The 230,686-nt window shown below is 30.6% G+C and carries 178 protein-coding genes, 1 tRNA gene and 1 pseudogene (1 of these 180 cut by a window edge); 119 read left to right on the top strand and 61 right to left on the bottom strand.

Annotated elements, in window-relative coordinates; translation table 11 throughout:
• On the bottom strand, window positions 1-717 hold the 5' portion of the coding sequence (locus tag IEW75_RS08350; protein WP_188704003.1) for a serine hydrolase domain-containing protein. It extends 477 nt beyond the left edge of the window; the window shows 717 of its 1,194 coding nt (coding positions 1-717); the start codon lies at window positions 715-717; the stop codon falls past the left edge of the window.
• Window positions 718-974: 257 nt separating this feature from the next.
• On the bottom strand, window positions 975-2,291 hold the full coding sequence (gene ahcY, locus IEW75_RS08345; RefSeq protein ID WP_134248565.1) for an adenosylhomocysteinase: 1,317 nt from the start codon (window positions 2,289-2,291) through the stop codon (window positions 975-977).
• 85 nt (window positions 2,292-2,376) lie between these two features.
• Here ahcY and IEW75_RS08340 point away from each other — a divergent pair, with 85 nt between their 5' ends.
• From IEW75_RS08340 to IEW75_RS08315, 6 genes are all read left to right on the top strand, one after another.
• On the top strand, window positions 2,377-3,015 hold the full coding sequence (locus tag IEW75_RS08340; RefSeq protein WP_134248566.1) for a 4'-phosphopantetheinyl transferase family protein: 639 nt from the start codon (window positions 2,377-2,379) through the stop codon (window positions 3,013-3,015).
• The gene (locus tag IEW75_RS08335; protein ID WP_134248567.1) at window positions 3,008-3,724 is read left to right on the top strand and encodes a phosphoglycerol geranylgeranyltransferase; all 717 of its coding nucleotides are present in this window, start codon (window positions 3,008-3,010) and stop codon (window positions 3,722-3,724) included. The genes IEW75_RS08340 and IEW75_RS08335 overlap by 8 nt, the downstream gene beginning before the upstream one ends.
• A gap of 4 nt (window positions 3,725-3,728) precedes the next feature.
• Entirely contained in the window at window positions 3,729-4,358 is a 630-nt protein-coding gene (gene pnuC, locus IEW75_RS08330; RefSeq protein ID WP_134248568.1) for a nicotinamide riboside transporter PnuC, read from the top strand.
• Window positions 4,322-4,897, top strand: a complete 576-nt coding sequence (locus IEW75_RS08325) for an AAA family ATPase (RefSeq protein WP_134248569.1) — start codon at window positions 4,322-4,324, stop codon at window positions 4,895-4,897. The genes pnuC and IEW75_RS08325 overlap by 37 nt, the downstream gene beginning before the upstream one ends.
• Before the next feature lie 15 nt (window positions 4,898-4,912).
• Complete coding sequence (gene arfB, locus IEW75_RS08320) at window positions 4,913-5,314, top strand: alternative ribosome rescue aminoacyl-tRNA hydrolase ArfB (protein ID WP_134248570.1); 402 nt, start codon at window positions 4,913-4,915, stop codon at window positions 5,312-5,314.
• Window positions 5,315-5,564: 250 nt separating this feature from the next.
• Window positions 5,565-8,027: a TonB-dependent receptor gene (locus tag IEW75_RS08315; RefSeq protein WP_229714415.1), complete on the top strand. Its 2,463-nt coding sequence runs from the start codon at window positions 5,565-5,567 to the stop codon at window positions 8,025-8,027.
• Between the two features lie 172 nt (window positions 8,028-8,199).
• Here the strand turns inward: IEW75_RS08315 and IEW75_RS08310 are convergent, their stop codons facing one another.
• Window positions 8,200-11,307 carry a WD40/YVTN/BNR-like repeat-containing protein gene (locus IEW75_RS08310; protein ID WP_134248571.1) on the bottom strand — a complete coding sequence of 1,036 codons (3,108 nt, stop codon included), beginning with the start codon at window positions 11,305-11,307 and terminating at the stop codon, window positions 8,200-8,202.
• A gap of 81 nt (window positions 11,308-11,388) precedes the next feature.
• On the opposite strand from IEW75_RS08310, the gene IEW75_RS08305 reads away from it, so the two are divergent.
• The 3 genes from IEW75_RS08305 to rlmN all read left to right on the top strand — a co-directional run bounded on the left by IEW75_RS08305 (window position 11,389) and on the right by rlmN (window position 15,056).
• A complete protein-coding gene (locus tag IEW75_RS08305; RefSeq protein WP_134248572.1) occupies window positions 11,389-12,609 on the top strand; it encodes a 3-phosphoshikimate 1-carboxyvinyltransferase in 1,221 nt (406 codons plus the stop codon).
• 236 nt (window positions 12,610-12,845) lie between these two features.
• Window positions 12,846-13,895 carry a tRNA preQ1(34) S-adenosylmethionine ribosyltransferase-isomerase QueA gene (gene queA, locus IEW75_RS08300; RefSeq protein ID WP_134248573.1) on the top strand — a complete coding sequence of 350 codons (1,050 nt, stop codon included), beginning with the start codon at window positions 12,846-12,848 and terminating at the stop codon, window positions 13,893-13,895.
• Window positions 13,896-14,015: 120 nt separating this feature from the next.
• On the top strand, window positions 14,016-15,056 hold the full coding sequence (gene rlmN, locus IEW75_RS08295) for a dual-specificity RNA methyltransferase RlmN (RefSeq protein WP_134248574.1): 1,041 nt from the start codon (window positions 14,016-14,018) through the stop codon (window positions 15,054-15,056).
• 102 nt (window positions 15,057-15,158) lie between these two features.
• Here rlmN and infB read toward each other — a convergent pair whose 3' ends face one another.
• Genes infB through rimP form a run of 3 tightly spaced genes read right to left on the bottom strand, consistent with a single transcriptional unit; the run spans window position 15,159 to window position 19,840 of the window.
• A complete protein-coding gene (infB, locus tag IEW75_RS08290; protein ID WP_134248575.1) occupies window positions 15,159-18,062 on the bottom strand; it encodes a translation initiation factor IF-2 in 2,904 nt (967 codons plus the stop codon).
• Between the two features lie 41 nt (window positions 18,063-18,103).
• Window positions 18,104-19,363, bottom strand: a complete 1,260-nt coding sequence (gene nusA, locus IEW75_RS08285; protein WP_134248576.1) for a transcription termination factor NusA — start codon at window positions 19,361-19,363, stop codon at window positions 18,104-18,106.
• Between the two features lie 12 nt (window positions 19,364-19,375).
• Entirely contained in the window at window positions 19,376-19,840 is a 465-nt protein-coding gene (gene rimP / locus IEW75_RS08280) for a ribosome assembly cofactor RimP (RefSeq protein ID WP_134248577.1), read from the bottom strand.
• A 162-nt stretch (window positions 19,841-20,002) separates the two neighbouring features.
• On the opposite strand from rimP, the gene IEW75_RS08275 reads away from it, so the two are divergent.
• On the top strand, window positions 20,003-20,833 hold the full coding sequence (locus IEW75_RS08275; protein ID WP_134248578.1) for a universal stress protein: 831 nt from the start codon (window positions 20,003-20,005) through the stop codon (window positions 20,831-20,833).
• 12 nt (window positions 20,834-20,845) lie between these two features.
• Here the strand turns inward: IEW75_RS08275 and nadE are convergent, their stop codons facing one another.
• A complete protein-coding gene (gene nadE, locus IEW75_RS08270) occupies window positions 20,846-21,634 on the bottom strand; it encodes an NAD(+) synthase (RefSeq protein ID WP_134248579.1) in 789 nt (262 codons plus the stop codon).
• A gap of 60 nt (window positions 21,635-21,694) precedes the next feature.
• Between nadE and gldB the strand changes: the two genes are divergently transcribed.
• Window positions 21,695-22,654, top strand: coding sequence for a gliding motility lipoprotein GldB (gene gldB, locus IEW75_RS08265; RefSeq protein WP_134248580.1), 960 nt, complete (start codon window positions 21,695-21,697; stop codon window positions 22,652-22,654).
• Window positions 22,654-22,989 (top strand): gliding motility protein GldC, encoded by a 336-nt coding sequence (gene gldC, locus IEW75_RS08260; protein WP_134248581.1) that lies wholly within the window; start codon window positions 22,654-22,656, stop codon window positions 22,987-22,989. Before gldB ends, gldC begins: the two co-directional genes overlap by 1 nt.
• Window positions 22,990-23,065: 76 nt before the next feature.
• Here the strand turns inward: gldC and folK are convergent, their stop codons facing one another.
• Window positions 23,066-24,193, bottom strand: a complete 1,128-nt coding sequence (gene folK, locus IEW75_RS08255; RefSeq protein ID WP_134248582.1) for a 2-amino-4-hydroxy-6-hydroxymethyldihydropteridine diphosphokinase — start codon at window positions 24,191-24,193, stop codon at window positions 23,066-23,068.
• A 98-nt stretch (window positions 24,194-24,291) separates the two neighbouring features.
• On the opposite strand from folK, the gene sppA reads away from it, so the two are divergent.
• Entirely contained in the window at window positions 24,292-26,046 is a 1,755-nt protein-coding gene (gene sppA / locus IEW75_RS08250; RefSeq protein ID WP_134248584.1) for a signal peptide peptidase SppA, read from the top strand.
• Between the two features lie 112 nt (window positions 26,047-26,158).
• Here sppA and IEW75_RS08245 read toward each other — a convergent pair whose 3' ends face one another.
• Window positions 26,159-27,037, bottom strand: coding sequence for an AraC family transcriptional regulator (locus IEW75_RS08245; protein ID WP_134248585.1), 879 nt, complete (start codon window positions 27,035-27,037; stop codon window positions 26,159-26,161).
• A gap of 200 nt (window positions 27,038-27,237) precedes the next feature.
• Between IEW75_RS08245 and IEW75_RS08240 the strand changes: the two genes are divergently transcribed.
• Window positions 27,238-27,834 (top strand): T9SS type A sorting domain-containing protein, encoded by a 597-nt coding sequence (locus tag IEW75_RS08240; RefSeq protein ID WP_134248586.1) that lies wholly within the window; start codon window positions 27,238-27,240, stop codon window positions 27,832-27,834.
• A gap of 60 nt (window positions 27,835-27,894) precedes the next feature.
• Here the strand turns inward: IEW75_RS08240 and IEW75_RS08235 are convergent, their stop codons facing one another.
• From IEW75_RS08235 to IEW75_RS08200, 8 genes are all read right to left on the bottom strand, one after another.
• Window positions 27,895-28,377: a dihydrofolate reductase gene (locus tag IEW75_RS08235; protein WP_134248587.1), complete on the bottom strand. Its 483-nt coding sequence runs from the start codon at window positions 28,375-28,377 to the stop codon at window positions 27,895-27,897.
• On the bottom strand, window positions 28,374-28,778 hold the full coding sequence (locus IEW75_RS08230) for a 2TM domain-containing protein (RefSeq protein ID WP_134248588.1): 405 nt from the start codon (window positions 28,776-28,778) through the stop codon (window positions 28,374-28,376). The genes IEW75_RS08235 and IEW75_RS08230 overlap by 4 nt, the downstream gene beginning before the upstream one ends.
• 10 nt (window positions 28,779-28,788) lie before the next feature.
• Complete coding sequence (locus IEW75_RS08225) at window positions 28,789-28,995, bottom strand: hypothetical protein (RefSeq protein ID WP_134248589.1); 207 nt, start codon at window positions 28,993-28,995, stop codon at window positions 28,789-28,791.
• A 38-nt stretch (window positions 28,996-29,033) separates the two neighbouring features.
• Complete coding sequence (locus IEW75_RS08220) at window positions 29,034-29,858, bottom strand: thymidylate synthase (protein WP_134248590.1); 825 nt, start codon at window positions 29,856-29,858, stop codon at window positions 29,034-29,036.
• A 50-nt stretch (window positions 29,859-29,908) separates the two neighbouring features.
• Window positions 29,909-31,303, bottom strand: a complete 1,395-nt coding sequence (locus tag IEW75_RS08215) for a NupC/NupG family nucleoside CNT transporter (protein ID WP_134248591.1) — start codon at window positions 31,301-31,303, stop codon at window positions 29,909-29,911.
• A gap of 12 nt (window positions 31,304-31,315) precedes the next feature.
• Window positions 31,316-31,927: a bifunctional nuclease family protein gene (locus IEW75_RS08210; RefSeq protein ID WP_134248592.1), complete on the bottom strand. Its 612-nt coding sequence runs from the start codon at window positions 31,925-31,927 to the stop codon at window positions 31,316-31,318.
• 89 nt (window positions 31,928-32,016) lie between these two features.
• A complete protein-coding gene (locus tag IEW75_RS08205) occupies window positions 32,017-32,979 on the bottom strand; it encodes an electron transfer flavoprotein subunit alpha/FixB family protein (protein WP_134248593.1) in 963 nt (320 codons plus the stop codon).
• An 88-nt stretch (window positions 32,980-33,067) separates the two neighbouring features.
• Window positions 33,068-33,814, bottom strand: a complete 747-nt coding sequence (locus IEW75_RS08200) for an electron transfer flavoprotein subunit beta/FixA family protein (RefSeq protein ID WP_134248594.1) — start codon at window positions 33,812-33,814, stop codon at window positions 33,068-33,070.
• 176 nt (window positions 33,815-33,990) lie between these two features.
• Between IEW75_RS08200 and IEW75_RS08195 the strand changes: the two genes are divergently transcribed.
• The 6 genes from IEW75_RS08195 (at window position 33,991) to nhaA (ending at window position 45,022) form a co-directional block, all read left to right on the top strand.
• The gene (locus IEW75_RS08195; protein WP_134248595.1) at window positions 33,991-34,971 is read left to right on the top strand and encodes a pyruvate dehydrogenase complex E1 component subunit beta; all 981 of its coding nucleotides are present in this window, start codon (window positions 33,991-33,993) and stop codon (window positions 34,969-34,971) included.
• A gap of 178 nt (window positions 34,972-35,149) precedes the next feature.
• Window positions 35,150-37,594, top strand: coding sequence for a DUF5686 family protein (locus IEW75_RS08190; RefSeq protein ID WP_373286319.1), 2,445 nt, complete (start codon window positions 35,150-35,152; stop codon window positions 37,592-37,594).
• A 66-nt stretch (window positions 37,595-37,660) separates the two neighbouring features.
• Window positions 37,661-38,194, top strand: coding sequence for an inorganic diphosphatase (locus IEW75_RS08185; RefSeq protein ID WP_134248597.1), 534 nt, complete (start codon window positions 37,661-37,663; stop codon window positions 38,192-38,194).
• A 125-nt stretch (window positions 38,195-38,319) separates the two neighbouring features.
• Window positions 38,320-40,737 carry a sodium-translocating pyrophosphatase gene (locus IEW75_RS08180; protein WP_134248598.1) on the top strand — a complete coding sequence of 806 codons (2,418 nt, stop codon included), beginning with the start codon at window positions 38,320-38,322 and terminating at the stop codon, window positions 40,735-40,737.
• Between the two features lie 286 nt (window positions 40,738-41,023).
• Window positions 41,024-43,465, top strand: coding sequence for a sodium-translocating pyrophosphatase (locus IEW75_RS08175; protein ID WP_134248599.1), 2,442 nt, complete (start codon window positions 41,024-41,026; stop codon window positions 43,463-43,465).
• Between the two features lie 249 nt (window positions 43,466-43,714).
• Window positions 43,715-45,022, top strand: a complete 1,308-nt coding sequence (nhaA, locus tag IEW75_RS08170) for a Na+/H+ antiporter NhaA (RefSeq protein ID WP_134248600.1) — start codon at window positions 43,715-43,717, stop codon at window positions 45,020-45,022.
• Here the strand turns inward: nhaA and IEW75_RS08165 are convergent.
• The 4 genes from IEW75_RS08165 to corA form a co-directional block, all read right to left on the bottom strand.
• Window positions 45,019-45,420: a DUF6146 family protein gene (locus tag IEW75_RS08165; protein ID WP_134248601.1), complete on the bottom strand. Its 402-nt coding sequence runs from the start codon at window positions 45,418-45,420 to the stop codon at window positions 45,019-45,021. The two genes, nhaA and IEW75_RS08165, sit on opposite strands and share 4 nt — an antisense overlap.
• Before the next feature lie 59 nt (window positions 45,421-45,479).
• The gene (locus IEW75_RS08160; protein WP_134248602.1) at window positions 45,480-46,403 is read right to left on the bottom strand and encodes a mechanosensitive ion channel domain-containing protein; all 924 of its coding nucleotides are present in this window, start codon (window positions 46,401-46,403) and stop codon (window positions 45,480-45,482) included.
• A gap of 54 nt (window positions 46,404-46,457) precedes the next feature.
• Window positions 46,458-47,978, bottom strand: coding sequence for a carbon-nitrogen hydrolase family protein (locus tag IEW75_RS08155; RefSeq protein WP_134248603.1), 1,521 nt, complete (start codon window positions 47,976-47,978; stop codon window positions 46,458-46,460).
• Between the two features lie 145 nt (window positions 47,979-48,123).
• Window positions 48,124-49,179, bottom strand: a complete 1,056-nt coding sequence (gene corA, locus IEW75_RS08150; protein WP_134248604.1) for a magnesium/cobalt transporter CorA — start codon at window positions 49,177-49,179, stop codon at window positions 48,124-48,126.
• Window positions 49,180-49,398: 219 nt separating this feature from the next.
• Here corA and rsgA point away from each other — a divergent pair, with 219 nt between their 5' ends.
• From rsgA to IEW75_RS08130, 4 genes are all read left to right on the top strand, one after another.
• On the top strand, window positions 49,399-50,337 hold the full coding sequence (rsgA, locus tag IEW75_RS08145; protein ID WP_134248605.1) for a ribosome small subunit-dependent GTPase A: 939 nt from the start codon (window positions 49,399-49,401) through the stop codon (window positions 50,335-50,337).
• 81 nt (window positions 50,338-50,418) lie between these two features.
• A complete protein-coding gene (gene dtd / locus IEW75_RS08140) occupies window positions 50,419-50,871 on the top strand; it encodes a D-aminoacyl-tRNA deacylase (RefSeq protein ID WP_134248606.1) in 453 nt (150 codons plus the stop codon).
• Between the two features lie 94 nt (window positions 50,872-50,965).
• Window positions 50,966-51,598, top strand: a complete 633-nt coding sequence (locus IEW75_RS08135) for a YceI family protein (RefSeq protein ID WP_134248607.1) — start codon at window positions 50,966-50,968, stop codon at window positions 51,596-51,598.
• A 95-nt stretch (window positions 51,599-51,693) separates the two neighbouring features.
• Entirely contained in the window at window positions 51,694-52,266 is a 573-nt protein-coding gene (locus IEW75_RS08130) for a YceI family protein (RefSeq protein WP_134248608.1), read from the top strand.
• A 47-nt stretch (window positions 52,267-52,313) separates the two neighbouring features.
• On the opposite strand, the gene IEW75_RS08125 is transcribed toward IEW75_RS08130, so the two are convergent.
• On the bottom strand, window positions 52,314-52,778 hold the full coding sequence (locus tag IEW75_RS08125; protein WP_204744216.1) for an Lrp/AsnC family transcriptional regulator: 465 nt from the start codon (window positions 52,776-52,778) through the stop codon (window positions 52,314-52,316).
• A gap of 178 nt (window positions 52,779-52,956) precedes the next feature.
• Between IEW75_RS08125 and IEW75_RS08120 the strand changes: the two genes are divergently transcribed.
• On the top strand, window positions 52,957-54,156 hold the full coding sequence (locus tag IEW75_RS08120) for an aminotransferase class I/II-fold pyridoxal phosphate-dependent enzyme (protein WP_134248609.1): 1,200 nt from the start codon (window positions 52,957-52,959) through the stop codon (window positions 54,154-54,156).
• A gap of 107 nt (window positions 54,157-54,263) precedes the next feature.
• The gene (gene nhaC, locus IEW75_RS08115; protein ID WP_134248610.1) at window positions 54,264-55,727 is read left to right on the top strand and encodes a Na+/H+ antiporter NhaC; all 1,464 of its coding nucleotides are present in this window, start codon (window positions 54,264-54,266) and stop codon (window positions 55,725-55,727) included.
• 47 nt (window positions 55,728-55,774) lie between these two features.
• On the opposite strand, the gene IEW75_RS08110 is transcribed toward nhaC, so the two are convergent.
• A complete protein-coding gene (locus IEW75_RS08110) occupies window positions 55,775-58,135 on the bottom strand; it encodes a putative porin (protein ID WP_134248611.1) in 2,361 nt (786 codons plus the stop codon).
• 98 nt (window positions 58,136-58,233) lie between these two features.
• On the opposite strand from IEW75_RS08110, the gene rnhB reads away from it, so the two are divergent.
• Window positions 58,234-58,836, top strand: coding sequence for a ribonuclease HII (gene rnhB / locus IEW75_RS08105; protein WP_134248612.1), 603 nt, complete (start codon window positions 58,234-58,236; stop codon window positions 58,834-58,836).
• 53 nt (window positions 58,837-58,889) lie between these two features.
• On the top strand, window positions 58,890-59,942 hold the full coding sequence (locus tag IEW75_RS08100) for a nucleoid-associated protein (RefSeq protein WP_134248613.1): 1,053 nt from the start codon (window positions 58,890-58,892) through the stop codon (window positions 59,940-59,942).
• Window positions 59,943-60,020: 78 nt separating this feature from the next.
• Here the strand turns inward: IEW75_RS08100 and lipB are convergent, their stop codons facing one another.
• Complete coding sequence (gene lipB, locus IEW75_RS08095) at window positions 60,021-60,710, bottom strand: lipoyl(octanoyl) transferase LipB (protein ID WP_134248614.1); 690 nt, start codon at window positions 60,708-60,710, stop codon at window positions 60,021-60,023.
• Window positions 60,710-60,868, bottom strand: a complete 159-nt coding sequence (locus tag IEW75_RS08090; RefSeq protein ID WP_134248858.1) for a YqaE/Pmp3 family membrane protein — start codon at window positions 60,866-60,868, stop codon at window positions 60,710-60,712. Before IEW75_RS08090 ends, lipB begins: the two co-directional genes overlap by 1 nt.
• Before the next feature lie 89 nt (window positions 60,869-60,957).
• Between IEW75_RS08090 and gldA the strand changes: the two genes are divergently transcribed.
• Complete coding sequence (gene gldA, locus IEW75_RS08085) at window positions 60,958-61,854, top strand: gliding motility-associated ABC transporter ATP-binding subunit GldA (RefSeq protein ID WP_134248615.1); 897 nt, start codon at window positions 60,958-60,960, stop codon at window positions 61,852-61,854.
• Between the two features lie 170 nt (window positions 61,855-62,024).
• On the opposite strand, the gene IEW75_RS08080 is transcribed toward gldA, so the two are convergent.
• The 4 genes from IEW75_RS08080 to dnaE are packed head-to-tail and all read right to left on the bottom strand — an operon-like array spanning window position 62,025 to window position 69,367.
• Window positions 62,025-62,768 carry a head GIN domain-containing protein gene (locus IEW75_RS08080; RefSeq protein ID WP_134248616.1) on the bottom strand — a complete coding sequence of 248 codons (744 nt, stop codon included), beginning with the start codon at window positions 62,766-62,768 and terminating at the stop codon, window positions 62,025-62,027.
• An 11-nt stretch (window positions 62,769-62,779) separates the two neighbouring features.
• The gene (locus IEW75_RS08075) at window positions 62,780-63,880 is read right to left on the bottom strand and encodes an acyloxyacyl hydrolase (protein WP_134248617.1); all 1,101 of its coding nucleotides are present in this window, start codon (window positions 63,878-63,880) and stop codon (window positions 62,780-62,782) included.
• Window positions 63,881-63,889: 9 nt separating this feature from the next.
• Window positions 63,890-64,987 carry an acyloxyacyl hydrolase gene (locus IEW75_RS08070; protein ID WP_134248618.1) on the bottom strand — a complete coding sequence of 366 codons (1,098 nt, stop codon included), beginning with the start codon at window positions 64,985-64,987 and terminating at the stop codon, window positions 63,890-63,892.
• Window positions 64,988-64,990: 3 nt separating this feature from the next.
• Entirely contained in the window at window positions 64,991-69,367 is a 4,377-nt protein-coding gene (gene dnaE, locus IEW75_RS08065; RefSeq protein WP_134248619.1) for a DNA polymerase III subunit alpha, read from the bottom strand.
• A gap of 228 nt (window positions 69,368-69,595) precedes the next feature.
• Here dnaE and IEW75_RS08060 point away from each other — a divergent pair, with 228 nt between their 5' ends.
• The 25 genes and pseudogenes from IEW75_RS08060 to IEW75_RS16005 form a co-directional block, all read left to right on the top strand.
• Window positions 69,596-70,060, top strand: a complete 465-nt coding sequence (locus IEW75_RS08060; protein WP_134248620.1) for a SoxR reducing system RseC family protein — start codon at window positions 69,596-69,598, stop codon at window positions 70,058-70,060.
• A 1-nt stretch (window position 70,061) separates the two neighbouring features.
• The gene (locus tag IEW75_RS08055; RefSeq protein ID WP_134248621.1) at window positions 70,062-71,033 is read left to right on the top strand and encodes a Fe-S cluster domain-containing protein; all 972 of its coding nucleotides are present in this window, start codon (window positions 70,062-70,064) and stop codon (window positions 71,031-71,033) included.
• Complete coding sequence (rsxC, locus tag IEW75_RS08050; RefSeq protein WP_134248622.1) at window positions 71,026-72,354, top strand: electron transport complex subunit RsxC; 1,329 nt, start codon at window positions 71,026-71,028, stop codon at window positions 72,352-72,354. The genes IEW75_RS08055 and rsxC overlap by 8 nt, the downstream gene beginning before the upstream one ends.
• Window position 72,355: 1 nt before the next feature.
• Window positions 72,356-73,363: an RnfABCDGE type electron transport complex subunit D gene (locus IEW75_RS08045; RefSeq protein WP_134248623.1), complete on the top strand. Its 1,008-nt coding sequence runs from the start codon at window positions 72,356-72,358 to the stop codon at window positions 73,361-73,363.
• 2 nt (window positions 73,364-73,365) lie between these two features.
• Window positions 73,366-73,962 (top strand): RnfABCDGE type electron transport complex subunit G, encoded by a 597-nt coding sequence (locus tag IEW75_RS08040; RefSeq protein ID WP_134248624.1) that lies wholly within the window; start codon window positions 73,366-73,368, stop codon window positions 73,960-73,962.
• 5 nt (window positions 73,963-73,967) lie between these two features.
• Window positions 73,968-74,573, top strand: coding sequence for an RnfABCDGE type electron transport complex subunit E (locus IEW75_RS08035; RefSeq protein ID WP_134248625.1), 606 nt, complete (start codon window positions 73,968-73,970; stop codon window positions 74,571-74,573).
• Window positions 74,574-74,575: 2 nt separating this feature from the next.
• Window positions 74,576-75,151 (top strand): electron transport complex protein RnfA, encoded by a 576-nt coding sequence (locus IEW75_RS08030; RefSeq protein ID WP_134248626.1) that lies wholly within the window; start codon window positions 74,576-74,578, stop codon window positions 75,149-75,151.
• Window positions 75,152-75,537: 386 nt separating this feature from the next.
• Window positions 75,538-76,116 (top strand): 30S ribosomal protein S16, encoded by a 579-nt coding sequence (locus tag IEW75_RS08025; RefSeq protein ID WP_134248627.1) that lies wholly within the window; start codon window positions 75,538-75,540, stop codon window positions 76,114-76,116.
• Between the two features lie 12 nt (window positions 76,117-76,128).
• Complete coding sequence (gene rimM, locus IEW75_RS08020) at window positions 76,129-76,659, top strand: ribosome maturation factor RimM (protein WP_134248628.1); 531 nt, start codon at window positions 76,129-76,131, stop codon at window positions 76,657-76,659.
• Between the two features lie 8 nt (window positions 76,660-76,667).
• A tRNA-Ser gene (locus IEW75_RS08015) sits at window positions 76,668-76,752 on the top strand.
• A gap of 239 nt (window positions 76,753-76,991) precedes the next feature.
• Window positions 76,992-78,254: a site-specific integrase gene (locus IEW75_RS08010; protein WP_134248629.1), complete on the top strand. Its 1,263-nt coding sequence runs from the start codon at window positions 76,992-76,994 to the stop codon at window positions 78,252-78,254.
• Between the two features lie 116 nt (window positions 78,255-78,370).
• Window positions 78,371-79,204 carry an RteC domain-containing protein gene (locus IEW75_RS08005; RefSeq protein WP_158283799.1) on the top strand — a complete coding sequence of 278 codons (834 nt, stop codon included), beginning with the start codon at window positions 78,371-78,373 and terminating at the stop codon, window positions 79,202-79,204.
• 230 nt (window positions 79,205-79,434) lie between these two features.
• Window positions 79,435-79,713 (top strand): helix-turn-helix domain-containing protein, encoded by a 279-nt coding sequence (locus IEW75_RS08000; protein WP_090224152.1) that lies wholly within the window; start codon window positions 79,435-79,437, stop codon window positions 79,711-79,713.
• A 127-nt stretch (window positions 79,714-79,840) separates the two neighbouring features.
• The gene (locus IEW75_RS07995; protein ID WP_134248631.1) at window positions 79,841-80,509 is read left to right on the top strand and encodes a hypothetical protein; all 669 of its coding nucleotides are present in this window, start codon (window positions 79,841-79,843) and stop codon (window positions 80,507-80,509) included.
• Between the two features lie 237 nt (window positions 80,510-80,746).
• Window positions 80,747-81,439 carry an ATP-binding cassette domain-containing protein gene (locus tag IEW75_RS07990; RefSeq protein WP_134248632.1) on the top strand — a complete coding sequence of 231 codons (693 nt, stop codon included), beginning with the start codon at window positions 80,747-80,749 and terminating at the stop codon, window positions 81,437-81,439.
• A 194-nt stretch (window positions 81,440-81,633) separates the two neighbouring features.
• Window positions 81,634-81,780 carry a hypothetical protein gene (locus IEW75_RS07985; protein WP_373286318.1) on the top strand — a complete coding sequence of 49 codons (147 nt, stop codon included), beginning with the start codon at window positions 81,634-81,636 and terminating at the stop codon, window positions 81,778-81,780.
• A gap of 41 nt (window positions 81,781-81,821) precedes the next feature.
• On the top strand, window positions 81,822-82,121 hold the full coding sequence (locus tag IEW75_RS07980) for a helix-turn-helix domain-containing protein (protein ID WP_134248633.1): 300 nt from the start codon (window positions 81,822-81,824) through the stop codon (window positions 82,119-82,121).
• A 512-nt stretch (window positions 82,122-82,633) separates the two neighbouring features.
• Window positions 82,634-84,205, top strand: coding sequence for a type I restriction-modification system subunit M (locus tag IEW75_RS07975; protein ID WP_134248634.1), 1,572 nt, complete (start codon window positions 82,634-82,636; stop codon window positions 84,203-84,205).
• Window positions 84,195-85,310: a restriction endonuclease subunit S gene (locus tag IEW75_RS07970; protein WP_134248635.1), complete on the top strand. Its 1,116-nt coding sequence runs from the start codon at window positions 84,195-84,197 to the stop codon at window positions 85,308-85,310. The genes IEW75_RS07975 and IEW75_RS07970 overlap by 11 nt, the downstream gene beginning before the upstream one ends.
• 20 nt (window positions 85,311-85,330) lie before the next feature.
• Window positions 85,331-87,121, top strand: coding sequence for an ATP-dependent nuclease (locus tag IEW75_RS07965; protein WP_134248636.1), 1,791 nt, complete (start codon window positions 85,331-85,333; stop codon window positions 87,119-87,121).
• A 31-nt stretch (window positions 87,122-87,152) separates the two neighbouring features.
• The gene (dinD, locus tag IEW75_RS07960) at window positions 87,153-87,986 is read left to right on the top strand and encodes a DNA damage-inducible protein D (RefSeq protein ID WP_134248637.1); all 834 of its coding nucleotides are present in this window, start codon (window positions 87,153-87,155) and stop codon (window positions 87,984-87,986) included.
• A gap of 38 nt (window positions 87,987-88,024) precedes the next feature.
• On the top strand, window positions 88,025-89,386 hold the full coding sequence (locus tag IEW75_RS07955; RefSeq protein ID WP_134248638.1) for an RNA-binding domain-containing protein: 1,362 nt from the start codon (window positions 88,025-88,027) through the stop codon (window positions 89,384-89,386).
• 15 nt (window positions 89,387-89,401) lie between these two features.
• Window positions 89,402-92,542 (top strand): type I restriction endonuclease subunit R, encoded by a 3,141-nt coding sequence (locus IEW75_RS07950; RefSeq protein WP_134248639.1) that lies wholly within the window; start codon window positions 89,402-89,404, stop codon window positions 92,540-92,542.
• A 45-nt stretch (window positions 92,543-92,587) separates the two neighbouring features.
• On the top strand, window positions 92,588-93,973 hold the full coding sequence (locus tag IEW75_RS07945; protein WP_134248640.1) for a hypothetical protein: 1,386 nt from the start codon (window positions 92,588-92,590) through the stop codon (window positions 93,971-93,973).
• A 10-nt stretch (window positions 93,974-93,983) separates the two neighbouring features.
• A pseudogene (locus IEW75_RS16005) lies at window positions 93,984-94,097 on the top strand (T9SS type A sorting domain-containing protein); the annotation flags it as partial.
• A gap of 197 nt (window positions 94,098-94,294) precedes the next feature.
• On the opposite strand, the gene IEW75_RS07935 reads toward IEW75_RS16005, so the two are convergent.
• On the bottom strand, window positions 94,295-94,471 hold the full coding sequence (locus IEW75_RS07935) for a hypothetical protein (RefSeq protein WP_158283800.1): 177 nt from the start codon (window positions 94,469-94,471) through the stop codon (window positions 94,295-94,297).
• A gap of 204 nt (window positions 94,472-94,675) precedes the next feature.
• Window positions 94,676-94,978 carry a hypothetical protein gene (locus IEW75_RS07930; RefSeq protein WP_134248641.1) on the bottom strand — a complete coding sequence of 101 codons (303 nt, stop codon included), beginning with the start codon at window positions 94,976-94,978 and terminating at the stop codon, window positions 94,676-94,678.
• Between the two features lie 519 nt (window positions 94,979-95,497).
• Here IEW75_RS07930 and IEW75_RS07925 point away from each other — a divergent pair.
• The 13 genes from IEW75_RS07925 to IEW75_RS07865 all read left to right on the top strand — a co-directional run bounded on the left by IEW75_RS07925 (window position 95,498) and on the right by IEW75_RS07865 (window position 110,783).
• Complete coding sequence (locus IEW75_RS07925; RefSeq protein ID WP_134248642.1) at window positions 95,498-95,809, top strand: DUF6660 family protein; 312 nt, start codon at window positions 95,498-95,500, stop codon at window positions 95,807-95,809.
• Window positions 95,810-95,885: 76 nt separating this feature from the next.
• Complete coding sequence (locus IEW75_RS07920) at window positions 95,886-100,268, top strand: CusA/CzcA family heavy metal efflux RND transporter (protein ID WP_134248643.1); 4,383 nt, start codon at window positions 95,886-95,888, stop codon at window positions 100,266-100,268.
• Between the two features lies 1 nt (window position 100,269).
• The gene (locus IEW75_RS07915) at window positions 100,270-101,481 is read left to right on the top strand and encodes an efflux RND transporter periplasmic adaptor subunit (RefSeq protein ID WP_134248644.1); all 1,212 of its coding nucleotides are present in this window, start codon (window positions 100,270-100,272) and stop codon (window positions 101,479-101,481) included.
• 11 nt (window positions 101,482-101,492) lie between these two features.
• Window positions 101,493-101,831 carry a P-II family nitrogen regulator gene (locus IEW75_RS07910; protein WP_134248645.1) on the top strand — a complete coding sequence of 113 codons (339 nt, stop codon included), beginning with the start codon at window positions 101,493-101,495 and terminating at the stop codon, window positions 101,829-101,831.
• Window position 101,832: 1 nt separating this feature from the next.
• Window positions 101,833-102,252 carry a Fur family transcriptional regulator gene (locus tag IEW75_RS07905; RefSeq protein WP_134248646.1) on the top strand — a complete coding sequence of 140 codons (420 nt, stop codon included), beginning with the start codon at window positions 101,833-101,835 and terminating at the stop codon, window positions 102,250-102,252.
• A gap of 41 nt (window positions 102,253-102,293) precedes the next feature.
• Window positions 102,294-103,148: a cation diffusion facilitator family transporter gene (locus tag IEW75_RS07900; RefSeq protein WP_229714414.1), complete on the top strand. Its 855-nt coding sequence runs from the start codon at window positions 102,294-102,296 to the stop codon at window positions 103,146-103,148.
• Window positions 103,149-103,203: 55 nt separating this feature from the next.
• The gene (locus IEW75_RS07895) at window positions 103,204-105,150 is read left to right on the top strand and encodes a heavy metal translocating P-type ATPase (protein WP_134248648.1); all 1,947 of its coding nucleotides are present in this window, start codon (window positions 103,204-103,206) and stop codon (window positions 105,148-105,150) included.
• Window positions 105,151-105,214: 64 nt separating this feature from the next.
• The gene (locus tag IEW75_RS07890; RefSeq protein WP_134248649.1) at window positions 105,215-105,799 is read left to right on the top strand and encodes a methyltransferase family protein; all 585 of its coding nucleotides are present in this window, start codon (window positions 105,215-105,217) and stop codon (window positions 105,797-105,799) included.
• Window positions 105,800-107,253: 1,454 nt separating this feature from the next.
• Window positions 107,254-107,658: a DUF6943 family protein gene (locus IEW75_RS07885; RefSeq protein ID WP_134248650.1), complete on the top strand. Its 405-nt coding sequence runs from the start codon at window positions 107,254-107,256 to the stop codon at window positions 107,656-107,658.
• 128 nt (window positions 107,659-107,786) lie between these two features.
• Complete coding sequence (locus IEW75_RS07880; RefSeq protein WP_134248651.1) at window positions 107,787-108,155, top strand: DUF2493 domain-containing protein; 369 nt, start codon at window positions 107,787-107,789, stop codon at window positions 108,153-108,155.
• Between the two features lie 255 nt (window positions 108,156-108,410).
• Window positions 108,411-109,238 (top strand): FRG domain-containing protein, encoded by an 828-nt coding sequence (locus IEW75_RS07875; RefSeq protein ID WP_134248652.1) that lies wholly within the window; start codon window positions 108,411-108,413, stop codon window positions 109,236-109,238.
• A gap of 173 nt (window positions 109,239-109,411) precedes the next feature.
• Window positions 109,412-109,918, top strand: coding sequence for a hypothetical protein (locus tag IEW75_RS07870; RefSeq protein WP_134248653.1), 507 nt, complete (start codon window positions 109,412-109,414; stop codon window positions 109,916-109,918).
• A 268-nt stretch (window positions 109,919-110,186) separates the two neighbouring features.
• Window positions 110,187-110,783: an outer membrane beta-barrel protein gene (locus tag IEW75_RS07865; protein WP_134248654.1), complete on the top strand. Its 597-nt coding sequence runs from the start codon at window positions 110,187-110,189 to the stop codon at window positions 110,781-110,783.
• 1,281 nt (window positions 110,784-112,064) lie between these two features.
• Here the strand turns inward: IEW75_RS07865 and IEW75_RS07860 are convergent.
• From IEW75_RS07860 to IEW75_RS07845, 4 genes are read right to left on the bottom strand one after another with little or no spacing between them, the layout of a single operon-like run.
• Window positions 112,065-112,238, bottom strand: a complete 174-nt coding sequence (locus tag IEW75_RS07860) for a hypothetical protein (RefSeq protein ID WP_188703998.1) — start codon at window positions 112,236-112,238, stop codon at window positions 112,065-112,067.
• Window positions 112,239-112,243: 5 nt separating this feature from the next.
• Window positions 112,244-112,501, bottom strand: coding sequence for a hypothetical protein (locus IEW75_RS07855; RefSeq protein ID WP_134248655.1), 258 nt, complete (start codon window positions 112,499-112,501; stop codon window positions 112,244-112,246).
• Between the two features lie 3 nt (window positions 112,502-112,504).
• Window positions 112,505-112,900 carry a DUF5675 family protein gene (locus IEW75_RS07850; RefSeq protein ID WP_134248656.1) on the bottom strand — a complete coding sequence of 132 codons (396 nt, stop codon included), beginning with the start codon at window positions 112,898-112,900 and terminating at the stop codon, window positions 112,505-112,507.
• Window positions 112,900-113,655: a hypothetical protein gene (locus IEW75_RS07845; protein WP_134248657.1), complete on the bottom strand. Its 756-nt coding sequence runs from the start codon at window positions 113,653-113,655 to the stop codon at window positions 112,900-112,902. Before IEW75_RS07845 ends, IEW75_RS07850 begins: the two co-directional genes overlap by 1 nt.
• 157 nt (window positions 113,656-113,812) lie before the next feature.
• Between IEW75_RS07845 and IEW75_RS07840 the strand changes: the two genes are divergently transcribed.
• The 6 genes from IEW75_RS07840 to IEW75_RS07815 all read left to right on the top strand — a co-directional run bounded on the left by IEW75_RS07840 (window position 113,813) and on the right by IEW75_RS07815 (window position 122,168).
• Window positions 113,813-114,016, top strand: a complete 204-nt coding sequence (locus IEW75_RS07840) for a hypothetical protein (protein WP_134248658.1) — start codon at window positions 113,813-113,815, stop codon at window positions 114,014-114,016.
• A 113-nt stretch (window positions 114,017-114,129) separates the two neighbouring features.
• Window positions 114,130-115,668, top strand: a complete 1,539-nt coding sequence (locus tag IEW75_RS07835; protein ID WP_134248659.1) for a Fic family protein — start codon at window positions 114,130-114,132, stop codon at window positions 115,666-115,668.
• A 640-nt stretch (window positions 115,669-116,308) separates the two neighbouring features.
• Window positions 116,309-117,343, top strand: a complete 1,035-nt coding sequence (locus IEW75_RS07830; protein WP_134248660.1) for a S1C family serine protease — start codon at window positions 116,309-116,311, stop codon at window positions 117,341-117,343.
• 47 nt (window positions 117,344-117,390) lie between these two features.
• Complete coding sequence (locus IEW75_RS07825) at window positions 117,391-118,476, top strand: AI-2E family transporter (RefSeq protein WP_134248661.1); 1,086 nt, start codon at window positions 117,391-117,393, stop codon at window positions 118,474-118,476.
• A 378-nt stretch (window positions 118,477-118,854) separates the two neighbouring features.
• A complete protein-coding gene (locus tag IEW75_RS07820) occupies window positions 118,855-119,895 on the top strand; it encodes a glycoside hydrolase family 130 protein (RefSeq protein WP_134248662.1) in 1,041 nt (346 codons plus the stop codon).
• Window positions 119,895-122,168 (top strand): glycosyltransferase, encoded by a 2,274-nt coding sequence (locus tag IEW75_RS07815; protein ID WP_134248663.1) that lies wholly within the window; start codon window positions 119,895-119,897, stop codon window positions 122,166-122,168. The genes IEW75_RS07820 and IEW75_RS07815 overlap by 1 nt, the downstream gene beginning before the upstream one ends.
• Before the next feature lie 19 nt (window positions 122,169-122,187).
• On the opposite strand, the gene IEW75_RS07810 is transcribed toward IEW75_RS07815, so the two are convergent.
• Complete coding sequence (locus IEW75_RS07810; RefSeq protein ID WP_229714413.1) at window positions 122,188-124,854, bottom strand: cation-translocating P-type ATPase; 2,667 nt, start codon at window positions 124,852-124,854, stop codon at window positions 122,188-122,190.
• Window positions 124,855-125,174: 320 nt separating this feature from the next.
• On the opposite strand from IEW75_RS07810, the gene IEW75_RS07805 reads away from it, so the two are divergent.
• Entirely contained in the window at window positions 125,175-125,828 is a 654-nt protein-coding gene (locus IEW75_RS07805) for a BON domain-containing protein (RefSeq protein ID WP_134248664.1), read from the top strand.
• 106 nt (window positions 125,829-125,934) lie between these two features.
• Window positions 125,935-126,702 (top strand): exodeoxyribonuclease III, encoded by a 768-nt coding sequence (locus IEW75_RS07800; protein WP_134248665.1) that lies wholly within the window; start codon window positions 125,935-125,937, stop codon window positions 126,700-126,702.
• Between the two features lie 81 nt (window positions 126,703-126,783).
• On the opposite strand, the gene IEW75_RS07795 is transcribed toward IEW75_RS07800, so the two are convergent.
• From IEW75_RS07795 to IEW75_RS07775, 5 genes are all read right to left on the bottom strand, one after another.
• Window positions 126,784-127,224, bottom strand: coding sequence for an Hsp20/alpha crystallin family protein (locus IEW75_RS07795; RefSeq protein WP_134248666.1), 441 nt, complete (start codon window positions 127,222-127,224; stop codon window positions 126,784-126,786).
• Window positions 127,225-128,067: 843 nt separating this feature from the next.
• On the bottom strand, window positions 128,068-129,540 hold the full coding sequence (locus IEW75_RS07790) for a glycoside hydrolase family 130 protein (RefSeq protein ID WP_134248667.1): 1,473 nt from the start codon (window positions 129,538-129,540) through the stop codon (window positions 128,068-128,070).
• Between the two features lie 163 nt (window positions 129,541-129,703).
• Window positions 129,704-130,873, bottom strand: coding sequence for a baeRF7 domain-containing protein (locus IEW75_RS07785; RefSeq protein ID WP_134248668.1), 1,170 nt, complete (start codon window positions 130,871-130,873; stop codon window positions 129,704-129,706).
• A 62-nt stretch (window positions 130,874-130,935) separates the two neighbouring features.
• Window positions 130,936-133,323, bottom strand: a complete 2,388-nt coding sequence (gene ppsA, locus IEW75_RS07780; RefSeq protein ID WP_134248669.1) for a phosphoenolpyruvate synthase — start codon at window positions 133,321-133,323, stop codon at window positions 130,936-130,938.
• Between the two features lie 108 nt (window positions 133,324-133,431).
• Window positions 133,432-133,875: a DUF2267 domain-containing protein gene (locus IEW75_RS07775; protein ID WP_134248670.1), complete on the bottom strand. Its 444-nt coding sequence runs from the start codon at window positions 133,873-133,875 to the stop codon at window positions 133,432-133,434.
• Window positions 133,876-134,081: 206 nt separating this feature from the next.
• Here IEW75_RS07775 and IEW75_RS07770 point away from each other — a divergent pair, with 206 nt between their 5' ends.
• Entirely contained in the window at window positions 134,082-134,492 is a 411-nt protein-coding gene (locus IEW75_RS07770; protein ID WP_134248671.1) for a hypothetical protein, read from the top strand.
• A 190-nt stretch (window positions 134,493-134,682) separates the two neighbouring features.
• Here IEW75_RS07770 and IEW75_RS07765 read toward each other — a convergent pair whose 3' ends face one another.
• The 3 genes from IEW75_RS07765 to kduI all read right to left on the bottom strand — a co-directional run bounded on the left by IEW75_RS07765 (window position 134,683) and on the right by kduI (window position 137,715).
• Complete coding sequence (locus IEW75_RS07765; protein WP_134248672.1) at window positions 134,683-135,867, bottom strand: BT3233 family polysaccharide utilization protein; 1,185 nt, start codon at window positions 135,865-135,867, stop codon at window positions 134,683-134,685.
• 196 nt (window positions 135,868-136,063) lie between these two features.
• Complete coding sequence (locus tag IEW75_RS07760) at window positions 136,064-136,852, bottom strand: gluconate 5-dehydrogenase (protein WP_134248673.1); 789 nt, start codon at window positions 136,850-136,852, stop codon at window positions 136,064-136,066.
• Between the two features lie 23 nt (window positions 136,853-136,875).
• Window positions 136,876-137,715 (bottom strand): 5-dehydro-4-deoxy-D-glucuronate isomerase, encoded by an 840-nt coding sequence (kduI, locus tag IEW75_RS07755; protein ID WP_134248674.1) that lies wholly within the window; start codon window positions 137,713-137,715, stop codon window positions 136,876-136,878.
• Between the two features lie 148 nt (window positions 137,716-137,863).
• Between kduI and IEW75_RS07750 the strand changes: the two genes are divergently transcribed.
• The 17 genes from IEW75_RS07750 (at window position 137,864) to IEW75_RS07670 (ending at window position 169,633) form a co-directional block, all read left to right on the top strand.
• Window positions 137,864-138,889 carry a LacI family DNA-binding transcriptional regulator gene (locus IEW75_RS07750; protein WP_134248675.1) on the top strand — a complete coding sequence of 342 codons (1,026 nt, stop codon included), beginning with the start codon at window positions 137,864-137,866 and terminating at the stop codon, window positions 138,887-138,889.
• A gap of 10 nt (window positions 138,890-138,899) precedes the next feature.
• Window positions 138,900-143,000, top strand: coding sequence for a hybrid sensor histidine kinase/response regulator transcription factor (locus IEW75_RS07745; RefSeq protein WP_134248676.1), 4,101 nt, complete (start codon window positions 138,900-138,902; stop codon window positions 142,998-143,000).
• Between the two features lie 202 nt (window positions 143,001-143,202).
• Window positions 143,203-146,373 carry a SusC/RagA family TonB-linked outer membrane protein gene (locus IEW75_RS07740; protein WP_134248677.1) on the top strand — a complete coding sequence of 1,057 codons (3,171 nt, stop codon included), beginning with the start codon at window positions 143,203-143,205 and terminating at the stop codon, window positions 146,371-146,373.
• A gap of 12 nt (window positions 146,374-146,385) precedes the next feature.
• On the top strand, window positions 146,386-148,020 hold the full coding sequence (locus tag IEW75_RS07735; RefSeq protein WP_134248678.1) for a RagB/SusD family nutrient uptake outer membrane protein: 1,635 nt from the start codon (window positions 146,386-146,388) through the stop codon (window positions 148,018-148,020).
• 34 nt (window positions 148,021-148,054) lie between these two features.
• Complete coding sequence (locus IEW75_RS07730; RefSeq protein ID WP_134248679.1) at window positions 148,055-149,005, top strand: DUF5017 domain-containing protein; 951 nt, start codon at window positions 148,055-148,057, stop codon at window positions 149,003-149,005.
• A gap of 323 nt (window positions 149,006-149,328) precedes the next feature.
• Complete coding sequence (locus IEW75_RS07725; protein ID WP_134248680.1) at window positions 149,329-151,953, top strand: alkaline phosphatase D family protein; 2,625 nt, start codon at window positions 149,329-149,331, stop codon at window positions 151,951-151,953.
• Window positions 151,954-151,957: 4 nt separating this feature from the next.
• Complete coding sequence (locus tag IEW75_RS07720; RefSeq protein WP_134248681.1) at window positions 151,958-155,032, top strand: chondroitinase family polysaccharide lyase; 3,075 nt, start codon at window positions 151,958-151,960, stop codon at window positions 155,030-155,032.
• 7 nt (window positions 155,033-155,039) lie between these two features.
• The gene (locus IEW75_RS07715) at window positions 155,040-156,467 is read left to right on the top strand and encodes a sulfatase family protein (protein ID WP_134248682.1); all 1,428 of its coding nucleotides are present in this window, start codon (window positions 155,040-155,042) and stop codon (window positions 156,465-156,467) included.
• Window position 156,468: 1 nt separating this feature from the next.
• A complete protein-coding gene (locus IEW75_RS07710; RefSeq protein WP_134248683.1) occupies window positions 156,469-157,149 on the top strand; it encodes a DUF6250 domain-containing protein in 681 nt (226 codons plus the stop codon).
• A gap of 307 nt (window positions 157,150-157,456) precedes the next feature.
• Window positions 157,457-158,659, top strand: a complete 1,203-nt coding sequence (locus IEW75_RS07705; protein ID WP_134248684.1) for a glycoside hydrolase family 88 protein — start codon at window positions 157,457-157,459, stop codon at window positions 158,657-158,659.
• A 6-nt stretch (window positions 158,660-158,665) separates the two neighbouring features.
• Complete coding sequence (locus IEW75_RS07700) at window positions 158,666-160,225, top strand: DUF4955 domain-containing protein (RefSeq protein ID WP_134248685.1); 1,560 nt, start codon at window positions 158,666-158,668, stop codon at window positions 160,223-160,225.
• Window positions 160,226-160,257: 32 nt separating this feature from the next.
• Complete coding sequence (locus IEW75_RS07695; RefSeq protein WP_134248686.1) at window positions 160,258-161,850, top strand: sulfatase family protein; 1,593 nt, start codon at window positions 160,258-160,260, stop codon at window positions 161,848-161,850.
• Window positions 161,851-161,886: 36 nt separating this feature from the next.
• Window positions 161,887-162,249, top strand: coding sequence for a hypothetical protein (locus tag IEW75_RS07690; RefSeq protein ID WP_134248687.1), 363 nt, complete (start codon window positions 161,887-161,889; stop codon window positions 162,247-162,249).
• Window positions 162,246-165,860 carry a chondroitinase family polysaccharide lyase gene (locus IEW75_RS07685; protein WP_134248688.1) on the top strand — a complete coding sequence of 1,205 codons (3,615 nt, stop codon included), beginning with the start codon at window positions 162,246-162,248 and terminating at the stop codon, window positions 165,858-165,860. The genes IEW75_RS07690 and IEW75_RS07685 overlap by 4 nt, the downstream gene beginning before the upstream one ends.
• A 140-nt stretch (window positions 165,861-166,000) precedes the next feature.
• Window positions 166,001-168,148, top strand: coding sequence for an alginate lyase family protein (locus IEW75_RS07680; protein ID WP_262890335.1), 2,148 nt, complete (start codon window positions 166,001-166,003; stop codon window positions 168,146-168,148).
• A 40-nt stretch (window positions 168,149-168,188) separates the two neighbouring features.
• Window positions 168,189-168,998 carry an alpha/beta hydrolase gene (locus IEW75_RS07675; RefSeq protein ID WP_229714412.1) on the top strand — a complete coding sequence of 270 codons (810 nt, stop codon included), beginning with the start codon at window positions 168,189-168,191 and terminating at the stop codon, window positions 168,996-168,998.
• Window positions 168,995-169,633 carry a sugar-binding protein gene (locus IEW75_RS07670; protein ID WP_134248690.1) on the top strand — a complete coding sequence of 213 codons (639 nt, stop codon included), beginning with the start codon at window positions 168,995-168,997 and terminating at the stop codon, window positions 169,631-169,633. Before IEW75_RS07675 ends, IEW75_RS07670 begins: the two co-directional genes overlap by 4 nt.
• 34 nt (window positions 169,634-169,667) lie before the next feature.
• Here the strand turns inward: IEW75_RS07670 and IEW75_RS07665 are convergent, their stop codons facing one another.
• Window positions 169,668-173,774 (bottom strand): two-component regulator propeller domain-containing protein, encoded by a 4,107-nt coding sequence (locus tag IEW75_RS07665; RefSeq protein WP_134248691.1) that lies wholly within the window; start codon window positions 173,772-173,774, stop codon window positions 169,668-169,670.
• 355 nt (window positions 173,775-174,129) lie between these two features.
• Between IEW75_RS07665 and IEW75_RS07660 the strand changes: the two genes are divergently transcribed.
• The 11 genes from IEW75_RS07660 to IEW75_RS07610 all read left to right on the top strand — a co-directional run bounded on the left by IEW75_RS07660 (window position 174,130) and on the right by IEW75_RS07610 (window position 196,079).
• Window positions 174,130-175,494 carry a Gfo/Idh/MocA family protein gene (locus IEW75_RS07660; RefSeq protein WP_134248692.1) on the top strand — a complete coding sequence of 455 codons (1,365 nt, stop codon included), beginning with the start codon at window positions 174,130-174,132 and terminating at the stop codon, window positions 175,492-175,494.
• Between the two features lie 60 nt (window positions 175,495-175,554).
• Window positions 175,555-178,656: a SusC/RagA family TonB-linked outer membrane protein gene (locus IEW75_RS07655; protein WP_134248693.1), complete on the top strand. Its 3,102-nt coding sequence runs from the start codon at window positions 175,555-175,557 to the stop codon at window positions 178,654-178,656.
• Window positions 178,657-178,667: 11 nt separating this feature from the next.
• Window positions 178,668-180,557 (top strand): RagB/SusD family nutrient uptake outer membrane protein, encoded by a 1,890-nt coding sequence (locus tag IEW75_RS07650; protein WP_134248694.1) that lies wholly within the window; start codon window positions 178,668-178,670, stop codon window positions 180,555-180,557.
• A 26-nt stretch (window positions 180,558-180,583) separates the two neighbouring features.
• The gene (locus IEW75_RS07645) at window positions 180,584-181,780 is read left to right on the top strand and encodes a DUF5000 domain-containing lipoprotein (RefSeq protein WP_158283801.1); all 1,197 of its coding nucleotides are present in this window, start codon (window positions 180,584-180,586) and stop codon (window positions 181,778-181,780) included.
• Between the two features lie 21 nt (window positions 181,781-181,801).
• On the top strand, window positions 181,802-183,655 hold the full coding sequence (locus tag IEW75_RS07640; RefSeq protein ID WP_134248696.1) for a DUF4998 domain-containing protein: 1,854 nt from the start codon (window positions 181,802-181,804) through the stop codon (window positions 183,653-183,655).
• Between the two features lie 105 nt (window positions 183,656-183,760).
• Window positions 183,761-187,792 carry a discoidin domain-containing protein gene (locus tag IEW75_RS07635; protein ID WP_134248697.1) on the top strand — a complete coding sequence of 1,344 codons (4,032 nt, stop codon included), beginning with the start codon at window positions 183,761-183,763 and terminating at the stop codon, window positions 187,790-187,792.
• The gene (locus IEW75_RS07630) at window positions 187,792-190,353 is read left to right on the top strand and encodes a beta-N-acetylhexosaminidase (protein ID WP_134248698.1); all 2,562 of its coding nucleotides are present in this window, start codon (window positions 187,792-187,794) and stop codon (window positions 190,351-190,353) included. Before IEW75_RS07635 ends, IEW75_RS07630 begins: the two co-directional genes overlap by 1 nt.
• Before the next feature lie 29 nt (window positions 190,354-190,382).
• Complete coding sequence (locus tag IEW75_RS07625; RefSeq protein ID WP_134248699.1) at window positions 190,383-190,808, top strand: DUF4488 domain-containing protein; 426 nt, start codon at window positions 190,383-190,385, stop codon at window positions 190,806-190,808.
• 75 nt (window positions 190,809-190,883) lie between these two features.
• Entirely contained in the window at window positions 190,884-193,286 is a 2,403-nt protein-coding gene (locus IEW75_RS07620) for a hypothetical protein (protein WP_134248700.1), read from the top strand.
• Between the two features lie 22 nt (window positions 193,287-193,308).
• The gene (locus IEW75_RS07615) at window positions 193,309-194,637 is read left to right on the top strand and encodes a hypothetical protein (RefSeq protein WP_134248701.1); all 1,329 of its coding nucleotides are present in this window, start codon (window positions 193,309-193,311) and stop codon (window positions 194,635-194,637) included.
• Between the two features lie 83 nt (window positions 194,638-194,720).
• The gene (locus IEW75_RS07610; protein WP_158283802.1) at window positions 194,721-196,079 is read left to right on the top strand and encodes a DUF3472 domain-containing protein; all 1,359 of its coding nucleotides are present in this window, start codon (window positions 194,721-194,723) and stop codon (window positions 196,077-196,079) included.
• 214 nt (window positions 196,080-196,293) lie between these two features.
• Here IEW75_RS07610 and IEW75_RS07605 read toward each other — a convergent pair whose 3' ends face one another.
• The gene (locus IEW75_RS07605) at window positions 196,294-197,337 is read right to left on the bottom strand and encodes a substrate-binding domain-containing protein (protein ID WP_134248703.1); all 1,044 of its coding nucleotides are present in this window, start codon (window positions 197,335-197,337) and stop codon (window positions 196,294-196,296) included.
• A gap of 179 nt (window positions 197,338-197,516) precedes the next feature.
• Between IEW75_RS07605 and IEW75_RS07600 the strand changes: the two genes are divergently transcribed.
• The 6 genes from IEW75_RS07600 (at window position 197,517) to IEW75_RS07575 (ending at window position 204,814) form a co-directional block, all read left to right on the top strand.
• Window positions 197,517-198,431, top strand: a complete 915-nt coding sequence (locus IEW75_RS07600) for a sugar phosphate nucleotidyltransferase (protein ID WP_204744220.1) — start codon at window positions 197,517-197,519, stop codon at window positions 198,429-198,431.
• 1 nt (window position 198,432) lies between these two features.
• A complete protein-coding gene (locus tag IEW75_RS07595; RefSeq protein ID WP_134248704.1) occupies window positions 198,433-199,500 on the top strand; it encodes a phosphotransferase enzyme family protein in 1,068 nt (355 codons plus the stop codon).
• Between the two features lie 31 nt (window positions 199,501-199,531).
• Window positions 199,532-200,854, top strand: coding sequence for a sugar MFS transporter (locus IEW75_RS07590; RefSeq protein WP_134248705.1), 1,323 nt, complete (start codon window positions 199,532-199,534; stop codon window positions 200,852-200,854).
• Between the two features lie 7 nt (window positions 200,855-200,861).
• Window positions 200,862-202,790, top strand: coding sequence for a glucosamine-6-phosphate deaminase (gene nagB / locus IEW75_RS07585; RefSeq protein ID WP_134248706.1), 1,929 nt, complete (start codon window positions 200,862-200,864; stop codon window positions 202,788-202,790).
• A gap of 17 nt (window positions 202,791-202,807) precedes the next feature.
• Window positions 202,808-204,190 carry a phosphoglucosamine mutase gene (glmM, locus tag IEW75_RS07580; protein WP_134248707.1) on the top strand — a complete coding sequence of 461 codons (1,383 nt, stop codon included), beginning with the start codon at window positions 202,808-202,810 and terminating at the stop codon, window positions 204,188-204,190.
• 135 nt (window positions 204,191-204,325) lie between these two features.
• Window positions 204,326-204,814, top strand: coding sequence for a YdcF family protein (locus IEW75_RS07575; protein WP_134248708.1), 489 nt, complete (start codon window positions 204,326-204,328; stop codon window positions 204,812-204,814).
• Window positions 204,815-204,823: 9 nt separating this feature from the next.
• On the opposite strand, the gene hutI is transcribed toward IEW75_RS07575, so the two are convergent.
• From hutI to hutH, 3 genes are read right to left on the bottom strand one after another with little or no spacing between them, the layout of a single operon-like run.
• Complete coding sequence (gene hutI / locus IEW75_RS07570; protein WP_134248709.1) at window positions 204,824-206,065, bottom strand: imidazolonepropionase; 1,242 nt, start codon at window positions 206,063-206,065, stop codon at window positions 204,824-204,826.
• Window positions 206,065-208,080 carry a urocanate hydratase gene (hutU, locus tag IEW75_RS07565; RefSeq protein ID WP_134248710.1) on the bottom strand — a complete coding sequence of 672 codons (2,016 nt, stop codon included), beginning with the start codon at window positions 208,078-208,080 and terminating at the stop codon, window positions 206,065-206,067. Before hutU ends, hutI begins: the two co-directional genes overlap by 1 nt.
• Before the next feature lie 9 nt (window positions 208,081-208,089).
• Window positions 208,090-209,637: a histidine ammonia-lyase gene (gene hutH / locus IEW75_RS07560; RefSeq protein ID WP_134248711.1), complete on the bottom strand. Its 1,548-nt coding sequence runs from the start codon at window positions 209,635-209,637 to the stop codon at window positions 208,090-208,092.
• Between the two features lie 68 nt (window positions 209,638-209,705).
• Here hutH and IEW75_RS07555 point away from each other — a divergent pair, with 68 nt between their 5' ends.
• From IEW75_RS07555 to IEW75_RS07540, 4 genes are all read left to right on the top strand, one after another.
• Window positions 209,706-210,617: a LysR family transcriptional regulator gene (locus tag IEW75_RS07555; protein WP_134248712.1), complete on the top strand. Its 912-nt coding sequence runs from the start codon at window positions 209,706-209,708 to the stop codon at window positions 210,615-210,617.
• 102 nt (window positions 210,618-210,719) lie between these two features.
• Window positions 210,720-211,007 (top strand): hypothetical protein, encoded by a 288-nt coding sequence (locus tag IEW75_RS07550; protein WP_134248713.1) that lies wholly within the window; start codon window positions 210,720-210,722, stop codon window positions 211,005-211,007.
• A gap of 113 nt (window positions 211,008-211,120) precedes the next feature.
• Window positions 211,121-212,626 (top strand): glutamine synthetase family protein, encoded by a 1,506-nt coding sequence (locus IEW75_RS07545; RefSeq protein ID WP_134248714.1) that lies wholly within the window; start codon window positions 211,121-211,123, stop codon window positions 212,624-212,626.
• Between the two features lie 67 nt (window positions 212,627-212,693).
• Complete coding sequence (locus tag IEW75_RS07540; RefSeq protein WP_134248715.1) at window positions 212,694-213,410, top strand: tRNA1(Val) (adenine(37)-N6)-methyltransferase; 717 nt, start codon at window positions 212,694-212,696, stop codon at window positions 213,408-213,410.
• A 59-nt stretch (window positions 213,411-213,469) separates the two neighbouring features.
• Here the strand turns inward: IEW75_RS07540 and IEW75_RS07535 are convergent, their stop codons facing one another.
• Together IEW75_RS07535 and IEW75_RS07530 are read right to left on the bottom strand one after the other, a co-directional pair.
• Entirely contained in the window at window positions 213,470-214,840 is a 1,371-nt protein-coding gene (locus IEW75_RS07535; protein WP_134248716.1) for a saccharopine dehydrogenase family protein, read from the bottom strand.
• Between the two features lie 117 nt (window positions 214,841-214,957).
• Complete coding sequence (locus IEW75_RS07530; protein ID WP_134248717.1) at window positions 214,958-215,191, bottom strand: putative signal transducing protein; 234 nt, start codon at window positions 215,189-215,191, stop codon at window positions 214,958-214,960.
• Between the two features lie 113 nt (window positions 215,192-215,304).
• On the opposite strand from IEW75_RS07530, the gene IEW75_RS07525 reads away from it, so the two are divergent.
• Window positions 215,305-215,673, top strand: coding sequence for a DUF423 domain-containing protein (locus IEW75_RS07525; protein WP_134248718.1), 369 nt, complete (start codon window positions 215,305-215,307; stop codon window positions 215,671-215,673).
• A gap of 289 nt (window positions 215,674-215,962) precedes the next feature.
• Complete coding sequence (gene pckA / locus IEW75_RS07520; RefSeq protein WP_134248719.1) at window positions 215,963-217,582, top strand: phosphoenolpyruvate carboxykinase (ATP); 1,620 nt, start codon at window positions 215,963-215,965, stop codon at window positions 217,580-217,582.
• A 71-nt stretch (window positions 217,583-217,653) separates the two neighbouring features.
• On the opposite strand, the gene IEW75_RS07515 is transcribed toward pckA, so the two are convergent.
• The 3 genes from IEW75_RS07515 to IEW75_RS07505 form a co-directional block, all read right to left on the bottom strand.
• Complete coding sequence (locus tag IEW75_RS07515; RefSeq protein WP_134248720.1) at window positions 217,654-218,268, bottom strand: deoxynucleoside kinase; 615 nt, start codon at window positions 218,266-218,268, stop codon at window positions 217,654-217,656.
• A 166-nt stretch (window positions 218,269-218,434) separates the two neighbouring features.
• A complete protein-coding gene (locus tag IEW75_RS07510; RefSeq protein WP_134248721.1) occupies window positions 218,435-219,115 on the bottom strand; it encodes a response regulator transcription factor in 681 nt (226 codons plus the stop codon).
• The gene (locus IEW75_RS07505) at window positions 219,108-220,580 is read right to left on the bottom strand and encodes a sensor histidine kinase (protein ID WP_134248722.1); all 1,473 of its coding nucleotides are present in this window, start codon (window positions 220,578-220,580) and stop codon (window positions 219,108-219,110) included. The genes IEW75_RS07510 and IEW75_RS07505 overlap by 8 nt, the downstream gene beginning before the upstream one ends.
• Window positions 220,581-220,708: 128 nt before the next feature.
• On the opposite strand from IEW75_RS07505, the gene IEW75_RS07500 reads away from it, so the two are divergent.
• The 3 genes from IEW75_RS07500 (at window position 220,709) to IEW75_RS07490 (ending at window position 224,943) form a co-directional block, all read left to right on the top strand.
• A complete protein-coding gene (locus IEW75_RS07500; protein WP_134248723.1) occupies window positions 220,709-221,584 on the top strand; it encodes a GLPGLI family protein in 876 nt (291 codons plus the stop codon).
• 152 nt (window positions 221,585-221,736) lie between these two features.
• Complete coding sequence (locus IEW75_RS07495) at window positions 221,737-224,415, top strand: TonB-dependent receptor (RefSeq protein ID WP_134248724.1); 2,679 nt, start codon at window positions 221,737-221,739, stop codon at window positions 224,413-224,415.
• A 75-nt stretch (window positions 224,416-224,490) separates the two neighbouring features.
• Window positions 224,491-224,943, top strand: coding sequence for a hemerythrin domain-containing protein (locus IEW75_RS07490; RefSeq protein ID WP_134248725.1), 453 nt, complete (start codon window positions 224,491-224,493; stop codon window positions 224,941-224,943).
• A 25-nt stretch (window positions 224,944-224,968) separates the two neighbouring features.
• Here the strand turns inward: IEW75_RS07490 and IEW75_RS07485 are convergent, their stop codons facing one another.
• From IEW75_RS07485 to IEW75_RS07455, 7 genes are all read right to left on the bottom strand, one after another.
• A complete protein-coding gene (locus tag IEW75_RS07485; RefSeq protein ID WP_134248726.1) occupies window positions 224,969-225,544 on the bottom strand; it encodes an adenine phosphoribosyltransferase in 576 nt (191 codons plus the stop codon).
• A 137-nt stretch (window positions 225,545-225,681) separates the two neighbouring features.
• The gene (gene groL, locus IEW75_RS07480) at window positions 225,682-227,319 is read right to left on the bottom strand and encodes a chaperonin GroEL (protein WP_134248727.1); all 1,638 of its coding nucleotides are present in this window, start codon (window positions 227,317-227,319) and stop codon (window positions 225,682-225,684) included.
• Between the two features lie 94 nt (window positions 227,320-227,413).
• A complete protein-coding gene (locus IEW75_RS07475) occupies window positions 227,414-227,692 on the bottom strand; it encodes a co-chaperone GroES (protein ID WP_134248728.1) in 279 nt (92 codons plus the stop codon).
• A gap of 160 nt (window positions 227,693-227,852) precedes the next feature.
• Window positions 227,853-228,200, bottom strand: coding sequence for a preprotein translocase subunit SecG (secG, locus tag IEW75_RS07470; protein ID WP_134248729.1), 348 nt, complete (start codon window positions 228,198-228,200; stop codon window positions 227,853-227,855).
• Window positions 228,197-229,012, bottom strand: coding sequence for a DUF8458 domain-containing protein (locus IEW75_RS07465; RefSeq protein WP_134248730.1), 816 nt, complete (start codon window positions 229,010-229,012; stop codon window positions 228,197-228,199). The genes secG and IEW75_RS07465 overlap by 4 nt, the downstream gene beginning before the upstream one ends.
• A 4-nt stretch (window positions 229,013-229,016) precedes the next feature.
• Entirely contained in the window at window positions 229,017-229,520 is a 504-nt protein-coding gene (locus IEW75_RS07460; protein ID WP_134248731.1) for an LptE family protein, read from the bottom strand.
• A gap of 52 nt (window positions 229,521-229,572) precedes the next feature.
• Window positions 229,573-230,686, bottom strand: a 1,114-nt coding sequence (locus IEW75_RS07455) for a sigma 54-interacting transcriptional regulator (protein ID WP_188703996.1), incomplete at its 5' end; no start/stop codon positions are given.

Genomic DNA, 230,686 nt, shown 5'->3' with positions numbered 1-230,686 from the left:
AAAAATATTTTTTTCCAAGAAAGCACTAAAACTTACCCCAGCAACTTTTTCAACAATAGAAGCCAATACTAAATATCCAGTATTTGAATAATCAAAGTTACGCCCTGGCTTAAAGAATCTTTGCACATTGCTTGATGCAAATAAACGCATCATTTCGCTGTTAGTTGGTGCTTTTTCTTTTTTCCATTTATGCTCTGCAACCCAAAAATATTTTGGTAAACCTGCTGTATGGTTTAGTAGGTTTTTAATAGTTACACCTTCATAAGGAAAATCTGGAAAATAACTATTAACAGTATCTGTGAGTTTAATTTGATTTCTTTCATACAGCATCATAATAGCCGCAGCCGTAAATTGTTTACTTACTGAAGCTAATTGAAATAAAGATGTTTTATTAAGTGGTTCTTTCTTTCTGAAATCGGCAAAACCAATGTGATTATTATAAACTATTTTTCCGTTTTTTGCAACCAATACAGAACCATGAAAATCGTGTCTTTTATTAATACGTTGCAATAATGAATCTAATTTGTTACTTACCTTTTGTGTTATCTCAATAGGATATTTTTTTTCCAAGATAGGTTCCGTTGCTTCAATCGAAGCAGTATCAGAAACAGTATGAAATAATTTAACTGTTTTAGAACCTTCATTTTTAGTGCTGAATGCTAAAACAATAAGAGTAATTATTATGGGTAGGACGGAGTATCTAAAATATTTTTTCAAATGGACTAGGGTTAAAGGTTTGCAAAGTAACAACCTATTTCGTAATTAACAAATCGAACGTGTTTTTTAACATTCTTTTAGAATAAAAAGGAAACACAAAAATGTTTTGGCAAACTTTTATGAAGTATTTTAATTGTAAAATTCACAGAATAATGTAGGAATTAAATTCTTTTAACTACAAATTCTGGAATATTTTCTAAATAAAAAAAGCTTCATTATTTATAAATAACGAAGCTTTTTTAACTATTTTTTTGATATTAGTATCTATAGTATTCTGGTTTAAACGGTCCTTCAACTTTAACACCAATATAATCTGCTTGGTCTTTTCTTAATGTTTCTAACTCAACACCAATTTTAGCTAAATGTAAACGAGCTACTTTTTCGTCTAAATGTTTTGGCAACATATATACTTCATTTTTATAAGCACCTCTATTGTTCCACAACTCTAATTGTGCCAATGTTTGATTTGTAAATGAGTTACTCATTACAAAACTTGGGTGCCCAGTTGCACAACCAAGGTTTACTAAACGACCTTCAGCCAATACAATTACTTCATTTTCTCCAATAGTATATTTATCAACTTGAGGTTTAATTTCAACTTTAGATGAACCATATTTTCCATTTAACCAAGCCATATCAATTTCATTGTCAAAATGACCAATATTACAAACAATGGTTTTGTCTTTCATAGCTTCAAAATGATGCCCTTGCACAATATCTTTATTTCCTGTAGTTGTAATTACAATATCTGCATTTCCAATAACTGTTTCTAAACGTTTCACTTCAAAACCATCCATTGCAGCTTGCAACGCACAAATTGGATCAATTTCAGTAACTGTAACAATTGAACCTGCACCTTTAAATGAAGCAGCCGTTCCTTTACCAACATCGCCATAACCACAAACCACAACACGTTTTCCAGCTAACATAATATCTGTTGCTCTTCTAATAGCATCTACAGCACTTTCTCTACATCCATATTTATTATCGAATTTAGATTTTGTAACCGAATCGTTTACATTAATTGCAGGCATAGGCAATGTTCCAGCCTTCATCCTATCATATAAACGGTGCACTCCAGTAGTAGTTTCTTCAGATAACCCATTAATTCCAGCAGCTAATTCAGGATATTTGTCTAATACCATATTGGTTAAATCTCCACCATCATCTAAAATTAAGTTTAATGGTTTTTTATCTTCTCCAAAGAACAATGTTTGCTCTATACACCAGTCAAATTCTTCTTCAGATAAACCTTTCCAAGCATATACCGAAACTCCTGCAGCAGCAATTGCAGCAGCAGCTTGATCTTGTGTAGAGAAAATATTACATGAACTCCAAGTTACTTCAGCACCTAAATCAACCAATGTTTCAATCAAAACAGCAGTTTGAATGGTCATATGTAAACAACCAGCAATTCTTGCCCCAGCTAAAGGTTTTTGCCCTTTATATTCTTCTCTTAAACTCATTAATCCTGGCATTTCTGCTTCAGCTAATTGAATTTCTTTACGTCCCCAGTCAGCAAGATTAATGTCTTTTACTTTATATTTTACGTAAGTTGATGTTTCTGTACTCATATTTATTAAATTTGTTATTTATTTAAAACAATTATTTTTTTGTTTTAAAGTTTTGCAAAAGTACAAAATACATTTGAGAATATAAATGCCTTTATTTAAAACCATTAAACCAAATAAGTACACAACCGTTTATGTGTGGAAAATTGAAGAGTCTTTTAAAGACCTATCAAAAAATATGTTATTAACTGAAAGAAGCGAAAGTAGATTACTTTCAATGAAATCTGAAATACATCGCCGTGGTTTTTTAAGTGTACGACATTTATTAAAAGAAGCTGGTTATACAGACCTTGATTTATTTTACAATGGTAACGGAAAACCACATTTAACAAATGGTAAACACATTTCTATAACACATTCATTTATCTTTTCTGCTATTATTATTAGTGATGTTGAAGTTGGAATAGACATTGAAAAAAACAGGGAAAAAATAAAAATAATTCAAGATAAGTTTGTCAATTTTGAACGAGGGTTTATACATAAAGATGATGATTATATTCAGCAATTAACTGTAATTTGGGGTGCTAAAGAAAGTTTGTATAAAATTTATCCGCACGGGGGTTTAACTTTTAAAAACGATATTGATATTAATTCTTTTCAAATTGCTGACAAAAAAACTTCTGGATATATTAAGGTTGAAGGTTGGGATAAGAATTATAGAATTGAATTTCATCAAATAGATGGTTTTACATTGGTTTATGCTTTAGATATAGCTAATAATGACTGATTGTATTTTAGAACATATTCAAAAATCGTCGAAAAAAGGCAAAAAATTATTAGCCATCTTATTAGATCCAGATAAAACAAAACTCCAAGAAATTTCAATTGTTTCAAAAAGAATAGAAAATCTAAAAGCAAATTTTATATTTGTTGGTGGTAGTTTTGTTGAAAAAGGAATCACCGATGTTTTCGTCCAAAAATTAAAGGAGTTTACCAATATTCCAATTATACTTTTTCCTGGAGATTATTCGCAAGTAACAAATAAAGCCGACGGGTTATTATTTTTATCGTTAATCTCTGGTAGAAATCCTGAATATTTAATTGAACAGCAAATAAAAGCTGTTCCATTTTTAAAAAATTCAAACTTAGAAATTATTCCAACGGGGTATATTCTAATTGATGGCGGCATAAATTCATCCGTTTTAAAAATAAGTAAAACTACTGCTATTTCACAAAATAATATAGAATTAACTGTTGAAACAGCTATAGCAGGAATGTACAAGGGCAAGCAATTAATTTATTTAGAAGCAGGTAGCGGTGCAAAATTTCCAGTAAACTCAAAATTAATTACAGAAGTAAAAAAAAATATTAATATTCCATTAATAGTTGGAGGAGGCATTAGAACTAAAGAACAATTAAAGAACGCTTATAAAAACGGTGCAGATGTAGTTGTTATTGGAACTGCTTTTGAAAACAACATAAATTTATCTATTTAATATTATGAATGAAATTTTCAATTTCTTATTTGGACAATACAATGAATACGAAAATTTAGATATTGTATTAGAAATAATAGCAGTTATTTTTGGGTTTTTATCTGTTTGGTATTCCAAACAAAATAAAATTTGGGTATTTCCTACTGGAATGATTAGCACTTCCATTTTTGTGTATTTATTATTGAAATGGGGATTGCTTGGCGATATGATGATCAATGGCTACTACTTTATTATGAGTATTTATGGTTGGTACATTTGGACTAGAAAAGTAGATGAAGCACATGTTACTCCTATTTCTAGAACCACTTCAAAAGAACACTTGCAAAGCGTTGTAATATTTATAGCAACCATTATTTTTGTGTATATAATTTACAAAATATTTGACAAATGGACGAGTTGGGTTGCATATGTAGATACGATTACTACAGCAATTTTCTTCGTAGGGATGTGGTTGATGGCAAAAAGAAAAGTTGAAAATTGGATTTATTGGATTGTTGGAGATATTATATCGGTACCTTTGTATTTTTATAAAGGATTTACATTTACAAGTCTTCAATATTTAGGATTTACATTTATAGCAATATTTGGATATTTAGCGTGGAAAAAACACTTAAACAGCAACCTAACAACTTAATTAAAGTTGTATTATTTGGACCCGAAAGTACGGGTAAAACAACCATTTCTAGAATGTTAGCCCGACATTATAACACAGTTTGGGTGCAAGAATATGCACGCGAGTATTTACAAGATAAATGGAACAACAAACGTGAATTATGTAATGGAAGTGACCAACTCCCTATAGCATATGGACAAATGAAGCTAGAAAATAAGTTAGCTCAAAAAGCAGATAAACTTCAAATTTGTGATACAGATTTATTAGAAACTGTAGTCTATTTTGAAAATTATTATGATAAAATAATTGATAAAGATTTAAAAAAGGCTGCTTTAGAAAACAATTACGATTTATATTTACTTACATACATAGATACACCTTGGGAAGCTGATGATATTCGTGAAAACCCTCACCAACGAGAGGAAATGTTTAAGACTTTTGAAGCTGCATTAATAAAATATAACAAACCTTACATATTATTAAAAGGTAGTTTAGAAACACGTATAAAAATTGCCACAAAAGAGATTGACAAATTACTAAATCCTAGATTAACCTTATAAAAGTTATTAAAAATATTGAATTCAGATAACATCATACAAGAACTTAAATTTAAAGCTGTTAGAAGTAGTGGTGCTGGAGGGCAACATGTGAATAAGGTATCTTCTAAAGTAGAATTGCTATTTGATTTACAAAATTCACTTTGTTTGTCTGATGATGAAAAAGAATTACTAATTCAAAAGTTAAAAAGTAAATTCACAAAAGAAAATGTGCTACTTCTTTCTTGTGATGAAAGCCGAAGTCAACATAAAAATAAAGAAATTGTAACAAAACGTTTTTTAGAACTTATTAAAAAAGGTTTAAAAGTTCCAAAAAAGCGCAAAGCTACAAAGCCTAGCAAAAGTAGTATTCAAAAAAGATTGGATAAAAAGAAAAAGCATGCTTATAAAAAGGCTTTCAGAAGAAAGCCTAAATTATAATATTAAATTCCATTTTTTACTGATTTTTAAATTTCTTATTTGTAAGTTTGCACCATCTCAAAAGGGGTGCCTAAAACGGCTGAGATCAAACCCATTGAACCTGAACAGGTAATGCTGTTAAGGGACGTTCATACAGATAAAATCTGTTAGGGCAATAGTAATTTTATCAAAACATCGATTAATTACCTCTTTTTAAATCGTTTTATTTTATACTTAAATGAAACAATTTTTAAAAAAAACATTTAAAAAAGTGAAGAACTTAGTAGCTTTTTTAATCATCGTATTCTCAATGAATGCAAATGCACAAGAACTATTTAAACTTTCAGGAAAAGTTACAGATGGTACCAATCCACTACCTGGAGTAAGTATTGTAATTAAAGGAACTTCAAAAGGAGTAAGTACAAATTTTGATGGTGAATTTTCAATCCAACTTAAAAAAGGAACTTACATTTTAGTTGTGAGCGCAATCAGTCAACCAAAGGAGGTAAAAGTTAACCTTGTAAAAGACACTTTTCTCTCCATAGATATGGCCGATAGCTTTGTTAATTTAGAAGAAGTTTTAGTTTCTGCAACAAGAGCAAACGAAAAAACACCAGTTGCATTTACAAACATTACCAAAAAAGAAATTGAATCTAAAAATCTTGGTCAAGATTTACCAATTTTATTGGATCAATTACCATCGGTAGTTACAACATCCGATTCTGGGGCTGGAGTTGGATATACAGGTATTCGGGTAAGAGGTAGTGATGCTTCACGAGTAAATGTTACTATTAATGGAATACCTTATAATGATAGTGAAAGCCACGGAACCTATTGGGTAAATATGCCTGATTTTTCTTCTTCTGTTGAAGATATTCAATTACAACGTGGTGTAGGAACCTCAACAAATGGTTCTGGGGCATTTGGAGCTAGTTTAAATATTAAAACACAATCTGCATCTCAAGAAGCTTACGCGGTTACTAGTAACGCTATAGGATCTTACGGAACTAGAAAGCATAACTTAAGCTTAGGTACTGGTTTAAGAAATAATTTTTATGCAGCTGCAAGATTATCAAGTATTTCAAGTGATGGTTATATTGATAGATCTGCATCTGATTTAACTTCTTATTACACCGAATTAGGATATATTTCTGAAAAAACTACTTTAAAAGGAATTGTTTTTGGAGGACAAGAAATTACGCAACAAGCTTGGTACGGAACTCCAAAAGCTGTTGTTGAAAAAGATGCAGAGGGAATTCAAACTTTTATAGATCACGAAGGGTATTCTTTTACCGAAGATCAACTCGAAAATTTACTAAGTAATCCAGGTAGAACTTATAACCATTACACTTACAAAAATGAAGTAGATAATTATAAACAAACGCATTATCAACTCCATTTAGAGCATTCTTTAAATAATTATTTATTTGTAAATATCTCTGGAAATTATACTTCAGGAAAAGGATATTTTGAACAATTTAAACCTTTTGAAGAAGTAGGAGATTATTTTCCAAATAATGTAAATGCAGATGAAGAAGGTGAGGTAATTAGAAGAAGGTGGTTAGACAACGATTTTTATGCTTTTGTTTATAGTTTAAATTATAAGAAAGATAAATTAAATGTTATTCTGGGTGGTGGATACAACAAGTATGATGGAGATCACTTTGGCGAATTAATTTGGGATTCATTTCCTATAGCAATTCCTTCAGAAGAGCAATACTATTTTAGTAATGGAGAAAAAACAGAGTTTAATACTTATTTAAAGACAGAATATGAATTAAATTCTAAAACACTAGCTTTTATAGATTTACAATATAGAAGTATCAGCTATAAATCTGATGGATTAACTTCAGATTTGTTGCCAATTGATGTGAATAAAGAATATAATTTTTTCAATCCAAAATTTGGTTTAACCTATACTTTCAATAATCTAAATTCTATTTATGGGTCTTTTTCAATTGCAAATAGAGAACCTAATAGAGATGATTTAACTAAAAATCTAATTAGTCCAAAATCGGAACAATTACAAGATTTTGAATTAGGTTATAAATTTAAAACATCAAATACCTATGTTACTGCTAATTTGTATTATATGAATTATAAAGATCAATTGGTTTTAACTGGAGAAATAGATGATGTTGGTGATCCTATACGCCAAAATGTAGCTAAAAGTTACAGGGCTGGTATTGAATTACAAGCAGGGTATAAATTTTCTCAAAAATTAAGAATTGATGCGAATGTAACATTAAGTGAAAATAAAATTAAAGAATTTGATTATATTGTTTATGACAGTCAATACGATCCTGTTACATGGGAAGATACAGCCTACAATCAAGTTTCTACAACATTTAAAGATACTGATATTTCTTTTTCCCCAGCACTTATTGCGGGAGGAACAATTACTTATTTACCAAGTAAAAACGTTTCATTAGGCTTTATTTCAAAATATGTGGGTAAACAATATTTAGATAATACTTCTAGTAATTTAAAAAGTATGGCTGCCTATTTTGTAAACAACTTTAATGCTTCTTTAAAATTAAATCCAACTTGGGTAAAAGAGGTTTCTATAAACTTACTTGTGAATAATATTTTTAATAAAAGATATGTTTCTAATGGATATACCTACAGTTATTATTATCGACCAACAGGATCAACTGACCCTGCAATAACGGAAATTTTCTATTATCCACAAGCTACTAGAAACTTTTTAATTGGAACTACTTTTAAGTTTTAAAGTAGAGTCTTTATGAACAAAAAAAGCCTGAATGTTAAGATTCAGGCTTTTTTATTTTTAGACTTCTATACCTTTCATCATTTTATTCCAATATAAGTAAGTCTATATTTTTTCAGCATCCATAAACTTCAATATTCTTTAGAACTGTTAGCAATCATTAATGGAAACTGTTTTAATCTAAATTAATTAGCTCAATATCACTTTCTTTAACTTTTTTATTAAGCTGTTTTATATCTTTGTTAAAAATAGCATAGACTTTAACTAGCTCATCATCAATTAGCTTTGTAATTTCATTTTTAAATTCAACCGACTGGTCAGTTGGTTTAAAATCTCCGATAGAACTTAACGAATTTAAATGTGCCAATTTGTTATTTAATTTAATTGGAAAATTTAATGGGTCTTGATTACTTTTACTTTTTGTTTGGTATAATTCGTTTTCATGTTTGGTTAAACCTTTAACAATTTTATCTGCCAATTCAATAATTTCTTTATTTTTTTTCTTGTCAGAAATTGAACTTTTTAATTGATTTATTTGAGTCTTAATCTTGGTTATATTTTTTAATGTTTTATGAATTTCAGTTAATTTTTCTTGAATTTCAATGATAAAATTAAATTGTGCTACTAAATCTTCTTTGGTCGCAGTACTTCTTGGATCTATTAATAAATTAAAGCTTTGTTCAGAAACTTGCTTTCCATTCAAATCCATTTTAACTATATATTCACCAGGTAAGGCTTTTGGACCTTTTAAAGATGCCCACCATAAAATCATCCCTTTTACCTTTTCGGCATTAGGATATTGCATATTCCAATTAAAACTATTTGCACCTTTTACGGCCTTAAATTTTTCTTCATCCTGACTCTCATCTGGTTTTGTTGAAAAGGTTTTTATATGCTTTCCATCTTTTTCAAAAAAGGACAAACTTAAAGTATCTTCTTTTTGAAGGTTTTTAACAAAATAATTTACAATTACACCTCCGGGATGATTTTGTCCAGCAGTTTTAGATTTTTTGTTACTTCCTCCCATTCTGTAACTATCCATTGGTTTAAATAAAAAAGCTTCTTTTGAAATTAGCGTTTCGTTTAACTGGTGAAGTGGTGTTAAATCATCAATAATCCAAAAGCTTCTTCCTTGGGTTGCTACTATTAGATTGTTGTTTTTTATAGTTAAAGCTGTAATAGGAACAATTGGTAAATTTAACTGAAAAGGTGACCAGTTAGCGCCATCATCAAAACTAATGTACATGCCATTTTCAGTTCCAGCATATAACAAACCTTTTTTATTAGGATCACTTCGTAAAACTCTAGTAAAATGTTCTGAAGCAATACCGGTTGTAATTAATTTCCATGTTTTACCATAATCTTCTGTTTTATAAATATAAGGTGTGTAATCTCCTAATTTGTATTTAGTTCCTACAATATAAGCACCACCAGCCGTAAATGGGTCAACTTCAATACAGTTAATCATTGTCCATTCAGGCATTTTTTTAGGAGTTACATTAGTCCAGTTTTTACCACCATCTTTTGCAATATAAACCAGCCCATCATCTGAACCCGTCCAAATTAAATCCTTTTCAAAAGGAGATTCTACTGCGGCAAAAATAGTTCCGTAATATTCAACGCCAGTATTGTCTTTTGTAATTGGTCCACCGGAAGGTCCTAATGTTTTTGGATCGTTTCTGGTTAAATCTGGGCTGATTATTTCAAAAGATTGGCCTTCATTATAAGTTACATGAACAAAATTAGAAGTAGTATACATCTTTTTTGCATTGTGTGGAGAAAAGAAAATAGGATAATTCCATTGAAAACGATATTTCATATCTTCAGCACCATGACCCATTGGATCATCAGGCCAAACATTAATTACTCTTCTTTCTGCAGTTTTATGATTTACTCGGGTAAGCAATCCACCATAACTTCCACCATAAACAATATCATTATTTAAAGGATCTACGGCAATATGAGCACTTTCGCCACCTGCAGTACTTTCCCAATCACTTTCTTCAATTGTTCCCCCATTAGTTCTGTGTGAAATTCTAACTGTTGAATTGTCTTGCTGCGCTCCATAAATTCTATAAGGAAAATGATTATCGGTAACAACTCTATAAAATTGAGAAGTTGGCTGATTGTAATAGGTACTCCAATTTTCACCAGCATCAAAACTTACTTGGGCGCCTCCATCATCAGCAATAATCATACGTTGGTTATCTTCTGGTGCAATCCATAAATCGTGATGGTCTCCGTGTGGAGCATTAAATGTTTTAAATGTTTTGCCACCGTCTTTAGATTGATGGTATTGCACATTCATTACATACACAGTATTTTCATCTTGTGTATCGGCATAAATACGTGTATAATACCATGCACGTTGACGTAACTTACGTTCGGGATTAATTAATTTCCAGGTTTTACCAGCATCTAAAGATTTGTATATTCCACCATTCTTATTTTCTATTAACGCCCAAACAATGTCCGAATTAACTGGAGAAACTGCAATGCCGCTAATTCCCCAAATACCTTCTGGCAATCCTTCATTTGTTGAAATGTTTGTCCAAGTTTCACCTTCATCAGTACTTTTCCAAAGTGCTGAACCTTCGCCACCACTTGATAAACTATAAGGAGTTCTTCTTACATTCCAAGTTGAAGCATATAAAATACGTGGATTTGTTGGGTCAAAAATCAAATCAACTGCACCAGCATTTTCATTAGAAAACAGTACTTTTTTCCAATTTTTTCCTCCATTAATAGATTTGTAAACACCTCTTTCTTGTGTTGGTTTGTACAAATCGCCCAAAACTGCTGTAAAAACAATATCTGAATTTTTAGGGTGGATTCTAACTCTTGGAATATGTCTTGAATTTTTTAAGCCAATTTGTTCCCAAGTTTTTCCTGCATTTACAGATTTCCACATTCCATCACCAGAAGAAACATTTCCCCGCACAGTTACTTCACCATTACCAACATAAATCACATTGGTATCAGATTCACTTACCGCAACTGCACCAACCGATCCGCCAAAAAAACCATCTGAAATATTACTCCAAGTATTACCAGCATCAGTTGTTTTCCAAACACCACCACCAGTTGCACCAAAATAATACAAATTTGCTTTGTTTGGTACACCAGTAACTGCGGCACTTCTACCACCTCTAAATGGTCCAATATTACGATACTCAATAGATTTGTAATATTCTTTACTAAATTTGGATACTATTTTTTGAGCATTAACTTTGTGGGCTGAAATAAAAATAAAACAGCTTAGTAGTAAAAAGTATTTTTTCATGATGTTTGGTTAGATTGTTTGAAATTAAATGATTAGTAAAGCTAAAAAATATATTTTATAATTAAGTATAAATTATCACTTATGGAATTGTTGAAAATTGATAAAATAAAAAATTCAGTAAACGGAACTATTCAAATTACTGGTTCAAAAAGTGAGACGAACAGATTACTGATTTTACAGCAGTTTTATTCAAATTTAAAGATTGAGAATATCTCAAATTCTGATGATTCCAAACTAATGGAAAAAGCGTTGGCAAGTACTTCATATGAAATTAATATTGGACATGCAGGTACGGCAATGCGATTTTTAACATCTTATTTTTCGGTAAAAGAAAATTCTGAAATAGTGTTAACCGGTTCACATAGAATGAAAAACAGACCTATTAAAATTCTTGTAGATGCTTTAAGAGATTTAGGTGCTGATATTGAATATATAGAAAAGGAAGGATTTCCTCCTTTAAAAATTTTAGGAAAAAAACTAATAAAAGATAGTGTTGAAATTGAAGGAAATGTAAGTAGCCAGTACATTTCTTCATTATTATTAATTGCACCAACATTAAAAAACGGTTTGCAGTTAAAGTTTAAAGGCGAAGTTACTTCTGTGCCATATATTAAAATGACTTTGCAATTGTTAGGGGAATTAGGTATTGATTATTCTTGGAGAAAAAATATTATTTCAATTCATCCAAAACCAACAATTGAAGAAAAAACAATAGTTGTAGAATCTGATTGGAGCTCAGCATCCTATTATTATAGCTTGTGTGCGTTGAGTCCGAATTCTGAAATAACATTGTCGTCTTACAAAAAGACAAGTTTACAAGGCGATTCTGTGTTGTCTGAAATTTATAAGAATTTAGGAGTTGAAACCACTTTTGAAAAGAACACTATAACGTTGAAAAATACTGGAAAATTAAATCCTTCAGAATTAATAGATTTAAATTTAATTGGAGCTCCAGATATTGCGCAAACCATTGCAGTAACGTGTTTTGGCTTAGGATTGGAGTGTTTTTTAACGGGACTTCATACATTAAAAATAAAAGAAACCGATAGGTTAGTGGCTTTAAAAACAGAAATTGAAAAACTAGGAGGGAAGGTTGAAATAACCAATGAAACTCTGCAATTAAAAGTTTCAACCAAAATAAATGAAAATATTGCTATCGCAACTTACGATGATCATAGAATGGCGATGGCTTTTGCACCTTTGGCTTTAAAAGTTCCTTTACAAATTGAAGATCCAAATGTAGTTTCAAAATCGTACCCAACTTTTTGGAAAGACTTTAAACAGTTGACAATTAATAATTAACAAATGCTAATTTATTTTGCTTGAATTAGTTAATTATAGGGACTAAACAGTTAAATTTTTAGCTTTTAAAACTTTCGATACTTAAAATTTATTGCAAATCACTTGACAACGCCTATGCCGATGTTGTATATTTGCGCTCACTTAATTAAAAACGAACAAAATAGCTTACTTAAATTTTCTGATTTTAAGAACTATTTTTAACTTTTTGTAATATTAAAAAATACTAAAAATCACATATGAAATTATCACATTTTAAATTTGAATTACCAGAAGATTTATTAGCTGAATATCCTGCAGAGCACAGAGATGAATCACGTTTAATGGTGTTGAATAGAAAAGAAAAAACAATTGAGCATAAACAATTTAAAGATTTAATCAATTATTTTGATGAAGGAGATTTAATGGTTTTAAATAACACAAAGGTTTTTCCTGCCCGTATGTATGGTGAAAAAGAAAAAACTGGTGCTAGAATAGAAGTATTTTTACTAAGAGAATTAAATGCAGAAAGTAGGTTATGGGATGTATTGGTAGATCCAGCTAGAAAAATAAGAATTGGTAACAAATTATTTTTCGGTGATGACGAAAGTTTAGTTGCAGAAGTTATTGATAATACAACTTCAAGAGGTAGAACTTTACGTTTTTTATATGATGGTTCTTACGAAGAATTTAGAAAGAAATTGGAAGAATTAGGAGAAACTCCACTTCCAAAATATATTAAAAGAGAAGTTAATGAAGATGATGAGGAACGTTACCAAACAATTTATGCGAAGCACGAAGGTGCCGTTGCTGCTCCAACTGCAGGTTTACACTTTTCTAAACACTTAATGAAACGTTTAGAAATTAAAGGTGTAGATTTTGCAGAAGTTACATTGCATGTTGGTTTAGGTACTTTTAGTGCTGTTGAAGTTGAAGATTTATCAAAGCATAAAATGGATTCTGAACAAGCTATTATTCCTGATGAAACGGTTGAAATTGTAAATAATGCAATAGATACTAAAAGAAGAGTTTGCGCAGTTGGAACAACAGTTATGAGAGCAATGGAAAGTTCTGTATCTTCAAATAATCATTTAAATTCTTTTAATGGTTGGACTAATAAATTTATCTTTCCTCCTTATGATTTTAGTATAGCAAATTGTATGATTACAAATTTTCATACTCCAAAATCTACTTTAATGATGATGGCTGCTGCTTTTGCTGGATATGATTTTTTAATGGAAGCTTATGAAGAAGCTGTAAAAGAAGGTTATAAATTTTACTCGTATGGAGATGCGATGTTAATTATATAAAAAATATTATTTTTTTAAAGTTATAAGTGTCTAAAAAGTGTGTGTTCGTCTGCCTGAAACTAGTTCAGAATGTTAATATTTATACTTTTTAGACAATTTTTTTCTAAACCTAAACTATAAATGAGTATAAAAAAGGACATACGAGCATTAACTAAAACCGAATTACGAGATTTTTTTGTTGCAAATGGAGATAAGGCGTTTAGAGGAAATCAAGTGTATGAATGGTTATGGAGTAAAAGTGCGCATTCTTTTGATGATATGACAAATATTTCAAAAGAGACACGTCAAATGCTTGAAACTCATTTTGTAATTAACCATATTCAGGTTGATGATATGCAACGTAGTTCGGATGGAACTGTAAAAAATGCTGTGCGTTTACATGATGGTTTGGTTGTGGAATCTGTTTTAATTCCAACAGGAAGTAGAACAACTGCCTGTGTATCTAGTCAGGTTGGTTGTAGTTTAGATTGTAGTTTTTGTGCAACTGCACGTTTAAAGAAAATGCGTAATTTAAATCCCGATGAAATTTTTGATCAAGTTGCAGCAATAAATCAAGAAAGTTTATTGTATTACAATCATAAGTTATCAAACATTGTTTTTATGGGAATGGGAGAACCATTGATGAACTACAACAATGTACTTAAGTCTATAGAAAAAATAACTTCGGAAGAAGGTTTAGGAATGTCTCCAAAACGTATTACGGTTTCTACTTCAGGAGTTCCAAAAATGATTAAAAAATTAGCAGATGATGATGTTAAATTTAATTTAGCAGTCTCGTTACACTCTGCAATTGATGAGGTTAGATCAGAAATAATGCCTTTTAGTAAAGCATTTCCTTTAATAGATTTAAAAGAGTCTTTAGAATATTGGTATGCAAAAACAAATAGTAGAGTTACTTATGAGTATGTTGTTTGGGAAGGAATAAACGATTCAAAAGAAGCCATACAAGCATTGGTTAAGTTTTGTAAATATGTGCCTTGTAAAGTGAATTTAATTGAATATAATCCAATTGATGATGGAGACTTTCAACAGGCAAAACCTCAAACCATAGACGATTATATTAGCATTTTAGAAATGAATGATATTATTGTAAATGTACGTAGAAGTAGAGGTAAGGATATTGATGCTGCTTGTGGACAATTGGCAAATAAGAAAAGTTAAATTAAAAACAATATCAATTTATATTATTGATATTTTGATATAAAACAAAAAAATCGAGGTTTATAGCCTCGATTTTTTTGTTTTATAAAGTTAGAAATTATATTAATTTTTCTTTAATTTCTTTTTAACTTCAACTTCTTGGTAGGCTTCAATCACATCACCAACTTCAATATTGTTGAAGTTCTTTATTTGAATACCACAATCATATCCCTTGGCAACTTCTTTCGCATCATCTTTAAATCGTTTTAAAGAAGTTAATTCACCTGAATGAATAACTACACTATCTCTAATAATTCTAATTTTAGAATTTCTATAGATTTTTCCGCTGGTTACCATACAACCAGCAATGTTACCCACTTTAGAAATTTTATAAACTTCTCTAATTTCAACATTACCTGTAACTTCTTCTTTAATCTCAGCAGACAACATACCTTCCATTGCATCACGAAGATCGTTAATTGCATCATAAATAATTGAATATGTTCTTACATCAATTTCTTCATTATCAGCTAACATTCTTGCATTACCAGATGGTCTAACGTTAAATCCAACAATTATGGCATCAGATGCAGAAGCTAATAATACATCAGATTCTGTAATGGCACCAACACCTTTATGAATAATATTTACTTGAATTTCATCTGTAGATAATTTCTGGAATGAATCAGTTAAGGCTTCTACAGAACCATCAACATCACCTTTTAATATAATGTTCAATTCTTTAAAGTCTCCTAATGCAATTCTTCGTCCAATTTCATCTAAAGTAATATGACGTTGGGTTCTAACAGATTGTTCACGTTGTAATTGAGAACGTTTTGTAGCAAGTTGTTTTGCTTCTTTTTCGTCTTCAAAAACGTGAAATCTATCACCAGCTTGTGGAGCTCCATCTAAACCTAATATTGATACTGGTGTAGAAGGACCTGCATTTTGCATATTGTTTCCGCGCTCATCAAACATAGCTTTTATTTTTCCACTATGTTTACCAGCTAGCATATAATCTCCAATTTTTAAAGTACCTTCTTGTACTAAAATAGTTGAAACATATCCACGACCTTTATCCAATAAAGCTTCAACTACAGTTCCAACAGCATTTTTATTTGGATTTGCTTTTAAATCTAACATTTCAGCTTCTAAAATTACTTTTTCAAGTAAATCATCTACTCCTAAACCAGTTTTAGCAGAAATATCATGTGATTGTATTTTACCACCCCAATCTTCAACTAACAAATTCATTTGTGAAAGTTGTTCTTTAATTTTTTCTGGATTTGAAGTAGGTTTGTCAATCTTATTTATTGCAAATATAATTGGTACACCTGCAGCTTGTGCGTGGCTGATTGCTTCTTTTGTTTGTGGCATAACATCATCATCAGCTGCAACAACTATAATTACAATATCTGCAACTTGTCCACCACGTGCACGCATTGCCGTAAAGGCTTCGTGACCAGGAGTATCTAAAAACGCGATTTTGTGTCCGCTTTTTAGTTGTACACCATAAGCGCCAATGTGTTGGGTAATTCCACCAGATTCTCCAGCAATTACGTTTTCTTCACGAATATAATCTAATAAAGATGTTTTACCGTGATCTACGTGTCCCATTACTGTAATAACAGGTGCTCTATTTTCTAATTCCTCTTCAGTATCTTGATGTTCTTCAATAGATTCTTCAACTTCTGCACCAATAAAATCAACTGTATAGTCAAATTCTTCAGCAACAATTGTTAATGTTTCTGCGTCTAAACGTTGGTTCATAGTTACCATCATTCCTAGAGACATACAAGTAGAAATAATGTTTGTAACAGGTATACTCATCATTGTTGCAATTTCACTAACTGTAACAAATTCAGTAACCTTAAGTACTTTACTTTCTGCTGCTTGTAATTCTTGATCTATCTCCGTTTGTTGACGATGTTGATCTCTTTTATCACGTCTGTATTTTGCTCCTTTTCCTTTTTTGGATTTACCTTGAAGTTTTTCTAGAGTTTCTCTTACTTGTTTTTGAACTTCAGCTTCAGATGGTTCTTCTTTTACTATAGGTTTTCTAGGACCACCTCTTAATGGACCTCTTTGGTTTCCACCTCTACTTTGTGGCGCACCTCCAGGTCTTCTAGCTCCTCCTTGAGTAGGTGCTTTTTTAACAATTCTACGGCGTTTCTTTTTATTTGCATCAGCAGTTTTTTCTTTTTTCGCTGCTGGTTCAGGTTTCTTCTTTTTAGGTTTTTCAAATTGTTTTAAATCAATTGTTTTACCTGTTATTTTTGGCCCTGATAATTTTTTATATTGAGTTTCAATTGTTTGAGGTGTTGCAGGTTCTGAAGATTCTACAGTTTCAGAAGGTTTTTTATCTTCTTTTACAGGTTTTTCCTCTTTTTTTACAACTGGCTCAACAATTTTTGGTTTTGTAATTTTAGGAACTTCTTTTTTAACCGTAGTCTCTTTTGAAACTTTAGGGGAAGCTTCTTTTTCAACTTTTTTAGGGGCGTCTTTCGGCGCTTCCTTTTTAGGAGTTTCTTGTTTTGCTTCAACAACTTTTGGAGTTTCAGCAATAACCTTTTTAACTTCTTCAGACTTTTTAGGAGCTTCTTCTTTAACCTCTTCTTCAACAACTGGTTTAGAAGCTTCAACCTCAGGAGTACTTGGTTCTTCCTTTTTAGGTTCAATATCTATTTTCCCAACGGTTTTTAACTCTAATTTTTCTGCTTTGGCTTTTACAACAACTTTTTTAGCTTCTTCTTCAAGACGTTGTTTTTCCATCTTTTCTTCAAGAGCAATTCTTAGGGCTTCCTTTTCTTTTCTCTTTTCTTCACTGACTTCTTTTGAAGCTGCCTTTTTATTCCTATCAGTCTGAAAACCATCTAGTAATACATTGTACTCTTTATTAGATATTTTTGTAGTCGGTCGCGCCTCAATTTCAAATCCATGATTTGTTAAGTGCTCAACGGCTCTATCTAACGAAATGTTTAATTCGCGTAATACTTTGTTTAATCTCAATGTTTTGTTGTCAGCCATATAATTTATTTTTAGCCTATTTGTTGTTGAAAATTTAAAGATTAATCTTCAAATTCTTCTTTTAATATTTTTTGAACCTCTAAAATAGTCTCCTCTTCTAAATCAGTTCTTTTTAAAAGTTCAGCTACATCTTTTTCAAGTACACTACGTGCAGTATCTAAACCTATTTTTTTGAATTCTTGAATTACCCAAGCTTCTATCTCATCTGAGAATTCTGTTAACTCTACATCATCTTCAGCTTCAACACCTTCACGTTGAACATCTAATTCGTACCCTGTTAGTTGCGATGCTAAACGGATGTTTACTCCGTTTTTACCAATTGCTTTTGAAACTTCTTCTGGCAATAAATATACATCAACCCTTCCTTTTTTACCATCTTCTCTGCCTTCCTCGTCATGAATTTTCATAGAAACAACTTTGGCAGGACTTAAAGCTCTAGAAATAAATAATTGTGTATTTTTTGTGAAGTTAATTACATCTATGTTTTCATTTCCTAATTCACGTACAATTCCGTGAATACGAGAACCTTTCATACCTACACAGGCTCCAACTGGGTCAATTCTATCATCGTAAGAATCTACAGCAACTTTTGCTTTTTCACCTGGTATTCTGGCAACACCTTCTATGGTAATTAAACCATCAAATACTTCAGGAATTTCTTGTTCAAATAATTTTTCTAAGAATTGAGGTGATGTTCTTGATAAAATAATAACTGGTTTGTTACCGCGTAATTCTACAGTTTTTATAATTCCACGAACCGATTCTCCTTTTCTAAAATAATCTGAACGAATTTGTTCACTTTTTGGTAAAACAATTTCATTTCCATCATCATCTAATAATATAATTGCGTTGTGTCGAATGTGATGCACTTCAGCACTATAAATATCTCCTTCTAATTCTTTAAAGTGTTTAAAGGTGTTCGTACTATCGTGCTCATGAATTTTTGAAATAAGATTTTGACGCAATGCTAAAATTGCTCTTCTACCTAAGTCAATTAGTTTCACTTCTTCAGAAACATCTTCACCAATTTCAAAATCTGGTTCAATCTTTCTTGCCTCTGAAAGTTCAATTTCTTCATTATCATCTTCAGACATTCCGTCTGCTACAACTACTCTGTTTCTCCAAATTTCTAAATCACCTTTATCTGGATTTATAATAATATCAAAGTTATCATCAGACCCGAATTTTCTTTTTAAAGCTGCTCTAAATACTTCTTCAAGTATTGACATTAGGGTAACTCTATCAATATTTTTATCTCCTTTAAACTCTGAAAATGACTCAATTAATGCTATATTTTCCATGCATTCATTTAATTAAAATATTACTTTCACTTTTGCTTCTAAAATATCCACAAATGGTATTATTGCTTTTTTTACAACTGTAATTTTACCTTTACCTATTGGTTTTGGTTCCCGTACTTTCCATTCTAACTCTATATCTTCTTCATTTACGTTTATAAGTTTTCCTTCAACGTTTGAATTGTTAATTAACTTAACTTGCAGAATACGATTAATATTTTTTAAATATTGTCGTTTTACTTTTAGAGGGTTTGCTATATCAGGCGATGTTACTTCTAAAGAAAAATCTTCTTCCTCTCTATCTAAATTATGCTCAACGGCTCTGCTAATTCTAATGCATTCAGTTAAAGCAATACCGTTATCTCCATCTACCTCAACGTAAATTTTATTGTCAGGTAAAAATTTTAGATCAATTAAAAATAACGCAGAGTTTTCTTTTAGTGCTTGATCTACTAAATCTATAATTTTAGTTTTATCCATTATTTTATAAAAAGAGGGGACTTTACGTCCCCTCCAATCCTCTATTCTGTAATAATTCGGTGCAAATATACTAACAATTTTTTAATTATAAAAAATCATTCTTTTTTTAATTTAAAATTCTTAACTTTACCTTAAAGCAGAACATTAAGAACAAAATTTTTTATGAAAAGTATATTAGTACCAGTTGATTTTTCAAAACAAGCTGAATATGCAGCGAAAGTTGCAGCATCAATAGCTAAACAAACCAATTCGAAAATATTTTTATTGCATATGCTTGAGTTACCTTCCGGAGTTATTGATCCTTCAAGTTTTGGGACTTCAAATAATGCACCAACAACATTGTTATTTTTAAAAAGAGCACACGAGAAATTCGAAGAATTTAAAAAACTGCCGTTTTTAGAAGGTATTGAAGTGGAAGATTCTGTGAATTTTCATAAGGCTTATGATGGTATTTTAGACGAAAGTAAAAAACATGAAGTTGATTTAATTGTAATGGGCTCTCAAGGAGCATCTGGTCTTGAAGAAATTTTAGTTGGAAGCAATACTGAAAAAGTTGTTAGAAATTCTGAAATTCCTGTATTGGTTATAAAAAGAGATATAGACAATTTTAATATTAAAAATATTGTTTTTGCGTCTAATTTTAAGATTGATAATAGGTCTGCTTTTCAAAAAATATTAAATTTTACACTCTTGTTTGATGCAAAATTGCATTTACTTAAAATTAATACAATTCACAATTTTGAGACTACAAAAGAATCTAGTGATGCAATTAGAAGTTTTATAGACGGGTTTGATTTAGGCGATTTTACCCTAAATATTTATAATGATATTTCTGTAGAGTCTGGCGTACTTAATTTCTCTAAATTGATTGATGCAGATGTTATAGTGCTTAATACACATGGTCGTAGAGGATTAGCGCATTTGTTTAATGGAAGTATTGGGGAAGATTTAGCAAACCATGCTAAATTACCGGTAGTTACTTTTAAACTTTAAAACGAATATTTTTTATTTTAAATCTTTTGGGATTTCACAAACAGGAATGGCAACCATTTTATGTTTATTAGCCCTGTTTCTTTTTGAAAAAATGGTAAAGACTTCTTTTTCTCTACCAGAAAAGTCGTTACCGGTTTTTCCAATTTCAGCTTGTTTCATTGCCCATTCAAGTTCGTTATAGCTTGCTCCAATTTGATCTTCATCGGTTCTGCTATCTCCAAATAAACCATCGGTTGGTGCTGCTTTTTGAATACTTTTAGGGATTTCTAAGAATTCTGCAATTTCATAAACTTCAGACTTCATTAAATCTGCAATAGGACTTAAATCTACACCTCCATCGCCATATTTTGTAAAAAAGCCTATCCCAAAATCTTCAACTTTATTTCCAGTTCCAGCAACTAAATAACCGTGAAGACCTGCAAAATAATACAAAGTTGTCATACGCAATCTGGCACGGGTATTTGCTAAAGACATATTTACTGTAACTTTATTTTCAATGGTTGGAACTACCAATTTAAATTTTTCAAAGGTGTCTGTTAAATTAACTTCGGTTGAACTTACATTTTTAAACTGATTTTTTAAATTTAAAATATGTTCTTTTCCTCTTGAAACTTGGTTTTCTCCTTGGTGAATTGGCATTTCAACACATAAAACAGGAAAGCCTGTTTTTGCACAAAGCATTGAGGTAATTGCAGAATCTATTCCTCCAGAAATTCCAATTACAAATCCATTTACCTTTGCATTAGTTGCATATTCTTTTAACCAGTTAACAATATGTTCAACAACTTTTTCTGTATTCATAATTAAACTTTTTTAGTAATTTTAGCGTTTTAAAAGAAAGAGGCGTAAATATAGAAATTAATGAACAAAATTTTAATACTGTTAGTAGTTTTATTAGTAAGTTTTTCTTGCAAAAAAGAAATTAAAAGGAATATTGATGTTTCAAATATTGAAATTAATGTAGAAGTTGATCGATTTGAACAAAATTTTTTTAATACAACAGTTAAAACGTTACCAGAGTTAAAAAAACAATATCCTTATTTATTTCCTAAGCATAATTCAGATAGTATTTGGTTACAAAAAATTAACGATATTGATGAAATTGAACTTTTTAAAACATCTCAAGAAGTTTTTGGAGATTTTTCAGAGCAAACATCTGAAATTGAAGATTTATTTAAACATATAAAATATTATCATAAAAACTTTAAGGAACCTAAAATAATAACCTTAATTACAAATTTGGATTATGAAAGTAAGATAATATATGCAGATAGTTTATTGTTTGTTTCATTAGATATGTATTTAGGTAAGGATCAAGCTATTTATTTAGATTTTCCAGCATACCTTTCTCAAAATTTTGATAAAAAGCAATTGGTAGTAGATATTGCAAATGAGATTAGTAAAAAATATTTTAGTTTTAGTAGAAAAAGACAATTTTTAGATATTATGATTGACCAAGGAAAAAGAATGTTTTTAATTGAAAGTTATTTGCCAGAATATTCAAAAGCTAGTTTAATTGGTTATACCTCCGAAGAGTTTGATTGGGCAGCAGCTAACGAATCTGAAATTTGGAAGTTTTTTATAGAACATGAATTGCTTTATAGTTTAGACCCAAATTTGCGAACACGTTTTATTGATAAAGCACCTTTTTCAAAATTTTTTATTGATATTGATAAAGAATCACCAGGAAGTATTGGTGTGTGGTTGGGTTGGCAGATTGTTACATCTTATATGAAAAATAATAATGTAACTTTGCAGCAACTTTTGCAATTAAATGCAGATGAAATATTTAAAAACTCTAAATATAAACCAAAGAAATAATGGCGGTAGCACATACATCAAAAATTGAATTTACAGTTGGATTAGATGAAAATAAAGTTCCAGAAAAATTACATTGGAGTGCCGAAGAGGGAGGAATTTCTAATGAAGAAGCAAAAGCTTTAATGATATCTGTTTGGGATTCAAAAACAAAGGATACTTTAAGAATGGATTTATGGACAAAAGATATGCCAATAGATGAAATGAAACAATTTTTTCATCAAACATTAGTTTCTATGGCTGGTACTTTTGAACGCGCAACTAATGATGAAAAAATGACAGCAACTATGCGCGATTTTTGCGATTATTTTGCTGAAAAATTAGAGTTGAAAAAGTAGTTTAAATTCTATAGAGAGCAGTTACAGGTACAAGTGAGAAAGCAGAATTCTAGAATATAAAAATTGTTAACAATTTTTAGCTACAACTTTTTATAGTATTTAAAATGGCATAATAATCGTCTGAATTATTTAGGAAATCTTTGTTTGAAACATCTATAATTAAGGTGTTTAATTTTTCTTCTGTTTTAATAAAAGTGTTGTATCCTTTATGTATTTTATCTAAGTACTCTGGAGCAATATTTTGCTCATAATCTCTACCACGGTTTTTAATGTTTTCCAATAAGCGTGGTGTATTTTGATATAAATAAATGTACAAATCTGGTTTGGTAATTTCTTTGTACATAATATCAAACATTTTTCTATATAAAAAATACTCCTCCTTTTGTAAAGTTACTTGTGCAAAAATCAAGGATTTAAAAATATAATAATCAGAAACTATAAAGTTTTTAAATAAATCAAATTGCGCTAAATCATCGGTAAGTTGTGAATATCTATCCGCCAAGAAGCTCATTTCCAGAGGGAAAGCATAGCGTTCGTTATCTTGGTAAAACTTTGGTAAAAATGGATTGTCTGCAAAGCGTTCTAATACTTTTTTTGCATTAAAATCTTCAGCAATCATATTTGTTAGTGTTGTTTTACCAGCACCAATATTCCCTTCAATAGCTATGTAATTATATTTTTCTGAAATACAAATCGGACGTACGAGGTTTAGATTCGTTTTTTCTATTTCGTTGTTGTCTGTGCAATTTTCAACAAGAACGCACATGCGTTGTTTTACAATAGGGTGTATTAAATTTGGTGCAATTTCTGCCAAAGGAATTAATACAAAGTTTCTATGCAACATTTCCTTATGAGGAACATTTAATTCTTTTGAAAAAATTATTTCAGCATCAAATAATAAAATGTCAATATCAATGGTTCTAGCTTTATATTCAGTATTAATATTTGGTTTTCTTCCTAAAAAAACTTCAATTTTATGAATAGCTTTTAATAAATCTTCTGGATTTAAATTTGTAGAAAGTTCAACACATATATTATAAAAATCATCACTTTTAAAACCCCAAGATGCGGTTTTATAAACAGATGAAATTTTAGAGACAGTACCAATTTTTTCAGCAATTAGATTAATTGCTTTTTGTAAATTTTTAAGTTTAGCACCTTGATTGCTTCCTAAAGAAAGATATGTGGTTCTTAATATTTTCATAAACTGAGTACAAAGAAAAGAAAAGTATTATTTAAAAATATATCTTTGTGGCTCAACTTATAAACATTTAAGTTATTTTAATATAATAAAGTGCACTCATGAAATTTTTAAGAAATTTAGTAGCTTCCATTTTTGGAACATTTATAGCTTTAGGCGTCATTTTTATGCTATTTATTTTAATAGCTTCATTAGCTTCTGAAAGTGAAAAAATAGAGATAAAAAACAATTCTGTCTTAGAATTAAGATTAAAGGGGGTAATTAAAGATTATGCTCCAAAAAGTGAAAACCCTTTTGATGAAATATTTGGGTTTAATGATGGTAAAATGGGTTTAAATGAAATACTAAATGCCATTCATAATGCCGCTTCCGATACCAATATTAAAGGTATTAGTATTCGAGTTTCTGGTATTAATGGCGGAATTGCTCAAACCCAAGCAATACGAAATGCTCTTTCAGAATTTAAAGAATCGGGTAAGTTTATAAATGCTTATGCCGATTTATACGATCAGAAGAGTTATTATTTAAGCTCCGTTGCTGATTCTGTTTTTATAAATCCTTATGGCGCTATAGATTTTAAAGGACTTTCTACAGAAGTTTTATACTTTAAAGATGTACAATATAAAACTGGAGTTAAATTGGAGGTAATTCGCCATGGAAAATACAAAAGTGCTGTTGAACCTTTTTTATATAACAAAATGAGCGAGAATAACAGAAGTCAAATTACATCTTTTTTAACTTCTATTTGGAACGAAATGTTACAAGATATTTCTAAAAGTAGAAATAAATCTGTTGAGGAATTAAATTATATTGCAGACGATTTATTGGCAAGAAATGCTGTTTTAGCGCTTGAAAATAGTATGGTAGATGGAGGAGTTTATGTTGATGAATATACCGATAAATTAAAAATTGCAACTGGTACTTCTTCAAATGATGATTTAAACCGAATTACATTAAAAGATTATATTTCTATTGGAAAAGGACGTAAACGTTCTTCAGCAACTAATAAAATTGCTGTAATTTATGCACAAGGTGAAATAATATATGGTAAAGGAGATGAAAATACTATTGGCCCAGAATTAATTATTAATGCACTAAGAAAAGCAACGGATGATAAAAATGTTAAAGCCATTGTTTTAAGGGTAAATTCTCCAGGAGGAAGCGCATTGTCTAGTGAGTTGATTTGGAGAGGATTAGAGTTGGCTAGTGCAAAGTTACCAATTGTTGTTTCTATGGGTAATTTAGCTGCATCTGGGGGATATTATATTGCATGTAATGCAGATGTCATTTTTGCGGAACCTACTACAATTACAGGTTCTATTGGTGTTTTTGGAGTGTTGCCAAACATTAGTCAATTAGCCGATAATATTGGTGTTAATGCGGAGCAAGTAAGTACTAATAAGGGTGCTAGTTATAGTGTTTTTGAACCAATGACAGATGCTTTTAGAACAGTTACACAAGAAGGAGTTGAACAAGTATATACTACTTTTTTAGAAAGAGTTGCAAAAGGAAGAGGCATGTTAGTAGCTGAAGTTGATAGTGTTGCTCAAGGTAGAGTTTGGTCTGGAGTTGAAGCTATTGAAAAAGGCTTGGTAGATAAATTAGGTAATTTAGATGATGCCATTTTACATGCTGCAGAATTGGCTGAAGTAACAGATTATAGAGTTAGAAATTACCCTAGTTATAAAATAGATTTTGAAGATCGAATTAATAGTTTTCCTTTTATGAAATCTAAAGAAAAATTATTTTTGGAAGAGTTAGGGGAGGAGCATTATAAAATATATAAAAGTATAAAACAACTTTCAACGTTAAAAGGAATACAGGCTAGGGCTCCTTTTATGTTAGATATTAATTAGTTTATGATTCTTGGTTAGTCCAACCGATATGTTTTAAGCTATTATTGCTGTGAATGCAAGAATTTATGAAAATAAATTTCTGAATGTGAAAATTAACAGATTATAAATAAATTTACTTTTGAACCAATAATTTTTTCATCTCATTACGGTATTTAAGAGGGCTACTTCCTGTAAATTTTTTAAATAATTTATTAAAGTGAGAGAAGTTATTAAATCCACTTTCAAAACAAATTTCTGTAATACTCGAATGATTTTCTGCAAGTAATTTTGTAGCGTGTACAATTCTAAATTCATTTACAAATTGGGTAAATGTTTTGTTAGTAGACTTTTTAAAATACCTACAAAATGCGGGTACTGTCATGTTTACTTTTTCGGCAATTTCATCTAAAGGAATAGGTCTTTTAAAGTTGGTATTTACAAAACCAAAAATAACGTCTATTTTGTTATTATCTTGAGGCTCAACTTCAAAAGCAAAACCATCAACATTTAATAATGTATAATTCTTTGTTTGCGCTAAATCTTTTAAAATTTCTAAAAAATGGATAATTCGATCCATTCCTTCAAAATTAACTAAATTCTCTATTTTTGGACCAACTAATGTTTTTACTTCAATATTAAATAGAATACCCTTCTTGGCTTTAAGAAACAATGATCTTACTAGTTGCATTTCTGGTAAATTAACAAAATTTTCTCCTAAAAAGTCCTCTTTAAATTGAATAACCGTTTCCTTACCATTTGAAGTAAATCTATCTGTAAAACCACTATGTGGCAAATTAGCCCCAATAAGAATTAATTGACTATTACTAAAATAAGATAAATGGCTGCCAATATGTCTTTTACCTTTTGCTTTGTTAACATAGATCAACTCTAATTCTGGATGAAAATGCCACGAGGGTAAACCATCAACAACATTTTTACTATGTTGTTTTATTCGAATTGAGCTTCCGAATTCAGGATTTAGTTTTTTAAATGTTGGTTTTGTATTTTTCATATTCTCTATAAGTACAAAAGTAAATATAAATAAAACAATGATTCTATTTAGATTTGATGTTTTTATGTTCTAAATTAACCTATCGAATTATTAACAATTAATTAATAGTTAAAATAGAACACAAATATGAAAAATTGGAGGTTTTTTAGATTGAGATTCCGCCATACATTTGTCCCATACTAATTAATAAATTATTGAATATGAAAAATTTAATTAAAATGAAATTACTTATTGTGGCTTTATTAACTACTATAGTAATTAACGCAACAAACATTAATAACAAGGTTAAAGTAGAGGTAATTAGCTCAAAGTTAATTGATTTAAAACTAGAAAATTCAGATGGCGATTTAACAATAAGAGTAAAAGATGTTTTTGGAGAGGTTCTATATACTGAAAAGTTTGAAGGAAATTATATTTCAAAAAAATATGATTTAAATACATTGCCAGAGGGTAATTATTACTTTGAGATTGAAGGTAGAACAAAAATTAATTTAATGCCTTTTAAAATATCTTCTAAAGGATGTGAATTTAAAAGCGACATTGAAAGTACGTATTACAAGCCTATTGTTAGGCAAGAGGGAGATTTAGTTTTTATTTCTAAAATAGAATTTAAAAAGGAAGATTTTGAGATTTATTTATATGATAATCAATTAAACAGCTTATATCAAGAGAAGTTAAATGGTGGTATAAACTTAGGTAAAACATTAAATATAAAAAATCTTAAATCTGGAAATTATAGCATTGTAATGAAAAGTGCTGGTAGAGTATTTGAACAAAAAATTTATAAAAAGAAATAGTAATTCACTTATTATTAAGTTTGGTTTAATTAAAAGGGGTCTTCTATTGAAGGCTCTTTTTTATTTTTTACTATATGACACAAAACTATAGTCATATTTATTTTTTTCATCAGCTTTAAAATGTTGTCTAGAAGTTTCTTTCCATATTGAAGTGTCAATCTTAGGGAAAAATGCATCAGCATTAAAAGTATTATGTATAAAAGTTAGGTCTAGTTTATCTGCAATTTCAATAGCTTGTTTGTAAATTTCTGCCCCGCCTAAAATGTATGGATTATCATCTGTAGCTGCTGCTTCAAGAGCTTCGTCTAAAGTATGTACAACAATACAACCTTCAGCATTAAAATTTTTATTTCTAGTAATTATAATAGAAGTTCTGTTTGGAAGTGGCTTTCCAAGAGATTCAAACGTTTTTCTACCCATAATAATATGGTGATTTAATGTAACTTGTTTAAATCTTTTTAAATCTGCTGGTAAATGCCAAATAAGTTGATTGTCTTTTCCTAAAGCATTATTTTCTGCTATTGCAGCTATAATTGTAATCATTCGTTTTTTGTCTTTTTTGGCAGTTCTTCCTTATTTTTTACTTCTGAGGCATATTGCTCACTTTCAGCTTTGAGTTTTATTTCTTGGGCTATTTCTTTTTCAAGTTTAGCAATTTTTAGTTCTTGTTTTAGTACTAATTTTTCTGTTTGTTTGCGCTCCCATTCTTTATTCATAAACTTATTGGTAACATAAACATTAATTACATGTAATATAAAAAAGAATAACCAAATTAAAATTGCCCAAACAAACCAATCGAACTGTTCCCAAATATTTAAAAATTTATTAAGTATAATTAAAAATACAGAACCCACTAAAAAAACTATAAAATGTAAATATAATCGTTTCTTTTGTTTGATTCGATGTCGAGCATTTTCATACAATTCGTGCTGTTCTTTCATCATATAATTAGTTTTACATGCTTTTAACCCATTCTTTTATATAATCTGTAAAGTCTTCTTTTTCATCAGCTTGAGATAATTTTTCATTTGCAAAAGCTAAAAACTTTGAAATATTTTTATCTGAAGTATTAAAAAGAATGTCAATTGATTTTAACAATTTAACGTCTTCAATTTCAATAATTCTTTGAATAATTTTATTTTTTAATTGTAAAGAGTCCATACTGTTTTTTTATGCTTAACGTTTTCTTTTCTATAATATTATACAGAAACTACACCTTTAATATGCGGGTGTGGATTGTAATTTTCTAAGGTAAAATCTTCAAAATTAAAATCAAAGATATTTTTAATTTTTGGATTTATTTTCATTAAAGGCAATGTTTTTGGCTCTCTAGATAATTGCAAAGCAATTTGTTCGTTGTGGTTGCTATAAATATGTGCATCACCAAATGTGTGAATAAAATCTCCATAGCCTAAACCACAAACTTGAGCCATCATCATTGTTAATAGCGCATAGGAAGCAATATTAAACGGAACTCCTAAAAAAATATCTGCACTACGTTGGTATAATTGACACGATAATTTACCGTCTGTTACATAAAATTGGAAAAAAGCGTGACAAGGGGGTAAAGCAGCTTTTCCGTTAGCAACATTTTCAGAAAATGAAATTGATGTGTCGGGTAATACACTTGGATTCCAAGCGGTTACTAGCATTCTTCTACTGTCTGGGTTTGTTTTTATAGTATTAATTACTTCAGTTATTTGGTCGATACCTTCACTATTCCAATTACGCCATTGATGTCCATAAACAGGTCCTAGATCTCCGTGCTCGTTTGCCCAAGCATCCCATATTTTAACATTATTTTCTTTTAAGTATTCAATATTTGTATCGCCTTTTAAAAACCAAAGCAATTCATAAATAATAGATTTTAAATGAAGTTTTTTTGTAGTTACCATTGGAAACCCTTCATTTAAATCAAAACGCATTTGATAACCAAAAACACTTTTTGTTCCAGTTCCAGTTCTATCTTCTTTTAAAATTCCGTTTTTGTTAACGTGCTTTATTAAGTCTAAATATTGTTTCATTATTGCTATTTAAGTGTTTAGGTGTTTATTTTTAAACAAATAAACAAAAATTATCCGATAATCATTCCTGCAATTGTTGCAGAAAGTAATGAAGCTAAAGAACCTCCAATTAATGCTTTTATACCAAACTCAGATAGTGTTTTACGTTGCCCAGGAGCTAAGGATCCAATACCTCCAATTTGAATTCCAATAGATGCAAAATTTGCAAATCCACAAAGCATGTAAGTTGCCATAATTACAGACTTATTATAAGTAAAATGAGTGACATTTGCAACATTTTTAAGTTCGGCTAATTGAATATATCCTACAAATTCACTAGCAGCTAATTTTACGCCTAATAATTGTCCCATAAGCATAACATCTTCTTTGGCTACACCAATAAGCCACATTAGAGGTGCAAAAATTGTTCCTAAAATGGCTTCTAAAGTAAATTTAGGATATGGTGTGTTTGCTGCCATCCAATCATTTAAATTGGTAACATCTCCAACCCAACCTAACATACCATTTAGCATTGCAATAATAGCTACAAAAACCAATAACATTGCTGCAACATTAGCAGCTAACTTTAAACCTTCTGTTGTTCCATTTGCAATGGCATCTAATATATTAGATCCAATTTTTTCTTGCGAAACGTGAACATCGGTGTTTATGGTTTCAGTTTGAGGATATAACATTTTAGAAATTACAATTGCTCCAGGAGCGGCCATAACGGATGCTGCTAGCAAGTGTTTAGCAAAATGTAAGCGTAGTTCGGGATCGTTGCCTCCTAAAAAACCAATATATGCAGCTAGAACACCACCTGCTACAGTTGCCATTCCACCAATCATAACTAATAATATTTCAGAACGATTCATACGCTCTAAATATGCTTTTATCATTAAAGGGGCTTCTGTTTGTCCTAAAAATATATTTCCAGCAACAGATAAACTTTCAGCACCAGAAATATGTAATAATTTTGTAAGTAACCAAGCCAATCCTTTTACTATAATTTGTATAATTCCTAAATAGAATAATAAGGAAGTCAATGCCGAAAAGAAAATAATTGTAGGGAGTATTTGAAATACAAATATAAATCCATACGATTCGCTATTCATTAAACCTCCAAATAAAAATTCACTACCTGCTGCTGTATAATCTAAAATATTTGTAAAAATACTTCCAACAAATTCAAAAATGGCCTGTACAAAAGGAATTTTTAAAACACCGATTGCTATTAAAAGTTGGGCTGTTAACCCAGCTCCAACAGTTTTCCAATTTATTGCTTTTCTGTTACTACTAAACAAGTAAGCGACAACTAATAATGAAAACATTCCTAAAACACCTCTCCATAAAGATGTAATTGAAAATCCTTGATTGTCTATTATTAAATTAGATGTAACTTCTTGCGAATTTGCAGATGCAATACTAAAAAATAGTAGTGCAGCTAAGCCAATTTTTTTTGTCATTTTAAAGTTTGGTTATTGGGTACGTTTATTTATTTCATCACGAATTTTTGCAGCTAATTCGTAGTCTTCATCTTGAACAGCTTTTTCTAATTTTTCATTTAACTGTTTCAAGCTGACTTTTGAAAAGGTTGATTTTTTAACAGGTTCAGTTTCTTCAATTAATTTTTCTAATCCTATATCATCTTCTTTTCCTGGGCTTAATTCATCCTTCATTTTTAAGTAAATACCAGCCTTGTCTAGAATGTTTTCATATGTATAAATGGGTGCACTAAAACGAGTTGCTAAAGCAATGGCGTCTGACGTTCTAGTGTCAATAATTTCTTCTATATTGTCGCGTTCACAAATTAAACTAGAGTAAAAAACACCATCAACTAATTTATGTATAATTACTTGTTTAATTTTTATTTGAAACCTATCAGCAAATGTTTTAAATAAATCATGGGTTAAAGGTCTTGGCGGTTTAATCTCTTTTTCCAATGCAATAGCTATAGATTGCGCTTCAAAAGCACCAATTACAATAGGTAATGTTCTGTTTCCTTCTTCTTCGCTCAAGACCAATGCATAAGCACCACTTTGTGTTTGGCTGTAGGATATTCCTTTTATATTTAGACGAACTAAACTCATACGTTAAAATTAACAAAAAAGGCTGTCTAATCAAAGGACTTTTGGTCCAAAAATTAGACAGCCTTGTTAAGAGGCACAATTTAATAAAATTATGCGTTAATTGCTTTAAATTCTTTTAACTTTTCTATTAATGTTGGAATGACTTCAAAAGCATCACCAACAATACCATAATCAGCAGCTTTAAAAAATGGAGCTTCTGCATCGGTGTTAATTACAACTTTTACTTTAGATGAATTAATTCCTGCCAAATGTTGAATTGCTCCAGAAATACCAATGGCAATATATAAATTAGCCGCAACAGGTTTACCAGTTTGACCAACGTGTTCGCTATGCGGTCTCCATCCTAAATCTGAAACTGGTTTAGAACAGGCAGTTGCAGCACCTAAAATAGCTGCTAATTCTTCAACCATTCCCCAGTTTTCAGGTCCTTTTAATCCTCTACCACCTGAAACCACAATATCTGCATCTGCAATAGTTACAGTACCCGTAGTTTGCTCAATAGATTCTGAAGTTAAATTACTACTCGCTATTTCTGGCGAAAAACTTTCAGTGGTACCTGAAACTTCATTTTCAAAAACTCCGTAAGAATTTTTAGCTAGTGCAATTACTTTTACTTCAGTAGAAATTTCACAATTATTAAATGCCTTGCTAGAAAATGCTTTCCGTTTTACTACAAACGGAGAGGTTGAACTAGGTAAAGATATAACATTACTTGCAAAACCAGCATTTAAATTAACCGCAACTAGTGGTGCTAAATACAAACCATTTGCATTTGAATCTATAATAACAACTGTTGATTTTTCTTTTTCTGCAGCTTGTTTAACAATGTTTGCAACTGTTTTTGCATTAAAAGTAGCCAACGCTTCATCTGAAACATTTAACACTTTTTCTGCACCATATTTATAAAGTGTTTCGTTTTCAGTTGCATTTATTGCAAGAACTACGAGATTTGTATCTAATTGTTCAGCAACTTTTTTTCCATAGGATGTAACTTCAAACGTTGATTTTTTAAATTTTCCTTCCGATGTTTCGGCTAAAACTAAAACTGACATATTTTTTTATTTTGTTTAATAGTTGATACGTTTAAGGGTTGAACGGTTCTTACACTTTTCAACTTTTCAATTTTTCAACAGTGTTTTACTATATTACTTTTGCTTCGTTGTGTAATAAGTTTATTAACTCATCTACATTGTCAGCATCTATTAGTTTACAAGCAGATTTGGCAGCTGGTTTTTCAAAAGATGTTGATTTAGTAGCAGTATCACTTGCTGTTGGTTCAACAATAGTTAAAGGTTTTTTACGCGCCATCATTATACCTCTCATATTTGGTATGCGTAGGTCTTTCTCTTCAACAAGTCCTTTTTGGCCTGCAATAATTAAAGGTAAATTACAAGATAATACTTCTTTTCCACCATCTATTTCTCTTGAAACAGTGGCTTCTTCACCTTCAATTTCAAGTCCAATACAAGCGTTAACAAAGTTGTAATCTAGCAATCCAGCTAACATTCCAGGAACCATTCCGCCATTATAATCAATAGATTCTTTTCCAGCTAATATTAAATCATATGTATCATTTTTAACTACTGCAGCCAATTCTTTTGCAACTGCAAAACCATCTGTTGCTGTAGCATTAACTCTAATAGCATTATCAGCTCCAATAGCTAAAGCTTTTCTTAATGTTGGTTCTGTTGTGGCGTCGCCTACAGTTATAACAGTTATGCTTGCAGCCTGTTTTTCTTTAAACCACATAGCACGCGTTAATGCAAACTCATCATACGGATTTATTACAAATTGCACGCCGTTACTATCAAATTTTGTATCGTTTTCAGTAAAATTTATTTTTGAAGTAGTATCTGGAACGTGACTTATACAAACTAATATTTTCATTTTATTATTTATTTGAATATTTATTTATAAAAATAACGACTTTATTATTATTTTTTTACGAATGTACCACTTTTTTTTAAAAATACTATGCGTGCATAGTAAAATTTTATTAAGTATTATTTTTTTGATAGTAAATTTAGAATTGCTTACTTTTGCAATTCGTTAAAAAATATACAATGAAGACAATACAGTTTAGAGAAGCTATTTGCGAGGCAATGAGTGAAGAAATGCGAAGAGATGAATCTATATTTTTATTAGGTGAAGAAGTTGCTGAATATAATGGAGCATACAAAGCGTCTAAAGGAATGTTAGACGAGTTTGGAGCAAAGCGAGTTATTGATACACCAATTGCTGAATTAGGTTTTACGGGTATTGCTGTTGGTTCAGCAATGAATGGAAATAGACCAATTGTTGAGTTTATGACCTTTAATTTTGCTTTAGTTGGAATTGATCAAATTATTAATAATGCTGCTAAAATTAGACAGATGTCTGGAGGTCAGTTAAATTGCCCAATTGTTTTTAGAGGGCCAACTGGTTCTGCAGGACAATTAGGTGCAACGCATTCTCAAGCTTTTGAAAACTGGTTTGCAAATACACCAGGTTTAAAGGTTGTTGTTCCTTCAAATCCATATGATGCAAAAGGCTTGTTAAAAGCGGCAATTAGAGATGATGATCCAGTTATTTTTATGGAATCTGAACAAATGTATGGTGATAAAATGGAAGTACCTGAGGGTGAGTATATTATTCCATTAGGTGTTGCAGATATTAAAAGAGAAGGTACAGATGTAACAATTGTTTCATTTGGTAAAATTATTAAAGAAGCATACAAAGCAGCCGATGTTCTTGAGAAAGAAGGCGTTTCTTGTGAAATTTTAGATATGCGTACAGTTAGACCAATGGATTTTGAAGCTATTTTTACTTCAGTTAAAAAAACAAATAGATTGGTTATTTTAGAAGAAGCTTGGCCTTTTGCAAGTGTTTCTTCTGAGATTACATTTCAAGTACAAGAAAATGTATTCGATTATTTAGATGCTCCAATACGAAGAATTACAACAGCAGATGCACCTGCACCATATTCTCCAGTTTTGTTAGAAGAATGGTTACCTAACTTTAACGATGTTGTTAAAGCGGTGAAAGATGTTATGTATATAAAATAAAGGCATACTATTTGCGTTATTAAATCCTTTCAAGTACTACTTGAAAGGATTTTTTATTTAAAACGTCTATTCTAACTTTAGATTTAGAATAACAAATCTGACCCTTAAAATACAATAAGTATTAAATATGAAAATAATTTTTAAAGTTATATACTTCCTTTTTTTGTTCATTTTTTCAATGAGTTTTGCACAGGTTAAAATTAGCGGTGTAGTAGTAGATGAACAAAATCAGTCAATTCCATTTGCAAACATAGTTTTTGTAGATTCCAATACAGGAACAGTTTCAGATGAGAATGGTAAGTTTTATCTAGAATCAAATAAGACTTATACTAAAATTGAAGTATCATTTATAGGTTATGAAACAAAAATAGTACCCATAAAAAGTAGAGATTTTAATTTAACAATAATTTTAAATGAGGCAGCTTCTCAATTAGATGAAGTATTTATTTATAGCGGTAAGGTTAAGAAAAAGGGAAACCCTGCAATTGCTATCTTGAAGAAGATATGGGCAAAAGAACGTGAAAATGGTATTTATTTATTCGATCAATATCAATACGAAAAGTACGAAAAACTAGAGTTTGATATGAATAATGTTGACAGTGCTTTTATGAAAAAGAAACTGTTTAAAGGAATGGAATTTGTTTTTAAAAATATAGATACTTCAAACATCACAGGGAAAGCTTTTTTACCGATTTTTATTAACGAATCTGTGTACAATTCTTATGGTAAAAATAAAGACGGTAAAAAATTACGAGAAGATTTAGTTGCAAATAAAAATTCTGGATTTAATTCCAATCAAAATGTAATTGCTTTTATAAAAGATTTATATGTAGACTATAATATTTATGATAGTTATATTAAAATTTTCGATAAAAGTTTTGTGAGTCCTATTTCAAAAGCGTCAGGAATTTCAACCTATAATTATGTGTTAACCGATAGTGCTTTTGTGGATAATAAATGGTGTTATAATATTTTATATTATCCTCGAAGAAAAAGTGAATTAACTTTTAAAGGCGATTTTTGGGTAAACGATACTACGTTTGCAGTTAAAGAAATTAATATGCAAGCAACACGAAGTGCAAACATTAATTGGGTTAAAGATATATATATAGAACAAGAATTTAATGTACTAAATGATTCGGTATTTTTATTGAAAAGAGATTATATGTTATCGGATTTTAGTTTAAATAAGAAAGATAAATCCAAAGGAGTTTATGGTAGAAGAACTACCATGTATAAAGATTATATATTTGATGAAATAAAGGATCCTAGTTTCTATTCAAAAGAAATTAATGTTTATGATGAAAAAATTTACAACAAAAACGATGCGTTTTGGAGTGGTAATAGGCAAGAAAAATTAAACGATAACGAACTCGGAATCTATAAAATGTTAGATACCCTAACTACAGTTCCAAAGTTTAAAAAAATGTACAATGCTATTTCAATTTTAGGCTCTGGATATATAGAGTTTAATAAATTCGATTTTGGATCTATTTATTCAACTTTTGGAAAAAATGATGTTGAAGGATTGCGATTGCGTGTTGGAGGAAGAACCTATTTAGGCGGCAACGAACCTTGGCGTTTGCAAGGTTATACAGCCTATGGTTTTGATGATGATAAATTTAAATATGGAGTGTCAGGTAAATGGATGTTAAATCCCAAAAGTAGGTTTATAATTGGAGCAGGGAACAGGCGAGATGTGGAGCAAATAGGAGTGAGTTTAACAACTACAAATGATATTTTAGGAAGAAGTTTTGCATCTTCTTCATTTTTTGCAAGCGGAGATAATAGTAAGTTAACATCTATAAATTTGTCTAACTTTTATATGTCTATCGAACCAAAACATAACCTACAATTTAAAATTGGAGCCTCTTATAGAACATTGGAATCTGCATCTCCAGAAACATTTAATTTAGATTATTGGGTTGATAAACAAAATGATATTAGAAAATCCAATATCATTCAATCTGAAATAGATTTCTCTATAAAATATACTCCAGACAGAAAAACAATTGGTTACGGTGTAGAAAGAAACGAAGTAACAGATACGTACTCAACTTGGTTTTTAAATTATTCACAAGGAATAAAAGGTGTTTTTGATAGTGATTTCGACTATCAGAAATTGCAGTTTTATTACCGTCAACCAATATTAATTGGTGGCTTTGGTAGAATGTTTACCACTTTTGAAGTTGGAAAAACTTTTGGTGAAGTACCTTTAGGATTACTAAATGTTGTACCTGGAAATCAATCTTATTTTACTATTGAAAATACCTATGCCTTATTAGATTATTACGAATTTGTAACGGATACGTATGCTTCACTTCATATTGAACATAATTTTAACGGACGTTTTTTATCTAGAGTACCTCTATTGAGAAAATTAAATTTAAGAGAAATTGTTGGCGTTAAAGGTGTTTGGGGAGAAATCTCAGAAAAAAATTTAGCTTTAAATGCTTCAAATATAAATTATGTTGCACCTACAAAAGGCTATTATGAATATAGTGTTGGAATTGGAAATATTTTTAAAGTATTTAGAATTGATTTTAGTTGGAGAGGTAATTATCTAGATATGCCAACTGCCAATAAGTTCGCTATAAAGGGAGCTTTTGGTTTCCATTTTTAAAATCATATTAAAAAGTGCATAGACAAACCTATGAATTTTGTACTTTTGCAAAAATTAAAATAAAAAATGACTGCTAAATCTAAAAAAGTATTAACATTCGACGTGTTAATTGAAATACCAAAAGGAAGTAGAAACAAATATGAATATGATTTTGCCTTGCATAAAATTAGATTCGATAGAATGTTGTTTTCATCTATGATGTATCCAGGTGATTATGGATTTATTCCAGAATCATTAGCTTTAGATCAAGATCCTTTAGATGTGTTAGTGTTAGGTTCTGAACCAACATTTCCTATGGTTGTTATGGAAGTAAGACCAATTGGAGTTTTTCACATGACAGACGAGAAAGGGCCAGATGAAAAAATAATTTGTGTGCCAGTTTCAGATCCAATCTGGAATAATAGAAAAGATATACATGATTTAAATCCACATAGATTGAAAGAAATTGAACATTTTTTTCAAGTTTATAAAGATTTAGAAAAGAAAAAAGTAGATGTTGGTGGATGGGGAAATGCAGCGGAAGCGGAAAAAATTTACCACGAATGTATTGCTAGGTACGAGAATAGCGAACATAAGAAAAAAAGAACTTTTACAATATAATACATAATCAATCAACGATTTATGCAAACCATCTTTAAAAATTAAAGGTGGTTTTTTTTATAGTTTATATTTTACTATTTTAGCGATATTAGAAAAATTAATTAACTTAACTTATTAACTAAAGAATGGAATTTATTGTAAAATTTTTGCCTCTATTTGGGGTTTTAGCGCTTGGATTTGTTGTATTTAAAAATGCCTGGGTGTCTAAACAAGATGGAGGAAATGAAAAAATGACAAGGATTGCAAAGCACATTGCAGATGGTGCAATGTCTTTTTTAAAAGCTGAATACAAAATATTATTAATATTTGTATTAGGGGTTGCAATTCTATTATACTTTAAAGGAACCTATGATGTTGGTTCTCACGGAATGGTAGCAGTATCATTTATTGTAGGTGCAATTTGCTCTGCTTTAGCTGGATTTATTGGAATGAAAGCAGCTACTAAGGCAAATGTTAGAACTACCCAAGCAGCAAGAACTTCTATTGGAAAAGCATTAGAAGTAGCTTTTGCAGGTGGATCTGTAATGGGATTAGGAGTTGTAGGTCTTGGAGTACTAGGGTTAAGTTCACTCTTTATGTTATACCAATGGATGTGGCCGGGCACTGAAAATATACCAATGGTATTAAATGTACTTTCTGGTTTTTCATTAGGAGCGTCTTCCATTGCACTTTTTGCACGTGTAGGTGGTGGAATTTACACCAAAGCAGCTGATGTTGGTGCAGATTTAGTTGGTAAAGTTGAGGCCGGTATCCCTGAAGACCATCCATTAAACCCAGCAACAATTGCAGATAATGTAGGTGATAATGTAGGTGATGTAGCAGGTATGGGGGCCGATTTATTTGAATCATATGTTGGTTCTATTATTGGTACAATGGTTTTAGGAGCACTAATTATAACTCCAGATTATGGAGGCTTAGGAGCGGTTTATTTACCGTTGGTTTTAGCAGCTGTTGGTATTGTATTATCAATCGTAGGTACATTTTTTGTGAGAGTTAAAGAAGGTGGTAGTCCACATAAAGCGTTGAATTTTGGTGAATTCGGATCAGGATTTTTAATGATTATTGCTTCATTTTTCATCATTGTAAAATCTGGTTTATTGCCAGCTGAATGGACAACAGATGGAATACAATATAATGCGATGGGTGTTTTTTATGCTACATTGGCAGGTTTAATTGCTGGTTTTGCTGTTGGTAAAGTAACAGAATTTTATACCGGTACTGGAACTATCCCAGTAAATTCTATTGTAAAGCAATCAGAAACTGGTGCTGCAACTAATATTATTGCAGGTTTAGGCGTGGGAATGATGTCTACAATGTTTCCAATATTATTTATTGCTGGGGCAATAATGTTCTCTCACTATTTTGCAGGGTTATACGGTATTGCAATAGCAGCTGTAGGGATGTTAGCAAATACAGGAATTCAATTAGCAGTGGATGCTTATGGACCAATTTCTGACAATGCTGGAGGAATTGCTGAAATGGCTGAACTACCAAAAGAAGTACGTCAGCGTACAGATGAGTTAGATGCTGTTGGAAATACAACTGCTGCAATTGGAAAAGGATTTGCAATTGCTTCTGCTGCATTAACGGCACTGGCGCTATTTGCAGCCTTTATGAAAACAGCGAATATAACATCAATTGATGTATCCAAGCCGGAAATTATGGCTGGTCTATTAGTAGGAGGAATGTTACCATTTGTATTTTCTGCTTTAGCTATGAAAGCGGTAGGACGTGCTGCAATGACTATGATTGAAGAAGTGCGTCGTCAATTTAAGGAAATACCACAATTACACGCTGCTTTAGAGGTAATGAGAAAGCATGACTCGAAGAAAGAGAATTTTTCAAAAGAAGAACTCGCTATTTTTGATGAAGCTGATGGATATGTTGAATATGAAAAATGTGTTGAAATTTCTACAGAGGCTTCTATTAGAGAAATGGTATTACCTGGTTTATTGGCTTTAATAGTTCCAGTACTTATCGGGTTTATTGGCGGTGCACAGATGCTAGGAGGTTTACTGGCAGGTGTTACAACTTGCGGTGTATTAATGGCAATTTTTCAATCAAATGCAGGTGGAGCTTGGGATAATGCTAAAAAAACAATTGAAGAGCACGGGAGAAAAGGGTCTGAAGCACATAAAGCTTCAGTAGTTGGTGACACTGTTGGAGATCCTTTTAAAGATACTTCAGGGCCTTCTTTAAATATTTTATTAAAATTAATGTCGGTAGTTGCTTTAGTTATTGCACCAAGTATTGCCTTAGATGCTGTTGATGTGGCAAAATATACTGAAGATAAAGCTCAAACTGAAGTCTTAGTTAAAGTAATTAAGAAAGAGGTATTGGTGACTATGGAAAATAATGATGACGGAACTGTAAAAGCTACGGTTACTACAACTACTATAGAAAACGAAGAAGAAGTTGTTGTAGAAATAGTTTTTGAAGGTACTGAAGAAGAGGTGAAATCAAAAATAGATGCTTTAGAAGATGCAGATGTTAAGGTGAAGAAAGTTGAAAAAATAATTAAAGAAGTAGAAAAGAAAAACTAAATCATTCTTTTTATAATAGCAAAAGCTCACCAATTTAATTGGTGAGCTTTTTGTTTTTGGTTAAGTCTTAAAAGTTAGAATCATTATAAATAAATGCCTGAGTCATATTTTTATATATAAATTATTTACCTTTATAAAGTATTTAAGACTAAATGGTACGATTTAATTTGGAATATCCCCTAAATATAAATCAATTTCAAGAAAACCTCTTTTCTTGCGTTATCATTTTGATGTTTTTTTACCTTTTGTACTTTAACTTAATCACTAATCTTTATCTTTCTAACCAATGAAAAAAATTATCGCAATTTTAATTGTATTAATGCTGCCTGCACAAATGTTTGCAAGTGAAGCGGATTTAATAATTCCAGATGCTATTAAGGATCAATATATTTTATATTGGGGTTTTATCATTACGATGTTAGGACTGTTTTTTGGGTTTTATCAGTTTATTCAAATTAAAAAAATTCATGCACACAAATCTATGTTAGAGGTGGCTCAAGTTATTTTTGAAACATCAAAAACCTATTTAATTCAACAAGGAAAATTTATTTTTATTTTATTTTTATTTATTGGAACTGCTGTAGCTTTTTATTTTGGTTTTTTATCTAAAGATCCGGAAACAGGAGAAAATTTATTTGGTATTGTTGGAGTGTTAATGATTTTAGGATGGACAATTCTGGGAATTTTAGGTTCTTATGCTGTTGCTTGGTTTGGAATTAGAATGAATACTTTGGCGAATTCACGTATGGCATTTGCTTCATTAGAGAGAAAACCTATCAAGTTATTAAACATCCCTTTAAATGCAGGAATGAGTATAGGTGTGGTTTTAATTTCTTTGGAATTAACTATGATGCTAATAATTTTACTGTTTGTGCCTGGAGAATATGCGGGTGCCAGTTTTATTGGTTTTGCAATTGGTGAATCCTTAGGTGCTTCAGCTCTTAGAATTGCAGGTGGTATTTTTACTAAAATTGCAGATATTGGCTCAGATTTAATGAAAGTAATCTTTAAAATAGGAGAGGATGACCCAAGAAATCCAGGAACAATAGCCGATTGTGTTGGGGATAATGCAGGTGATTCTGTTGGACCCACAGCAGATGGATTTGAAACTTACGGAGTAACGGGTGTTGCATTAATTTCGTTTATTTTATTGGCAATTATAGATACGTCTTTACAAACACAATTGTTAGTTTGGATTTTTGTAATGCGAATTTTAATGGTGATTACATCTATAGTTTCGTATTGGATTAATGGCGCAATAACAAAAGCAAAATGTAGTAATGTTGACGAACTTGATTTTGAAAAGCCACTAACTTCATTGGTTTGGATTACATCGTTATTGTCAATTGTAGTTACATTTATTGCAAGCTATTATTTAATAGGTGATCTTGACAATAACTTATGGATAACGCTTTCAATAATTATTAGTGCTGGTACTTTAGGTGCTGCATTAATACCTGAATTTACCAAATTATTTACAAGCCCAAAATCAATTCACGTGAAGGAAGTTGTAGAAGCTTCTAAAGAAGGAGGAGCTTCACTGAATATACTTTCTGGGTTGGTAGCAGGTAATTTTAGTGCCTTTTGGCAAGGAATGGTTTTCTTTTTCTTAATGTTTATTGCCTATTATGCATCAACTTATGGTTTAGGAAATATTATGATATATCCTTCTATTTTCGCCTTTGGTTTGGTAGCATTTGGTATGCTAGGTATGGGGCCTGTTACAATTGCTGTTGATAGTTACGGACCAGTTACTGATAATGCACAATCTATTTATGAATTGTCTTTGATTGAAGATAATATTGAAGAAATAACTGTCGAAATAGAAAAAGATTTTGGATTTACTCCAGACTTTGAAAAATCGAAATATTATTTAGAAGCAAATGATGGTGCAGGGAACACATTTAAAGCAACTGCAAAACCAGTACTTATTGGAACAGCAGTTGTAGGTGCAACAACTATGATTTTCGCATTAATTTTGGTAATTGAACATTCTTTAGGTATTAAGCCTGAAGCAATTCTAAACCTATTAAATCCATATACTATTTTCGGATTTTTACTTGGTGGTGCTGTTATTTATTGGTTTTCTGGAGCAAGTATACAGGCAGTTACCACTGGAGCAAGTAGAGCAGTTGCCTTTATAAAAGATAATATTAACTTAGATCCAAATGCGCCTAAAAAAGCAGATCTTGAGAAATCGAGAGAGGTAGTGAAAATATGTACGCAATATGCACAAAAAGGAATGTTGAATATTTTTATAGCGATTTTCTCTTTTGCACTTGCATTTGCATTTTTATCTGCACCTATTGATTTTTCTGAAAGTATGAGTGATGCAGATAAATTAATTGCAGCAGCACCAGTTTCATTATTTATTAGTTATCTTATTTCTATCGCTTTCTTTGGATTGTACCAAGCAATATTTATGGCAAATGCTGGAGGAGCCTGGGATAATGCAAAAAAGATTGTGGAAGTTGATATGAAAGAAAAAGGAACTGCGTTGCACGATGCATCTGTAGTAGGAGATACTGTTGGTGATCCATTTAAAGATACATCTTCGGTAGCTTTAAATCCAATTATTAAGTTTACAACCCTATTTGGTTTATTGGCAATGGAAATTGCAATCTCACCTTCATTTAGAGGTTTAGCTCCTTACTTTGGAATTGCATTCTTATTAGTTGCATTGTATTTTGTATATAGATCGTTCTATAAAATGAGAATAAGTAAATAAAAGAGGTTTTTAAAGATACTTAAAATATTCATTCTGAGCCTGTCTGAATAACCTGCAGGTTCAGATTAGTAATTTTCCCATCTTTTAGTGCATTTTATTGTTTAATATTTAGAGTATGAGTAAAATTCAAATTATTTCAATTATAATTGATTTTTGAACTTTTTAAAAAGAATTTTTTAAATACTACACTAAAAATTAAGATAGTATTTTTTAAAAAAATTGTATATTTCCAAAAAATAAAATAGTTAGATGAAATTTATAAGTGATCCATTAAAGAGTTTTATTAAATTAGAAACAGCCTCAAGTATTATACTTTTTTTAGTTTCAATTTTTGCCATAATTTGGGCAAACTCATCTTATGGATATTTATATGAAGAGATTTGGTATAAAAAATTTACAATTGGATTTATAAATACAGACTTTCATTTATCCAAGTCTTTAATTTTGTGGATAAATGATGGTTTAATGGCAATCTTCTTTTTTGTAATAGGCTTAGAAGTAAAGCGCGAAATTTTAGCTGGAGAACTAACAACTTTAAGAAAAGCATCTCTTCCAATATTTGCGGCAATTGGAGGAATGGCATTTCCTATATTAATTTTCTTTTTTTTAAATAAGGGTAAAGTTGGTATGGAAGGTTGGGGAGTGCCAATGGCAACAGATATTGCTTTTACTTTAGGAATATTAAAATTATTAGGAAAACGTGTGCCTTTAGGAGTGAAAATATTTTTAACGGCATTCGCAATTGTAGATGATATTGGAGCTGTTTTAGTTATTGCTATTTTTTATAGTGCAAATATTCAATGGGATTTAATAGGTTATGCAATGATTCTGTTTGCTGGGGTTTCTTTTTTAAGCTACAAAAAGGTGTATTCTCAATACTTGTTTTTTATAATAGGTTTTATAGTATGGTTGTTATTTTTAAAATCTGGAGTACATCCTACTATTGCTGGAATTTTAATGGCGTTTTCAATCCCAATTCATAGGAAAGTAAATGTTTCAGAATATTTAAGTACTGTAAAAAAACAATTGTCAATTTTTAGAGAAAATGAAGCCACTTCTAGTCAATTATTATCCAACGATCAGATACACGCTATTGATGTAATTGAAAGTTGTTCAGAAAAAGTACATTCTCCACTTCAAAATTTAGAACATACATTACACGGCTGGGTTTCTTATTTAATTATGCCCATTTTTGCTTTGGCAAATGCTGGTGTTATTATTAGCTTTAAAGGTTTAGAGGGTGCAACTCATTTAGTTTTTAATATTGCTGCAGCCTTAGTGTTAGGTAATACTATTGGTATCTTTTTAATGAGTTATATTGCTGTAAAGTTAAAATTTGCAGATTTACCAGAGAGCGTTAATTTTAAGCAATTACTTGGGGCAGGAATGTTAGGAGGACTTGGTTTTACGATGTCCTTATTTATTGCAAACTTAGCCTATGAAGAAGAAAGTTTAGTTAAAGCAGCCAAAATGGGTATTATTATTGGATCCCTAATTGCTGGTTTATTAGGATATTTAGTTTTACGATCTACATTAAAAGAACCTAAATTAACTTAAAATCTTTGTTTGTATTTAGATTCAACAAATTTAAAATAGTTGTATAACTTATAATTTACATCTAAACCATAATCTATGTTGAAATCGTAATCAATTACATTTTCGTAAATGTTTGGGTTATAGCCTAGAGGATTTCTGGCTCTGTTATTCCATTCAGTTACATAAAATTTATTTTTCGTTTCATAATAAGATTGCGAATAAAAATTTGCAGGTTTTGCTATGGTTAATAAGTAGGTTTCAAAACCAGGGTCTATAATAATAATTTCATACTCCAATTCGTCATTTGCTATTCTAATAGCACCTTCTGGCAGTTGTGTGTCCGTTTTTGTAGTTTTTGTTGTTGAACTGCATCCAACAATAAAAAGAACAGTTACTAAATAATAGATTATTTTTTTCATAATTTGTTGCTTTAAGTATTTTAATCGCTCAAAAATTATTCCAATTTAACCCTTTTAAATTATTGTTTATTAGTAAGGTCAATATTTAATTTAGGAATACCTACCACTTCAAAAGTTGCTGAGGCTAGTTCAACTTTTCCATTTGTTTTTGTAATTTCATCTAAAATATCTGCAAAAACTGCGTTTTTTATAAGCCTTCTTTTTTTATAATCTACTACATATCTAAGATTAAATTCAATCCAATTATCAGTTAATTTTAGCGATAAGGTTGATGCAACAATGGCATCTTCTATTAAATATTTTTTAACCATTAATTTCCAATCTTCTTTAGCAAAATTAGCATATTTTGAAAGTTGAGTATCCGCTGTTTTTTGTATAATTTTATTGGCAAGCCCAATATCTGAGCCATATTTAATAGGAAGGTTGATTTCATCCCAAACAAAAGGAAAGTCTGTTGAATAATTATGAACCGCACCTTTAAAAACAAAAGAATTGCTAATTTTAACAATCCTCCCATTATAATTATCACTAGAAACCCAATCTCCAATTTCCATTAAAGTAGTTTTTGTAATTCCAATATCAATCACATCACCTTTAATATTATTTATTTTAATGCGATCTCCTGGTTTGTATATATTTGAACTAAATATGGAAAACCAACCCGCAATACTTAAAACTACTTCTTGTAAAGCAAAAGCTATTGCAGCACTAATTAAACCTATAGAAACTGTAAGATATTGGAAGCTTCCGGTAAATGTTATAAGTATTAAAAAAATAATTAAAATATAACTACCAATTCGAACCAATTTTTTAATGCGATAGCGATTTGAGTTATCAGAAATTTTTTTATTAATGCTATTTCTTATGGTCCAAGAAATTAATAGTATAATTATGAGCCAAAAGATGAATTGAGAAAATTTTATAATTAAATCACTAGATTCCCAACTTTTAAAATCTCGAATTATGTTGTTTAACTCATCCATAATTTATGTTTTATCAATTAATTTCTGATGGACTTTACATAAGAGAACTATTTGTTATAACTTTTTTAATTCGTATAAATCTTTACGTCTATCTTTTAAATTTCTAACACTACCAAATTGATGCAATTGTCTTAGTAAATCTATATCTACATCAGCAATTAAAATCATTTCAGAATTTGGAGTTGCTTCTGCTTTTATACCATTTGCTGGAAAAGCAAAATCACAAGGTGTAAACACCATAGATTGTGCATATTGAATGTCCATATTTTGAACCTTTGGTAAATTCCCTACACTACCTGCTATTGCAACATAACATTCATTCTCTATAGCTCTGGCTTGCGAACAATTTCTTACTCTTGAATAGCCATTTTGTGTGTCCGTTAAAAATGGTACAAATAAAATATCCATTCCTTCATCTGCCAAAATTCTACTTAATTCAGGAAATTCTGAATCGTAACAAATTAAGATTCCAATTTTTCCACAATCCGTATCAAAACTTTTTAATTCATGTCCTTTTTGAAGTCCCCAAACTCGAACTTCATCTGGTGTTACATGTAATTTTTCATATCTTTCAACCGTACCATCTCTTCTGCATAAATAACCTACATTGTATAATTTGCCATTTTGCATTTCGGGCATACTTCCTGAAATTATATTTATATTGTATGAAATAGATAATTGAGAAAATTGTTTTACTATTTCCTCTGTATGTTTTGCGAGCTCTCTAATAGCCTCAGCTTCTGTTAAATGGTTGTTTTGAGCCATTAATGGCGCATTAAAAAATTCTGGGAATAGTGCAAAGTCTGATCTATAACCTGAAACTGCATCTACAAAGAATTCTACTTGCGTCATAAGTTCTTCTAAATCTTTATAAGGTCGCATTTGCCATTGAATTAACCCTAAACGAATTACTTTTTTTATAACCGATGCTTTCTTAGATTTCTTTTCATAATAAATATTGTCCCACTCTAAGAGTACAGCATAATCATTTGAGGCGTCATCACCTTCTAAATAATTCTTCAACACTTTTGTTGGGTGAAAATCATTAGAAACTTGAAAATTTAATACTGGATCGTGAATTTCTTTTCTTCTAACTTTTGCAATATATTCTTTAGGTGATAATTTATCTGAATATTTATGATAATTTGGAATTCTTCCACCAAAAGCAACTCCTCTTAAATTTAAACGCTCACACAATTCTTTTCTATAATCGTACAATCTTCGTCCAAGACGTAATCCTCTATATTCTGGTTTTATAAAAACATCAATTCCGTAAAGCACATCTCCATCTGATGTATGTGTGCTAAATGTATAATTTCCTGTAATTTCTTGATAGGAGTGATGGTCGTCAAAACTATTATAATCTACCATAATAGACAACGCACAACCAGCAATTTGATCGTTAATTTTTATGACAACCTGCCCTTCTGGAAAACATTCAATTAGAGATGCTATTTGGTGTTCTTTCCAAAAAGAATTTGGCATAGTTGTATAAGAATCTATCATGGCAGCCTTTAGTTCTTGATAGTCATTTAAAGTTAAATAAGTTAATTCAATATTTTCTATATCTTTCATTTTTTTAGTTGTAAATTGTTTTAAATAAGCAAAATACAGGAAACATGTTCATATTCTTTTTACTGTATTTATAAAGTAAAATTATATAATATTTTTGATTTAATAGTTATTTTTATTAAATAATAATAGGTTAAAAAGTAGTGATTTAAAACCACTTTTTTCTTCTAAAATAAAACAACATTAATATAAAAATAACTAATATAATTAACCAGAAACCAAAATATCCCCATTTCCAAGATAGTTCTGGAATGTTAGTGAAATTCATACCATAAATTCCCGCTAAAAAAGTCAGTGGAATAAAAATTGTAGAAACTACAGTTAAAGTTTTCATAACTTGGTTCATTCTGTGCCCTTGTATTGAAAAAAATAAATTAATGTTACTCTCTAATCTTGCTTCTATTTTATCGCAATTATCTAAAAGTGTAAGACAGATATCTTTAATTTCAAAAAAATATTTAATGTGTTTCTGTTGAATAAGTTTATGCTGTTCTCGTTCAATTTTTGTTGCAAAATCGCGTATTGGGATAATTGTTTTTTTAATAAAATGCAATTGTCTCTTGTAAACTTCAATGGTATTTAGTAATTCGGGAGAAGGGTCTTCATTTATATCAATCAGGGCAAAACTTTCAACTTTATCCTCTATACTATCAATAGTTTTAAAATAATTATCTAAAATAGATTCCAATAGAAGAAAAAGTAAATAGTCTGTAGTTCTTTCTCTCAAAATTCCAATATTTTCTCTTAATCTGTGTCTAACATGTTCAAAATGATCTGCTTTTCTTTCTTGAAAGGATATTAAAAAGTTTTTACCTAAAATAAAACTTAATTGTTCTGCTTCAATTTCAATAGTTTCTGTAGGTAATAAAGATTTTATGGAGAAAAAGATGTAATCTTCATACTGTTGAAATTTAGGTCTTTGATTTACATCTAGAATATCTTGAATTACTAAATCGTGAACTCCAGTTTTCTTGCAAATACTATAAATTTGGGCTACATCGTGTATGGCGTGCGTATTAAGCCAATATTGTTTGCTGTCATCTTTAAAGCCATTATAGTCTTTTTCGTAAAAATTATTGTTTTCATTTAATTCACTTTGGGTGTAACTAAAAAGTTGCATCTTAAAGTCATCGGTATATTTAATACCAGTAAAAATGGGATTTTGAGGATTTAATTTTTTTCTATTCAGTTTTTTTTTGCCCATTATAAATTCTTTTTTATAAGATTTCTTTTTATTAGAAGTAATTTAAATGTATAAAATAAATTTCACTTTTTTAGTAAATTTTAATAGCAATTAAATTTAAACCGTTATTTCGTAGATTACTTTTAAACTATATTATATTTGTAATTATTAAATGTCCATTTTAAATTTATAATAAATTTGATGTTCCATAAGATCTTAAGAAACAATAAGTAGAAACAGATGAAAGGAGTTGTAACAAAATCGACAGGAAGTTGGTATACAGTATTTGATGAAAATGGTGATACTATTGATTGCAGGTTAAAAGGAAAATTTAGAATAAAAGGTATAAAAAGTACCAATCCGGTTGCGGTTGGCGATTACGTTATATTTGAATTTGAAGAAGGAAAAGAAACTGGAGTTATAAATAATATTCTTGAAAGAAAGAATTATATTATTCGTAAATCTGTTAACTTATCTAAGCAAACCCATATAATTGCAGCAAATATTGATGTTGCTTTTTTATTGGTTACTATAGACAATCCTCCAACATTTACAGGTTTTATAGATCGGTTTTTAGCAACTGCAGAAGCTTATAATATTACAACAGTATTATTGTTTAATAAATTGGATATTTATAACGATGAAGAGCTAGAAAAACTTGCAATGCTTGATGCTATCTATACAGATATTGGTTATAAATGTATTGCCATTTCTGCAACAAAAAATATTGGGATTGATGAGGTAAAAACATTAATGAAGGATAAAACCACTATGTTTTCTGGACATTCTGGTGTTGGGAAATCTACCTTAATTAACGCTATTGAACCAACTCTTAATTTAAAAACAAAAGAAGTTTCTAAACAACATAAACAAGGAATGCATACCACCACATTTGCTGAAATGTTTCATTTAAGTTTTGGTGGTTTTATTATTGATACACCTGGAATAAAAGGCTTTGGAGTGGTAGATTTTGATCCGCACCAAATAACAGATTATTTTCCTGAGTTTTTTAAATTAAAATCTGAATGTAAATTCAATAATTGTTTGCATATTAACGAACCTAAATGTGCCATAAAAGAAGCTATTGAAAATGGTGAAATTGCCTACTCAAGGTATAATAGTTACCTACAAATGGTTGAAGGAGACGAGGAGCATTACAGAACGGATATTTATGGGTAGAGAAGATGAAAGTTTGAAAGTGAAAAGTGAAAAAGATGAAATGTTGTTAAAACTAAAAACTAACAACCAAAAACCAACAGAATGAAAGCAGTTATTCAAAGAGTATTGGAAGCTTCTGTTACCATTGAAGGTAAAGTTGTAAGTGAAATTAAAAACGGATTGCTTATTTTAGTTGGAATCGTTGCAGAAGATACAAAAGAAGATATTAATTGGTTGTCAAAAAAAATTGTAAATCTTAGGATTTTTAATGATGAAAATTACGTTATGAATAATTCGTTAATAGATGTTGATGGAGATGCCATAATTGTAAGCCAGTTTACATTACAAGCTAGTACAAAAAAGGGAAACAGACCCTCTTATATTAAGGCAGCAAAACCAGAAATTGCAATTCCACTTTATAAACAATTTGTAATTCAATTTGAAACCGAACTCAATAAAAAAGTTGGTACTGGAGAATTTGGCGCAGATATGAAAGTATCGTTAACAAATGATGGACCAGTTACCATACTTATTGATTCAAAAAATAAAGTTTAACTATACTTTAATAAATTAAAACAATATCTATATCAGGTCTAATTATAGCAGTAATGCTATTTTTACTCTACAGAATTATTTAAAACTAAAAAAAATGAAAAAACAAATCTTATCATTAGTAGTTATATCACTACTATTTATTTCTTGTAAAGAAAAAGTAAAAAAAGAAAATAATACAACAGAAGCCAAAACTGAAATTCAGGGAATAGCGGATGCTAATTATACAGCAAATACAGAAACTTCTGTTTTAAATTGGAAAGGATTTAAGCCAACTGGAACGCACAATGGAACTGTTGCAATTAAAAATGGAACTTTAGAAGTGAAAGAAGGAAAATTAGTTGGTGGAAATTTTGTGTTTGACTTGAACGCAATTACCGTTTTAGATATTCCAGCAGATGATGAAAACAACGCAAAACTAAAAGGGCATTTAGAAAGTGGAGACTTTTTTGATGTTGCAAATAATCCGACAGCAACATTTAAGATTACAAGTGTTAACGGTAGCTTAGTTAAAGGGGATTTAACTATTAAAGGAATCTCAAAAAGTATTCAGTTCCCGGCAACGTTATCAACTTCTGCTGATGGAATTCAACTTTCTGGAGCTCCTTTTGAAATTGACAGAACTGAATTTGACATTCAATACAAATCTCAAAAATTCTTCGATAATTTAAAAGATAAATTTATTAATGATGAATTTGAAATTTCTTTTGAAGTGAATGCATCAAAATAAATGTAAAGTGTAATCATCTTGATGAAATGCTATTTTTAAAGTGGTAAACTTTAAATTAATACATTTACAATGTTATTAACTAAAATAGAAAAAGAATGAAAAAAATTGGAATACTGGTATTATTTGTAGTGCTATCGTTTTCAGAAGTTACTGCACAAGAAAAGTATGAAGTTGATTTTGCAAAATCAACAATTACATGGAAAGGATACAAACCAACGGGTTCACATAATGGAACGATTGAGGTGCAATCTGGGTCAATTTTAATGCAAGATGAATATATTGCGGGAGGATTATTTTCTGTAGCTATGGCTACAATAAAAGACGCTGATGGAAGTGCTAGATTAGAAGGACATTTAAAATCTAAAGACTTTTTTGAAGTTGAAACTTTTCCAACTTCAAAATTTGCAATTACTCAAGTTGAAATGAGTGAAAATGGAGAAGCAACAATTAAAGGAAATATTACTATTAAAGGGATTACAAAGGAAATTTCTTTATTAGGGAATGTTAGAAAAACTGATAATTCAGTTACTTTAAAAACAGATGTTTTTCAAATTAATAGAGCAGATTTTAATGTAAAGTATAAATCCAAATCGTTTTTTAACGACTTAAAAGAAAAGTTTATAAATGATGAATTTGATTTACAAGTTACAATTGTTGCAAATAAATGAAAGAATAAATAAACTTTTAAAAAGCCTGAATTTTAATTCAGGCTTTTTTAAGCTAATTTATAAATGGTATTTTCTTTAACCATACTCATAACAAAATTGCTTTGCACATTAGAAACTGACTCTAAAACAGAAAGTTTATTCTTTAAAAAAAATTGATAAGATTTAATATTTGGAGTTACAACTTTTAATAAATAATCAAAGTTTCCTGCAATATGAAAGCACCCAACAATTTCAGGCATTATTTCAATAGCGTTTTCAAATTGAGTAATTAATTTTTTTGAATGTACCTGGAGCGTTACCTGACAAAAAACCACCAAATTTAAACCCACTTTTTCTCTATTTATTTCGGCTTTATAATGGGTAATAGTTCCAGATTTTTCTAAACGTTTAATTCTGTCGTAAGTAGGTGTAGTTGTTAAGCCAATTTTTAGTGCAATTTCTTTTATATTCATTTTAGAATTTTGTTGCAAGAGCATTAAAATTTGATTATCAATTGTATCAATTTTATTCATTGGGAGTAATTTTTTCTAAAATTAATAAAAATATTTATATAAAAAGAAAATGATTCTTTAAAAAGAGTGATTAATAGTATAAGATAGTGTTATTGATTAAATAATCAGAATATATAATTAATATATCTTAATTTTATACGAGTAACTTTAACTATGTATAATAAAAAAACAGTTAGTCATGAGCCATAAACCAGCAAATAATATTCAAGATTTACAATATTTCGGAGAGTTTGGAGGAGTAAATCCTTCAATATCAGATTCAGCAACCTATACTTTTTTACATGCAAAAACAATGTTAGACACATTTGAAGGTCATGCAGAAGGTTGTTATCTATATTCACGTCATACCAGTCCAAGTAATTTATATTTAAGTGAAGCCTTGGCGGCAATGGAATTTACTGAAACTGCAAATGTTGCTGCTTCTGGAATGGGAGCAATTACCTCTGTGTTTATGCAAGTTTGTGGAGCAGGAGATCATATTGTTTCTAGTAGAACTATTTACGGTGGGAGCTATGCATTTCTTAAAAACTTTGCTCCAAAATTTAATATTTCAACATCTTTTGTGGATATTACCTCGTTAGAAGCAGTAGAAAATGCAATTACTTCAGAAACAAAAATGATTTATTGTGAGGCAATTAGTAACCCATTATTAGAAATTGCTAACATTGCTGAATTATCTAAAATCGCTAAAAAACACAATGTATTATTAGTGGTAGACAATACATTTTCTCCTTTAATAATTTCACCACAAAAATTAGGTGCAGATGTTACAATTCATAGTTTGACAAAATTTATAAACGGTACAAATGATACGGTTGGAGGTGTAGTCTGTGCAAGCCAAGAATTTATTGATAGCTTAAGAAATGTAAATGATGGAGCCGCTATGTTGTTGGGGCCTGTTATGGATAGTTTTCGAGCTGCAAGTATCTTAAAAAATCTAAGAACGCTCCATATTAGAATGAAAAAGCACAGTGAGAACGCACTGTTTTTAGCTGAAAATTTTGAAGCAGATGGATTAAAGATTGTATATCCTGGTCTTAAAAGTCATCCTGGAAATGAGTTGTTTAAAACTATGTACAACAAAGAATATGGTTTTGGTGGAATTTTAACATTAGATGTTGGTAATTTAGATAAAGCCAATGAATTAATGGAACTAATGCAACATGAAAATTTAGGATATTTAGCTGTGAGTTTAGGTTTTTATAAAACGTTATTTAGTGCGCCTGGAACAAGTACTTCTTCTGAAATTCCAGAAGATGAGCAACTTAAGATGGGACTTTCCGATGGGATCATTCGTTTTTCTATTGGATTAGATAACGATATTGAACGCACTTACAGAGCCATGAGAATGTGTATGAAAAAAGTTGGCGTTTTATAAATTTAGATTCTTTTTATTTTTTTAAGCCTCATTCCTTAATTAGAATGGGGCTTTTAACTTGTGTAAACTTTCAATTTTATGTATTATTACATTTCTAAAAATAATACATGCAAGAAAATAAGAACACTCCTAATAATGAAGATCGTGATATTATAAACAATATTGAGCTCAATTTTTTTGAAGCACTTATTCCCGTAGTAGCTTTAATGATTATGTTGGCATATAATATTTTTTATGCTGATGGAGTTTTATTGGGAGATTATTCCAATCAGTTTATTTTATTATTAGGTGGTTTGGTTGCTGCAATAGTTGGTTTTTTTAATAAAGTGAATTTTAAAGCTATGGTTGTTGAAATTATAGACAACCTAAAGAGTGTTTTAATTCCTATTTTAATATTGTTTTTGGTGGGAGCTCTAGCTGGAACTTGGTTGGTAAGCGGTATTATACCTGCAATGGTTTATTATGGACTTCAAGTGTTAAATCCAACAATTTTTTTACCGGCTTCGGTAATTATCGCCGCATTAATTTCTATTGCAACAGGAAGTTCTTGGACGACTTCTGCAACTGTTGGTATTGCTTTGGTAGGTATTGGAAGCGCATTGGGTATTCCAACAGGTATGATTGCAGGAGCAGTAATTTCAGGCGCCTATTTTGGAGATAAAATGTCGCCTTTAAGTGATACTACAAATCTAGCGCCAGCAATGGCGGGAACAGATCTATTTACGCATATACGTTATATGACACTAACCACAGTACCAACAATTATAATTACGCTAATTGTGTTTAGTATTCTAAGCTTTAATATTGATACTTCTGGAAATGCAGATGTTAGCGGTTTATTAAATACTATTAATAGTACGTTCAATATTTCACCATACCTATTTATTGTACCTGTAGCTGTAATTGTGTTAATTGTAACCAAAACAAAACCATTAATTGCGCTTGGAATTGGTGTTTTACTAGCAGCTGTTTTTGCATTTATTTTTCAATCGGAGATATTAAGTGGGCTGTCTAATTCAAACTTTATATCAATTATAAACGCAATTTTTATAGATACTGAAATTACCACCGCTAACGAAAAATTAAACGAACTTTTTAGTGCAGGTGGAATGCAAGGAATGCTTTGGACTATATATTTGATTATTTGTGCTATGGTTTTTGGTGGAATTATGGATGCCATTGGAGCTTTAACAAGAATTACCGATGCTTTATTAAAAGTTGCATCATCGGTGTTTGGCTTATTTGCTAGTACTGTTATAAGTTGTTTAGGTTTAAATGCCATTGCTTCAGATCAATATTTGGCGATTGTAATTCCAGGTAAAATGTTTAAACAAGCATACGAAGATAAGGGTTTGGCTCCTGAAAATTTAAGTAGAAGTTTAGAGGATTCTGGTACTGTAACTTCAGTTTTAATTCCTTGGAATACTTGTGGAGCCTATCAATCTACAGTTTTAGGAGTTAATGTTGCAGATTATTTTGTGTACGCAATATTTAATTGGCTAAGTCCATTTATGACCTTATTCTTTGCTGCATTAAATATAAAAATTAGGCAATTAGTTAAAAATAATTGAATTATTTTTTAAAAGTCCTAGTTCATGGGTAAGGATTTTAGAAAAGGTTAAATAAAGAAATTCCAAACCAAACCAAATCGAACTGTTAAATCTCTGTACGGATAATTTGGAGCGCTATAGTAATTTCTGCCAGTAAAACCAGCTCCAAAGTTCTCAACTTTTAAAAAGAGACGTGTTCTTCGCACTTGCATATTAAAAAAGAAATCTAAAATAGGGTAATTACCTATTTCAGTTTCATTTTGCAGTACAAACTCACTTAAAAGCGGATTGTAAGCATTCGCTTTAAATGCAGTAAAGTATTTAAAAGTTATTCCAGTTTGTAAATAAAGCGGTTTTCCTTTAAATACATAATTTGCGTAATACAAAGTGTTTTGAGTAACTATTTGTGGCACATGAAAAAACGATTCACCTTCTAAAACATTTTGATACATTACAGTATTGTCTAAGGTAAAGTTTCTAAATGTAAAATACTGGTTGGCTTTTACTTTTATATAATTTAAAGTTTCTTTAGCCTGAGTTGGACGAGAAATTGTATCAAAATAGGTGTAATTATCAATTAAATTATAGGAAGTATTTATACTTCCCCATTTATTTAATTTAAATTCAATACCGACATTCTTTAGTTCTTCGTTTTTAAAATTGTTTTTCCAGTTGTAATCTTTAAAAGCACTTTGATACAAGATTTTATTTAAACTAGGTGATTTTGAAGTAACTTCAGCATATCCTTTGATACTATAAATACTATCTTTTTTATAGTTTATGGAAGCTTTTATAGAATTCCCAGTTAAGTCTCCAGAAATAATTGAAGTAGCATCAGCATTTACGCTTAAGTTACCAATGGTTGCTTTCCAATCTGCTCCTGCAGCAAGTACATCTCCTTTTAATCTATCAGAAATTGTAATGGTATCTAAATACAAGATACTATTGTAATGGTAATTATATTTGTAATAATTTGCTTTTGCTCTTAAAGTTCCAGTATATGGTGTGTATAGCTCAAAATAGAGCTGGTTTTCCATGTTTTGATAAGACGTATGATCTTTAATAGAAGTTTCATAAGATTCTCCAAAGAAAGTTTGAGGATCACCTTTTTTAAACCTGTAATGTTTGGTTTCATACATAAATGTATGTCCTAACTTTAAAACTAAATTATCTTTAATATTTTTAATGGAATCCAATTTAGAAATTTTATCTTGTACAGAATCTTTAGATTTTTTATTGGGGTTTTGCTTATTGGTTTTAGTTAACGCGAGTTGTTTTTTACTTTTTAATTTTGAAACTGTATCATTCTTTTTTATTGAATCAGTTAACGAATCTTTAGCTTCTAAATTAGCTTCTACTAATTTTTCTTTAGGTGAAATATTAATGGAATCTTGCAGCTTTATTGCTGCTGTTAGTATACCTTCATCGCTAGAAATATTTGTGGAATCTTTAGGTTTTATATTACTAACTTCCAGATCCTTTTTAGCTAAAATGCTTATCGAATCTATCCGCATTGAATCCGCTGCTTTTAGAGCTAGTAAATTATTTAAAGAATCTGTCTTTTTTTGTTCAATTAGTAATACACTTTTTATATGTTTTTTGGTAAGTTGGTTCTTTTTTGAAAAAAGTGTGATACTTTGGTTAACAAAATACCGTTTTCCTTCATACATGTTTTCAGCATCTGTAAAATTAACTTCTAAACGCCCGCGATCCGTATAATTTGGATCATTAATTTCAAAATAATTTATAGACTCTTCTGTTAAACCACCATTTTCTTCATTAAGAAAATCAAAAGAATAAAAATGACCTTTTAAATAGTAGTTTTTGTTTTTAGAATTGTAATTAAAAGTTGTTCTAAAATTACCATGACTGGCTAAAGATTGTCTATATTTTCCTAAAGAACGTAAACCTTTATAAGCTAAAGAAAAATTAAATTGAGGAGAAGTATTCATTGTTAAGAAAGCATCTAGAACCTGCCCTTGTTCTAAACCAGTTCTATACATAAACTCTGAAGTTGGTGTTGGAACTTTATAATATTTTATATCTTCTACACTGTAATAATTAAATTGTTTAGCATTCATTCCCATAGCTGGAAAAACTGAATTTCCTTCAAAGTTAAAACCTAATTTATTAAAAGTTTGCCCCTGATTATGAAAAGGTAATAATTCAAAATTATCTTTTCTAGTATAATTAAATTTAAAATTTTTTTGTAAAGTTAATGTGGTATCAATAACTGTGGTATCATTATGCACAGAAAACATTCTATAATCTGTGTACTTAGTTTTTCCACTAAGTTTAATATTAACCGCATCTTTAAATGAAGTGCTATCAGTTTGAAATAAACCATTGTCACGGTCTGGCATAATTACTTGTGCCGAAATACTTATAAAATAAAACCCTAAAAATAATGTTACTAATACTTTTTTCATAAATTATATAAAGTAGCAAAGGTAAATTATTTGAACGAAAATAATAATAGTAAATTGCAATGATAACTTTTTTAATTTTGTAATCTTATTTTTAAAATATGGGACTTCAAAAATATTTTTTAAAAAATGTGTTGGAAGCTGGTACAGATGAAGCTGGTAGAGGCTGTTTATCGGGTCCAGTTGTGGCTGCAGCAGTAATTTTGCCTGAAGATTTTGAGCATCCTTTATTAAACGATTCTAAACAATTAACAGAAAAACAACGCGAATTATTGCGCCCTTTTATAGAAAAAAACGCTTTAGCTTTCGGAGTTTCATATATAAATGAGCTTAAAATAGATGAAATAAACATTTTACAAGCATCTATTTTAGCAATGCATACAGCTATAGAAAAGTTATCTGTAGCCCCAGAACATATAATTGTAGACGGAAATAAATTCAATTCGTTTAAAAATATTCCGTATAAAACAATTATAAAAGGAGATGCGAAATTTATGAGTATTGCGGCAGCTTCTGTATTGGCAAAAACCTACAGAGACGAGTTTATGCATAAAATAGATTTAGAATTTCCAGAGTATTATTGGAAAAAAAATAAAGGGTACCCAACAAAACAACATAGGGAAGCAATTAGAGAATTTGGAATTACGCCATACCATAGAAAAACGTTTCGCTTAGTTCCCGAACAATTAAAATTAGAGTTGTAATTTCTAAAAATGTATTTTTAAAATTTTACATTTGCGTTTTTAAAATGTAAAAAATGATAAAACGTACTAGAGCTTCAATAACAAAATTTATAATTCATAAAGTTGGAAACAAATTTAACAGTGCAACCAATATTTTTTCTGAGGATGTAATTACTTTCGATGAAGAAAGTTACGAGTTAATGAAGCCTTTTTTATTGAAACCCTTTGCCAACGTTGCAGAAAGTTTTCGTTTTAATCATCATGCAAATATAGAGTTGAACGAAATAAATAATTATTCAACAGAAATTTTTAAAGACGAAACAACTTTTGTTGATGTTTCTAAACACATTGTAAATCATTTATTCGAACAATCAAATTCAGCACAAATTAAAGTTGGAGATGTTATTATTGCACTTATTGAAGATATTGAATACAATGAAGTTGTTACAAATGCGATAGGGATTTTTAAAATTGAAAATAAAATAAATTTCTTTCAAACTTTTATGGAAAAAGACAGTTTAGATGTTTTTGTTCAGAAAGGAATAAGTACTAAAAAATTAGATAAAGGTTGTTTAATTATTAACTCTTCCGATGCCGAAGGAAGAGTAGTTCTAAGTGTTGACACCAATAATTATGATGCGCAATATTGGATTAAAAACTTTTTAAATGTAAAATACGCAGATGATAGTAATCAGCATACTCAAAATTACATTGAAATGTGTAAAGATTTTTCTGAAGAAGTTATAAAAGAAGATTATGGAGTACAGGAAAAATCAAAGTTTTTAGCAAAAACAGTCGATTTTTTTAAAGAAAATGAAGACGTAAATATTCACGATTTTAAAGATGAGGTTTTTGAAGAGAATGAAGATTTTAAACCTCTGTTTGATAATTATAAAAAGCAATTTGAAGAAATAAATGATGTATTGGTTAGAAATCAGTTTGCCATTTCAGACATTGTGCTGAAAAAACAAAAACAAAAAATTAAAACTGAAATTAAACTAGATACCAATATTCAAATTAAATTAGATATAGATGCGCCAGATGCCTCTAGCGAATATTTAGAAAAAGGCTACGACGAGGAGAAAAAAATGAAATTTTATAAAGTGTATTACAACGAAGAAGATTAGGTTTTGTAAAAAAATTAAAAGTTAAAAGGTTTGTTTCGTTATGCTAAACTTTATTGAGTGCCTCACGTTGTTTTAATTTTATAACTCAACGTCAAACAGCTCCGAAAAATGCTTTAGAATCTTCGTTTTTACCTCATCTAAGTCAACTTTTTTGCCTAATTCAGCTTCCATAGAAGTTACTGCTTTTCCTTTAATTCCGCAGGGAATAATATTATCAAAATAACCTAAATTAGTGTTTGCATTTAATGCAAAACCGTGCATTGTAACCCATCTACTTGTTCTAACTCCCATAGCGCAAATTTTACGGGCGAAAGGTGTTCCTACATCTAGCCAAACTCCTGTTTCACCTTCACTGCGTGCTGCAGTAATTCCGTATTCAGCCAATGTTTTAATGATTACTTCTTCTAAAAAACGTAAATATTTATGAATATCAGTAAAAAAATTATCTAAATCTAAAATTGGGTAGCCAACAATTTGTCCTGGACCATGATACGTAATATCACCACCTCTATTTATTTTATAAAACGTAGCTCCTTTTTGTTCAAGTTGCACTTCATTTAATAATAAATTGCTTAAATCTCCACTTTTACCTAAAGTATAAACATGTGGATGCTCAACAAAAACAAAATAATTTGGAGTAACGTTTTCACTATTATTTTTTCTATTATCAATTTTTATGTCGATAATACCTTGAAATAATTTTTCTTGATAATCCCAAGTTTCTTTATAATCTTTTAAACCTAAATCTTGTAATATAACTTTTTGCATTAATTATTCGGATTATTGTTAATTATTAAAGCTGCAATTACACCAGGTATCCAGCCTAAACAAGTTAAAATAAATACAATAATTATAGACCCACAACCTTTATCAACAACTGCTAATGGTGGAAAAATGATGCAAAGTAGTACTCTTAAACAACCCATAATTATTTTTTTCAAAGTTCTTAAAATTATATGACGCATACAACGTTAATTTGTAACAACTAATTGTAATTAAAATGTATTTTTGTTAAATGTCTATTGAAGTTAAAAATATTACCAAGTTTTATAAAGATCAAAAAGCATTAGATAATGTTAGTTTTTCTATTAAAAAAGGAGAAATAGTTGGTTTTTTAGGCCCAAATGGAGCAGGGAAATCTACTATGATGAAAATTATAACAGGATTTATTACTAGTTCTAAGGGGGAAGTTTTGGTTTGTGATTTTAATATTAAAACCAAAAAAATAAATGCTCAAAGGCAAATTGGATACCTACCTGAACACAATCCGCATTATTTAGAAATGTATGTTAAGGAGTATTTATTGTTTAATGCTTCAATCTATAAAATTGCTAAAATTGAAGTTGATGAAATTATAACTAAAGTAGGTTTAACTCCCGAATCTCATAAAAAAATTAAACAACTTTCTAAAGGATATCGTCAGCGAGTTGGATTGGCAGCAGCGTTATTACACAATCCAGATGTATTAATTTTAGATGAACCTACAACAGGTTTAGATCCAAATCAGTTGATTGAAATTAGAAGTTTAATTAAAGAAATCGGTAAAAATAAAACAGTGCTTTTTTCAACACATATTATGCAAGAGGTAGATGCTATTTGCGATCGTGTAATTTTAATAAATAAAGGACAAATTATTGCAGATGAAAATTTAATTGAACTCAAAAAAAATCAGGAGCAGGTAATTGAAGTTGAATTTGATTATAAAATTGAAAAACAATTTGTAGAAACGATTCCGAATTTAAAATCTGCTGAGAACATATACGATACGAGTTGGTTATTAGTTTTTAATACAACAAAAGATATGCGACCAGCTGTATTTGATTTTGCACACGATCAAGGTTTAAAAACGCTCAAGTTAAATACAAAAAATAAAAATTTAGAAAGTTTGTTTAGGGAATTGATACCGAATTAGATCAGGACAGGTTTTAAGTTTCTAGTTTTATGATTCGTTTTATTAATTGTTAATTTGTTTAAATTAAATGTCATTCCTGTGTAAACAGGAATCCATACTTTATGAAAATATATACTTGCCTATATAGCTATGAAAAGTTTATAGAAGCTAAAGAACCTAAATTGATTTTCTTACTTAAAAATTAATTTACCTTTACTTAGCACATCCACTTCAACAATTGGAGGTTTGTTAAAAGAAATAATATTTCCAACTGAATGTATGGATCCTTTTAAACTTTTTGTTGGATGAATTAAAATATCATTGGAGCTTACTTGTAAGATCGTTACATCTTCTGATATAAGGTTTTTGCCTTCTAAACGTGTGTCTCCACTTGCGAAATAAATTGTTAGTTCTTTTGTTTTTCCAGATAAATAAAAATTTGATATACCATTACTTAAAACAGTAACTTTAGAATTTTCAACAATTAAATTAAAATCCCCAACTGCTAAATATGTATTTCCAATTCCTGCTGATTCTAAAAATAGATTAGGAAACCTTAGTAAACCCTCTGAAGTAACATTTAACTCAGAAGCATTCCTAATTTCACTAATGTTTGGTGATGTAATATAAACTTTGGTAATGCCATAATCTCTAAAGAAATTGCACGTATTATGATTTGTTAAAATTATCTGGTTATCTAATACTTGTACTTCAATATCAGGCATTAAATTTTCGCCAGTTTCTATGATTACTTTTTGAGTTGGTCCTTGACTAATTACTAATGCCACTTTTTTATTTACTAGAATCTTATTAAAAGGGGGTACATCAATTTCTTGCTGTATTATAGTTCCGGCTGTTTGTAAACAATCTCCTGCATCTTCACTATTACAACTGAAAATTGTAATTAAACAACATATATAAATTATTTTCTTCATTTAACTATTTTTTAAAATTTATAGCCTAAACCAATTTCTAATGCTTCAGCTCTAAATAAATTTATTTTCATTGTAACTTCAGAAAACAAATGCTTTCCTAATTTATATTTTAATCCAAAACGCTCGTAAACTCTGCTAACATAAGGAAAAGGATAATAAACTGTATATCCAATTTGAGAAATAAAAGAAAAATTGTTTTGAATTAATTCGTGACCAACAAATATTCCAACTCTAGCATAATCATTTTCATTATAAGATTTTCCTTCTTCTAAATTTTTATTTTTAATATGATTTTTTAAAAATTCTGACTTAAAATAATCTGCTCCAAAAGTAATATCAGAGAATTTATTTATGGTTTTACTTGCGTAGAAGGTAACGGTATAGAATGGAAATACGCCACTATGTATTTCTAAAGATTCGTTATAACCACCACGTAAAATTAAATTAAAATGTACTTTTTTATCTAATTCATTAATAGTAGTTTCTTCTTGTAAAGGTTCAAATTTTATAGGTTCTAACAAGTAGTTAAAACCTATGTTTAAGTTTACAGTGTTAATTCCTAAATTCGGATTTTTAAATGCAATATTCGAAAAATGAATTAAACTAATACCCGTATTTACACTTAATCTTTCTTTTTTTAACAATTGAAAAAACTGCAATTTTAGATATGCTGAAGCTAATAATTTAGAGCCAATAGCATGGTTTTTTGGATTTGAAATTGCATCGTAAGACTTTGTAGCATAACCAAATCCAAATCCACTAATAAGTTTTAAACTTGAATTTGAAGTATGTTTTAAATTATAATTGTAATGTCTGTATCCGCCTAAAACCTCTCCTAAAACATCTGAATTAAAGTTCTGATATAAAAAGGAAAAACCTCTTTTTGGATAGTTATAAAGTTTGTTAAAAATTGTGTTTTTTGTATTTATTTTATTAAAACTTAATAATATTCCATAAGAATTACCATCTATAGCATTTTTTAGTTTTTTATCGTGTTCAATTGGTATTCCAAAAAAGAATTCTGTTTGAATGTTGTTGTACTTTATGGCGTCAGTTTGTGCACTAACCAAAACAGTAAATAAAAGGAAAAACGTTAAAATTAGATTCTTCATAAATAGCTGTTAAAGTCTTATTCCTACTCCAAATTCTACAGTTTCTGCATCAGCAGCGTGTGCTTTTAATCTTATTGAAGCAAACCATTTTTCATTTATATATCTTTTTAGCCCTAAAGTTTCATACAACCTTCCGTGGTATTCAAAAGGGTATTTTACGTAATATCCAACTTGGGTTTCAATAGATATTTTATTGATAAATAATTCGTGTCCCATAAAAATTCCAATTCTCGAAAAATCTGAAGTCTCTTTTAAGTTTGTATGCGGTATGGTTAAATTTAACTCGTAATAATCTTTTAGAATAGGGGAAATATATAAATCAGCTCCAAATTGAATTGCAGATTTTCTGTTTAAACGTTTGTCGGCATACGCCGAAACCACAAAAAATGGTTTTATACCACTACCAATTATTTCTGACTCGTTAATACCACCTCTTACTGCAAAATTATACTTTATAGGTTGTTTAAAATACTTACTTTCAGAAGAAGGAGTGTAATTAACAGCTTGTGCCAGAGATAAATTATAATTAACACCTAAGGTTGCAGCCCAAACATTCATACCTGAATTTGGTGATTTTATATTAGAATTGGAAGCATGTATAAATGTTAAACCGGCGTTTAAACCCAAATTGTTAATTATATTTTCTCGTTGAAAATACAATTTAAAATAAGTGCTCGAATTTAAATGAGTTCCAAAGGCGGTATTCTTATTATTGGTTTCTTTATTATAAGGATTAGTATTGTAGGCCAAACCAATTCCTGCTCTTAAAATTAGCTGACTTGGTGATGTTCTATTTGTAAAGTAAAAATTATAATGCCCGTAAACCGAATATAACTTACCTAATATTTCTGATTTATAATCTTGATATCCAATTGAATATCCAAAATCCGGATAATTGTAATGTTCTTGCCAATTTTCTTCTCCAGACGTTCTTTTATTATAACTTATAAAAATTCCAGTTGGATGTCCTTGTAATAAAACAGATGCATCTGGATTTTGACGTAATATATTTCCGTAAAAATAATCTGCTTGAAAATAGGAAGAATTTGTTTGACTAAAACTTACTATAAAACTGAAAACAAAAAAGATAAAAAAGATTTTTTTCATGTATTAATTCAATTTAAATCTTAATTTTTCATCTTTTAAGATTTTTAAAAATTCGTTTGTAACGTTTACTTTTACAGATCTGCTATGTAAATTTAGCTTTATTTTATCTTTTAGGTCAAATACAGTAAAGTCCACAGGAATAGAACCCTCATTTTGCTTTAATATTTTAGAAATCTCAGAAATTTTTGTTTCGTTAACTTGGTTAATGTCTAATTGTAAGGTTATTTTTTTAGACTGTTTTTCTAAAACATCTTGCAGAATTTGAATTCCTGTAAAATTAATTCTAGGTTCACCTATTTTTCCATCTTTGTTTCTCCAACCTGGAGCAATATTTACCTTAATTTGTCTAAAAGCATTTTCATATAAATAAGGCTTAAAATTTAAATAGGCATCTTTAAAAATTCGAAACTCGTGGCTGTCTCCAAAATCTTGGACAACAAATGAGGCCCATTCATTACCATTTTGTGAAACTCTATGTTGTACGTCGGTTAAAATTCCTGCAAAAGCAAAATTTGAACCTACGTATTTATTTAAGTCTTCTTTAAAAATTGAAACGGGAGTGCTACAAAAATATTTAATTTCATTTTTAAAATCGTCTAAAGGATGTCCAGAAATATAAATGCCCACCAATTCTTTTTCTTTTGATAAAGCTTCCATCATTCCCCATTTTTCAGCATATGGGATTTCTGGTTCTGGAAATTGAACTTCAGATGCTTCACCAAATAGCGATACTTGAGCAGAATTTTTATTTTCTTGATATTTATTACCGTATCTAATTGCTCTTTCAATAAAAGTAACACCTTTTTCATCTAATTGATAATATTGAGCACGATGCACATTTTTAAAGGAATCTAACCCACCAGCCATTGCCAAACCATCAAATGCTTTTTTATTACATGCTCGTAAATCTACCCGTTTTGTAATATCAAAAATAGAAGTATATGGTCCGTTATTTTTACGTTCTTCAACTATAGCGTCAACAGCTGCAGCTCCAACACCTTTTATGGCGCCCATTCCAAATCGAATGGCACCCTCTTTATTTACGGCAAATTTGTAATAAGATTCGTTAACATCTGGTCCTAAAACTGGAATTCCGGCACGTTTACATTCTTCCATAAAAAATGTAATTTGCTTAATGTCATTCATATTATTAGACAAGACGGAAGCCATATATTCAGCAGGGTAATGTGCTTTTAAATAAGCTGTTTGGTAAGCAATATATGCGTAACAGGTAGAATGCGATTTGTTAAATGCATAGGCAGCAAATGCTTCCCAATCTTTCCAAACTTTTTCTAATTTTTCTTCAGGATGGTTATTTTTTTTACCTCCTTCAATAAATTTTGGTTTTAATTCTTCAAGCAACGAAAAAATCTTTTTACCCATTGCTTTTCGCAGCATATCTGCATCACCTTTACTAAAACCAGCTAACTTTTGAGAAAGTAGCATTACTTGCTCTTGATAAACAGTTACACCATAGGTTTCTTGTAAATGCTCTTCCATTTCAGGTAAATCGTACTCAATTTCTTCCTCTCCATGTTTACGCATAATAAACAACGGAATGTATTCCATAGGACCTGGACGATACAAAGCATTCATTGCAATTAAATCGGCAAACTCTGTAGGTTTTAACGATTTCATATGCTTTTGCATCCCAGGAGATTCATATTGAAAAACCCCAATAGTTTCACCTTTTTGAAAGAGTTCGTATGTTTTCTGATCGTCTAAAGGAAAATCATCTGGAACCAAATCTATGTTATGAATTGCCTTTATTATTTTAACGGTATCTTTAATTAATGTTAAGGTTTTTAATCCTAAAAAATCCATTTTTAATAACCCAGCACTTTCAACTACATTATTATCAAATTGAGTAACATACATGTCACTGTCTTTGGCAGTGGAAACTGGAATTAAATTGGTGATTTTTTCAGGTGTAATAATAACGCCACAAGCGTGTGTTCCAGTATTTCTAACAGATCCTTCTAAAGCACGTGCCTGATTTATAGTTTTTGCTTCTAAATTAGAACCTTCAGAAAGTCTTCTAAGTTCTTCTACTTTTTCAAGTTCTTCGGCTCTTAACCCTTTAACTTTTGCAATACTTTTAGGATCTTCTCCAAAAATATTTTGCAATTTTAACCCGGGAATTAGTTTTGCAATCCTATCGGCTTCGTGTAAAGGTAAATCTAAAGCTCTGGCAGTATCTCTTATAGAAGATTTGGCAGCCATTGTTCCGTAGGTAATAATCTGAGCAACTTGGCTTGCACCATATTTATCAATTACAAAATCAATTACTTTTTGCCTTCCTTCATCATCAAAATCTATATCAATATCGGGTAATGAAACACGATCAGGATTTAAGAAACGCTCAAAAAGTAAATCGTATTTAATAGGATCAATATTTGTAATCCATAAACAGTAAGCTACCGCTGATCCTGCAGCAGATCCACGTCCTGGACCAACAGAAACATCCATTTTACGAGCCTCTAGAATAAAATCCCATACAATTAAAAAGTACCCAGGATAGCCAGTTTTTTTGATAATTGAAAGTTCAAAATCTAATCGTTCTTTAGTACTTTCATCCAATTCATCACCATATCTTATTTTTGCACCTTCAAAAGTTAAGTGTTTTAAATAGGCGTTTTCTCCACGAACTCCTCCATCTCTGGCATCTTCGGGATCTACAAATTCTTGTGGAATATCAAACTTTGGTAGCAGTACATCTCTTTTTAATGTATAAACTTCAATTTGATCTACAATTTCTTGAATATTGGTAATGGCTTCAGGTAAATCTTTAAATAAAGATTTCATTTCATCCTGAGATTTAAAATAATATTGGTTATTTGGTAAACCATATCTAAAACCCCTTCCTCTACCTTTTGGAGTTGCCATTTTTTCTCCATCTTTAACACACAATAAAACATCGTGTGCTTCTGCTTCATCTTCTCGTGTATAAAAAGTATTGTTTGTAGCTATAAGTTTTATGTCGTGTTTTTTGGAAAATTCAATCAAAACTTTATTAACATGATTTTCATTTTCTTGGTTGTGACGCATTACTTCCAAATAAAAATCATTTTCAAATTGCTCTTTCCACCAAATAAGAGACTCTTCTGCTTGATTCTCTCCAACATTTAAAATTTTACTGGGTATTTCACCATATAAATTTCCAGAGAGTACAATTAAATCTTCTTTATATTCTGAAATAATTTTTTTATCAATTCTGGGTACATAATAGAATCCATCCGTATGAGAAATGGAAGACATTTTTGCTAAATTATGATAACCATTTTTGTTTTTTGCTAAAATAACTATTTGGTAGCCATTGTCTTTGTGGGATTTGTCTAGATGATTTTCACAAACATTAAATTCGCATCCTAAAATTGGTTTAATAGGGAGTTTAGGAGTCTCACCTTCTTTTAAATTCTTATTAAATTTTTCTACTTTGGTGTTGTGTGCAATTGCCTCACTCACAAAGTAATATGCTCCCATCATATTGCCAGTGTCGGTAATTGCAACGGCTGGCATGTTGAATTTTATAGCTGAATTTATGAGATTACTTACACTAGATGTAGACTGTAATATTGAAAACTGAGAATGACAATGTAAATGCGCAAAATCGGTATTTTCAAGGTCTTTTATAGTTGCTGTTGAGGGGGTAGCAATGTTAGTTTTCTCAACATGTTGCTTTTTTAGTCGTTTACTTTCCTTTTTTAAGTTTGCATGCGTCAATCCTATAACATCAATTGTGTTAGGGTTTTTAGCATCAAAATTAAGAAAATAGTCTGCGGGAACATCTAACTCTTCCTTTGTATAAACACGCCTTCTAATTAATTCTAAAAAACAGCGAGTAGTGGCTTCAACATCGGCAGTTGCATTATGTGCCTCTGCAAAAGGTGTTTTAAATAAATACTGGTGTAACTCTGTTAATGTTGGTAGTTTAAATTTACCGCCTCTTCCTCCAGGAATTTGACACAAAGTAGCAGTTGTTTCTGTGCAGGTATCTAAAACAGGAAGCTTATCTAATGTTGTAGCTACTTCTTTTCGGAAATATTCACAACCCATAATATTAAGGTCGAACTTTACATTTTGACCAACTACAAATTTAGATTTCGATAAGACCTCATTAAATAGGTATAAAACTTTTTCTAAATCTTCTCCCTTTTCTTTGGCCAATTGTGTAGAAATTCCGTGGATTTGCTCCGCATCATAAGGAATATTGTAACCTTCTGGTTTAATTAAATAATCTTGTTGATCAATGAGTTCACCATATTCATTATGTAATTGCCAAGCTATTTGAACACATCTTGGCCAATTATCTGTGTCGGTTATTGGCGCATTCCATTTTTTTGGTAACCCTGTGGTTTCTGTGTCAAATATTAAAAACATGAATTTTTTCTGTAAATAATGAGTTTTTAAAAGTAATAATTTTGAACTTTCTAACTTTTAAAAACGTTCTTTTTTATTAACAATTATATTCGATTTTTATTAAAAGTGAGTGAGCTAAGTAAAAAATGATGCTTTAAAATGACTCTTTACAATCTATTTTGCTTAAAAACCCTAACATTCGTCATTTTTTTTCAAGTTTTTAAGACTTAGTTTTACCGTTCCTAATAAATGAGGATGAAGATTATGGAGCAATTAGATTTAGAATCTTATAAAACGGGCGATATAAAACAGATAAAACATCAAGGAGTTATCTCAAAAATATCCCCAAGTAAAATTACCGTAGCACTTAAAGGCAATGTAAATTGTGAAGGTTGTAAAGCCCAATCGGCTTGTGGTGTTTCAGATTCTAATGATAAAGAAATAGAGGTTGTTAATATATCCCAATCATTTCAATTAAACGAAACTGTTGATGTTTTGTTAAAAAGAGAGCTTGGTTTAAAAGCGGTGTTTTGGGCATATGTTTTTCCTTTTATTTTAATGTTTGTAGTGTTAATAGCTACTTCATTTTTCTTTAAAGAGTGGATTGCAGGCTTGTTGTCGCTTATCATTCTAATTCCTTATTATTTTATGCTTTTTGTATTGAAAAGTAAATTTCAAAAAGCATTTCAAGTATCAATATTAAAATTTAATTAGAATGACAGATTCAGTTTTATATAGTGTTTTGTTATTAGCTTCTTTGGGAATTATTGCAGCAGTTGTGTTGTATGTAGTTTCTAAAAAGTTTTATGTTTATGAAAATCCTTTAATTGCCGATGTAGATGAAATTTTGCCTGGTGCAAATTGTGCTGGTTGTGGTTCTCCGGGATGTAAATCGTTTGCTGAAAGATTAGTAGGCTCAGAAGATATTTCAGATTTGTTTTGTCCGGTAGGAGGGAATGATGTTATGAAAGAAGTTGCCGCTATTTTGGGTAAAGAAGTTGTAGAAAGAGATCCAACAGTGGCTGTTTTACGTTGCCAAGGAGGTTGCGATGTACGTCCAAAAACAACCGAATACCAAGGGCCAAGAACCTGTGCTATTTCTGCAATGATTTATAGCGGTGAGACAGATTGTCAATATGGGTGTTTGGGTGATGGAGATTGTGTAAAGGTATGTCAGTTTGATGCTATGTATATGGACGAGGCTACAGGTTTACCAGTAATTATTACCGATAAATGTACTTCTTGCGGTGCTTGTGTTGAAGAATGTCCAAGAGATATTATTGAAATGCGCCCAAAAAACAAACGGGATTTAAAAATATTTGTTGGTTGTTTAAATGAAGATAAAGGTGGAATAGCGAAAAAAGCCTGTGATGTTGCTTGTATTGGTTGTTCGAAATGTGAAGATATTTGCCCGAAAGATGCCATAACAATGGAAAATCAATTGGCATACATTGATGCCGGTCTTTGTACACTTTGTAGAAAATGTGTTGAAGTTTGTCCTACACATTCTATTATTGAAACAAATTTCCCACCAAAAAAACCTAAAAAAGTTGTTGAGAAAAAAACTGTTGTAAAAAAGGTAGTTAAAAAGGTCGAAGTTGAAAAGGTTGAAGCCGAAAAAGTTGCGGTTGTAAAAAAAGAAGCAGTTGTTAAAGTTGAACTAGAAAAGTCTAAAAAGGATGCTTAAAACATTCCCAAAAGGAGGAATTCACCCTCCAGAAAATAAAATTACTTCTTCTAAAGGAATTAAAAGAATGACAGTACCAAAAATGGTAACTGTACCGATTGCACAGCATATTGGAATTCCTGCAGAAATAGTAGTTGATAAAAAAGATAAAGTTGAAATAGGTCAGGTAATTGCAAAATCTGGTGGATTTGTATCTTCAAATATACATTCTCCAGTTGCTGGTACAGTAACAAAAATTGATCAAATAATTGATTTAAGTGGTTATAAAAAACAGTGTATTGTTATAAGAACCGACGCTAAAAATGAAGCTAATTTTGAAGAGAAAGAATATTCGCTAATAACTGAAATTCAACTTGATCCGAAAGAGATTGTACAACGTATTTCCGATTATGGTGTGGTCGGGCTAGGTGGAGCAACATTTCCTTCACACGTTAAATTGAATGTAAAAGAAGGTGTTAAGTTAGATTATCTAATTATTAATGGTGTAGAGTGTGAGCCTTATTTAACTGCCGATCATAGATTAATGCTTGAAAAGACAGCTGAAATTATTGTTGGTATTAAAATTTTAATGAAGGCGCTACACATTGAAAAAGCTGTAATTGGTATTGAGAACAATAAAAAGGATGCTATAAAACAATTTAAAGAATTAACCAAAAATGAATCTGGAATTCAAGTAGCAGCGTTACAAGTAAAATACCCTCAAGGTGGTGAAAAGCAATTGGTAAGAGCAATCTTAGGAAGAGAAGTTCCTAAAAACGGATTACCTTTAGATGTGGGCGTTATTGTAAATAATGTGGGAACTATTTTTGCAGTTTACGAAGCTGTTCAACATAATAAACCTTTAATGGAACGCGTAGTTACTGTTACAGGTAAAAAAATGGAAAATCCATCTAATTTTTGGGTAAAAATTGGAACTCCAATCAAAGATTTAATTGCTGAAGTTGGAGGCTTGCCAGATGGAACTCGAAAATTAGTGAACGGAGGTCCAATGATGGGGAAAGCCATAAAAAACACCGATGTGCCGGTAACTAAAGGAACTTCTGGAATTTTGGTTATTTCAGAAGAAGAAGCCAGTAGAGGTAAAGCAGAAAATTGTATTCGTTGTGGCGAATGTGTTACTGTATGCCCTATGGGACTGGAACCACACTTGTTAATGAATTTATCAGAAAAAGGAATGTATGAAAAAGCCTCTTCTGAAGATATTATGACATGCATAGAATGTGGCTCTTGTAGTTATGTTTGCCCTTCACACAGACCTTTGTTAGATTATATTAGATACGGAAAAAATATTGTTAAAAAATTAGAAACTTCTAAAAATTAAAATGAGTCAACCTATTATAATATCGGCCTCACCGCATGTACATTCAGCGAAAACATCAAAAAAAGTGATGTATGATGTGGTTATCGCTTTAATTCCTGCATTTTTAGTTTCACTATATGTATTTGGAATAAGCGCATTAATTTTAACAGCAGTTGCAGTGGCATCTTGTTTGTTGTTTGAATATTTGATTCAAAAATATTTATTAAAATCTGAAATAACCATTGGTGATGGTTCCGCATTAATTACAGGAATTTTACTAGCATTTAACTTACCTGCAGGTTTACCAATTTGGATGATTTTAGTTGGTAGTTTAGTTGCCATTGGAATTGGAAAAATGTCTTTTGGTGGTTTAGGGTTCAATATATTTAATCCAGCTTTAGTTGGGCGTGTATTTTTATTGGTTTCATTTCCAGTACAGATGACCATGTGGCCAACAGCTGTTGAAAATAATACTTCAATTGCAGATGCAGTTACAGGAGCAACTCCTTTAGGGTTGATAAAAGAAGGTTTAATGTTTGGTGATACTATGACAAATATTAGCGCAAATCTTCCTTCAACTATGGAAATGTTTTTGGGGATATCTGGCGGTTCCATTGGTGAAATGTCTGCATTGGCATTACTATTAGGTGGAATTTATTTACTGGCTAGAAAAGTAATTACGTGGCATATTCCAGTAACAATTATAGTAACAATGGCGGTGATGACTGGTATTTTTTGGGTAATTGACCCTGAAAGTTACGCAAGTCCGTTAATCCATATTTTATCTGGAGGTGCAATTTTAGGAGCGTTTTATATGGCTACTGATATGGTTACCAGTCCAATGACTAGAAAAGGAATGCTCATTTTTGCTGTTGGTATTGCTGTAATTACTGTAGTAATTAGATTATTTGGAGCGTATCCAGAAGGAGTTTCATTCGCAATTTTAATTATAAATGCTTTTGTACCGCTAATTAACACGTATTTTAAACCAAGACGATTTGGTTCAAAAATCAAATCTAAAATTGTTTAATTATGAAGAAGAAGAAAGATACATTTATAAATATGGTAGTGTCATTATTCGCCATTACCATAATAGCAGGTTTTTCGTTGGGATTTGTGAATGAACTTACTGTTGGTCCAATTGAAAAAGGTAAAATAGAACGAAAAGTGAATGCTTTAAAACAAGTGTTGCCAGAATTCGATAACAATCCTGTTGATGAAATCCAGTTAGTAAAATCTGAGTTTGCTAAAGATTCAGTAGAGGTTTATCCTGCATTTAAAAATAATGAATTTGTTGGTGCAGCGATAATTGGTTCAACCGAAAAAGGGTTTAGCGGACTGATTAAAATTATGGTTGGTTTTACTCCAGATGGCAATATAAAAAATATTGCTGTTTTAGAGCAAAAAGAAACTCCTGGTTTAGGAACTAAAATGAAAGATGAAAAATACTTGGCGCAGTATAGAGAGAAAAATCCTTCAACATTTAATTTAAAAGTAACAAAAGACGGCGGAGAAGTTGATGCTTTAACGGGCGCAACAATTACATCACGTGCTTTTGGTGAAGCTGTTCAAATGGCTTATGACGAGTTTATAAAAAATAATGATGCACTTAAAGAACTTAAAAATTAAGAATTATGGCTGAAAAAGTAAATCAAACCCAAAATTTCTTAAAAGGTATTGTAAAAGACAATCCTGTATTTGTAATGTTGTTGGGAATGTGTCCAACATTGGGTGTAACATCATCGGCATTTAATGGTTTGGGAATGGGAGTTGCCACGTTATTTGTATTATTAATGAGTAATATTGTAGTTTCATTGGTAAAAACTCAAATTCCGAGTAAAGTTCGTATTCCGGCATTTATAATTGTGATTGCATCCTTTGTTACTATTGTAGAAATGGTACTAGAAGCATTTATTCCATTTTTATATGAACAATTAGGAATTTTTATTCCTTTAATTGTGGTAAACTGTCTAATATTAGGAAGAGCCGAAGCTTTTGCTTCAAAAAACAATATACTTTCTTCTATCGTAGATGCTTTAGGAATGGGGTTAGGCTTTGTAATTGCTTTAACAGCCTTAGGTGCAGTTAGAGAAATATTAGGTAGTGGTAGTATTTTCGAATTTAAATTTGTAGCGGAAGATGCTAATACGTTTATCTTATTTATTTTACCTCCAGGCGCATTTATAGCCTTGGCATATTTATCTGTTTTGTTCAACAAAATTTCAATTAAAACAACTTAAAAATGGATTATATAATTATACTTATAGCAGCGGTTTTTGTTAATAACATTGTGCTTGCACAATTTTTAGGAATTTGTCCGTTTTTAGGAGTTTCCAGTAAAGTTTCAACTTCTGTTGGTATGTCTGGAGCGGTTTTATTTGTAATGACATTGGCAACAATGGTAACCTATTTATTACACGAATTTATATTAGTTCCTGCTGGATTAGATTATTTACGAACCATAACATTTATTTTAGTAATTGCGGCTTTAGTGCAAATGGTAGAGATTATTTTGAAAAAAGTGAGTCCGCCGTTATACCAAGCGTTAGGGGTGTTTTTACCTTTAATTACGACAAATTGTGCTGTTTTAGGTGTTGCAATTTTAGCTTTAGGATTAGACGGTGGAAGCTTATTGAAAGCAGTATTTTTTGCAGTTTCTAACTCAATAGGATTTGCGTTGGCATTGATTGTTTTTGCAAGTATTAGAGAGCATTTAGAATTGGCAAATATTCCAAAAGGAATGAAAGGAGTCCCAATTAACTTATTAGTAGCTGGATTGTTATCATTAGCTTTTTTAGGATTCACAGGATTGGTATAAAAGTGGCAACGTCAAAAGTCAAAAAGTGAGAAGTGAAAAATAATCCGAAAGTTCTGATGAAAAAACGTCTTTGCGAGGAGTTTTTTTAAACGACGCGGCAATCTCATTTTATGAAGTTGAAAAGGTTTAAGAGACGGCTGAGCGGAGTCGAAGCCTGTTTCTTCTGAGAAAAGTTTTAGTATTTATCACTATTGAGTTGTGTTGAAGTTGTCATTTTTAAAAAGTGGCAATCTAACTGTTTTAATAATAATTATTTAGAATTTTACTCTTAAAACTTATGAGGTTCAAACTTTTATACTTTTAACTCTATAATTTGAAAATAACTAAGTATATTTGCAAACTTAAAATTTATAACCAAGGTCGAGAACCTTAAAAATTAAAACAAAATGCCAGTAAAAATTAGATTACAAAGACACGGTAAAAAAGGAAAACCATTTTATTGGATTGTTGCAGCTGATGCAAGATCAAAAAGAGATGGTAAATACTTAGACAAAATTGGGACTTATAACCCTAATACAAATCCTGCAACTATCGATTTAGATGTTGATGGAGCCGTAAAATGGTTGCAAAATGGAGCACAACCAACTGATACGGCAAAAGCTATCTTATCTTATAAAGGAGCAATGCTAAAAAATCATTTAGTAGGTGGTGTTAGAAAAGGTGCTTTAACAGAAGAGCAAGCTGAAGAGAAATTCCAAGCTTGGGTAGCTGAAAAAGAAGCTAAAATTAATGCGAAAGTAGAAGGCTTATCTAAGGAAGAAGCCGACGCTAAAGCAAAAGCTTTTGAAGCTGAAGTAAAAGTAAACGAAGAACGTGCTGCTGCTGCTAAAGAAGTAGAAGAAGCTACAATTAAAGCTGCTGCTGATGCTAAAGCTGCGGAAGCTGCTGCAAATGCAGAACCAGTTGAAGAGAAAGGGGCTGAGTCTATTGATGATGCTCAAAACGCTGCAAGCGAAGAAGCTTAATTTTTTTCGATAATGCGTAAAGAAGATTGTTTTTATTTAGGCAAAATCGTTAGAAAACACAGCTTTAAAGGTCAAGTTGTAGCCAAATTGGATACAGACGAACCTGAACTTTATAAAAATTTGGAATCAGTATTTGTTGCTTTAAGCAATGATCTGGTTCCATTTTTTTTTGAAGAAAGTTTACTTCAAAAAGGAAATCAGCTAAGAATACAATTTGAAGATGTTGAAAGCGAAGAGGATGCTGATGCCATATTGGGGGCTGAGTTGTATTTACCGTTAGAATTTCTTCCAAAATTAAAAGGAAATAAATTTTATTTTCACGAAATAATAGGTTTCGATATTGAAGATGTTAATTACGGCTATGTAGGTGTTATTACAGGAGTTAACGACTCTTCAGCACAACCATTATTTGAAATTGATTCTAATGGGGTGGCAGTTTTTATTCCTATGATTGATGATTTCATTAAAAAAGTAGATAGAGATAATAACAAAATTATTGTTGAATCTCCAGCAGGATTAATTGATTTATATTTAAATCAATAAAACAAATTAGAGAGGTGGCCGAGTGGTCGAAGGCGCACGCCTGGAAAGTGTGTATACGGCAACGTATCGAGGGTTCGAATCCCTTCCTCTCTGCGAGAAATCAATCAAAAAGTGACAAAACCCCATAAACTCTATGTTTATGGGGTTTTTATTTTGTCTAAAATTCATTTAAAACCAATTTAAAGCAAATAAAAAGGGGCAAATTCGGTGTCAGTAAAATTAATTATACAACTGACACCGAATAACGCTGTAGCCATTGAAAAAACAGGTGGTTCAAAATATTTTTTGATTTATTTTTTGTATATTTATACTGTAAAAAATGAAAAAAAGCTATGAAAAGTTCATTCACACACCTATTTTACATCAAAAAGAGCAAAGCAGATGTAAATCAAAAAGCAAATATTTATCTTAGAATTACTGTTAATGGTAAACGTTCAGAATTAAGTATCGATAGAAAAGTTCCTATTGACAAATGGAATCAAGACGCAAATAGAGTTCGTGGTTTTTCTAAAGAAGCCCAAGAGATTAATCAATATATAGATTTAATTATAAATAAAATCAATAAGATTCATCAACGGTTTGTTGAAAGTGAAAAGCGATTCACTTCAATTCAAATACGTGATGCTTTTTTAGGGAAAAATAAGAATGAGAAAATGCTTTTGACAATATTCCAGGATCATAATAATCAAGTTGAAAAATTAGTAGGGAAGGAGTTTGCTGAAGGAACTGCATTAAGATATAGAACGGCTAAAAGCCATATAGAAGAATTTATCAAATTTGAATACAAGGTAAATGATATTGCGGTTACAGAAGTGGACCATAAATTTATTACAGGTTTTGAATATTATTTAAAGACAGAAAGAAATTGTGCACATAATACAGCTATAAAATACATCACTAATTTTAAAAAAGTTATAAGAATTGCCTATGCTAATGGTTGGATAACAAAGGATCCATTTTTCAATTGGAAAGCACGTTTAAAAACAGTTGACAGACAGTTTTTATCAGAGTTGGAAATTGAAGACTTGATAAATAAGCAATTTGATATTCCTAGATTAGAACAAGTGCGCGATTTATTTATATTTAGTTGTTTTACTGGATTAGCTTATGCTGATGTTCAGAAATTGAAAAAGGAAAATATTGTAATTGGTATTGATGGCAATAAATGGATTAATACAAAAAGGAAAAAAACAGATACCATAAGTAATATACCATTGCTACCTACATCATTAACCATTATTGAGAAATATCAAACTCATAAAAATATAGTTAATAGTGATAAACTTCTTCCGGTATTAAGCAATCAAAAAATGAATGCTTACCTAAAAGAAATTGCAGATTTATGTGGAATCACAAAAAACTTAACCTTCCATTTAGCGCGTCATACGTTTGCGACTACAATTACTTTAACAAATGGTGTGCCTATTGAATCTGTTAGTAAAATGTTAGGGCATAAATCCTTAAAAACAACGCAGCATTACGCTAAAATAATTGACAGAAAAGTAAGTGATGATATGAATGTTTTAAAAGAAAAACTCAATATTGGTAAAAAGAACAAATTAGATTCTTCAGAAAAAAGAAAAAAATCAATTTAATTAACAAAAAGAGTGGTTAAAACAATATAATTTGGTTGAATAATTAAGTTTTTAGTTAACTTTAAGGCTTTTTATTAAAAAAAAGGATTTTAAAAACTTAATTAATTGCAATAATTGTGAAGAAAAAATATGCTATTGTTATAGCTACTTTAGAAAAAGATTTAAAAAATATTCAATCCAAAAACTATGAAATTGTTACTACATCAGAAGAATGCGTTCATTTAATTCGTAATAGTTTAAGCGAATTTAGAAACCTTATTATTTCAAATGGATTCAATTCGGAGGAAGATGAAATTGATTTTTTTAAAAACATCAAACCAAAAGTAGTTTCAAAATTAATTTACTACGGTAAACTATTTCAAATTGAAAGTAAGCGTCCAAAGGGAAGTGCAAAAACACAAAAGAAATATTTTGAAAATCAAATTTCAAAATGCCAAGAATACTTTAATGAGAATCATTTGTTCTATTTATACTTTAAAGGAGGAGAAACCTACTCTGATGAACAGTATTTTTTAAGAAATAATAAAAATATTCGGACTCAATTCGACTGCTCAGGTTCTTTTATCGATGAATTTTTTTCAACAAGTCTAGATTCTACCTATTCAAAATTTATAGCTTATGAAATGTTAATTCAATATTTCCATTTTGAAATTGATAAACTTTCATCAAATAATGGGATTTCATTAAGCTTAAATTCAGGTTTATCCTGGACAGGGCGAAAAATTAGCTTGATAGAATTAACGTATGCGCTTGATGGTTTAGGGGTAATTAATAATGGAAATGTAGATATTAAAGAAATTGCCAAAGGTATGGAGCTACTTTTTAATATTGATCTGGGCGATTATTACAGAGCATTTTTGGAAATTAAAGCAAGAAAATTAAACAATACTAAGTTTATCGATACCCTAAAAAGTAACTTATTGCATCGCATAGAAAAATCTGACAAATAAACACCCAAGTTGGGTAAAAAAAGTTAAAAAAAATATTATTTGATATTATTTGTTGTTTAATTAAATGTAATTTTTTAACACATTTATTAAACTATAATAAATTGTAGTATCTAAAATGTTTAAAAAATCAATAACAACTTGTGATTTTTAATGAATTATACTTTTCATATTTGCCTAACAAAAAAAAGTAAAAACCTACTTTTTTAAGTATAATTTAAAAATTTTAAAAAATGGCATCGAAAATTATTACACCAGAAGACTTAAATGAATTTAAAGTCGATTTGTTAAGTGACATTAAAGAATTGATTTGTAAAAAATCAAAAGCTCCTGAAAAAAAATGGTTAAAATCACCTGAAGTAAAAAAGCTTTTAGGGCTTTCTTCTGGAACCTTGCAAAACCTTAGAATAAACGGAACGCTACCTTACACAAAAATTGGTGGTGTAATTTATTACGACTATGAACAAATAATGAAAGTGTTAGAAGAAAATATGGTGAATACTTCAAATTAATTTATTCCTACATCCCTTGCTTTAATTCTAATTCAAGGGATTTCAATTAAATATAACGTAAGTATACTATTGATTTTGATTAATAATCAAAACTCAATCAGAATACTACAACCATTAATTAAGCACTATGAACTACATCAAACACCTCAACGGAGTCTATATTCAATTTTCCAAAGACAATCGCTTAAATCCAACGCATATCAGTTTGTACATAGCTTTATTTCAATTATGGAATTACAATCGATTTCCTGCAGAATTTCATATAAGCAGAGAGGAAATTATGAAACTTTCAAAAATTGGATCTACAGCAACGTATCACAAGTGTATTAAAGAGCTAAATCACTGGAAATACATCATTTACAAACCATCTCACAACCCATTCAAAGGCAGTAAAGTAAAGCTGTTCAATTTTGAATCAAGTTATAACGAAGATATAAACTTAAACAATTCATTAAATGAACAAGCACTGATATCTAATATAAACATTAATAAACATAATATAAACATTAATAAACCTATCTATAAAAAGGAAATTTTAAATTTTTTCAAAAAAAAGAATTGGCCTAAATCTGAAGCAGAAAAATTCTTTAATCATTACGAATCCGTTGGTTGGAAAAAAAGCAATCATCAAATTGAAAATTGGCAAGCAGCTGCAGAAAGTTGGATGCTCAAACTTGAAGAATTTAAAGTGAAATCAAGAAAAAAATCAAAAACAAATGAAAACGATTTACCACTTGACCATTTTCAAGACAACCTCCACACCAACCAAAACAAAAATTACGATGAACCATTGTAAAATTAGTTGCCATAGGATTTGGAAGACGAGTGTCAAATGTTTGAAGAATCCGAAAAAAGAAATGCTGTTTGAGCGCAGCGAGTTCATTTCTTTTAGGATTCAAAAACTTATTTGACCGGCGAAAATCCAAGGCTTGACTTTTTTGTTTCGTTTTTGTGTCAAGACAAAAATGAAAAGAACACCAAAGAAATCTAAAAATAAACTCTTATTCGCAAAAGAACATCAAAAAAAACCACTATGAAACCAACACCTCACATCAAAACCGAAGGAACCTCAAAATTCCAAATAGGAGAAATCAGAGATAATGTAATTCACTACGATTTCGAAAAAATAAAAACCTACCTCAACATCAAAGGGCATTTGCTATTTGGCAAAAACTTTAAAATTTACAAAGAAGACGAACCGCTAATTTTTAAATTATGTTGCTATTACATTCAAGACCATTACAGCTGCGCTCAAATGGGAATCGATACCAACAAAGGAATATTATTGACAGGTCCGGTAGGTTGTGGAAAAACATCATTGATGAAGTTATTATTACATCTTGCACCACATAAAACAAGCTATGAAATTATTCCAACCAGGAATATTGTATTCAGCTTCAACGCCTCCGGTTTTGAAACCCTGGAGCAATACAACCAATCAAAAAATTACTGTTTTGATGATTTAGGAGTAGAACCAACAGGAAGCCATTACGGAAAAGACCTCAACGTATTAGGAGAAATTTTACTATCGCGCTATGACCTTTTTACACGTCATCCTGAACTTGTTTCAGGATCTCATCAAACCAAGTTCAGAGCAAAAACCCACATCACAACAAACCTAAACGCACAAGAAATTGAAAAAAGATATGGTAATAGAGTAAGAAGCAGATTAAGAGCAATGTTTAACCTCGTCAGTTTCGATAAAAACTCTAAGGATAAAAGATAATAGATTTTAAGCCGGCCTACCGAACATAGCTCGTAAAATTTGAAAAGAGGATTCGTGAAATTTTAGGTTGTTTGAGCTAAACGTAATTTTAGTCAATTTGTCAATCATTCTTAGCGAGTTCCTAAAATTTAGAATTCGATTGAAAAATTTAGAGATAGGTTCGTAAGCCTAGATTTTTTGTTTCTTTTTCAGCGATGGAAAAAGAAAAGAAAACCCACATCACAACAAACCTAAACGCAAAAGAAATTGAAAAACGTTACGGTAATAGGGTTAGAAGCAGATTAAGAGCAATGTTTAATTTAATAAGCTTCAATCAAAATTCTATTGATAAAAGAACTTAAAAAATATTTCATAATTTTAATAGGTTTAAAATGAATAAATTATGGAATCAAAATCAACTATTTTACTACACAACATCACGCCTGATGAATTTAAAGAAGCATTAATCTTAAGTTTAAAAGAAGTTATTCTGGAATTACTTCTTGAAACAAAAAAAGAAAAACCACTAGAATATCTAACCCGGAAGCAAGTAGCTGAAATTTTTAAAATTTCTATGGTAACTATATCCGATTGGAATAAGAAAGGAATTCTAAAACCTTACCGTATTGGAAATTTAATCAGATATAAAAGCAATGAAATAGAAGAAGCCCTTACCGAAATTCCATTTCGTCGTTACAATTAATGGAAATTTCATAAAACATAAATTAAAAAGCTCCTAAAAAGGAGCTTTTTAAAAAAAAATTGCTATGAAATAAGCTTGTACAAATTATGCTATGAAATATAATTTTTAAAAGCTTATTCAAGCTGTACCATAAAAAAAATAAAATGACAACAGCTTAAAAAGATTTAGGTCTATGAAAACCTAACTATTCAAATATAGCTATTTTTAAAGTTAAAAAACAAATAGCTTTCTTATTTTTTTTAATGAAATATTAATAAAAATCAATTTCCAACAAAAACCTATATTTCCTATTTTTTACCAAATTTATTTTAGTTACTTTTAACCTTATTTGTTAAATGTGCTTTGCTCCTTTTCAAATAAAACAAATGTTATGAAGATATTTACCATCATTCTCCAGGCTAACAGTCAATTGCTGTTAGTATGTCAATGTATTTTTAATGGTTTTTATTCTAAATAACAAATGACAAGCATTAACAAATACTCATAAAAATTAGCAGAATTTAAAAACTATAATGGCAAAACAAAATACTCCAAATCCAAAATCAAAAAATATAGAAGAAACACTTTGGCAATCTTGCGACAAATTAAGAGGTTCAGTAGAGCCTTCAGAATACAAGCACGTTGTTTTAGGATTGATATTCCTAAAATTTGCAAGCGATAAATTTGAAGAACGCAAAGCTGAATTAATTGCTGAAGGGAAAGTGAAATATGTAGAAATGAAAGAATTCTACAATATGAAAAACGTGTTCTTTTTAGAAGAAATTTCAAGATGGAGTTTTATAAGTAAAAATGCAAAGCAAAATGACATTGCATTAAAAATTGACACAGCCTTACATACCATAGAAAAAGACAACCCAGCTTTAAAAGGAGCATTACCAGACAATTATTTTTCTCGTTTAGGTTTAGATAGAACAAAACTAGCTTCATTAATTGACAAAGTAAATGAGATAAATACCCTGGAAGATGAAGAACAAGATATTGTAGGTCGTGTTTATGAATATTTCTTAAGAAAATTTGCCATTAAAGAAGGAAAAGGAAAAGGGGAATTCTACACCCCAAAAACCATTGTTAACCTAATAGCTGAATTAATTGAGCCTTATAAAGGTATAATTTACGATCCAGCTTGTGGTTCTGGAGGAATGTTTGTGCAATCTATAAAGTTTATAGAGAACCATCAAGGGAACAAACAAGAAGTTTCTATTTACGGTCAGGAATACACAAAAACTACTTATAAACTGGCGAAAATGAACTTGGCAATTCGCGGGATTTCAGCCAATTTAGGAGAAAAAGATGCAGATACTTTTGCAAACGACCAACATAAAGACTTAAAAGCCGACTTTATTATGGCAAATCCTCCCTTTAACCAAAAAGACTGGAGAGCTGAAAACGAATTATTAGACGACCCACGTTGGAGAGGCTATGATGTACCTCCAAAAAGCAATGCTAATTATGGTTGGATTTTGAATATGGTTTCTAAACTATCCGAAAATGGTGTTGCAGGTTTTATATTGGCTAACGGAGCCTTATCTGGTGGTGGTGAAGAATATAAAATTAGAAGAAAATTAATAGAGAATAACCTAGTAGAAGCAATCATTATTATTCCAAGAAATACGTTTTATACTACTGATATTAGCGTTACGCTGTGGATTCTCAATAAAAATAAAAAAGAAAGAACGACCGAAATTAACGGTAAACAAAAAAGCTACCGAAATCGTGAAAAAGAAATCTTATTTATGGATTTAAGACGTTGGGGTAGCGAATACGAAAAGAAATTTGTGGAATTAACAACTGATGATATTGAAAAAGTAGCTGAAAATTATCACAATTGGCAACAAACAGATTATAAAACTACGTACAAAGATATTCCTGAATTTTGTAAATCTGCGAGTTTTAAGGATATGGAAGACAATGATTTTTCTTTAGTACCAAGTAAATACATAGAGTTTGTAGATGGTGACAGTGGTATTGACTTTGATACCGAAATGAAACGCATACAAAAAGAGTTTAAAGTATTAATTAAAGAAGAAAAACAAAGCCAGGAACAAATAGTAAACGCTTTTAAAACACTAGGTTATGAGTTATAAACCTATTGGTAAATACATACAATTGGTAGATAATCGCAATAAAGATTTAGAGGTTACTAATTTGTTGGGAATAAATATTACCAAAAATTTTATGCCTTCAGTTGCCAATGTTTCTGGAACTGATTTATCAAAGTATAAAATCATTCAGAAAGGGCAGTTTGCTTATTCTGCAATGCAAGTTGGTAGAGATGAAACTATTCGTTTAGCTCTTTATACTGAAAATGAACCTGCAATTATTTCTCCGGCTTATTTAGTTATTGAATCAAAAGATGAAAACAAGTTGTTATCAGAATATATGATGATGTGGTTTCAACGACCAGAATCTGATAGATATGGTTGGTTTATTAGTGATAGTAGTGTGCGTGCTAGTTTAGATTATGATAGACTTTGCGAAATTGAAATTCCAATCCCAAATATTGATGAACAACGTAAATATGTTGCCCTATACAATGGTTTGCTAACCAACCAAAAAACCTATGAAAACAGCTTGGAAGATTTGCAGCTCATTTGTGATACTTATATAGAAGATTTAATAAAAAAAGAAGAACCAAAATTACTTGGAGAATATATTCAACAATCTGATGAAAGAAATTCAGATTTGAAGGTTTCGTTTTTGCAAGGTGTATCAACCTCTAAAGTTTTAATAGAATCAAAAGCAAACATCTCAGGTGTTAGTTTTCATAACTATAAAATTGTCCGTAATGGTCAATTTGTTTATGTTGCCGATACTTCAAGAAGAGGTGATAAAATAGCCTTAGCAATGAATAGTTCTGAAGATTGTATTGTTTCCGCAATTTATACAGTTTTTGAAGTTAAAAATACTAAAGATTTACTACCCGAATATTTATATTTATTTTTCCAACGTACCGAGTTCGACCGCTATGCACGTTTTAACTCTTGGGGAAGCGCTAGAGAAACTTTTGATTGGGTAGATATGTGTAATGTGAAATTGCCCATTCCAAGTATTAAAATACAAGAAGCCATTGTTACCATTTATCATACCTTAGAAACACGCAAACGTATCAATGAGCAGTTAAAAAACACCATAAAACCATTGTGCCCTGTATTAATGCGTGGGGTTGTGGAGAGTATGGAGAATAATTGAAAAAGAAAAAAAATTATGTTATGAAAATAAAATCCATTAAAATTGAAAATTATAGAGGAATTAGAACAGCTCAAAATATTCAATTATCAAATTTCACTTCAATTGTAGGTAGAAATGATTCGGGGAAATCAATAATTCTGAATGCTGTTGCTACTTTTTTAAATATTAAGGATTACCCAGTTACATTTCACGATTTTAATGATTTTGGTAATCCAATTATCATTGAATGTAGCTTTGGAAAGGAAAATATTTTAGAAATATTAGAAGCAAAAATTAAAACTAAAATCAAAAAAGAAAATGGTCTTGATGAATTTTTAATTGATATTTTGCCTAATAATCTTTTAACAATTAGAAAAACAATTAATGCACCAAAAAAAGCATTCGACACTGAACAAATTTTGATAAGCGATTATGATTCTCCCGATTTCTATTTTTTATACGGTAAATCTGACGACGAATTAAATCAAATACTTGAAAAATATGAAATTGAAATACCTGTTGAAGGTAAGGGAAGAAATTCTAAAATTGAAAAAATAAAGTATATAAAAGAGTATTGTCAGGGTAATGAAATTCCTACAATTAATAGATTCATAGATGACGAATATAAGGTTACTTCATTGTTGCCTGATGTTGAATTGTTTGTTTCTGATTACGGGTTAGAAGCTGACACTAAGTTTAAATCTAATTCAGTTTCTGAAATTCAATTGTATTTGGATGAAGAATCAAAAGAAGAAAAGAAACTTGATTTAGTAAAAAAAGAAATTGAATCCGAAATGCAAAAAGAAGCATCTTCGGTAAAATCATATATGAAAACTTACGTTTCTAGTCTTAAAAGTGTAGAAATTAAACCAACAATCAGTTGGAAAGATGCTATTAAAAGTGTAGACGTTTCATTTCAATTTGATGGAGATGATAAATTAATACCGATGAGCCATAAAGGTACAGGATATAGACGATTGTTTATGGTGGCTCGTTTTAGATATCTTGCTGAAAAGAAAAAAGGCTCTAATATTATTTATTTAATTGAAGAACCTGAAACTTTTCTACACCCATCTGCTCAGGAAGATTTAATAAATGCATTTAGAGACCTATCAGAAGAAAATCAAATAATTATCTCTACTCATTCACCTATATTTGTTGGTGCAACAGATATTAATTCTGTTGTATTATGCAAAAAAGAAGAACAATCGACTTATGTAACAACCACAGAAGAAAATAAGATTGATTTCATAAATGAAATAATTAAAGAATTAGGTGTTAAACCTTCCTTTAATCTTCGTGATGATTTTGAGAAAATTCTTTTTGTTGAGGGTAAGGATGATTTGGAGTTTTATAAAAAAGTTACTTCTGAATTATTAGAAAAGAATTTAGAAGAAAAAGCACTTATTCTACCAGTTGGTGGAAGTAGTGTTGATAGTTTTGTCAATATCTCATATTTCAAAAACAATGGAAGGGATTTGTTCTTAATACTTGATAGTGACAGAGGGTTGTCTGTTAAGGACCCTAAAAAACCATTAATTCAAATTAAATCCGCAGAGAACTTTAATGACCATTTCGGTAAATCTTACTTATTAAAAAAATCAAATATCGAAAGTTATTTTCATCCAAGAGCACTTGAAAGAAACTATAGGCATATAGCGAATGGTTCAATGCATTTTTTTGAAGATGATGAATATCTTAACGATTTTTTTAGGGACAATGGAATAAATAAAAAACATAACACTGCTATTTTTAATGAAATGTCTAAGGAAGAGTGGAGTGAAGTAATTGAGGATGATTTAATTGACTTTTTAAATGGAATAATTAATTAAATTTATAGAAGCAAAAAAGAAATCAAATACTATGAAAAACAACCATATACAAGCACTTACAAATAACTTTGAAGCACACGCAAATAAAACACCCGATGGAGTTGAATTTTGGTTAGCTCGTGATTTACAACACTTATTAGACTATACAAAATGGGATAATTTTCAAAGTGTTATTTCAAAAGCAAAAACCGCTTGTGAAATGTCAGGAGAGGAAATATTTAATCATTTTGCCGACGTCGGCAAAACGATACAAATGCCTAAAGGTGCTGAAAAAGAAATTCCAGATTTAATGCTTACGAGATATGCTTGTTATTTAGTTGCTCAAAATGGTGACCCAAGAAAAGAAAAAATAGCGTTTGCACAACGGTATTTCGCAACTCAAACAAGAAGAGCTGAGCTAATAGAACAACAAATGTTGGAATTTGAAAGGGTTCAAGCGCGAAATAAATTAAAAGCAACCGAAAAAGAATTGTCCCAAGTTATTTTTGAACAAACTGGAAGCAATCAAAATTTTGCAGTAATTCGTAGTAAAGGTGATACAGCGCTATTTGGTAAAACAACGCAACAAATGAAAAATAAATGGGGTGTAATAAATAAACCTTTAGCCGATTTTATGCCTACAATTTTGTTGAAAGCGAAAGATTTTGCAACGGAAATAACCATTTTCAATGCCAAGGAAAATAAAATGAAAACAGAATCTCAAATTTCTAAAGAACATATTACCAACAATCAAACGGTTCGTAAAACATTGTTATCAAGAGGTATTGTGCCTGAAAATTTGAAGCCTGAAGAAGACATTAGTAAAATTGAAAGAAAGTTAATAAGCGAGGATAAAAAGAGTTTAAAAAATCCTGATAAATTATAAAAATCAAGGCTGTTAATTAAAAACAGCAATCAAACTTTATGGAAACCAACCGTATAGAATACAAACAAATACTAACCGATGCATTAGAAAAAGAAGTAATAGCTTTTTTAAATTATAAAGAAGGTGGTATTATTTATATTGGTATTGATAAAAACGGAAATGTTACAGGTGTTGCAGATACTGATGGCGATATGTTAAAAATAAAGGACCGCCTTAAAACCAATATTTCACCTTCCTGCATTGGCTTGTTTGATATTGTTAGTGAACAAAGAAATGGCTTAGATATAATTAAAGTTATTGTAGCCAGTGGACCAGAGAAACCTTATTTTTTAAGAAAATACGGAATGTCTGAAAAAGGTTGTTTCCTAAGAATAGGAACAGCTGCAGAGCCTATGCCTCAAAAAAATATAGACCAATTATATGCTAAAAGAACACGTAATTCAATAAGTAAAATTAAATCCAACCAACAAAATTTAACTTTTGAGCAATTGCATATTTATTACCTAGCTACAGGTGTTAAATTAAATGGAAAATTTTCTACGAATTTAGAATTGCTTACAGATGAAGGCGCTTTTAACTATGTTGCTTACTTGTTATCAGATAAAAATGCAGTTTCAATAAAACTAGCAAAATACAAAGGGCTTAACCGTGTTAATTTAATTGAAAATAATGAGTATGGTTACGAATCATTAATAAAAGCAACCAAGCAAGTTTTAGATAAAATTGAACTAGAAAATAAAACGAGTGCAGAGATAACTTCAAAAGAACGTAAAGAAAATCGTTTATGGAATCCAATTGCGCTTAGAGAAGCAATTATCAATGCTTTTGTTCATAATGATTATGCAACTGAGGTACCTCCAAAATTTGAGATTTTTGATGACAGATTAGAAATCACTTCTTCGGGTGGTTTGCCCGAAGGTTTAAGTCAGGAGGAATTTTTTGAGGGTTTTTCGGTACCTCGAAATAAAGAAATTATGAGGATTTTCAGAGATCTAGATTTAGTAGAGCAACTGGGTTCTGGTATTCCTCGTATTTTAGAAACCTACCCTAAAAGTTGTTTCAAATTCTCAGATAATTTTTTAAGAATGTCTTTTCCTATCAATAAAGTTATACAAACTCAAGATTATAAAGATGGTCCAATAGGTGGTCCAATAGGTGGTCCAATAGGTAGTCCAATAGGTAGTCCAATAGGTGGTCCAATAAAAAATTTAACTGATAGGCAAAAAGAAGTTTTAGAACTTTTTCGTGAAGATCCTAAATTATCAAGAAGAAAACTAGCTGAAATACTTAAAATTAATGTGTCAGCCGCACAAGGTCATATTGATGCATTAAAAGATAAAGCTGTAATTGAAAGAGTTGGAGGAACTAGAGGTAAATGGATTATTAAAGAAGGATATTAAAAATAATTGCAAAAAATGAAATTCACAGAAGCCAAATTAGAAGCAGCATTTATAGAACTCTTAGAAAATGAAAGTTTTCCGCACGTTGTTGGAAGTTCAATTACTAGAGCTGAAGATGAGGTTTTAATTGAAGAAGATGTACGTAATTTTTTATTAAATCAATATAAAAAGGAAGGTTTAACCCTATTGGAAGTTGATACAATATTATTGCAGTTAAAAACACTCTCTAACACCGATTTGTACGAGAGTAATAAAACAATAATGCAATGGTTATCCGATGGATTTATTTTTAAAAGAGAAAATCGAAATCAAAAAGATATTTGGATATATTTAATTGACTATTCTAAACAAAATAAGAACACCTACAAATTTGTAAATCAGTTAGAAATTGTAGGTACTGAAAGAAGAATTCCTGATGGAATTTTATATATAAATGGATTACCTATTGTAGTATTCGAGTTCAAAACTGCAATTCAAGAAAATTGTACCATTCACAATGCGTATGTACAATTAACTACACGTTACAAAAGAGACATTCCAGAACTCTTTAAATACAATGCTTTTTGTATAATTAGCGATGGTGTAAACAACAAAGCGGGTTCATTTTTTGCACCGTATGAATTTTATTATGCCTGGAGAAGAGTTGCTGGATTAGCAAAAGATGTTGATGGTATTGATAGTATGTTTACCTTAGTTCAAGGGATGTTACAGCAAAATAGGTTGCGTGATATTATTCAAAATTTCATTTACATTCCCGATAGTTCTAAAAAAGATGAAAAAATAGTTTGTCGTTATCCACAATACTATGCTGCACGTGCACTATATGATAACATCAAAATCGCACAAAAACCAAAAGGAGATGGAAAAGGTGGTACCTATTTTGGTGCTACAGGATGCGGAAAAAGTTTTACAATGCTATTTTTAACGCGATTATTAATGAAAAGCGAGCATTTCGAAAATCCAACTATTGTCCTTATTACAGATAGAACAGATTTAGACGACCAACTTTCAGGTCAATTCACAAATGCTAAAAATTATATAGGAGACAATACAATTATAAGTGTTGAAAGCAGAGCTGAATTACGAGAATTAGTTCAGGGTAGACAAAGCGGAGGTGTATTTTTAACAACCATCCATAAGTTTACAGAAGATACAGAACTTTTAACCTATAGAACAAATGTTATTTGCATTTCTGATGAAGCCCATAGAAGTCAAACAAACCTCGATCAAAAAATTCAAGTAACAGAAAACGGAGTAAAAAAATCATTTGGTTTTGCTAAATACCTCCACGATTCCTTGCCAAATGCTACCTATGTCGGTTTTACAGGAACACCAATTGATGCTACATTAGATGTTTTTGGAAAAGTAGTTGATGCCTATACAATGACCGAATCTGTAAAAGATGAAATTACAGTAAGAATTGTATATGAAGGTCGTGCAGCAAAAATTGCACTTCAAAATAGCGAATTAGAAAAAATTGAAGAATACTACATAGCTGCAGAAGAAGATGGTGCCAACGAATACCAAATAGAAGAAAGCAAAAAGCAATCAGCCAATATGAATGCCATTTTGGGAGATCCTGATAGGTTACAAGCTTTAGCTGAAGATTTTGTAAAGCATTATGAAAACAGAATAAATGAAGGAGCCACTGTAAAAGGAAAAGCAATGTTTGTTTGCAGTAGCAGAGAAATTGGATTCCAATTTTATAAAAATGTAATTGCTTTACGTCCAAATTGGGCAGAAGTTAAAACTGCTGAAGAAGGAGCAGTTTTAACGGATAAGGACAAACGAGAAATCAAACCGATGGAACGTCTTAAAATGATTATGACCAGAGGAAAGGATGATCCAAAGGAAATGTATGATTTGTTAGGTACTAAAGAATATAGAAAAGAATTAGACAGACAATTTAAAAATGAAAAATCCAATTTTAAAATTGCAATAGTAGTAGATATGTGGCTTACAGGTTTTGATGTCCCATTTCTAGATAGTATGTATATCGATAAACCAATCCAACAACACAATTTAATTCAAACAATTTCTAGAGTAAATAGAAAATTTAAAGACAAAAATAAAGGCTTGGTTGTTGATTACATAGGTATTAAAAAACAAATGAACCTCGCCTTAGCGAAGTATAATAAAGGAGAAGAAGAGAATTTTGAAGATATCCAACAATCATTGGTAGTAGTGAGGGATCATTTAGATTTATTAGCTAAAATATTTCACAAGTTTAATAGTACTAAATATTTCAATGGTTCACCATTGGAACAATTGAACACCTTAAATATGGCTTCCGAATATGTGCAACAAACAAAAGAAGTTGAAACACGTTTTATGGGCTTGGTTAAAAGACTAAAAGCAGCGTATGATATTTGTGCAGGTAGCGAACAACTCACTCAAACCGAAAGAGATAATACACATTTTTATTTAGCAATAAGGTCAATCGTATTCAAATTAACCAAAGGAAATGCTCCAGATACAGCACAAATGAATGCAAAGGTTAGAGAAATGATTAAAGATGCGCTTCAAAGTGATGGAGTACAGGAGATATTTAAATTAGGAGAAGATAATGAAAAGGAACAAGATATTTTTGATGAAGATTATTTAGCTAAAATTGATAAAATTAAATTACCAAACACCAAAATTAAATTATTACAACAATTGCTAGCCAAAGTAATTGGTGAAATGAAAAAAGTGAATAAAATTAAAGGAATTGATTTCACTAAAAAAATGGAAGTATTGGTACAACGATACAATGAAAGAAAAGAAGATGATGTATTAAGAAGTGAGGTATATGAAGAAATGGCAGAAAAGCTCACCAACCTCATTTGGGAAGTACACAAAGAATTTTCAGCAGGTGATGAATTAGGAATTGACTTTGAAGAAAAAGCATTTTATGATATTTTAAAGGAACTTTGTGTTAAATACGATTTTAGATACCCTGATGATAAATTAATAGAATTAGCTAAAGCTGTTAAGGAATTAGTTGATGCCCAAGCCAAATTTCCTGATTGGAGTAAAAGAGATGATATAAAAGCAGCCTTAAAAGTTGGTTTGATTTTATTATTAGATGAATTCGGTTACCCACCAGTTGAACGCGACGAAGTATATCACGATATTTTTGAACAAGCAGAGAATTTTAAAAAGAATAGAAGATAATCGAATAATTGTGATATAAATAAGATATTAAAAAATTGCTACGCTATGGCATATGAAGAAAAAAATTGTAAAATTTTAAAAATAAAAGAGAATAAATTCTATTATACTCAAGCAGATTTTATTCATATTTCCGATACTAATTTTCCTCCAGCTTATTTTGGATTTAGTAGTGGAAGGCCCAGATATTGGAAAATAAATGTGTTAAAATTTAATCAAGAAAATTTAATAATTGAGGCTGAAATATTAGATTACAATTATGAAAAAGTAGAAGATTTTAATTTACAAAAAAGGAAATCTGATGTAGGTGGCTTTAAATTTGTAAAAATAATTTGGTCTAGTTTAAAACCTTGTTTGACTCATTTTTCTGAGTATTCATACAAACAAATTCCAGATGCGTTTATTGATTATTCTTATAGTGTGAAAGAAATTCATAGTGAGAAAGAAATTGAAATCAATTCAAAAAGATATCACTGGAATAATCCAGCTCTTGAACGACCAAATTTAATTGATAACCATCAGAAATTAGAGCGTATAGAAAATAATAGTAATTTGTTTAAGGAAATAGCAACCACTCCTATAAAACAAGAAATCTCAATAAATTTTTCAGAATACTACAAAAATGCATCATTTAAAGAGGGGTATGTAGAAGTGAGGACATATGTTAAAGAATTTTCTTCACAATTAGATGTGAAAATAGAAAATGACCAAATTATTGCAAATTATGATTTCATTAAATATTATTTTTCAAAAGTAAGTGGAAGTAAAAAATTTAATATTTCGGCAACCCTTACTTTTTTAGATGGAATATTGGAAAATACCAATGCTACTTCAGATGAAATCGCAGCTATCAATGAATTTACAATTGAACAAGTAAAAGACGCAATTTCTTTAGATATAATTAATATAAAAAGCACTGGTGATGAAGATTCTAGTATTTATACTGCAGATGAAATCTTATCTAAATCAAATGAATGTCAAAATGTTTTTAATCAAACCGAAAATGAAATAATTGATCGAATAACAAAAATTAAATCCGTAAGAAACAAAAAACAACTCTTATTCCTTTCAGGAAAACAATTAAAAGAGGCTAAAATTAGATTTACACTTGATAAAAATTTTGGATATTTATTTTTAATGAAAAATGGCTGTAGTAAAATTGTAAGTTGGGAGTTATTACACTCGAATGCAACTTATATTTGGTTATTTGATGAAAATAAATCTAATGATGAAATATTTGATAGAATGCAAATAATCATCAAAACTATTGAAGTTAATGGTAGAAAAAAATACAGAGCAGCTGTTAAAAGAAAAGAAATTGATAGTGATTTAAATTTTAAATTAATTAATCATACTGGTGCTAATAATATAGGTAAAGATGGTTTTATGCTATGGAAAAAAAAGTTGGAAGAATATTTATCGAATGTAAAATAATAACACATCTAATATTTATATATACAGTATCTACAATACAATAGGTCAAGAATTAAAACACTTCACAATAACCAATAATATAGATGCTACAGGATTAAGTAAAGGAATGTATATCCTGAAATAAAATCAGACAACAAATAACATACAACGAGGTAACATCCTGTCAAGTGTGTAAATAGAAAAGTTATTCTGAAATATTTTGAACAAACCATAAAGACCCCATCTCCAGCAGTATTCCATTCCGTTATCACTTCATTCTATACAGCTTCCAATTCCGCACAGTAAGAACTTGCTGAAAAAAGCAAGTACTTACTTTTGCCTTTACCCTTTTGATACGTCATCCTGAACTTGTTTCAGGATCTCATCATAATCCGAATAACTAACAATACCGTTTCCATAAGTAACAGTAGTACAAACTACAAACATTCTTGCAGCCAATAAAGAAATAGGTCTAATTACGAAATTAGGATTGCGCCAAAATAGCATCAATTGCACCATAATTGGTGTTTTTAACAAATAATAGTAAATAATTAGGCTCCTTTGTAATGTTTAGTACCGTTCAAAAATTTAGCACGTTCATTGTCACTGAACTCTCTAAAAAAATGAACGAACAAATTTAAATCCAACTGCTGCATATTTTACAACAATTCAACTAAAGAGAAATACCCGTTTATTCAAAAATTAATTTAATAACCTATCCTACTAATTGGAAAGAATGAACACCATTCCAAAAACACCAAAACTATGAATGTCAGTCTTTAATCTATTTGAATAATAACCTACTGAATAAAACCAATAATTTTCATACTCAATTTCAAGTCTGATAAAACTGTCAAACATCATTTCATTCATCATTATTTTTATTGGATCATCATTTAAATTTATAAAAGGGCTGTCAACCAATTCAGTTATTTTTTGAACGTGCATTTCTTTAGAAGGATTAAGCAACACTGCAAAAAGAAATATTGATATTATAATAATTCCGAATATAATTTTAGTTTTCATAATTTTAATTAGATTGATATTTCAAAGTTCAGACAAGTTTTTAAATAATGATTACGGTTTAACCGTAATTCAAAAGCCCCATCTACAGCAGTATTCCATTTCGTTGCACTTCATTGCATACAGCTTCCAATTCCGCACAGTAAGAACTTGCTGAAAAAAAGCCTGTCCTGAGCGTAGTCGAAGGGCAAGTACTTACTCTTTGCCTTTGCGCTTTTGATACGTCATCCTGAACTTGTTTCAGGATCTCATCATAATTCGAACAACTAACAATTCCGTTTCCATAAGTAACAGTAGTAAAAACCAGAAACATTCGTGCAGGTAATAAGGTGTTCGTCAATTGCTCCATTTAGTTCCATAAAATACAATTACAAGGGCATCCTATAAAAATCATGATTACGACTGCAGGGAAGCAATCTGTTCCTTATTTAACTAAAAATTTAACCCCTTACCAAAACCTTAGGCTCTAAGTTTTTTTTGCAACACCATTGCACATATAATTTTACTATATTTGCATTCATAATGAAATTTTTAGCAACCATACTAGCATTATTTATACTCTCATTGTCTGCATTACCTTGCGATGATGTTAGCTATAATAACCAACAATCTGAAACAATTTCTGAAATTGTCAATATAGACAATCACTCTCATTCAGATATGTGCTCACCTTTTTGTATGTGTAATTGTTGTTCTGTAAGTGTTACCGAACCCTTAAAACATATTGATTATGTGGTGTATGCTGAAAAGCCTTCAAAAGAAGTAACTGTTTATTACACTGCCACATTTGCCAATAACTATTACTCCAAAATTTATCTCCCTCCTCAAGTTTAAGTTATCAATACAATTTAATCTACTTTCATTTTTGAAGGTTTATTTTAAATATTAACAACTTAATCTTAAAAAAACAATGATCGATAAAATCATTCGCTTTTCAATTAATAATAAATTAATTGTAGGCCTATTTATTTTAGTTCTTATAGGAGCTGGAATATATTCAATGTTAACTATAAAACTGGGTTCAGTACCCGATATTACCAATAATCAAGTTCAAATTATTACAGTAGCTCCCAATTTGGGAACGGAAGATATTGAACAATTTGTAACCTATCCTGTTGAATTGGCAGTAGCCAATTTACCCAGCGTAATCGAATTACGCTCCGTTTCTCGTTTTGGACTTTCAGTAGTAACTATTGTCTTTTCTGATGATATGGGCACTTACCTACCGCGTCAATTGGTTCAAGAAAAATTAACTGCTATTCAAGAAAGTATCCCTGCCGGTTTTGGAAAACCCTTTATGGCGCCAATAGCCACTGGTTTAGGCGAAATCTACCAATATTCCATTGTTCCAAAAAAAGGGTACGAAACTAAATACTCCCCATCTGATTTAAGAACCATTCAAGATTGGATTATCAAACGTCAAATGGCATTAGTACCTGGTGTAGTAGAAATAAACTCTTTTGGAGGGAATGTAAAACAATACGAAATTGCTTTAAACCCAAACAAATTAAATAGTATGGGTATTAGCATCAATGAGGTTTTTGAAGCCCTAGAAACCAATAATTCCAATACAGGTGGCGCATATATTGAAAAAAATCACCAAGCATCTTTTATTCGTGGCGAAGGTCTTGCAAGAAGTTTAACCGACATTGAAAATATTGTTGTAAAAAACGTTGAAAACACCCCCATTTTAATAAAAGATGTGGCTGATGAAGTGCGTTTTGGAGCAGCGGTACGTTATGGTGCTTTTACAGAAGATGGTCAAGAATCTGTGGGTGGACAAGTGTTAATGTTAAAAGGCGAAAACCCAAATGAGGTTATAAAAAATGTTCAGAAAAGAATTGCGAATATCCAAAAATCACTTCCTGAAGGTTTAGAAATAAAACCATTTTTAGACCGAAGCGATTTAATTGCACGTACTACAAGTACCGTTTCTAAAAACTTAATTGAAGGTGCCTTAATTGTAATTTTTGTACTCGTACTTTTATTAGGAAGTTTAAGAGGTGGATTATTAACGGCTTCAATTATTCCACTTTCTTTACTGTTTGCCTTTATTTTAATGAAAGCAACAGGCGTTTGGGCAAATTTAATGTCCTTAGGCGCTATTGATTTCGGAATTATAGTTGACGGCGCGGTAATTATTGTGGAAGGAACTGTACATCATATTGAGCAACGCCTCAAGAAAAACAAAAACAACATCACTACTGCTGAAATGGATGAGTTAACCTATAAATCGAGTAGTATGATGATGAATGCTGCTTTTTTCGGACAACTTATCATTCTAATTGTATTTACCCCAATTTTATTTTTAACAGGTGTTGAAGGTAAAATGTTTACTCCAATGGCATATACCTTTGGATTTGCAGTGTTGGGTGCTTTATTATTGTGTTTAACCTATGTGCCTGTAATGGTTTCTTTATTTATGAAACCAACACCGCAAGACAAAAACAATATTTTTACACGTTCTGAAACTTGGCTAAACAACATAAGTAATAAAGTAATGGCTGCTATTTTTAAAGTGTATAAACCTTTAATACAAGGAGCTTTAAAATTTAAAAAAACTACCATTGCAGTTGCAGGTGGTCTATTTATAATCGCTGCGTTTATCTTTTCAAATATGGGAGGAGAATTTATTCCAAAATTAGATGAAGGAGACATTGCAATGCAAATTATTATGAAACCTGGTAGTTCACTTTCAGAATCAATAAAAGTATCTGAAGAGGTAGAAAATATTATCAAAAATAATTTTCCTGAAGTGATAACTGTTGTGGGTCGAATTGGTGTTGCTGAAATCCCTACCGATCCAATGCCTATGGATATTGCCGATTGTTTTATCATATTAGAAAAAGATGTAAATAAATGGACATCCGCAGATAATAAAGCAGAACTAATTGAACTAATGCAAGAAAAATTAAAAACAATTGTTGGGGCTAATTTTTTATTTAGCCAACCTGTTGAATTGCGTTTTAATGAATTACTCACAGGTGTTCGTGAAGATGTTGCAATTAAACTCTATGGAAATGATTTAGATATTTTAGCGGTAAAAGCTGAAGAAATGGCTAAAATTATTCAAACTGTTGAAGGTGCTGCCGATGTAAGAGCCGAGGCAACTGAAGGGTTGCCACAAATCACCGTAATTTATCAACGTGAAAAATTAGCCAAATACGGGTTAAACATTGATAAATTAAATAAATATGTAAGTGCTGCTTTTGCCGGAGCAAATGCAGGAATTATTTTTGAAGGAGAAAAACGTTTCGATTTAGTAGTGCGTTTCGCTGCTAATAACAGGGAAAGTATTGAAGATTTAAAAAACCTTTTTGTAGATCTTCCAAATACAAATACGCAAATACCTTTAAAAGAATTAGCCGATATTAGTTACAAACCGGGTCCTATGCAAATTTCTCGTGACAATACATACAGGAGAGTTTCTGTAGGTGTAAATGTGAGAGGAAGAGATGTAGCATCTATGGTAGGAGATATTCAACTAAAACTTGATAAAGAATTAAAATTACCCGAAGGTTATTTTATTGAATATGGCGGGTCTTTTGAAAATTTGGTTAGAGCCAAAGAACGTCTTTCTATTGTGGTTCCTATTGCACTATTTTTAATATTTATACTATTATACTTTGCTTTAAATTCCATAAAACAAGCCGCTATGATTTATATGGCTGTGCCATTAGCTGCCATTGGTGGTATTTTAAGTTTATCCTTACGAGGTATGCCTTTTAGTATTTCTGCAGGTGTAGGTTTTGTAGTATTGTTTGGTGTTGCAGTTTTAAATGGACTAGTTTTAGTAAGCAGATTTAACAGTTTAAAACTAGAAGGAATGACCGACTTAAAACTCCGTATCCTTACAGCTACTGAAGAAAGATTAAGACCTATTTTACTTACGGCAATAGCTGCTATTATGGGATTTTTACCAATGGCAATTTCAGCATCTGCTGGCGCTGAAGTGCAACGCCCTTTAGCAACAGTTGTTATCGGTGGTTTAATTTCCTCAACGCTTTTAACTCTTTTAGTAGTACCAATTCTATATTATTTTGTTGAAAATGGTACTTCTTTAAAATCGAAACTTAAAATGAAAAATGCGAAAACAACACTTTTAATTGTTGGTATGGTGTTAAGTATGGCGCTAAATAAAACCTATGCTCAAACTGCTCCTATAACTATTTCTATTGATGATGCTGTTAAAATAGCAATGGAAAACAATCCTGTAATAAAAGGTGCTCAATTAGAAATTGAAAAACAACAAAGCTTAAAAAAATCAGCTTTTGATTTAGATAAAACGGCAATTTCCTATACAAAAGGACAATTAAACGGTCTTCAACAAGATTATAATGTAAGTATTTCACAAGATTTTAAATTTCCAACACTATATGGAACGCAAGCTAAATTACAAGCTGATAAAATTAAACTAAGTGAAACCAATTTAAATGTTGAAAAAAATAAGTTAGAAAGTGCTGTAAGGGCAGCTTATTTAGAGTTGTGGTTTGTGAAAAACAAGGCTAATTTAATTGCTAATCTGGAAAAAGAGTATGAAAATTTCGCCTTAATTGCTGAAAAAAAATACGCACTTGGAGAAACAAATTTAATAGAGAAAATTGCTGCAGAAGGTAAAAAAGAAGGAGTTAGATTGTTAAAATCTAATGTAGAGTTAGACATTAAAAGTGTAACCAAGCAATTGCAATCATTAATGAATAGCGATGCTTCCTTTGAAATTTCAAATAAAAATTTAGAAAAAATCCCTTTTGAAGTTACTATCGAAGAAAATTCAGATAATCCAATGCTTTTATCGCTTCAAAATGAAATAGCAGTGAAAGTAAGAGAACATAAATTAGAGAATGCAAAATTGCTGCCAGATTTGTCCGCAGGTTATTTCAATCAGCAAATTGAGGGTGTTAAAAATTTCTCTGGCTTTGAAGTTGGTATTAAAATTCCTTTGTTTTTTAGAGCACAACAAGGTAAATCTCAGGCAGCCAAAAAAGATGCTGAAATAGCTAAATTAAACTATCAACAATCTAAATTAGATTTAAATGCGCTCCTGAAAACAAAACTCAATGAATATGATAAGCAAAAAGCTGCTTTAGCCTATTATAATTCAACAGGTATTTTATTAGCCGATAAGCTATTTTCATCTGCTATTAAAGCATACAAAGAAGGAGAAATTGGCTATGTAGAATATATGGCTCTTTTAGAACAATCGATGGAAATAAGAAGCAATTATTTAAACGCTCTTAATCTTTACAATCAAACAGTTAACGAAATTAATTACCTAACAGGAAAATACAATTAAGATGAAAAATATTTTAAAAATTAGCACGTTATTGATACTTATTTTAACCATTATAAGTTGTGGAAATAACGAGTCAAAACATACAGAAGGAGACGACCATAAAAATGAACAGACCGAAGAGGAAGGTCATAATGAAGGAGAAGAAACCCCTAATAAAGTAGCCTTAAAATTAAACCAGTTAGAAATAATGGGCATAGAGTTAGGCAATCTTAGTCAATTAAATTTAGGTGCTTCATTAAAGGTAAATGGTCAATTAGAATTACCTCCTCAAAATATGGCAAGTGTTAGTGCTATTATAGGCGGTCGCGTACAAAGTGTTGCTGTAGTTGAAGGAGATTTTGTGAAAGAAGGGCAAGTAATTGCAACATTAAACAATCCCGAAATTATTTCAATGCAACGTGCCTATCTTGCTGCTAAAAGTAATTTAACCTATTTAGAAAAAGATTATGGAAGAAAAAAAGAATTAGAAAAAGATGGAATTACTTCTGCACGCGCATTTCAAGAAGCTGAGGCTGCGTATTTGAACGCCAAAGCCGATTTAAACGCAACTAAAGCTACGCTAAATCTTATGGGTATAAACGTTGCTACTATTGAAAAAGGAGTCATTGTTGCATCAATTCCTGTAATCGCACCAATACAAGGTTATATTCAAAAAATTGAAATTAATATTGGAAAATCTGTTGCGCCTGAACAAGAAATGTTTGAAATTGTAGATAATAATTTCTTACACTTAGGTTTAAATGTTTTTGAAAAAGACATTGAAAAATTAAGCATCGGTCAAAAAATTGCTTTTACACTTTCAACCAGACCTAATAAAATGTATGAAGCTGAAATTTTTGCTTTAGGAAAAGCTTTTGATTTAGATACCAGATCTGTTAAAGTACACGCTAAAATTATTGGTACACACGAAGGCTTGCTAACAGGTATGTTTGTAGAAGCCAGAATTGCAACTGATAGCAAATCAGTTAATGCTTTACCCGATGAAGCATTTGTAAATGAAAAGGGATTGGATTATATTTTTGTTCAAATAGAAAAGGATAAAGATGATCTTGTACTTGAAAAAATTCAAGTTATTAAGGGCGTTTCTGATTTAGGATTTTCAGAAGTACAGTTTTCCAATCCTTTGGAGAAAAACATCTTAATAGTTACAAAAGGTGCATATTATGTAAATTCAGAGCTTAACAAAGGTGAATTTGAGGGACACGACCATTAAAAAATTTTAAAATGAAAGAAATTAAAGCATTTATAAAACCTACAAAATTAGAAAATGTTGTAGAAGCTCTTAAAGAAAATGGATTTGAAAGTGTTACATTATCTGAATGTGAAGGAACAGGCGCTTATAAAAGAGAAGATTCAGTACCTTCGTTAAAATTTCATTTTGCAGACAGCAAGGTTATTAAATTAGAATTGATTTGTCAAAATGAAGAAGTTAAAAAAGCAGTTAAAATAATTTGTGAAAACGCAAAAACCCCTTATCCAGCCGATGGTATTATTTATGTCTCTGATGTGAATGATGCTTATAAGATAAAAACAGGGAAGTCAATAAAAAAAATTGATTTTTAATATGATTGAATTAGAACAAATATTAAAGAAAAATAACGTAAAACCAACAGCAATGCGACTGTTGGTTTTACAATTTCTTTTAAATAAAAAATCCGCTATTAGCCTTACCGATGTTGAAGAGTATTTTGTTAAATCAGACAGAACAACATTGTATCGCACCTTAAAAACATTTGTTGAAAGTGAATTAGCTCATAAAATTGATGATGGTACAGGAATTACTAAATACGCTTTATGCGAAGAAAATTGCCATTGTGATATTGACACCGATTTGCACCTGCACTTTCATTGCAAATTATGTAATGAAACCGTTTGTTTAACAGACCACAAAATACCAAACATTAACTTACCAAAAGATTTTATTGCTGAAGATGTAAATCTTGTTGTAAAAGGCATTTGCGATAAATGCAGTGGCAATAATTGAATAATATGAAAAGAAATCCAAATTCTATATCAAAAAAAGGATTGAAAACCACACTAATTGGCATTATAGTTAGTGCCTTTTTGGCTATTATAAAAGGGTTGGGTGGCATCTTCGGTCATTCCTATGCCCTGATTGCCGACGCAATAGAATCTGCCTCTGATGTTGTTACCTCTGGAATGCTTTGGGCAGGTTTAAAATGGTCGTCTAAACCACCTGATGAAAACCACCCCTATGGTCACGGAAAGATAGAGGCTCTCGTAGCAATAGGTATTGCAATTGCTTTGATCATCGCGGGAGGTATTATAGTTAGAGATAGTATAATTCACATTCTTGAACCGCATAAAAGTCCCGAACCATATACGTTGTTAATTTTGGTTTTGGTTGTTGCCACTAAAGAATTTTTATATAGATATGTCCTTAAAATGGGAGCCGCAATCAATAGTTCAGCAGTAAAGGCAGATGCCTTTCACCACCGTAGCGATGCCATTACCTCCGTAGCTGCATTTATTGGAATTTCCATTGCGCTTATTGGAGGCAAAGGTTTTGAGATTGCCGATGATTTTGCAGCGGTTATTGCTGCTGTATTTATTTTTTACAATGCCTATAAAATTGGCAGGTCTTCAATTGGCGAGTTATTGGATGAAGCTATTGAGCCTGAGCTTTGCGAAAACATTATAACAATTGCAATGCAATACCAATATGTTATTAAAGTAGAACGATGTCATTCTAGAAAAATGGGAACGGCGTTCCATATAGATATGCATATTTGGATTGATGGTAACAAAACCGTTACAGAAGGTCATAGTATCGCGCACGAGGTAAAAAATTTGCTTTTCAAAAATTTCCCTCAATTAATAGATGTTCATATTCATATAGAGCCTGCTGAAAATCAATAAATGCACTTCCGTTGCACACACTATTTACTTAATTTTGACTTAAATAGTTCAAATTATGAGTAAAGACAACGAATGCCAAGATGGTGCCTGTGCAATAGATTATACAAAAGATACCACTGTATCTAAAAACACTTTAGCCATAAACAAAGCGTATATAATTCCAATAATAAGTTTGCTTTTTCTAGTGTTGGGTATTGGACTTGATTTTTTTGAAGTTCCTTTTTTCAAAGCTCCTTTTCCCTTAATATGGTTTGGTGTAATTTATATGCTTATTGGTGGTCCTGTTCTTTTAAAAGCTGTAAAATTAATCGTTAAAGGAGCAATATACAATGAGTTTGTTCTAATGTCGGTTGCAACCTTAGGTGCATTTTTAATTGGCTCCTATGAAGAAGGTGTTGCTGTTATGCTGTTTTATGTAGTAGGAGAACTATTTCAAGAAAGTGCAGTCAACAAAGCCAAACGATCTATTGAAGCCTTGTTAAAAGTTCAGGTTGAAGAAGTAACAATTATTGAGAATGAATTAACCTTCGTAAAACATCCCAAAGATGTTAAAATTGGTCAAATAATAAGGGTTAAAGCAGGCGAAAAAATAGCTTTAGATGGCGAATTAATTTCAAATGATGCCATTTTAAATACAGCTGCATTAACAGGAGAATCCGTTCCTAAAAACAGTAAGAAAGGAGAGCAAGTGCTAGCAGGAATGGTAAATCTTACCAAAGTCATAGAAATAAAAGTTACCAGTAAATTTGAAGACACCAAACTCTCTAAAATTCTTAAATTGGTGCAAGAGGCAGTTGGTAAAAAAGCAAAGACCCAACTTTTAATTAGTCGTTTAGCTAAAATTTATACCCCAATTGTTTTTTGGTTGGCAATTGCATTAGTTATAGTACCCTACTTTTTTCTTGGGGATAATTATATATTTCAAGTTTGGTTACAACGTGCCTTAATATTCCTAGTAATATCGTGTCCTTGTGCCTTGGTAATTTCTATACCACTTGGATATTTTGGTGGAATAGGTGCAGCATCACAAAATGGTATTTTATTTAAAGGTTCTAATTATTTGGATTTAATAACCAAAGTAGATACTGTGGTTATGGATAAAACAGGCACTTTAACAAAAGGTGTTTTTGAAGTTCAGGAAATTGTAACCTCAAACATTGATAAGAATTTACTTTTAGAATTAGTAGCTGTCTTAGAATCCAATTCTACACATCCCATTGCACAAGCAATTGTCAATTATGTAAAAATTGATAACTCAAAATTGAAAGCAACGGCTATTGAAGAAATTTCAGGGTATGGAATGAAAGGGCAAATTGGGGAGTATGAAGTTTTGGCTGGTAATTCTAAATTGTTACAAAAATTCAAGATTCCTTTTGATGAAACTATAAATTCAAATGACAAAACAATTGTTGTTGTTGCCATAAACCAGCAATATGCAGGATATATTACTATTTCCGACACCTTAAAAGAGGATGCACAAAAGGCAATTACCAATTTACATAAAATCCCAAAAATAATTGAAGTAGTAATGCTTTCGGGCGATAAACAAGCAGTTGTTGACACCATTGCAAATAAATTAGGGATTGATAAGGCAATAGGGGATTTACTTCCTGAAGATAAAATTTCAGAAGTAGAAAAATTGAAAGCAATGGGAAGAACAATTGCTTTTATAGGCGATGGAATTAATGATGCTCCTGTAATTACAATAGCTGATGTAGGTATGGCAATGGGTGGTTTAGGAAGTGATGCAGCCATTGAAACTGCCGACGTTGTAATACAAACCGATCAACCTTCAAAAATTGTAACTGCTATTCAAATCGGAAATGCAACCAACAAAATTATATGGCAAAACATCTGGTTGGCGTTGAGTGTAAAAATACTTGTTTTAATTCTTGGTGCTTGGGGAATGGCAACAATGTGGGAAGCTGTTATTGCCGATGTAGGAGTTGCATTATTGGCCATTTTAAATGCGGTTCGTATTCAAAAAATGAAGTGGAATTAAATAAATCAATTAACTTTTAGAGAATAAATATCTCTGCAAATTATAAAGGAAAACGATATAAAAAATGATAGAAAAAATATATTTAGGGCTCATACTTGTGTTTTTTATTCTGGCTTTTTCTATTAGAAATATAAAGACATATTTAGCTACAAAGCAATCCATAAGAGGTAAATCTATAAAATTATCAATGTCGATTTTTATTTCGACAATGATGTATGTAATCATAATGCTCCGTTTAACATTACTTAAACCAAAATGGTTTATTGAAATTGATTTATCACAATACGTTTGGTTTAAAATATTAGGGATTGGACTTGTTTTTATTGGTTTTATGATAGGTGTTTTTGCACTAATTGAAATGAAAAATTCTTGGAGAGTAGGTATAAAATATGATCAAAAAACCAAATTAATTACAACAGGAATTTATAGCATTAGTCGAAACCCTTATTTTTTATCTTATAACATTCTTTTTTTAGGATACATTCTAATTTTTCCATCAATTATCTTAATCGTTTTATATGTGCTACTCGTAGCCATTTTTCATAAAATGATTTTGGAGGAAGAGGGATATTTACAGTCTGTGCATAAAATAAATTATATAGAATACAAAAGAAAAGTCAACCGATATTTAACAATAAACTTAAAATAATTTAAGATCCATTTTTTCATTTTAGTTGCCATTGTGTTATAAATAATGGCTCCATCTCCAGCAGTATTCCGTTTCATTACATTTCACTACATACAGCTTTCAATTCACACGCATAAGAACTTCCTTTCAGTCAGTACTTATCTCTGCCTTTGCGCTCTCTGAAATTCGTTTCCATTAGGATATACAGTACAAATCACAAACATCCGTGCAGGTAATAAGGTGTTCGTCAATTGCTCCGTTTTGTTTCATAAAATACAATTAAAAACACTCCTTTGTCGTATTTGTACTTGCCGTTCGTTGCACTACAATTTGTGCTCCAGTGGGTGCTCATTGCAGCGCACTCACTTATTTTATTTCACACACTACACGCATTCCTCACCCACAGCTATTTTTTGCACCCAAACCCTCTAATGTTTTGCTACGCAAGACATTTTATTGGGTACAACCGCTGTTTCATAATTTTGGCTCGCCTGCTGCTCACTCCGGGCTAATCGGGTTGTCACAGTTTTTGCAGTACTTACTTCAGAAATAGAAAAATCCATTTTGCATATAATTTAACCCTTGTCCTCGCGAAAGCGGGGAACGGTTTATCGCGTATCAAATCATCTTTGATATATGGTAATACAACTTCTTAGGGCTTAAACCATATTGCAAACACACACAAGAGCAAGATATTTCGTTCATCATTTCTCGTTTTGGCACTTCGCTAATCCAACAGCATTAATAATTAGCATCCAATCTAACCAACAATTTAAAACAAGTAGATACTAACCAAAAGCGAAGTGCACAGCACGCTGCATTCTTCACTCAATAGCTTGCACTTGCCTTTTCCACCTCATACATTTGATTACAAAAAAAAGTAAGCAAAAACAGCGCCAACCCTGCGTGTACCACGTAGTTGTTGCACGCACTTATGCTGAAAAAGCAACGTGCTTTTGCCCCAACACCCTTCGTTCAACTCGCCTGGCGGCTCGCCTAAATGCTATCGCATTTGTCGTGCGATTACCTGCGAAACAAACTTTTTTCTTATTTTAGTAACGTTATTTCAGCATTGGATTAATAATCCCTTGTGATGGGTAACATTAACCAAAGTGTAGTTCCTGTTGGACTGTATCCTTCAAGGCAATGGCTTTGGTTTTTTACTTTTCGTACAATATTATAATCCTACTTCAAAAAAAATAAAAAAAGACAGCAAAATTAGAATGCTCCCTTTATCAATTGCTTAAAGTCTATAAAGTTCAAGCCCTCTGGGTTTTGAAAAAAATCTCCACCTCACAATTGTTCGTCTCCGATTTTTTATAAAAACTCAGGTTGTATTTTTCTCAAAAAACTTGACAGCCTTTGCCTCGCATCAAAACCTGCTGCTTTCTTTTTTTATCTTTTTTCTTTTCAACTTTTTGTTTTCAAAATTTAATATGCGGAACGCAGTGAAGCATAACTTTAATTGCGTACCTATGTCAACTTATGAAATCAAAACCCACCAACCAGGAAGAACCTACAACACACCGCACTTTTTTATCTTATCGAAAGGCCTAAACAGCGGCAGACCGATGAACCAGCCTTGTCCAAACTGTTTTGTGATTACAACAGCTGCAGAACCTACCCGGGAATCCTTGTATTACTTGTGCTTATCACTTAAAACAGGTCAATACTTCAGCTATTATCTAAAAGGAAGTGTTATCCCATTTATATGTATTTCAGATGCTAAAAAAGTAATCAATGAAGCACTCCAAAACAACCAGGAGCAACAATGGCAAATGAAAGTTGAAAAGCTAAAAAAAATCAATGTTTTTGAAGAAAACCTAAAACAACAACTATCAGCAATCAAGCAATTAAAAATTACCTTGTTGAGGTCCTAAAAAAATAACAAGCAAAATGCCTGGCCGTCACACTGAGCGCAGTCGAAGTGAGCTAGGCATTTAATAAGAGCCAAACAGTCATCCTGAACTTGATTCAGGATCTCACTATCATTAAACGAAAACACCGTATGAAAATTATTATTGCCGGAAGCCGAACCTTCACCGACTACAAAAAACTACATGAAATTTGCGACAACATTCTCCAGGATCAAACAGATGTTGAAATTGTAACTGGAGCTTACTACAAAGGAGCCGACTTACTTGGTGAACAATACGCAACTGAAAAAGGATTTCGATTAACAAAATTCCCTGCAGATTGGAAAAGCTTTGGAAGAGCTGCAGGACCAAAACGCAACGAACAAATGGCAAATTATGCTGACGCATTAATTGCCTTTTGGGATGGGAAAAGTAAAGGAACTAAACATATGATTGAGGTATCCAAAAAAGAAAATTTAATAGTTAAGATTATAAATTTTTTAACGTCATCCTCAGCTTGACTGGGGATCTCAATCCTAGTTTATAAAATGGCAATAATACCAAAATAACACATACTGTATTTAATATTATTTTAAATTAACAACAACCATATTTTTTAATCACTTTTTTATTAAATTAGTGCTTTTAAAAAAATTGCAATTTCAACAAATAATAAAATAATCTAAATCTACTTTTAAACTCTATTTATTAAGGGGTAAAAGAGAAAAAACAATGTATATAACAAGTTAGCTGCCATTAAGATTGATAAGTAAACTATGAAATTATTTAAAGAAATAGAATTTAACAGCTGGAATAAACTAAAAAGTTTCTTATGTGAATTAAATACAGATTGGTGCTTTAGAGGTCAATCAGATTACAAAATGGACCTAGTGACTACTATGGACAGAATAGAAATTAAAAATAATAATTCAGAATACAAAAGAGATTATGAAAGTTATATGATTAGAGAGTTTAAGCGTCATACAGAATGGCATTATAATAAGCCACACTTGATAAGTTCGAATTTTCAAATAGTATCTCTTATGCAACATCACGGAGCACCAACTAGATTGTTGGATTTTACGACATCACCGTATGTAGCATCTTTTTTCGCAATTGATTCTTCAAAAGATTTTTGCTCAATATATGCTATAAATTATATGGATTTACAAAGATCATCTCATTCACTTTTCGTTTCGAAATGGGATGATGATAGCGATCAAGTGAATGAATATAAGTATTCTGATGGCCTAATCACAGATAATGTTTTTGATAAATTAATTTTAGGAGAAAGACAATTTCCATTTGTGGAACTGGTACTACCTTTTTCTTTTTTTGAGAGATTGATAAGACAACAAGGAGTATTTTTATGCCAAGGTGATATAAACTCTAATTTTGAAACAAACTTACTTTCTAATTTTTCCATTACAAAAAAAACAGATTATTCTCCAATGTATAAAATCAAGATTCCTATAAAGTGGAAAATGGAAATTCTTAAAGATTTAAATAGAATGAATATAAATCACTCAACATTATTTCCAGATTTAGATGGTTTTTTCAAATCTCTTAAAAACACATTTGATGTATATTCAACAAAAGAATAAAATCTAAAATACCTGTTTAAAAACGGCAGCTAACACCTCATATAATTTATGCTTGCATTTGAACTAACACAAACGACAAACATTCAACTAACGATTTGCTACGGCAGAAAAATCTCCGATTTTCCAGTCGCACAAATCATATAAAATCACGTAAAACATTTAAGACAAACTTTATGAATAAGAAAATTTGGATATTAATTCTAATTATTAACTCAACTTTTGGGTTTTCTCAAACTGAAAACAAAAATTTAAATTCTCAACTTGGAGAAATGAAAAAATTCTTTCTTGCTGAAGATTATGAGAACTTTGCCGATTTCACCTACCCAAAAATTATCGAAATGATGGGTGGAAAATCTAATATGGTGAAAGCTACCAAACAAGGAATGAATAAAATGAAAAGTGATGGTTTCTCTTTCACTGATTTAAATTTCAAAAACCCTTCTGAATTCTTAAAAAAAGAAAATGAATTACAATGCGCTTTGACTCAGGTAATTGTTATGAAAACACCTCGTGGAAAAATAGAATCTGAATACACCTTAATTGGAATATCGAATGACGATGGACAAAATTGGACTTTTATTGATACTTCTGGAAAAGATAAAGAAACAATGCTTAAGTATTTTCCAAACTTACATAATGAAATTACAATTAAACCGAAAAAGCAAAAACTAATTGAATAAAAAACGCTTTACAACAATGGCTATAAGTAATTGCTTGTTCTCGCCTACTTCTGAAAATCCTCGCGGATTTTCAGTTTGGTTTGTACTTGTAAAATTAAGTGCTAACCCGCGCAACTACTCATAGCCTAAACAGCTATGCACAAGTTGCCTTGAAACCAAACTAACTTAATCATTCTAAATAAAAAAGTAGAATCCAGAAACTACTATAAAAAACGGGGAGAAATCCGAAAATCCAAAGAGTAGGAAATTTTAAACACAATAAATTATTATGAAAAAAGTATTTTTTTTAGCAATTACATTAGCTTTTACGAATGTTATTTTTGCACAAACCGAACAAGGTAAATTTGTATTATCAGGGGCAACAGGGTTACAATTCATCAGTAGTAATATTGATTATGAATATGACGGACAATCATTAGGTGATGTTACTCAAAGTTCATTTTCTATTATGCCTTCTATAGGTTATTTTGTAATGGACAATTTGGCTGTTGGATTATCTGCTAATTTTTCTTCTACCACTCAAAAAGATTATGGAGATAAATATACAGTTACTTCTACAATGTTATTACCAACAGCATTGTATTATTTTCCTGTAGAGGGTCAATTCAAACCTTTATTACAAGTAGGAGCTGGCCTAATGTCTGCAAAAGAAAAATATAGTTATGATGGAGGTAGTGATGAAGATAAAATGAGTGGGCTTGCTTTAAATTTTGGAGGAGGAGCTGCTTATTTTATAAATGATTATGTTTCTTTGAATTTCGGACTATCATATACTATGGCTAATCTAAAGAATAGTGATGATTCTGATTTTGTACAAAAACAAGGAAATTTCGCAGCTAATATTGGGTTTTCAGTATTTTTATAATTAATTAAATAATTTTCACAAAAAGTTTAATTATAACTATAGAAATAAAAACCAATGCATAACCCTATATAAAATTAAATGCTTAATAAAAGCCTGGCTAAAAATAGCTAGGCTTTATTTTTTTGAAAACAACCTCCGTAACAAACAAGAAACAAAAAAATGGAGGTTAATAATCAATCAACAAAATTTCCTACAGATTAGAAATCATACTAAAAAGCTGTAGATCCAAAACGCAACGAACAAATGGCAAAATATGCCGATGCCTTAATTGCCTTTTGGGATGGAAAAAGTAAAGGAACAAACATATGATTGAGGTATCCAAAAAAGAAAATTTAATAGTCAAGATTATAAATTTTGAAACGTCATCCTCAGCTTGACTGGGGATCTCATTCCTAGTTTATAAAATGGCAATAATACCAAAATAACACATACTATATTTAATATTATTTTAAATTATCAACAACTATATTTTTTAAACTCTTTTTTGTTAAATTAGTACATTGAAAAAATTGCAATTTCAACAAATGATAATATAATCTAAAATTACTTTTAACCTTTATTTATTAAGGAATAAAAGAGAAAAAATAATGTATATAACAAGTTGCAAAATATTACCGAAATTACGTTTTGCACGATAAAAGTTCTTTAAAAGTAAAATTTTTGTTGCTCGACAAACTTCAGTTTGACTTCTACTCTATCGGATTGAAAATTGAATCGGTTAGATTTTAGCACAATTGCGGATTTGAGCATTGAAATCGGAAATAGTTTTTAAGATAAATTAAACTAAACCGACAAATTCCAGATTTTAATAATTGAATCGGAATTGAGCAATGAAATTGGAAAAACTTATTAAAACGCACGATTTAAGAATTGAAACGGAAAAAGTTTTTAAGACAAAATAAAACTAAATTGACAAATCTCAGATTTTAATAATTGAATCGGGATTGAGCAATGAAATTGGAAAAAATCATTAAAACGTACGATTTGAGAATTGAACCGGGAAAGTTTTTTAGACAAATTAATACTAAAATGACAAATTCCAGATTTTATCAAAATTACAAAGATTTAAAAGTTCAAACAGTACAATTTAAGAAAATAGATTAACACGATTAAAAAATAACATTTTGCAACACCTCATATAATTTATGCTTAAATTTGAACTAGTACAAACGACAAACATTCAACAAACGATTTGCTACGGCAGAAAAATCTCCGATTTTCCAGTCGCACAAATCATATAAAAACTCGTTAAAAAAAAGCCTGGCTAAAAATAGCTAGGCTTTATTTTTTTGAAAACAACCTCCGCAACAAACAAGAAACAGCAAAACTTACAACCGCCCCAATAACAGCCATAATTATTGTAAAAACAATATCATTAAAAGTGATATTTAAAATAGTGGAGAGAAAAGTGCCTCCAACAATTCCAGAGCGTAGTTGTAAATCATTTTGTTGCATAAATCTTAGTCTTGGTCTTGGTCAAAGTCAGAAGCTTGCACTGAGCTTGTCGAAGTGTCATTATCAGAAACCACCGCCTGACTTACGGCAGTCGCCACAGTTCCGGCAACAGTTAAATAAGTTGCAATAGTTACAATGGTTGCAGGCAATGCAATAGGAACTGCAATAATTGCACCACCAGTTGCGGCCAATGCAATTCCAATATTTCTCAATTTTCTAAAAAAGGTAGGAGTTGGTTTTTTATATCGTTCAGTAATTTTCATAAATTAGTTTTTAATAGTTAAGGTTACTTTTTCTTTTCGGTCAAATGCCTGATAACAACTAGAAAGTATTTTCTGAAATACAATGCGAGATTGCAATCCTTTAGCAATCCCTATAAGTGAACTTACTGGCGCAATACAGCCTTGTAATTCTTTGTTGGCATCATTGGCTGGGTGAATCAAAATCAAACTTCTTTTAGGTACATTCTGCAACACTAAATGATGTTTAAACTTGTCAGAATAACGAGGCTTCAATTCATACACACCTTCAGGAATACACGACACCCTTTTCAAATTTTCTTTCCAGGGCAATTCAATGGTAAAACCTAAAAATTGTTGATTGATAAAAAGGGCACCGTTGGTACCCTCTTTAAAATACGTTCTATGTAAAACAAGTTCCACTATACCGTATCAACTTTTACAATTGATAGTGCATTGTAGGATCCATTTTTCAACGGATACATAGCACCATTTACCTCTTGATAAAATTCAATTCCTAAAATCTGAATAACAGGAAGGACAGAATTTGCAGTAATAGTTGCACTCAAATCAATAGCAGCCGTAGTTGCACTATCATACGGTAAAATGGAAGTTTCATCGTTTTCAAAAGTGGAGGTTTCTGCATCAAAATCTAATTCAGCAACACCAGTAACCACTTTAAAATGCGTTGTGCCATTAGGAGCAGCAATTCTAACTGTTGGTACAAATGCAGCAATACTTACCGTTGCTTCACCAGAAACACGGTCAAAAGCATTTAATGATGGAGTAAACAAGGTAGAACCTAATTTACCATTAGTGTTAAATTCAAACCCCTGAATTAAACTCATATTCCCATCTTGAATAGTTCTTGAACCACGATCATTTACACTGTCTGTTTTTACCACCTTTAAAAGGTCGGTTGTCAATCTGCTGACTACTCTTTTATCTTTTGCATTTTGCAAAAGAATACGAATAGCATTTCGCACAATCTTTCCACCTTTCCCTGCAGCTCCAAATTCAGAACCATTTTCACGTGTTCTTTGAAACGCAGGATCGTTTGCAATTCTGGAAGCATCTACACCGCCTTTTTCACGCGCAAGATCTCCATCAGAAGTTTTATAAAAGGTAATACCTCCGATAGTACCTTTTAGTTTAATAATACCATTTTGTCTAGCCATAATTATTTAAAATTTTTAATTCTCAACAAATGAAAGTATCTTTAAATAAAATTTAAAAAATCAACATCCATCCATTCCGAAACAAACTTTTTGTTCCGAATTAAACACATAGATAAAGTATAGATACTGGTAGGATAAAGTATGGATAGTGTATGAAATGAAAATAATTAGAGCTTGCATATACCCAAAAGACATTCAGTGTATCACTGGTAGAAGTGAACGCTATGGAAGAAAACTACTCAATGAAATAAAAGTGCATTTTGGGAAAGAATCACATCAGTTTGTTACTTCAGAAGAATTTGCAGAATACAGCGGAATCAACATTGAAATTGTAACTGAATATTTACAAAAAGTATCATAGTATTAGGATCTATTAAAAGTATTTTTCACAATTAGTATGTTATTATAAGTGTTTTTCATTGTTTGTAATTGTTTTTCACGTACATTTGATTTAAGTATTTTTCACAAAAACAAATGGAAAAAAAGTGTTATTCACAAGATATAATCGTTTTTCACGGTAGAACAGCTCCTGAAAAAGGTTTGTTGGTAGGTTATGGAGCATTAATTGAAGTGTTTGCATTAGAAATGCCACTACCATTTAAATTGGCCTTGATAAGCACCAAAAACCGTCAGTATAAAACATCTGAATGGCAAGTGTTTACTTCGCGTCATCAACCTGCTGAATCACTATACAAACAACTGATATTTGCTTTGCGATATGAAGGCATAAATTTATTGTTTTTTAAAAAGCTTTTCGAAAAATTATCAATAAATGAGATTGAAGAATTGGTGCAATTTGAACCATTAGGGCAATACAGTCGTAAAATCTGGTTTTTATATGAATGGTTATTTAAAAAACAACTAAACATTCAAGATTTAAAATCGGGGAATTTTGTAGCTTTAATTGATGATAAATTACAATACAGTATTGAGGGATCAAATGTTGCACGTCAACGTATTGTAAATAATTTACCTGGAACAGCTGATTTTTGTCCACTTATTTACAAAACAGAAAAATTAGAGCATTATATTAAATCAAATATTTCTACAAAAAAGAATGATTTTTTAAAAGATATTAGAAAAGACGTGTTACAACGTGCTTCAGCGTTTTTATTATTAAAAGATTCTAAAGCCTCTTTTACAATAGAAGGTGAAAATCCCTCGAATAAGAGAGCTCAACTTTGGGGAAAAGCGATAGGGCAGGCAGGAGCCAAAAATTTAAACAAAGAAGAGTTATTGCGCTTACAACAAATGGTTATTGAAAATACCAGATTTGTTAAAATGGGTTATAGAAAAGAAGGTGGTTTTGTTGGGGAACACGATAGAATAACTGGAGACCCAATACCAGAACATATTTCGGCTAAGTGGCAAGATGTAGAGGAATTAATTGAGGGACTTCTGCAAAGTTTCCAAAGAATGGAAATGTCAAGTTTTGATGCCGTTTTAGTGGCGGCAAAAGTCGCTTTTGGTTTTGTATTTATTCATCCTTTTGTAGATGGTAACGGAAGAATACACCGTTATTTAATACACCACATTTTAGCTAAAATGAATTTCGCACAGCAGGGTGTAATTTTTCCAGTTTCAGCTTCTATTTTAAATCATATTAATGATTATAGAGTAGTGTTAGAATCATATTCACATCCTTTATTAGATTTTATCAACTGGGAAAAAACCAAGAATAATAATGTGGAGGTTTTAAATAATACAATTGATTTTTATAAGTATTTTGACGCTACACCACAGGCTGAGTTTCTATATGATTGCGTTAATGACACCATTAAAAATATAATACCCGAAGAGGTTAATTATCTGCACAAATTTGATGAAATGAAACATTTTTTAGAGAACACTTTTGAAATGCCAGATAATACAGTGGCATTACTGATTCGTTTTTTAGAACAAAATCAGGGGTTACTATCGAAAAGAGCTCAAAAAAATGAATTTTCTGAATTAACAGCGAATGAAATTTTAAATATTGAAAAACGATATAAAGAAATATTTATGAAAGATTAGAATAGAAAATAGAACGAAATCCTCATCAGTTGAAATTCTTTAATTTGTAATGATATCATAAATGAATACATTTCGAATTAAATAAAAAGGGGCAAATTCGGTGTCAGTTAAATTTAATTACTCCGTTAGCCCTTTATTTTTAAGGGTTTTCAGAATAGGTTTTAGTTCCTTCCTCTCTGCGAAAATGAATTTGAAAATGCCTTTTTAGGCGGTTTTAAAATATTATTCAAAAATGAGCAGTAAGAAATACTTACTAGCTCTTTTTTTTTGGAATATTTAGGTTTCCGTTTTTCATTGGAGCTTGTGATTCGTATGCTTGCCCAAGCTAATATTACTGTGCTCAACGCAGTTAACCATCTTTATCTCTACGAAAAATTGGTTCAATCTTTAAAAAAGTTTGGAAAACTATTCGATTATATGACTTTTTTTGTACTGTACTCTTAAAATATATGGTTTTATTAAATCTATAGTTAACTTATTCTGATAACGGATCTGTAATGAATTTCACACTTGTTTTAGAATAGATGTTCAAATGATAAATGTCATACATTCTAATGTTGTTCTTTGATAATGGTCATTTGAATTTTTACAAAAAAATATTCACTTTGCATATAAGAGATTTTTCTTTAAAAACTTTACAATGAAAAATACTTTTTTAATAGTGAGTTTGTTTTTATGCTTAACTGGGTATGGTCAAAATATTGGTGAGCTTTACGAAAAATCAAAAGAAGCTGTGGTGCTTATTAAAACATCTGAATCTGAGGTTGTTGGTCAAGGCTATCAAAAATTAATGTTGAATGTAAAAGGGTTAGGATCAGGTTTTGTAGTTTCAAAAGAAGGCGAAATAATGACAGCTTCTCATGTGGTTCAAACCGCTCAAAATATTATTGTAAAATTTTCAGATGGCGAAGAGGTTTTTGCTGAAGTAGTGAGTTCTTATCCACCAGCCGATGTTGCATTAATTAAATTAATATCAGTAAAAAAGACGCCTTTAAAAGTAGTTAAATTAAGCAATTCGGATAATGTAAAAGTGGGGGATCAAATTTTTGTAATTGGAGCACCTTTTGGTTTGGGAAATTCTTTATCGGTTGGTTATGTTGGTGGGAAATATTCAAATGAAATAAAAGGAGGCTTTGTTACTTCAGAAGTTATTCAAACTGATGCGGCTATAAATGAAGGAAGTTCAGGAGCTCCTATGTTTAATTTAAAGGGAGAAGTAGTTGGGATTTCTAGTTTTATATTAAGCAATTCAAAAGGGTTTCAGGGATTAGGTTTTGCTACAACATCAAATGTGGCAAAGAAAATATTATTAGATGAGCAATCAGTTTGGACAGGAATTGAAGCGCATTTAATTACCGGAACATTGGCTAGAATTTTAAATATTCCCCAAGAAGGTGGTGTTTTAGTGCAAAAGGTAGCTAATTTTTCCTTGGGTGATTTTATGGGGTTAAAAGGGGGATTTTCTAGAATTTATTTTGAAGGTGTGGAGCTTATGGTAGGAGGAGATATTATACTTTCTGTTGAAAATATTAGATTAACAAATCAAGAAAATTTGCATAAAGCGTGGCAGCTTATTCAAAATTTAAAGTCAGGAGATATTTTACAATATACAATTTTAAGAAACGGTTCTATTATAGAAATTGCTAAAGCAATTCCTAAATCAACTTTAAAATAATGAGTAGCTTAAACATTATGCAACATCATTGAAAATTCAAGTGTTCCATGGTACAAATTATAAAAAAACTAACACCTAACCTTCCGAACAGGAAATTTTCTATTCTTGAAATTTTGCTATATACAGTGCTAATTTCAATAGTGCTCTACTTTGGACAAACACTATTTATTCCGCTGAGTTTTTCAATGCTCATTAGCTTTGTTCTTTATCCGATTTGTAAATGGATGGAAAAAAAAGGAATTCATAAAACCGTGAGCATCTTCTTGTCCGTTTCTATTTTATTTATACTATTTATGGGCATCACCTATTTATTATTTTCACAGATTGTTGGATTTTTAAAAGAGTGGGAAGCATTTAAGAATAAATTTCTAGAACTCTTGATACAATTAAATGGTTTTCTAGAAGAGCAATATAATGTTAACGCAAATTTCTTGTCTGAATTACCAAAAAAATTGATGAATAACTCTGGAGTACAAGTATTTTATTCTCTAATAAATACTGCTTATTCAATTTCTATGACGTTCTTTTTTCTGATTATAATCCCAGTTTTTTCGATCTTTATACTTTATTATCGGCAGATGTTAACAAATGTATTATACAATTTCTTCCCTTCAAATAAAAAAAATGATATTCGAGAAGTCCTTACTGAAACAATTAATACCTATTATAATTTTGTGAAAGGTATGTTGTTGGTATATTTAATTGTGGGTGTTTTAAATAGCATAGGCTTAGCTATTCTTGGTATTCCAAACCCAATTGCCTATGGGTTTATTGCTTCAATTCTTACATTTGTTCCTTACATTGGAATTATTATTTCTTCACTTTTGCCAATTGCAATTTCTTGGATAACATTTGATTCTATGTGGTATCCATTGGGTATAATTTTTGTTTTTACAATTGTTCAAATACTGGAAGCAAACATTATATTTCCATTAGTTGTAGGAAACCGTTTAAAATTAAATCCGCTTGTTATTATTATTGCAATTATTTTAGGTGGAATTATTTGGGGAACTGCAGGTTTAATTTTATTTATTCCGTTTATAAGCATTATAAAATTAATTGCCGATCGTACAGAAAGTTTAAAAACCTTGTCCTTATTATTAGGCGTTAACACGCAGCCTAAAAAAATATGATTGATGTTTTTTTTAATTGAATAACTTAAAAACATTATATAAAATCAATAACTATCATATAATAAATTGAAAGGCAGCTTATTTTAGAATTTAAATGCTTTTAGATATTTTTGAAGGCTATAGTAGCCGTCAAAATCTATAATAATTCGGTTTTGATTGAATCCCTAAAAATGATATAAATCAATTTATTTACTTCATAAAGAGTTAAAGTATGATATCTATTATTTACTTTTTTATCTATTGTCAATAGCTTTACACAAGTATTCAATTTCTTTTTAAGAAAAGTATGAGTTTTAGAAATTGCGAGAACAATTCCTAAATCATCTTTAAAATAATTTAAAAGTCTAAAATAGAAGGTAATATTCAAATAGTTTTAAAATGATTAAAGTTAAAAAACATGGAGTTATTTTAGAAAAAACAGCCACTAGTTTTGAAAATGAAAGTGTTTTTAATCCTGCAGTTTATCAAGAGAAGAATACCGTTCATTTATTTTATCGTGCGGTGAGAAAGGGAAATTTTTCATGCATAGGCTATTGTAAATTAGACGGACCGCTAAAAGTAATTGAAAGGTTAAAAGAGCCTTTGCTTGTTCCTGAAACTAGTGAGGAGTTTAAAGGTATTGAAGATCCAAGAATTACAAAAATTGAGGACACCTATTATTTAACGTATTCGGCATATGATGGTATTAATGTTTTTGGTGCGTTTGCAACGTCAAAAGATTTGAAAAATTTTGAAAAAAAGGGCATCATCACTCCAAAATTAACTTTTGAAGAATATGCTGAATTAATAACAAAAAATTACGATCAAATTAGAAAATCACATTATTTGTTTTACGAGCTTTTTTCTAGATATAAAATTTCCGAATTAATGAAAGGTAAAATTTATGTATGGGATAAGAATTTGGCTTTTTTTTCAAAGAAAATTAAAGGAAAACTAGCTGTTTTACATAGGTTGCACCCGTCTATTCAATTACTTTGTTTTACGGATCCAAAAGAACTAACACGCAGTTTTTGGGAAGACTATATTTCTAGTCTAGGAAAACATATTGTATTGCTGCCAAAATTGAAACATGAAAGTAGCCATATTGGAGCTGGTTGTCCACCTATTGAAACTGAAAAAGGATGGTTAATTATCTACCATTCAGCTCAAGCAACAACTAGTGGGTTAATTTACCACGCTTGTGTAGCTTTATTAGATTTAAACAATCCTTTAAAAGTAATTGGAAGATTAAAACAACCACTATTTTCTCCTACTGAAGATTATGAACTAAAAGGAATTGTAAATAATGTTGTTTTTCCAACAGGAACAGCACTTTTTAATGATGAACTTTATATTTATTATGGAGCAGCAGATAGTTGTGTAGCAGTGGCTTCAGTAAATTTAACCAACCTATTAAATAAACTTTTAAAACAAGACTAATGAAACAAGTATCACATAAAACAAAAATTGCTTTTGTTACTACATTTCCACCAACCCAATGTGGTATTGCTACATTTACAAAGGATCTTATTTCGGCCATAAATAATTCATTTAACAAAACATTAAACTGTGTTATTTGTAAAATTAGTACAAAGACTGAAAAATCAGATGTAGTGGAATTTACATTAAATCCAAACATTAAAGAAGAGTACAAATTAGTTGCTGAAGAAATTAATAACAATAGTGCTATTAAGATTGTGCATATTCAACATGAATTTGGGCTGTTTGGGGGGGCATACGGAAATTATTTGATCACATTTTTAGAAGCTTTAAACAAACCAGTCACTTTTACATTTCATAGCGTAATACCTAAGCCCAATAACGAATTAAAATTGTTGGTAAATACGCTAATATCCAAATCGAATTTGGTATTTGTAATGACCAAACAATCTCAAAAAATATTAATGGAAGATTATGGTATTCCAAAGGATTTAATAATATATATTCCCCACGGCACTCATATTGTAGACTACCAAAATACCATTGAAATTAAAGAACAATTTAATTTAGAAAACCGTACCATACTTTCAACTTTTGGACTTTTAAGTCATGGTAAAAGTATTGAGACGGCTTTGAAAGCACTACCTAATATTGTTGCACATACACCCAATGTTTTGTATTTAATACTTGGTAAAACACACCCAAATTCTATTAAAAATAATACCGATACATATCGCAATTATTTAGAAGAATTGGTTGAAGAGTTGCACCTTAAAAACCATGTGCTTTTTATTGATAAATATTTAGAAATTAATGAGTTATTAGCTTATTTAAAAGCAACAGACATCTACTTATTTACATCAAAAGATCCAAACCAAGCTGTTAGCGGAACGTTTTCCTACGCAATGAGTTGTGCCTGTCCAATTGTTGCTACAGCAATACCACATACTAAAGAAGTGCTTACAGAAGATGCAGGTTTATTGGTAGCTATTGAAAATCATGAGCAATTAGCCGAAGCTACTAAAAAGATACTTTCTAATGAAGATTTAAGGCAATCTATGGCAATCTCAGCATTTCAAAAAACAAGAGAATCTTCTTGGGAGAATGTTGCAATAAAGCATGTAAATGCCTACAATAAACTACTTGATAAAAAAGAATCAATAAAATACAATTACCCTCCAATAAAATTGAATCATCTTAAAAAAATGACGACAGAGCTGGGAGTTATTCAATTTTGTAAAATTTCTCAACCTGATAGCTCCTCAGGCTATACGTTAGATGATAACGCTCGTGCTTTAATAGCAATGAGTTTGCATTATAAATTATTTCATAAAAAGGAAGATTTACAGCTTATAAATACGTATTTAAATTTTATAGTACGTTGTCAAAAACCATCGGGTACGTTTGTAAATTATATTGATGAAAACAATTTTGAACATATTAAAAATAGTTATATAAATTTAGAAGATTCTAACGCAAGAGCTGTTTGGGCACTTGGAATGGTAATTTCATTAAAAGACTATTTACCTGTATACATAATAGATAAAGCGATTATTTGCTTTATAAACAGCTTGCCTTGGGTGAAAAATATTTTATCTCCTAGAGCCATTGGTTTTGCAATTAAAGGATTGTATTTGTACTATTCAGTTACTAAACAGCCAGAAATTATATATGTTATAGAAAAATTAGCAAATAATTTAATCTCAAATTACGATTTAACTGAAACCAAGAATTGGAAATGGTTTGAAAATTATTTAACCTATGCCAATAGCGTTTTGCCAGAAGCTATGTTGTGTGCCTATTTAGTTACGGGAAAATCAAACTATAAAAGTGTAGCCATAGATTCTTTTAATTTTTTATTATCTAAGCTATTTGTTAAGAATCAGTTTAAAGTTATTTCAAATAATGGATGGTTTCATAAAGGAATAGCATCTAATATGTATGGTGAACAACCTATTGATGTTTCTTACACCATACAAACATTAGAGTTGTTTTATAAAACAACCAAAGATGTTAAATATAAAAATTTTCAAAAGAAAGCTTTTAATTGGTTTTTAGGGAAGAACCATTTAAATCAAACCATGTACAATCCAATAACTGGAGGATGTTATGACGGATTGGAGAAAACGCATGTAAATTTAAATCAAGGTGCAGAATCAACTATTTGCTATCTTATTGCTAGGCTTATTATGGAAAAAGAAGCTGTTTTACCTCCAAAATATATTAGAAAGAGAAGGTTCAGAAAAAATTTTAAAATTGAAAATATGACTTAAAAGCAGCTAGCGTTGAAAATTAAATCGTCCAACCAATACGTTTTATAAACTGTGCCAATAGTAAAGAACCAAATCCAAATAAGATAATGGTTATTAATTTACTGATAGTTAATGGCGAAATTGAAAGTGCAATTGCAACTAGTGGTGTAAAGTAAGCTATGGAGGTTATTACTATGCATATTACAATTGCAATCCAAATCCATTTATTTGAAGTTACTTCATTATTAAAAAATGATTCTTGACGTTTAGGTAAATTAAAAACATTTAATAATTGGGCAAAAATTAAGGTGAAAAAAGCCATATTATTAATTTCATTGGAAGGTAATTTCAACATATAGTTTGAATATAGTGTTATGCCTAAAACACTTACAGTAATGCACAATCCATAAATAATGGTGGCATTCCACAATTTAGCCGTCATAATAGGTTCGTTAGGCAATCTTGGTGGTTTTTTCATAAGATCTTTTTCGCCTTTTCCAAGTCCTAAAGCTAACGAAGGAAATATATCGGTAACAAGGTTTAAAAATAATATTTGTAAAGGCAATAGAGGTGAAGGCAAATTCAACAATGCGGCAATACCTACTGAAATAATTTCGGCTAAATTACTCGATAATAAATACACCACAAACTGACGAATATTTTCAAAAATAGCCCTTCCTTGGTGTATTGAGAGTTCTATAGACGTAAATTTATCATCCTTTAAGATAACATCAGCTGTTGCTCTTGCAGCTTCCGTCCCTCTTATGCCCATCGCGATTCCTATATCTGCTTTTTTTAAAGCAGGAACATCGTTTACGCCATCTCCAATCATTCCAACAATGGCATTATTTTGTTGAAAAAGTGATATGATGTCCAATTTTTGTTTAGGGGTTACTCTGGCAAAAATTATAGTATTTAAAAGTGTTGCCTTTTTTTCTTCAGAAAGTATTTCAAAAGCTGTTAAATCTTTTCCCAACACTACCATTTCTTTAGCAATATGTTGTGGTAATAAACCTATTTCCTGTGCAACTTTTTTTGCTGTTCCTGGATGGTCACCGGTCATCATAATTACACGAATCCCTGCATTTTTGTAGGTAGTAATGGTTGCTTTAACATCTTCTCTTGGCGGGTCAATAAATCCAATAATGCCAATAAAAGTGAGCTGATGCAAAAAGTTTTCACATGCTGGTATTTTCTCAACATCTTTAAAGGCAAATGCAAGTACTCTTAACCCTTGAGAAGCTAAATTATCTACCTTTTTAATCCATTCTTCTTTATTATTAAAAGGAATTATTTCACCCTTGCTAAGTATCGTATCGCAGCATTCAGCAATGCTTTCAAAGGCACCTTTGGCATATATTTTAAATGTGGAATTGAATTGGTTTACAGTGGCCATCATTTTTCGTTCTGTATCAAAAGCAATTTCCATTTTCTCGGGATATTTTTTTTGAATGAGATGTGGATTGAAGCCTACAAATTCGGCAAAATCATTTAAAGCTAAATCTATGGCATCTCCATGTTTATGATGGTTAGAAAGGAGCGCGTCATTGCACAAAATACTTGTGAGCACCATTTCTTCAAACTCCTTTAATTTTTTTGTTTCAATGCTAAAATGCGCTTTTTTATGGTAAACATTTTCAAAAGAATTAGTTTCAAAAGCAAGTGTATGTACCTTCATTTTATCCTCGGTAAGCGTTCCTGTTTTGTCTGTACAAATAATTGTAGTAGCTCCTAATGTTTGCACAGCTTCTAGTTTTTTAATAATCACTTGTTTTTTGGATAATCGAAGCATACCCTGTGCCAGTGCAATTGTTGCTACAATAGGCAAACCTTCAGGAATGGAGGCAACAGCCAATGCAATTCCGGTTTGTAATATTAACATAAAATCATTCCCTCTATAATATCCGGTAATTATGATAAGAATGGTTAAAAATAGGGTTAACAAAATAAGATGTTTACTTAAATTAGTTAGCTTTTTTTCTAAGGGTGTTTGTGTTTTTTTTGAAGTAATTCCTAATTGTTGAATTTTACCAAGTTCGGTGTGCTTTCCTGTTGCTATTACAATGGCTTTAGCCATTCCTTTAGTTACCAAAGTACCTCTAAAAACCATATTGTTTAATTCAGAAATAGATGTGTTGATTGGTAATACCGCTATTTCTTTTTCAATAGGAAAACTTTCACCAGTTAAAACAGCTTCTTTTACGGTTAAGTTTTCTGAATAGATTAAACGCGCATCAGCAGTAACCATATCTCCAGCTTCTAAAATAACAAGATCTCCGGGAACTAATAATGAAGACTTTAAATGAAGTAAGATACCGCCTCGTAAAACTTTTGTGATTGATTGTCCCATTTTTTGAAGCGCTTCTAAAGACCGTAAGGCCTGTAGTTCCATAAAAAAACCAATGGCAACAGTAATTATTATCACAATAAGTATGGCAATTCCTTCAAGCCAATCTCTAAAAATCAAAGCTAAGAATACAGCGATAAGTAATATGTAAATAATTGGGTTTAAAAGTTGTTCAAAAAGGATGGTAAGCATATTTTTTGACTTTTCTTCGGGTAATTTGTTCTTGCCAAAAATTTCAATTCGAACCTTCGCTTGCTTGGTAGTTAACCCTAAAGTTGAATCACTATCTAATTGTTTAACAACTTCTGCAGGTGTTAAAGTATGTGGTTTTTGAATTATTTTTTGCGAAGAAAAAGTCATTTAAGTATCATTAAATAATGTCAGTTTAGATGATTAAGGTATCGTTAATAGACGGTTTAATAAATGATAGTCATCAGTTCAACGTGTTTAATATTTATTTTTTTAGATATATTTAATTTATAAAAAATAACAACATTAAGGTTAAAAAAGCACGTATTTTAAAGGCATTATGCTTGAGCAAGTATCATTAAAAATTAATTTTTTAATGAATGTTTTTGAACAAAGAAGTGAGACTTGATACGCATCATTTTTTCTTCTTTTTATAGTAATTAATTTTACATCGATTAGAAGTTATAATGTTTAACTTAAATTTTTTTATTATGAAAAGTGATAGTGCAATTAAGGAAGATGTTCTTGATGAATTAATGTGGCAACCAGATATTGATGAGACTCAAATTGGTGTTATTGTTGAAAACGGGGTAGTAACATTAACAGGAATTGTTGATAGTTACTCTAAAAAATTAGCAGCTGAGAAAGGGGTTAAAAATGTAAAAGGTGTTAAAGCTGTAGCTGATGATATTGAGGTTAAATATGGTGCAGCATACAAAAAAACAGATAAGGAAATAGCGAAAGCAGCAGTAAATGCTTTAAAATGGAACTCATCTGTACCTGAAGATAAGGTTACTATTGAAGTGCGTGATGGTTGGGTTTATTTGTCTGGAGAACTCAATTGGTTTTACCAAAAGGAAGCAGCATTAAAATCAGTTGAAACTTTGTTGGGAGTGAAAAAAGTAGTAAACAATATTACTTTAAAACAAGCTATAAAACCTACGGAAATTAAAGCTAAAATTACCAAAGCATTTGAACGTTTGGCCGATATAGATGCTAAGAATATTAAAGTTGATGTTGATGGTCATACGGTGAAATTAAAGGGAAAGGTACACTCATATGTTGAAAAAAATGAGGCTAAAAAAACAGCCTATGCGGCACCGGGTGTTTATAAAGTTGAAAACGAGATTGAAGTAGTTCTATAACTTCACTGTTAATTGAAAAAGCGAGACTGTTTAATTTATGTATTGTTCAGTCTCGTTTTTTTTGGAAAGTGAATATAAATCGTTTTTAACGTTTAAAAATAACATTATGAATATTATTTCTTGGAATATCAATGGAGTTAGAGCAATTATTAAAAATAACTTTTACGAATGGGTGTTAAAACAAAACCCAGATATTTTATGCTTACAAGAAATAAAAGCAACTAATGAGCAAACAACTCAATTATTGCAAGCTTTTAAAAATTTTAATATTTTTTCTAATTCAGCTGATAAAAAAGGGTATTCTGGCACTGCTTTATTAAGTAGAATAAAACCAATATTAGTTACAAGGTCTTATGAGTTTATGAAAATTGACAAAGAAGGAAGGGTCATTTGTGCTGAGTTTTCAAACTTTTTTTTAATAAATGTATATGTACCAAATTCGGGACTAAAATTGAAAAGACTTGATTATAGAAAAAAGTGGGATTCAGTTTTTTTAAACTATATAACTCGCTTAAGAAGGAAAAAACCAGTACTTATTTGTGGCGATTTAAATGTGGCCCATCGGGCAATAGATTTAAAGAATGATAAAGCAAACTTCAATAAAATTGCAGGATATACACAAGTTGAAATTGACGGGATGAACAATATTTTAAATAATGGTTTTGTTGATTCTTTCCGGCATTTATATCCTGATAAAATTGCATATACCTATTGGAGTTATCGGTTTAATGCAAGAGCTAAAAATAGTGGTTGGCGTATAGATTATATTTTAGTTGATGTTGTTTTAAAGAAAAGCATAAAAGAAGCTAGTATATTTTCTGATGTTTTTGGATCAGACCATTGTCCAATTGGAGTTCAACTAGATTTAATGTAAACACGATAAAAAAATATCGAGGTTTTTAGCCTCGACATTTTATTTCATTTTCATATTACAATAGATTCCCTTTTAAAGAAATTACGAAATTTCAATTACTTTTGGTTTTTGTTTTTTTGCTTCTTCTTTTTTAGCTAAACTAAATTTTAATATTCCATTGTCGTATTTCGCTTTTATTTTTTCATCAGCAATACTATCAGGTAATTGTAAAGATCTTTCAAAAGAAGCATAACTAAATTCTTTACGAGTGTAATTTTCATCTTTTTCTTCTTTAGTTTCTTCTTTCTTTGCAGAAATATTTAAGCAACCATCATCAATGGTAACTTCAAAATCTTTTTTGTTGTAACCAGGAGCGGCCAATTCAATTTCGAACTCATCTTTAGTTTCTTTGATATTCAAAGCTGGTTCATTCATTTTTTTTAACCATAATCTATCATTTAACAGATTATCTACGTTAAAATCTAAAAAATCTGGTGCGAGCAAATTTTCTAATGGACTTTTTCTAAATCTTACTAGTGACATAATTGTATATTTTTAAATTAAACTTATTAATTACTCAAATTTATTTCTAATATCAATTTCAAGAAATGATTTTCCTCAATTTCAAGTAATTAATAAATGATTTTTTTCATTAAATTTAAATACAATGTGAAGTTTATCTTGGTGTTTTTTTGTAATTGGCACAAAAAAACAGGAAGTCGAAACTTCCTGTTTCCGGAAGGGTTTAATATGTTAATAATAACTACATAATTTCTTATGTTATTCCTATACTTAATAAAACTGAAATTAGTTTTTTGTTACTATTAAATACCTTAACCCTTCTTTTCAATCCTCATAATTTTTCAAAAAAGAAGATCTATTTTTTTAGAAACAGGAAGCCTAAACTTCCTGTTTCCTGAAGCATTTATAGCTTTTTAATACTTTCAAACAATTTCAACATCAAGTTATTTTTAAAATAATATTAAAACCATTTTGCCATACCAAACGCTTTTAAATCCTCCATTTCAATCTCCATCGTTTTTCAAGAATGAAGATCTATTTTTTTAGAAACAGGAAGCCTAAACTTCCTGTTTCCTCCTGAAAAGACTTTGGAAACTTAGTGATATTGAAATAATCTTTCAAAAAATTTTTACTTCTAAAAATTAGAATCATAACTACAACTTCCATCAAAAAGTAGCTAAACCTCCTCAGTATAATTTACAGATTGTTTAAAAACAATGTAAATCTGTGTTTTTTCAAAGAACTTTTAATTTATACAACAAATTTAAGAGCTAAATAGCTATTATTTTATGATGAGCATCATTTTAGCATATGATTGTTATCAGAATTAAAGATTTTTTTATGAATTATTATTGATATGAATCTTTAGTTATTGTTGCCTTTTAATTCAGTGAGTAGTTCTTCTAAATTTACAGTTGCAAACGAAGAAGCATAGTCAGACATTGCATACGGAATACAAAGTTTACCGTTATGAACTATTGAGCCACAAGAATAAATAACATTTGGTACATAACCTTCTCTTTCCATTTCATTTGGAATCATTAATGGCATTTTCAATCGCCCAATTTCTTTCTCAGGATGTTCTAAATCATATAATGAGGCACCCATTACATATTCTCTCATTTGACCTACCGCATGGGTAATTACCAGCCATCCATCTTTTGTTTCAATGGGAGAACCGCAGTTTCCAACCTGAACAAATTCCCAGGGATATTTTGGTTTTTGTAATAACTTGGTCTCATTCCATCTATTTAAATCGTTAGAAAAAGAGATATAGTTATTTATCCCATCAATTCTACAGAGCATTGCATACTTACCATTTATTTTTCTTGGAAATAATGCCATTCCTTTATTTCTACCAACTTTACCATTTATTGGTGTAATTTTAAAATGGTAAAAGTTTTTAGTCATCATTAATTTAGGTAAAATTGTTATTCCATCATAAGCAGTATAGGTAGCATAGTAGGTTATTTCGCCATTATCATCAGTAAATTTTACAAACCGAGCATCTTCAATTCCATTTTTTTCATTATCAGAAATAGGAAAAATAACTCTCTCGGAAATATCAGTATCTAATGAAAATATAATTTCATAATGAGAAGATGCTAACCACATTATTTCATCACAAAGTATCTTACCCGATAAACACAAATTAAGTTCTTTTTTTACTTTTTTTACAGCTCGCTCCAATTCTCCATATGAAAAATTATCGGGAAGATTAGAAAAGAGTTTGGAAGAAATATCTTTATCATCTTTATGCAATTCAGAGAGTGCTAAGAGGAAATCTTTTTTACTATATGCATGTCTTTTTATAATTTTTGCCTCATTAATCATTTTACCTGGTTCTTCAAGGTGTAAATTACAATCTTCGTCAAGTGTCCCTCCTCTAAATACAATGGAAGAAATATGTCCTTCTCCAGTAGCTCTAAAGCTTATAATGACTCTTTTTTCTCCCTTTTGAACCACGCTTTGATCTGGATCTTCAACCATAGATGGGTTAAAAAATGCAGCCGATTCAATGGAGTATTCTTTTGTAAAATAGGAGCCAATGAGTGTTTTCATCACATTGCTGATATTATTTGTATTGAGATCTAGTTCCTTTAAAATATGGGATAACTTATTGAAATTATGTTCAAATGTTGCTGAAATATTTCTATGACGCTTAGAATAGCCTCTAAGAATTTTTACTAATTCTTCTTTTGCTTGCTCTTCTGATAGTTCAAGAATTTTTAGAATAATTCCTTTACTTTTTTCATCACCAGAATAATTAAAGCGAGCAATTATTCGACTAGAATTTGGACTGAAAACGATGTTCTTTCTATTAACTTTTAGTTGCATTAGACGTAGTGTTTTTAGATTCTAAAGAATGAATAATCATACCTAATTTCGTAAAATAATAATCAGATACTATCAAGTTAGGAGTGATTTCTGGGTTGTTAAATGGTTTCGATCAATTTCAATATTTTTTAATATTACACTTGCGTTTTATTATTGTTCAATTTCAATATCTAAAAATGGCGTTTAATGGTCTGCCTTTTACAGGCATTTCTTGAGCGTCTAAGACATAAACATTTCCTTTGTTTAAAAATGTTTGCACGGCAGCTAAGTTGGTAAGTGAACTATTTTGAATTTCTTTTTTAGTATCAAGTATTAGCTTTCCGTTTTCTATATTGTACAGTCCAAATTCATCTGTGTTCTTTTCAACAAATAAAGTATCTATTTTTCCTGAAATAGCAGCTGGAATAATTTCATTTAATTGGTATGAAACTTTTGGTGTATGGTATAGTTCCTGATATTGAGTTAATTGCTGTTTTTTAATTTCTTCGAAATATGGTTTTATTAATTTTAAAGAGGCTTCATGTAATTTCGTTTTGTTTTTAAATTCGGGATCACCTTTACAATTTTTAGTAAAAAGGTTTGGATAGGTATTTATTTTCTTATAGCTGTTAAACACGTTATTTGTACTGGCAATAACTAAAGGTGCCTTGTTGTTTTTAATGGCTTTGTTTACTGCCTTGTCAATTATCCTTAAAAAATTAGAGATTTCTTTTTTATCATCATCTTTACCTTCACCGTGTCCGTGAAAGGTTCCAGAACTAAATGCATCCTGACCACTTCTAAATTGCAACATTTTTTGTTTGAAATCAAATCCAACAGCTTTTTCCAACGTATCAGGCGCTAAACTTTTAATGTGAAGATTGGTTAAACCATAGGTAGAAGCTTCATATAGTTTTACATAATCCTGACTTAATTCAAGTAAATAATACATTTCTTCATCTTGATATAAGTGGAGAAGCGGCGTTAAATAAAAGGAACTTGCTACTTGTGTTTTGGTTATAAAAGGAATAGGAAGTGTATAATAATTCAATCGTTTTTTGTCTAAAAAGATTGCCAAACCTTCAGAAGGATTTCTCCATAATTCAACCTCAGAAATAAGGTCTTCTATTGGTTTTAAATAAGTAGTTATTTCGGTAGTACTTAGTTGATATTCTTTTAGGGTTTTATGCACATTTTTAATACATGCTTTTAATGTTTCTTGTGCTAAACGTTCATTTTGTTCTTTCCCTTTTTTATTCATTGGAAGATATATAGAAACACAATGCAGTGCATGATTTGCAGCTAAAGTCTTAAAAGTTTTTATAGGTAGCGGATGAAATTTAGAAGTTTTCATAAGTTGTTTTTTAAAGTTATTGGCAATACATAAGTTTTACTTTTCATAAATAATGAATTGAATTAATGCGTAAGATTGGCCGTTTTTTGTTCAGCTTTGTTGGTGTTTTCAATACCTTTTAACAAAGCATCAGGATTAAATGAAATACTATCAATACCTTTGTCTACTAAGAATTTAGCAAAATCTGGAAAATCACTTGGTGCTTGTCCACAAAAACCTATTTTCGTATTTGTTTTATGAGCTTTTTCAATGGCCATTTCAATCATAGTTTTAGCTGCTTTGTCATGTTCATCAAACAATTCGTTCATAAATTCGGAATCTCTATCTACTCCTAATGTAAGTTGTGTTAAATCATTTGAACCAATAGAAAATCCATCAAATATTGTTGCAAAATCTTCCGCTAAAATTACATTACTAGGTATTTCGACCATAGTATAAACTTCCAAACCATTTTTACCTTGTTCCAATTCAAAATCAGTCATAATTTTAATTACTTTTTTCCCTTCTTCAACAGTTCTACAAAAAGGAATCATTACTTTAAGGTTGCTTAAACCCATATGTTCTCGAACTTTTTTTATGGCTTTACATTCCAATCCAAAACCATCTTTATATAAGTCATGATAGTACCTTGAGGCTCCTCTAAAACCTAACATAGGATTCTGTTCTTTAGGTTCAAATTGTTTTCCTCCAATTAAATTTGCGTACTCATTGGTTTTAAAATCACTCATTCTAACAATCACTTCTTTCGGATAAAAAGCAGCCGCAATTGTAGCAATTCCCTCTGCTAACTTATCAATAAAATAGGCTTCTTTATTGGTGTAATTCTCGGTTAGTTTTTCAATTTTTTCTTTGGCACTTGCATCTTTAAGTTCATTAAATTTTATCAAAGCCATAGGATGAATTTTTACGCTGTGGGTTATAATAAATTCCATGCGTAATAGACCAACCCCGTTATTTGGATAAGCAGCCAATTGAAATGCTTTTTCAGGATCTGCCAAAATTAATTTCATTTCAGTTTTCGGCATTTTAATAGCTGAAAAATCAAGTGCTGTTTTTTCAAAAGGGAGGTTACCTTTGTAAATGTATCCTGTTTTTCCTTCTGCACAGGAAATAGTAATTACATGACCATCTGAAATAGTTTCAGTAGCATCGCCGCAGCCAACAACCGCTGGCACACCTAATTCCCTTGCAACAATTGAAGCGTGACTTGTGCGTCCTCCTTTATTTGTAATAATTCCACCCGATTTTTTTAGTATTGGATCCCAATCAGGCGTAATCGTATTTGTAACAATAATTTCTCCTTCTTGCAATTTAAACGCATCTTTAGGAGAACTTAGAATCCTGGCTGTACCCACAATTATTTTAGATCCAACAGCATTTCCTGTACTAAGAATTTCGCTCTTTTTCAACAATTTATATTCAAAAAACACTTTTTTATTTTTTGTTTGATGCACCGTTTCAGGACGTGCTTGTATGATAAAAAGTTGATTGTTAACACCGTCTTTAGCCCATTCAATATCCATTGCTTTTTTATAGTGCTCTTCAATTATTAAGGACCATTTAGCAAGTTGCTGTATTTCATCATCATTTAAAACAAATTGTTTTTGTTTGTTTAAAGGTGTTTCAAGATTTAGCAAAGAAGAATGACTGTTAGATTCGGCATAAATCATTGTTTTTTCTTTGGAACCCATTTTTTTTTGAATGATCCCGTTTTTACCAAGCTTAAGAGTTGGTTTAAATACATAAAACTCATCAGGTGTAACAGTTCCTTGAACAATATTTTCACCCAAACCCCAAACTCCTGAGAGTAGAATTATGTTTTCAAAACCAGATTCTGGTTCTATGGTAAATCCAACACCAGAGCAGCCAATATCTGAGCGCACCATTTTTTGAACACCTACAGAAATAGCAATATCACTATGAATAAATCCTTTGTCTTCTCGATATTTAATGGCCCGGTTGGTGTACAAAGAGGCGAAACAATTTTTAACAGCAGTTAGTAATTTTTTTTCACCTAAAATATTTAGGAAAGATTCGTGTTGCCCTGCAAAACTAGCCTCAGGAAGATCTTCGGCGGTTGCACTACTTCTAACGGCAACTTCAAAATAGGTGCCTTCGCATAAAACTTTATAAGCATCGATAATGGCTTTTGAAAATTCACCTGAAAAAGAAGCTTTTAAAATTAATTCTCTAGCTTGCTTACCAATATCATTTAAATTGGAATAATTATGTCTGTTTAATTTGCTTAAAAGATTGTTAAGTGGAATCTGTAAATTATTTTCCTCTAAAAATAAATTAAAGGCAAATGATGTTGTGGCAAATCCATTGGGAACCGAAATATTTTCGTGAACCAATTCATTATACATTTCACCTAATGAGGCATTTTTACCACCAACAAGTGTCACATCATGTATTCCTATTTCGCTAAATTTTTTTATTAATGATTTCATATTTAATTATTTCTTACTCTCAATCTTAAATTTCCTTTTAAAATAATAGCACCAAATTTTATTTCAATTTATTTGGAAGCTTTTTAGTGGACTCTCATAATTAGGTGTTTAAAATAGAAATTCTTCAAAAATTAAAGATTTTAATTCTTTAGGTAGCTCCGTTCTAATATCTTCCAACTCGCCATGTGAAACGTATTTTCTCAAAACTAAAAATGTTGTTTTTATGTATTTTATAGTTTTCTCATCAGATTGAAAATCATTAACAGCGGTAACACCATCAAATCTATTTATAAGGTCTATAAATTCAATCATGCTTTTAACCCGTTGTTTTTTATGACTAGACCATCCGTTTACATATACAGCTTTTAAAAACATAGGTAATTGAGCGATGAATTGTAATGATTCTTCCGTTGAAATAACTTCTCTTAAACCGTGTAATATTGCAGATAAAATGCGACCAGCTTTGTCTTTATCTTTAATATTTAATTTTTCAGCATACTCTTTCATAAAAGAATTTGCATCGGCGGCGTATTGATTAAAATTTAGTGACATGGTTTTATTTTTTAAGTTGAATTTTTTATTGATATAATTTGTTTAATGTATTAAAGCTATTAATACTATAAATTTTATAAAATGATATTGCTCAATTTTATAAAATAAACTTACTATTTATAAATGATGCCTTGTGAAATTGAGCAATATCATTTTTCATTGTTTATAATTTGACGTAATTACATTTGAATTAAAAAAACAACATTATGGATCCAATAGTTTCTTACAAGGCTTTTGAAATTAACAAGAGTTATAATGATGTTATTTATGATTCTTCAATCTGGATTTCAGATTTGAAATTCATGAATAAGGAACTACTTTTTTTTAAAACATTACTAAATTCGAACTTGTTTAAATCAACTATTCCTAATTTATTTGAAAGGCATCAAGTATTCCTTGAAGATATCGACAGATTGCATGAGAATAGTAATACTATTAAAGAAAAAATTGAAAGGTATAAGTGTAAAGTAACTGAAATTTTAAATAGCGATGTTTTTAGTTTTAGTGAAGGATATTTTGAGGCTTATGAATGTTTAGTAAAAGAAATTTTTGAGTTCAATCAAAAATATAAAAGTTTCAGAACTCAACTTTATGAATATTTAATCGAAATTATGTAGTTAAAATACTTGAGAAGTACTGTAAGCCATTCTCATATTGGTCAATAAATAGGAAGTAAAAAAAAATATTAGATTGCGGAATTTCTTATGAATATAAGGAAATCATCAAGGGTTAGAACTCCTTCTTTTCTGTAAAAAAAAGCCTTTGAAATTATATAAATTCAAAGGCCTTTTTAATTGATTTTTAATTTCAATTCAGAACTTCAACTGAAATAGGATTGTTAATTTTTAAGGAAATCTTATTTAAATGTTGTTCCCAGAGTTCTTTTGTAGGAAATTGTTTGCTTTCACTCCAAGCAAAACCAGCATAGTACACAACTTTACCTTCAATTACATTTAAATGTGCATACGCGTTGCTTAAATCTTTCTCGTCGGTATCGTATTTTTCAAAATCTACAAAATACTTTTTAGGAGCAATTATTGCCGTTCCAATTTCAGAATTTGGATGTGGTTGCCAGTAGCTAACCCAACCATTTTTAGCATTTCCAGAAACCTCACCATCTTTTTCGTGCAATGTTAATCCTGCTGAAATTTTGGCTTTGCCATTAATAGAAGTTTCAAATTTAGAAAAGTTACTTCCTAAATCTAAACTAATAATTTTAGACTCTTGAATGGTATTTCCGTTTGCATCCCAATCTTCATAATTTAAATAAAAACTAGTTCTAATTGGTCCTGTTGTAATGGTGCGCCATTCGATATAATTTTTAGAAAAGTAATAGTTGTTTCTACTTTTTACTGCAATCCCACCAACACCTCTACTAACACCTACATGAAAATTATCTAAACCTTCACCTGTATCTTCGTGGTAGCTTCCTGTTTTATCAACCAAGGTTTCTTTGTACCATTTGTTAATAATTGGATATTCTACTTTTTTTAACCACGCATCTACACCGCTAGAAAGTGTTCCTCCAGGAATACTATCTTCTATCATTTTTTGAGCTGTTGGGCCATAAACTCTAAAAGCAACTTTGTTGTTTTCCCAAGTATAATCGTCGGTACGTTCAGGTACAAAACGCGAGTAACATAAGTCTTTGGCAGTTGGTTTTTCTAAATGGGTTTTAGAAAGATTAATTATTTCGAATTTTTTTTCTGAATTAGCTTCTAATACAGGTTGAAATAATAATTTATCCATAACTCCATCACCGTCAAAATCTACTAATTGTGTTACTTCTAATTTGTTAGAAATAATATCTTTAATTCCTAAGTTGCTTAAATCTGTAACTTTTAAAAAGTCTTTTGTTAATTCTATAGTCTCAAAAGAACGCTCTAAATGAAGTGAATTTTTTAAGGTAATAATTGTAGCTTTTTTCTCTTGATTACAAGAAAAGAATGCTGTTGCAACTAGTAAAAGGGAAATTTTTTTAAGAGTATTCATTTTATATTGATTTAAAATAAAAAGTTTCTCGATACAAATTTTTTTGTTTCTCAAAATTCACTCGAAGTGACGTTAAATATTTATTAACTCATACACTGTCAAATCGAGTGATTTCAATTTTCCTACAAGATTGTATAGAGATTATTTTTAGGAATATGTTTTTTTAAAACTGCTAATTTAAAACTGTAACTAATTTTTACTCATTAGAAGGTTTTCCAATAGTGGCTAATATTCCACCATCAACATAAACAATATGTCCGTTCACAAAATCACTGGCTTTTGAGCTTAAAAATATAGCAGCACCTTGCAAATCTTCTGGAGCTCCCCAACGTGCAGCAGGAGTTCTTTTAATAATAAATTCGTTAAAAGGATGTCCATCTACTCTAATTGGAGCAGTTTGGCTCGTTGCAAAATATCCAGGGCCAATTCCATTTGTTTGAATATTAAATTTAGCCCATTCTGTAGCCATACTTTTGGTTAGCATTTTTAAACCGCCTTTTGCAGCTGCATAAGCACTAACTGTGTCTCTACCTAATTCACTCATCATAGAGCAGATGTTTATAATTTTTCCACCACCTCTATTAATCATTCCTTTTGCAACATTTTTAGAGACAATAAATGGTCCCACTAAATCAACATCAATTACAGTTTTAAAATCTTCAACTTCCATATCTACAATAGGAGTTCTTTTAATAATACCTGCATTGTTTACTAAAATATCTATAGGTCCAACTTCCTTTTCTATTTTTTCAATTGCTGTTATAACTGCTTTTTCATCGGTTACATCAAACACGTAGCCATATGCGTTTAAACCACAAGCTTTGTATTCTGCGACTGCTTCATCTAAAGCATCTTTTGAATAATTGTTTACAACAATTGTTGCGCCTGCATTACCTAAACCTTTAGCCATTGCCATTCCTAAACCGTGAACCGCACCAGTAACCAAAGCTACTTTTCCTGTTAAATCAAATAAATTTATTGACATAATTTTATGTTATTTTAATTAGTTTATCTTAAATCGGTTATTTTGCAAACATCCATATCTGCATAATCTAGGTTTTCACCTGCCATACCCCAAATAAAGGTATAATTGCTTGTTCCTGAACCTGAATGAATTGACCAAGGTGGAGAAATTACCGCTTGGTGATTGTCCATCCAAATATGACGTGTTTCTTGTGGTTCTCCCATAAAATGGCAAACTGCTTGATTTTCTGGGATGTCTAAATAAAAATACACTTCCATTCTTCTATCGTGCACGTGAGCAGGCATTGTGTTCCAAACACTTCCTGTTTTAAGTTCAGTCATTCCCATTTGTAATTGGCACGTAGTAACAATTCCTCCAATAATCATTTGATTTACAGTACGATGATTTGCTGTTTCTAAAGAACCTAATTCTAACTTATTTGCCTCAGCTTTACTAACTTGTTTTGTAGGATAACTAGTATGTGCAGGTGCAGAGTTTATGTAATATTTTGCTGGGTTTGTAGCATCGTCACTTTTAAAAACAACTTCTTTAGTACCACTTCCAATATACAAGGCGTCTTTAAAACCTAATTTATATACTTTACCATCAGCTTCAACGGTACCACGTCCTCCAACATTTATAATTCCTAATTCTCTTCTTTCTAAAAAGTATTTAGCTTTTAATGGATCAATAGTATTAAGAGTTAATGGATTTACAGGAACTGCAGACCCAGCAATATACCTGTCGTAATGCGTATAGGTTAAATTAATTTTACCTACTTCCATTAAGTTATTTATTAAAAACTCTTCTCTTAATTGTTGCGTGTCATATTGTTTAACCACTTTTGGACTTGAGGCGTACCTAACATCATAATTTGTGCTCATAATAATTCATATTTTTTGTAAAAGTAGTCATTTTATTTTAAAATACAATCGATTGTATTTTAAAATTTATTAGCTATATTTGTTCAGATTAAACAACAACATTACATTTACAATATTCAAAAAGAACTGAAATTATTTAATTTTTAGAATGAAAAAAGGAAAAATAACAATACACGACATTTCTAAAGAATTAGGAATAAACAGTTCTACAGTTTCAAGAGCTTTAAATAATAGTTCTAGGGTAACACAAAAAACAAAAGATAAAATTCTAAAAAAAGCGACTGAATTAGGATATCAAAGAAATAGTTTGGCATCTAAGTTAAGAACTAATAAAACAAATACAATTGGAGTAATTGTGCCTAGAATTTCAAGACAATTTTTTTCTTCAGTAATTTCAGGAATTGAGGAAACAGCTTACGATGCTGGATATGAAGTTATAATTTGTCAATCTCTTGATAATTTGGAGCGAGAACAAAAACTAATTGAAACCCTACTGTCTAATAGAGTTGATGGTATTTTAATTTCAGTTTCAACGCAAACTTTAGGCAAAGACGATTTTAATAATTGTAAGCAAAATGAGACTCCTATTATATTCTTTGACAGACCTTACAATATTGAAGAAAATACAAATGTTATTATAGATGATTTTAAAGCTGGTTTTGAAGCTACAGAACACCTAATTTTAAATGGGTGTAAAAATATTGTTCATTTTTCTGGCCCACAGCATTCTGAATTATATAAAAGAAGGAAAAATGGTTATTTAGCAGCTTTAAAAAAATATAATTTGACAATTGATTTTAATTATATTATAGCATCTAATTTAATGAAAAGTGATGGTATTGAAAATGCTAAAAAAATACTAGATTTGTCAAAAGTAGATGCTGTGTTTTCTGCAAATGATGTAGCGGCAATTAGCGCTATGATATATCTAAAAGATAAAGGTGTTAAGATACCGGACGAAATTGCATTTGTTGGCTTTAGTAATGAACAAATTTCAGCGGTAATAGAGCCATCTTTATCAACTATTAGTCAAAGTGATTTTAAAATGGGAACGGTAGCAGCTACCTTATTATTTAAGCAAATTGAGCAGAAAACTACTATTAAAGAAGGATATACTAAAATTTTGGAACCAAAGTTAATTATAAGAAATTCATCACAAAAGATTATTTTATAAAGTTTTTATAATGAGCAAGCTAGAGAATTTTATTTTTTTATTACTTCTTTTTATAATACAGCCATTTACTTTAATAAATGGACAAGAAATTGAAGGTGTACCTAATAATTTAAAATTCAAGCATTTTTCATCAAAAGAAGGTCTGTCTCAGAGTTCTGTTGTTACAATTTTACAAGATAAAAAAGGTTATTTATGGTTTGGTACCAGAGATGGTTTAAATAAGTATGATGGCACTAAATTTGTAACCTATAGGCACAATTCTGCAGACAGTACAAGTTTATCTCATAGTTGGATAACTGCAATTTTTGAAGATACTTACGGAAATTTATGGATTGGTACTAAGGACGGATTAAATAAATACAACGCTAAGAACAATAATTTTAAGCAGTTTAAACATTCTAAATCAGAAGAAAGTATTTCGGACAATGAAATTTGGGATTTAACTCAACTAGAAGATGCATCATTATGGATTGCTACAAATAATGGTCTAGATAAATTAAATATAACTACAAATAGTTTTACACATTTTAAAAACTCTAAAAATAATGTTAATTCAATAAGTGATAACAGAGTTAGGGGTCTTTTAAAAATAAGTGATAAAAAACTAATTGTTATAACTATGGAGTCCATAGATGTTTTAGATCTAGAAACATTTAATATTAAACACCTGTTGTACCCTAAAAATGTAACTAAAGAATCACATTTAAATAATGCACCAACTTTGTTTACAGATAGTAAGGGTGAAATTTGGTTGGGTTATAGTAATGGTTTGGCTATTTATAGTAATAAAAATAATCAATTTACAGATTATAAAATAAAAGATAAGAATGTAATAACTAGTGCTGTTCGAACTATATGTGAAGGTTTTGATGGTGAATTATGGATTGGTACTTATACTGGTTTGTATATATTGAATACTAAAAATAATAAACTAAGACATTTTCAGCATAATGATAACGATCCAAAAAGTTTAAGTCAAAACTCAATTTATAAAATAGTAAAAGATTCTAGAGGTGATATTTGGATAGGAACTTGGGCTGGAGGTATTAATTTTTACGATAAAAGTTACGATAATTTCAAGCTACTGTCCGCCGGAGTCAACAACCGTATGTTAAATTATAAAGTAATTAGTTCTATTGTTGATTATGGAGATAATGAATTGTGGATTGGAACTGAAGGAGGTGGCCTTAATGTTTATAATAAAAAAACAGGAAAGTTTAAATACTATAAACACAATCCAAATAATATAAAAAGTATAAGTTCAAATAATATCAAATCTATAATAAAAGATCACAATAATAATTTTTGGATAGGAACTCACGATGGGGGGCTAAATTTTTTAGAAACTTCTACAAAGCCTTTTAAATTTAAACATTCATTAAATAATAAAACTTTTGAAGAAGTTAAAGATTATAGAATTATAGCTCTGTTTGAAGATGATAATAACAATATTTGGTTAGGAACTTCAACAAAAGGTTTAATTAAATACAATACCTCAACTAAAGTTTTTACAAAACTTGATTCAGATTTAAAATCTGTTTCAACTATTATAAAATCAAAAACACCAAACAAAATTTTAGTAGGTGGTTCAACTGGACTCGAAAAAATTGATGTGAATACCTATAAAAAAACGGCAATCAACTACAACCCTTCCGTAAATAAAAATAATATAGATAGAGCTGTAAATTGTGTATTGGAAATAGATTCAAATTATTGGATTGGAACAGAAGGACAAGGACTTTATTTTTACGATACTGAAACTAATAAAACAACAAAATATGGAATTGCTGAAGGGTTGCCTAATGAAGTGATTTATGGAATTTTACCAGACGAAAACAATAATATTTGGATTAGCACAAATTATGGCATTAGCAGATTTGATTTACACTTAAAAACCTTTAAAAATTTCGATGAATCTGATGGTTTACAAGGTAATGAATTTAATTATGGATCTTTTTTAAAAACCAAAAACGGTATATTAATGTTTGGTGGTGCTAACGGACTTAATTTCTTTAATCCGAATACTATTATAGAAAATAATTTTATTCCTTCAGTAGATATTTATGCAATAAACGTAAGTAATAAACCTTTTTTAAATATTACAGATTCTATTAATAAAATTGAATTAAAATACAATCAAAACGATTTTAGTCTAAATTTTACAGCACTAAGCTTCTCACAACCAAATAAAAATAATTATGCTTATAAATTAATAGGTTTTGATACTGAATGGAATTATATAGGCAATAATAAGTCTGCAACCTATACAAATTTAGACAAAGGCGACTATACGTTTCAAGTAAAAGCTTCTAACAATAATGGATTATGGAATGAAAAAGGAGATTCAATCAATATTTCAATATTACCCGCACCTTGGAGAACTTGGTGGGCTTATTTAATTTATTTATTTATTTTTAGCATAATGTTTTATTATGCTAGAAAATTTGCAATTACTAGAATTAATGAAAAGAATGAGCTAAAAAGAGAAAAACTAGATAAAGAAAGATTAGCAGCAGTAAATAAATTAAAGTTGCAGCTCTTTACAAATATTTCACATGATTTTAGAACACCATTAACTCTAATAATTGGACCTGTAGAACAATTATTAAAACAAAAAGGCAGCAATACTTTTGTTAAAAGAAATTTAGAAACAATTCAAAGAAATACCAATATCTTACTGCAATTAATAAATGAATTATTGGATTTTAGAAAAAGTGACGATGGTAAGTTAAAACTATATGCTTCAGAAAGTAATATTATTCCTTTTATTGAAAATATAAAATTATCTTTTGAAGAATTGGCAATTCAAAAAAATATAAACTATAAACTAACGGTCTCAAATCCGGTAATAGAAGTTTGGTTTGATAAAATAAAAATAAAAAAAGTACTTTTAAACCTACTTTCAAATGCGTTTAAATTTACCGATGCAAATAACAATTTGTTTATTAATGTTTTAAAAGAAACCTTTGAGAATAAGGAATTTTTAAAAATTGAAATTATAAATTTTGGGCAAATAATTTCAGACGAGCATATCGATTTTATATTTGATCGTTTTTATCAACTCAATCAAAAAGGGGTGCAAACAGGAACCGGAATCGGTTTGTCCTTGGCAAAAAGTTTAGTTGAACTTCATAAAGGAAAAATAGAAGTTACAAGTTCGATAGAAAACGGTACTTGTTTTTCAGTGTTTATTCCTTTGGGTAAAAATCATTTAAATTCAGAACAATGTGTTAATGAGGTAGAAGAAGATACTACAAATGAGGTATTTGATAAACCTATTTTTGTTCAAAAAGAATTAGCAAAAGCAAAAGAGATAGAGCATAAAACAACCAAATTAAATGAAAACGCATCTACTTTATTAATAGTTGAAGATAATCAAGAGGTTAGAGATTTTATTATCAATATTTTTAACTCTAAATATAATGTTAAAGATGCTTCAAATGGTGAAGAAGGTGTTTTAATTGCCAAGAAAAACCCTGTAGATTTAATTATTAGCGATGTAATGATGCCAGTAATGGATGGTTTTCAGTTATGTAAAACTATTAAAACAGATATACTTACCAGTCATATCCCAATAATTTTACTAACGGCAAAAACATCACCAATTCATAGAAAAGAAGGTTATAAATACGGCGCAGACGCCTATATTACAAAACCTTTTGACGCAACTATTTTAGAGGTTAGAGTTGATAATCTATTAAATTCAAGAAAAAATTTGATTAGCAAGTTTAAAAAAGACATTATTTTAAAACCTAAAGAACTTACAATTACATCTGCAGATGAATTATTTCTTAAAAAAGCCATTGAAATTGTTGAAAACAACGTGTCGGATATTGATTTTAATGTAAATGTTTTTACCGAACAAATGAATATGAGCAGGTCTGTTTTATACAGAAAGTTTAAGGCAATTACAGATCAATCTATTTCAGAATTTGTAAGAACTATAAAATTAAAACGAGCTGGACAATTACTTTCACAAACAGATTTGAACGTATCTGAGATTGCTTACGAAGTTGGTTTTAATGATCTGAAATACTTTAGAAAAGTGTTTAAAAAACAATTTGATGAATTGCCTTCTAATTATAGAAAGAATTATTCTAAAAAAGGTTAATAACAATTAAATCTTAAATATTTAGTTCGAATCTCTTAGTTTTATTAGGGGTTGTTATTCAGTAATTTAAAGGGTTTGAGTCTCTGTAAAAATAAAAAATGAACAATAAACACCTGTTTATTGAACCTTAAATCCCCTGTGATTTGAGGTAATTAAATGTAGTTTTGGGTATCATAAATTAATGAAACTATAAACATTACAAATGAAAACTAAATTTAACTTAACAAAACAAACACTACGCAAATTAATTTTTGCAATGCTGTTTTTTACAGGTTTGTGTAATACGGCAATTTATGCACAAGCAACAACAATAAAAGGTGTTATTACAGATGAGATAGGTGCCCCACTTCCTGGAGCAAGCGTTTTAGAAACTGGAACACAAAACGGAGTAACTTCAGATTTTGATGGAAATTACGTGCTACAAGTTAAAACGGGTGGAGCATTAACCTTTAGTTACCTTGGTTACAAAACGGTAACTATTGAAATAAAAGGGCAAACAATTATTAATGTGCAATTATCACCAGATGTTAATCAACTGGAAGAAACGGTTATTATTGGGTATGGTTCTGTACAAAGAAAAGATGTAACTGGATCTGTTGCTACTGTTAAAATGGAGCAACTAAAAGCTGCTCCTGTTGCTAATTTCGATCAAGCTATGGCAGGTAGAGTTGCAGGTGTTCAGGTAAGTGCGGGTGATGGGCAACCTGGTTCAGGTCTTAACATTGTTATTAGAGGTGGAAACACAGTAAATGGAGACAACTCTCCTTTATATGTGGTAGATGGTTTTATTATGGAAAACTTTAATCCTGGTCTAATTGACCCATCAGATATAGAATCTATAAGTGTTTTAAAAGATGCTTCTGCAACAGCAATTTATGGTGTTCGCGGAGCCAATGGTGTAATTATTATTACAGGAAAGAAAGCAAAATTAGGGAAAACTAAAATTTCTTACGAAACAAGATTAGATGTTAAAGACGTTTCTAAAAAATTAGATGTTTTAGATGCTTATGAATATATAAAACTTGGTTTAGAAATAAATGAAAGTAGTACAGAAAGTAGATTTTTCACTCTTTTTAATGAAGAAACACAACAAAATGAGATTGTAGGTGGGCTTGAAGATTATAAAAATGTACAAGGAAATAACTGGCAAGATGAAGGTTTTAGAACTGCATATTCAAAAAGTCATAAGCTTAAAATATCTAGTGGAGGTGACAAAACAAGATTTAATGCTTCTTTAAACGCTATCGAAGATCAAGGTTCATTATTAAAATCTGAATATAATAGAATAAATGGGAGAGTGACTCTAAACCATAAAGTAAATGAAAAATTAGATGTTTCTACAGATGTAATTTACACTAATTATATTCAAGATGGTTTAAATACTAAAGGAACATCGTCATATTCATTTATGAGAAACCTAGTTTCTTACGCACCAGTTTTAAATAAATTTAGAGATTATGGAGACTTTGATCAATTAAACGATGTTAATGATGATTATGATTTAGTTAATATTGTAAGTTGGCACCCAATTGTTTCATTAAAAAATGAGTATAGAAGAAGCGAAACAGATCAATTTATTGCAAACCTAGGTTTAAAATATAAAGTTACTTCAAATTTAATTCTTGAAACTAAAGGAAGTTTTAGTTCACAGTTTAGAAATGTTGGAACATTTAACAATAGTAAAACTGTTTATGGTAGACTAGTAAATAAAATAGACGGTATTAATGGATCTATTTCTAATCGACGTTGGAAAAATTTCTCTAATGTAAATACACTAACTTATAAAAGGAAATTTAACGATCACTCTATAAATGCGCTTGCGGGTATCACTTTAAATGTTAGAAAGTATACAAGTACTTTTGTTAGATCAATAGATATTCCTCAATATTTAGAAGGATTAGGAATAAATTCGATCGACGGTGGAACTTTAGATGATGGAGATGATAACCACGGTGATAGTGAGTCAAGAATTTTTTCTGTATTAGGAAGACTAAATTATTCTTATAAAGACAGGTACTTATTTACAGCATCTATTAGACGAGATGGGTCGTCTAATTTTCCAGAACAAAATAGAATTGGATATTTCCCATCAACAGCAGTTTCTTGGAAAGCTGATGAAGAAAGTTTTATTAAAGATTTAAACATTTTTTCTCAATTAAAATTTAAAGCAGGATACGGTAAAACAGGAAACGATAGAATTCCAGGTTCTGCACGTTTTGAGTTTTTAACGGATTCAAACTCTTCTTATTTCTTTGATGGAGAAACTATCCAAGGACAGAGGCCAACAAGTTTTGGTGCAAATCCAAACCTTTTCTGGGAAACTACAGAACAATTTAATGTAGGTATAGATGTTGGATTTTTAGATAACAGAATTTCATTAGCTGTTGAAGCATACCAAAAAGATACTAAAGATTTGTTAATCAATGCCGATGCAGCATTATCTCAAGGGTTTTCTTCAATTTGGACTAACTCAGGCCAAGTTAGAAATAAAGGTTTAGAGTTTGCTTTAAATACAGTAAATGTTTCAACTAAAGATTTTAAATGGACAAGTGATTTTAACATTTCATTCAACCAAAATACTATAGTTTCGCTACCAGAGGGTAAACCAATTTTTGGAAAACCAAATTATTACTGGAGATATAGTTCTAACCAATTTATTGTTGAAGAAGGAAAACCTTTAGGAAATATATATGGTTATATTTCGGATGGTGTTTATCAACCAAATGATTTTGAAAATTACGACCCTACAGCGGCTACACATACATTGGCAAGTGGTCAACCATATTATAAAGCACACCAGCCAGGAGATGAAAAATATAAAGATTTAAATGGAGATGGTCAAATTAATGGAGCTGATAAAACAATAATAGGTAATGCTTTACCCAAACATTTTGGTGGTTTTGGAAATACATTTACTTACAAAAACTTTGAATTAAGTGCGTTTTTACAATGGTCTTATGGTAACGATATTTTAAATGCAAATAGATTGGTATTTGAAGGAATGACAGTTGCTGGGCAAAATCAATTAGCATCTGTATTGGATAGATGGACTCCTGAAAATATGGACACAGATATGCACAGAGCAGGAGGACAAGGTTTTGAAGATATTTCTTCTAGGATTGTTGAAGATGGTTCTTATATAAGATTAAAAACAGTAAATGCAACTTATAGATTTCCGAAAACAGCATTAGATAAAATTAAATTAAGCAGTTTAGAGTTATTTGTATCCGCTCAAAATCTAATTACTTGGACAGACTATAGTGGTTTCGATCCAGATGTTTCAGTTAGTAATTCACTACTTACACCAGGAATTGACTACTCAGCTTATCCAAAGCATAGAACAATAAGTTTAGGACTACAAGTATCATTTTAAAAAAATACAATCATGAAAATTAAATTTATAATTTTAGTAATCTTTACAGCCTTATTTTTGCAGGGCTGTGATGATCAATTAGAAATACCTCAGAGTGATAATATTTCTTCTGATAACTTATATAATACAGAGTCAGGAGCTTTAGCTGGTTTAGCGGGGGCATACAGCCGTATTGTTGCAGTTTATAGACAAGCAGAAATAAATGCACAGTATCCAACAAATTTTACCGATGAAGGACATTATAACAGAAAAGGAACTAAAGGTTTTCTTAAAAATAACTTTACTGCATCGGATCCAAGTTTAAATAGAACCTGGGGAGGATATTATGAAGCAATTAGTGCAACAAACACCTACTTAGCAAATCTTGCAGAATCTAAGTTAGATGAAAATGTTAAACAAGTGTTTTTAGCAGACGGGCGTTTTTTAAGAGCGTTTGTTTATTTTGACTTACAAAAGGCTTTTGGAGGTATTGAAGGTGTTCCAATGCCTTTAGAGGAAACATCAAAACAATTATTACCAAGAACTTCAGGTTTAGATGTGTACAAGCAAATAATTTCAGATTTAGAATATGCAGAACAACATTTACCAACTGATGCAGAAGCAACTCCGGGCAGACCAGGTAAAGGTGCTGCAAGAGGTTTATTAGCCAGAGCATATTTATACATTGCAGGTGAACCGTTTAATGAAGTAGGTGCTTATGAAAAATCTAAAGAATGGAGTAAAAAAATTGTAGATGATCCTTTTTATTCTTTAAATCCTAGCTACCAAGATGTATTCGATCAGCTAGCAATGGAGCAATACGACAAAAATGAAACTATTTTTCAAATTGGTTTTTCATTTGCAAATTTAGATAATAATCAATCATCAAAATTAGGTTCAGCATTTGGATTTTTAGTAGAAGATGAAGGTTGTGGAAAAGGATATTCAATAACTTATGCAACTATCTCTTTAATATTAAAATACAGATCAGATCCTTCAGATGAAAGAGGTATGTGGAATACTTCTCCATATTATGTGCCACGTGGAAACAATTGTAATTTTAAAACTATCAACACACAGTTTAGATATCCAGCTTCTAAATACCGTAGATTTTTAGAAAGTAATAATTCCAACACAAGTTATGGACCACACCATTGGCCAATTTTAAGATTTTCTGATGTATTGTTAATGTATGCCGAAGCGGAAAATAAAATAAATCCAGGTTCAACAGTTGCATTAGATGCTGTTAATAAAGTAAGAAATAGAGCAAAAGCAACTCCATTAATGGAGATTTCTGATGAATTAATTCAAGAAGAGCGTTTGTTAGAATTATGTTTTGAAGGACATAGAAAATATGACCTTGTAAGATGGGGTAAGTTAGCTGAAAAAGTTTCAGGAACTAGAATAATGATGCAAAGTTTGAGCACAGATGCTAATTTTGTAAATGAAGATTGGTCTATTTATGGAGAGCCAAATTTAGGACCTGATGGAATTCCATTAAGTGGTGATGAACCAGCAAATCTAGATATTAGAAAGAATACATTACATGCTTCTTTTAGTTATTTTGATGGTTATAATGATTTTGATCCTTCAAAACATTACATATTACCAATACCTGAACAAGAACTTGGAATTAATACTAATTTAAAGCAAACAACAGGTTGGTAAACTAACTAAATTACTAATTTTAAAATATTTCAAAATGAAAAAAGTATTATATATATATATGAGCATATTGCTTTTAGTAATCACATTTCAAAGTTGTGATGATCAAGAAGAGGTTGATGCACCAGACTTTAAAGTTCAACTTACATCTAAAACTGTAAAAGTGGGCGAAGAAGTTGAGTTTGAAGTTGAAAACGCTCCTAATTTCTTGTATTTTTATGCAGGAGATTTTGGACACAAGTATAAGTTTAAAGACAGAACAAATGCAGAAGGTAATGTAACAATGTCTTTCTTAAATTCTCAAAAATGGGGGCTTGGAGCAAATAGTAAAGGAACATTAACCGTTTGGTACTCTAAAGATTATGATGGGTCTGGAGCCATTGAAAGTGTAAATGCTGCAAACTGGACAGAAATTTCAGATAGATTTAATATTTCAACACTCTATGATTTTAATTTGCAAGAATCTGGTAATGTAGATATTACAGATTTAGCTGATGGAAATAACATTTATTTTGCATTTAAGTATTTCTGTGATAATACAGGAGAAAGACCTGCAGAATGGTATTTAGACGATTTAAATATTAAAATGGAAGTAGAAGATGCTCCTGCTCCACTTTTGGTTGCAAACGAGAGTAGTCCAGGATTTAAACCGGTTGATATTCAAGGGGTTGTAAGTGGTTGGAATGCAAATAAATGGTATTGGAGTGGTGATAAAGGTGACAACGGATTATGGAGAATGAGAGGCCAAGTTAAAGAAGGTGGACAATGGATAGTGAATGAAGATTGGTTAATTACAAATGCAATTAACTTAACTAAAGTTGCACCAGATAAAGGAACTCCTTTAAAAACATATTCAGACCAATTAGAATCATTTACATATACGTATTCAAGCCCTGGAACGTACACAGTTACACTTGTAGGTAATAATACTACAATATATGGAAGTCAAGAAAAAATTACAGAGCTTACTATTGAAGTAACCGAGTAGTTTTTGTAAAATTAGACTGTCTTGAAAATAAAAACAACATTGTTTTAAAGCAAGTTTTCCCATTCGGAAATTGGTTTAAAATTACGAATTTCAAGATAGTCTTTTTTAATAACCTTGCATATAATTAAAATTAAATAATATTTCCGTTTGCGTAAATCCATAAAAAGCTGTTTAAGAAATCCAAACCTTTAGGAATCTATAATTTTAATATATTGTTGCCTTCTTGAAGGCAGGAATTTAAAGGAGGGAATTGCAGAACGCAGTAATTTTTGTTGTAACTACTATATTTAAAGTTGTTTATTTGCCTAAATCAATCTAACATAATGAAAAATTATTTCAGAAAACCCAATTTTAAACTAAGCATATTATTTGTATTTCTTTTTTTTAGTCTTATTTCCTGTACCACAAAAAAAGAATCAGAAGTATTTAAAAGTAATTTTGAAGGAATAACTCAAAGAACTTGGATTGGACCAGAATATTGGGCAAATCCAATGCAAGATTGGCAAGTAGATTCAAATAGAATTGAATGTTTAGTAAGTAATTCTAATAGAAACATTCATCATTTAACAAGACAATTAGGCGCTCATGAAGGTACTTTAGAGATGCAAGTAACTTTAGGTCTACTAAATACCCAAGAAACTTTAAATTCAAATAATTGGGTTGGATTTAGTATTGGTTCACAAGGAGAATTTAACGATTATAGAAATCATGCAGTTTTTGGAAAAGGACTTAATATTGGTATTGGTACAAACGGTGCTTTATTCATTGGGGAAACCAATAAAAACAATAAGAACGAAGCTATTATTGCTGCCCTTGAAGGAGGTGTAGATTTAAATATTAAAGTTACACCGCTTAATAACACATACAAATTAGATGTTTCTTTATTTCACACAGGAACAAAAAATATATTAGCAAATATCTCTAAAAATAATGTAGCTACAGAAAATTTAGTAGGTGATCTAGTATTGGTAAGTAATTTTGAAACAGAAAATAAAAATCAAAGAAATTATACTAAATCTGTATGGTTTAAAGATTGGATTCTTAAAGGAACAAAAATTGTAACTAAAGATGAACAAAGTTTTGGTCCAATCCTTTTCTCTCAATACACGCTTAGTAAAAAAATATTGAAACTTACAGCGCAATTGGCACCCGTAGACCACCCAACAAAAAAAGTGAAATTACAAATTTCAACAAATAATAAGTGGGAAACTATTTTAGAGGAAGATATTGATAAATCGGCACGAACTGCTGCTTTTAGAATTGAAAATTGGGACGATACTAAAGATTATAATTATAGATTGGTTTATAATTTAGAAGTTGCAAATAAAAAAAGTAAAGAGTATTATTGGGAAGGTACTGTAAGAAAAAATCCAATAGATCAAGACGAAATTAAGGTTGCAGGTTTTACTGGAAATAACGATTTAGGATTTCCTAATAACGATATTTTTGAAGAGGTGAAACTTCACAATCCAGATATTCTATTTTTTTCTGGAGATCAAATTTATGAAGAGGTTGGAGGTTATTATATTCAATTAGAACCTTTAGAAGCTTCAAAACTAGATTACTTAAGAAAATGGTATATGTTTGGTTGGGCATACCGCGATATTTTAAAAAATAGACCTACAATTTGTATAACCGATGATCACGATGTGTATCACGGTAATATTTGGGGTGAATCTGGAAGGCCTACACCAATAAGTTCTGGACATAGAAAAGATATTCAAGATAGTGGAGGTTATAGAATGGCTCCAGAATGGGTAAACATGGTAGAGCGCACACAAACAAGTCATTTGCCAGACCCTTACGATCCAACTCCTGTAAAACAAGGCATTGGTGTATATTATACTTCAATGAATTATGGTGAAATTAGTTTTGCAATTTTAGAAGATAGAAAGTTTAAATCTGCTCCAAAAGAAAATCTTCCAGATGCCAAAGTGGATAATGGTTGGCCTCAGAATAGAGATTTTAATATGGTAACGGATGCAGATGTAGCTGGTCTAAAATTATTAGGCGATAGGCAATTATTGTTTTTAGATAATTGGGCATCCGATTGGAGTCACGGTGCACAAATGAAAACTTTATTATCTCAAACCATTTTTGCAAATGTAGCTACCTTACCAAAAGAAGCACTGTCTGATGTTGTTGTACCAACTTTAAGAATTATGAGAGCAGGCGATTATCCGCCAGATGATCAGCCAGTGGCAGATATGGATTCTAATGGTTGGCCGCAAACTGGTAGAAATAATGCTATTAAAATTATACGTAAAGCATTTACATTTCATTTAGCTGGAGATCAGCATTTAGGAAGTACTATTAAATACGGAGTAGATAATTGGCAAGATGGTGGTTATGCTTTTTGTGTGCCTTCAATTTCTAATTATTGGCCAAGAAGATGGTACCCGCAAGATGCTGGTACTAATAGAGTAGTAGGAGAGCCCAAATACACAGGCGATTTTAAAGATGGTTTTGGTAATAAATTTACGGTAAAAGCAATTTCAAACCCATTATACACAGGTAAGAAACCAGAAAAATTATATGATAGAGCTGCAGGTTATGGAATCGTAAAACTGTATAAAGAAAGTAGAGATATTACCATAGAATGTTGGCCAAGAGGAAGTAAACAAGCATTAGGGGTGAGCGAACAGTACCCAGGTTGGCCTATTACAATTAACCAATTAGATAATTTTGCTACCAATTATAAAAATGCATTACCAACTATAAAAGTAAACGGACTTAAAAATGCGGTTGTACAAGTTGTGAATGAAAAAACTAAAGAAATTGAGTTTACAATTAGAATTAATGGCAACGTTTTTGAGCCTAAAACTTTAAAAGAAGGATTATACACTATAAATGTTGGAGATCCAGATTTAAATATGCTTCAAACAAAAAAAGGGGTAAGTTCTAAATTGAACAATACAACAACACTAAATTTTCAATTTAATAAATAATACAATGTTTTTATCACTTCATAATATCAAAAAAATTGGTGTAGTATTTGTTATACTAATTAGCACACAAGTATTTTCACAGAACAACACAAAAGCAGTTGTAAAAGAATCTTTTGAATCTGAAAAGTCATTGGTAAAATTTACTACCAATCCAGAAAGTAGCTTGTCAATTAGTACAAAACATAAGTACTTTGGAGATGCTTCACTTCAATGGGAATGGTCTGGAAAAAGTTATTTTAAAACATCAAATTTTAAAAATTTAAGCGAAGCGGATAGTCCATTAAGGTATGGAACACATTTTCCAAACAGTCCAATTTTAATAATGTCTTTATACAATGAAAGTTCACAAGAAGAGGTTATTAAAATTTCTTATGAAAAAGAAGGTGTTGAGCAAGTTTGGTTCAATATTTATTTAAATTTTACAGGATGGCGTACCATCTGGGTACCGTTTTATGAAATGAATGGAAATCCACCAAAAAAGAATCAACCTGTTGATTATGACGCCTTTAAAGTAAGTAGTGATTCAGAAAATAGCAAAGGAAAATTATTTATTGATGATATTGTTTTTTCTCAATTTCAAGACGATAGACATTCATATCCAGATATGTTAGTGCCTTTTATTAAAAGAGATTTGGTAATTGGTGCAGACCATTGGATGCCTTTAATTAGAGACTTAAAGCGCGTACAACAAATTGAAGCAAAACCAGTTTCAGATGTAGAGATAAACGATTTAAAAATTATCGAAAATAGAATAAACACCCAATTTATTAAAAGTAATAAGGTAAAAGATAATTTAGCAAAAGCAAAAATTGAATTTGCTAAATTAAAATTAGAGGAACAAGAAACAGTTTTAGGACCTCCATTAGTTTTTAAAATTGAACAAGTTTATTTTGATGAAAAAGATAAAAATAAAAATAACTTTATAGAAATTCAAAATTTTGGAAAAGTATTAAAAAAACTTGCAGGCTATTATCTTGAAAGTAACAAAGTCCATAAAACTGAAATTGCAACTATGTTTGTAAAGGCTTCAAAATATTTTTTAGATCAAGGTTGGCAAGCTGGGGCTTCTGGTGGTACAAGACATCATATTGGTTATAATGTTAGAGAACTTACCGATGCTTTTTATATAATGAAAGAACCATTACAAAGAGCAGGGATTTTAAATGAAGTAGGAAATAGTTTAAAATGGATCTTCAACTTAGGAAAAGTTTTAGGTAACGAAGAGGAGTTTCATGCAAATATAGATTATTTTAATACGCAATCTTTCTATCATTTAATGCTCATTTTTATGAGTGATAATGATGAAAATAAAGCAGCTTTATTAGCCGCATATTCAAAATATATTTCAATAACCTTGGCGCAAGATAATGGAATTGGTGTTTTTAAAGTTGATGGAACATCGTGGCATCACGGTGGACATTATCCAGCGTATGGTATGGGTGCATTTCAAAATATTCCATCAGTTATTTATACCTTATCTGGAACACAATTTAGAATTCAGGCAGCAGGACATGAAAATTTCAAAAAAGCATTTTTAACTACACGTTTATATAGTCAATTAATAGATTATGGATTTGGAAATGCAGGAAGACATCCCTTAGAAAATAACTCTATAAAATCTTTAAAAAGTCAATTTCTAGACATGGCCAATGCAGGAAATCCAGAAAATACTTCAGCAATAGATACCGAAGTTGCTGCAGCATATTTAAGAATCTGGGGAGCTAAAGACAAGTTAAACACTGCTTTGTTTAAAGGAATGCATGGTATTACTAAAGAAACTTTACCTGGTTATCATGTATTGCCGTATGCTGCAACTTCAATTAATAGAAGGGATAATTGGGCAGCCTTAATTAAAGGATATAGTAAATATGTATGGGCTTCAGAAATATATGTAGCTTCTAACCGGTATGGAAGATATCCAGCAAACGGTACGGTACAATTATTAAATAAGAAAGGAGAAAAAGCAAGTGGATTTAGACAAGATGGTTGGGATTGGAATCGCTATCCTGGAGCAACAATTATATACTTACCATTAAAAGAATTAGAACCAGACACACCATTAATTATGTTTAGGTCTAGTGAAACTTTTGCAGGTGCAGTACAATTAGGTGAAAATGGTGTTTTTGGAATGAAATTAAACGAAGGTAAAGGTTCCAACGCTGAAGGAAATATTCAAAATAATGGATTTCCAGGGAAGCTGAAAGCTAAAAAATCTGTTTTTTCATTTGGCGAAAAATTAATTTGTATTGGAACTGGTATTTCAAGTATTGATACTATAAATCCAGTAGAAACTAATTTATTTCAAAATTATTTAGAAGATAAGTCAATGCCTGTTTTTTCATCAGTTTCTAAAAAAGGTGCCAAATTTCCTTTTGAAGCAAGTATTCCAACAACCGATGTTTCAAAAAAATGGGTAATAGATGCACTTCAAAACGGATATCATATTTTATCGCCAACTACTGTTGAAATTAGAAAAAAAGTCCAAGAATCTTATCACAATAAGTATTCGATAAATACTGGAAAAATGAACCCAAAAGGTAAAGGAGTAACGGTAACAGAGGGCAATTATGCAGCTTCTTGGCTGTCACACGGTATTGCTCCAAAAAATGCTTCTTACCAATATGTTATTTATCCATTTTTAGATAAAGTAGGTGTAAAATCATTTAATAAAACTATTAAAAAAGATACTTCTTATAAAATTCTAAGAGCCGATACAACTGCTCATATTGTAAAAGATATTAAAACCAATACAACGGGCTATGTAATTTTTGAAACTGATAGTGAATTAAATTCAGGTGTATTAAAAGCTGTTTCACAACCTTCTCTTTTAATGATAAAAGAATCTGAAACAGGAATTACTTTAAGTGCGGTACAACCAGATTTGAACTTCAAAGAAGATGAAGATAAAACAAAAAGAGGTTATAGCTATCCAGTTGATTTGACTGTTTTATTAGAGGGAAAATGGATCTTAGCGGCAAATTCATCTATAAAATCTGTTCGCTATTTTGAAGGAAATACAGTATTAACTTTAGAATGTAGACACGGTTTTTCTAATGAAATTAAATTGACTAAAAATTAAATTACACATGAAAATACAATATTATTTTGTTCTATTTTTAGTGTCAGGGCTCTTTTTAGGTAATACGTTTATTGCATATTCTCAAGAAAACAGACCTAATATAGTGTTGATAATGACCGACCAGCATCAAGCTGAGGCATTGAGTATTTTGGGTAATAAAGATGTAAGTACACCACATTTAGATAAGTTAGCTAAAGGCGGTATGCTTTTTCAAAATACGTATGTAACATTTCCGTTATGTACACCATCACGATCTAGCATGTTTACTGGTAAGATGCCTCATAATTTAGGTATAAAATCTAATGAAAAAGGTGAAAACGTATTACAACAAGAAGATAAAAATAATCTTTTAGGTACTGTTTTAAGACAAGCAGGTTACGATACCGCTTACGGCGGAAAATGGCATGCGCACCAAGCTAGTATGGTGGCAGGCAATGGTTTTGAAATGATTGCACCAATGGGAGATGTTGGTTTGGCAGAAAAGAGCATTGCTTATTTAAAATCTAAACAGCATTCAGAAAAACCATTTTTTTTAACGGTTTCATTCGATAACCCGCATAATATATGTGAATGGGCAAGAGATGAACCTTTACCTTACGGCAATATTCCTAAAGTAAGCTTAGATAAAACACCACAACTTCCAAAAAACTTTAAACAGTCACACGATTTTCCCGAAGTATTGAAAATTGAACAAAAAGCAAGCAAAAAAACATACCCAACAGAAAATTATACTGAAGAAGATTGGAGACATTATAGATATGCTTATTATCAATTAGTTGAAAAGGTAGATGCGGAAATTGGCAAAATATTAAATGCAATAGACGCTTTAAATCTTAGAAAAAATACAGTTATTATTTTTACCAGTGATCACGGTGATGGAAACGCCTCTCATCAATGGAATCAAAAAACAGCTTTAATTCAAGAGTCTATAAAAGTGCCATTTATTGTTAGTTATAAAGGCAATATTAAGAAAAATTCATATTCAAAAGTACCTATTTCTAATGGTTTAGACTTATATCCAACAATTTGTGAATATGCAAATGTTGCGTATTCAAAAGAGCTTTTAGGAAAAAATTTAAAACCTTTGTTTGAAGGAGAAACTGAAAATTTAAATAGAGATTACGTAGTTGTAGAAACCAAATTCGATGGAAAATATGCTTTTGGAACTATGGGAAGAGCTGTAATTGGAAATCGTTATAAATACATATTGTATAATTGGGGTAAAAACAGAGAACAATTATTCGATTTAAAAAATGATCCTTTTGAATTAGTGAATTTAGCAACATCAAAAAAACATATAAAAACACTAGATAAGTTTAGAGAATATTTGTACCAATGGTGCAAATCGACAGACGACATTATTTTTTTAAGAAAATTAATTTTGCCAAGCATGAGTAATATAACTTCCACAGAATTATTTGATAAACCGTATTAATATGAAGTTTAAAAATACAGGTTTTATAGTTTTAGTAATTTTAAGTTTACTTTCTTGTAATACTTCAAAAGTAATTTACAATAGTTCAATGCTTGTTCAAGAGCATTGGGAGGTAGAACAACAGCCTGGTGGCAAGGTCGATTTTAGTTCTAACACCATGGAGATTACTGATGCAAAAGGTTGTACGGTTTGGTTTAAACATAACTTAAAGGGACCAATAAAAATTGAATACGATGTACGTGTAATAGATGAAGGTGGCCCATACGATAGAGTTTCTGATTTAAACTGCTTTTGGATGGCTTCCGATCCAAATCATCCAAAAGATTTCTTTAAAAACTCAAAGCAACGAGGAGGTAATTTTAAAAATTACCATACTTTACATCAATATTATGTTGGTTACGGCGGACATAATAATATAAAAACTCGTTTTAGACGCTACAACGGCAATATAAATCGTCCTCTTTTACCAGAACACGATTTAAGTGCTAAAGAGTATATGATAGTTCCAAATAAAACAATTCATATTACATTAATTGCAAACAATTCTGAAATAAAATATTTGCGTAATAATAAAGTAGTTTTTTATTTTCAGGATAGTAATCCTTATGTAAATGGGTACTTTGGAATAAGAACAGTTAATAATCATTTAAAAATTTTCAATTTAAAGATCACGCAGTTGTAAGTCTATATTTTAATCTAAATTAAGTTATAAGAGATTGTCTAGAAAGAGAAACTTTTATTAACCTTTAAATAGATTTTGGTTTCAATAAAAATTGATTTTAAATGTAATAAAATTAAGAATTGAGTTCAGAATGACTAGTTTAAGAAATTTTATAAGATATTAAATATGTAATTTGAACCCTATGTCCCCTTTTTAAGAACTAAAATACACCTGTGTGTATTAAAATGTTTTTGGAAATTGCATTCAAATATAATAGAAGAATTTAGAAAAAAATAAAACCTTTTAGGTAATAAATTAATTATTAAAGATGAGATTATTAAAAACTACCATTGTCCTGTTTACAGTTATGTTACTTAGTTTAAGTTGTACTACAACACCAAAAACAGAAATCAAATTTCCAGAGCCGGAATTAGAATTCGCAGAAAAGCAACTTTCATTACTTCTTGAAACCGCAAATGAAGCAAATAGAATTCCACGAACTGTAACTAAAGAAAATGAGATGCATTGGACAAGAGAAGGTTTTGACTGGACCGAAGGATTTTTTCCAGGTACTTGTTGGTACTTATACGAAACTACAAAGGATGAAAAATGGAAAGTTGCCGCAGAAAAATTTCAAGCAAAATTTGAAAGTCATAAAAATTATACATCATACCACGATTTAGGATTTGTTTTTAATTGTTCTTATGGTAATGGTTATAGAATTACTAAGAATAACGATTTTAAAGAAGTATTAATAACCGCCGCAGATTCGTTACTTTCAAGATTTAACCCTACTGTTGGAAGCATTATTAGTTGGGATGTAGATAAAGGGTGGCAATCTAAAAGAGGTTGGAAGTTTCCAGTAATTATTGATAATATGTTAAACTTAGAACTGCTTTTTGAAGCTTCAATAATAACGGGTAACCCAAAATATAAAGATGCAGCAATTGCACATGCAGAAACTACAATGAAAAATCATTTTAGAGCAGACAATAGTTCTTTTCACGTAGTAGATTACGATCCAGAAACAGGGGAAGTTAGAAGCAAGCAAACGGCGCAAGGTTATGCGCATGAAAGTTCTTGGGCAAGAGGTCAAGCTTGGGGAATTTACGGATACACACTTTGTTACCGTTATACAAAAAATGAAGAATTTTTAGCACAAGCTCAAAAAATTGCAGATTTTATTATCAATTATGAAGGAACTCCAGAAGACGGAATTCCATATTGGGATTACAATGCTCCAAATATTCCAAATGAGCCTCGAGATGCTTCTGCAGCAGCAGTTACGGTTTCAGCCTTAATTGAGCTGAATGGTTATACAAATGGAAAATATGAAGCTGCAACCGATAAAATATTAAAGTCGTTAGCTTCTCCAGCATATATGGCAAATTTAGGTGAAAATCATAATTTTATTCTAAAACATAGCGTTGGTAGTATTCCTCATAATAATGAAATTGATGTGCCATTAAATTACGCAGATTATTATTATGTAGAAGCGTTACTAAGATACCAAGATTATAACAAAAAATAGTACTTTATGAAGTTCCCTAATTTTATTTTTACGGTAATTGTATTTTCATTTTTAAATTGTAACGCACAACAAAGTGCCGTTTGGAAAAATTTTAAAGAAGCAAAAAAAAATGGGACAGAAGCAATATTGCCTGATTTTTCTTACGCAGGTTATAAATACAGTGAAGTTGAAATTCCAACTGTAAATTATAAAATATTTGATGTTACTAATTTTGGAGCACAGCCTAATGATACAATTTCAGACAAAGAGGCTCTAATAAATGCTATTGCTGCTGCTAATAAAAATGGAGAAGGAATTATTTACTTTCCAAGAGGAAAGTATTATTTTTTTACTGGAAATGACCCATTAACGCCGATTCAAATAAAAGGTTCTAATATTGTTTTTAGAGGTGAAGGAGTAGGAGAAAATGGAACAATCTTATTTTTTGATAAAGATTTACCTGCAAAAGATCCTACTAAATTATGGACAGTACCATTTATGCTACAAACCGTTGCTAATGGTAGAGATGTAAAACTAACGAATGTTGTTGCAGATGCAAAAAGAGAAACATTTAGTATTGAAGTTTCAGATGCTTCAAAAATAAAAAAAGGAGATTGGGTAATTTTACACGTAAAAAATAATAGTAAAGATTTAATTGAATATGATTTGCAACCTTTAATTCCAGATCCAGCTTGGACTTCAATTTTAAATAAAGGAGTGGTTGTAAACGAACGTCATCAGGTAGCTTCAGTAAATGGAAATACAGTTACTTTTGTAGAACCAATTCATTATGATGTTCAGAAAAATCATAATTGGGAAATCTTTAGTTTTGCGCATTCTAAAGGTATAGGATTTGAAAATATAACTTTTGAGGGTAATTGGACAAAGGAATTTATACATCACCGTTCAGCACAAGATGATGGTGGCTGGAGTATATTAAAAATGTCTAGACTAGTAGATTCTTGGGTGAAAGATTGTAAATTTGTAAATGTTTCAAATGCAGTTGCTTTTTCACAATCAGCAGCTTCAACAGCTTTAAGCATTACTATTGAAGGAAAAATTGGACACAGTGCAATTCATGCAGCTGGAGGTTCTACAGGAATATTAATTGCCAATGTAAATGATATTGCAGGAATGCATCATACTTATGGAGTTGGTGGTGGAAGTACTACGGGAACTGTTATTTGGAGATCAAAACATCCAGCACATACCTCATATGAATCACACGCATCACAACCACGTTGTACATTATTTGATAATGTAGAAGGTGGTTTCTTTTTAGGAAGAGCTGGAGGTGCACGCTTTAATTTACCTAATCACGGACGTTATTTAGTCTTGTGGAATTATAACGAAACTGATGTAGCTGAAACCGATTTTGAATTTTGGTCTACTAAAACATGGTATTGGAAAATGGTACCACCAATTGTTGTCGGTTTTCATGGTACAGGAACAACTTTTAAAAAGGAAGATGTTCAAATTGTAGAAAGTTTAGGAACTCCAGTTCAACCAAAATCGTTGTTTGAAGAACAACTAAAATTGAGATTGGGGAAACTTCCTAAATGGATTTCAGAATTTAATAAAAAGTAATATAATAACAATCAATAATTAAAATGAATCTTATGAAATTACTTAAAGGTCTTTTTTTTATACTTTCAATTATAACAATAAGCTGTACTACAAAAAGTTTTAAAGAAGTAGCTAAAGTTCAAGAAAATGTTTCAGAAAAACCAAATGTGTTAATGATTTTTCCAGATCAATTAAGACGTTATAGTGCAGGTTATTGGTCAGGTAGTAAGTATAAAGAGCATGTAATAGGTAAATCAGATCCAGTAACTACTCCAAATATTGATAAATTAGCAGAAAATGGAGTTGTTTTTACGAATGCCACTAGTAATTATCCTTTATGTAGTCCATTTAGAGGAATGATGATGTCTGGTATGTATCCAGAACAAAACGGAATTTGGAATAATTGTAGAGAAGGAAGAGATGATAGTTTAGATGATGATATTCCAATGTTAACAGATTTATTCTTTGAAGCAGGTTACAATACTTCTTATTTTGGAAAATTTCATTGGTTAAAAACAGAACCATTATTCGATGAAAACGGTAATTATATCGGAACTACAGAAGAACCAGGAGGGCATTTTGTTAATAAATACGATACGTATGTGCCGCCAGGGAAAGCTAGGCATAATATCGAATATTTTTACCAAGCTCTTAAAGATGAGCATTTCAATCCTCATATATATTCTAACGACCCAAATACTATTGAAGGGAAGAAAGATGGAGAATTGCATTTGCCAAAAGTATATTCGCCTAAAAATGAAGCTGAAAAAATTATTTCGTATTTACAAAATAAAAACAATGTTAGAGATTTAAATAAACCATTTTTTATGATTTGGTCTTTAAACCCACCACACAATCCTTGGGGAGACGAAGATACCGATATGGAAATGGTACGAGAACATTACGATATTGATAAATTCCCTAAAATAGATAGAACATTAGTAGTTAGAGAAAATGCAGATTTAGAAGTTGCAGATTATGCAAGAAATTACTTTGGTGCGGTTACTAGTGTTGATAAATATATAGGAAAAGTGATTAATGAACTTGAAAAAACAGGGACATTAGATAATACTATTGTGGTTTTCTTTTCAGACCACGGAGAAATGTTAGGAAGTCACAGTTTAGAAGGTAAAAATGTAATGGAAATGGAAGCTATGGCAATACCTTTTATTGTGCATTGGCCAAAAGGATTAAAAGCTGGGGGAATAACAGATGTACTTTTAAGTGCACCAGACATTTTACCAACTACATTGGGACTTGCAGGTTTAACAAATAAAATTCCTACTGAAGTACAAGGAACTAATTTATCAGAATTAGTTTTTGATCCAACTACAACAAATGTTTCAAAACCAAAGGCTGTATTGTTAATGTTAGGTAATTCTCGGGGAATTCTTACACACGAATACACATTAAGTTTAGTAGAAAATAAAAAGCAGTGGGATAAAAAGAAAGGTACAAAACTTGTTGATACATTTTTATATGATAACATAAATGACCCGTATCAATTAACTAAAATACCGCTTTCTGAAAGACCAGAAGTTTCGAAAGACTTATTAACAAAACTAGGAGATTTATTAAAACACGCAAACGATCCTTGGTTTAAAGAAAACAAGTATAAAGATTTAATTATATATCCAGAAAGTTAATTTTTAAGTGAAGTGCAAAAAGTGTTAGAGATTAAGATGTTAAAACAACTAGAATGGTTGTTAAGAGTTGGAGTGTTTCTTACTTTTTTTGGACACGGAATTTTTGCTTTATTTGGTAAGGCAGGGTGGTTACCCTATTTAAAATATTTTGGATTTACAACAGAAGTAGCTTTTAAATTAATGTTTGCAATTGGAATAATTGATGTTATTGTTGCAGTTAGTATTTTGTTTAAACCTTATAAACCTATAGTTATTTGGGCAATTATTTGGGCGCTTTCAACAGCATTAATTAGACCTATTTCAGGGGAACCTATCTGGGATTTTATTGAAAGAGGTTCAAATTGGATAGTTCCTTTGTGTTTGTATTTGTTGCTAAAAACTAAACACAGAAATCAATGAAACTTGTAACTGTAAAAATAATTTTCACGAGACTACTATTAATTATTTTTGTGCAATTTCAAGGTTTTTCACAGGATCAATCTTTTGAAACAGCTACTGTTCCTTCAAATTGGAAAACTTCTACAGGGAGTTTGAGTACTTCCTCTGTACATTATAAATTAGGAAATCAGTCATTAAAATGGGATTGGAATGCAAATGCTGTATTAATAGTTTCCAATTTACAAAGTAATGGGCTAGTTCCTTCTGAAGTTTTAGGCTATTTTGAAAATATGTTCAGAATGTGGGTTTATAATACATCAAAAATAACTGATCAACCTTTAGTTATAGAATTTTACGATTCCAATGGCAAATTGCAATTTCATTATAATTTTCAAACCAATTTTACCGGTTGGAGAGCGGCCTCAGCAAGTTATAAATTTGAAATGTATGGAAATAAATCTTCAACAAATATTACAACAATAAAAATTAAAGCACCAACAAAAGGAAGTGGAACTTTTTATTTTGATTGTATTGATTATACAATGGCGAGAAATACGTATAGATCTCCAGATTATCAGTTGCCATTTATAAATTTAGATAATGATAAACATTGGAGTGATATTATGTACTTTCAATCTTTGTCTAAAACAGTAAGCGCAACTGCACCAACTTCTCAAGAAATATCAGATTTTAATACCGTAAAACAACAATACGATGCGTTAATTTTAGGCAATGCGCCAAGTAGCAGTAATGTTGCTAATGCTGTAAATAAATATAACAATTTAGCTATTAATTATGCTGATGGAATTGTAACAGGAAAGCCCATTTATGGTACAGATTATAGTAATGCCGAGAGTTGCGCTGCTGTAGACGATTATCTGCATACCTTGGCAAGCGATTATAAACACAATGGAACAGCTGCAAGTTTAACGTATTTTTTAAATTCAATTCGTTATTTGTTAGATCAAGGATATGCAGAAGGCAGTTTGGTTGAAACCATACACCATATTGGATATCGATTTAGAAATATTTCAAAAGCTGTACATTTAATGAAGTCGGAATTAGAAACTGCTGGTTTATGGAGTGAAGCTCAGAAAATGGTTGAATGGTATACTGCCGCAGATATTATTTGGCATCCAACGGCGCACGACAGTAATCTAGATGATGCTTTAACAAGATCACTTTCCATATTGGGAGCTTGTCTTTATAAAAATTCAGATGAAGAAAAAGTGCAGTATTTAAAAGGTTATACTTTATATATTCAAAATTGGTTAACTGCGTATTCTAAAGAAGGTGAAGGGTTAAAAATTGATTTTACAGGTTTTCATCATAATACATATTATCCGCTCTATACTTTTGGAGCTTATAATACACTTTCTGAAGTTGTAAAATTAATATCAGGTGGTGTTTATGGAATTTCACCAGAAAAAAAAGAATTATTTAAAAACACGCTACTATTAGCCAGAGTTATAATGTCTAATAGCGATCTTCCAAATTCTTTATCAGGAAGAAGTCCTTTTGCAGGAATTTCGATTGAAAAAAGTCTAAAAAATTTGGGCTTGGCAAATCCAGAAAATGCGCAATTACTAGGAGCTTATAATTATATTTCTGGGGGCGATTCAACTACAAAGGCCTATGCTGCAGAAACAGCTCCAAATGGGTTTTGGCAAGTAAATTATGCAAATTTAGGGGCGTATAGGCAAAGTGATTGGGTAGCAGATATTAAAGGTTTTAACAAATATTTTTGGGGAACTGAAATTTATACATCAGACAATAGGTTTGGGCGTTACCAAAGTTATGGAGCTATAGAAATTTTATATACAAATGGATATTCAAATTCTGGATTTAATCGCAATGGATGGGATTGGAATAAAGTGCCAGGGGCAACAACCATACTTTTACCTAGGAACGATTTAGAAGCAGCAAATAGTAGACAAGATGAAACTACCAATTCTAATTTTGCGGCAAGTTTACGCTTTGGAACAAAAGATAAATATTATATAAATTCAAACTTAGAAGGAAATTATGGAGTTTTTGGAATGGATTTTACCCAAAAAGCTATTTCTTCAACACATACAGAAAGTTTTAAATTTAAAAAATCTGTTTTTTGTTTCGATGGAAAATTAATATGCTTGGGAAGCAATATCAGTAATAACAATACTTCGCATATAACAGTAACTAATTTATTTCAAAATTATTTAGATACTACCAGTACTCCAATAGTAATTAATAATAGTGAAACTGCAACATTTCCATATACAAATAAAACAGATATAGTTATAAATAACTGGTTAATTGATGCCGTAAATACGGGTTATTACGTAAAAATTGGCAATGCAATTACTATAGATAGAAAAAGTCAGATTTCTCCAAATGAAAATGGAAATGGCTCGTTTACAAACGGTAATTTTGCATCAGCATTTATAGATCACGGAAAAAAACCAAGAGATGCAACTTACGAATATGTTATAATTCCTGAAACTAATGCTTTAGAAATGGTAGCTTTTTCGGCTGCTATGGAAACTGAAGAAACTGCTTTTTATAAAGTAGTTCAGAAAAATAAAACAGCGCATATTGTTAGTTATAAAAATATGGTTGGTTATTCTTTTTTTGAAGCAGGTTCTTATACAAATTCAACTCCAATTAAAAGTAATAATGCACCTTGTTTGGTTATGATTTCTGAAGTTGAAAATGACCTAGATATAACTTTAGTAAATCCAGATTTAAGCTTTGAGACCAATAATGGTGAGAGCCAAATTACAACAGCTACTTTAGTGCTAAACGGAATTTGGAATTTAAATAATACTAATGGCATAGTAAACTTAACAAGAGGAACAGATGAAACTACCCTAATAATAGAAGCTAAAGATGGTTTACCTGTTGATATTGAGTTGTTTAAGGTTGTTAGTAGTGTCTTAAGCCCTATTTTTGAAATAAAAACAACCAGAGAAACCTGTACCGATAAAAATAACGGAATAATTACCATTAATGCACAAACAGAACTAAACTATACAGCAACAATTAGTGGAACAACTGTTAACGGAACAAAGGTTTCTGAACAAAATTATCCATTTACAAAAGCTACTGGATTACAAATAAACGATCTAAAACCTGGAAAGTATAGTGTTTGTATTTCTGTTAATTCAAACGATTTTAAACAGTGTTACACTATTCAAATAGACGAGGCTGTTAAACTAGAATTAAAGTCCGAAATTACTACAAATGAGGTTTTAATAAATATAGTAAAAGGAACTGCGCCTTTTAAAGTGGTAGTTAATGGTTTGGAATTGCTTGAGACAAGAGTACCTTCTTTTTTAGTAACCATTGAACCAGGAGATGTATTAGAAGTAAAAACAGCGATGGCCTGTGAAGGAGTTTTTTTAGAAAAAATAACTAAAGATGCAGCGGTTGTTGTGTATCCAAATCCGACGAGAGATTTTTTCTACATAAATATTTTAGATTCAACTATTGAAATACAAAATATTAAATTATTTGATGTTATGGGAAGGTTGGTTTTAACGCAGCAAAATAATCAAACGGTTAATGTCTCAAATTTAAAAAAGGGAATTTATTTTTTAAAAATCGGAACAAAAGAAGGAACTAGTATTTCTAAAAAAGTGTTTGTAGAATAAATTGAAAAGTGTGAATTATGACAGTTTTGAAAGCCATTTAATAGTCAATTTCTCCCAGAATTTAGTTCAATTAAACTATATTTACACGAATAAAACAGCCTTAAAAATAACGTATTTCTAGATACATTAAAATTTAAAAAATGAAATTAAAACTGTTTGTTTTCATCTGTAATTTTCTAATTATTTTCAATACTTTTTCACAAGTTAATGACAACTCAATATTTAAAATTTTAGACTTGGAACAAGTACCTTCTGTAAATGAAAAATATAAAAATAATTTTCAAGCAGCAGCATTAAAAGAGTTATTAAATATTTACAGAATAAAGGAAAATAGTTATATACAAGAAATAGAGAACATTGCTTTATTCAAAGAAAATCATAAAGATAAAATTGAAAATACCATTAATTCGGCAAATCAAGTTTTAAATAATTATTTTTTGTTTAGATATGAGTGGGATATGGAAAAAACCAATATTCCCCATCAATTTAATAAGGAAATAGATTGGAAGGCAATTCCAAATGGTGATGAAGAATGGTGTTTTATGTTAAATAGACACCGGTATTGGATAGATTTAGGAAAAGCATATTATTTTACTGGAAAAGAAAAATATGCAAAGGGTTTTGTAGAGCAAGTAACGCATTGGATTGATAATAATCCACTACAAGACGATTTAAAAAAATATTCTTGGAGAAGAATTGAAGCTGGAATACGATGTGAAAATTGGATAAAGTCGTTTGAACTTATTAAAAATTCAAAACACATAACACCAGAATTTTTAGCAAAATTTTTGAATTCATTATATCAACACGGAATTTATATAAACAGCACATTTACTAATTTTTCAAAAACTAGTAATTGGGGAGTGTTAGAATTTCATGGCTTGTTTAATTTGTCTCAATTTTTATCAGAATTTAAGTTAGCTAAAAACTGGCAACAGAACGCAATTGATAATTTAGAAACGTGTATTAAACTTCAAATATTAGAAGATGGAAGTCAGTGGGAGCAGTCGCCAATGTATCATAATGAAGTTTTTCATTGTTATTTAAATGTGAATTTACTGGCACAGCGAAATAATATTGAATTACCAGAAATAATAGTTCAAAAAACAAAAGATATGGCTTATGCCAATGTAAAATGGCAAAAACCAAATTTTCATCAACCAGTTCTTGGAGATAGCGACGATACAGATTTACGAGGTTTATTAACGTTAGCGGCATTAATTTTTAAAGACCCTGTGTTAAAGTCAAGGGCCTATATAACAGTAGGTTATGAAACGCAATTTTTGGTTAACTCAAAACAAATTAAAGCGTATAATAATTTAGAAGTTAAAAACCCTTCTTTTTTGTCGGTTTATCAAGAAAGTTCAGGAGGTTTTTATATGAGAACTTCTTGGGAGCAAGATGCCACATACAGCAGTTTACACTTGAAAAAATTAGGTTGCGGTCACGGTCACGATAATATTTTACATTTCACATTGTATGCCAATAATAGAGATTATTTAATTGATGGCGGACGTTATTCATATGTTAATAATAAATGGCGCGAATATTTTAAAAGTAATACGAGTCATAATACTTTAGGAGTAGATAATTTACCAAATACGGTTTATCAAGATTCTTGGACAAATAAATTTGAAGCAAGAGCAGAGGGTGATTTTATTAAGTCAACAACTTTATTTGATTACGGAGAAGCTATCAACACTGCCTACCAAAGATTAGAAGATCCAGTTAAACTAAAAAGAAGAATGCTATATATTAAACCAAATGTATGGTTGTTATTCGATAGTTTTTCGGCTAAAGAAAAGCATACTTATTCGCAATATTTTAATTTTCCAGATAAAAATGTTGAAATTTTAAATGCAGGAATTGAAACTACATTTTCAGATAATAATTTAAGAATTCAACCAATTAAAAGTGTAGAATTAAAATTAACAGATGAATGGCGTTCTCCAGAATATAATTTAAAAGTTGAAAACAGACGCGCAGAATTGTTTAAGGAAGCAGTTGGGTTTACTTCATTTATTAACTTATTATATTTTCCTGAATTAACAAATTTAAAGTCTAAAAAAATACCAGTTTATTCTCGTAGAGACGTTTTGTTAACCGATGAAGATGTTGAAGCAGTTAGCTTAGAAATTGACGGTAAAAAATATACTATTTTAGTAGTGCATAACTCTTCAAGTCCTGCAAATCATTTTTATAAAGTGAACAGTACATTGGTGCAAGGAGAAGTTGTACTTATTGAAGAAAGTGAGAACGAAAAGCAAGTTCATATTATAAAAGAATAATGAAGTTTGTAAGCATTAAATACATTTTACTATTTTAATCATGATGTCAACCTTTTCAGATACTAACGGAATAAAATATATATGGCCTAACGGTGTTCCAAAAACAGATGAAGATTTAGAAAGATCTATTCAAACCAAAGAAAAAGTAGGATTAATTACTAAAATAATTGAAATAAAGTATCCTTCATTTACAGTGTATAAGCCTACAATTAAAGGAAATAATGTTGGGATAATTGTATGTCCAGGAGGTGGATATAGTATTTTAGCAATTGATTTAGAAGGAACTGAAGTTGCACAATGGTTAACAAAATTGGGATATACCGTTTTTTTGTTAAAATATAGCGTGCCAAATAAAGAATTAGAAGCTTTAAACGATTTAAAAAGAACAATTAGAATTGTTAGGAATACTTCTGCAAAGTATAATCTAAATAAAAATAAAATAGGTGTACTTGGCTTTTCGGCTGGAGGAAGTTTGTGCGCCAGAGTAAGTACTTTATTTAATAAAGAAACATATACAAAAGTTGATGAGATTGATGCTGTTTCTTGTCGCCCAAATTTTACACTATTAATTTATCCAGCTTATTTAGATCAAGGAGAAAATAATTCGATAACACCTGAACTTGAGATTAGTAAAAAGATACCTCCAATGTTTATTTTTGGAACTGTAGATGATGTTTATGGGAATAGTAGTTTGGTAATGACTAAGGCATTAAAGGAAGCAGAAGTAACTGTAGAACTGCATTTTTTGGATGAAGGAGGTCACGGTTACGGATTAAGAAAAGGAAATAGAGCAGCAGAAGTTTGGCCTAAATTGGCTGAGAGCTGGTTAAAAAGAATACATATAAAATGAAAAAATACAAAGTAAAATCTATTGGAAATAATACAATAGCTATATCAGGAAAATGTGATGACTTAAAGTGGAATTCGGCTGAAGCTTTAACAGATTTTATTTCTGCTTGGGACGATGAACCTATAAAAAGAATTGAGTTTAAATCGCTTTGGAATAATACGCATTTGTTTTTTTGTTTTAAAGTATTTGATAGCGAAGTGCATATCGACAAAACAGATGATACAGTTGATAGTATTGGAAATTCAGACAGAGTAGAACTGTTTTTTAGAACCGATGCTGAATTGAATCCTTATTATTGTTTAGAAATTGATCCAACACCTAGAATTATGGATTTTATAGCCTATCCAAACAAAAAATTTAATTTTGATTGGAACTGGCCACAAAAAGATATTTTAGTAAAATCTCACAAAGAAAAAGACTATTTTATTGTTGAAGGACAAATAACTCTTGCTTCTTTAAAAGAGTTTAATTTAATAAAAAATAACAAAATTGAAACAGGGATTTTTAGAGCTAAATTCAATCAGCAAGAAGATTTATCTTTTGAGCCAACTTGGATTTCTTGGGTAAACCCGAACACAGAAACACCAAATTTTCACACACCTACTTCTTTTGGAGAGTTACATTTAATTGATTGAGATTTTTCGTCATATGTCATAAATAGTAATTAAATTATTTTTTTATGACACTAACATCTAACTTATATTTTTTCAGGTATTTATCTGAGCCAATTTGTATGGCTTCTTTTTTAAATGTATTAGGTGTTTTTCCGAACTGTTTTTTAAAGCATTTAGAAAAGTATTTAGGATCGTTAAATCCAGAAACATATGCAGCCTCTGAAATGCTGTATCCATATTTTGCAATTACAACGGCAGCTTTTTTTAAGCGTAATATACGCACTAATTCGACCAAGCCTTCGCCCGTTAAAGCTTGACATTTGCGGTAAAGTACAGAATAACTCATGTTCAGAGCTTCAGATAAATCTTCTACCCTAAAGTTAGGATCTTCAATTTTTGAATTAATTGCTGTTATTAAGTTTTCAAGAAATAAGTCATCATTAGATTTATTTACATTAATATCTGGACTGCTAATTATTTCTTTTTTGAGATTTGAAATAATGTGTTCTGTAGAAACAATAATATTATTAATTTTAAGAAGTAACTCGTTTGTATTAAATGGTTTATTAATAAACTCTATGGCTCCAGACTCTAAGCCTATTATTTTGGATTTGATAGAGTTTTTGGCAGTTAATAAAACAATTGGAATATGTTTTGTTAGTTGATTTTTTTGAAGCATTTTACACATCTCAATACCATCTACTTCAGGCATCATAATATCACTTAAAATAATATCTGGACAGTTATTTTTTGCAGCTTCATAACCTTCTTTGCCATTTTCAGCTAAAATGATATTGTATTTCTCTGATAGTAAATCTTTCAATAAGATTTGTAGTTCTAAGTTATCTTCAACAATTAATATTGTTTTATCATGTTTTAAACTTAAACTAATAGTAGGTTTTAAATCCTTTTCTTGCTTAATAGTGGTGTTAATTTCTTCTGTTACTATGCGCTCCTCTTGTAAATAGGCTTCTTCTGTAATAGGAAAAGTAATAATAAAAGTTGTTCCTTCAATGCTATTTGAAGTTACTTCAATTTTTCCTCTATGCACTTCTATAAGCTCTTTTGTTAACGCTAAACCGATACCTGAACCTTTGGATTGAATTCCTATTTTAGATTGGTAAAAAAGTGTAAATATATCATTCAACTCTTCCTCCTCAATACCTGGGCCAGAATCTGAAACATATATTTTAACGGAATTTTTGTTATTTATTGGAACTGCAATTAGTTGAATGTTTCCTTCTTTTGGTGTAAATTTAAACGCATTTGATAACAGGTTATATATAATATGTTCTATTTTATCCTTATCATACCAAACTTCAGAAAGGTTTTGAGGACAATTTACGCTAAAGTCTATATTTTTAAACCTAGCTTGTTCTTTAAATGAAAGTGCAATAGTATTAAGTTCTTCACATAAATTATTTTTTGTTACTAGAAGCTTAATATTTTCTAACTCTTTATTTCGAACAGTGGTAAGTTCGAAAACAATTCTAGACAAACGTTTAACATTGTTAGCGATAATAAGCAATCGTTGTTTTAGCAATAAATTACCATTTTCTTCCGCTCGCAATATCATATTATCTATGGGACCTAAAATTAGTGTTAATGGTGTTTGAATTTCGTGAGACATTTTTGCGAAAAAATTCATTTTTAAGGTATGCAATTCTTTTGCTTTGTTGAAGCTTATTTTATCTGAGATTATTTTCTTTTTTAAATTGTACCAATTTTTAATTATAAATCCTAGGCCGGTTAATATTAATAGATACACAAAATAAGCAAAGGAGGTATTCCAAATTGGTTGTGCAATTTCTATTGCTATTTTTTTGGAAGGAATATCCCAAGTACCATTTTTTGAGCCTGCCTTTACTTCAAATGTATAGTTACCAGAAGGTATATTTGTATAAGTTGCAAGTCTTTCTTTTTTTATTGGAATCCACGCATCATTAAAACCTAATAAGCGATAGGCATAATGGTAATTTGTATTTAAAACATTGTCAAATGCTGAAAAACGAAATGAAAATGAAGATTGATTGGACTCTAAAGTTATTTTTTTTAAGTGTTCTATACTCGAACTTATTTGTTCAGGAATTAGAGATATTGCTGGCTGATTTAAGATTTCTATTGAATTAATATATAGTTTAGGATTCAATTCTTTTTTAGTGATTTCTTCTGGTTTAAAGCTATTTAGACCATTTACTCCTCCAAAATACAATGTCCCTTTGCTATCTTTAAAAGAACTCCTGGCTAAAAACATATTATCTTGTAAACCATCTATTACTTGAAAATTAGTTATTAAAGAATCTTTTAAGTTAAAGTGTAAAATTCCATCTGAAGAACTCATCCAAAGATTAGAAGCATTTTCAACCAAAACTGATTTTATATCAAAATCTTTTAGAGCTGTATTATTTTGAAATGAATGATATTTATGGGTATTTGGATCGAATTTAAAAAGTTTTCCATGTGAATTTACTAACCATAAGAATCCTAAATTATCCAATTCTATAGACCTAAATCCTAAAATATCATTAGAGTAAGTAGCTTCGTCAAAATAGCTTACATAAGTAAATTTAGAATTTGAAAGGTTTTCTGCATTTTCTTCAAACTTAAAAAGTCCACCTTTATAAGATCCAATCCAAATTGTACCATTTGCATCTTCTATAATGCTTTCTACAACAAAACCTTTTAGCCCTTTTGTATTATTTTCAAAACTAGCAAGTAATTTTTGAGCACTAGAATATAGGTTGAGCGATACGTTTGAAGCCACCCAAATCCGTTCTTTAGAATCGGTATAGACAGTTCTTACATCTGTAGCTTTTTGAGCTAACGAATTTTTAATTTCAATATTTTTAAAAGAATTGTTTTTAGAATTGTAGTGCCATAAGCTATTTTTATATGTTCCAAACCAAATATTTTCTTTATTGTCTTCAGTAATGGACTGTATATAAAAGCCTTTTTTAAATTTATCAGCTAAAAAGTATTGGTTTTTAGAAACTGTTCCATCTTTATTTGATGAAATTTTTGTAATACCCTTTCCGTCTGTACCAGCCCATAAAGTACCTTTTTTAGTTTTATAAATTGATAGAATTCTAGATGGTGTATTAGTATCAGAACCATCATAATATTTAATTTCACTATTAACTTCTGGTAAAATGTTTAATTGACCATAATTAGAAGCAACCCAAATATTTTCATGTGTATCTTCATAAACTGCTATAATTGTATTACTACCTAAAGAAAATTTATTGGTATCTTGATGTGTGTATAGTTGTATTGTGCCTTCCTTAGAATTAACTCTATATAAGCCACCACCATCGGTTCCAGCCCAAATATAACCTTTATTGTCGCAAAATAATGTAATAAACATTTCCTTTTTAATATTGTAAAAAGGGGCTTTATAGAGTATGTCTCTAACAAGCTTTTTAGAATTTATATCATAAACAAATAAACCATTAGACTCTGTTCCAATCCATAGTTTATTGCTTAAATCTTTGGTAATTCTTATTTCTCCAAGTAAATCTGAAAATGAACTTTCTAGGGTTTCTAATTCATTGTTTTTTTGCGAATAATGAAAGATTTTACCAGTATTTGTACTTATAAATAATTCGTTGGCATCTGTTATTACAATATTTAAAATTTCGGATACATTGCTTGTAATATTTGGTATCTTAGTGAGTTCTTTTAGCTCACCACTACTATAATTATAGGTGAATATTTCTCCTTGTTTGGTGGCTAAAAGAATAGAATTCTTGTTGCCAGTTATGAGTTGAATTTTCTTCTTTTTTAAAAGGTCTAATTCATTAAAATTACCTAGAGTATCACAAACAGTTACACGTCCGTTTCTACTATTAATCCAGATATTATTTTTAAAATCTTTATAAATACTTTTAATATAGTCATCATTTCCTAATTCTTTAAATAGTTCATTTACACCTGTATAATAATAATTGTAACCATCATATTTTACAAATCCAGAAGAATGACCTAACCAAATATACCCGTAATAATCTTGAACAATACTATTTATGTAAAGTGATTTTTTATTATGCGTTGGCTCTATATGAATAAAATTGGAGTGTTCTTGTCCAATACAATATAAACTATTTAATAATAAATACACCGTTAAAATTTTCGATTTAATGGTGTGATTTTTTTTATTATTCATTATGGAGAAAGATTTTATGATCAAATTGAAATGCTATAAAGTTATCTGTAAATAGTTTAAGCATAGTCACAAATGTATTTATTAAAAACTAAATAAAATTTTTTTAATGCATTCAAAGGTGGAATATTTAATCAAAAAGGGGTAAAATTTTTATAGATTTCCTTTTTTATTAAAAATCACCACCTCTTCGCTTAAATAATCTACTTTTTTATTAAATAGAATTATCAATTTTGAGATGTCAAAATTAAGGGTTTATTCATATCATACATGAGTTTTAAATAGAAAAAACACTAAAACATCCATTTTCAAACTTTATTAATGTGGGTTTGAATTCTAAAAATAGAAATAAAAAAACATGAAATCACGAAGAAATTTTATAAAAAAAACTGCAATTGCAGGAGCAGGAATTACAATGCTACCTAATATGTCTTTTGGAATAAATACCGGTATATTCGGAAAAGAAGAAAAATTAAAAGTAGCACTAATAGGTGTTGGTTTGCGTGGAACAAATCATTTAAACAATGTATTGTTAAGAGATGATGTATTAGTTACTGCTATTTGTGATATAGATCCAAGACGTATTACTATTGCATTAGACCATATAAAAAAGGCTGGAAAACAAAAACCTGAAGTTTTTGGAAATGATGAATATGATTACAGAAACCTATTAGCTTTAAAAGACGTTGATGCAGTTATTATATCAACACCATGGTTGTGGCATACGCGTATGGCAAAAGATGCAATGCAAGCGGGTAAGTATACTGGGTTAGAAGTGTCAGCAGCCAATACTATGGAAGAATGTTGGGATTTAGTAAATACTCATGAAGAAACAGGTACACATTTAATGATTTTAGAAAATGTGAATTACAGACGTGATGTACTTGCAGTATTAAACATGGTAAAACAAAATGTGTTTGGCGAGCTAGTTCATTTTAGATGTGGTTACCAACACGATTTACGTTTTGTAAAACTAAACGATGGTAAAAGTGCTTACGGAAAAGGGGTGGAGTTTGGTGAAAAAGGAATTTCAGAATCTGCGTGGAGAACACAACATTCACTTTTAAGAAATGCTGATGTATACCCAACACACGGTGCTGGGCCAATAGCAGCAATGTGCGATATTAATAGAGGAAATCGTTTTACATCATTAACAGCTAATGCAACCAAAGGTATCGGCTTAAACGATTATATTGTTAAAAATGGTGGAGCAGATCATCCAAATGCAAAATTAAAGTTTAAACAAGGAGATGTAATTACTTCAACTATAGAAACTGCAAACGGAGAAACAATTATTGTAACACACGATTGTAATTTACCAAGACCATATTCTTTAGGGTTTAGAGTACAAGGAAGCAACGGACTTTGGGAAGTTGATGGTAATAGAATATATATAGAAGGAAAATCTGATCCACATCGTTGGGATGTTGCAGATGAATGGTTAAAGAAATATGATCACCCACTTTGGAAAAAGTATGGAGAAAAAGCAATGGGAGCGGGACATGGAGGAATGGACTTTTTTGTAATAAATGCATTTGTAGAGTCTGCTAAACAAAATATTGCACCACCAATGGATGCATATGATGCAGCTGCCTGGAGTGCCATTACACCACTGTCTGAATTGTCTATAGAAAATAACGGAGAACCACAAGATTTTCCAGATTTTACAAGAGGAAATTGGATAAAAAACAAACCATACAATTGGATGAAAGATACTTTTTAAAATGAATTAACTAGAATAAACAATAGTACATTAACTCAATCACTAACTTAAATTAACTTTATGAAAAAATTAATCACATGTTTATTAATTTTTATGCTCGGTATAATACAAGCCCAAGCACAAGACAAAACGGTTACAGGAACTGTTTTTGATGAAACAGGAGGTCCCTTACCAGGCGCTTCTATTACGATTAAAGGAACAACTAAAGGTGTATCAACAGACTTTGATGGACTTTTTAGTATTACTGCAAAGAATACAGATATTCTTGTGGTTTCCTTTATGGGATATACAACTAAAGAGATAACTGTAGGTACAAAAACTACTTTTAATATTACATTACAACCTGATCAAAATGTTTTAGACGAAGTTGTACTTGTTAGTTTTGGTGCGCAAAAAAAGAAGAGCATTGTTTCTTCTATTACAACTGTAAAACCAGCGGAATTAAAAGTGTCTTCTAGTAACTTAACAACTGCGTTAGCAGGTAAAGTTTCAGGTTTAATTGCCTACCAAAGAGGTGGAGAGCCAGGAAGAGATAATGCCGAATTTTTTATTAGAGGTGTAACCACATTTGGGTATGCATCAAGTCCATTAATTCTTATTGATGGTGTTGAATTAGGTGTTGCCGATTTAAGACGATTACACCCAGATGATATCGATGCCTTTTCTATAATGAAAGATGCGTCTGCAACAGCATTGTATGGTGCTAGAGGTGCAAATGGTGTTATTTTTGTTACTACTAAAGAAGGGGTTGAAGGACCGGTAAGAGTTTCTGCAAGAATTGAAACTTCAATGTCGCAACCAACTAGAGAAATTGAATTAGCAGATCCTATTACCTATATGAGAATGGGAAATGAAGCTGTTAGAACTAGAGACCCTCTTGGGTTATTACCATATTCTTTAGAGAAAATTGAAAATACTATTGCAGGTACAAATCCACTACTATATCCAACAACAGATTGGTACGAAGAATTGTTTAAAGATTATACTTTAAATAATAAGATGAATTTTAGTTTAAATGGTGGTGGTAAAACAGCACGTTACTATGTGTCTGTAGCAGCAAGTCAAGACAATGGTATTTTAGAAGTACCAGAAGTGAGTAACTTTAATTCAAACATTAAGTTTAAACAATATAATTTACGTTCAAGTACAAACATTAACTTAACAAAAACTTCTAAATTAAAATTAAGTTTTAATGTGAATTTTGAAGATTATACAGGTCCAATGAATGGTGGTTCCGATGTTTATAATCAAGTAATGAGAACTAACCCAGTATTGTTTAAACCTTATTACGAAAAAGATGCTGCAAATGAGTTTACAAAGCATATATTGTTTGGGAATTACGGTAATGGAGATTATTTAAACCCTTATGCCGAAATGGTTAGAGGATACCAAGAAACCAATTCAAATAAAATTATTGCACAGTTAGAGTTCAATCAAGATATGGATTTTATAACTGATGGATTAGATTTTAAATTAGTTTTCAATGGTACTCAAAACTCTAGTTATCAAGCGCTAAGATATTACGATCCTTACTATTACACACCTCGTTTAAGTAAATTAACAAATCAAATTTCTCTAACTCCCTTAAACCCAGAAGATGGTACTGAAACTTTGGCATTTGCTCAAAGAAATAGATATATTGCAACTTCCACATATGTAGAATCTAATTTGTCTTATCAAAAAGAAATTGATGATGATAATGAAGTAAGTGGGTTGGTGGTGTTTACAATGAATGATAGATTGTCAACACTTTCAGATAACGACCTTGCAGCTTCAGAAGCACAACAATTACAAAAATCATTATCTTATAGAAATATGGGATTGTCAGGTAGATTTACCTATGCAAACCAACAAAAGTATTTTGCAGAATTTAGTTTTGGTTACAATGGTTCTGAAAGATTTGCTAAAAAAGAACGTTGGGGATTCTTCCCTTCTGTTGCTTTGGGATGGTTGGCTTCAGATGAAAAGTTTATGGAATCTACAAAAGATGCCATTACAAAACTAAAATTTAAAGGATCTTATGGATTGGTTGGTAACGATCAAATTGGTGGACCTAACGATAGATTCTTTTATTTATCTCAAGTAAATTTAAATGCTGGAGGTTATCAAACTGGAGAGAATTTTGGTTTTTTCCAAAATGGAGTAAGTATTCAAAGATACGCAAATGAAAATATTACGTGGGAAACAGGTAAGAAAATGAATGTAGGTTTTGAACTTGGTTTATTTGATAAATTGGATTTAGATGTAGATATTTTTAGAGAAGATAGAGAAAATATTTTAGCCGACAGAGTTATACCTTCTAGTTTAGGTTTACAAGCAGGTGTAAGAGCAAATATTGGTGAAGCAAGAAGTGAAGGTATAGACGGAACATTAGTATATACAGAAAACTTTAAAAACGGAATTTGGATGCAATTTAGAGGTAACTATACCTATGCAACAAACAAAATTACTAAATTAGAAGAACCAGATTATTCTGCAACACCTTGGTTGTCTAGAATAGGGCAACCTATCAATCAATGGTGGGGATATGTAGCAGAACGTTTATTTGTAGATCAAGCTGAGGTTAATAACTCGCCTGTTCAAACTTTTGGTGAATATTCAGGTGGAGATATTAAGTACAGAGATATTAATCAAGATGGTAAAATTTCAGCATTAGATAGAGTGCCAATTGGGAACCCAACTGTACCAGAAGTTACTTATGGTTTAGGACTTTCTGCAGGATATAAGAATTTTGACATATCTTGTTTCTTTCAAGGATCAGGGAACTCTTCTTTCTGGATAAATACAGTGGAAACTGCACCTTTCGTTAATGAGCAACAACTTTTAAAAGCGTATGCAGATAGCTATTGGTCAGAAACTAATAGAGATGTTTATGCTTTATGGCCAAGACTTTCAGAAAATTTAAATGCCAACAATACACAAACAAATACGTGGTTTATGCAAGATGGAAGTTTTTTAAGATTAAAACAAGCAGAAATTGGGTATAGTTTACCACAAAATATGATTGATAAACTTAAAATGGAAAAAGTTAGGTTTTATGCAACTGGTAGTAATTTATTTGTACTTAGTAAATTTAAATTATGGGATCCAGAATTGGCTGGAAATGGTTTAGGATATCCTAACCAAAGGGTAATTAATGTTGGTGTAAACGTATCATTCTAAAAACAAAAAAAATGAAAAAATATAAATATATAATACTCTTTTTTATTGCAACTGTTTTTACAGGATGTGATAAAGATTATTTAGATGTTGTGCCAGATAATGTTGCAACAATAGACAATGCCTTTTCAAATAGGTTTAATACACAGAAATTTTTGTATGGTATTTATACTGATATACCAAGCCCAAGCAATGTATTTAATGGAGCAGCTTTAACAGGAGGAGATGAAATTTGGTTTCCAAAGTCGGAACAAAATAGAGCAGGAGTTAGAATAGCACAAGGTTTTCAAAGTGCAACAAGTCCAAGTTATAATTTATGGGGTAATCGTGGATTGTATGAAGCTATTAGAAACTGTAATATCTTTTTAAGTAGAATAGACGGTGTTCAAGGAATTCAAGAATACGAAAGAACAACTTGGATAGCTGAGGTTAAGTTTTTAAAAGCTTACTTTCATTTTTACTTAGCTAGAATGTATGGCCCAGTTGTAATTAGCGACGAATTAATCCCTGTTTCTGCAGACGCTAGTGAGTTTAAAACAGCAAGAAATACTATAGATGAAACTTTTACCTATATTACTGAGCTTTTAGATGAAGCCATTGCAGACTTACCATTAACATTACAAAATCCAGGAGACGATTTAGGTAGAGTTACAAAACCAATTGCAGCAGCAATAAAAGCAAGAGTTTTAATGACATACGCAAGTCCGTTATTTAATGGTAATACTGTGTATAGTGATTTTATAAATGCTGAAGGTGTACCTTTCTTTCCAACTACATATTCACCAGAAAAATGGCAATTAGCAGCAACGGCAGCTAAAGAAGCTATAGATATTTGTAGTGAAGCAGGAATACGTTTGTATCAAAAAGAAGATTATATTAATAGATCTGGAGTACCAATTAACTCCGATATTACATTGTTAAAAGCAGGCTTAAGAAGTAGAATTACTGAAAAATGGAATTTTGAATTAATTTGGGGACATACAGGCAGTACTAGACAAATAGAGTTTGAATCTATGCCGCGTTTGTATAATTATACAACCAATCCTGTAGCTTCAAGGCACTGTCCGCCAATACGTATTGCAGAAATGTACTACTCTAAAAACGGAGTGCCAATTGAAGAAGATTTTACTTTTGATTACAACAATAGGTTTAAATTAAAAACAGCCTCAAGTGAAGATGAATTTAAAATAGAAATTGGACAACAGACTGCTATTTTAAACTTTGATAGAGAAACACGTTTTTATGCCGACTTATCTTTTGATAGAGGTGTTTGGTTTGGAAATGGTGCAAATGATGAAAATGATCCGTGGTATGTGCACGCAAGAGGAGGAGAGTTTGCATCTGTATTTGAGCCTTCTCAATATTCAGTTACTGGATACTGGCCTAAAAAATTAGTTGCAGTACCTTCTCAGGTAAATACTGGTCAATCTTTTAGTGATACACGTTATACGTTCCCTATTATTCGTTTAGCAGATTTATATTTATATTATGCAGAAGCATTAAATGAGGTAAAAGGAACACCAGATGCAGAGGTTTATGAATATATAGATGCAGTGCGCGAGAGAGCAGGTCTTGGAACCGTGGTTGATAGCTGGGCAGCATATTCTAGTGACCCAAATAAACCACTTTCACAAAATGGAATGAGAGAGATAATTCAACATGAAAGAATGATTGAAATGTCTTTTGAAGGTGCTAGATTTTGGGATTTACGCAGATGGAAATTGGCAAAAGAATATATGAATAAGCCAATAAAAGGTTGGAATGTATTAGAAAATGATGTAGATGATTATTACACTGTAAATACCCTTTATAATGTGCGTTTTTCAGAAAAAGATTATCTATGGCCAATCCCTGAGTCGGAAACTATTAAGAACCCTGATTTAATTCAAAATCCAGGATGGTAATTAATTTATTAACTAAAAAAGATAATATGATGAAATATTTAATCAAATTATTAACGGTGTCAATAGTATTTATATTATGTGCCTGTGAAGAAAATCAACATGAACCAATCTTTTCAGATAAAACTATTCCATCTGTAATAGAGAATGTTATAGTAACTCCTATAAATGGAGGTTTAGATATTAAATACGATTTACCAAACAACAGCGATTTGTTATATGTAAAGGCAGTATATACTACAACTAAAGGTGAAGAGGCAGAAGTGAAAGCTTCCTCATTTAATAACAAGCTTCAAATATTAGGTTTTGGTGATACTACTGAAAAAACAGTACGTTTATACTCTGTAGACCGTTCAGAAAATACCTCTAAACCTATTACGGTATCAGGTGCACCACTAACACCTCCAGTTACAATTATTCAAGAGTCAATGGAAATTACTCCTGATTTTGGTGGAGCTAGATTTACTTGGGAGAATGCATTAAATACACCAATTTCTATTGAGTTAATGTCAACAAATGAATTAGGCGAATTAGAAACAATTGAAACTGTATATACTAAGCAAACAGCAACAAAATCTTCTTTAAGAGGTTATGAATCTGTACCAAGACTTTTTGCAGCTGTAATTAGAGATAGATATGATAATTATTCTGATACTATCTATGCAAAAACTCCAGATAAATTAGTAGTACCATTATTTGAACAACGTTTAGATAAAACTGCGTTTAAAAAAGTGGTGTTAGAAAACGACGATAACTGGGATGCTTGGGAAGGTGATTACTGGAATTTCTTTGATGATGAAATGACATCTATTGTTCATACGCAAGGAGATAAACCAAGACCGAGTATTATGACAGTTGATTTAGGTGCAAATGTTACCTTAAGCAGGTTTACAGTACATCAAAGACTTTCTCACGGTACTATACATGCCTTTGCACACGGTAATCCAAAAACATATAAAGTTTATGGAGCTAAAGAATTACCTGGTATGGATGGTAATTTAGACGATTGGATTTTATTAAAAGATTGTGAATCTATTAAACCTTCAGGTTCTCCACTTGGAACAAATACCGATGAAGATATTGACCATTTATGGGCAGGAGATGAATACACTTTTGATGAAGCTATCGAAATTAGATATTTCCGTTTTGCAGTATTTAGCACATGGGATGGAGCAGGATACATTAATGCTTCTGAAATGACTTTCTGGGGGAATATAGTAGAGTAATAATCGTTAAGAAACATAATTATGAAAAAAATAAAATATATAATACCAATAATTATAGCTGTCTTTTTGATGACTATTTCTTGTACTGATACGTTTGAAGTACATGATAAATACCTAGAAGGTGGTGAAATTATTTATACCTCTAAAGTAGATTCTTTAGAAACACATGGAGGTAATAATAGATTAAAAATAACAGGATATTTAACAAATGGATTTTCTGTTAATGAAATTACAGTGTACTGGAATAAAGGAGAAGATAGTCAAACATTTCCATATACAAAAACTGCGAATCAGGATACCGATTTTGTAGAATTAGTTGTAGAAGGTCTTGAAGAACAATCATATCAGTTTGATGTGTTTTCAAAAGATACCGATGGAAATAAATCTATAAAAATTACAACTTTTGGTACCGTTTACGGAGAATTATTCCGTTCTAACTTAGAGGCAAGAGCAATTAATTCCTTTAACTTAAATGCAGAGGGCGATGCTACTTTAAACTTTAAAATAAGTAGCGATTTAACACGAAATACAGAAGTAGAATTTACTAATTTAAGTGGCAATACTACTGTAAAAACTTTGGCATTAAACGAATCTGATGTAATTTTAGAGCAATTAGATGTTACTAAACCAATAAAATATAGAACATTCTACGTTCCAACTCCAGTAGATGAAGATGGAAACGAAACAGCAATTGATGAATTCGATTCAGATTGGAAATCTTATATAGTACCAACTGTATTTGATCCAATATTTGCATCCTTTACTTTTGAGCCTATAGTTGCTGGAGTTACTGCCAATTGGGAAAATACAGAAAGTACAGAAATTATATTTACGTTTCAAAAGATGGTTAATGATAGCCCAGTAATTAGTACGGTTACATCAAGTGCAGCAATAGATACTTTTACTATTGATGGAATGAAAGGATCTACTCAAGATATTGAAATTACGCTTACAGATATTTATGGAAATTCAATTTCAAAAATATTTGCCGTAACGCCAATGGCACCATTAGGAAAAGGTAACTGGTCAATTATTGACTTTTCAACTGAAGAGGCTGGAGGTGAAGGTCCGGTTAATGGTTATGCTTCTGCAGCAATTGATGGTGATTTAGGAACTTTCTGGCATTCAAACTGGTCTAGTACAGGTTCATCTTATCCACATTACTTTACTATTGATATGGGAGCTGAAAAAAGTATTGCTGGGTTCGAAATTTTTTCAAGAAGTGGTTATACCGGTGGTGCAACTGTTCATGAATTTTGGGTGAGTAGCGATAATGTAAACTTTACAAAGGTGGCAACACTTAATGCAGCCTTAGATCCTACTGCTGGTAGCTTAGTTAATGCTGATACAAATACAAAAGGAAGATATGTTAAGTATCTTGCAGTTGAAGGTCCAAATAATTTCACATATTTAGGTGAAATAAATGTAATAGAACGTTTAGATAATTCAGATTGGTCTATTGTTGACTTTTCTTCTGAAGAAGCAGGAGGTGAAGGACCAGTTAATGGTTATGCTTCTGCAGCAATTGATGGTGATTTAGGAACTTTTTGGCATACAACATGGTCAACAGCATCACCAGTTTATCCCCATTACTTTACGGTAGATTTAGGAGAAGAAAAAAGTATTGGTGCCTTTGAAGTTTTTAGAAGAAGTGGAAATGGAGGAGGAGCAACCATTCATGAATTTTGGGTGAGTAATGATAATGTAAACTTTATAAAAGTAGCAACATTAAACTCACAATTAACTTCTAATGATGGTTTTATGGCACATCCAACATCTGTTACAACAGCAAGATATGTTAAATATGTTGCGGTAGAAGGTTCAAACACTTTTACGCATTTATCAGAAATTAATATTTATGGAGCATTAGATTAAATTTTTTGAATTAATTTTAAAAAGAGAGGGTTGTAAAACAACCCTCTCTTTTAATAAACAACCACTTTTTATAAAGAAACCCCACCTAATAACTATTTCTACAATATGCAAAATCTACTAAAACTGTTGCTACTTTTCTGCCTTTCTTTTGGAATTTCTCAAAAAATTGTTGCTCAGATTGAAAACACTCCTTACGATAATCTACCAGAAAATAATGCTATCTACAAACCAAGTTTTAGTGAAAGCTACCCTGAATGGGCAAAAATGTTATACCAGTATCCAATTAATTTCAATGAAATTGAAAGAGGATATCAACAATATTTTAAAGAGCATGGTAAACAAAAAAATCCAATTACGCGCTATTATAAAATTTGGCGCAGAGTAGTTGAAAATTATGTGGACGAAAACGGAAATATTGTGCTTCCAACTGCCACAGAATTAAACCGCATTCAAAATAAAAAAAGTACACTTTCTAAAAAATCAACTGATGCTTCTAACTCTAATTGGTCTTTTTTAGGTCCAAAAAACACTTTTTGGTTAAATGAAGATAACAGTTCAACACCAAAACCAGTTGCTCCTTGGCAAGTGAATGTATATGCGCTAGATGTATTTAAAGAAAATGAAAATATTATTTACTGCGGAACAGAAACTGGTTATATAAACAAATCTGTAGATGGTGGTAAAAACTGGCAACTTATGGCAAAAGATTATATCTTTTCAGGAGTACAAGCAGTTACTATTCATCCAAAAAACTCAAATATTGTATATGCTTCCGGAGGATCACAGATGCATAAATCTACCGATGGAGGTTATACTTGGCAAACAATGTTACAAAGTGGGTCTTATTTCTCTGCAAATCATATAATTATAGACCCAACAAATCACGATAAATTATTGGTTTCTTCAGACAAAGGTATTTTTCTGTCTTTAGATGCTGGAATCTCTTGGACTCAGAAATCTTCAAAAAAAGCGTACGATATTCATTTTAATACTAACAGCTCTAGTTTAATTTATGCCATTGTAAAGGATGGAAATAACTTCCAATTGTTAGAATCTTTAAACGGTGGAACAAGTTTTTCGGCTGTTTCAACTTTTCCTTCAAATATAACAGATAGTAGTGGAGGTTTGCTAGCAGTAACCGCTTCAAACCCTAATTTAATGTACGCTACAATGTTAAGTACAGACAATACTCCTTTTTTATACAAAGGAATTTTAGCCGACAATAACTGGACTTGGACAAAAGCAATAGATTGCAATACAACCGCATTTCCTTATAATAATGGTCAAGGCTATTTTGATTTGGTTTTAGAGATTTCACCAACAAATGAAAACAATATTTTTGTTGGAACTACGACCTTATTTAAAACAACAAACGGGTCACTGTCTTTTGATGCTATTGGAGGCTATTTTGGTAGATTTTCTATTCATCCAGATATTCAAGATATAGTTTGGTTACCAGATGGAGAATCTGTGTATGTTGCTACAGATGGAGGAGTTAGTTTTTCAAATGATGCTTTTGAAACAGATTTTCAACCAATTGTAAATGGATTGGTAGGGTCTGATATGTGGGGATTTGATCAAGGATGGAATGAAGATATAGTTGTTGGTGGAAGGTACCACAACGGAAATACAGCAATGACCGATTTTTATAACGGAAAAGCGCTTAGAATGGGAGGAGCAGAATCGGCAACAGGATGGGTAATTCAAGGTAAAAGTAGACACGTAGCTTTTAATGATTTAGGAAGTGGATGGATTTTACCTAAAACTGCTGAAGGACCCCCAGAAGGTAGATTTCAATATTCTAAATTTCCAAATATGTTTGAATATGGTGGTCAAAGAGGGAACTTAATTCACCATCCAAACTATTTTGAAATCTTATTTTTGGGAGAGGGAAATAGTTTTTGGAAAAGTACAGATATGGGAGAAAGCTTTAAAGAATTACACACATTTCCTGGTGACGTACTTGCTGTTCAAATGAGCTTTACAAATCCAAATGTTTTGTATGCAGATGTAAGTGGTTCGGGCTTTTATAAAAGTGAAGATCAAGGAGAAACTTGGGTGCTTAAAACTTCATTAAGTAGTAATTCTTATGGTGGCTCTAAAATGAGGGGGCGTACAAATATTGCCATTTCTTTATCCGATGAAAACACAGTTTATGCTTGTTATTCTAATGGAACCTGGACGGGAGACAAAGGACTTGTTTTTAAAACTACCAATGGTGGTGATACATGGGAAAATTGGACAGGCAATATAGATGCATACACAAAGAGTTTAATAATACAACCGAGTAGTACTGGAGAAGATTTAGTGTACCTTTTTACAACAGCTAGAAAAGGAGATCAATCAAAAGTATATTTTAGAAAGGCTTCTGCTTCAAAATGGGAATTATTTACAAATAGTTATCCTGGAAATTTTAATATAAATGCTGCACTTCCTTTTTTTAGAGATGCAAAAATAAGACTTGCTGGTACAGGTGGAGTTTGGGAATCGCCTTTGCAAGAACAAAATTTTAAACCGATAATAAATCCTTGGGTCGAAAATTATCAAAACAAATGTATGACCGATACCATACATTTTGATAATCACTCAATTTTAAAACATGCAGGTGCTAGTTGGAAATGGGATATTAGTCCCGCCCCAACTTATATTAGCGATGCTAATAGTAGAAATCCAAAAGTTGTATTAGGTAATCCGGGTGCTTATTCAGTTACATTAACAGTGCATCAAAACGGTGTGGATTATGTTAAAACAATAGAAAATATGGTTACTACAACAACCTGTCCTTCTATTAATGATTGCAGCAACCCTGCAGAGTTACCAAAAAATGAATGGTCTTTAATCTATGCAGATAGTCAAGAAACTAATTATCCTGGATATGCAACAATGGCTTTTGATGGTGATACAAGTACAATTTGGCATACAAGCTGGAGTTCGGGTACAGATCAATATCCGCACGAAATTCAAATAGATTTAGGGAATTCTTATAATATAAGCATATTTAAATACTTACCGAGACAATCAGGTTCTAACGGAAGAGTTAAAGACTATGAATTGTATTTTAGTTACGATAAAGATAATTGGGGTGAACCTGTAAAAACTGGAAGTTTTGAAAATTCATCAGCAATTCAAAATATTGAATTTGATACTCCAGTAAAAGGAAGGTATCTAAGAATAAAAGCATTGTCTGAAGTGAATGATGGCGCTTGGACTTCAATTGCAGAAATTACTTTGGTAGGTTGTATTGATGATAATTGTCCGGGCATAGATAACGAAGATCAGGCTGATTTTGATAATGACGGTATTGGAGATGCTTGTGACGATGATGACGATAATGATGGAGTAGAGGATACGCTAGATGAATGTCCAGAAACACCTCTTGGGGATAGCGTAGACGAAAAAGGATGTAGCTTATTCACTTTACCAGCTAACAACTTTAAAGTTCAGGTAATTTCTGAAACTTGTAAAAATAAAAAAAATGGTAAAATTATAATTACAGCTGTTGAAACACATAATTATATGGCAACATTAATTAAAGACGGAACTACAACCGATTATCAATTTACAAATACCTTAGAAATTCTAGATATAGCAGCTGGGTCATATAGTTTATGTTTTACTATTGAAGGGATTTCAAAAGATAATTTTAATAGATGTAATACAATAATACTGGCTGAGCCTTTAGATTTAAAAGTACAATCTAAAATAGATACAGGTAAAAAGTCAATTTCGTTACGCTTAACAAATGGAAACGAATATAGTATCAATTTAAATGGTAATATTATTAAAACTACCAACCCAGAAATTACATTAAATTTAGTAAATGGTGTAAATAAAATTTCTGTAACAACTGCCAATGAATGTCAAGGTGTTTTTGAAAAGTCAATATTAGTTTCAGAAAAATTAACAGCTTATCCAAATCCGTTTATTGATTATTTGCTGCTAAATATTGGAGACACTTTTTCAAAAATAGTAGCAGTAAATGTATTGGATACAAGTGGAAAATTAATTCAGTCAAGATATTTACCTGTTAAAAATGGTAATATTATTATTGATGGAAGTCATTTTAAAACGGGCCTATATATAGTATCTGTTCAAACCGAATCAGGAATTTCAAGTATTAAAATTGTAAAAGAATAATGAAAAAAATTAGTTTAATTTTTTTAGCAGGTTGTTTAATGGCTTGTAGTTCTAATCAAGTTAAAGTAACTGAAACAACATTAGGTTTAATACCAAAGCCTACTAAAACTAGTATTAATAGTGGAGTGTTTACAATTACAAAAAATACCAGTGTAGTTGCAACAGGAGCTGCTAAAGTTGAAGCAGCAAAATTTATTGCACTTACTGAAAAGGCAATGGGTTTTAAACTGCAATTAACAGATGTTGCTAAATCTAACAATGAAATTTTATTTGAACTTTCAGACACACTTACTTCAATAAATAGTGAAGGTTATAAATTAGACGTTTCAACTAATGGAATAACTGTAAGAGCTTTAAAATCAGCAGGACTTTTTTACGGAATTCAAACGATAAGACAGTTGTTGCCCGAAGCAATTTATGCCGAGCGATTGGTTGAAGGTGTTAGCTGGACAGTACCAAATGTTTCAATAACAGATGCGCCAAGATTTGGATGGAGAGGTTTTATGTTAGATGTTTCAAGAAACTTTTTTGATGCTGAACATGTAAAACGACTTATAGACCGCATGGCAGCCCATAAATTGAATTTGTTTCATTGGCATTTAACTGATGATGAAGGTTGGAGAGTTGAAATTAAAAACTATCCAAAACTTACAGAAGTTGGAGCTTGGAGAGGAAAAAACGAAGGCTTAAAACCTTCTCGAGGTTCTGGTGATGCACGTTATGGAGGCTTTTATTCACAAGAAGAAATTAAAGAAATTGTAGCGTATGCTGCAGAAAGGCATATTCAAATAATGCCAGAAATTGATGTTCCAGGGCACGCAAGAGCAATAGTAGTTGCGTATCCAGAATTATTGCCAGACGGAAATTCCAACTCTAAAAGTGTGCAAGGTATTGCAAACAATGTGCTTTCTCCTATTAAAGAAAAAACATACACAATGTTAGATGCCATTTTTGGAGAACTTAAAACATTATTTCCTTTTGAATATATCCATATTGGCGGAGACGAAGTAAATACATCGGCTTGGATGAATAGTCCTTCGTGTGTAAAATTTATGCGTAAGAACAATATTAAAACTGGTCGTGAACTTCAAAATTACTTTAATAAAAGAATGGAAGTAATTATAGCCAAACACGGTAAAAAAATAATTGGATGGAATGAAATAATAGATGGTGGTGATTTAAATTTAGATACTGCGGTAATGTCTTGGACAGGAACAGGACCAGGTTATCATTCGGCAAAAAAAGGTCATCCGGTAATTATGACACCAGGACAGCATGTTTATTTTGATATGAAATCATCAAAAGACGATGAATTTGGACATTGGTGGGCAGGAATTGTTTCATTAGAAAGAGTATACGAATTTGATCCACTTGCAAAAAATGATTTAACAGAAGAACAACTAAATAATATTCTTGGAGTACAAGCTTGTTTATGGTCAGAATATTTGCACGAAGACGGACGTGCAGAATACCAAACTTGGCCGCGATTGGTTGCACTTGCCGAAGTTGCTTGGACACCACAATCTGAAAGAGAATTTACCGATTTTTATAATCGTTTAGGGAATAGGCACTTACAAAGATTAGATGCATTTAATGTAACATACAGAGTTCCACAGCCAAAAGCTGTTTTAAGAAGAGATACCATTAAAATTCACACGCCTTGGGAAGGTGCTGAAGTGAGATATACTACAGATGCTACCGAACCTACAAAAACTTCAAAACTGTATAATAGAACTCCTTTTTATATTGAAGATTATCAAAATTTAAGAATGAAACTTTATACCAAAAACGGTAATGGAAGTAGAACCTTAAAAGATGTTGAAATATATCGTGAAGTTGCAGCGGCATGGACTTCTAAAGATTGTTCTACAAAGTTTCAAACAGTAAATTTTGACATTACTGGTATTGACGCTGCAGGCTTTTGGTATTTAGATTTTATTTACAAAAAAGGAGGACATAGATTAGATGTGCACTCAGTTAAATTAGTAGAAAACGGTACTTTTATTTCTTCTGATGTTCATAATGGATTCTCTGGAAATAGCTTGATTAATAATAGATATAGAGTAGAAGTTAAAAACTTCAAAGCTTCAAATAAATACAGTATTGAAGTAGAAATGAGATCTGATGGAGGTACAAATTCAAATGGTATTATTTCTATCGAACGTGCCAAATTTAAAGAACCAAAAGTAAGTTTTAAAACAACAGTAAAAGCTGTTGAAAATAGCGGGACTGAAAATGCTTCGGACTGGGATAGAAAATCTTATTTTAAATCTTTTGAGAAAGGGAAACAAGGCGACGAATTTGTGTTTAATTTTTCTGAAGCTATAGCGGTAAATAGTTTGAAAGTATTAAGCGGGCATCCAAGTAAAAATGAGGATATTATTGTAAATGGATCTGTGTTATTTTCTACAGATGGAACTGCATTTGAAAAATTAAGCGGATTCGATTACGGAGCTTCAAAAAACAGCTTTGAAGTTACTAAAATGATAAAAGTAATAAAAATTGTACTTAATGAAGACCACGAAACTGCTATAATTATTCAAGATTTGGAAATTAAATAAACGCTTTTAGGCATTCTAAAAATAAAGAAATGAAAAAAAAATTTTATCAAACTAGTATAGTTGTTTTGTTTGTATTAACAATTATTAGCTGTGGAATTCAAAAAAGTAGTACAGCAAAAAATGCATTAATTGGAACATGGCAAATTTGTAATTCGGACGGAGTTGTAGAACAAAATCTTTATGGAAATAAAGATCAAATTAGATATAAGATTATTTCAACAGATAAATTTACTTTAATTGATTTGAATTCTAGATATAATAAAGTGTTAAATAGTTTTGTCGGTTCTTATACTATAGATAAAAACATATATAAGGAGCATATATTATTCACAAATTCCAATTTTAATAATTTGTTAAAAGATACCTATTCATATAAATATAAAGTTAAAGATGATTTATTAACCATTGAAGGAATAGGAAATCCATATATCGAAACTTGGAAGCGAGTTCAATAATAAAATAAACTATTAAAAAATCTTAATTATCTATAAACTAATTTTAAACAGCGGTAATTAAGTAACCAACTAATAATGAAGAAAATTATTCTAATAGTATTTTTGCTACTATATAATTTAGCTGAAGCGCAAACCACAAATCCTTGGTCACAAATATTCTTAAAATGGAATACTACTCAAGATAACGGAGGAACGGGTGTAATTCGTTCTATTCGCATCAATCCAAGTAATACAAATGCTGTTTTAATTGGTGCTGCAACCGCAGGAATTTGGCATACTGCTAATGGAGGAGAAGATTATAAATTAGTTTCTGTTGGTGTACCTGAAGTAGAGTGGGTGAACCAAATTGTTTTTAGTAGAAAAAATCCAAAAAATGTATACGCAGGAACCGATATTGGAGTAGTTAAGTCTAACGACGGTGGATTAAATTGGAATTACACAGGTTTACGAAAAATAAAACCTGCTAAATATGGCTCTTTATTGTGGGTAGATGTTTCCGATAAAAGTAGTAGCATTGTGTATGCAACTACCGAAGAATCTGGAATTTTCAAATTGCTTAAATCTAAAGATGGAGGAGATTCTTGGAATGAAATGTACCAAACTTCAAAAAGAATTTGGGATATGCGCGTAAAACCAAATAACCCAAATGTTGTTTATGTTTTAGAGGAATCTTCAGCCACAAAATGGATTAATTTTAAAAAATCAACAGATAGTGGAGTTACTTTTAAAACCATAGATAATGGCTTCCCTGCTGATTTTACTACAGATGCTCACAGAGCAAGATTGGCTACAACACCTGCAAATAATAATGTAGTTTATGTTGCAATTGGATACAACGGTGGAGGTAAAAACGATAAAATATCGTTCTTTAAATCATCAAATGCTGGTGTTTCCTTTGAGAAAAAGTGTTGTGGAGATCCTGCAAATCCTTTAGAAAATGCCAATGAAGCAACAGATTTTTTATATGAAACCTGTCATCTAGCACAAATAACATGGAATTTTGCTTTTACAGTTTCAGAAACAGATGAGAATTTTTTAGCCTGTGCTGCAAATAAATTAAAAATAAGTAAAGATGGTGGTGCAACTTGGGGCTACGATGTTACTGGGAATATTATAACAGGAAAACAATACGATTATTACAAATCTAACAACGCACATACTGGAGTGCACGGTGATCATCACGGACTTTCAGTAATAGGAAATCATATTTGGAATGGAAATGATGGAGGCGTTTACCATACTTCAGATGGTGGAGCAACTGTTGTAAAAGATATTACTGATGGACTTGGTATACAAGAACTTTGGGGTTTTAGCCAATCATTTAAGAATGATATTATGGCGGTTGGTTTAAATCACAATCAAATATGTTATAGAGACGATGCTGTTTATGGCGGTTGGATTGGTGTAAATGGAGCAGATGCAATGGCAGCAAACGTAAATCCTATAAACGATCAATTTATGTACAACCATCCATGGGGTCACGAACGTGTAAAAAGGTCTTTAACGGCTAAGAAAGGTCATAAAATGCAGAAATTAGGAATCGAATTGGGGTATATTACATTAGATAATCTTGAATTCCACCCACATCAATATTATACCATATATGGAAGTGATTATGGAGATAGAAATAAAACCTATAAACTTAAAAAATCTACAGATAACGCTGAGAGTTGGCAAGTTATAAAGAACTTTGAGGAAGAAAAGAAAAATGCAGTTTCAGTAAAAACAAGTTTTGCTAATTCAAATTATGTGTATGCCGTAGTTGAACCAAATAGAGTAATTAAATCTGTTGATGAAGGAAAAACGTGGACTGAAGTTAGCCCATCAAGAACTCTAATTAAAGATACGCATTTATGGAGATTGGCTGTGAGCGATAAAAATCCAGAACATTTATGGGTTACTTCAAAAAAAGGAATTAGAGCACACGTTTTTTATTCTAACAATGGTGGTGAAACTTGGAGTGATTATTCCGAAGGTTTGCCAAATCAGCCAGTGTATTCAATAATTTACCAAAGAGGAAGTGACGATATATTATATCTTGGAACTGGTTTTGGAGTGTATTACAGAAAACAGCATATGCCACGATGGGAACTTTTTGGAACGGGAATGCAAGCTGGAAAGACCCCTTTTATGTTTATCAATTATGCTAAAGGCAAGTTACGTTTAGGAACCTCAAGAGGTTTATGGGAAACCAATTTACTAGAATTAACACCCCCAAAAGCTAATATTACCGCAGACAGATCAACTTTTAATAAAGAGAATGCTGTAATTAAGTTTGCAGATTATTCTGTAGCAGATAAAGACGCCACTTTTTTCTGGAGTTTTCCCGGAGGTTTTCCAGCAACGTCGACAGATGAAAGACCTATTGTAATTTATAATAAAGCGAATCGAACAAGTTTTAATGTTATTTTAACTGTTACAGATGCTCGTGGAACAAGTACACAAACCTTAAAAGATTTTATAAAATATTCAAAATAACCAACCAAATAACCAACCAAAAATGAAAAAACACGTAATAGCAGCTTTTATATTTATTGGTGTGGGGTTCACTTCAGTAAACGCCCAATCAACTATAAATACTATTGTAAAACCATCTCGAACAGAGGTGGTAACCCCAATTAGAAAAACCTTATTTACTACCAATAATGGAACGGAATGTAAAGAACGAAAGCAAGGAGGGAATATTAGAAAGGAATCTGGCTATTTGGCTTTTGATGGTTCTATGGATGGAAACCGACAAGTAGATCCGCAAATTGCAGTTGGTGGAGGTTATGTATTGCACGGTACAAATAACGGTTTAATTATTTATGATAAAAAAGGAAATTTTATTCAGGGAGTTTCACAAAACTGTTTTAATAATGGAATAGATCCCAAATTATTTTTTAATGCACATAACAAAGTCTTTGGTTTTGATTTGTGGAATCCTTGGGATAAAGAAAAGAAAAAACCTGTAAATATTTCAATTTCAGAAACAAGTGATCCAACGGGTGCTTGGAATACCTATCCTGTGCCTGCACGAAAAGGTGTTGATGGCGGAGGAATTGGCTATAGTAAAAAATGGATTGGTTATTCTTTTCCTGGAGGAAAAGACCGCACATTTGTTATGAAAATGGAAGATGCAATAGCGGGTAAACCAGTAACTGTATATCACTTCCCTGGAAGTTTAGGACATCCAATTGCTATGCAAGATGCTATTGATGATTTATACTTTTTTGAAATTACAAAAACAGATTTTATTATAAGACGCGTAATAACTAGCAGTGATGGCTCTCCAGTTAGTGAAACTGTTAGTAAAACCCCACACGGATTAAAACATTTTGGCTGGCCACCACAATCACCTCAAAAAGGTACAGATCAAAAAACATCTTCGGGAGATAGAAATCCAAAAAATTTAGTATTTCAAAATGGTGATATTTGGTTTTCTCAAGCCATTAATTATCAAGGTCGTGCTGCGGTACAATGGCATCAAGTAAAAACTGATGGAACAATTGTTCAAACTGGATTAATTAGTAGTGAAAACTCTAGTTATATTCAAACAACTTTAGCGGTAAACAAAAATAACGATGTGCTTGTAGGTTTTCAAGAAACCAGTGAAAATATGTTTATTAGTCCCAGGTTGGCATTTAGAAAAGCAAATGATCCTAAAGGAACAGTTAGAAAAATTGTAAGTCTGGGAGAAGGAAAGGGTTTTACAGATGGAGTTTCTTGGGGAGATTATAGTGGAAGTGTTGTAGATGGTGATAATTTTACAGATTTATGGACTATCCAAAGTATTACAGACACAGACGGTAAGGGAGACACTGTAATTGTAAAAGTTCCTTTTAAGTAAGAGTTATAATTATAATTGTTTATAAACGAATGTTAATAATCAAGTTATGATATATGAAAACATTAAATGAATATATTTTTAAAATGAAAAATTATTTTTTATACCTAATTCTAAGTTTGTTATTGCTATCTAATATTGCATGTAAAAACAGTAAGGAAACTATAGAGCAATTTGAAAATAACACAATTTCTAAAACCAATATTTCAATAAGTACAGCAGCAAATAGTTGGGTTGTAAATAATCCAAAAGCCACAGATAGAATAGTAAGCAAAGAAGGTATAAAAAACTGGACAGATGCTAACAATAAAATTAGAAGCTATTTTTATACAACTGCTACAGGAAAAATTGAAATTAGTATAAATGGAAAGTTTTCTGCGGATACAAAACTTAAAATTACTGTAGGGAATACTACTAAAAATATTGATTTTAAGGAAACAGAAAATATTACAAAACACGCTCTTGGATCGTTTGAGATTGACACATTAGGGTATAATTATATTGAGTTTGAAGGAGTTTCAAAGAAAGGAACAACCTTTGGAGAAATAGCAGAAATTATGTTAGATGATTCTTGGAGTTCGAAAATAAGTTATGTAAAACCAGATTGGTCCTATTGGGGACGAAGAGGTCCTTCGGTACATTTAAATTACGAAGAACCTGCAAATAAAAATATTACATGGTTTTATAATGAGTTAACTGTTCCGGAAGGAAATGACCCAGTTGGCTCATATTTTATGGCAAACGGATTCTCTTCTGGATATTTCGGAATGCAAGTTAACTCTGAAAAAGAGAGACGCATTTTATTTTCGGTTTGGAGTGCTTACGATACTCAAGATCCAAATCAAATCCCTAGAGAATATAGTGTGTTGCCTCTTGGAAATGGAGAGGGGGTACACGTGGGTGAGTTTGGAAATGAAGGTTCTGGTGCACAAAGTTATTTTGTGTATGATTGGAAACCAAATATAACCTATAAATTTTTGCTAAAAGGAGAATCAAAAGCAGATAATTCTATAGATTATACGGCATATTTTTATGCTCCTGAAATTGGTGATTGGAAGTTAATAGCTAGTTTTAGAAGACCATTTCCAACAGGGAAACATTTAACACGATTACATTCGTTTTTAGAAAATTTTGCAACTTCAGCTGGAGCGGTTAGTAGAAAAGTTAATTATTCAAATCAGTGGATATATGATACTGATAATAATTGGATTGAAATGACTTCAGCCATTTTTACAACTGATAATACTGGAGCAAGTGGTGTTCGTTTTGACTACGACGGTGGTGTTAAAGAAAATAGTTTTTATCTAAGGAATTGTGGTTTTTTTAGTGATAGTGAAACTCCTAAAACTAAGTTCTTTAGGACTTCTAAAGGAATACCGCCTAAAATAGATTTTTTGGAATTAGAAACTCCTTCTTTACCAAATAAAACAGCTCAACGTTATTAATGTAAGCGCTTAATTCATAGTGGGTTGTATAATTTCATATAAATGAAATTTGTATTTAAGTTAGTTAGCTTTAGAGGCCTTTATAATTATTTTATATATTTTATAAGGGCTTCTTTGTGTTTGTTTTTTATTATTTCGAGATTGAAAAAAAACAATTAATCAACTAGGAATAATAACTTTTTCACCTTTTTTAATCAGACTCTTTTTTTAGAACTTACATTAGATAACCATCAACATTTTCGGAAGTAACTATATCTAAAGGTAATAATAGTTGGGATGGAATTTCTTTATCAAATAAAAAATATTCTGCTAAATAGCTTAAACCCATGTAAACTTGTTGTTTTGGTTTTTGATGAATTAAGAAATCAATTTCTCCCTGTTTTAAATAATCAATATTTTTTTTCACTAAATCATAACCAACTATTGCAATATCTGATGCTCTTTCTTTTAAGGCTTCAACAACAACATACGACTTTGAGATAGTTACAAAAATACCATTTATGTTTGGGTTTTTGTCTAAAAAAGAAAGAAGTGAATTGTTAAAACTCTCTGATTTTTTATAATTTAAATGAATAGTAGTTATGTCATAATCTAAAGTATTTAAAGAGTTAAAATAGCTCCTAAATCCTTTCTCTTTTTCTTGTAAGTGCGTTGCGTTTTGGTAGTCTTCATCAATATGTACAATTCCAATAGTTCCTTTTTTTAGTACCATATCCATAAGTTTTGCAGCAACTCTTCCACTTTGATATAAATCTTGTCCAATAAAATTATTAGAATAATTTGAATCAATATAATTATTGAAAACAGATACTTTAATGTTGTTAATATTACATTTTGTAACAATCTCCTTAGCTTCTTTTTGGAATAATGGTACCATTAAAATAGCATCAGGTTTGGTGGTAATAACATTTAAAGAAGTTTCTAAAAAGGAACTTGTTTCTGATGCGTCAAAAACAAACTTATTAATTTCAATACCAAAGTGTTGAAACTCATTTTCAACTTCTTTTATGGCACCCGAACAAGGTTCCCAATAAGAATCTTTCTGAGCGTCGGGTAAAATAACAGCCAGTTTATAAATTTTATTAATTTTTAAATTCTTGGCAATTGGATTTGGTTTATATTCAATTTCATTAAGAATTTTAGTAACCTTTTCTAACGCGATTTCAGAAACTTTTCCACGCTTATGTAAAACTCTATCAACAGTTCCTTTTGAAACACCTGCGAGTTGAGCAATATCTTTAATCGTATATTTTTTCATCTTACAAATATAGAAAACTTTATTATATGAAATTAAAAATGTGCTCGATAACATAAATTACGTGTGTTCGAGCACATTTAATTGTTTTTTCTTTGATATCTCAAAATTCATTTATAAATTAGCACAATATTTTAATAAAATCGGATTAAATTAATTTAATTGTTAAAAAACATAACACATTGAAAAATAGCAATATAAAGCCAACTTTGGTGGTCTTAGCCGCGGGGATGGGAAGCCGTTATGGAGGGCTAAAACAATTAGACACGTTTACTTCAGAAGGAGCAACAATAATTGATTTTTCAATTTACGATGCCTTGCAAGCTGGTTTTGGTAAATTTGTGTTTATAATAAGAAAAAGTTTTGAAAAAGAATTTAAAGCTGTTTTTGATGAAAAATTAGAAGGGAAAGCTGAAGTTGCCTACGTTTTTCAAGAAATTGAAGATGTTCCTGAAAAATTTCAAAACCCAGAAAGAACCAAACCTTGGGGAACAGGGCATGCTCTTTTAATGGTTAAAGATGTTGTAAAGGAGAATTTTGCAATTATAAATGCCGACGATTTTTATGGAAAGGAAGCCTTTGAAATAATGGCTGAAGAGTTATCTAAAATAGATCCAAATTCGTATCGTTTTAATATGATGGGATATTTGTTGAAAAATACTGTTTCGGAACATGGTTTTGTTTCAAGAGGTGAATGCCAGGTTAATAAAGAAGGATTTTTAACAGATGTAACTGAAAGAGTTCACATAGAAAAAGTGAACGGACACCTTATTAGAAAAGATGAAAATGGTGTTTTTGTTCCTATAGATGGAGAAACTATAGTTTCAATGAATTTTTGGGGATTTACTCCAAAATGTTTCGAATTTGGAACACTACTTTTTGAAGATTTCCTAGAAGAAAATAAAGGAAACTTAAAGGCAGAATTTTTTATCCCATTAATTGTAAATGAAATTTTAAAATCTGGAAAAGCAACCGTTGAAGTCTTAAAATCAGATGCAAAATGGTTTGGAGTTACCTATAAAGAAGATAAAGAAATAGTTCAAAAAGAAATTGAACATTTACAAAAAATAAATAGCTACCCATCTAAACTTTGGTAACATGAAAGAACAACAATTATTAGAATCATTTAATAAATTTAATCATAATTCAGAATTTTTATCCTATTCAGAATTAGCATCTGGTCATATTAATGATACCTATCTAGTTAAAGGAACTGATGGAACTAATTATGTTCTTCAGAGAATTAATCACGGAGTTTTTAAAGATGTTCCTGGTCTTATTTCAAACAAAGTAAATGTTAGTAAGCATTTGCAAAGTAAGTTCTCACACTTACCAAAAAACGAAATATTTAGAAAAGTATTGTCATTTATAGAATCCACTAACGGAAACTTTTATTATATAGATATTGAAGGGAATTATTGGAACTTAATGGTATTTATTGATAATAGTATTACATTTGAAACTGTTAGCAATAAAGAAGTTGCTTATGAAGGAGGAAAATTAATTGGAGATTTCTTAAATTTAACAAGTGATTTTGATGCGAAGAAATTAATTGAGGTAATTCCAAAGTTTCACGACATGTCTTTCCGTTTTTCTCAATTTGAAGATGCTCTAAAAGTAGCTTCAGAAGAAAGACTTGAACAAGCAAAAAAGTATATAGACCTTGTTTGGAGTTTAAAAGACGAGATGCATATAATTCAACGTTTAAAAGAATCTGGTGAGATAAAATTAAGAGTTACACATAACGATACTAAAATATCAAATGTGTTATTTGATACCAATAATAAAGGGCTTTGTGTAATTGACACCGATACTGTTATGCCGGGAGTTGTACATTATGATTTTGGAGATGCTATTAGAACTATTTGTAATTCGGCTGCTGAAGATGAAACAGATTTAAATAAAGTAAATTTCAATTTAGAATATTACAATGCTTATACTAAAGGATTTTTAGAAAAAGTAGAATCGGCTCTTTCTCCAATAGAATTGAAATATTTACCACTTGGAGCAAAAACAATGATTTTTATAATGGCGCTTCGGTTTTTAACAGACTTTTTAAATGGAGATACTTATTATAAAACTAAATATCCAGAGCATAATTTAGATAGAGCAAAAAATCAATTTAAACTGATAGAAAGCATGTCCGAAAAAATGAATGTTTTATAAAATATAATTAAAAATATAAAAATTAACTAATATGACACAAGCAAGCAAGAACAGTACCCTAGTCCCAATAATTATTATTGCTGGACTATTTTTTATTTTCGGATTTGTTACATGGATTAATGGAGCCTTAATTCCATTTATGAAAACTATTAACGAATTAACCGATGCTCAATCTTATTTTGTAGCCTCAGCCTCCTACATTTCATTTGTTGTTATGGCTTTACCAGCGTCTTATATTTTAAATAAAATTGGATATAGAAAAGGAATGTCTTTAGGATTATTCATTATGGCAATTGGAGCATTGGTATTTATTCCAGCTGCTGAAGCAAGAACCTATTGGGTGTTTTTAACAGGTATTTTTATTCAAGGAGTAGGAATGACAATTTTACAAACAGCTTCAAATCCGTATATTACCATTTTAGGGCCTATTGAAAGCGGTGCAAAACGAATTGCAATAATGGGAATTGCTAATAAAACAGCAGGAGCTCTAGGATCTTTAATATTTGGGGCCATATTATTATCTGGAATTGATGAAGTAAAAGATAAATTAGGTTCAGTTTCAGTTGAAGAAAAAGGACAATTATTAGATACCATGGCAGACAGTGTTTTTATGCCTTATTTAGTTATGGCAATAGTATTATTTGTGCTAGGTATTTTAATTAGAAAAGCACCACTACCACATGTAGAAGCTTCGCCAATTGAAGATGAAAAAGAAGGAGAAGTAACAAAAACAAGCATATTTCAATTCCCTCACCTTTGGTTAGGAGTACTTACGTTGTTTGTTTATGTTGGTGCAGAAGTAATAGCAGGAGATACTATTATTGCTTATGGAATTTCACTTGGATTTACAGGAGAAGAAGCTAAATTCTTTACAACTTATACCCTAATGGCAATGGTTGCAACCTATGCGTTAGGTGTATTTTTAATACCAAAATATGTAAAACAAGGAACAGCCTTAAAAATTAGTGCTACTTTAGGTATAATATTTAGTGTTTGTATCTTAATGACTACAGGTTTTACTTCTGTTTTATTTGTAGCGGCATTAGGAATTGCAAATGCATTAGTTTGGCCAGCAGTTTGGCCTTTAACATTAGAAGGTTTAGGGAAATTCACCAAAACAGCATCGGCTTTATTAATTATGGCAATTTCTGGAGGGGCAATTATACCTCCATTATATGGTAGATTGGTAGATGCTGGTAAACATGAATTAGTTGCGAATGGAATAAATGAGGCAGAAGCACTGGCAACTTCAGCAACAAGTAGTTATTGGATATTAATCCCTTGCTATGCCATAATATTGTATTTTGCCTTATCTGGGCATAAATTAGGAATGAAAAAAAATCAAAATAAATAATAAAGAAATGTTAAAAAGTAATATTGATACGTCGACAGATTTTGAAAAGAGATTTGAAAATATTGAAACCAAAATTTTTAATAATTCTACAGTTGCATCAAAAGCAGTTGCCCTTGAGATTGCAGATTTAATTAGAGTTAAACAAGCTCAAAAACAACCTTGTATTTTAGGTTTAGCAACAGGTTCTTCACCAAAAGGTTTGTATGCTGAATTGGTAAGATTGCATAAAGAAGAAGGATTGAGTTTTAAAAATGTAATCACTTTTAATTTAGATGAATACTACCCAATGGAGCCAGACTCTATAAATAGTTATGTTCGTTTTATGAAAGAACAACTATTTAATCATGTAGATATTCTTCCTGAAAATTACAATATACCAGATGGTACTTTGTCAAAAGATGAAATAGCTGAATATTGTGCTGGTTATGAGGCTAAAATAGAAGCGTATGGAGGTCTTGATTTACAAATTTTAGGAATTGGAGGAAATGGTCATATCGGTTTTAATGAATCAGGATCTTTACAAAATTCCAAAACACGTTTAGTAGCACTTGATCATATAACAAGAGTTGCTGCAAGTAACGATTTCTTAGGTTTAAGCAATACTCCTAGAACAGCAATTACATTGGGTGTTAAAAAGATTATGGAGGCAAAACGAGTAATTTTATTTGCTTGGGGTGAAGGTAAATCAAATATAATTAGAGAAGCTGTAGAAGGGCAAGTAACAAACCGTGTACCAGCTTCATTTTTACAAGAACATAACAATGCAACCTTTATTTTAGATAAAGAAGCTTCTTCAAAATTAACGAGGGTAAATACGCCTTGGTTGGTTGAAAAGATTGTTTGGACAGATAAAATTATACGTAAAGCGGTATTGGCATTGGCTCAAAAAGTTTCAAAACCAATATTAATGTTAACCGATACAGATTATATTGAAAATGGGTTGAGTGATTTATTGGCCGATTTAGGTCCAGCTTATGATATCAATATTAAAATATTTAACGATCTGCAAAATACGATTACTGGTTGGCCAGGTGGAAAACCAAATTCTGATGATGCTAAAAGACCAGAGAGAGCAGAGCCAGCTAGCAAAAGAGTATTAATTTTTAGTCCACACCCCGATGATGATATTATTAGTATGGGGGGAACTTTTATTAGATTACAACAACAAGGGCACGAAGTGCATGTTGCTTATCAAACCTCAGGGAATATTGCAGTAACCGATAGTGAAGCGTTAAGATATGCAAGTTTTGTCTGTGATTATAACGATAAGTTTGAAATTAAAAGTTTAGATGCCGAAAATATTTATAAAAAAGCTGTTAAATTTTTGAAAAATAAAAAAAATAGCGAAATAGATATTCCTGAGGTTAGATATATAAAAGGTCTTATTAGAAAAGGAGAAGCAAGAGCAACTGCACATTATGTTGGTTTGCCAGATAGTCAAATTCATTTTATGGAATTGCCTTTTTATGAAACCGGAACAATTGAGAAAAATCCATTGGGTGAAGTAGATATTAATTTAACCATGGATCTTATTGAAAAAATAAAACCTCATCAAATTTATGCTGCTGGAGATTTAGCAGATCCACACGGAACTCATAAGGTTTGTTTAGATGCAATATTTGCAGCTGTAAAAAATCTGAAACCTAAGAAGTTTATGAAAGATTGTTGGGTTTGGTTATATAGAGGTGCATGGCAAGAATGGGGAATTGATGAAATTGAAATGGCTGTGCCTATGAGCCCAGATCAGGTTTTAGAAAAAAGACATGGTATTTTTAAACACCAATCTCAAAAAGATGGTGTTGTATTTCAAGGGGTAGATGCAAGAGAGTTTTGGCAACGTGCAGAAGATAGAAACAAAGAAACAGCCGATTTATATGATGAACTAGGTATGGCAAGATATGCTGCCATGGAAGCATTCGTTCGTTGGAGATACTAAATAAAAATTAAATTAAAATGGCATTAATAAAATCAATTTCAGGAATTCGAGGTACTATTGGTGGTGAGGTAAATAATAATTTAACTCCAATAGATGCTGTGAAATTTGCTGCCGCTTATGGAATGTGGCTTAAAAATAATTTAGAAAAAAACAGGCTAAAAGTAGTAGTAGGAAGAGATGCCAGAATTTCTGGTAAAATGGTAAGTAGCTTGGTTTGTAATACCTTGGTTGGATTGGGAATTGATGTTGTTGATGTTGGTTTATCAACTACACCAACCGTTGAAATTGCTGTGCCTTTAGAAAATGCAGATGGTGGAATTATAATTACTGCTAGTCATAATCCAAAGCAATGGAATGCCCTTAAATTACTAAATGAAAAAGGTGAATTTTTAAATGCAGCAGAAGGGGAAAAAGTATTAAATATTGCTGAAAATGATGCGTATTTATTTGCTGAAGTTGATGATCTAGGTCGTTATAAAAAAAATCAACAGTATATTGAAAAACATATTGCTGAAGTTTTAAACTTACCTTTAGTTGCTATTGAAGCTATTAAAAATGCAAATTTTAAAGTAGTTGTAGATGCAGTAAATTCAACAGGAGGAATCGCTATTCCAGCCTTGTTAAAAGAACTTGGTGTTGAATGTATAGAATTGTATTGCACACCAAACGGACAATTTCCGCACAATCCTGAACCTCTAAAAGAGCATTTAACGGCTATTTCAGAATTGGTTGTTAAAGAAAAAGCCGATTTAGGAATTGTGGTAGATCCAGATGTTGATAGGTTGGCGTTGGTTTGCGAAGACGGCTCTATGTTTGGTGAAGAATATACCTTGGTTGCTTGTGCAGATTATGTGTTAGGAAAAACAAAGGGAAATACAGTTTCTAATTTATCTTCATCAAGAGCCTTGAGAGATATTACCGAGAAACATGGTGGTAATTACCAAGCAAGTGCAGTAGGAGAAGTAAATGTTGTTGAATTAATGAAAGCTTCAAAAGCGGTAATTGGAGGTGAAGGAAACGGTGGAATTATTTATCCAGAATCACATTATGGAAGAGATTCTTTAGTTGGTGTTGCATTGTTTTTATCGCATTTGGCAAGTTTAAAAATATCTTGTAAAGCGTTAAGAGCGTCCTATCCAAGCTACTTTATGAGTAAAAATAAAATAGAATTAACTCCTGAAATAAATGTGGATGCTATTTTAGAACAAATGGCTTCAAAATATAAGAATGAAGATATTAGCACTATAGATGGTGTGAAAATAAATTTTGCTTCGGAATGGGTACATTTGAGAAAATCTAATACAGAACCAATTATTAGAATTTATACTGAAAGTACCTCGCAACAAGGAGCTGATAATTTAGCAATTCGTATTATTAAAGAGATTAAAGAAATAATTTAACGGTTTGTTTTAATTTAAAACTAAATGTCATTTCTGCGAAAGCAACAATCCAAACCCAAGTATCAAAATAGATACCTGACTACGCAGTTTTAACAATATAAGATAAAATATGATATTAAGTTATTTAAGTTAAATATGAAAAATATACTAATTGTTTTAGGTTCCCCTAACTCTCCAACTGGAGAATTAGGGGATCTTTCTTTAGAACGTTTAAATTGTTGTAAACAAAATTTTAAGAAAGGAGATTTAATACTTTGTACTGGAGGCTGGGGAAAACATTTTAATATCTCAAAGTATTCGCACGCCTCTTTGGCAAAAACATATTTAATAAAAAAAGGAATTCCAGAAGATGTGTTTTTACAATTTGCATTGTCTCAAAATACTGTTGATGATGCTGTAAAAGTGAAAGAGATTTTAAAAACGGTAGAAAACTGTAATTTAACAATAATTACCTCAGATTTTCATTTAGAAAGAGTGTCATTAATTTTTAATGAAATACTTAAAGATTATAAAAAACAATTTATTGCCGCAAAAAGCACAATGGATATCGATAGTTATAATCAACTAGTTGTTCACGAAAAAAAAGCAATACAATCTATAGTTAAAAATGGGTTGTATTATTGAATTAAGCTTTTAACGTTTCCAATACTCACCTTTTAAATAAATCTTTTCAATTTGATGATTTCCGAAAGAATACGGAATAAAGCTATATGAATTAATAGGCTTTGTAAGTATTAAATTAGCCTGTTTCCCGATAGTAATTGAACCGACTTTTTTTTCCAATCCCATAGCGTAAGCACCATTAATTGTAGCTGCATTTATAGCTTCTTCAGGAGTCATTTTCATTTTAATACAGGCTGTTGAAACTACAAAATTCATATTTCCAGAAGGAGTTGATCCTGGGTTGTAATCTGTTGCTAAAGCTAATGGTAATCCAGCGTCTAGCATTTTTCGGGCAGGCGTATATGGAATACTTAAAAAATAAGAACAACTTGGCAAAGCTACAGGCATTGTATTAGTGTTTTTCAAGGCTTCGATATCTTCATTTCGCATTACTTCTAAATGATCAACGGATAACGCATTAAAATTTACACCAGCTTGTACACCTCCAATAGCATTAAATTGGTTGACATGAATTTTAGGAATAAGTCCATATTTTTTTCCTGCTTTTAAAATGGACTCAGTATCTGCAACTGTAAAATATCCTGTTTCACAGAAAATATCTATATAATCAGCTAACTTTTCTTTGGCAATTACTGGAAGTATTTCATCAACCAATAGTTGTAAATAAGCTTGTTTATTGTTTTTATATTTTGAAGGAAGTGCATGTGCTCCTAAAAAAGTAGCTTTTATGGGTATTGAATAGTTTTCTTTTAAGCGTTTTATTATACGCAACATTTTTAATTCGGCTTCAACTGTTAAACCGTAACCCGATTTAATCTCAATTGCACCGGTACCTAATTGTATTACTTCTTCTAAGCGAATTTTGCTCTGTTGGTATAAATCTTCTTCTGAAGTTTCCTGTAATTTTTTTGCTGAATTTAAAATTCCACCACCATTAGTTGCAATTTCTTCATAAGACAGTCCATTAATTCTATCTACAAATTCACCTTCACGATTTCCTGCATATACAATATGTGTATGCGAATCGCACCAAGATGGTAACATCATTTTTCCTGTAGTATCAATAATTTCATCAACTAAAATAGTTGGACATTTCTCCATTTTTCCAAAATCAGCAATAATACCGTTTTCAACCAATAAAAAAGCATTTTTAATAGTTGGTAATAATTTCATTTCAGCTCCTGCTAAAAATGAAACAGGTTGCTCTCTAACTTGAATTAGTTCTTTTATGTTTTTAAATAAAGTGCGCATTAAAAAAGGTTTTTTAAAATAGAATCTTCAACAATATTAGGTAAAGTTACTTTTAAATCTGGTCTTCGTTCCATTTCACGTTTAATAGCAAACAAAGCTTCATCATTTCTGGCCCAACTTCTGCGTGCAATTCCGTTATTTACATCATAAAACAACATGCTTTTTAATCGTCTATCCGCTTCTTTGGTTCCATCTAATAACATTCCGAAACCGCCATTTATTACTTCGCCCCAACCAACACCGCCACCATTGTGAATAGAAACCCAAGTGGCACCTCTAAAACTGTCTCCAATTACATTATGAATTGCCATATCAGCGGTAAATTTGCTTCCATCATAAATATTACTGGTTTCTCTGTAGGGAGAATCTGTCCCGCTAACATCGTGGTGATCACGGCCTAAAACTACAGCACCAATTTCGCCACTAGCAATAGCTTTGTTAAAAGCTTCAGCAATTTTAACTCTTCCTTCTGCATCAGCATATAAAATACGTGCTTGTGAACCAACTACTAATTTATTTGCCTTTGCATTTTTAATCCACGTAATATTGTCTTGCATTTGCAACTGAATTTCTTTTGGAGAATTTTCCATAATTTCAGTTAATATTTTCATTGCAATTGCATCCGTTTTATCTAAATCTTCACTTTTTCCTGATGTACATACCCATCTAAAGGGGCCAAAACCATAGTCAAAACACATAGGACCTAAAATATCTTGTACATAAGAAGGATATTTAAAATCGATGTTATTTTCTGCAAAAATAGCTGCACCTGCTCGCGAGGCTTCCAATAAAAAAGCATTTCCATAATCGAAAAAGTAAGTGCCTTTTGCCGCGTGATTGTTGATAGAATTAGTCTGACGAACCAATGATTCCTGAACTTTGTTCTTAAATGCTTCAGGATTATTTCTTATTAAATCGTTACTTTCTTCAAAAGTTAAACCAACTGGATAATAACCACCTGACCAAGGATTGTGCAATGAAGTTTGGTCTGAACCTACATGGATATAAATATTTTCAGTATCAAAACACTCCCAAACATCCACAATATTTCCTATAAAGGCTATTGAAACAATTTCATTATTTTTTTGTGCTTGCTTTACACGAATTACCAATTCATCTAAATTATCAATCAACACATCTATCCAACCTTGTTCGTGTCTTTTTGTAGCTGCTTTTGCATTTACTTCGGCACAAACAGTAATACAACCAGCAATATTTCCTGCTTTTGGTTGTGCGCCACTCATACCACCTAATCCAGAAGTTAAAAATATTTTTCCAGCTGGGTTTTCAGTTGAGTTTAATATTTTTCTGAAAGCATTCATTACAGTAATTGTTGTTCCGTGAACAATTCCTTGCGGACCAATATACATAAAAGAACCTGCTGTCATTTGACCATATTGTGTAACTCCTAACGCATTAAATTTCTCCCAATCATCTTGTTTAGAGTAATTTGGAACCATCATTCCGTTTGTTACAACTACTCTTGGAGCTTCTTTAGAAGAAGGGAACAATCCCATTGGATGTCCTGAATATAAGTGCAATGTTTGTTCATCAGTCATTCTAGCTAAATATTGCATTGTAACTAAATATTGTGCCCAATTTTGAAAAACAGCCCCATTTCCACCATAAGTTATCAGTTCATCTGGATGTTGAGCAACTGCAGGATTTAAATTATTTTGAATCATTAACATAATTCCTGCTGCTTGCTGAGATTTTGCAGGATATGCTTCAATAGGTCGTGCAAACAACTCGTAATTTGGTTTAAAACGGTGCATATAAATACGACCAAATGTTTTTAATTCTTTAGCAAATTCAATAGCTAATTCGGAATGCCATTTTTCAGGAAAATAACGTAATGCATTTCTTATGGCTAATTGTTTTTCTTCAACCGAAAGTATATCTTTTCGTTTTGGTGCTGGATTGCCATTTATTGGATATGCTTTTTTTACAGGTAATTCCGAGGGGATTCCTTGTAAAATTTGTTTTTGAAAATTGGTATATGTGGAACTAATCATAATAATATCTTAATATGTTTCAAATTCTGCATCAAACTCGCTATATGAATTACTTTTTTCTGAAGTAATAGCCAATAATTTGTTAGATTTTAGAATTTTAATTGCTTTTTCAATGTCTAAAGCAAAAATTCTATCTTCAGTAGTATGTTCAATTGTTGAACGAATTACTTGATGAACTTTATTTAATATTTTACTGGAATGTAACGGCTTTCTAAAGTCAAATGCTTGTGCTGCGCACAACATCTCAATAGCTAATATTTTTTCTAAATTATTAAGAACCCGCAATGTTTTTCTTCCAGAAATTGAACCCATACTCACGTGGTCTTCTTGACCCAATGAAGTTGGAATACTATCAGCACTTGCCGGAAAACATAAACCTTTATTTTCACTAACTAACGCAGCTGTGGTGTATTGCAGAATCATAAAACCAGAATTTAAGCCAGTATCATTTAATAATAAACGTGGTGTTCCTTCGTATTTTCCTTCCAAAGATAAATATGTTCTTCTATCGGAAATACTCCCTAATTCCGCAGATGCCAAACAAGCATAATCCAAAGGCATTGCTAAAGGCTGGCCGTGAAAACTGCCACCGCTAATTATTAAATCTTCAGAAATTATAACAGGATTATCAGTTACTGAATTCATTTCGGTTTCAACAACTTCTTTTAAATGTAACCAAGCATTTCTGGAACTTCCGTGTACTTGTGGAATACAACGCATTGAATATGGGTCTTGAACTTTTCCACAATTTGTATGAGAATTTCCTATTTCAGAATCCTTTAAAAAAGTCCGCATTCTTGCAGCTACATGAATATTTCCTTTATAAGGTCTTGTTTGGTGTAATTCTTTATAAAATGGAGTTTGAGAACCCATTAAACCTTCAATCATTAAACTTCCAATTAAATCGGCATGTGATAAACATTTATACATTTTATCAACTACCATAACTGCGTGCGCCAAAATGAACTGCGTACCATTTATCAACGCTAAACCTGCTTTTGGATGTAATTCGATCGGCTCTAAATTAAATTTTTCCAAAACTACAGATGTTTCAACTAATTCATTGTTATAATATACTTTACCCTCACCAATTAATGGCAAAAATAAATGCGATAATGGACATAAATCACCAGAAGCACCAACAGAACCTTGTTCCGGAACCATTGGAATTATGTCATTTTTTATATGCCATAAAATTCGGTTTAAAACTTCCATTGAAATCCCTGAAAATCCTTGGGATAATGATTGAACTTTTAAAATAAGCATCAATTTTGCTAAATCTTGATCTATTGGATTTCCCACTCCTACAGAATGGCTTAGTAATATTTTACGTTGTAGTTCGCTAGTTTTATCTTTTGAAATTCTAGTATCGCATAAAGGTCCAAAACCTGTATTAATACCGTAAACAGCTTTGTCGTTTTTGGCCGTTTTTAATACAATTTCATGACAAGCCTGTATTTTATTCACAGCTTCACTCGTAATTTGGCCTTCAAGTTCACCATTTAATATTTGTAAAACTTTACCAACTGAAAGTGTATCTATTCCATATTTAAACATCCTATGTCCTTGTTTTTAACAAATTTACTATTATATTTGATGCTTAACAATACTAATATTGTTTATTAATGATAACCAAAGGTAATCAAATAGAATTTCGTCATCTCAACTATTTTATAGCAGTTGCAGAGGAATTACATTTTAGAAAAGCCGCAGAACGCTTATTTATTTCGCAACCAGGACTGAGCAGACAGATTAAACAAATGGAAGTGGAGTTGGGAGTTACGCTTTTCGACAGAAATAATAGAAATGTTGTGCTTACCAAAGCTGGAGCATATCTTTATAAAGAATTAAATGTTTCGCTAAAAGAATTAGAAATTATTTTAAATAATACCAAACGTTTAAATGATGGGATTGATGGTAATTTAAACTTTGGTTATGTGGGCTCGGCAATGCAAAATATTATTCCTGAATTATTAATTGAAATACGCGCTAATTACCCAAACATTCATTTTAGTTTAAAAGAAATGGACAACCAGAAACAGGTGGAAAATTTACAAGTTCAAGAAATTGATTTGGGTTTTGTTCGTTTAGAACGTGTGCCAAATGATTTAGAAATAATTCCAATATTGGAAGATACTTTTTCGTTAGTTTTACCCAATAATCATTGGTTGAATGAATCTAATTTTAAAAATATTTCTCAATTAAGAAACGAACCATTTATAATGTTTGATGCTTCTTATAGCCCTAATTATTATCAAAAAATAATGCAGATTTTTGATTATTATAATTTTTCACCTATTATTTCACACAAAACAGTGCATTCAACTTCCATTTATAAATTAGTTGAGCATAACTTTGGTATTTCTATAGTTCCAACCGCATTACAAACTGGTTATACTAAAAATGTAAAATTTATTGAGTTGAAAAATATACCTCAGCGCACAATTTTATCTGCAATTTGGAGCAAGAAAAACAGGAATCCTATTTTGCCGAAAATATTAGAAAATATTACTAAACATCATAATATTTTAAAATAAAAGAGAGCATTAATTTATAAATTGAATATTAATGTAGCTGGGTTTCCATTTAAACATTTTGTACTTTTGTAAATACATAATTACTACTTACTTCAAATTATTATGGCTCCAAACAAAAGATATCTAATCATTATTCTATTTACTTTTGGGATATTGCTTATTCCACTATTAGCTATGCAATTTACTATTGAAGTCAACTGGGGTTTATTAGATTTTATAGTTGCTGGAATATTTTTGCTAGGAACAGGATTTGTTGTTGATTTTGTTATTAGAAAAGTATCGAAATTAAATTATAAAATTGCGATTATAACAGCGCTACTGACCTTACTTTTTCTTTTTTGGGCAGAACTTGCAGTTGGCATCTTTGGAACACCGTTTACGGGTAATTAAAAACAGCTTTCTATCAGATAATCATAGTGTTTTCATCTAAAAAAGTCGTACATTTATTAGCGTTTTTCAAAAAAGGAAAAACTGTTTTTTTTCAATAAAATAATGATTTTAAAATGAGAGATTTAGAGATATTAATGAACCCAAATAAACTGGTTAAGCATCTTAAAAAGCCAGCAAATGAATTTACAAAATACGACATAATAAAATTTATTGATGACCATCATATAGAAATGTTGAATTTTAGATATGTTGGAGAAGATGGAAAATTAAAAACCTTGAATTTTGTAATTACAAGTAAAGACTATTTAGAATCGATTTTATCAACTGGAGAACGTGTAGATGGTTCAAGTTTATTCTCATACATTCACGCCGGTTTTAGTGATTTATATGTGATTCCTAGATTTAGAACTGCATTTGTCAATCCATTTACCGAGCATCCAACTCTAGATATTTTATGTTCTTTCTACACAAAAGATGGGTATCCTTTAGAAAGTGCTCCGGAATATATTTTAAAGAAAGCTTCAGCAAAATTTACTAAAGACACTGGTTACAACTTTAAGGCAATGGGTGAGTTGGAGTATTATTTGATTAGCGAAAAGAGTGATTTATATCCTTCTGAAGATCAAAAAGGATATCATGAAGCTTCACCTTTTACAAATTGGGAAAATTTAAGAACTGAAGCTTTATTAATTATTGCACAATGTGGAGGGAAAATTAAATATGGGCATTCTGAAGTAGGAAATTTCAGCACAGATACTCATATGTACGAGCAAAATGAAATTGAATTTATTCCTGTTGATCCAGAAGAAGCGGTTGAACAACTCATTATTTCTAAATGGATACTTCGTATGCTTGGAAAAAAACACAATGTTGTTATTAGTTTTGCTCCAAAAATTACAGTGGGAAAAGCAGGAAGTGGTCTTCATATTCATATGATGCTTGAAAAAGACGACAAAAATTATATTGCTGATGATGTTGGTTTAACAGATATTGCTAAAAAACTTATTGCTGGAGTTTTAACGCACGCACAATCGCTAACTGCATTTGGGAACACTATTCCTACTTCATATTTAAGATTGGTGCCACACCAAGAAGCACCAACAATGGTATGTTGGGGAGATAGTAACCGATCTGTACTTGTGAGAGTTCCTCTTGGTTGGATTGCAAAAACAAATATGATTAAAGATGCAAATCCACAAGAAAGAGGAAGTGTACCATATATACCAGGAAAGCAAACGGTTGAACTTAGATCGCCTGATGGTTCTGCAGATTTATATCATTTAATGGCAGGCGTTATTTTAGCTGCAAGAGATGGAATTTTAGATGAAGACGCTTTAGATAAAGCAAACAAATTGTATGTAAACTTCAATATTTTTGATGAAAAATATGAAGATATATTTAATGCCTTAAAAAAGTTGCCTAACTCTTGTTATGAATCCGCAGAATGTTTAGAAAAGGATCGTAAATTCTATCAAAAAGATGGCGTTTTCCCAGAAGGAACAATTGATGGTTTTTTGAAACGATTAAAATGTTTTGACGATAAGAATATGAACGAACGATTATTTAATAATCATGTTGAAATTAAAAAATTAGTAGATGATTACATCCATCATATGTAACATATTTAAAATTGCTTAATATTGCACCAACAAATGGAGTTTTATTAATATTTTTTCAATTTGAACTATGTCTAACAAACCATTTCAATTTAAACAATTTACAATTCAACAAGATAAAACAGCTATGAAAGTTGGAACAGATGGTGTTTTGTTAGGAGCTTGGGTGTCATTAGGATCAAATCCTTTTAGTATTCTAGATATTGGTGCTGGAACTGGTTTAATAGCTTTAATGTTGGCACAAAAAAGTAGTGCCGAATTAATTGATGCTGTAGAATTAAATAACGAAGCTTACGAGCAAACAGTCGCTAATTTTGAAGAGAGTGACTGGGGAGACAGACTATTTTGTTACCATGCATCCCTACAAGAATTTGCAGAGGAAATAGAAGATACATACGATCTAATAGTATCCAATCCACCGTTTTATACATCAACCTACAAAAATCTTGAAGAAAATAGGGCTATGGCTAGGCATACAGAAACGTTAACATATAGAGATTTGTTGCAAGGAGTTTCTAAACTGTTATCAGAAAATGGTAGTTGCGCTTTTATTATTCCTTATACAGAGGCCTCTAATTTTATTGAAATTGCAGCTGAATTTAGGTTATTTCCAAATAGAATTACAAATGTGAAAGGAATTGAAACTTCAGAAATAAAACGCAGTTTGTTACAATTTTCTTTTAAAGAAAATAAAATTGAAGAAACTATGTTAATTATTGAAATTGAACGTCACAATTATACAACTGCATATAAAAATTTAGTAAAAGATTTTTATCTAAAAATGTAGTCTACATTGCTGCTGCGTTTTACTATAAAAACGAATATTTAATAGACCTAATAATTTTTTTAACCAATTATACTTTCAGGATTGTATCCTAAATAAGGAACATTTTTATGTTTAAATATAATTCCGTTTTCTTCAAGTTCTTTTAAAATGGGTTCGTAAATAGATTTTTTAACTGGAATAATTACGCCTGTAGCTTTTATTTGCTGATTTAGTATTTTTAAAGCGGCGATTCCAACAGGTAAACCAACTGTTTTTGCCATTGCTGTATAGGTTTGATTGTCTCCAATACAAACCATACTACTTTCAATTTGTTGTTTTTTTCCATTAAGCTCGTACCCGAAAAGATGTTGCATTACAATCATATCTTTATCGTTCTCTTTCAATGTCCAACTGTCTTTTAATATTTTTTCAAGAATTTGAGCCGGAGTTGCATTTTTTAGACCTACTTTTTTTGTGCTATCAAAAATATTAAGTTCTAATAATTTTTCCCAAATAATATCATCTTGATCAATTTTTAAGTAATGCCTTAGTTTTAATTCAATAGAATCATAAGGGTTATATGCCAAAAAAGAATTTGTAAAGTCTCTGTAACTCATGGTTTCAGAATCTTCAATAGTATAACTATCGTCTGTCATTCCTAATTGCACAAAAATATTCCAAGCTTTAGAAAATCCAACACGCCTAATAGTTCCTCTATATAAAGTTAATATGTTGTCTAAACCATATGCACTTCTATATTTTAAAGAATCTCTGTTTGCATATGCTTCAAACTTGCCAAAACCATCTATAGTTAGTATCTCTGTGCGTCTAAATAATTTATGGTAGGGAATGTATTTGTATTTGCCTTCTTGAATAAACTTTGAAGCTCCTCCTTGGCCTGCTAATACAACATTTCGAGGATTCCAAGTGAATTTGTAGTTCCATAAATTATCATCGCTCTCAGGAGCTACTAGGCCACCGCAAAAGGATTCAAACAATAACATTTTCCCACCTTTTTCAGAAATACTATCAATAATTTGCATTGCGCTCATGTGATCAACACCAGGATCTAAACCAATTTCATTTAAAAAAATTAGTCCTTTGGCTTTTACGTCTGTATCTAGTGCTTGCATTTCTTTAGAAACATAAGAGGCAGTTACCATACTTTTACCATATTCTACGCAATCTTTTGCAATATTAATATGTAAATGTGCGGGTAACATAGAAATAACAATGCTAGCATTTTTTATTGCTTTTCTTCGCTCTATGTCGTTTAAAATATCTAATGTTATGGCAGTACCATTTTTATGTTGTTGAATTTTGTTTTTAGCTTGTTCCAAAGAAACATCTGCTACAATTATATGTAGATTTTCAGAAACTGATTTATTTAATAAATATGTTATTAAAGATGATGAAGATTTTCCTGCACCAATTACTAATATGTTTCGCATTGTATTTTTTTTAATATGAATTCATCATAACTTTTGGTTTAAAATTAAAAGTTATTGTGAGTTCAATGCCTAAAACGAAAATACTAATTTAAAAAAGGAAAACTTAATTAATTAAAATTAATTATCAGAAGAATCTACTTCATCTAAAATTTTTTTAGCTTTTTCCAAATTTAGAGCATTTACTTTAAGTTTATAACCTTCAACAAAAGCAGTGCCAATTGAAGTAGCAATATTTTGATCAATAATATAACTCTCAATACCCTGATTAGCTAAAAGTGTTTTTGCTATATGAACCTCATGTATTAAACTAGCTGTTAAAACGGTTACTAATGATTCTGATTTGTTTTCCATAATTTTTTTATTTTAAGTTGAAAAAAATAATTATTAATTTCTACTTAAATGTAACAATTTTAAAATTGAAACCGTTATAAATTTTTATATTTGGCGGTTAAGATTTTGATAAAATGAACAAAAATTTAATAATTACTGCTATAATTGGTGCGTTAACAATTATTCTTGGTGCTTTTGGAGCACATGCATTACAAGAAAATTTAAGTGTAAACGAACTTAAAAGTTTTGAAACGGGTATACGTTATCAAATGTTTCATGTGTTAGCACTTCTTTTTGTAAATACATATAAAGGGTTTAATTCAAGAACAAAAAAGAGTATTAGTTTGTTCTTTTTTAGTGGAATTTTGTTTTTTTCAGGGTCAATTTATGCAATTACCTTGGGAGTAGATGCTAAAAATATTTGGTTTATAACTCCTTTTGGTGGGTTATTATTTATTATTGGTTGGTTAAAAATAGCTTTGTTTTTTAATAAAAATAAGTAGCTTTGTAATGTTAAAACTTTTAAACAATTTTATAGTTAAAAAGTAAACTGTAGCAATTTATATATTGTTTATAATAAATATTTTTTTGAATTATTAAGAAAACGATTTCGTAAAAAAGTTGTAAATAATTTTTTAGTTTAAATATGGGTAAATTAGTTAATGAAAACGTTTTAGTAAATACGCCTTATTTCCTGATATTTATCATATGTTTAACCATCTGAATAGTTGTAAATTTGGTATAGAGGTAATAAATTAAGTGAAAATAATAATAGATTAAAAACTAAAACTAATGGAAATTCTAAGTAAATCAGTAACAAAATCGTTGAATAATCTGGGAATTAAAAATGTTAAAGAAGTATTATATAATCCATCTTATGATGAATTATATAAGGAAGAATTGAGTCCTTCATTAAAAGGATATGAAAGAGGTTATTTAACAGAGCTTGGGGCTGTAAATGTTATGACTGGCAAATTTACAGGGCGTTCACCTAAAGATAAGTTTATTGTAAAAGATGATGTTACAAAAGATACTTTATGGTGGAATTCTCCACAAGCACCAAATGATAATAAGCCAACGACTCAAGCTGTTTGGAATGAACTTAAAGGTTTAGTTGCAGAAGAGTTATCAAATAAAAAATTATATGTAGTTGACGCCTTTTGTGGTGCAAATAAAGATACTCGTTTAAAAGTTCGTTTTATTGTTGAAGTTCCATGGCAAGCACATTTTGTAAAAAATATGTTTATTCGTCCAACGGAAGAAGAGTTAAATAACTTTGGAGAACCTGATTTTGTTGTACTTAATGGTTCTGAAACTTCAAACCCAAATTGGAAAGAACACGGATTAAACTCTGAAAACTTTGTATTATTTAACTTAACTGAAAAAATTCAAATTATTGGAGGTACTTGGTATGGTGGTGAAATGAAAAAAGGGATGTTTGCAATGATGAACTACTACTTACCATTAAGAGGAATAGCAGCTATGCACTGTTCAGCTAACGTAGGTAAAGATGGTGATGTTGCAATATTCTTTGGTTTATCAGGAACTGGTAAAACTACTCTTTCTACTGATGCTACTCGTAAGCTTATTGGTGATGATGAACACGGATGGGATGATGAAGGAATATTTAATTTTGAAGGTGGATGTTATGCAAAAACTATAGACTTAGATAAAGAGGCTGAACCAGAAATTTTTGGAGCAATTAAACGTAACGCTCTTTTAGAAAACGTAACAGTTGATGCAAATGGTAAAATTGACTTTACAGATGGTTCCGTAACTCAAAACACACGTGTTTCTTACCCAATCGACCATATTGAAAATATTGCTGTACCTTCTAAAGCAGGTCACGCTCAAAAAGTAATTTTCTTATCTGCTGATGCATTTGGAACTTTACCTCCAGTTTCTAAATTAACTCCAGAACAAACTAAATACCATTTCTTATCAGGATTTACAGCTAAATTAGCAGGAACTGAGAGGGGTATTACTGAGCCAACTCCAACATTCTCAGCTTGTTTTGGTGCTGCTTTTTTAACTTTACACCCTACAAAATACGGTCAAGAATTAGTAAAAAGAATGGAAGCTAACGGAGCAGAAGCTTACTTAGTAAACACAGGGTGGAATGGAAGTGGAAAACGTATTTCTATTCAAGATACCAGAGGAATTATAAATTCAATTCTTGATGGATCAATTGAAAGAGCAGAAACTAAAAATATCCCAATTTTTAACTTAGAAGTACCAACTTCTTTACCTGGTGTTCATACAGAAATTTTAGATCCAAGAGATACTTATACAGACACTGCTGAATGGACTAAAAAAGCAACTAAATTAGCTGGTTTATTTATCAAAAATTTCGAGAAATATACAGATAACGAAGAGGGTAAAGCTTTAGTAGCAGCCGGACCACAATTATAATAAACAAATTAGATTAGAAATACTAAAAAAGCTCGCCATTGGCGAGCTTTTTTTATGATAAAAAATAAGGTTTAAAACAATCCGTTTATTTGAGCATCAATTTTATCAATTACAAATCCTAAATCTTCAGGATTTGACACAAAGTCTAAATTGTCAACATCAATAATTAAAAGTTTTCCTTTTGTATATTTTGTAATCCAAGCTTCATAGCGTTCGTTAAGTCTACTTAAATAATCTATACTTATAGAATTTTCGTAATCTCTACCTCTCTTGTGTATTTGACCAACTAAGGTTTGTATAGAGGCTCTTAAATAAATTAATAAATCTGGAGGTGTTACTAGGCGCTCCATAAGATCGAAAAGAGAATCATAATTTTGATAATCTCTATTTGGCATTAAACCCATTGCATGTAGATTTGGAGCAAAAATATGGGCATCTTCATAAATAGTTCTATCTTGAATTATGTTTTTGCCACTTTCACGAATTTCTAAAATTTGACGAAACCTACTATTTAAAAAATAGACTTGCAAATTAAAAGACCAACGTTCCATTTCGCCGTAAAAATCATCTAAATATGGATTTTCTTCTACAGATTCGTAATGAGGTTCCCATCTATAATGTTTTGCTAAAAGTTTGGTTAAAGTAGTTTTACCTGCTCCTATATTACCAGCTATGGCTACGTGCATAATTGTTTTTTATATAAAAATTAAAGGGCTAAAGTTACTTAAATTTTTTATGAATAAACAATGCCACTTAAAATTTAGAAAATAGTACTTAAATTAAGTAACAAAAGTAAATTTTAGAAATGAAAATTATAATGGAGTTTAGAAGTGATTTTTAACTAAATAACTATTAATAAATTAATTTGTAACCATAGCCTCTTACATTAATTATTTGAATTGCAGGGTCTTTTTTTAGTTTTTTTCGAAGTTTTGTTATAAAAACGTCCATACTTCTTGCGTTAAAAAAATCATCATCACCCCAAAGTTTTTTTAAAATAAAGGAGCGTTCTAGAACTTGATTTTTATTTTTCGCTAAATAATGCAGTAAATTTGCTTCTCTGTGCGTTAAATTTTCTATATGAGTATTTATTTGAAGCGTTTGTTTTTTTAAATCGAAAATAAATTTACCGAGTTGAATTGGTTCGGTATTGTTTTCATTTTTGTTCCTTTTTAAAAGAGCATTAATTCTAACAATAAGCTCTTCCATACTAAAAGGTTTTTTTAGGTAATCGTTACCACCTAAATTAAAGCCTTTTACCACATCTTCAGTTAAAGATTTGGCCGTTAAGAATATTATCGGAATATCTTGATCCTCTTTTCGTATTTCTTCAGCAAGTGTAAACCCATCTTTTTTTGGCATCATAATATCTAAAACTAACAGCAAAGGGTTTTCAGATTTATATGTTTTATATGCTTTTTCACCGTCTTCGCAAAGAAGTACTTCAAAATTGCGAGTTTCTAAACTCTCTTTAATTATTTGTCCTAAAGAAGGTTCGTCTTCGGCTAATAGTATTTTAATTGGTTTAGGCATCTATAAGTTCAATTTTAAATAGTGTGTTATTTTTTTTATCGTAAATTATATGAATGCTTCCACCGTGTTTTTCAATAATATTTTTGGTGTAATAAAGTCCTATTCCAAAGCCTTTTACATTGTGAGTATTACCTGTTGGTATTCTATAGAATTGCTCAAAGACTTTTTCTTTTTGGGCTTTATGAATCCCGTTTCCATTGTCTTTTATCAAAATAATAATCTTATTTTTTTCTGATAATAATTCGACTGAAATTTTATTACCTCCATATTTTATGGCATTGTCAATAATATTTCCAAGAGCGTTTTCAAAATGGAATGTATCAAGGTTTAAAACTGTATTAGCACATTTATTTTTAAAAGTAATAATTTTTTCAGCGTTTATTAATTTGTATTTTTCAATTACATTTTCAATCAATTCTGCAATATTTGTAGGTTGCTTAGATAAAACTAAATTTTCGTTATTTAGTGAAGCAGTTTCCAATATCTTTTCAACCATTGTATGAAGTTTTTGCACCTGAGAATTTGCAATTTCAATATATTTTTCAGACTTAATTTTATCATCTAAAGCGTTAAAATTTTTCATTGCTTCTAAAGCAGTCGAAATAGTTGCAATAGGTGTTTTAAATTCGTGGGTAATATTGTTTATTAGGTCGTTTTTTACTTCGGCTAGTTGCTTTTGTTTGTAAATAGTTTTTAGCAAATACACTAAACTTGCAATAATACTTAAAGACAATAATAATGAAAGAAATATACTCATAAACGATTTCTGTAGCAATAATTTAGTTTCGTTGGTGAAAAACAGCTGTAAGTTACTTTTATGAGGTAAAAAAGTGGATTTTGATGTTGCTATTAAATGTTTTTTAGGAAAATCTATTAGTTTAAAATCAATTGTTTTTGGAGGTAAACTATCGTTGTTATAATGTCTGCTAAAATATTTATATTTTAAACCGTAGGTAACATCAATATTATTTCTATTAAATTCTTCACTTAAATAGGTGTCTAGTTTTTCTAAATCTAAGGTATCTCTCGATATTGAAATAAATACTTTTGAAATTAAACTATCTATGTTTTTTGGGAAATTTTTATCTCTTGTGAAAAATGGATATTGTCCAAAACTATGATTTTTTAACAATAAAGGCTTACTGCTATCTTTTTGAATTAAGTTCTGTAATGTGCTATCAATTTTTTTTCTAAATCCACGACGCGAATTTGTTTGTACAACAATAGTGTCTATTTTTTTTTCGGAATTTAAAGTGTCGGTCGATGAAAATGTAATAATTCCAGACTTCGTTAAATTGGCAAAATAGGTCTCTACCGAATTGTCTAAACTCAGTTGAACTTTACTAATTAAGTTTTGTTTATTTGTTTGATATTCTTTTAAATTCCAATATATCTGAGCGGCAATTGTAATTAAAATTGTAGCACCAATAAAATAAACTACCCATTTGTAATTTTGTTTATTCATAATTCAAAGTTAAGCACATAAAGTCTATTATCCCAATTGATTAACAGTAGTTAACACTAATTAACGCAAAAATGTATTCAATGAAATTATATTTGTATCTATAAATATTAATATAATAAACAAAACACATGAAATCTTTTCTTTTAAAAAGCACCGCAGTTTTAATACTATTTATAAGTTCAATGGTTTTTGCACAAGATTTTCAAGGTAAGGCGATCTATCAAACAAAGACCACATTGGATATAGATTTGGCAGGTAGTGGAATTCCTGCTGATAGAATTAAAATGATTCAAGAAAGAATGAAAAATCAATTAGAAAAAACATTCGAATTATCATTCGATAAAGTTGCATCAATTTATAAGGAAGAGGCAAAATTAGATCAGTCTGCTGGAGGTAGAGGTGGTATGCGTTTTATGATGATGGGTGGAGGTGCATCGGGAGATTATTACAAAAATACACAAACAAAAACATCTGCAAAAGAAAACGAGTTTAGCGGTAAAAACTTTTTAATTAAGGATGCATTAAAGACTTATGAATGGAAAATGGAACAAGAAACTAAAATGATTGGTCAGAATATGTGTTTTAAAGCAACCACAGTTATTGAAGTTCCTGTGCGACCAGAATTTAGATTTGGAAGAAGAAATGCCGAGCAAAATAATAAAGAAAAAGCTGAAGAAGAAGAGAAAGAAGAAGCTCCTAATATGGAACAAATAATTGTTACTGCGTGGTATGCTTTAGATATTCCTGTAAGTCACGGACCTGGAGATTTTTGGGGATTGCCAGGTTTAATTTTAGAAGTAGCTTATGGAGATACTAATATTTTATGTACTAAAATTGTGATGAATCCAAAGGAAAAAGTTGAAATTAAAGAGCCATCTAAAGGAAAAGAGGTTTCTCAAAAAGAATACGACGAAATTATTGCTGAAAAAATGAAAGAAATGCAAGAGCGTTTTAGAAATGAACGTCAGAAAAGTGGAGGTATACATATTAGAATTAGAGGTTAGGTTTGAGAAAGTCTGAAGTCCGAAGCCAAAAGCCAAAAGCATTTCGTGAAACGTCTTTGCTAGGAGTTTGATAAAACGACGCGGCAATCTCATCTTAAAAAAGCTAATTCCTACATTTTACTAAAAATGATAATTAAAAAAAAGAATTTAAAATGAAAAAGTATATAAGCTTATTTATTATAATAATAGCTCCTTTTCTATTAATTGCACAAAATGTTAAACTAGAAGGAATCATAAAAAACGAAGCTGGTGAACCCTTAGAAATGGCAAATGTTATTGCTTTTAAAAAGGGAACAAAATTTTTGCAATCCTACTCAATTACAGATACTAAAGGAAATTATAAATTAAGTCTAGAGGGAAATGCAGCCTATACACTTAAAGTAAGTTACATTGGTTTTGACACTCAAGATGTTGAAGTTAGTACTGATAATATTTCAGAAAATTTAACAAAAGACATTATTTTAAAAGAATCTAATGAATCATTAAATACTATTGAAATTACCTACGAAATGCCTGTGAAAATAGTTGGAGATACGATTGTTTATAATTCAGATTCGTTTACAACTGGGACAGAAAAAAAATTGGAAGATGTGCTTAAAAAATTACCAGGTATTGAAATTGATGATAATGGAGAAGTAGAGGTAGAAGGTAAGAAAGTTCAAAAAATATTGGTTGAAGGGAAAGCTTTTTTTGATGGTGATTCCAAATTAGCAACTCAAAATATTCCTGCAAGTGCTATTGACAAAGTACAGGTTCTTAAAAATTATAACGAGGTTTCCGGAATGCGCGGTGTTACTAACAATGAAGATAATATTGCGCTAAATATTAAATTAAAGAAAGGAAAAAATAAGTTTTGGTTTGGTGAAGTAAATGCAGGAGTTGGTACTGACGAAAAATACCTTGCAAAACCTAAATTATTTTATTATAGTCCGGAAAAAAGTGTAAATCTTTTAGCAGATTTTAATAATATTGGTGAAGCACCTTTTACAATGCGAGACTATTTTAGGTTTACTGGGGGTTTACGTGGTGCAATGCGGGGAAGTGGTACTAGTTTTAATGTTTCTTCTGGAGGGTTAGGGTTTATGACTGCTCAAAACAATCGAGCGCAGGAAATTACATCAAAATTCGGTGCCTTAAATTTTAGCTTAGCACCAAAAAAGACCTTAGATTTTAATGGTTTTGCAATAGTAAATGATTCAGAAACGAATATGTTTACAGAATCTAATACTGTTTATAATAAATTAAATTTAACTGAGAATTCTTCAAATGCTGCAACCCAAGGGAGTAAATTAGGAATGCTAAAATTTAGCACTACGTATAAGCCAACTACAAATGTGCATATAGATTATGATATTTTTGGAAAAATTTCTGAACAAACCGAATTTCAAGATGTTACTTCAACAAGCAGAAGTGCTGATACTTATAAAGAAGAAAAACCAGTTTCTTTAAATCAAAATTTTAATTTGTATTATACTATAGATGATAAAAATATTTTTGCTGCTGAAATGCAACATTTGTATCAAAAAGACAAACCTTTATACAATTCGAATGCAACAACACAGCCTTTCTTGGTAATTCCTACATCAGAAGCTGAAAGTATTTTTGATATTATTCAAAATAAAAAATTAACAACTAATAAATTTGATGCCAAGTTTGATTATTACTATTTGTTAACTCCAAAAAGCAATATTAATATTTCTTTAGGGACTACTTTTAGTAAGCAGAATTTAAACTCTCATATTTCTCAAAGTTTAGATAACGGAGCTATTTTAGATTTTAATGATCCAGTTTTAAATAACAATGTTGATTATAATTTCTCAGATGTATTTTTAGGATTGCATTACAAAATGGTTTCAGGAATTTTCACCTTTAATCCGGGTGTGAGTTTACATCAATATACTACAAAAGATATACAATTAGGCTTAGAAAATAGAGAGAGTACAACTAAATTATTGCCAGATGTTTATGCTAATTTACAACTAAAATCTTCTGAAAGTTTACGTTTTAATTATGCAATGTCAACGCAATTTACGGATATTGATAATATTTCTGAAGGCTATTTTTTAAACAATTATAAATCACTAACACGTGGAAACAAAGAATTGGAGAGCGCATTATATCATAAATATTCGTTAAGCTATTTTAGTTTTAGTATGTTTTCATTTACCAATATTAATGCTTCAATTAATTATACAAAAAAAGAAAATAGTATAAAAAATAACACTGAATTAATTGGGATTGATAGGATTTCTTATCCTGTAAATTCAAATTTAGCAGATGAAACGTTGTCTGCATTTTTTAGATATGGTAAAACATATAGTAGACTCAAAACAAACTTTTCTGCAAACGTTTTAAGCGCAACTTATAATAATATTGTAAATGATGAATTAATAAAATCAGAATCATTATCACATAATTACCAAGCAAGTATTGCAACAAAATTTAAAAATGCTCCAAATTTTGAAATTGGATACCAAAAGTCGCTTTCAGATTATAGTAGTTCAGATAGTGAAACCGACAGGCCTTTCGCAAATATTGAAGTTAGTTTCTTAAAAAACTTTATTCTAACAGCAGATTATAGTTATTACAATTATAAAAGTACTTTTGAAAACACCAACAGCGAAACCAAAAACAGCTACTCGTTTTTAAATGCAAATTTATATTATCAACAAAAAGATAGTAAATGGGAATTTAAAATTTCTGCTAGTAACTTAACAGACAATACTTTTATGAATACTGATAGTTATAACGAAATTTCAGATAGTAATTCTACCTCATTGTATTTTATTCAACCTCGAGTTTGGATGTTTTCTGTGAAGTATAATTTGTAAGATTTTTAGTATTTTGAAAAAGCTTAATTATTTAGTTATGTTAAAGTAATTACTTAAATTTAACAAAATTAAATTATGGCGATTAAAAGGCACCAATCATTACAAGAGTTTTCTAGAGACCACCATCAAGGGTTATTGCTTTGTTGGAAAATTAAAATTGGACTTTCAAATGGAATAGCTGTTGATCGAATTAAATTGTATGTAAATTGGTTTTATGATAATCATATTTTAGAACATTTTCAGTTAGAAGAAAAATATATGTTTCCAGTTTTAGGAAATAAACATCCGTTAATAACTCGAGCTTTGGAAGAGCATATACTATTAGAGACTCTTTTTAAAGATACTTCTGAAATTGAAAATACTTTGACAGTATTGCATGTAAAATTAAAAGAACACATTCGTTTTGAAGAGCGTATTCTATTTAATGAAATTCAAAATATAGCCACAAAAGAGCAGTTAGAGGATATAGAAAAATTTCATACGAACAATAAATTTGCAGATAATTTTAATGATATTTTTTGGAAATAAATTGAATTTTAAACAACTAAGTGTTTTAAAAAGTTAACAGTGCTTTAATTTTACTGTCATCAACATATTGTTGAAGCACTTTTCTTCCTGGTAAAAAGGACAAATCCATAATAAAATTAAAACCTGCAATTTCAGCGCCACATTTTAAAATAATTTCTGCAGCTGCACCGGCAGTTCCACCAGTTGCTAATAAATCATCGTGGATTAATACTTTATCGCCAGGATTAATTAAGCTTTTTTGAACCTGAATTTCATCTAATCCATATTCTTTTTCAAAGGTTTGGGTTATAATTTCACCTGGAAGCTTTCCCGGTTTTCTCGCTAATATCATTGGTGTTTTAGAAGCTTTTGCTAAATCAAAACCAAATAAAAATCCTCTGGCATCAAAGCATAATATTTTATTAAATAAAAAATCAACATCTTGTTTTGGAAGTAATTCTTGCAAATAATGTGAAGTGATTAAAGCCAACTCTGGTTTGTATAAAATACTTTGTACATCTTTAAAATTAACCCCTTTTTCTGGCCAGTCTGGAAAAGTTTTAATCTCAGCAGTTAAAAGTTTTTGACAATCTTCAATAGTAGTTATAGCATCTAAATTCATTCTTAATATTTGATGGTTAAAAGATGATTCAAAAATACTTAAAATTGTCTGAATTCAATTTCTAATTTCTTTTAAAAATAAAAGAAGCTGTTTTTTTTATATAAACAGCCTCTTTCAATATTTTTGATTGTATCTTATTACATCATTCCCGGCATTCCACCGCCCATTGGAGGCATTCCACCACCAGCAGGTGCATCTTCTTTAATGTCAACTAAAGTACAAGCAGTAGTTAAAATCATACCAGCAACAGAGGCAGCATTTTCAAGTGCAATACGTGTTACTTTTGTAGGATCTATAATTCCAGCTTTTAACATTTTAGTATATTCATCTGTTTTAGCATTATAACCAAAATCTCCTTTTCCTTCCATTACTTTTGCAACAACTACAGATCCTTCTCCACCAGCATTTTCAACAATTTGACGTAGTGGTTCTTCTATGGCTCTGGCTAAAATTTTAATTCCTGTTACTTCATCCAAACTATCTGTAGTAATAGATTTTAATACTTCAATAGTTCTAACTAAAGCAACACCACCACCAGCAACAATTCCTTCTTCAACGGCAGCACGAGTAGCGTGTAACGCATCATCCACTCTGTCTTTCTTCTCTTTCATTTCTACTTCACTTGGAGCTCCAACATACAATACTGCAACACCACCAGCTAATTTTGCTAAACGTTCTTGTAGTTTTTCTTTATCGTAATCGGAAGTTGTAGTTTCTATTTGAGCTTTAATTTGCGCAACTCTAGCTTTAATTAAATCAGCTTCTCCAGCACCGTTAACAATAGTTGTATTGTCTTTGTCAATAGTCACTCTTTCAGCAGTACCTAACATTTCTATTGTTGCTTTTTCAAGCGTTAGACCTCTTTCTTCAGAAATTACAGTAGCACCGGTTAATATGGCAACATCTTCTAACATTGCTTTTCTTCTGTCTCCAAAACCAGGAGCTTTTACCGCAGCAATTTTTAAAGCACCACGTAATTTATTCATAACCAAAGTAGCTAAAGCTTCTCCTTCAACATCTTCAGCAATAACTAATAAAGGTTTCCCACTTTGTGCAACTGGCTCTAAAATTGGTAATAAATCTTTAAGATTTGTTATTTTTTTGTCGAACAATAAAATATATGGATTTTCTAAATCTGTTAACATTTTATCTGCGTTAGTTACAAAGTAAGGCGATAAATAACCTCGGTCAAATTGCATTCCCTCAACAATATCTACATATGTTGTTGTACCTTTTGCTTCTTCAACAGTAATAACACCTTCTTTTCCAACTTTTTCAAAAGCTTGTGCAATTAAATCTCCAATAGTTTCATCATTATTTGCTGAAATAGATGCAACTTGTTTTATTTTATCAGATTTGTTCCCAACTTCTTGAGATTGTTCTTGTAGGTTTTTTACAATAGCTTCAACTGCTTTGTCAATTCCACGTTTTAGGTCTAAAGGATTTGCTCCAGCAGCAACATTTTTTAACCCTTCTTTTACAATAGATTGTGCTAATACAGTTGCAGTTGTAGTTCCATCACCAGCTAAATCGTTGGTTCTTGAAGCTACTTCTTTTACCATTTGAGCTCCCATATTTTCTAGAGGATCTTCTAATTCAATTTCTTTTGCAACAGTTACACCATCTTTAGTAATTGCAGGGCCTCCAAAAGACTTCCCAATTACTACATTTCTACCTTTTGGTCCTAAAGTTACTTTAACAGCATTTGCTAAAGCGTCTACTCCACGTTTTAATCCGTCACGTGCTTCAATATCAAAAATTATATTTTTTGCCATGTTTTATGTTTTTTTGCAAAAAAAACATTTGTAATCTTTTTTGCGAGTTAATTTTATTTAATAATTATATAAGGCTAAATGCGAAAGGCTATATTTAGACAATTGCCAAAATATCACTCTCTCTCATAATTAAATATTCAGTACCTTCTAAGATAAGTTCAGTCCCCGCATATTTACCATACAAAACAGTATCACCAACTTTTACAGTCATTGGTTCGTCTTTTGTGCCATTTCCAACGGCTAAAACTGTTCCTTTTTGTTGTTTTTCTTTTGCTGAATCTGGAATTATAAGTCCAGAAGCGGTAGTTGTTTCGGCTTCAACAGGTTGTAATAAAACTCTATCTGCTAATGGTTTAATTTTAATTTTATTCATTTTATAATTAGTTTAAAAATTATTAATTCTGTGAAACAAATAGTCTAAAAGTGTGCCAATTTTTATTAACTGACAAATGTACTTTTAATAGAAAATATAGATACAAAAAAATGCCAACGTGTCACACACATTGGCATTTTAAAAATATTTTTTAAAAATATTATTGAACGGTATCTCGAGTAGTAGTAGATTCAACTGGTAATGCAGGAGTATCTAGTATTTCACGATTTTCAATAGTATTTTCAATTTCTGAACTTGTATCAACTGCATTTACTTTTGGAGCAGCAAAATTAGATAATAATATAAGTGCTAATAGTACAATTGAAAGTGTCCAAGTACTTTTATCTAAAAAACTTGTTGTGTTTTGCACACCTCCTAAAGATTGTGTTCCACCACCGCCAAATGAAGAAGCCAATCCTCCTCCTTTAGGGTTTTGAACCATAATAATTAATATTAGCAAAAATGCTACTACCATAATCAGAACTAGAAATAATGTATAGGTTGTCATGACTTATTTTTTTGTAAAATTTTAATTGCTTTAATTTGGTCTGCAAAGAAACCACTTTTTTCTGGATATTTCAAACTTAAAATGCGATAGGCTTTTATTGCATTTTCAAATTTTTGTTGTTCAAGATATACTTTTGCTAAAGTCTCGGTCATTAAACTTTCATTTTCTGAGGAGCTTTCAGGTGAAAGGTCCTGATTTACAGTATTTTTACTAACAGGTTTGATTTTTGGTTTGCGCTCTATAAACTTATTTATTAAACTAATTTTATCACCTTTTAAGGTGTCTTTTTTAGTATTTTCCTTTCTAATAATTGGCTTTTGAGAAACTAATTGCATCCATTCATTAAAAGAATGTGGTTCTGAACTTTTAAATTTAAGCGGTTTACCAACTTCTAAAACTTCTAAAGTGGTGTTTTTTGCGGTTTCAACTTTAGGAGTTTTAATTGTTTCTGTAGTTACGGGATTGCTTTTTGGTTTTAAATCCGTAATTATTTTTTTATGAAGTGTTTTTATTGTTTCTGGTTCAATAACATCAATTTCTTCTAAAATAGGAATTTCTATAATTGAAGTTCTTTCAAAATTTTGTGAAGTAATAAAATTAAAAAGAACAGATCTATCAACAGTATAAGCAGCTGTTTTTTTTAGGGCCTGATTGTATTTAAAACTATTGGTATTATTTAATCCTTTTAATTGAATTGCTCTTGCTAATTGAAAATACGGATATTCATTAATAACAGCCTCTAATTGCTCGGTTTTGGCAATATCAATGGTAGTGGTGTTTTGCATTAAGGTTGTAAAATCAGTAGTATTCATAGTATTACCATTTTGCTACTGAAGCATTAAAAATATCTTGAGCAATACGTTCAATAATTTCATCAAAGGCATCATCTAAAGCACTACCAATTAATTGAGCATTTGCATCATAATCGTAATAATGAGAGAAACTTTTTTCAAAATTATCATCTTCATTTTTATTATTGAAAAAACGAACATTTACGGTTATAGTTAGCCTGTTTTGTGCAGCTGTTTGCTGTGCAGTAGCTGTCATAGGGTTTATTTTATAACCTGTAATTTCACCTTCAAATTGCAAATCTCCTCCAGAACTAACGGAAGTTAAATTTGTTTGTGTATCAAATAAATCTCTTAATTGTATTGTAAATACTTGACTTAAAGAAGGTTCTACTAATATTGCTTCGTTTGGAAAATAATCTATTTGAACCGATTTTACGTCTGGATTTATATTTGTTCCAGTAAATGAATAAATTCCACAACTTTGTATTGTTAGTAAGAGAAGTAATAATAAGAAGCTAGTTTTTTTCATTAAGTTGTTTTGTTATTTTATAAATAGCGATTTCAAAGATAATTATATTTAACTATAAATCGTATTGTTTTATTTTACGATACAAAGTTCTTTCTGAAATACCTAATTCTTTTGCTGCCAGTTTTCGTTTACCATTGTTGCGTTCAAGAGATTTTTTTATCAATTCAATTTCTTTGTCTTGAATAGATAAACTTTCATCAGCATCAATAGTTTCAGTAAAAGGATAATCTTCATCTAAATTGTTATAAGCTTCATTAATTCTAACAACTTCAACTAGATTTTCTTCGTGTTCTTTAGAAGATTTTTCTTTATAAATTTTTTGAATAAGTTTTTTGTTTTCTTCTTGAACTTTACCAGTGTCATTTCCTTTTAATAAATCGAGTGTTAATTTTTTTAAATCGTTGATATCATTACGCATATCAAACAAGATTTTATACATTATTTCTCGTTCAGAGGCAAAATCACTTTTAGATTTTTCATCGTTTATTACAGAAGGTAAATTAGTTCCTTTACTCGGTAAATATTCTAAAATTTTTTGAGCAGAAATAAGCCTATTTTCTTCTACAACAGATATCTGTTCTGCAATATTTTTTAATTGTCTAATATTACCTGGAAAGCCATAATTATTTAAAACCTTTACAGCCTCATCTGTTAATCTAACGGTTGGCATTTTATATTTTTGAGCAAAGTCTGAAGCAAATTTTCTAAATAATAAATGAATATCTCCAAGGCGGTCACGAAGCGGTGGAAGATTAATTTCAATAGTACTTAATCTATAATATAAGTCTTCTCTAAATTTACCTTTAGAAATTGCGTCGTGCATTTTTAAATTTGTTGCAGCTACAATACGTACATTTGTTTTTTGAACTTGCGAAGAACCAACTTTTATAAATTCACCATTTTCTAAAACACGTAATAACCTCACTTGTGTAGTTAGCGGTAATTCTCCAACTTCATCTAAAAAAATAGTACCTCCATCTGCAACTTCAAAATAACCTTTACGTGCAGCTGTTGCTCCAGTAAAAGCTCCTTTTTCATGTCCGAAAAGTTCACTGTCTATGGTTCCTTCTGGAATTGCACCACAGTTTACAGCAATATATTTTGCGTGTTTTCTATGCGATAAAGCGTGAATAATTTTCGGTATATTTTCTTTACCTACACCACTT

This window comes from Lutibacter litoralis (assembly GCF_014646675.1).
GTDB lineage: Bacteria > Bacteroidota > Bacteroidia > Flavobacteriales > Flavobacteriaceae > Lutibacter > Lutibacter litoralis.
Note: the sequence above shows the minus strand (reverse complement) of the source record. Positions and strands in the feature narration are given on the sequence as shown.

Excerpts from the sequence above, each read along its gene's own strand:
- IEW75_RS07760 (WP_134248673.1), bottom strand. The coding sequence starts at position 136,852 with ATGTCAATAAATTTATTTGATTTAACAGGAAAAGTAGCTTTGGTTACT.
- dinD (WP_134248637.1), top strand. The coding sequence starts at position 87,153 with ATGAAAAACAACCATATACAAGCACTTACAAATAACTTTGAAGCACAC.
- IEW75_RS07770 (WP_134248671.1), top strand. The coding sequence starts at position 134,082 with ATGGATCCAATAGTTTCTTACAAGGCTTTTGAAATTAACAAGAGTTAT.
- queA (WP_134248573.1), top strand. The coding sequence starts at position 12,846 with ATGAAATTATCACATTTTAAATTTGAATTACCAGAAGATTTATTAGCT.
- IEW75_RS07860 (WP_188703998.1), bottom strand. The coding sequence starts at position 112,238 with ATGCAACAAAATGATTTACAACTACGCTCTGGAATTGTTGGAGGCACT.
- IEW75_RS08185 (WP_134248597.1), top strand. The coding sequence starts at position 37,661 with ATGACTGCTAAATCTAAAAAAGTATTAACATTCGACGTGTTAATTGAA.
- IEW75_RS07675 (WP_229714412.1), top strand. The coding sequence starts at position 168,189 with ATGATGTCAACCTTTTCAGATACTAACGGAATAAAATATATATGGCCT.
- IEW75_RS07525 (WP_134248718.1), top strand. The coding sequence starts at position 215,305 with ATGAACAAAAATTTAATAATTACTGCTATAATTGGTGCGTTAACAATT.
- IEW75_RS07645 (WP_158283801.1), top strand. The coding sequence starts at position 180,584 with ATGATGAAATATTTAATCAAATTATTAACGGTGTCAATAGTATTTATA.
- IEW75_RS07950 (WP_134248639.1), top strand. The coding sequence starts at position 89,402 with ATGAAATTCACAGAAGCCAAATTAGAAGCAGCATTTATAGAACTCTTA.
- IEW75_RS07800 (WP_134248665.1), top strand. The coding sequence starts at position 125,935 with ATGAATATTATTTCTTGGAATATCAATGGAGTTAGAGCAATTATTAAA.
- IEW75_RS07750 (WP_134248675.1), top strand. The coding sequence starts at position 137,864 with ATGAAAAAAGGAAAAATAACAATACACGACATTTCTAAAGAATTAGGA.
- IEW75_RS08110 (WP_134248611.1), bottom strand. The coding sequence starts at position 58,135 with ATGAAAAAAGTATTAGTAACATTATTTTTAGGGTTTTATTTTATAAGT.
- IEW75_RS07765 (WP_134248672.1), bottom strand. The coding sequence starts at position 135,867 with ATGAATACTCTTAAAAAAATTTCCCTTTTACTAGTTGCAACAGCATTC.
- rnhB (WP_134248612.1), top strand. The coding sequence starts at position 58,234 with ATGGGACTTCAAAAATATTTTTTAAAAAATGTGTTGGAAGCTGGTACA.
- IEW75_RS07655 (WP_134248693.1), top strand. The coding sequence starts at position 175,555 with ATGAAAAAATTAATCACATGTTTATTAATTTTTATGCTCGGTATAATA.
- IEW75_RS07995 (WP_134248631.1), top strand. The coding sequence starts at position 79,841 with ATGAACTACATCAAACACCTCAACGGAGTCTATATTCAATTTTCCAAA.
- IEW75_RS08245 (WP_134248585.1), bottom strand. The coding sequence starts at position 27,037 with ATGAAAAATACAAAACCAACATTTAAAAAACTAAATCCTGAATTCGGA.
- glmM (WP_134248707.1), top strand. The coding sequence starts at position 202,808 with ATGGCATTAATAAAATCAATTTCAGGAATTCGAGGTACTATTGGTGGT.
- IEW75_RS08160 (WP_134248602.1), bottom strand. The coding sequence starts at position 46,403 with ATGGATGAGTTAAACAACATAATTCGAGATTTTAAAAGTTGGGAATCT.
- IEW75_RS08180 (WP_134248598.1), top strand. The coding sequence starts at position 38,320 with ATGGAATTTATTGTAAAATTTTTGCCTCTATTTGGGGTTTTAGCGCTT.
- IEW75_RS08240 (WP_134248586.1), top strand. The coding sequence starts at position 27,238 with ATGAAAAATTTAATTAAAATGAAATTACTTATTGTGGCTTTATTAACT.
- IEW75_RS07705 (WP_134248684.1), top strand. The coding sequence starts at position 157,457 with ATGAGATTATTAAAAACTACCATTGTCCTGTTTACAGTTATGTTACTT.
- IEW75_RS07625 (WP_134248699.1), top strand. The coding sequence starts at position 190,383 with ATGAAAAAAAAATTTTATCAAACTAGTATAGTTGTTTTGTTTGTATTA.
- hutH (WP_134248711.1), bottom strand. The coding sequence starts at position 209,637 with ATGTTTAAATATGGAATAGATACACTTTCAGTTGGTAAAGTTTTACAA.
- IEW75_RS08215 (WP_134248591.1), bottom strand. The coding sequence starts at position 31,303 with ATGACAAAAAAAATTGGCTTAGCTGCACTACTATTTTTTAGTATTGCA.
- IEW75_RS07865 (WP_134248654.1), top strand. The coding sequence starts at position 110,187 with ATGAAAAAAGTATTTTTTTTAGCAATTACATTAGCTTTTACGAATGTT.
- IEW75_RS07930 (WP_134248641.1), bottom strand. The coding sequence starts at position 94,978 with ATGAAAACTAAAATTATATTCGGAATTATTATAATATCAATATTTCTT.
- IEW75_RS07825 (WP_134248661.1), top strand. The coding sequence starts at position 117,391 with ATGGTACAAATTATAAAAAAACTAACACCTAACCTTCCGAACAGGAAA.
- IEW75_RS07910 (WP_134248645.1), top strand. The coding sequence starts at position 101,493 with ATGAAAGAAATTAAAGCATTTATAAAACCTACAAAATTAGAAAATGTT.
- IEW75_RS08025 (WP_134248627.1), top strand. The coding sequence starts at position 75,538 with ATGCCAGTAAAAATTAGATTACAAAGACACGGTAAAAAAGGAAAACCA.
- IEW75_RS08035 (WP_134248625.1), top strand. The coding sequence starts at position 73,968 with ATGGCTGAAAAAGTAAATCAAACCCAAAATTTCTTAAAAGGTATTGTA.
- IEW75_RS07925 (WP_134248642.1), top strand. The coding sequence starts at position 95,498 with ATGAAATTTTTAGCAACCATACTAGCATTATTTATACTCTCATTGTCT.
- IEW75_RS07790 (WP_134248667.1), bottom strand. The coding sequence starts at position 129,540 with ATGCAACTAAAAGTTAATAGAAAGAACATCGTTTTCAGTCCAAATTCT.
- dnaE (WP_134248619.1), bottom strand. The coding sequence starts at position 69,367 with ATGTTTTTAATATTTGACACAGAAACCACAGGGTTACCAAAAAAATGG.
- IEW75_RS08100 (WP_134248613.1), top strand. The coding sequence starts at position 58,890 with ATGATAAAACGTACTAGAGCTTCAATAACAAAATTTATAATTCATAAA.
- IEW75_RS07835 (WP_134248659.1), top strand. The coding sequence starts at position 114,130 with ATGGAAAAAAAGTGTTATTCACAAGATATAATCGTTTTTCACGGTAGA.
- IEW75_RS08125 (WP_204744216.1), bottom strand. The coding sequence starts at position 52,778 with ATGAATAAAATTGATACAATTGATAATCAAATTTTAATGCTCTTGCAA.
- IEW75_RS07955 (WP_134248638.1), top strand. The coding sequence starts at position 88,025 with ATGGAAACCAACCGTATAGAATACAAACAAATACTAACCGATGCATTA.
- IEW75_RS08055 (WP_134248621.1), top strand. The coding sequence starts at position 70,062 with ATGACAGATTCAGTTTTATATAGTGTTTTGTTATTAGCTTCTTTGGGA.
- IEW75_RS07870 (WP_134248653.1), top strand. The coding sequence starts at position 109,412 with ATGAATAAGAAAATTTGGATATTAATTCTAATTATTAACTCAACTTTT.
- nadE (WP_134248579.1), bottom strand. The coding sequence starts at position 21,634 with ATGAATACAGAAAAAGTTGTTGAACATATTGTTAACTGGTTAAAAGAA.
- IEW75_RS07985 (WP_373286318.1), top strand. The coding sequence starts at position 81,634 with ATGGAAAAAGAAAAGAAAACCCACATCACAACAAACCTAAACGCAAAA.
- IEW75_RS07975 (WP_134248634.1), top strand. The coding sequence starts at position 82,634 with ATGGCAAAACAAAATACTCCAAATCCAAAATCAAAAAATATAGAAGAA.
- IEW75_RS07540 (WP_134248715.1), top strand. The coding sequence starts at position 212,694 with ATGTCTAACAAACCATTTCAATTTAAACAATTTACAATTCAACAAGAT.
- IEW75_RS07745 (WP_134248676.1), top strand. The coding sequence starts at position 138,900 with ATGAGCAAGCTAGAGAATTTTATTTTTTTATTACTTCTTTTTATAATA.
- IEW75_RS07690 (WP_134248687.1), top strand. The coding sequence starts at position 161,887 with ATGTTAAAACAACTAGAATGGTTGTTAAGAGTTGGAGTGTTTCTTACT.
- IEW75_RS07720 (WP_134248681.1), top strand. The coding sequence starts at position 151,958 with ATGTTTTTATCACTTCATAATATCAAAAAAATTGGTGTAGTATTTGTT.
- IEW75_RS07670 (WP_134248690.1), top strand. The coding sequence starts at position 168,995 with ATGAAAAAATACAAAGTAAAATCTATTGGAAATAATACAATAGCTATA.
- rsgA (WP_134248605.1), top strand. The coding sequence starts at position 49,399 with ATGAAAGGAGTTGTAACAAAATCGACAGGAAGTTGGTATACAGTATTT.
- gldC (WP_134248581.1), top strand. The coding sequence starts at position 22,654 with ATGGCGGTAGCACATACATCAAAAATTGAATTTACAGTTGGATTAGAT.
- IEW75_RS07650 (WP_134248694.1), top strand. The coding sequence starts at position 178,668 with ATGAAAAAATATAAATATATAATACTCTTTTTTATTGCAACTGTTTTT.
- nagB (WP_134248706.1), top strand. The coding sequence starts at position 200,862 with ATGTTAAAAAGTAATATTGATACGTCGACAGATTTTGAAAAGAGATTT.
- IEW75_RS07660 (WP_134248692.1), top strand. The coding sequence starts at position 174,130 with ATGAAATCACGAAGAAATTTTATAAAAAAAACTGCAATTGCAGGAGCA.
- folK (WP_134248582.1), bottom strand. The coding sequence starts at position 24,193 with ATGAAAATATTAAGAACCACATATCTTTCTTTAGGAAGCAATCAAGGT.
- IEW75_RS07610 (WP_158283802.1), top strand. The coding sequence starts at position 194,721 with ATGAAAAATTATTTTTTATACCTAATTCTAAGTTTGTTATTGCTATCT.
- IEW75_RS08010 (WP_134248629.1), top strand. The coding sequence starts at position 76,992 with ATGAAAAGTTCATTCACACACCTATTTTACATCAAAAAGAGCAAAGCA.
- lipB (WP_134248614.1), bottom strand. The coding sequence starts at position 60,710 with ATGCAAAAAGTTATATTACAAGATTTAGGTTTAAAAGATTATAAAGAA.
- IEW75_RS08130 (WP_134248608.1), top strand. The coding sequence starts at position 51,694 with ATGAAAAAAATTGGAATACTGGTATTATTTGTAGTGCTATCGTTTTCA.
- IEW75_RS07510 (WP_134248721.1), bottom strand. The coding sequence starts at position 219,115 with ATGCCTAAACCAATTAAAATACTATTAGCCGAAGACGAACCTTCTTTA.
- IEW75_RS07640 (WP_134248696.1), top strand. The coding sequence starts at position 181,802 with ATGAAAAAAATAAAATATATAATACCAATAATTATAGCTGTCTTTTTG.
- IEW75_RS07465 (WP_134248730.1), bottom strand. The coding sequence starts at position 229,012 with ATGAATACTACTGATTTTACAACCTTAATGCAAAACACCACTACCATT.
- IEW75_RS07495 (WP_134248724.1), top strand. The coding sequence starts at position 221,737 with ATGAAAAAGTATATAAGCTTATTTATTATAATAATAGCTCCTTTTCTA.
- IEW75_RS07805 (WP_134248664.1), top strand. The coding sequence starts at position 125,175 with ATGAAAAGTGATAGTGCAATTAAGGAAGATGTTCTTGATGAATTAATG.
- IEW75_RS07965 (WP_134248636.1), top strand. The coding sequence starts at position 85,331 with ATGAAAATAAAATCCATTAAAATTGAAAATTATAGAGGAATTAGAACA.
- IEW75_RS08060 (WP_134248620.1), top strand. The coding sequence starts at position 69,596 with ATGAGGATGAAGATTATGGAGCAATTAGATTTAGAATCTTATAAAACG.
- IEW75_RS08175 (WP_134248599.1), top strand. The coding sequence starts at position 41,024 with ATGAAAAAAATTATCGCAATTTTAATTGTATTAATGCTGCCTGCACAA.
- IEW75_RS08235 (WP_134248587.1), bottom strand. The coding sequence starts at position 28,377 with ATGATTACAATTATAGCTGCAATAGCAGAAAATAATGCTTTAGGAAAA.
- gldA (WP_134248615.1), top strand. The coding sequence starts at position 60,958 with ATGTCTATTGAAGTTAAAAATATTACCAAGTTTTATAAAGATCAAAAA.
- IEW75_RS07990 (WP_134248632.1), top strand. The coding sequence starts at position 80,747 with ATGAAACCAACACCTCACATCAAAACCGAAGGAACCTCAAAATTCCAA.
- IEW75_RS07725 (WP_134248680.1), top strand. The coding sequence starts at position 149,329 with ATGAAAAATTATTTCAGAAAACCCAATTTTAAACTAAGCATATTATTT.
- IEW75_RS07875 (WP_134248652.1), top strand. The coding sequence starts at position 108,411 with ATGAAATTATTTAAAGAAATAGAATTTAACAGCTGGAATAAACTAAAA.
- IEW75_RS08305 (WP_134248572.1), top strand. The coding sequence starts at position 11,389 with ATGGAATTGTTGAAAATTGATAAAATAAAAAATTCAGTAAACGGAACT.
- IEW75_RS07500 (WP_134248723.1), top strand. The coding sequence starts at position 220,709 with ATGAAATCTTTTCTTTTAAAAAGCACCGCAGTTTTAATACTATTTATA.
- groL (WP_134248727.1), bottom strand. The coding sequence starts at position 227,319 with ATGGCAAAAAATATAATTTTTGATATTGAAGCACGTGACGGATTAAAA.
- nhaC (WP_134248610.1), top strand. The coding sequence starts at position 54,264 with ATGCAAGAAAATAAGAACACTCCTAATAATGAAGATCGTGATATTATA.
- IEW75_RS07685 (WP_134248688.1), top strand. The coding sequence starts at position 162,246 with ATGAAACTTGTAACTGTAAAAATAATTTTCACGAGACTACTATTAATT.
- IEW75_RS07945 (WP_134248640.1), top strand. The coding sequence starts at position 92,588 with ATGGCATATGAAGAAAAAAATTGTAAAATTTTAAAAATAAAAGAGAAT.
- IEW75_RS08225 (WP_134248589.1), bottom strand. The coding sequence starts at position 28,995 with ATGGACTCTTTACAATTAAAAAATAAAATTATTCAAAGAATTATTGAA.
- corA (WP_134248604.1), bottom strand. The coding sequence starts at position 49,179 with ATGGGCAAAAAAAAACTGAATAGAAAAAAATTAAATCCTCAAAATCCC.
- IEW75_RS08220 (WP_134248590.1), bottom strand. The coding sequence starts at position 29,858 with ATGAAACAATATTTAGACTTAATAAAGCACGTTAACAAAAACGGAATT.
- IEW75_RS07635 (WP_134248697.1), top strand. The coding sequence starts at position 183,761 with ATGCAAAATCTACTAAAACTGTTGCTACTTTTCTGCCTTTCTTTTGGA.
- IEW75_RS07735 (WP_134248678.1), top strand. The coding sequence starts at position 146,386 with ATGAAAATTAAATTTATAATTTTAGTAATCTTTACAGCCTTATTTTTG.
- nusA (WP_134248576.1), bottom strand. The coding sequence starts at position 19,363 with ATGGAAAATATAGCATTAATTGAGTCATTTTCAGAGTTTAAAGGAGAT.
- IEW75_RS07630 (WP_134248698.1), top strand. The coding sequence starts at position 187,792 with ATGAAAAAAATTAGTTTAATTTTTTTAGCAGGTTGTTTAATGGCTTGT.
- IEW75_RS07980 (WP_134248633.1), top strand. The coding sequence starts at position 81,822 with ATGGAATCAAAATCAACTATTTTACTACACAACATCACGCCTGATGAA.
- IEW75_RS08070 (WP_134248618.1), bottom strand. The coding sequence starts at position 64,987 with ATGAAAAAAATCTTTTTTATCTTTTTTGTTTTCAGTTTTATAGTAAGT.
- IEW75_RS07810 (WP_229714413.1), bottom strand. The coding sequence starts at position 124,854 with ATGACTTTTTCTTCGCAAAAAATAATTCAAAAACCACATACTTTAACA.
- IEW75_RS07840 (WP_134248658.1), top strand. The coding sequence starts at position 113,813 with ATGAAAATAATTAGAGCTTGCATATACCCAAAAGACATTCAGTGTATC.
- nhaA (WP_134248600.1), top strand. The coding sequence starts at position 43,715 with ATGAAATTTATAAGTGATCCATTAAAGAGTTTTATTAAATTAGAAACA.
- secG (WP_134248729.1), bottom strand. The coding sequence starts at position 228,200 with ATGACAACCTATACATTATTTCTAGTTCTGATTATGGTAGTAGCATTT.
- IEW75_RS07485 (WP_134248726.1), bottom strand. The coding sequence starts at position 225,544 with ATGAATTTAGATGCTATAACTACTATTGAAGATTGTCAAAAACTTTTA.
- IEW75_RS07880 (WP_134248651.1), top strand. The coding sequence starts at position 107,787 with ATGAAAATTATTATTGCCGGAAGCCGAACCTTCACCGACTACAAAAAA.
- IEW75_RS07555 (WP_134248712.1), top strand. The coding sequence starts at position 209,706 with ATGATAACCAAAGGTAATCAAATAGAATTTCGTCATCTCAACTATTTT.
- IEW75_RS08090 (WP_134248858.1), bottom strand. The coding sequence starts at position 60,868 with ATGGGTTGTTTAAGAGTACTACTTTGCATCATTTTTCCACCATTAGCA.
- pnuC (WP_134248568.1), top strand. The coding sequence starts at position 3,729 with ATGAATGAAATTTTCAATTTCTTATTTGGACAATACAATGAATACGAA.
- IEW75_RS07820 (WP_134248662.1), top strand. The coding sequence starts at position 118,855 with ATGATTAAAGTTAAAAAACATGGAGTTATTTTAGAAAAAACAGCCACT.
- IEW75_RS07530 (WP_134248717.1), bottom strand. The coding sequence starts at position 215,191 with ATGGAAAACAAATCAGAATCATTAGTAACCGTTTTAACAGCTAGTTTA.
- IEW75_RS08275 (WP_134248578.1), top strand. The coding sequence starts at position 20,003 with ATGAAAAGTATATTAGTACCAGTTGATTTTTCAAAACAAGCTGAATAT.
- hutI (WP_134248709.1), bottom strand. The coding sequence starts at position 206,065 with ATGCGCACTTTATTTAAAAACATAAAAGAACTAATTCAAGTTAGAGAG.
- IEW75_RS08030 (WP_134248626.1), top strand. The coding sequence starts at position 74,576 with ATGGATTATATAATTATACTTATAGCAGCGGTTTTTGTTAATAACATT.
- IEW75_RS07575 (WP_134248708.1), top strand. The coding sequence starts at position 204,326 with ATGAAAAATATACTAATTGTTTTAGGTTCCCCTAACTCTCCAACTGGA.
- rimM (WP_134248628.1), top strand. The coding sequence starts at position 76,129 with ATGCGTAAAGAAGATTGTTTTTATTTAGGCAAAATCGTTAGAAAACAC.
- IEW75_RS08075 (WP_134248617.1), bottom strand. The coding sequence starts at position 63,880 with ATGAAGAATCTAATTTTAACGTTTTTCCTTTTATTTACTGTTTTGGTT.
- IEW75_RS07935 (WP_158283800.1), bottom strand. The coding sequence starts at position 94,471 with ATGGTGCAATTGATGCTATTTTGGCGCAATCCTAATTTCGTAATTAGA.
- IEW75_RS07590 (WP_134248705.1), top strand. The coding sequence starts at position 199,532 with ATGACACAAGCAAGCAAGAACAGTACCCTAGTCCCAATAATTATTATT.
- IEW75_RS07490 (WP_134248725.1), top strand. The coding sequence starts at position 224,491 with ATGGCGATTAAAAGGCACCAATCATTACAAGAGTTTTCTAGAGACCAC.
- IEW75_RS08040 (WP_134248624.1), top strand. The coding sequence starts at position 73,366 with ATGAAGAAGAAGAAAGATACATTTATAAATATGGTAGTGTCATTATTC.
- IEW75_RS08230 (WP_134248588.1), bottom strand. The coding sequence starts at position 28,778 with ATGATGAAAGAACAGCACGAATTGTATGAAAATGCTCGACATCGAATC.
- IEW75_RS07595 (WP_134248704.1), top strand. The coding sequence starts at position 198,433 with ATGAAAGAACAACAATTATTAGAATCATTTAATAAATTTAATCATAAT.
- IEW75_RS07890 (WP_134248649.1), top strand. The coding sequence starts at position 105,215 with ATGATAGAAAAAATATATTTAGGGCTCATACTTGTGTTTTTTATTCTG.
- IEW75_RS07785 (WP_134248668.1), bottom strand. The coding sequence starts at position 130,873 with ATGAAAACTTCTAAATTTCATCCGCTACCTATAAAAACTTTTAAGACT.
- rimP (WP_134248577.1), bottom strand. The coding sequence starts at position 19,840 with ATGGATAAAACTAAAATTATAGATTTAGTAGATCAAGCACTAAAAGAA.
- IEW75_RS07815 (WP_134248663.1), top strand. The coding sequence starts at position 119,895 with ATGAAACAAGTATCACATAAAACAAAAATTGCTTTTGTTACTACATTT.
- rlmN (WP_134248574.1), top strand. The coding sequence starts at position 14,016 with ATGAGTATAAAAAAGGACATACGAGCATTAACTAAAACCGAATTACGA.
- IEW75_RS07920 (WP_134248643.1), top strand. The coding sequence starts at position 95,886 with ATGATCGATAAAATCATTCGCTTTTCAATTAATAATAAATTAATTGTA.
- IEW75_RS07460 (WP_134248731.1), bottom strand. The coding sequence starts at position 229,520 with ATGAAAAAAACTAGCTTCTTATTATTACTTCTCTTACTAACAATACAA.
- IEW75_RS08135 (WP_134248607.1), top strand. The coding sequence starts at position 50,966 with ATGAAAAAACAAATCTTATCATTAGTAGTTATATCACTACTATTTATT.
- IEW75_RS07885 (WP_134248650.1), top strand. The coding sequence starts at position 107,254 with ATGTCAACTTATGAAATCAAAACCCACCAACCAGGAAGAACCTACAAC.
- IEW75_RS07680 (WP_262890335.1), top strand. The coding sequence starts at position 166,001 with ATGAAATTAAAACTGTTTGTTTTCATCTGTAATTTTCTAATTATTTTC.
- IEW75_RS07535 (WP_134248716.1), bottom strand. The coding sequence starts at position 214,840 with ATGCGAAACATATTAGTAATTGGTGCAGGAAAATCTTCATCATCTTTA.
- rsxC (WP_134248622.1), top strand. The coding sequence starts at position 71,026 with ATGCTTAAAACATTCCCAAAAGGAGGAATTCACCCTCCAGAAAATAAA.
- IEW75_RS07895 (WP_134248648.1), top strand. The coding sequence starts at position 103,204 with ATGAGTAAAGACAACGAATGCCAAGATGGTGCCTGTGCAATAGATTAT.
- IEW75_RS07915 (WP_134248644.1), top strand. The coding sequence starts at position 100,270 with ATGAAAAATATTTTAAAAATTAGCACGTTATTGATACTTATTTTAACC.
- IEW75_RS07545 (WP_134248714.1), top strand. The coding sequence starts at position 211,121 with ATGAGAGATTTAGAGATATTAATGAACCCAAATAAACTGGTTAAGCAT.
- IEW75_RS07795 (WP_134248666.1), bottom strand. The coding sequence starts at position 127,224 with ATGTCACTAGTAAGATTTAGAAAAAGTCCATTAGAAAATTTGCTCGCA.
- IEW75_RS08190 (WP_373286319.1), top strand. The coding sequence starts at position 35,150 with ATGAGTTTTGCACAGGTTAAAATTAGCGGTGTAGTAGTAGATGAACAA.
- gldB (WP_134248580.1), top strand. The coding sequence starts at position 21,695 with ATGAACAAAATTTTAATACTGTTAGTAGTTTTATTAGTAAGTTTTTCT.
- IEW75_RS07830 (WP_134248660.1), top strand. The coding sequence starts at position 116,309 with ATGAAAAATACTTTTTTAATAGTGAGTTTGTTTTTATGCTTAACTGGG.
- IEW75_RS07665 (WP_134248691.1), bottom strand. The coding sequence starts at position 173,774 with ATGAATAATAAAAAAAATCACACCATTAAATCGAAAATTTTAACGGTG.
- IEW75_RS07615 (WP_134248701.1), top strand. The coding sequence starts at position 193,309 with ATGAAAAAACACGTAATAGCAGCTTTTATATTTATTGGTGTGGGGTTC.
- IEW75_RS07970 (WP_134248635.1), top strand. The coding sequence starts at position 84,195 with ATGAGTTATAAACCTATTGGTAAATACATACAATTGGTAGATAATCGC.
- dtd (WP_134248606.1), top strand. The coding sequence starts at position 50,419 with ATGAAAGCAGTTATTCAAAGAGTATTGGAAGCTTCTGTTACCATTGAA.
- sppA (WP_134248584.1), top strand. The coding sequence starts at position 24,292 with ATGAAATTTTTAAGAAATTTAGTAGCTTCCATTTTTGGAACATTTATA.
- IEW75_RS07740 (WP_134248677.1), top strand. The coding sequence starts at position 143,203 with ATGAAAACTAAATTTAACTTAACAAAACAAACACTACGCAAATTAATT.
- IEW75_RS08205 (WP_134248593.1), bottom strand. The coding sequence starts at position 32,979 with ATGTCAGTTTTAGTTTTAGCCGAAACATCGGAAGGAAAATTTAAAAAA.
- IEW75_RS08195 (WP_134248595.1), top strand. The coding sequence starts at position 33,991 with ATGAAGACAATACAGTTTAGAGAAGCTATTTGCGAGGCAATGAGTGAA.
- IEW75_RS07775 (WP_134248670.1), bottom strand. The coding sequence starts at position 133,875 with ATGTCACTAAATTTTAATCAATACGCCGCCGATGCAAATTCTTTTATG.
- IEW75_RS08080 (WP_134248616.1), bottom strand. The coding sequence starts at position 62,768 with ATGAAGAAAATAATTTATATATGTTGTTTAATTACAATTTTCAGTTGT.
- IEW75_RS07845 (WP_134248657.1), bottom strand. The coding sequence starts at position 113,655 with ATGGCTAGACAAAATGGTATTATTAAACTAAAAGGTACTATCGGAGGT.
- ahcY (WP_134248565.1), bottom strand. The coding sequence starts at position 2,291 with ATGAGTACAGAAACATCAACTTACGTAAAATATAAAGTAAAAGACATT.
- IEW75_RS08200 (WP_134248594.1), bottom strand. The coding sequence starts at position 33,814 with ATGAAAATATTAGTTTGTATAAGTCACGTTCCAGATACTACTTCAAAA.
- IEW75_RS07620 (WP_134248700.1), top strand. The coding sequence starts at position 190,884 with ATGAAGAAAATTATTCTAATAGTATTTTTGCTACTATATAATTTAGCT.
- IEW75_RS07710 (WP_134248683.1), top strand. The coding sequence starts at position 156,469 with ATGAAGTTTAAAAATACAGGTTTTATAGTTTTAGTAATTTTAAGTTTA.
- IEW75_RS08155 (WP_134248603.1), bottom strand. The coding sequence starts at position 47,978 with ATGAAAGATATAGAAAATATTGAATTAACTTATTTAACTTTAAATGAC.
- IEW75_RS07700 (WP_134248685.1), top strand. The coding sequence starts at position 158,666 with ATGAAGTTCCCTAATTTTATTTTTACGGTAATTGTATTTTCATTTTTA.
- IEW75_RS07605 (WP_134248703.1), bottom strand. The coding sequence starts at position 197,337 with ATGAAAAAATATACGATTAAAGATATTGCTCAACTCGCAGGTGTTTCA.
- IEW75_RS08310 (WP_134248571.1), bottom strand. The coding sequence starts at position 11,307 with ATGAAAAAATACTTTTTACTACTAAGCTGTTTTATTTTTATTTCAGCC.
- IEW75_RS08335 (WP_134248567.1), top strand. The coding sequence starts at position 3,008 with ATGACTGATTGTATTTTAGAACATATTCAAAAATCGTCGAAAAAAGGC.
- IEW75_RS08165 (WP_134248601.1), bottom strand. The coding sequence starts at position 45,420 with ATGAAAAAAATAATCTATTATTTAGTAACTGTTCTTTTTATTGTTGGA.
- IEW75_RS08210 (WP_134248592.1), bottom strand. The coding sequence starts at position 31,927 with ATGAGTTTAGTTCGTCTAAATATAAAAGGAATATCCTACAGCCAAACA.
- infB (WP_134248575.1), bottom strand. The coding sequence starts at position 18,062 with ATGGCTGACAACAAAACATTGAGATTAAACAAAGTATTACGCGAATTA.
- IEW75_RS08045 (WP_134248623.1), top strand. The coding sequence starts at position 72,356 with ATGAGTCAACCTATTATAATATCGGCCTCACCGCATGTACATTCAGCG.
- IEW75_RS07715 (WP_134248682.1), top strand. The coding sequence starts at position 155,040 with ATGAAAATACAATATTATTTTGTTCTATTTTTAGTGTCAGGGCTCTTT.
- IEW75_RS07475 (WP_134248728.1), bottom strand. The coding sequence starts at position 227,692 with ATGAATAAAATTAAAATTAAACCATTAGCAGATAGAGTTTTATTACAA.
- pckA (WP_134248719.1), top strand. The coding sequence starts at position 215,963 with ATGGAAATTCTAAGTAAATCAGTAACAAAATCGTTGAATAATCTGGGA.
- hutU (WP_134248710.1), bottom strand. The coding sequence starts at position 208,080 with ATGATTAGTTCCACATATACCAATTTTCAAAAACAAATTTTACAAGGA.
- IEW75_RS07905 (WP_134248646.1), top strand. The coding sequence starts at position 101,833 with ATGATTGAATTAGAACAAATATTAAAGAAAAATAACGTAAAACCAACA.
- IEW75_RS08120 (WP_134248609.1), top strand. The coding sequence starts at position 52,957 with ATGAGCCATAAACCAGCAAATAATATTCAAGATTTACAATATTTCGGA.
- IEW75_RS07515 (WP_134248720.1), bottom strand. The coding sequence starts at position 218,268 with ATGCACGTAGCCATAGCTGGTAATATAGGAGCAGGTAAAACTACTTTA.
- IEW75_RS08340 (WP_134248566.1), top strand. The coding sequence starts at position 2,377 with ATGCCTTTATTTAAAACCATTAAACCAAATAAGTACACAACCGTTTAT.
- IEW75_RS08000 (WP_090224152.1), top strand. The coding sequence starts at position 79,435 with ATGGCATCGAAAATTATTACACCAGAAGACTTAAATGAATTTAAAGTC.
- ppsA (WP_134248669.1), bottom strand. The coding sequence starts at position 133,323 with ATGAAATCATTAATAAAAAAATTTAGCGAAATAGGAATACATGATGTG.
- IEW75_RS07730 (WP_134248679.1), top strand. The coding sequence starts at position 148,055 with ATGAAAAAAGTATTATATATATATATGAGCATATTGCTTTTAGTAATC.
- IEW75_RS07505 (WP_134248722.1), bottom strand. The coding sequence starts at position 220,580 with ATGAATAAACAAAATTACAAATGGGTAGTTTATTTTATTGGTGCTACA.
- IEW75_RS07855 (WP_134248655.1), bottom strand. The coding sequence starts at position 112,501 with ATGAAAATTACTGAACGATATAAAAAACCAACTCCTACCTTTTTTAGA.
- IEW75_RS07550 (WP_134248713.1), top strand. The coding sequence starts at position 210,720 with ATGGCTCCAAACAAAAGATATCTAATCATTATTCTATTTACTTTTGGG.
- kduI (WP_134248674.1), bottom strand. The coding sequence starts at position 137,715 with ATGAGCACAAATTATGATGTTAGGTACGCCTCAAGTCCAAAAGTGGTT.
- IEW75_RS07695 (WP_134248686.1), top strand. The coding sequence starts at position 160,258 with ATGAAATTACTTAAAGGTCTTTTTTTTATACTTTCAATTATAACAATA.